At 65.8% G+C, this 226,369-nt stretch carries 211 protein-coding genes, 4 tRNA genes and 1 riboswitch (2 of these 216 running past the window's edge); of the genes, 120 read left to right on the top strand and 95 right to left on the bottom strand.

Features of this window, described 5'->3' with window-relative positions:
* The 6 genes from dnaN to E7811_RS07335 all read left to right on the top strand — a co-directional run.
* Positions 1-909 carry the 3' portion of a DNA polymerase III subunit beta gene (gene dnaN / locus E7811_RS07360; protein ID WP_136393876.1) on the top strand. 210 nt of this gene lie to the left of the window's left edge, so 909 of the gene's 1,119 nt are visible here — the last part of the coding sequence; its start codon lies beyond the left edge, outside the window; its stop codon occupies positions 907-909.
* Between the two features lie 70 nt (positions 910-979).
* Positions 980-2,086, top strand: a complete 1,107-nt coding sequence (gene recF / locus E7811_RS07355) for a DNA replication/repair protein RecF (RefSeq protein ID WP_136393875.1) — start codon at positions 980-982, stop codon at positions 2,084-2,086.
* On the top strand, positions 2,083-2,523 hold the full coding sequence (locus E7811_RS07350; protein WP_136393874.1) for a VOC family protein: 441 nt from the start codon (positions 2,083-2,085) through the stop codon (positions 2,521-2,523). Before recF ends, E7811_RS07350 begins: the two co-directional genes overlap by 4 nt.
* Positions 2,524-2,530: 7 nt before the next feature.
* Entirely contained in the window at positions 2,531-3,151 is a 621-nt protein-coding gene (locus E7811_RS07345) for a LysE family translocator (protein ID WP_136393873.1), read from the top strand.
* Between the two features lie 81 nt (positions 3,152-3,232).
* A complete protein-coding gene (gene gyrB / locus E7811_RS07340) occupies positions 3,233-5,683 on the top strand; it encodes a DNA topoisomerase (ATP-hydrolyzing) subunit B (RefSeq protein ID WP_136393872.1) in 2,451 nt (816 codons plus the stop codon).
* A gap of 7 nt (positions 5,684-5,690) precedes the next feature.
* On the top strand, positions 5,691-6,473 hold the full coding sequence (locus tag E7811_RS07335) for a ZIP family metal transporter (protein WP_136393871.1): 783 nt from the start codon (positions 5,691-5,693) through the stop codon (positions 6,471-6,473).
* Between the two features lie 5 nt (positions 6,474-6,478).
* Here E7811_RS07335 and E7811_RS07330 read toward each other — a convergent pair whose 3' ends face one another.
* Together E7811_RS07330 and E7811_RS07325 are read right to left on the bottom strand one after the other, a co-directional pair.
* A complete protein-coding gene (locus tag E7811_RS07330) occupies positions 6,479-7,162 on the bottom strand; it encodes an NnrU family protein (RefSeq protein ID WP_136393870.1) in 684 nt (227 codons plus the stop codon).
* Positions 7,163-7,321: 159 nt separating this feature from the next.
* Positions 7,322-8,224, bottom strand: a complete 903-nt coding sequence (locus tag E7811_RS07325) for a LysR family transcriptional regulator (protein WP_136393869.1) — start codon at positions 8,222-8,224, stop codon at positions 7,322-7,324.
* 206 nt (positions 8,225-8,430) lie between these two features.
* Here E7811_RS07325 and E7811_RS07320 point away from each other — a divergent pair, with 206 nt between their 5' ends.
* From E7811_RS07320 to E7811_RS07305, 4 genes are all read left to right on the top strand, one after another.
* Positions 8,431-9,153 (top strand): isochorismatase family protein, encoded by a 723-nt coding sequence (locus E7811_RS07320; RefSeq protein ID WP_136393868.1) that lies wholly within the window; start codon positions 8,431-8,433, stop codon positions 9,151-9,153.
* A 75-nt stretch (positions 9,154-9,228) separates the two neighbouring features.
* The gene (locus E7811_RS07315; RefSeq protein ID WP_136393867.1) at positions 9,229-11,307 is read left to right on the top strand and encodes a hydantoinase/oxoprolinase family protein; all 2,079 of its coding nucleotides are present in this window, start codon (positions 9,229-9,231) and stop codon (positions 11,305-11,307) included.
* 13 nt (positions 11,308-11,320) lie between these two features.
* On the top strand, positions 11,321-13,108 hold the full coding sequence (locus E7811_RS07310; protein WP_211092087.1) for a hydantoinase B/oxoprolinase family protein: 1,788 nt from the start codon (positions 11,321-11,323) through the stop codon (positions 13,106-13,108).
* A 112-nt stretch (positions 13,109-13,220) separates the two neighbouring features.
* Positions 13,221-14,723: an NCS1 family transporter gene (locus E7811_RS07305; RefSeq protein WP_136393866.1), complete on the top strand. Its 1,503-nt coding sequence runs from the start codon at positions 13,221-13,223 to the stop codon at positions 14,721-14,723.
* A gap of 362 nt (positions 14,724-15,085) precedes the next feature.
* On the opposite strand, the gene E7811_RS07300 is transcribed toward E7811_RS07305, so the two are convergent.
* Positions 15,086-15,161: transfer RNA gene (locus E7811_RS07300), tRNA-Arg, on the bottom strand.
* 572 nt (positions 15,162-15,733) lie between these two features.
* Here E7811_RS07300 and E7811_RS17890 point away from each other — a divergent pair.
* Both E7811_RS17890 and E7811_RS07295 read left to right on the top strand, forming a co-directional pair.
* Positions 15,734-15,874 (top strand): hypothetical protein, encoded by a 141-nt coding sequence (locus E7811_RS17890; RefSeq protein ID WP_168732945.1) that lies wholly within the window; start codon positions 15,734-15,736, stop codon positions 15,872-15,874.
* Complete coding sequence (locus E7811_RS07295) at positions 15,871-17,136, top strand: aminotransferase class V-fold PLP-dependent enzyme (RefSeq protein WP_136393865.1); 1,266 nt, start codon at positions 15,871-15,873, stop codon at positions 17,134-17,136. The genes E7811_RS17890 and E7811_RS07295 overlap by 4 nt, the downstream gene beginning before the upstream one ends.
* 189 nt (positions 17,137-17,325) lie before the next feature.
* On the opposite strand, the gene E7811_RS18335 is transcribed toward E7811_RS07295, so the two are convergent.
* From E7811_RS18335 to E7811_RS07275, 5 genes are read right to left on the bottom strand one after another with little or no spacing between them, the layout of a single operon-like run.
* On the bottom strand, positions 17,326-17,457 hold the full coding sequence (locus E7811_RS18335; RefSeq protein WP_281277031.1) for a hypothetical protein: 132 nt from the start codon (positions 17,455-17,457) through the stop codon (positions 17,326-17,328).
* Positions 17,458-17,486: 29 nt separating this feature from the next.
* Positions 17,487-18,293, bottom strand: coding sequence for a crotonase/enoyl-CoA hydratase family protein (locus E7811_RS07290; RefSeq protein WP_136393864.1), 807 nt, complete (start codon positions 18,291-18,293; stop codon positions 17,487-17,489).
* Positions 18,294-18,308: 15 nt separating this feature from the next.
* Positions 18,309-19,967 carry an acyl-CoA dehydrogenase gene (locus E7811_RS07285; RefSeq protein WP_136393863.1) on the bottom strand — a complete coding sequence of 553 codons (1,659 nt, stop codon included), beginning with the start codon at positions 19,965-19,967 and terminating at the stop codon, positions 18,309-18,311.
* Positions 19,964-21,541, bottom strand: coding sequence for an AMP-binding protein (locus tag E7811_RS07280; protein WP_136393862.1), 1,578 nt, complete (start codon positions 21,539-21,541; stop codon positions 19,964-19,966). The genes E7811_RS07285 and E7811_RS07280 overlap by 4 nt, the downstream gene beginning before the upstream one ends.
* Before the next feature lie 6 nt (positions 21,542-21,547).
* Positions 21,548-22,651 carry a glycine cleavage T C-terminal barrel domain-containing protein gene (locus tag E7811_RS07275; RefSeq protein WP_136393861.1) on the bottom strand — a complete coding sequence of 368 codons (1,104 nt, stop codon included), beginning with the start codon at positions 22,649-22,651 and terminating at the stop codon, positions 21,548-21,550.
* A gap of 99 nt (positions 22,652-22,750) precedes the next feature.
* On the opposite strand from E7811_RS07275, the gene E7811_RS07270 reads away from it, so the two are divergent.
* Together E7811_RS07270 and E7811_RS07265 are read left to right on the top strand one after the other, a co-directional pair.
* Positions 22,751-23,680: a LysR substrate-binding domain-containing protein gene (locus E7811_RS07270; protein WP_136393860.1), complete on the top strand. Its 930-nt coding sequence runs from the start codon at positions 22,751-22,753 to the stop codon at positions 23,678-23,680.
* 469 nt (positions 23,681-24,149) lie between these two features.
* Positions 24,150-25,181 (top strand): LacI family DNA-binding transcriptional regulator, encoded by a 1,032-nt coding sequence (locus E7811_RS07265; RefSeq protein WP_136393859.1) that lies wholly within the window; start codon positions 24,150-24,152, stop codon positions 25,179-25,181.
* On the opposite strand, the gene E7811_RS07260 is transcribed toward E7811_RS07265, so the two are convergent.
* A complete protein-coding gene (locus E7811_RS07260) occupies positions 25,178-26,020 on the bottom strand; it encodes an SDR family oxidoreductase (protein WP_136393858.1) in 843 nt (280 codons plus the stop codon). The genes E7811_RS07265 and E7811_RS07260 overlap by 4 nt on opposite strands.
* Positions 26,021-26,093: 73 nt before the next feature.
* On the opposite strand from E7811_RS07260, the gene E7811_RS07255 reads away from it, so the two are divergent.
* The 4 genes from E7811_RS07255 (at position 26,094) to E7811_RS07240 (ending at position 29,733) form a co-directional block, all read left to right on the top strand.
* The gene (locus E7811_RS07255; RefSeq protein ID WP_136393857.1) at positions 26,094-26,717 is read left to right on the top strand and encodes a class I SAM-dependent DNA methyltransferase; all 624 of its coding nucleotides are present in this window, start codon (positions 26,094-26,096) and stop codon (positions 26,715-26,717) included.
* A 129-nt stretch (positions 26,718-26,846) separates the two neighbouring features.
* Complete coding sequence (locus E7811_RS07250) at positions 26,847-28,325, top strand: AMP nucleosidase (RefSeq protein WP_136393856.1); 1,479 nt, start codon at positions 26,847-26,849, stop codon at positions 28,323-28,325.
* 101 nt (positions 28,326-28,426) lie between these two features.
* A complete protein-coding gene (locus E7811_RS07245) occupies positions 28,427-28,747 on the top strand; it encodes an HU family DNA-binding protein (RefSeq protein ID WP_281277035.1) in 321 nt (106 codons plus the stop codon).
* A 101-nt stretch (positions 28,748-28,848) separates the two neighbouring features.
* Positions 28,849-29,733 (top strand): DMT family transporter, encoded by an 885-nt coding sequence (locus E7811_RS07240; RefSeq protein WP_136393854.1) that lies wholly within the window; start codon positions 28,849-28,851, stop codon positions 29,731-29,733.
* A gap of 3 nt (positions 29,734-29,736) precedes the next feature.
* Here the strand turns inward: E7811_RS07240 and E7811_RS07235 are convergent, their stop codons facing one another.
* On the bottom strand, positions 29,737-30,594 hold the full coding sequence (locus E7811_RS07235) for an N-formylglutamate amidohydrolase (RefSeq protein WP_136393853.1): 858 nt from the start codon (positions 30,592-30,594) through the stop codon (positions 29,737-29,739).
* A 163-nt stretch (positions 30,595-30,757) separates the two neighbouring features.
* Here E7811_RS07235 and E7811_RS07230 point away from each other — a divergent pair.
* Both E7811_RS07230 and ykgO read left to right on the top strand, forming a co-directional pair.
* Positions 30,758-30,832 (top strand) — tRNA-Val (locus tag E7811_RS07230).
* Positions 30,833-30,898: 66 nt separating this feature from the next.
* Positions 30,899-31,024 (top strand): type B 50S ribosomal protein L36, encoded by a 126-nt coding sequence (gene ykgO, locus E7811_RS07225; protein ID WP_100196728.1) that lies wholly within the window; start codon positions 30,899-30,901, stop codon positions 31,022-31,024.
* A 70-nt stretch (positions 31,025-31,094) separates the two neighbouring features.
* Here the strand turns inward: ykgO and E7811_RS07220 are convergent, their stop codons facing one another.
* Complete coding sequence (locus E7811_RS07220; RefSeq protein ID WP_136393852.1) at positions 31,095-31,661, bottom strand: peroxidase-related enzyme; 567 nt, start codon at positions 31,659-31,661, stop codon at positions 31,095-31,097.
* Between the two features lie 123 nt (positions 31,662-31,784).
* Between E7811_RS07220 and E7811_RS07215 the strand changes: the two genes are divergently transcribed.
* The 6 genes from E7811_RS07215 to E7811_RS07190 all read left to right on the top strand — a co-directional run bounded on the left by E7811_RS07215 (position 31,785) and on the right by E7811_RS07190 (position 36,314).
* On the top strand, positions 31,785-32,090 hold the full coding sequence (locus E7811_RS07215; protein WP_136393851.1) for a hypothetical protein: 306 nt from the start codon (positions 31,785-31,787) through the stop codon (positions 32,088-32,090).
* On the top strand, positions 32,090-32,701 hold the full coding sequence (locus tag E7811_RS07210) for a glutathione S-transferase (RefSeq protein WP_136393850.1): 612 nt from the start codon (positions 32,090-32,092) through the stop codon (positions 32,699-32,701). The genes E7811_RS07215 and E7811_RS07210 overlap by 1 nt, the downstream gene beginning before the upstream one ends.
* Before the next feature lie 19 nt (positions 32,702-32,720).
* Positions 32,721-33,365 (top strand): LysE family translocator, encoded by a 645-nt coding sequence (locus E7811_RS07205; RefSeq protein WP_168732944.1) that lies wholly within the window; start codon positions 32,721-32,723, stop codon positions 33,363-33,365.
* A 244-nt stretch (positions 33,366-33,609) separates the two neighbouring features.
* The gene (petA, locus tag E7811_RS07200; protein ID WP_136393848.1) at positions 33,610-34,173 is read left to right on the top strand and encodes a ubiquinol-cytochrome c reductase iron-sulfur subunit; all 564 of its coding nucleotides are present in this window, start codon (positions 33,610-33,612) and stop codon (positions 34,171-34,173) included.
* Between the two features lie 11 nt (positions 34,174-34,184).
* Positions 34,185-35,498 carry a cytochrome b gene (petB, locus tag E7811_RS07195; protein WP_136393847.1) on the top strand — a complete coding sequence of 438 codons (1,314 nt, stop codon included), beginning with the start codon at positions 34,185-34,187 and terminating at the stop codon, positions 35,496-35,498.
* A 21-nt stretch (positions 35,499-35,519) separates the two neighbouring features.
* Positions 35,520-36,314 carry a cytochrome c1 gene (locus tag E7811_RS07190; protein ID WP_136393846.1) on the top strand — a complete coding sequence of 265 codons (795 nt, stop codon included), beginning with the start codon at positions 35,520-35,522 and terminating at the stop codon, positions 36,312-36,314.
* A gap of 79 nt (positions 36,315-36,393) precedes the next feature.
* Here E7811_RS07190 and E7811_RS07185 read toward each other — a convergent pair whose 3' ends face one another.
* Genes E7811_RS07185 through thiB form a run of 3 tightly spaced genes read right to left on the bottom strand, consistent with a single transcriptional unit; the run spans position 36,394 to position 39,561 of the window.
* A complete protein-coding gene (locus tag E7811_RS07185) occupies positions 36,394-37,089 on the bottom strand; it encodes a thiamine ABC transporter ATP-binding protein (protein ID WP_136393845.1) in 696 nt (231 codons plus the stop codon).
* Positions 37,076-38,605 carry an ABC transporter permease family protein gene (locus E7811_RS07180; protein ID WP_136393844.1) on the bottom strand — a complete coding sequence of 510 codons (1,530 nt, stop codon included), beginning with the start codon at positions 38,603-38,605 and terminating at the stop codon, positions 37,076-37,078. Before E7811_RS07180 ends, E7811_RS07185 begins: the two co-directional genes overlap by 14 nt.
* Positions 38,581-39,561 carry a thiamine ABC transporter substrate binding subunit gene (gene thiB / locus E7811_RS07175; protein WP_136394270.1) on the bottom strand — a complete coding sequence of 327 codons (981 nt, stop codon included), beginning with the start codon at positions 39,559-39,561 and terminating at the stop codon, positions 38,581-38,583. Before thiB ends, E7811_RS07180 begins: the two co-directional genes overlap by 25 nt.
* 38 nt (positions 39,562-39,599) lie before the next feature.
* Positions 39,600-39,699: riboswitch (TPP riboswitch) on the bottom strand.
* A 155-nt stretch (positions 39,700-39,854) separates the two neighbouring features.
* On the opposite strand from thiB, the gene aroC reads away from it, so the two are divergent.
* Positions 39,855-40,958: a chorismate synthase gene (gene aroC / locus E7811_RS07170; RefSeq protein ID WP_136394269.1), complete on the top strand. Its 1,104-nt coding sequence runs from the start codon at positions 39,855-39,857 to the stop codon at positions 40,956-40,958.
* Between the two features lie 4 nt (positions 40,959-40,962).
* Here aroC and E7811_RS07165 read toward each other — a convergent pair whose 3' ends face one another.
* Both E7811_RS07165 and zapE read right to left on the bottom strand, forming a co-directional pair.
* On the bottom strand, positions 40,963-42,216 hold the full coding sequence (locus tag E7811_RS07165) for a DNA polymerase IV (protein WP_136394268.1): 1,254 nt from the start codon (positions 42,214-42,216) through the stop codon (positions 40,963-40,965).
* 8 nt (positions 42,217-42,224) lie between these two features.
* Positions 42,225-43,337, bottom strand: coding sequence for a cell division protein ZapE (gene zapE, locus E7811_RS07160; protein ID WP_136393843.1), 1,113 nt, complete (start codon positions 43,335-43,337; stop codon positions 42,225-42,227).
* A gap of 97 nt (positions 43,338-43,434) precedes the next feature.
* Here zapE and E7811_RS07155 point away from each other — a divergent pair, with 97 nt between their 5' ends.
* The 3 genes from E7811_RS07155 (at position 43,435) to E7811_RS07145 (ending at position 46,142) form a co-directional block, all read left to right on the top strand.
* The gene (locus E7811_RS07155; protein WP_136393842.1) at positions 43,435-44,337 is read left to right on the top strand and encodes a D-amino acid aminotransferase; all 903 of its coding nucleotides are present in this window, start codon (positions 43,435-43,437) and stop codon (positions 44,335-44,337) included.
* A 90-nt stretch (positions 44,338-44,427) separates the two neighbouring features.
* Entirely contained in the window at positions 44,428-45,144 is a 717-nt protein-coding gene (locus E7811_RS07150; RefSeq protein ID WP_136393841.1) for a sulfotransferase-like domain-containing protein, read from the top strand.
* 29 nt (positions 45,145-45,173) lie between these two features.
* On the top strand, positions 45,174-46,142 hold the full coding sequence (locus tag E7811_RS07145) for a hypothetical protein (RefSeq protein WP_136393840.1): 969 nt from the start codon (positions 45,174-45,176) through the stop codon (positions 46,140-46,142).
* Between the two features lie 10 nt (positions 46,143-46,152).
* On the opposite strand, the gene E7811_RS07140 is transcribed toward E7811_RS07145, so the two are convergent.
* Positions 46,153-47,385 (bottom strand): argininosuccinate synthase, encoded by a 1,233-nt coding sequence (locus E7811_RS07140; protein ID WP_136393839.1) that lies wholly within the window; start codon positions 47,383-47,385, stop codon positions 46,153-46,155.
* Between the two features lie 164 nt (positions 47,386-47,549).
* On the opposite strand from E7811_RS07140, the gene E7811_RS07135 reads away from it, so the two are divergent.
* Together E7811_RS07135 and ilvA are read left to right on the top strand one after the other, a co-directional pair.
* The gene (locus tag E7811_RS07135; protein ID WP_136393838.1) at positions 47,550-48,296 is read left to right on the top strand and encodes a hypothetical protein; all 747 of its coding nucleotides are present in this window, start codon (positions 47,550-47,552) and stop codon (positions 48,294-48,296) included.
* A 54-nt stretch (positions 48,297-48,350) separates the two neighbouring features.
* Positions 48,351-49,598 carry a threonine ammonia-lyase IlvA gene (ilvA, locus tag E7811_RS07130; protein WP_136393837.1) on the top strand — a complete coding sequence of 416 codons (1,248 nt, stop codon included), beginning with the start codon at positions 48,351-48,353 and terminating at the stop codon, positions 49,596-49,598.
* 3 nt (positions 49,599-49,601) lie between these two features.
* On the opposite strand, the gene E7811_RS07125 is transcribed toward ilvA, so the two are convergent.
* Entirely contained in the window at positions 49,602-49,931 is a 330-nt protein-coding gene (locus E7811_RS07125; RefSeq protein ID WP_136393836.1) for an Hpt domain-containing protein, read from the bottom strand.
* 166 nt (positions 49,932-50,097) lie between these two features.
* Between E7811_RS07125 and E7811_RS07120 the strand changes: the two genes are divergently transcribed.
* Positions 50,098-51,375, top strand: a complete 1,278-nt coding sequence (locus tag E7811_RS07120) for a PP2C family protein-serine/threonine phosphatase (protein ID WP_394345600.1) — start codon at positions 50,098-50,100, stop codon at positions 51,373-51,375.
* A 29-nt stretch (positions 51,376-51,404) separates the two neighbouring features.
* Here E7811_RS07120 and E7811_RS07115 read toward each other — a convergent pair whose 3' ends face one another.
* Positions 51,405-51,851: an NUDIX domain-containing protein gene (locus tag E7811_RS07115; protein WP_136393834.1), complete on the bottom strand. Its 447-nt coding sequence runs from the start codon at positions 51,849-51,851 to the stop codon at positions 51,405-51,407.
* A gap of 79 nt (positions 51,852-51,930) precedes the next feature.
* Here E7811_RS07115 and hslO point away from each other — a divergent pair, with 79 nt between their 5' ends.
* From hslO to E7811_RS07075, 8 genes are all read left to right on the top strand, one after another.
* Complete coding sequence (hslO, locus tag E7811_RS07110; protein ID WP_136393833.1) at positions 51,931-52,935, top strand: Hsp33 family molecular chaperone HslO; 1,005 nt, start codon at positions 51,931-51,933, stop codon at positions 52,933-52,935.
* Positions 52,922-53,515 (top strand): CoA pyrophosphatase, encoded by a 594-nt coding sequence (locus tag E7811_RS07105; RefSeq protein ID WP_246020250.1) that lies wholly within the window; start codon positions 52,922-52,924, stop codon positions 53,513-53,515. Before hslO ends, E7811_RS07105 begins: the two co-directional genes overlap by 14 nt.
* On the top strand, positions 53,512-54,651 hold the full coding sequence (locus E7811_RS07100) for a CCA tRNA nucleotidyltransferase (protein ID WP_136393831.1): 1,140 nt from the start codon (positions 53,512-53,514) through the stop codon (positions 54,649-54,651). Before E7811_RS07105 ends, E7811_RS07100 begins: the two co-directional genes overlap by 4 nt.
* A gap of 63 nt (positions 54,652-54,714) precedes the next feature.
* The gene (locus E7811_RS07095) at positions 54,715-56,574 is read left to right on the top strand and encodes an ABC transporter ATP-binding protein (RefSeq protein ID WP_136393830.1); all 1,860 of its coding nucleotides are present in this window, start codon (positions 54,715-54,717) and stop codon (positions 56,572-56,574) included.
* On the top strand, positions 56,571-58,430 hold the full coding sequence (locus tag E7811_RS07090) for an ABC transporter ATP-binding protein (RefSeq protein WP_136393829.1): 1,860 nt from the start codon (positions 56,571-56,573) through the stop codon (positions 58,428-58,430). The genes E7811_RS07095 and E7811_RS07090 overlap by 4 nt, the downstream gene beginning before the upstream one ends.
* Positions 58,427-59,671, top strand: coding sequence for a class I SAM-dependent RNA methyltransferase (locus E7811_RS07085; RefSeq protein WP_136393828.1), 1,245 nt, complete (start codon positions 58,427-58,429; stop codon positions 59,669-59,671). The genes E7811_RS07090 and E7811_RS07085 overlap by 4 nt, the downstream gene beginning before the upstream one ends.
* A 19-nt stretch (positions 59,672-59,690) precedes the next feature.
* Complete coding sequence (locus tag E7811_RS07080) at positions 59,691-60,482, top strand: ion transporter (protein WP_136393827.1); 792 nt, start codon at positions 59,691-59,693, stop codon at positions 60,480-60,482.
* A 122-nt stretch (positions 60,483-60,604) separates the two neighbouring features.
* Complete coding sequence (locus tag E7811_RS07075) at positions 60,605-61,093, top strand: L,D-transpeptidase family protein (RefSeq protein WP_246020248.1); 489 nt, start codon at positions 60,605-60,607, stop codon at positions 61,091-61,093.
* 77 nt (positions 61,094-61,170) lie between these two features.
* Here the strand turns inward: E7811_RS07075 and E7811_RS07070 are convergent, their stop codons facing one another.
* Positions 61,171-61,749 carry a CAP domain-containing protein gene (locus E7811_RS07070; RefSeq protein WP_136393825.1) on the bottom strand — a complete coding sequence of 193 codons (579 nt, stop codon included), beginning with the start codon at positions 61,747-61,749 and terminating at the stop codon, positions 61,171-61,173.
* Positions 61,750-61,907: 158 nt separating this feature from the next.
* Here E7811_RS07070 and E7811_RS07065 point away from each other — a divergent pair, with 158 nt between their 5' ends.
* Complete coding sequence (locus E7811_RS07065) at positions 61,908-62,507, top strand: L,D-transpeptidase (RefSeq protein ID WP_136393824.1); 600 nt, start codon at positions 61,908-61,910, stop codon at positions 62,505-62,507.
* An 82-nt stretch (positions 62,508-62,589) separates the two neighbouring features.
* On the opposite strand, the gene hemH is transcribed toward E7811_RS07065, so the two are convergent.
* Positions 62,590-63,678, bottom strand: a complete 1,089-nt coding sequence (gene hemH / locus E7811_RS07060; RefSeq protein WP_136393823.1) for a ferrochelatase — start codon at positions 63,676-63,678, stop codon at positions 62,590-62,592.
* Between the two features lie 56 nt (positions 63,679-63,734).
* The gene (locus E7811_RS07055) at positions 63,735-64,577 is read right to left on the bottom strand and encodes a methyltransferase domain-containing protein (protein ID WP_136393822.1); all 843 of its coding nucleotides are present in this window, start codon (positions 64,575-64,577) and stop codon (positions 63,735-63,737) included.
* Positions 64,578-64,601: 24 nt separating this feature from the next.
* Here E7811_RS07055 and E7811_RS07050 point away from each other — a divergent pair, with 24 nt between their 5' ends.
* From E7811_RS07050 to E7811_RS07035, 4 genes are read left to right on the top strand one after another with little or no spacing between them, the layout of a single operon-like run.
* A complete protein-coding gene (locus E7811_RS07050; RefSeq protein ID WP_136393821.1) occupies positions 64,602-65,327 on the top strand; it encodes a ComF family protein in 726 nt (241 codons plus the stop codon).
* Positions 65,328-65,365: 38 nt separating this feature from the next.
* Positions 65,366-65,623 carry a glutaredoxin 3 gene (grxC, locus tag E7811_RS07045; RefSeq protein WP_136393820.1) on the top strand — a complete coding sequence of 86 codons (258 nt, stop codon included), beginning with the start codon at positions 65,366-65,368 and terminating at the stop codon, positions 65,621-65,623.
* A 5-nt stretch (positions 65,624-65,628) separates the two neighbouring features.
* Positions 65,629-66,459: a carbon-nitrogen hydrolase family protein gene (locus E7811_RS07040; protein ID WP_136393819.1), complete on the top strand. Its 831-nt coding sequence runs from the start codon at positions 65,629-65,631 to the stop codon at positions 66,457-66,459.
* Entirely contained in the window at positions 66,459-66,908 is a 450-nt protein-coding gene (locus E7811_RS07035; protein ID WP_136393818.1) for a MarR family winged helix-turn-helix transcriptional regulator, read from the top strand. Before E7811_RS07040 ends, E7811_RS07035 begins: the two co-directional genes overlap by 1 nt.
* Positions 66,909-66,979: 71 nt before the next feature.
* Here E7811_RS07035 and E7811_RS07030 read toward each other — a convergent pair whose 3' ends face one another.
* Complete coding sequence (locus E7811_RS07030) at positions 66,980-67,951, bottom strand: polysaccharide biosynthesis/export family protein (protein WP_246020246.1); 972 nt, start codon at positions 67,949-67,951, stop codon at positions 66,980-66,982.
* A 259-nt stretch (positions 67,952-68,210) separates the two neighbouring features.
* On the opposite strand from E7811_RS07030, the gene E7811_RS07025 reads away from it, so the two are divergent.
* The 8 genes from E7811_RS07025 (at position 68,211) to E7811_RS06990 (ending at position 76,422) form a co-directional block, all read left to right on the top strand.
* On the top strand, positions 68,211-69,062 hold the full coding sequence (locus E7811_RS07025; RefSeq protein ID WP_168732943.1) for an NAD-dependent epimerase/dehydratase family protein: 852 nt from the start codon (positions 68,211-68,213) through the stop codon (positions 69,060-69,062).
* Positions 69,059-69,688, top strand: a complete 630-nt coding sequence (locus E7811_RS07020; RefSeq protein WP_136393815.1) for a sugar transferase — start codon at positions 69,059-69,061, stop codon at positions 69,686-69,688. The genes E7811_RS07025 and E7811_RS07020 overlap by 4 nt, the downstream gene beginning before the upstream one ends.
* Positions 69,689-69,921: 233 nt before the next feature.
* Positions 69,922-71,811, top strand: a complete 1,890-nt coding sequence (locus tag E7811_RS07015; RefSeq protein WP_394345609.1) for a polysaccharide biosynthesis protein — start codon at positions 69,922-69,924, stop codon at positions 71,809-71,811.
* Positions 71,812-71,905: 94 nt separating this feature from the next.
* Positions 71,906-74,044 (top strand): YjbH domain-containing protein, encoded by a 2,139-nt coding sequence (locus E7811_RS07010; RefSeq protein ID WP_136393813.1) that lies wholly within the window; start codon positions 71,906-71,908, stop codon positions 74,042-74,044.
* Positions 74,041-74,727, top strand: a complete 687-nt coding sequence (locus E7811_RS07005; RefSeq protein WP_136393812.1) for a YjbF family lipoprotein — start codon at positions 74,041-74,043, stop codon at positions 74,725-74,727. Before E7811_RS07010 ends, E7811_RS07005 begins: the two co-directional genes overlap by 4 nt.
* 75 nt (positions 74,728-74,802) lie before the next feature.
* Entirely contained in the window at positions 74,803-75,003 is a 201-nt protein-coding gene (locus E7811_RS07000) for a hypothetical protein (RefSeq protein ID WP_136393811.1), read from the top strand.
* A 79-nt stretch (positions 75,004-75,082) separates the two neighbouring features.
* Complete coding sequence (locus tag E7811_RS06995) at positions 75,083-75,916, top strand: YihY/virulence factor BrkB family protein (RefSeq protein WP_136393810.1); 834 nt, start codon at positions 75,083-75,085, stop codon at positions 75,914-75,916.
* 188 nt (positions 75,917-76,104) lie between these two features.
* Entirely contained in the window at positions 76,105-76,422 is a 318-nt protein-coding gene (locus tag E7811_RS06990) for a hypothetical protein (RefSeq protein WP_136393809.1), read from the top strand.
* Between the two features lie 18 nt (positions 76,423-76,440).
* On the opposite strand, the gene E7811_RS06985 is transcribed toward E7811_RS06990, so the two are convergent.
* Positions 76,441-80,268, bottom strand: coding sequence for a translocation/assembly module TamB domain-containing protein (locus E7811_RS06985; RefSeq protein ID WP_136393808.1), 3,828 nt, complete (start codon positions 80,266-80,268; stop codon positions 76,441-76,443).
* Positions 80,268-82,082: an autotransporter assembly complex protein TamA gene (locus tag E7811_RS06980; protein ID WP_136393807.1), complete on the bottom strand. Its 1,815-nt coding sequence runs from the start codon at positions 82,080-82,082 to the stop codon at positions 80,268-80,270. The genes E7811_RS06985 and E7811_RS06980 overlap by 1 nt, the downstream gene beginning before the upstream one ends.
* Positions 82,083-82,243: 161 nt before the next feature.
* Between E7811_RS06980 and E7811_RS06975 the strand changes: the two genes are divergently transcribed.
* A complete protein-coding gene (locus E7811_RS06975; protein ID WP_136393806.1) occupies positions 82,244-83,587 on the top strand; it encodes a cytochrome-c peroxidase in 1,344 nt (447 codons plus the stop codon).
* Between the two features lie 20 nt (positions 83,588-83,607).
* On the opposite strand, the gene E7811_RS06970 is transcribed toward E7811_RS06975, so the two are convergent.
* Together E7811_RS06970 and E7811_RS06965 are read right to left on the bottom strand one after the other, a co-directional pair.
* The gene (locus E7811_RS06970) at positions 83,608-85,161 is read right to left on the bottom strand and encodes a CRTAC1 family protein (protein WP_136394267.1); all 1,554 of its coding nucleotides are present in this window, start codon (positions 85,159-85,161) and stop codon (positions 83,608-83,610) included.
* Positions 85,161-86,438 carry an ROK family transcriptional regulator gene (locus E7811_RS06965; RefSeq protein WP_168732971.1) on the bottom strand — a complete coding sequence of 426 codons (1,278 nt, stop codon included), beginning with the start codon at positions 86,436-86,438 and terminating at the stop codon, positions 85,161-85,163. Before E7811_RS06965 ends, E7811_RS06970 begins: the two co-directional genes overlap by 1 nt.
* 224 nt (positions 86,439-86,662) lie before the next feature.
* Between E7811_RS06965 and E7811_RS06960 the strand changes: the two genes are divergently transcribed.
* The 5 genes from E7811_RS06960 to xylA all read left to right on the top strand — a co-directional run bounded on the left by E7811_RS06960 (position 86,663) and on the right by xylA (position 92,701).
* Positions 86,663-87,688 (top strand): substrate-binding domain-containing protein, encoded by a 1,026-nt coding sequence (locus tag E7811_RS06960; protein WP_136393804.1) that lies wholly within the window; start codon positions 86,663-86,665, stop codon positions 87,686-87,688.
* A 177-nt stretch (positions 87,689-87,865) separates the two neighbouring features.
* The gene (locus E7811_RS06955) at positions 87,866-89,191 is read left to right on the top strand and encodes a sugar ABC transporter permease (RefSeq protein WP_136393803.1); all 1,326 of its coding nucleotides are present in this window, start codon (positions 87,866-87,868) and stop codon (positions 89,189-89,191) included.
* 8 nt (positions 89,192-89,199) lie between these two features.
* Complete coding sequence (locus E7811_RS06950; RefSeq protein WP_136393802.1) at positions 89,200-89,967, top strand: ATP-binding cassette domain-containing protein; 768 nt, start codon at positions 89,200-89,202, stop codon at positions 89,965-89,967.
* Positions 89,967-91,403, top strand: a complete 1,437-nt coding sequence (gene xylB, locus E7811_RS06945; RefSeq protein WP_136393801.1) for a xylulokinase — start codon at positions 89,967-89,969, stop codon at positions 91,401-91,403. Before E7811_RS06950 ends, xylB begins: the two co-directional genes overlap by 1 nt.
* Complete coding sequence (gene xylA, locus E7811_RS06940; RefSeq protein ID WP_136393800.1) at positions 91,400-92,701, top strand: xylose isomerase; 1,302 nt, start codon at positions 91,400-91,402, stop codon at positions 92,699-92,701. Before xylB ends, xylA begins: the two co-directional genes overlap by 4 nt.
* A 4-nt stretch (positions 92,702-92,705) precedes the next feature.
* Here the strand turns inward: xylA and E7811_RS06935 are convergent, their stop codons facing one another.
* From E7811_RS06935 to E7811_RS06925, 3 genes are read right to left on the bottom strand one after another with little or no spacing between them, the layout of a single operon-like run.
* Positions 92,706-93,734, bottom strand: coding sequence for an ABC transporter substrate-binding protein (locus tag E7811_RS06935; protein WP_246020245.1), 1,029 nt, complete (start codon positions 93,732-93,734; stop codon positions 92,706-92,708).
* The gene (locus tag E7811_RS06930) at positions 93,704-95,092 is read right to left on the bottom strand and encodes a sensor histidine kinase (protein ID WP_136393799.1); all 1,389 of its coding nucleotides are present in this window, start codon (positions 95,090-95,092) and stop codon (positions 93,704-93,706) included. Before E7811_RS06930 ends, E7811_RS06935 begins: the two co-directional genes overlap by 31 nt.
* On the bottom strand, positions 95,089-95,760 hold the full coding sequence (locus E7811_RS06925) for a response regulator transcription factor (RefSeq protein ID WP_136393798.1): 672 nt from the start codon (positions 95,758-95,760) through the stop codon (positions 95,089-95,091). Before E7811_RS06925 ends, E7811_RS06930 begins: the two co-directional genes overlap by 4 nt.
* 110 nt (positions 95,761-95,870) lie before the next feature.
* Here E7811_RS06925 and E7811_RS06920 point away from each other — a divergent pair, with 110 nt between their 5' ends.
* The 6 genes from E7811_RS06920 to mgrA all read left to right on the top strand — a co-directional run bounded on the left by E7811_RS06920 (position 95,871) and on the right by mgrA (position 101,589).
* Entirely contained in the window at positions 95,871-96,839 is a 969-nt protein-coding gene (locus E7811_RS06920; protein ID WP_136393797.1) for a Bug family tripartite tricarboxylate transporter substrate binding protein, read from the top strand.
* On the top strand, positions 96,839-97,279 hold the full coding sequence (locus E7811_RS06915) for a tripartite tricarboxylate transporter TctB family protein (RefSeq protein WP_136393796.1): 441 nt from the start codon (positions 96,839-96,841) through the stop codon (positions 97,277-97,279). Before E7811_RS06920 ends, E7811_RS06915 begins: the two co-directional genes overlap by 1 nt.
* Positions 97,280-97,291: 12 nt before the next feature.
* Positions 97,292-98,815, top strand: a complete 1,524-nt coding sequence (locus tag E7811_RS06910) for a tripartite tricarboxylate transporter permease (RefSeq protein WP_136393795.1) — start codon at positions 97,292-97,294, stop codon at positions 98,813-98,815.
* 1 nt (position 98,816) lies between these two features.
* A complete protein-coding gene (locus E7811_RS06905) occupies positions 98,817-100,175 on the top strand; it encodes an acyclic terpene utilization AtuA family protein (protein ID WP_136393794.1) in 1,359 nt (452 codons plus the stop codon).
* Positions 100,168-100,470 carry a DUF4387 family protein gene (locus E7811_RS06900; RefSeq protein WP_136393793.1) on the top strand — a complete coding sequence of 101 codons (303 nt, stop codon included), beginning with the start codon at positions 100,168-100,170 and terminating at the stop codon, positions 100,468-100,470. Before E7811_RS06905 ends, E7811_RS06900 begins: the two co-directional genes overlap by 8 nt.
* An 87-nt stretch (positions 100,471-100,557) precedes the next feature.
* Complete coding sequence (mgrA, locus tag E7811_RS06895) at positions 100,558-101,589, top strand: L-glyceraldehyde 3-phosphate reductase (RefSeq protein WP_136393792.1); 1,032 nt, start codon at positions 100,558-100,560, stop codon at positions 101,587-101,589.
* Positions 101,590-101,634: 45 nt separating this feature from the next.
* On the opposite strand, the gene E7811_RS06890 is transcribed toward mgrA, so the two are convergent.
* Positions 101,635-103,548 (bottom strand): calcium-binding protein, encoded by a 1,914-nt coding sequence (locus tag E7811_RS06890; protein WP_136393791.1) that lies wholly within the window; start codon positions 103,546-103,548, stop codon positions 101,635-101,637.
* A 288-nt stretch (positions 103,549-103,836) separates the two neighbouring features.
* Between E7811_RS06890 and rimP the strand changes: the two genes are divergently transcribed.
* Genes rimP through infB form a run of 4 tightly spaced genes read left to right on the top strand, consistent with a single transcriptional unit; the run spans position 103,837 to position 109,330 of the window.
* A complete protein-coding gene (rimP, locus tag E7811_RS06885) occupies positions 103,837-104,445 on the top strand; it encodes a ribosome maturation factor RimP (protein ID WP_136393790.1) in 609 nt (202 codons plus the stop codon).
* A gap of 19 nt (positions 104,446-104,464) precedes the next feature.
* Entirely contained in the window at positions 104,465-106,078 is a 1,614-nt protein-coding gene (gene nusA, locus E7811_RS06880) for a transcription termination factor NusA (RefSeq protein ID WP_136393789.1), read from the top strand.
* A 22-nt stretch (positions 106,079-106,100) separates the two neighbouring features.
* Positions 106,101-106,745, top strand: a complete 645-nt coding sequence (locus tag E7811_RS06875; RefSeq protein WP_136393788.1) for an RNA-binding protein — start codon at positions 106,101-106,103, stop codon at positions 106,743-106,745.
* Positions 106,742-109,330 (top strand): translation initiation factor IF-2, encoded by a 2,589-nt coding sequence (gene infB, locus E7811_RS06870; protein WP_136393787.1) that lies wholly within the window; start codon positions 106,742-106,744, stop codon positions 109,328-109,330. Before E7811_RS06875 ends, infB begins: the two co-directional genes overlap by 4 nt.
* A 74-nt stretch (positions 109,331-109,404) precedes the next feature.
* On the opposite strand, the gene E7811_RS17885 is transcribed toward infB, so the two are convergent.
* The 4 genes from E7811_RS17885 to E7811_RS06855 form a co-directional block, all read right to left on the bottom strand.
* Positions 109,405-109,545, bottom strand: a complete 141-nt coding sequence (locus E7811_RS17885; protein ID WP_168732942.1) for a hypothetical protein — start codon at positions 109,543-109,545, stop codon at positions 109,405-109,407.
* 97 nt (positions 109,546-109,642) lie between these two features.
* Positions 109,643-110,041 (bottom strand): (deoxy)nucleoside triphosphate pyrophosphohydrolase, encoded by a 399-nt coding sequence (locus E7811_RS06865; RefSeq protein ID WP_136393786.1) that lies wholly within the window; start codon positions 110,039-110,041, stop codon positions 109,643-109,645.
* 82 nt (positions 110,042-110,123) lie between these two features.
* Positions 110,124-111,506, bottom strand: a complete 1,383-nt coding sequence (argJ, locus tag E7811_RS06860; RefSeq protein WP_136393785.1) for a bifunctional glutamate N-acetyltransferase/amino-acid acetyltransferase ArgJ — start codon at positions 111,504-111,506, stop codon at positions 110,124-110,126.
* Positions 111,507-111,530: 24 nt separating this feature from the next.
* On the bottom strand, positions 111,531-112,388 hold the full coding sequence (locus E7811_RS06855) for a peptidylprolyl isomerase (RefSeq protein ID WP_136393784.1): 858 nt from the start codon (positions 112,386-112,388) through the stop codon (positions 111,531-111,533).
* A 184-nt stretch (positions 112,389-112,572) separates the two neighbouring features.
* Between E7811_RS06855 and secA the strand changes: the two genes are divergently transcribed.
* The 4 genes from secA to E7811_RS06835 all read left to right on the top strand — a co-directional run bounded on the left by secA (position 112,573) and on the right by E7811_RS06835 (position 118,919).
* On the top strand, positions 112,573-115,308 hold the full coding sequence (gene secA, locus E7811_RS06850) for a preprotein translocase subunit SecA (RefSeq protein ID WP_136393783.1): 2,736 nt from the start codon (positions 112,573-112,575) through the stop codon (positions 115,306-115,308).
* A gap of 45 nt (positions 115,309-115,353) precedes the next feature.
* Positions 115,354-116,181: a sulfotransferase domain-containing protein gene (locus E7811_RS06845; protein ID WP_136393782.1), complete on the top strand. Its 828-nt coding sequence runs from the start codon at positions 115,354-115,356 to the stop codon at positions 116,179-116,181.
* 104 nt (positions 116,182-116,285) lie between these two features.
* Positions 116,286-117,401, top strand: a complete 1,116-nt coding sequence (locus tag E7811_RS06840) for a hypothetical protein (protein WP_136393781.1) — start codon at positions 116,286-116,288, stop codon at positions 117,399-117,401.
* Between the two features lie 18 nt (positions 117,402-117,419).
* Positions 117,420-118,919, top strand: a complete 1,500-nt coding sequence (locus E7811_RS06835; RefSeq protein ID WP_136393780.1) for a phosphate ABC transporter substrate-binding/OmpA family protein — start codon at positions 117,420-117,422, stop codon at positions 118,917-118,919.
* A 37-nt stretch (positions 118,920-118,956) separates the two neighbouring features.
* On the opposite strand, the gene radC is transcribed toward E7811_RS06835, so the two are convergent.
* Positions 118,957-119,739, bottom strand: coding sequence for a RadC family protein (gene radC, locus E7811_RS06830; protein ID WP_136393779.1), 783 nt, complete (start codon positions 119,737-119,739; stop codon positions 118,957-118,959).
* A 127-nt stretch (positions 119,740-119,866) separates the two neighbouring features.
* Between radC and E7811_RS06825 the strand changes: the two genes are divergently transcribed.
* Complete coding sequence (locus E7811_RS06825; protein ID WP_136393778.1) at positions 119,867-120,907, top strand: DUF475 domain-containing protein; 1,041 nt, start codon at positions 119,867-119,869, stop codon at positions 120,905-120,907.
* Between the two features lie 33 nt (positions 120,908-120,940).
* Here the strand turns inward: E7811_RS06825 and dnaJ are convergent, their stop codons facing one another.
* The 4 genes from dnaJ to E7811_RS06805 all read right to left on the bottom strand — a co-directional run bounded on the left by dnaJ (position 120,941) and on the right by E7811_RS06805 (position 125,761).
* Positions 120,941-122,098 (bottom strand): molecular chaperone DnaJ, encoded by a 1,158-nt coding sequence (gene dnaJ / locus E7811_RS06820; protein WP_136393777.1) that lies wholly within the window; start codon positions 122,096-122,098, stop codon positions 120,941-120,943.
* Positions 122,099-122,170: 72 nt separating this feature from the next.
* Positions 122,171-124,075 (bottom strand): molecular chaperone DnaK, encoded by a 1,905-nt coding sequence (dnaK, locus tag E7811_RS06815; RefSeq protein WP_136393776.1) that lies wholly within the window; start codon positions 124,073-124,075, stop codon positions 122,171-122,173.
* A 238-nt stretch (positions 124,076-124,313) separates the two neighbouring features.
* Complete coding sequence (locus tag E7811_RS06810; protein WP_136393775.1) at positions 124,314-124,943, bottom strand: SH3 domain-containing protein; 630 nt, start codon at positions 124,941-124,943, stop codon at positions 124,314-124,316.
* Positions 124,940-125,761, bottom strand: a complete 822-nt coding sequence (locus tag E7811_RS06805) for an ABC transporter permease (RefSeq protein ID WP_136393774.1) — start codon at positions 125,759-125,761, stop codon at positions 124,940-124,942. The genes E7811_RS06810 and E7811_RS06805 overlap by 4 nt, the downstream gene beginning before the upstream one ends.
* Positions 125,762-125,921: 160 nt before the next feature.
* Here E7811_RS06805 and cysQ point away from each other — a divergent pair, with 160 nt between their 5' ends.
* The 8 genes from cysQ (at position 125,922) to E7811_RS06765 (ending at position 135,129) form a co-directional block, all read left to right on the top strand.
* Entirely contained in the window at positions 125,922-126,716 is a 795-nt protein-coding gene (gene cysQ, locus E7811_RS06800; RefSeq protein ID WP_136393773.1) for a 3'(2'),5'-bisphosphate nucleotidase CysQ, read from the top strand.
* A complete protein-coding gene (locus E7811_RS06795) occupies positions 126,713-127,504 on the top strand; it encodes a 3-deoxy-manno-octulosonate cytidylyltransferase (protein WP_136393772.1) in 792 nt (263 codons plus the stop codon). The genes cysQ and E7811_RS06795 overlap by 4 nt, the downstream gene beginning before the upstream one ends.
* Complete coding sequence (locus tag E7811_RS06790) at positions 127,504-128,736, top strand: glycosyltransferase family 2 protein (protein ID WP_136393771.1); 1,233 nt, start codon at positions 127,504-127,506, stop codon at positions 128,734-128,736. The genes E7811_RS06795 and E7811_RS06790 overlap by 1 nt, the downstream gene beginning before the upstream one ends.
* 126 nt (positions 128,737-128,862) lie before the next feature.
* The gene (gene galU / locus E7811_RS06785; protein WP_136393770.1) at positions 128,863-129,756 is read left to right on the top strand and encodes a UTP--glucose-1-phosphate uridylyltransferase GalU; all 894 of its coding nucleotides are present in this window, start codon (positions 128,863-128,865) and stop codon (positions 129,754-129,756) included.
* A 5-nt stretch (positions 129,757-129,761) separates the two neighbouring features.
* Positions 129,762-130,967, top strand: a complete 1,206-nt coding sequence (locus tag E7811_RS06780; RefSeq protein ID WP_136393769.1) for a glycosyltransferase family 4 protein — start codon at positions 129,762-129,764, stop codon at positions 130,965-130,967.
* Positions 130,968-131,013: 46 nt separating this feature from the next.
* On the top strand, positions 131,014-132,024 hold the full coding sequence (locus tag E7811_RS06775) for a glycosyltransferase family 2 protein (protein ID WP_136393768.1): 1,011 nt from the start codon (positions 131,014-131,016) through the stop codon (positions 132,022-132,024).
* Positions 132,021-133,721: a DUF5927 domain-containing protein gene (locus tag E7811_RS06770; RefSeq protein ID WP_136393767.1), complete on the top strand. Its 1,701-nt coding sequence runs from the start codon at positions 132,021-132,023 to the stop codon at positions 133,719-133,721. Before E7811_RS06775 ends, E7811_RS06770 begins: the two co-directional genes overlap by 4 nt.
* A 7-nt stretch (positions 133,722-133,728) precedes the next feature.
* Positions 133,729-135,129 (top strand): nodulation protein NodH, encoded by a 1,401-nt coding sequence (locus E7811_RS06765; RefSeq protein ID WP_342773334.1) that lies wholly within the window; start codon positions 133,729-133,731, stop codon positions 135,127-135,129.
* A gap of 58 nt (positions 135,130-135,187) precedes the next feature.
* Here E7811_RS06765 and E7811_RS06760 read toward each other — a convergent pair whose 3' ends face one another.
* The 9 genes from E7811_RS06760 to E7811_RS06720 all read right to left on the bottom strand — a co-directional run bounded on the left by E7811_RS06760 (position 135,188) and on the right by E7811_RS06720 (position 143,414).
* Positions 135,188-135,652 (bottom strand): PTS sugar transporter subunit IIA, encoded by a 465-nt coding sequence (locus tag E7811_RS06760; RefSeq protein ID WP_136393765.1) that lies wholly within the window; start codon positions 135,650-135,652, stop codon positions 135,188-135,190.
* Between the two features lie 32 nt (positions 135,653-135,684).
* Positions 135,685-136,260 (bottom strand): ribosome hibernation-promoting factor, HPF/YfiA family, encoded by a 576-nt coding sequence (hpf, locus tag E7811_RS06755; protein WP_136393764.1) that lies wholly within the window; start codon positions 136,258-136,260, stop codon positions 135,685-135,687.
* A gap of 235 nt (positions 136,261-136,495) precedes the next feature.
* A complete protein-coding gene (lptB, locus tag E7811_RS06750; RefSeq protein WP_136393763.1) occupies positions 136,496-137,254 on the bottom strand; it encodes an LPS export ABC transporter ATP-binding protein in 759 nt (252 codons plus the stop codon).
* Positions 137,254-137,745: a lipopolysaccharide transport periplasmic protein LptA gene (lptA, locus tag E7811_RS06745; protein ID WP_136393762.1), complete on the bottom strand. Its 492-nt coding sequence runs from the start codon at positions 137,743-137,745 to the stop codon at positions 137,254-137,256. Before lptA ends, lptB begins: the two co-directional genes overlap by 1 nt.
* 16 nt (positions 137,746-137,761) lie before the next feature.
* Complete coding sequence (gene lptC, locus E7811_RS06740) at positions 137,762-138,367, bottom strand: LPS export ABC transporter periplasmic protein LptC (RefSeq protein WP_136393761.1); 606 nt, start codon at positions 138,365-138,367, stop codon at positions 137,762-137,764.
* A 4-nt stretch (positions 138,368-138,371) separates the two neighbouring features.
* Positions 138,372-139,352, bottom strand: a complete 981-nt coding sequence (locus E7811_RS06735) for a KpsF/GutQ family sugar-phosphate isomerase (RefSeq protein ID WP_136393760.1) — start codon at positions 139,350-139,352, stop codon at positions 138,372-138,374.
* Entirely contained in the window at positions 139,333-139,947 is a 615-nt protein-coding gene (locus tag E7811_RS06730; protein ID WP_136393759.1) for a ribonuclease D, read from the bottom strand. The genes E7811_RS06735 and E7811_RS06730 overlap by 20 nt, the downstream gene beginning before the upstream one ends.
* Before the next feature lie 121 nt (positions 139,948-140,068).
* A complete protein-coding gene (locus tag E7811_RS06725; RefSeq protein WP_168732941.1) occupies positions 140,069-142,543 on the bottom strand; it encodes a glycosyltransferase in 2,475 nt (824 codons plus the stop codon).
* Between the two features lie 4 nt (positions 142,544-142,547).
* Entirely contained in the window at positions 142,548-143,414 is an 867-nt protein-coding gene (locus E7811_RS06720) for a hypothetical protein (protein WP_136393757.1), read from the bottom strand.
* 178 nt (positions 143,415-143,592) lie between these two features.
* On the opposite strand from E7811_RS06720, the gene E7811_RS06715 reads away from it, so the two are divergent.
* Positions 143,593-144,465 carry an FkbM family methyltransferase gene (locus tag E7811_RS06715; protein ID WP_136393756.1) on the top strand — a complete coding sequence of 291 codons (873 nt, stop codon included), beginning with the start codon at positions 143,593-143,595 and terminating at the stop codon, positions 144,463-144,465.
* Between the two features lie 44 nt (positions 144,466-144,509).
* Positions 144,510-145,265, top strand: coding sequence for a sulfotransferase family protein (locus tag E7811_RS06710; RefSeq protein ID WP_168732940.1), 756 nt, complete (start codon positions 144,510-144,512; stop codon positions 145,263-145,265).
* A gap of 78 nt (positions 145,266-145,343) precedes the next feature.
* On the opposite strand, the gene E7811_RS06705 is transcribed toward E7811_RS06710, so the two are convergent.
* From E7811_RS06705 to E7811_RS06660, 10 genes are all read right to left on the bottom strand, one after another.
* The gene (locus E7811_RS06705) at positions 145,344-145,958 is read right to left on the bottom strand and encodes a hypothetical protein (protein WP_136393754.1); all 615 of its coding nucleotides are present in this window, start codon (positions 145,956-145,958) and stop codon (positions 145,344-145,346) included.
* 102 nt (positions 145,959-146,060) lie between these two features.
* Complete coding sequence (locus E7811_RS06700; RefSeq protein ID WP_136393753.1) at positions 146,061-147,638, bottom strand: glycosyltransferase; 1,578 nt, start codon at positions 147,636-147,638, stop codon at positions 146,061-146,063.
* Entirely contained in the window at positions 147,635-149,773 is a 2,139-nt protein-coding gene (locus E7811_RS06695) for an HAD family hydrolase (RefSeq protein WP_136393752.1), read from the bottom strand. Before E7811_RS06695 ends, E7811_RS06700 begins: the two co-directional genes overlap by 4 nt.
* 132 nt (positions 149,774-149,905) lie before the next feature.
* The gene (gene rfbA, locus E7811_RS06690) at positions 149,906-150,787 is read right to left on the bottom strand and encodes a glucose-1-phosphate thymidylyltransferase RfbA (RefSeq protein WP_136393751.1); all 882 of its coding nucleotides are present in this window, start codon (positions 150,785-150,787) and stop codon (positions 149,906-149,908) included.
* Positions 150,784-151,629 carry a dTDP-4-dehydrorhamnose reductase gene (rfbD, locus tag E7811_RS06685; RefSeq protein ID WP_136393750.1) on the bottom strand — a complete coding sequence of 282 codons (846 nt, stop codon included), beginning with the start codon at positions 151,627-151,629 and terminating at the stop codon, positions 150,784-150,786. The genes rfbA and rfbD overlap by 4 nt, the downstream gene beginning before the upstream one ends.
* Positions 151,626-152,675: a dTDP-glucose 4,6-dehydratase gene (gene rfbB / locus E7811_RS06680; protein WP_136393749.1), complete on the bottom strand. Its 1,050-nt coding sequence runs from the start codon at positions 152,673-152,675 to the stop codon at positions 151,626-151,628. Before rfbB ends, rfbD begins: the two co-directional genes overlap by 4 nt.
* Positions 152,676-152,678: 3 nt before the next feature.
* On the bottom strand, positions 152,679-153,242 hold the full coding sequence (gene rfbC, locus E7811_RS06675; RefSeq protein ID WP_136393748.1) for a dTDP-4-dehydrorhamnose 3,5-epimerase: 564 nt from the start codon (positions 153,240-153,242) through the stop codon (positions 152,679-152,681).
* Positions 153,243-153,308: 66 nt separating this feature from the next.
* Positions 153,309-154,274: a 5-oxoprolinase subunit C family protein gene (locus tag E7811_RS06670; protein WP_136394265.1), complete on the bottom strand. Its 966-nt coding sequence runs from the start codon at positions 154,272-154,274 to the stop codon at positions 153,309-153,311.
* A gap of 8 nt (positions 154,275-154,282) precedes the next feature.
* On the bottom strand, positions 154,283-154,969 hold the full coding sequence (locus E7811_RS06665) for a 5-oxoprolinase subunit B family protein (protein WP_136393747.1): 687 nt from the start codon (positions 154,967-154,969) through the stop codon (positions 154,283-154,285).
* Positions 154,970-154,972: 3 nt separating this feature from the next.
* Positions 154,973-155,740, bottom strand: a complete 768-nt coding sequence (locus E7811_RS06660; RefSeq protein ID WP_211092102.1) for a LamB/YcsF family protein — start codon at positions 155,738-155,740, stop codon at positions 154,973-154,975.
* Between the two features lie 225 nt (positions 155,741-155,965).
* Between E7811_RS06660 and E7811_RS18330 the strand changes: the two genes are divergently transcribed.
* Positions 155,966-158,032 carry a calcium-binding protein gene (locus E7811_RS18330; protein WP_281277030.1) on the top strand — a complete coding sequence of 689 codons (2,067 nt, stop codon included), beginning with the start codon at positions 155,966-155,968 and terminating at the stop codon, positions 158,030-158,032.
* 102 nt (positions 158,033-158,134) lie between these two features.
* On the opposite strand, the gene E7811_RS06650 is transcribed toward E7811_RS18330, so the two are convergent.
* Positions 158,135-158,219: transfer RNA gene (locus E7811_RS06650), tRNA-Leu, on the bottom strand.
* A 183-nt stretch (positions 158,220-158,402) separates the two neighbouring features.
* On the opposite strand from E7811_RS06650, the gene E7811_RS06645 reads away from it, so the two are divergent.
* From E7811_RS06645 to E7811_RS06600, 10 genes are all read left to right on the top strand, one after another.
* A complete protein-coding gene (locus E7811_RS06645; protein WP_136393746.1) occupies positions 158,403-159,389 on the top strand; it encodes a complex I NDUFA9 subunit family protein in 987 nt (328 codons plus the stop codon).
* A gap of 3 nt (positions 159,390-159,392) precedes the next feature.
* A complete protein-coding gene (locus tag E7811_RS06640; RefSeq protein ID WP_136393745.1) occupies positions 159,393-160,202 on the top strand; it encodes an undecaprenyl-diphosphate phosphatase in 810 nt (269 codons plus the stop codon).
* 159 nt (positions 160,203-160,361) lie between these two features.
* The gene (locus tag E7811_RS06635) at positions 160,362-161,798 is read left to right on the top strand and encodes an NAD(P)-dependent oxidoreductase (RefSeq protein WP_136393744.1); all 1,437 of its coding nucleotides are present in this window, start codon (positions 160,362-160,364) and stop codon (positions 161,796-161,798) included.
* A gap of 102 nt (positions 161,799-161,900) precedes the next feature.
* Complete coding sequence (locus E7811_RS06630) at positions 161,901-162,626, top strand: hypothetical protein (protein ID WP_136393743.1); 726 nt, start codon at positions 161,901-161,903, stop codon at positions 162,624-162,626.
* Positions 162,613-163,065: a GFA family protein gene (locus tag E7811_RS06625; protein ID WP_136393742.1), complete on the top strand. Its 453-nt coding sequence runs from the start codon at positions 162,613-162,615 to the stop codon at positions 163,063-163,065. Before E7811_RS06630 ends, E7811_RS06625 begins: the two co-directional genes overlap by 14 nt.
* 12 nt (positions 163,066-163,077) lie before the next feature.
* Complete coding sequence (gltB, locus tag E7811_RS06620; protein ID WP_136393741.1) at positions 163,078-167,616, top strand: glutamate synthase large subunit; 4,539 nt, start codon at positions 163,078-163,080, stop codon at positions 167,614-167,616.
* A 129-nt stretch (positions 167,617-167,745) separates the two neighbouring features.
* Positions 167,746-168,489, top strand: coding sequence for a monofunctional biosynthetic peptidoglycan transglycosylase (mtgA, locus tag E7811_RS06615; protein WP_136393740.1), 744 nt, complete (start codon positions 167,746-167,748; stop codon positions 168,487-168,489).
* A gap of 79 nt (positions 168,490-168,568) precedes the next feature.
* On the top strand, positions 168,569-169,234 hold the full coding sequence (gene fzlA / locus E7811_RS06610; RefSeq protein ID WP_136393739.1) for an FtsZ-binding protein FzlA: 666 nt from the start codon (positions 168,569-168,571) through the stop codon (positions 169,232-169,234).
* Between the two features lie 67 nt (positions 169,235-169,301).
* Complete coding sequence (gene queG / locus E7811_RS06605) at positions 169,302-170,348, top strand: tRNA epoxyqueuosine(34) reductase QueG (protein ID WP_281277029.1); 1,047 nt, start codon at positions 169,302-169,304, stop codon at positions 170,346-170,348.
* Between the two features lie 56 nt (positions 170,349-170,404).
* On the top strand, positions 170,405-170,590 hold the full coding sequence (locus E7811_RS06600) for a hypothetical protein (protein WP_136393737.1): 186 nt from the start codon (positions 170,405-170,407) through the stop codon (positions 170,588-170,590).
* 96 nt (positions 170,591-170,686) lie between these two features.
* Here E7811_RS06600 and E7811_RS06595 read toward each other — a convergent pair whose 3' ends face one another.
* Positions 170,687-171,553 carry a branched-chain amino acid aminotransferase gene (locus E7811_RS06595; protein ID WP_136393736.1) on the bottom strand — a complete coding sequence of 289 codons (867 nt, stop codon included), beginning with the start codon at positions 171,551-171,553 and terminating at the stop codon, positions 170,687-170,689.
* Positions 171,554-171,702: 149 nt separating this feature from the next.
* Between E7811_RS06595 and E7811_RS06590 the strand changes: the two genes are divergently transcribed.
* From E7811_RS06590 to dxs, 6 genes are all read left to right on the top strand, one after another.
* Positions 171,703-172,203: a MarR family winged helix-turn-helix transcriptional regulator gene (locus tag E7811_RS06590; RefSeq protein WP_136393735.1), complete on the top strand. Its 501-nt coding sequence runs from the start codon at positions 171,703-171,705 to the stop codon at positions 172,201-172,203.
* A complete protein-coding gene (locus E7811_RS06585) occupies positions 172,200-172,901 on the top strand; it encodes a response regulator (RefSeq protein ID WP_136393734.1) in 702 nt (233 codons plus the stop codon). The genes E7811_RS06590 and E7811_RS06585 overlap by 4 nt, the downstream gene beginning before the upstream one ends.
* A gap of 86 nt (positions 172,902-172,987) precedes the next feature.
* A complete protein-coding gene (locus tag E7811_RS06580; RefSeq protein WP_136393733.1) occupies positions 172,988-173,914 on the top strand; it encodes a histone deacetylase family protein in 927 nt (308 codons plus the stop codon).
* The gene (locus E7811_RS06575; protein WP_136393732.1) at positions 173,911-174,150 is read left to right on the top strand and encodes an exodeoxyribonuclease VII small subunit; all 240 of its coding nucleotides are present in this window, start codon (positions 173,911-173,913) and stop codon (positions 174,148-174,150) included. Before E7811_RS06580 ends, E7811_RS06575 begins: the two co-directional genes overlap by 4 nt.
* Positions 174,147-175,016 carry a polyprenyl synthetase family protein gene (locus E7811_RS06570; protein WP_136393731.1) on the top strand — a complete coding sequence of 290 codons (870 nt, stop codon included), beginning with the start codon at positions 174,147-174,149 and terminating at the stop codon, positions 175,014-175,016. Before E7811_RS06575 ends, E7811_RS06570 begins: the two co-directional genes overlap by 4 nt.
* 37 nt (positions 175,017-175,053) lie before the next feature.
* Positions 175,054-176,967 carry a 1-deoxy-D-xylulose-5-phosphate synthase gene (dxs, locus tag E7811_RS06565; RefSeq protein ID WP_136393730.1) on the top strand — a complete coding sequence of 638 codons (1,914 nt, stop codon included), beginning with the start codon at positions 175,054-175,056 and terminating at the stop codon, positions 176,965-176,967.
* A 172-nt stretch (positions 176,968-177,139) separates the two neighbouring features.
* Here the strand turns inward: dxs and mtaB are convergent, their stop codons facing one another.
* Positions 177,140-178,405, bottom strand: coding sequence for a tRNA (N(6)-L-threonylcarbamoyladenosine(37)-C(2))-methylthiotransferase MtaB (gene mtaB / locus E7811_RS06560; RefSeq protein ID WP_136394262.1), 1,266 nt, complete (start codon positions 178,403-178,405; stop codon positions 177,140-177,142).
* 41 nt (positions 178,406-178,446) lie between these two features.
* A complete protein-coding gene (gene dapF / locus E7811_RS06555; RefSeq protein ID WP_136393729.1) occupies positions 178,447-179,298 on the bottom strand; it encodes a diaminopimelate epimerase in 852 nt (283 codons plus the stop codon).
* A gap of 97 nt (positions 179,299-179,395) precedes the next feature.
* Here dapF and E7811_RS06550 point away from each other — a divergent pair.
* The 3 genes from E7811_RS06550 to E7811_RS06540 all read left to right on the top strand — a co-directional run bounded on the left by E7811_RS06550 (position 179,396) and on the right by E7811_RS06540 (position 182,374).
* Positions 179,396-179,471, top strand: a tRNA-Lys gene (locus tag E7811_RS06550).
* 602 nt (positions 179,472-180,073) lie between these two features.
* Positions 180,074-181,447, top strand: coding sequence for an aspartate aminotransferase family protein (locus E7811_RS06545; protein WP_136393728.1), 1,374 nt, complete (start codon positions 180,074-180,076; stop codon positions 181,445-181,447).
* A 3-nt stretch (positions 181,448-181,450) separates the two neighbouring features.
* Positions 181,451-182,374, top strand: a complete 924-nt coding sequence (locus tag E7811_RS06540) for a DMT family transporter (protein WP_136393727.1) — start codon at positions 181,451-181,453, stop codon at positions 182,372-182,374.
* On the opposite strand, the gene E7811_RS06535 is transcribed toward E7811_RS06540, so the two are convergent.
* Positions 182,364-182,801: a GNAT family N-acetyltransferase gene (locus tag E7811_RS06535; protein ID WP_394345599.1), complete on the bottom strand. Its 438-nt coding sequence runs from the start codon at positions 182,799-182,801 to the stop codon at positions 182,364-182,366. The genes E7811_RS06540 and E7811_RS06535 overlap by 11 nt on opposite strands.
* Positions 182,798-183,946, bottom strand: coding sequence for a succinyl-diaminopimelate desuccinylase (dapE, locus tag E7811_RS06530; protein WP_136393726.1), 1,149 nt, complete (start codon positions 183,944-183,946; stop codon positions 182,798-182,800). Before dapE ends, E7811_RS06535 begins: the two co-directional genes overlap by 4 nt.
* Before the next feature lie 311 nt (positions 183,947-184,257).
* Between dapE and E7811_RS06525 the strand changes: the two genes are divergently transcribed.
* Positions 184,258-185,838: a Hint domain-containing protein gene (locus E7811_RS06525; protein WP_246020243.1), complete on the top strand. Its 1,581-nt coding sequence runs from the start codon at positions 184,258-184,260 to the stop codon at positions 185,836-185,838.
* Positions 185,839-185,849: 11 nt separating this feature from the next.
* Positions 185,850-186,863, top strand: a complete 1,014-nt coding sequence (locus tag E7811_RS06520; RefSeq protein WP_136393724.1) for a Hint domain-containing protein — start codon at positions 185,850-185,852, stop codon at positions 186,861-186,863.
* Between the two features lie 21 nt (positions 186,864-186,884).
* Here E7811_RS06520 and E7811_RS06515 read toward each other — a convergent pair whose 3' ends face one another.
* The gene (locus E7811_RS06515; RefSeq protein WP_136393723.1) at positions 186,885-187,241 is read right to left on the bottom strand and encodes a hypothetical protein; all 357 of its coding nucleotides are present in this window, start codon (positions 187,239-187,241) and stop codon (positions 186,885-186,887) included.
* Between the two features lie 236 nt (positions 187,242-187,477).
* On the opposite strand from E7811_RS06515, the gene E7811_RS06510 reads away from it, so the two are divergent.
* Positions 187,478-188,785, top strand: a complete 1,308-nt coding sequence (locus E7811_RS06510; protein ID WP_246020241.1) for an NAD(P)/FAD-dependent oxidoreductase — start codon at positions 187,478-187,480, stop codon at positions 188,783-188,785.
* 12 nt (positions 188,786-188,797) lie between these two features.
* Positions 188,798-189,151 (top strand): DUF5368 domain-containing protein, encoded by a 354-nt coding sequence (locus E7811_RS06505; RefSeq protein ID WP_136393721.1) that lies wholly within the window; start codon positions 188,798-188,800, stop codon positions 189,149-189,151.
* A 70-nt stretch (positions 189,152-189,221) separates the two neighbouring features.
* Here E7811_RS06505 and dapD read toward each other — a convergent pair whose 3' ends face one another.
* Positions 189,222-190,049, bottom strand: coding sequence for a 2,3,4,5-tetrahydropyridine-2,6-dicarboxylate N-succinyltransferase (dapD, locus tag E7811_RS06500; RefSeq protein ID WP_136393720.1), 828 nt, complete (start codon positions 190,047-190,049; stop codon positions 189,222-189,224).
* 378 nt (positions 190,050-190,427) lie between these two features.
* On the opposite strand from dapD, the gene E7811_RS06495 reads away from it, so the two are divergent.
* A complete protein-coding gene (locus E7811_RS06495; protein WP_136393719.1) occupies positions 190,428-191,249 on the top strand; it encodes an LOG family protein in 822 nt (273 codons plus the stop codon).
* A 6-nt stretch (positions 191,250-191,255) separates the two neighbouring features.
* Here E7811_RS06495 and E7811_RS06490 read toward each other — a convergent pair whose 3' ends face one another.
* From E7811_RS06490 to E7811_RS06475, 4 genes are all read right to left on the bottom strand, one after another.
* Positions 191,256-192,449, bottom strand: a complete 1,194-nt coding sequence (locus tag E7811_RS06490) for a winged helix-turn-helix domain-containing protein (protein ID WP_136393718.1) — start codon at positions 192,447-192,449, stop codon at positions 191,256-191,258.
* Positions 192,437-192,697 (bottom strand): hypothetical protein, encoded by a 261-nt coding sequence (locus tag E7811_RS06485; RefSeq protein ID WP_136393717.1) that lies wholly within the window; start codon positions 192,695-192,697, stop codon positions 192,437-192,439. The genes E7811_RS06490 and E7811_RS06485 overlap by 13 nt, the downstream gene beginning before the upstream one ends.
* A gap of 75 nt (positions 192,698-192,772) precedes the next feature.
* Complete coding sequence (rlmN, locus tag E7811_RS06480; protein ID WP_136393716.1) at positions 192,773-193,954, bottom strand: 23S rRNA (adenine(2503)-C(2))-methyltransferase RlmN; 1,182 nt, start codon at positions 193,952-193,954, stop codon at positions 192,773-192,775.
* Between the two features lie 105 nt (positions 193,955-194,059).
* Positions 194,060-194,584: an invasion associated locus B family protein gene (locus E7811_RS06475; protein ID WP_136393715.1), complete on the bottom strand. Its 525-nt coding sequence runs from the start codon at positions 194,582-194,584 to the stop codon at positions 194,060-194,062.
* Between the two features lie 184 nt (positions 194,585-194,768).
* Between E7811_RS06475 and E7811_RS06470 the strand changes: the two genes are divergently transcribed.
* On the top strand, positions 194,769-195,764 hold the full coding sequence (locus E7811_RS06470; protein ID WP_136393714.1) for an asparaginase: 996 nt from the start codon (positions 194,769-194,771) through the stop codon (positions 195,762-195,764).
* A 237-nt stretch (positions 195,765-196,001) separates the two neighbouring features.
* Entirely contained in the window at positions 196,002-196,355 is a 354-nt protein-coding gene (locus E7811_RS06465; RefSeq protein ID WP_136393713.1) for a DUF2794 domain-containing protein, read from the top strand.
* Here E7811_RS06465 and E7811_RS06460 read toward each other — a convergent pair.
* From E7811_RS06460 to E7811_RS06450, 3 genes are read right to left on the bottom strand one after another with little or no spacing between them, the layout of a single operon-like run.
* Positions 196,352-196,999, bottom strand: a complete 648-nt coding sequence (locus tag E7811_RS06460; RefSeq protein ID WP_136393712.1) for an HAD family hydrolase — start codon at positions 196,997-196,999, stop codon at positions 196,352-196,354. The two genes, E7811_RS06465 and E7811_RS06460, sit on opposite strands and share 4 nt — an antisense overlap.
* Positions 196,996-197,574: a 16S rRNA (guanine(966)-N(2))-methyltransferase RsmD gene (rsmD, locus tag E7811_RS06455; protein WP_136393711.1), complete on the bottom strand. Its 579-nt coding sequence runs from the start codon at positions 197,572-197,574 to the stop codon at positions 196,996-196,998. Before rsmD ends, E7811_RS06460 begins: the two co-directional genes overlap by 4 nt.
* Positions 197,571-198,779 (bottom strand): NAD(P)/FAD-dependent oxidoreductase, encoded by a 1,209-nt coding sequence (locus tag E7811_RS06450; RefSeq protein ID WP_136393710.1) that lies wholly within the window; start codon positions 198,777-198,779, stop codon positions 197,571-197,573. Before E7811_RS06450 ends, rsmD begins: the two co-directional genes overlap by 4 nt.
* Before the next feature lie 107 nt (positions 198,780-198,886).
* Here E7811_RS06450 and E7811_RS06445 point away from each other — a divergent pair, with 107 nt between their 5' ends.
* Positions 198,887-199,375 (top strand): peroxiredoxin, encoded by a 489-nt coding sequence (locus tag E7811_RS06445; protein WP_136393709.1) that lies wholly within the window; start codon positions 198,887-198,889, stop codon positions 199,373-199,375.
* Between the two features lie 61 nt (positions 199,376-199,436).
* On the opposite strand, the gene E7811_RS06440 is transcribed toward E7811_RS06445, so the two are convergent.
* The 7 genes from E7811_RS06440 to E7811_RS06410 all read right to left on the bottom strand — a co-directional run bounded on the left by E7811_RS06440 (position 199,437) and on the right by E7811_RS06410 (position 206,328).
* Positions 199,437-199,808: a 4a-hydroxytetrahydrobiopterin dehydratase gene (locus E7811_RS06440; protein ID WP_136393708.1), complete on the bottom strand. Its 372-nt coding sequence runs from the start codon at positions 199,806-199,808 to the stop codon at positions 199,437-199,439.
* The gene (locus E7811_RS06435; protein WP_136393707.1) at positions 199,801-200,415 is read right to left on the bottom strand and encodes a glutathione S-transferase family protein; all 615 of its coding nucleotides are present in this window, start codon (positions 200,413-200,415) and stop codon (positions 199,801-199,803) included. Before E7811_RS06435 ends, E7811_RS06440 begins: the two co-directional genes overlap by 8 nt.
* A gap of 76 nt (positions 200,416-200,491) precedes the next feature.
* Positions 200,492-201,691: a GNAT family N-acetyltransferase gene (locus E7811_RS06430; protein ID WP_136393706.1), complete on the bottom strand. Its 1,200-nt coding sequence runs from the start codon at positions 201,689-201,691 to the stop codon at positions 200,492-200,494.
* A gap of 126 nt (positions 201,692-201,817) precedes the next feature.
* A complete protein-coding gene (locus E7811_RS06425) occupies positions 201,818-202,594 on the bottom strand; it encodes a glycerophosphodiester phosphodiesterase family protein (protein WP_136393705.1) in 777 nt (258 codons plus the stop codon).
* Position 202,595: 1 nt separating this feature from the next.
* Positions 202,596-203,057 carry a RidA family protein gene (locus tag E7811_RS06420; protein WP_136393704.1) on the bottom strand — a complete coding sequence of 154 codons (462 nt, stop codon included), beginning with the start codon at positions 203,055-203,057 and terminating at the stop codon, positions 202,596-202,598.
* Between the two features lie 98 nt (positions 203,058-203,155).
* A complete protein-coding gene (locus E7811_RS06415; protein ID WP_136394260.1) occupies positions 203,156-204,418 on the bottom strand; it encodes an HlyD family type I secretion periplasmic adaptor subunit in 1,263 nt (420 codons plus the stop codon).
* A 176-nt stretch (positions 204,419-204,594) separates the two neighbouring features.
* Entirely contained in the window at positions 204,595-206,328 is a 1,734-nt protein-coding gene (locus E7811_RS06410; protein ID WP_136393703.1) for a type I secretion system permease/ATPase, read from the bottom strand.
* Between the two features lie 232 nt (positions 206,329-206,560).
* Between E7811_RS06410 and E7811_RS06405 the strand changes: the two genes are divergently transcribed.
* The gene (locus E7811_RS06405; protein WP_136393702.1) at positions 206,561-207,265 is read left to right on the top strand and encodes an MlaA family lipoprotein; all 705 of its coding nucleotides are present in this window, start codon (positions 206,561-206,563) and stop codon (positions 207,263-207,265) included.
* A 7-nt stretch (positions 207,266-207,272) separates the two neighbouring features.
* Entirely contained in the window at positions 207,273-207,890 is a 618-nt protein-coding gene (locus tag E7811_RS06400) for an MlaC/ttg2D family ABC transporter substrate-binding protein (protein ID WP_136393701.1), read from the top strand.
* A gap of 71 nt (positions 207,891-207,961) precedes the next feature.
* Here E7811_RS06400 and E7811_RS06395 read toward each other — a convergent pair whose 3' ends face one another.
* Complete coding sequence (locus E7811_RS06395) at positions 207,962-210,109, bottom strand: transglycosylase domain-containing protein (RefSeq protein WP_136393700.1); 2,148 nt, start codon at positions 210,107-210,109, stop codon at positions 207,962-207,964.
* A gap of 276 nt (positions 210,110-210,385) precedes the next feature.
* Here E7811_RS06395 and E7811_RS06390 point away from each other — a divergent pair, with 276 nt between their 5' ends.
* Both E7811_RS06390 and amt read left to right on the top strand, forming a co-directional pair.
* Positions 210,386-210,724 carry a P-II family nitrogen regulator gene (locus E7811_RS06390; RefSeq protein WP_136393699.1) on the top strand — a complete coding sequence of 113 codons (339 nt, stop codon included), beginning with the start codon at positions 210,386-210,388 and terminating at the stop codon, positions 210,722-210,724.
* Between the two features lie 28 nt (positions 210,725-210,752).
* Positions 210,753-212,096: an ammonium transporter gene (gene amt, locus E7811_RS06385; protein ID WP_136393698.1), complete on the top strand. Its 1,344-nt coding sequence runs from the start codon at positions 210,753-210,755 to the stop codon at positions 212,094-212,096.
* 80 nt (positions 212,097-212,176) lie between these two features.
* Here the strand turns inward: amt and E7811_RS06380 are convergent, their stop codons facing one another.
* The 4 genes from E7811_RS06380 to smpB form a co-directional block, all read right to left on the bottom strand.
* Entirely contained in the window at positions 212,177-213,358 is a 1,182-nt protein-coding gene (locus E7811_RS06380) for an amino acid aminotransferase (RefSeq protein ID WP_136393697.1), read from the bottom strand.
* 4 nt (positions 213,359-213,362) lie between these two features.
* Positions 213,363-214,223, bottom strand: a complete 861-nt coding sequence (gene sseA / locus E7811_RS06375) for a 3-mercaptopyruvate sulfurtransferase (RefSeq protein WP_136393696.1) — start codon at positions 214,221-214,223, stop codon at positions 213,363-213,365.
* Between the two features lie 95 nt (positions 214,224-214,318).
* The gene (locus E7811_RS06370) at positions 214,319-214,612 is read right to left on the bottom strand and encodes a hypothetical protein (RefSeq protein ID WP_136393695.1); all 294 of its coding nucleotides are present in this window, start codon (positions 214,610-214,612) and stop codon (positions 214,319-214,321) included.
* Between the two features lie 163 nt (positions 214,613-214,775).
* A complete protein-coding gene (gene smpB / locus E7811_RS06365; protein WP_136393694.1) occupies positions 214,776-215,249 on the bottom strand; it encodes an SsrA-binding protein SmpB in 474 nt (157 codons plus the stop codon).
* A gap of 213 nt (positions 215,250-215,462) precedes the next feature.
* Between smpB and E7811_RS06360 the strand changes: the two genes are divergently transcribed.
* Positions 215,463-215,795 (top strand): ion channel, encoded by a 333-nt coding sequence (locus E7811_RS06360; protein WP_246020239.1) that lies wholly within the window; start codon positions 215,463-215,465, stop codon positions 215,793-215,795.
* On the opposite strand, the gene E7811_RS06355 is transcribed toward E7811_RS06360, so the two are convergent.
* From E7811_RS06355 to dapA, 3 genes are all read right to left on the bottom strand, one after another.
* Positions 215,792-216,649, bottom strand: coding sequence for a DMT family transporter (locus E7811_RS06355; RefSeq protein ID WP_394345608.1), 858 nt, complete (start codon positions 216,647-216,649; stop codon positions 215,792-215,794). The two genes, E7811_RS06360 and E7811_RS06355, sit on opposite strands and share 4 nt — an antisense overlap.
* A gap of 17 nt (positions 216,650-216,666) precedes the next feature.
* On the bottom strand, positions 216,667-217,695 hold the full coding sequence (locus E7811_RS06350; protein ID WP_136393692.1) for a trans-3-hydroxy-L-proline dehydratase: 1,029 nt from the start codon (positions 217,693-217,695) through the stop codon (positions 216,667-216,669).
* 124 nt (positions 217,696-217,819) lie between these two features.
* Positions 217,820-218,695: a 4-hydroxy-tetrahydrodipicolinate synthase gene (gene dapA, locus E7811_RS06345; RefSeq protein ID WP_136393691.1), complete on the bottom strand. Its 876-nt coding sequence runs from the start codon at positions 218,693-218,695 to the stop codon at positions 217,820-217,822.
* A 160-nt stretch (positions 218,696-218,855) separates the two neighbouring features.
* Between dapA and E7811_RS06340 the strand changes: the two genes are divergently transcribed.
* Positions 218,856-220,817, top strand: coding sequence for a lytic transglycosylase domain-containing protein (locus E7811_RS06340; RefSeq protein ID WP_136393690.1), 1,962 nt, complete (start codon positions 218,856-218,858; stop codon positions 220,815-220,817).
* Positions 220,818-220,823: 6 nt separating this feature from the next.
* Here the strand turns inward: E7811_RS06340 and E7811_RS06335 are convergent, their stop codons facing one another.
* Both E7811_RS06335 and mnmD read right to left on the bottom strand, forming a co-directional pair.
* Positions 220,824-221,702, bottom strand: a complete 879-nt coding sequence (locus E7811_RS06335) for a DMT family transporter (protein WP_136393689.1) — start codon at positions 221,700-221,702, stop codon at positions 220,824-220,826.
* A gap of 124 nt (positions 221,703-221,826) precedes the next feature.
* Positions 221,827-222,519, bottom strand: a complete 693-nt coding sequence (gene mnmD, locus E7811_RS06330; RefSeq protein ID WP_136393688.1) for a tRNA (5-methylaminomethyl-2-thiouridine)(34)-methyltransferase MnmD — start codon at positions 222,517-222,519, stop codon at positions 221,827-221,829.
* Between the two features lie 52 nt (positions 222,520-222,571).
* On the opposite strand from mnmD, the gene E7811_RS06325 reads away from it, so the two are divergent.
* Positions 222,572-223,639: an NAD(P)/FAD-dependent oxidoreductase gene (locus tag E7811_RS06325; RefSeq protein ID WP_136393687.1), complete on the top strand. Its 1,068-nt coding sequence runs from the start codon at positions 222,572-222,574 to the stop codon at positions 223,637-223,639.
* Between the two features lie 33 nt (positions 223,640-223,672).
* On the opposite strand, the gene E7811_RS06320 is transcribed toward E7811_RS06325, so the two are convergent.
* From E7811_RS06320 to E7811_RS06305, 4 genes are all read right to left on the bottom strand, one after another.
* Positions 223,673-224,218, bottom strand: a complete 546-nt coding sequence (locus E7811_RS06320; protein ID WP_136393686.1) for an NADPH-dependent FMN reductase — start codon at positions 224,216-224,218, stop codon at positions 223,673-223,675.
* 9 nt (positions 224,219-224,227) lie between these two features.
* Positions 224,228-224,944, bottom strand: coding sequence for an LrgB family protein (locus E7811_RS06315; protein WP_136393685.1), 717 nt, complete (start codon positions 224,942-224,944; stop codon positions 224,228-224,230).
* Positions 224,941-225,300, bottom strand: coding sequence for a CidA/LrgA family protein (locus tag E7811_RS06310; RefSeq protein WP_136393684.1), 360 nt, complete (start codon positions 225,298-225,300; stop codon positions 224,941-224,943). The genes E7811_RS06315 and E7811_RS06310 overlap by 4 nt, the downstream gene beginning before the upstream one ends.
* Positions 225,301-225,406: 106 nt before the next feature.
* Positions 225,407-226,369: the 3' portion of a TsoY family (seleno)protein gene (locus E7811_RS06305; protein ID WP_136393683.1), read on the bottom strand. The gene runs 243 nt beyond the window's last position; 963 of the gene's 1,206 nt are visible here — the last part of the coding sequence; its start codon lies beyond the right edge, outside the window; the stop codon is at positions 225,407-225,409.

Here is a 226,369-nt window from a genome sequence, read left to right as displayed (position 1 = left end):
GCTGTGATGCTGCACGAAATCGTCCGAAAGCTGCCGGATGGTTCGCTGATCCATCTGACCGAAGATCCGGCCTCGGGCCGCCTGACGATCGCGGCGGGGCGGTCCACCTTCAGCCTCGCGACGCTGCCGAAGGAAGATTTCCCGGTGATGGCATCGTCGGAATATGCCTCGAACTTCTCGGCCCCGGCGCCTGCGCTGCGGCGGCTGTTCGACAAGGCCAAGTTCGCCATCTCGACCGAAGAGACAAGATACTACCTGAACGGCGTCTACCTGCATGTGGCTACGGGCGAGGATGGCCCCGTGCTGCGCGCGGTGGCGACCGACGGCCACCGCCTGGCCCGGATCGACGCGGCCCTGCCGGAGGGCGCGCAATCGATGCCCGGCGTGATCGTGCCGCGCAAGACCGTGGGCGAATTGCGCAAGCTGCTGGACGACGACGAGGCGCAGATCGCCGTTTCGGTCAGCGAGACGAAGATCCGCTTCGCCACCCCGAACATCACGCTGACCTCGAAGGTCATCGACGGCACCTTCCCCGACTATTCGCGCGTCATCCCGACCGGAAACACCCGCCGCCTGGAAGTGGACGCCAGCGAATTCGCCAAGGCCGTGGACCGGGTGGCGACCGTGTCCTCGGAACGCTCGCGCGCGGTCAAGCTGAGCCTCGATGAAGACCGGCTGGTCTTGTCGGTCAACTCGCCCGACAGCGGTGCCGCCGAAGAGGAACTGGCCGTGGCCTATGGCGACGAACGGCTGGAGATCGGGTTCAACGCGAAATACCTGCTGGAAATCGCAAGCCAGGTGGACCGCGAGAACGCCGTGTTCCTGTTCAACTCGTCGGGCGATCCCACGCTGATGCGCGAGGGCAACGACACCAGCGCGGTCTATGTCGTCATGCCGATGCGCGTGTGACGGACAAAGGCCGGGGGGCCAGCCCCCCGGACCCCCCGGGGTATTTCCATCAGGTTGAAGGAGCGGGCGCGTGAGCGGGTTGGCCATCCAGTCGCTGACGATGTCGCATTTCCGCAGCCATCGGGTGACGAAGCTGGAATTCGATGGCCGTCCGGTCGCGATCTGGGGGCCGAACGGGGCGGGCAAGACCAACATCCTTGAAGCGGTGAGCCTTCTGTCGCCGGGGCGCGGATTGCGCCGGGCGGGGCCCGAGGAGCTGGCGCGGCGCCCCGAGTCGCTGGGATGGAAGATCCGGGCCGAGGCGACGGGTTTTGCCGCCGTCCACGAGGTGGAAACCTTTGCCGAGGCCGGCGGCGCGCGCGCCGTGACGATCGACGGCAAGCCCGCGACACAGGCGGCCCTGGGCCGCATCCTGCGCATCCTCTGGCTTGTGCCCGCGATGGACCGGCTCTGGATCGAGTCGCCAGAGGGGCGGCGGCGGTTTCTGGACCGGATCGCGCTTTCCTTTGCGCCCGACCATGCCGAGGCGAGCCTCGCCTATGAAAAGGCGATGCGCGACCGTAACCGTCTGCTGAAGGATCAGGTGCAGGACGCCCATTGGTATGGCGCGCTGGAATCGCAGATGGCCGAGGCGGGGGCGCAGATCATTGCCCATCGGGCGGCGGCCGTGGCCCGGCTGACTGCAGCGCAGGACGGTGCGGAGACCTGCTTTCCGCGGGCCTCCCTTTCGGTCGTCGGACCCGAGGGCGAGGCAGAGGCGACGGATGCCGCGTCCCTTGCCGTTGCCCTTGCCGAAGGGCGGCGGCGCGACATGGCGGCGGGCCGGACCCTGACCGGGCCACACCGGGCCGACCTGCGCGCTGTCTATGACGAGAAGGGGGTCGCTGCCGACCAGTGTTCGACCGGCGAGCAGAAGGCGCTTCTGATCAGCCTGATCCTGGCGAATGCGCGCGCCCTGGCGGCCGATCTGGGCCGTGCGCCGATCATCCTGCTGGACGAGGTCGCCGCCCATCTGGATGCCGCGCGCCGCGCCGCGCTTTATGACGAGATCTGCGCGCTCGGGGCGCAGGCCATGATGACCGGGACGGAGCCGGGGCTGTTTGACAGTCTTGCAGAAAGGGGCCAAGGATTTTCCGTCGCCGATCTGGGCGGCGTTTCCACGGTGACCACGGCATGAGGCCGCATCCGCCCGTTCAGCGCGTGACGCTCATTACCCTCGGTGTCGCCGATCTGGCGGCGGCGCGCGCCTTCTATGCCCGTCTGGGATGGAGGGAGCACGGGGAAAGCCAGGAGGGCGTGGCCTTCTACCAGATGCAGGGGGCGGCGCTTGCGCTGTTCGACCGCGCGGCACTGGCGGCCGACCAGGGGCGTCCGGGGGCCGGACTGGGAACCGGTGCCGTGACGCTGGCGCAGAACTTCGCCACCCAGGCCGAGGTGGACGCGGCCTTTGCCGCGGCCGTCGCGGCAGGGGGGACGGCCCTGAAGGCGCCTGAAAATGTGTTCTGGGGCGGTTATTCCGGCTATTGGGCGGACCCGGACGGGCATGTCTGGGAAGTGGCGATGAATCCGTTCTGGCCGCTGGCCGACGACGGCAGCCTGACCTTGCCGGGATAGGGCCGCGATGACCGTGACGCTTGATCAACTGGGGCTTTATGTCCTTGCCATGGCAGGCCTGTGGGTCATCCCCGGACCGGTCTGGGTGGCGCTGACCGCGCGGGCGCTTTCGGGCGGCATGGCCGGGGCCTGGCCCTTGGCCGTGGGGGTGGCGCTTGGCGATCTGATCTGGCCCTTCTGCGCCATTCTGGGCCTGGCCTGGGTTCTGTCGCTTTATGGCGACCTGCTTGGGCTTATGCGCTGGATCGCGGCGGGGGTGTTCATCGTGATGGGCATCCTTCTGCTGGTGAAACCCGCCGCGAAGCCGGGCGAGGATAGTCGCCTGACGCGGCCCGGCATCTGGGCCGGGTTTTCGGTGGGCGTCGCTGCGGTGATCGGCAACCCGAAGGCGATCCTGTTCTACATGGGGTTTCTTCCCGGCTTCTTCGACCTGTCGCGCGTGACCGCCCCGGATATCGCCGCGATCCTTGCCGTTTCGGCGATCGTGCCGATGCTGGGCAACCTGGGATTGGCGATGTTCCTGGATCGCGCGCGCCGCATTCTGGCCAGCCCCGAACGGATGCGGCGGCTGAACATCGCCTCGGGTCTGATGCTGGTTGGCGTCGGCTGCGTCATCCCCTTTACCTGAACGCTAAATCTTGTGTCCAAGTCGTGACATTCCCGGCCGGGACCGCTATAAATCGCGGGCAACTTCAAGGGTAACGACCGCATGGCAGACGCCGCCAAGAAGCCAGCCGAATACGGCGCCGAATCCATCAAGGTTCTCAAGGGGTTGGAGGCCGTTCGCAAGCGGCCCGGCATGTATATCGGTGACACCGACGATGGCTCGGGCCTGCACCACATGGTCTATGAGGTCGTCGACAACGGCATCGACGAGGCGCTGGCCGGTCACGCCACGGCCGTGACGGTAAAGATTCACGCCGATTCCAGCGTTTCGGTCCGCGACAACGGTCGCGGCATTCCGGTGGACATGCACCCCGAGGAAGGGGTCAGCGCGGCCGAGGTCATCATGACCCAGCTGCATGCAGGCGGCAAATTCAACAACACCGACGAGGGCGGCAACGCCTACAAGGTGTCGGGCGGCCTGCATGGCGTGGGCGTGTCGGTGGTGAACGCGCTGTCCGACTGGCTGGAGCTGCGCGTCTGGCGCAACGACAAGGAATACTACGCCCGGTTCGAAAACGGCGAGACGGTCGAACATGTGCGCGAGGTGGGTCCCGCGCCGGGCCAGAAAGGCACCGAGGTGCGGTTCATGGCTTCGTCCAAGACGAACCGGGCCGATGGCACGTTCTCGAACCTCGACTACAGCTTCAAGACGCTGGAAACCCGCCTGCGGGAACTGGCCTTCCTGAATTCCGGCGTGCGGATCATCATCGAGGATGAACGCCCGGCCGAACCCGTCCGGACCGAACTTTTCTACGAAGGCGGCGTCAAGGAATTCGTCAAATACCTCGACCGGTCCAAGACCCCGGTGATGCCCGAGCCGATCTACATGGTGGGCGAAAAGAACGGCATCGGCGTGGAAATCGCCATGTGGTGGAACGACAGCTACCACGAGACGGTTCTGCCCTTCACCAACAACATCCCGCAGCGCGACGGGGGCACCCATCTGGCGGGCTTCCGCGGCGCGCTGACCCGCACGATCAACGCCTATGCGCAGTCTTCGGGCATCGCGAAGAAGGAAAAGGTCGATTTCACCGGCGACGACGCGCGCGAAGGCCTGACCTGCGTGCTTTCGGTGAAGGTGCCCGATCCCAAGTTTTCCAGCCAGACCAAGGACAAGCTGGTTTCCTCCGAGGTGCGCCCGGCGGTCGAGAACCTGGTGAACGAGAAGCTGGCCGAATGGTTCGAGGAAAACCCCGGCCCGTCCAAGGTGATCGTCGGCAAGATCATCGAGGCCGCGCTGGCACGCGAAGCCGCCCGCAAGGCGCGCGAACTGACCCGCCGCAAGACGGCGCTGGATGTGGCCTCGCTTCCCGGCAAGCTGGCGGATTGCCAGGAACGCGATCCGGCGAAATCGGAATTGTTCCTGGTCGAGGGTGACAGCGCCGGCGGATCGGCCAAACAGGGCCGGTCGCGGTCCAATCAGGCCGTGCTGCCCCTGCGCGGCAAGATCCTGAACGTGGAACGCGCGCGGTTCGACCGGATGCTTTCAAGCCAGGAGATCGGCACGCTGATCACCGCACTTGGCACCGGGATCGGGCGGGACGAGTTCGACATCGGCAAGCTGCGCTATCACAAGGTCGTCATCATGACCGATGCCGACGTGGACGGCGCGCATATCCGGACGCTTCTTCTGACCTTCTTCTTCCGGCAGATGCCCGAGTTGATCGAAGGCGGCTACCTCTATATCGCGCAACCGCCGCTCTACAAGGTCGCGCGCGGCAAGTCCGAGGTCTACCTGAAGGATCAGGCCGCGCTTGAGGATTACCTGATCGAGATGGGCATCGAAGGCGCCGTCCTTCGGCTGGCCGACGGGCAGGAGATCGCCGGGGCCGATCTGGCCCGCGTGATCGAGGGTGCGCGGTCGTTCCGGCGGGTTCTGGAAGCCTTCCCCACACACTACCCGCGCGGCATCCTGGAACAGGCGGCGCTTGCCGGGGCTTTCGACCCGGGCCGGGCCGATGACGACCTGCAACTGGTGGCCGACACCGTCGCCAAACGTCTGGACATGATCGCGCTGGAATACGAACGCGGCTGGACGGGGCGCATCACCCAGGATCACGGCATCCGCCTCAGCCGCATCCTGCGCGGGGTCGAGGAATTGCGCACGCTGGATGGTGCGGTCCTTCGGTCGGGCGAGGCGCGGCGCCTGTCGCAGATCTCGGGCCAGACGCGCGAGGTTTATCAGCGTCCGGCGCGGCTGGTGCGCAAGGACCGCGAACAGATGATCCACGGCCCCATCGACCTGCTGAAGGCGATCCTGTCCGAAGGCGAAAAGGGCCTGTCGCTGCAACGCTACAAGGGCCTGGGCGAGATGAACCCGGAACAGCTGTGGGAAACCACGCTGGACCCCGAAGCGCGCACCCTGTTGCAGGTCAAGGTCGATGACCTGGCCGAGGCCGACGACATCTTCACCAAACTGATGGGCGATGTCGTGGAACCGCGGCGCGAGTTCATCCAGCAGAACGCGCTGAGCGTCGAGAACCTGGATTTCTGAGCCGATCGTGGAAACGCTGTCCCCGGTCGCGCTCGGGTTCCTTGGCAGTCTGGCGGCCGGGGCCATGACGGGTGCGGGGGCGCTGCCGGTGCTGTTCGGGCGGACGCCGGGGCGGGCCTTCCGTGACCTTTCGCTGGGGTTCGCGGCAGGCGTCATGCTGGCCGCATCCTTCTTTTCGCTGATCATCCCGGCGCTGGATGCGGCGGGCGAGCGGCATGGCGACGGCGCCATCCCGGCGCTGATCGTCTGCGTGGCGATCCTGATCGGCATGGGCGCGGTCGCCTTGATGAACGAAAAGCTGCCGCATGAACATTTCAAGACCGGTCGCGAAGGGCCGGAAGCGGCGGCGCTTCGCCGGGTGTGGCTGTTCATCATCGCCATTACCATTCACAACTTTCCCGAAGGTCTGGCTGTCGGCGTGGGCTTTGGCGCGCACGGGATGCAGGGCGGCCTGCCGCTGGCGATCGGGATCGGGTTGCAGAACGCGCCCGAGGGCCTGGCCGTGGCCGTCGCACTTCTGGGCGAGGGCTATGGCCGCCGCCGCGCCTTTGCCATCGCCGCGCTGACCGGCGCGGTCGAACCCGTGGGCGGGGTGATCGGGGCGGGCGTGATCCTTGTGGCTGGGCCTCTGCTTCCCTGGGGGCTGGCCTTCGCGGCGGGTGCGATGCTTTACGTCATCAGCCACGAGATCATCCCCGAAACCCACCGGTCGGGCCATCAGAACAAGGCCACGCTTGGCCTTGCCATCGGTCTGGTCGTGATGCTGTTCCTGGATGTTTGGCTGGCCTGATCGGGTCAGGGCAGGGGCGACACGCCGATCACCGGAACATGCAGGTGCCACAGCCCGGCCCACAGGATCGCCGCCAGCACCAGACGCGCCACAGGCGGAAGGCCGAGCGGCCGCCAGCGACCGTTCAGCAGCGCCGCAAAGGGCAGCAGGCCGGTGCGGGCCGTCAACCGCGCCCATTCGGCCGGCCCCGCGATCCGCGCGCGGCGCCGTTCCACGATCGCCATTCCGGCGATGGAAAAGACCAGGAACAGCCCGAACAGGATGACATGGGCCAGGTCGCCATTGGCCAGCAGATGCGCCCCGGACCAGATCGCCAGCGCCCACAGCAGGGGTTGACGGGTGATCGCGGCAATCCCCGGCCGCTCCGGATCAAAGCCCGACGCGCGGCCTTCGAAGGCGAAGGGGTTCGGCGCGGCAACGCCGAAAGTGCCCAAGGCAATGGCAAGGGGCATGGCGATGTTGACGGCCCATCGGTGCCAGGTCTGTTGATCCCACAGCGGCACGAAAGGCGCCCGACCGGCCGCCTCGATCACCCACCACAGAAGAAACAGCGACGCGACGGAAAAGGCCACCGTATAGCCACGCGGCCCAAGCACCCCGATCAGGGCCCCCTTCACGCCAAGGGCTGCGGGGATCCGGTGCGACCCCATGAAGATGATGAGCGCAAGTGCGAATTCAACCCAACCCATGCCACCGAAGTCCTGTTCCCGAGGCCCGAAGCCGGCAGATCCGGCGGCCACCGCGCCCGCCGCCGTCACGCTACAGGCAATCAATGAGAGGGGCAAGGACAGGCGAATTCCATCATTTCTGTCAGACACTTGCGCCGGCGCGACGGTTGCCGCCACAGCCTAGGGCGCGTGAACCCCGATCTGCTTGGCCACCTGGACGAAGGCCTGCACCTGCGGCGACCTGTTCGACCGCTTCCACACCAGAACGGTCCGGCTTCGGAAGGCGGGATGCATGATCTGCCTCACTTCAACATTGCGGCCCAGAAAGCCGATCAGGCTTTCGGGATAGATCGTGATCCCCAACCCGGCCGCGACAAGGCCGTTCAGCGCCAGTGTGTTCGACGCCTCAAGCGTGACATTCAGCGCGATCCCCTCGCCCGAGAACATGTCGTTCAGGCGCCAGCGGTATTCCTCCCATTCCCGCATGTTTCCCAGGATGATCGCCTGCCCGACAAGATCGGACGGAACGATCCTGGGCCGCAGCAGCAGGGGGTGGTTTCGGGGGGTGGCGATGTAAAGCGGCTCGGACGAAAGTTGCAGCGCGGTGAAATCGGGATGGTCGAAGGGGCCGATCATGTACCCGATGTCCACATCCCCGTTGGCCAGCGCGATCTTCTGGCCCTGGGTGCGGATGTATTCCAGCCGGACATCAATATACGGATGCGCCTGCCGGAACCGCAGCATCGCCGACGGCATCAGCTCGGTCGCGGCGAAGGCCATGTAGGCCACCCGCAAAAGGCCGGCCTTGCCTTCGGCCACCCGCCGCGCGGCCTGGATCGATTCGTCATAGCCACGCATCAGTTCGGCGTTATCCCGATAGAACTGCTGCCCCGCCTGCGTGAGCGATACTTCGCGGGTCGTGCGATCCAGAAGACGGAAGCCAAGGCTTTGTTCCAGTTTCTGGATCCGGCGGCTGAGCGCGGATTGGTCCAGATGCAGCCGCTCGGCCGTGCGCCGGAAATTGAGGTCCTGCGCAAGTGCAAGAAATGTCTGGACGTTTTCAAGGCCTGGCAGGGTCTTCATGCGGCTATCCGGATTTCGCGAGGCGGAAACTTTGATGCATTTCGTGCATCAATAAACGATGACTCGCCATTTCACAGAGGTCAATCCACCTGTCACCTTTCCGTCAAGGGCCCGCCGAACCCATGCTCCCAAGGGTGGCCGGCAGCTCGGAACAGCTGGATGCGCCACAGCGCATCAGGCATCAAAGAGAGACAGGAGACCAAAGAATGAGCGACGTTGACGCCAAGGAACTGGACCGGCTGCTGCAGCAGGCTTTCGACACCGCAAGCAAACTCTACCAACAGCGCGGTTTCCAGCGCCGTGTCGGCTTCGGCAAGCGCCCCGCGCTGGTCAGCGTGGACCTTGCAAATGCCTGGACCCGGCCGGGCAACCCCTTCACCTGCGACCAGGACAAGATGGACAACGAGATCATCCCCGGCATGCAGAAGCTTCTGAAGGCGTTCCGCGCCGCGCATCTGCCGGTCGTCCATGTGACCACGGCCTATGAAATCACCGACCGCAACGCCGACTTCACCGACATGGGCCTGTGGCACAACAAGATCCCGGTCGATGTGGTCGATCTCAAGAACAAGGACCTCTGGGCGATCGACAGCCGCATTGCGCCGGTCGAGGGCGAATACACGCTTCTGAAAAAGCGCGCCTCGTCCTTCCACGGCACCGAACTGGCGGGCATCCTGCGCGCCAACAACGTGGACACGATCCTTGTCACCGGCGTGACCGCCTGCGCCTGCGTGCGCCAGACGATCTGCGACGGCATCGCCGACGGCTTCCGCACCATCGCGGTGAAGGAATGCATCGGGGACCGCGTGCCTGGCGCCGTGGCCTGGAACCTCTTCGACATCGACGCCAAGTTCGGCGACGTTCACACCGTCGATGAATGTGTGGCCTATATCGACGGCCTCGCCTCCCGGAAGATCGCCGCCGAGTGATCACCCTGCCGGGCCGCCAAGGCCCGGCATTTTCCATCCGCCCGCAAGAGGCGGACGAACGACAGGAGAGATGACATGGCCAGAATTGGCGTAGACGTCGGCGGAACGAACACCGATCTCGTGCTGGAATGCGCGAAGGGCGTCTTCTACCACAAGGTTCCGACGACCCTGAAGAACCAGTCCATCGGCGTGGTCGAGGGCGTGCAGGGCATCTGCCGCAAGGCCGGGATCGACCCTTCGGAGGTGGAAACGATCGTGCATGGCACCACGACCGCCACCAACATCACGATCGAGCATAACGGTGCCGAATGCGGGATGATCACGACCGAGGGTTTCCGCGATATCCTGCACATCGGGCGCCACAAGCGGCCCTACAATTTCTCGTTGCATTTCGACGTGCCGTGGCAAAGCCAGCCTTTGGTCAAGCGACGCAACCGCATTTCCGTGGCCGAACGCATCCTGCCGCCCACCGGCGAAATCGTGACGCCCCTGGACGAACGGGCCGTCCGCGACGCCTGCGAGCTGTTCCGCAAGCGCGGCATCAATTCCGTCGTCATCGGCTTCATGTTCGCCTTCCTGAATGACGCCCACGAACTGCGCGCCAAGGAAATCGTGCTTGAGGAAATGCCCGACGCCTATGTCACGCTGTCGTCGGAAGTGGCCAAGGTGATGCGGGAATACGAACGGTTCTCGACTGCGGCGATGAATTCCTATGTCGGACCGAAGACAGCCTTCTACCTGCGCGATCTGGACAGCCGCCTGCGCGAGGCGGGGGTGACCTCGAAGCTCAGGATCATGCAGTCGAACGGCGGCGTCTCGACGGTCGAGGCCTGCGCCAAGCGCCCGATCCGCATCCTGATGTCCGGCCCTGCGGGCGGCGTCATCGGCGGCGCCTCCGAAGGGGCGATGGCGGGCGAGGCAAACATCATCACCGTCGATATCGGCGGCACCTCCGCCGATATCTCGACCATCCCGGCGGGCGCGGTCAAGATCATGAACCCGCGCGACACCTATGTGTCGGGTCATCCGGTGCTGACGCCGATGATCGACCTTGTCACCATCGGCGCGGGCGGCGGATCGGTCGCGTATATCGACGAGGCCGGAGCCTTCCATGTCGGGCCGCGTTCGGCCGGATCAGAGCCGGGGCCGGCATGCTATGGCCGCGGCGGCACGGAGCCGACCGTGACGGATGCCCAGATCGTGCTGGGGCGTCTTGACCCCGACATGGCCCTTGGCGGCGACCTCAAGCTGGACGCGAGCCTTTCGCAAAAGGCGATCGAGGAAAAGATCGCGCGGCCGATGGGCATGTCCGTCAAGGAAGCCGCCTTGGGGATCATCCGGATCATCAACAACAACATGGCGCTGGCGATCCGGTCGAATTCCGTCGCCCGTGGCATCGATCCGCGCGAATTCTCGATCATGCCCTTCGGCGGGGCAGGCCCGCTGCACGGGGTGGCCCTGGCCGAGGCGATGTCGTGCAAGGACGTGATCGTGCCAGTAGCGCCGGGGATCACGGCGGCGGTGGGCCTGTTGAAGACGGACCTTCAGTACGAACACACCGAGGCGGTGATCGTCGAACTGCTGAAGGCGGGCGAGGGCGAATTTGCCCGCATCAACGCCGCCGTTGCCAGCCTGCGCGAACGGGTCCGGGCGGAACTGGACAATGACGGCATCCCGCAGGACCGCCAAAGCATCACCATCGTCGCCGAATGCCGCTATCACGGGCAGGGGTTCGAACTGCGCGCGGCGATGCCCGAGGGCCCGGTGAGCGCCGCGAACGTCCATGTGATCGCAGACAGCTTCCATGACCAGCACCAGCAGGATTACGGCTACAGCTATCGCAAGGCCGAAGTGGAGCTGATCACCCTTCGGGCCATCGGATCGGCCTCGGTCCGGCGGATCGAGATCCCGACCATCGCGGCCACCGACGGGTCAAGCATCGACCGCGCGCTGATGTTCGTCCGTCCGACAACCTTCGATGACGGCCGGACGCTGGAAACCCCGCGCTATGACCGCACCAGGCTGTTCGCCGGGGATCGTGTGCCGGGGCCCGCCCTTCTGCACCAGCACAACGCGACGACCCTCGTCCCGCCCGGATACGTGGCCGAGACGCTGGAATACGGCAACACCCGAATCCGCCCGATCGGCGCGTAAGGAGAGCAAGTCCATGAACGTCATGACCAACCCTGACGCCATCACCGTCGATCCGATCACGCTTCAGGTGATCCGCGGCAGCTTCGAGACCATCGCCGAAGAGATGGGGCATGTCCTGTATCGCATGTCCTTCTCCTCGATCATCCGCGAAAGCCAGGACCTGGGCGCGGGGCTGTTCGATGTGAACTTCAACACGCTGTGTGAATCGGAATCCACGCCGATGCACATCGGGTCGATCCCCGGGTATCTGCGCGGCATCGCCGAGACGCTGGAGGATGACGAATGGTATGACGGCGATGTCGTCGTCCATAACCATCCCTACCACGGGTCGAGCCACACGCCCGACCTCGCCATCGTGGTGCCGGTCTTCTATCAGGGGCGGCTAGTGGGTTTCGCGGGCAACACCGCGCATCATGTCGATATCGGCGCGGCGACGCCCGGCCTGATCATCGACGTGCCGGATGTCTATGCCGAAGGGATGCTGTTTGCCGGCACCAAGCTTTACCGAAAGGGCGAGCCGAACAACGCGATGTGGAACTACATCCGCCGCAACAGCCGTGCGGCGCAACAGCTTGTGGCCGACATTGAGGCGCAGGTCGCCTCGGCCCGGCTGGGGGCGAAACGGTTCGTCGAACTTCTGGACAAGTATGGCGAGGCCACGGTCTTTGCCGCCGCCAATCAGTTGATGGACTATGCCGAGCGGATGACGCGCCAGCGCATCAGCGAAATCCCCGACGGCGACTATATTGCCGAAGGCTGGCTGGATGACGACGGGCGCAACCGCGACCGGCAGCTGAAGGTCAAGGTGACGGTCCGGGTGCGCGGCGACGAAGTGGAGGTGGACCTGACCGGTTCCGCCGACCAGACACCCACTGCCTACAACGTGCCCTTCGAGGGCTCCACCAAGGTCGCGGCCTATGCGGGCTTCCGCAAGCTTCTGCTGGATGCGGCAACCTCGGACACGCGCGTCCCCTCGAACGAAGGATCGTTCCGCCCGATCAAGGTCACGGCACCGCTTGGGTCGATCTTCAACCCGCGCGCGCCTGCCAGTGCCGAGGCCCGTTTTACCCAGTGCAACCGGATGATCGACCTGATCATCCGCGCCCTGGCCCCGGTCATGCCGGAAAAGGTGATCGCGGGGTCGTCGGCCTCGATCAGCTTTGCGGCCTATTCGGGGGTGAGGCCTTCGGGGGATTACTGGGTGTTTCTGGAAGTGAACGAAGGGGCCTATGGCGGCCGGCCGCGTTCGGACGGCCCCGACAGCATCGACAACCTGATGGCCAACACGCGGAACAACCCGCTGGAAGACCTGGCGATGCACATCCCGATGATCTGCGACCGGTATGAGCTGCGCGACGACCAGCCCCCCGGCGCGGGCGAATTCCGGGGCGGGATCGGCGTGGTCAAGGCGCAGCGCGTGCTGACGCCCGCTTTCATCACGCATGAATCCGAACGTCACACCGAGGCGCCCTGGGGCATCTTCGGCGGTCAGGACGGCACGGTGGGGCGCTGCACGATCACGAACCGGAACCGTCCGGGCGACGTGCGCGACATGCCGTCGAAATTCTCGGGCCTCGCGGTCGAGGCGGATGACGTGATGACCTATTACAGCCCGAACGGCGGCGGCTATGGCAACCCGCTGAACCGTCCGCCCGTCAAGGTGCTGGAAGATGTGCTCGACGGGTTCTGCACCGTCGCGCAGGCGCTGGATGTCTACGGGGTCGTCGTCGACCTAGAGACGGAAACGGTGGACATGGCGGCGACCGAAAAGCGCCGCGCCGCCCTGCATAAGACCACCTGAAACCGAAAGGGGCCGCCACTGGCGGCCCCTTTCCCATCGCAGGACGAAACGGGCGGGCGCGCATGCGGCCGCACGGCAAATGCGTTCACGCCAACAACAGGGAACTACAGTCATGACAGTGATCGACAACAGCAGGGAGCGGTCGTCTGACCGAACCTCGCTTATCGAGGAAAGCATCCTGCCCACCCGTGCCAGCCAGCGCCCCATCGGCATGCTTGGCTATGCCTGGATCTGGGTTGGCATCGCGGTGATCATCGCGACATACTCGCTTGGGGCCGCCGGAATTGGCGGTGGCTTCCCGCTCGGGACAGTCATCCTGACGATCTTCCTCGCCAACCTTGCCATCGGGGCCTTCATGATCCTGACGGCGGATATCGGCACCGAACACGGGCTTTCCTTCGCGGTCTACCTGCGCGCGCCCTTCGGCATTCACGGCACCCACCTTCCGGCCATATCAAGGGGCATTGTCGCGTCCATGTGGTTCGGGATCCAGACCTATCTGGGCGCGCTGGCGCTGAACGGGATCGCCGAATATTTCCTTGGCTTTTCCAACTGGTTCGTCTGGTACCTTGCCTTCGGGGTGGTTCAGATCGCCAACACCATGCTGGGGATCAAGTCGGTCGAACGGCTGGCTTCGCTGGCCGCCCCGGCGATCATCGCGATCTCGGTCTGGATGTACTTTTCCCTGGAAGGGCTGGCCGAGACGAAGGGCCTGAACATCTGGAATTTCCGCGCCGAAGGGCAGATGTCGCTTCTGGTGCTGTTCATCGCCAACATGGGATTCTGGTCGACGCTGGCGATCGACATCCCGAACCTGACCCGCTTCGTGAAGACCAGAACGCGGCAGCGCGGGTTTTTCGCCCGTAACCGCAACGTCTTTGTCGCGCAACTGCTGGCCCTGCCCGTGACCCAGGCGATGATCGCCGGCATCGGCGCGGTTTCGTTCATCGCCACCGGCAACTGGAACCCGGTCGAGGTGATCCAGGGCGATGCGCAGGGAATGGCGTTGGTCATCCTGCTTGCGCTGGTCGTTCTTGCCCAATGGTCGACCAACAACTCGGCCAACCTGATCCCCGCGGCGCTGACCTTCATCAACCTTGCCCCGCGCGTCGTTACCTACAAGACGGGCGTGGCCCTTGCCGGCATCGTGGGCACGCTCTGCTTCCCGTGGGAGATCCTGAACAACCTGTTCGTCTTCCTCGGCTATTACGGCGCTTTCCTGTCGGCCATCGGCGGGATCATGATCGCGGACTACTACGTGATCCGTGGCCGCAAGGTGAACGTGCCCGACCTGTTCAATCCGCGTGGCCAGTTCCGCTATACCGGCGGGTTCAACGTGGCGGGCCTGCTGTCCTGGGCCGTCGCGGGCGGCCTTGCGGCGTACTGGTCGCAATATGCCTTCGTCATCGGCTTTCCGCTGGGCTTCGTGGCCTATCTGGCCCTGATGAAGGTGCTGGTCCTGCCCGCCCACCCGCAAGCGGAACTGGGCCGTGGCGACGGGGATGCCTTCCTTGCGGCATCGGTGGGCAAGGATTGGGTCCATGTCGGCGGCGGGGCCTTCGCCCGCGTGGACTGCGACGCAGCACAGGGACAGCTTGACCGCGAAGACCTGTGACGTCACGAGGGGCCATCGTCACCGGAACGTCCGATCGCCGGCCCGCCATGCGCGGGCCGGTCTTCGTTCGGCCATCGGCACGGCGCTATCCCGCTGCGCGTCCAATGTGGCCCATCGGCAGCAGGAACCCTTCACGCAGACGGTTTCGGCGGCCAGCGAATGCCCGATCCTGCCGGGATGCAGGAGATACCCCTGCGACGAGGATTTCCATCGTCCTCGGGGATCGCAAAGCGGATGCTTTGGCCGAGGAACTGGTGACAGCCGTCAGAAACGCGGCGCGTCGGTTCGTGCAATCGATCGGGGTCGACGGCTGAAAATCGGCGGCGCACAACGGGCGCCTGTAACCGGCGGACGATCATGTATGGCGGCCCCGACAGGATTCGAACCTGTGACCTACCGCTTAGGAGGCGGTCGCTCTATCCCCTGAGCTACGGGGCCGCAGGGCCAAGGCTGCCCTGCGCGCATACATGCGGGTAAAAGCACGACAAGGCAAGCTGTTGTGCAAGCTGTTGTGAAACCTGCCCTGCAAGCCGTCGTGCACATGCGCAGCCTCCACCGATCGCTCCTCCATCTGATGTCAGGTCTTCAACCCCGGCATCTGGTGGATCGGATCTGGGATGGGGCTGTCTGGCTTTGATGTCCGGATCTTGCAGGGGTATCCATGGGGCGTCGCACGTTCAGGGTCCTGAGCCTGCGTGCAAATCCAGCGGTCCCTGTATTGCAGGCCCGCCGAGTTGTGTGGTCGTGCTGCCCCCGTGGCGAACCTGTCCCGGTGTGCCCCCTTCCATTCCGGTGCATTGATCGCACCATGAAATCATGGGATCAAACATCCGACGGTCAGCGCGCGGGGTCCCCGTCGTCGTGGGCGACGGTGGGAATGAGATCGGCATTGAACGGGTGGCGGCGGTGTCGAACAGGGGCTGCACCGTGACCCGCGCCGCGATGGCGCATGGTAGGGGCGACGTGCGGCCTTGCACATGCCTGAAATGGAGGCGAGGTTTCCTGAGATCATGACTGCCGATGGCCTTGTCAATTCGGCCGATGGCATCATCGACCCGCCCGCGGACGGCATCCGCGACAAGACCCACGTCGCAGTGGCAGAACTGGCCGCCGCGATCATCACGAAAGCACCAGGGATGAACCTGAAATGATTACCGACAGTCCGGCATTGATGTCCGAGATCCGCAACCGCTTCGCCCATGTGGAGACCTGCCCCGAGGCAGGGCGGCGCATCTTCTTCGAGAATGCGGGCGGCGCGCTGACGCTCAATTCGGTGGTCGAGACATCGACCCGTTACGCCGCGATCCCCGACAACCAGGGCCGCGACAACGAGATGGCCCATGCCCTTGTCGCCACGATCGACAAGGCCAAGGCCGACATGCGCCTGTTCTTCAACGCGCCCGAGGGCGACATCTTCGTGGGCGAAAGCGGGACCGAGCTTCTGTTCCGGCTCATCATGAACGCGATCCTTGGGGCAGGCGAGGGCGGCATCGTCCTCGGCTCGACACTGGAACACCCCGCGACACGCAGTGCCTGCACCCGTTGGGCAAAGGTGGCGGGCAAACCCTATGTCCAGGTGCCGCACGACAACGCGACCGGGTTGGTGACGGCCAAGGACTTTGCGCCGTACCTGACGCCGGACATCCGCGTGGCGACCATCCTGCACACCTCGCCCGTGACCGGCATGGGCGTCGACGTGGCGGGCATCGCGGCGGCGATCCGGGCGGTCGCGCCAGAAGCCTACATCATCGTCGATGGTATCCAGCACGCAAGTCACGGGCTTATCGACATCGCGGGCTACGGCATCGACGGCTATGTGATTTCGCCCTACAAGGTCTTTTCCCGCCACGGCTATGGCGTGGCCTGGACCTCGCCCCGGCTGAACGCGCTGCCCCATGACGGGCTGATCGGCGGTCCTGCCGGAAACTGGGAACTCGGGACCCGCGACACCGGGTCTTACGCCACCATGTCCGACGTGGTGGGCTATTTCGACTGGCTGGGTGCGCAGGTTTCGGACGCAACCGACCGGCGCGCCCGGATCGAGGCCGCGGGTGCCGCGATCCATGCGCATGAGAAACGGCTGACCGACGCGATGATCCACGGCATCGGCAACCTCGCGGGGCTTGCCGAACTGCCCGGTGTCGGGATCATCGGGGGCGCGGACAACCCGGCGCGGGAAGGGCTGGTGTCGATCACGGTCGAGGGCATGGCGGCCCCCGATGTGGTCAGCGCACTGCGGGCGCGGGGCATCCGCACCCATACCCGCAAGGCCGACCACTATTCGGGCAATATCCTTGCCCCCCTCGGCCTCGAGGCGGCGGTTCGCGTCTCGCTCTGCCATTACAATACACTCGACGAGGTCGCGGCCTTCCTGACCGCGATGCGCGAGATCGTAGAGGGGCGGGGCGCCTGAGAAGCCTCGGGCGCGCCCCGTCACCTTGGCCCGGAGGTCGTCGATCAGCGGCATGAAACCGATCCGGTCAGGCGCGATGGATCGCCGGCAGAGCCCGCGCGCATGCGCCTACTCCGGCACCATCTTGCCGACTTTCAGCCCCGGATCCCGGATCGTGCAGGATGCCTTTTCCTGCACGATCTGGATCCCTCAGAAGAGCCCGTTGCCGCGCACCTCGCGAACGAGCGGATGACCCTTCAACCCCCCGCAGACGGCGAGCACCGGATCGAGATCATCGCCGAAGCCGGATCGCTGTCGCGCGTGCGCCGGATCGGCGTGCAAGGCCAGCAGTGGCGGCCGACCTGCCTTCTTCAGTCATTCGGTCGAACCCGTGCCGCAGTCTTGTCGGCGAAGGCGGCAAGGCGGGCGCGGGCGTCAGGCTGGGTGTTGACAACGCCCGCAAGCACGGACTCGGCATAGGCGGCGTCCAGCGCCGACATGTTCTGCATGTGGCTTACGGCCGAGCAGATCGCGAAGTTCGTCAGCGGCAGGTTTTGGGCCGCGCGGCGAGCCAGATCGATCGCCTTGTCCAAGCTGGAGCCATCCACGATGTATTGCGCAAGACCCAGGTTTGCCGCTTCCTGGCCCTGATAGACGCGCCCCGTCATCATCATGTCGATCATCCGAGCCTTGCCGATCAGATCGGTCACCCGGATGGTGGCCCCGCCGCCCGTGAACAGGCCGCGCTGGCCCTCGGGAAGGGCGAAATAGGTCGTTTGGTCCATCACCCGGATGTGCGCTGCGCTGGCAAGTTCCAGCCCGCCACCCACAACGGCGCCTTTCAGCGCTGCAATCACCGGCACGCCGCCGTATTCCATCTTGTTGAAGGCTTCGTGCCAGCGCATGCACAGGTGCATGAACTCTGCCGGGGTGCGGTCGGCCTGATGATGTTCCACCAGATCGAGCCCGGCGCAGAAGTGATCGCCTGCCGCCGCCAGAACCACGGCGCGGACACCGGCACGGGGGGCGGTCGAGAAATAGTCGACCAGTTCCTCGATCGTTTGGCTGTTCAGCGCATTGCGCTTGTCCGGGCGGTTCAGGGTGACGATGTGCAGGCCGTCGTCCTGAACCTCGATGGCAAGGTTCTTGAACTGGGCTGGGTCGATCTTTTGGGCCATGAGCTGTCCTGACACTTAGAAGGCGAGGTCGAGAAGGCTGGTCGCGCCTTCGGTGATACGGGTCCGCTGCAACGCGGTTTCCGGCAAGATGTGACTGATATAGAAACGCGCACTGGCAATCTTGGCGGTCATGAAGGCAGGATCGTCGGCCATGGCGACCTCGGCGGCAAGGGCCGCGCGCGCCATTTGCCAGCCCGCAACAAGATTGCCGGCCAGCATCAGATAGGGCACAGCGCCGGCATGGGCGGCCAAGGGATCGGCCTTGAGGAGGGTGTCGGTCGCCACCTCAAAATCGGCGCGGGCGGCGGCGAGGCGCGGTGCAAGGTCTGCCAGCGCCTGGCCGTGCAAAGCCGCTTCCGTCGCCGCGATCATGGCCACCAGTTTTTCCGCCATCGCTCCGCGGTCGCGCAGGGTCTTGCGGCCCACGAGGTCATTGGCCTGAATTGCGGTCGTGCCTTCGTAGATCGGCAGGATCCGCGCGTCTCGGTAGTGCTGCGCAGCTCCGGTTTCCTCGATGAACCCCATGCCGCCATGCACCTGCACCCCGTCCGAGGCCGTCAGCACCGCCATTTCGGTGCAGAACCCCTTGACCAGCGGCACAAGGTAATCGGCAAGCACGGGGTCCTCCACCCCGGCCGCAAAGGCAGCAAGCGACCGACAGGCTTCGGTCCGGGCCCGCATCTGCCCCAGAAGGCGGCGAATATCGGGGTGGTTGATGATCGCCACCGGCCCCTTGGCAGAGCCATCGACCGGGCGGCCCTGCAAGCGGCCCTTGGCATAATCCAGCGCCTGCTGGTAGGCCCGTTCGGCAATGGCGATACCCTGGACGCCCACGGCAAAGCGGGCGGCGTTCATCATGGCGAACATCTGATCCAGCCCGGCGTTTTCCGCGCCGATCAAAATGCCTTCGGCACTGTCATATTCCATGACGCAGGTAGGGCTGGCGCGCACACCCAGCTTGTGTTCGACGCTTTGGCAGGTCACGCGGTTCCGGCGCCCGTCGGCCAGAACCTTGGGCACCAGAAAGAGGCTTATCCCCTTGACCCCGGCGGGTGCATCGGGTGTGCGGGCAAGAACAAGATGAAGGATGTTCTCGGCCAGATCATGCTCGCCATAGGTGATGAATATCTTGGTGCCGGTGATGCGGTAGCTGCCATCTTCCTGCCGCTCGGCCCTTGTCCGCAAAAGCGAAAGGTCGCTGCCCGCTTGCGGTTCGGTCAGGTTCATCGTGCCGGTCCAGCGGCCCGAGACCAGATGGGGCAGATGGGCGCGGATGGCCTCATCGCCAAATCGGCTTAGCGCCTCCATGGCGCCGTCGGTCAGAAGGGGACAAAGCGCAAAGCTCATGTTCGCGGCATTCAGGATCTCGCCCGCTGCCGCGCCGATGACAGGCGGCAGGCCCTGCCCGCCATACACCTCGGGGTGGCAGAGGCTTGGCCACCCCATTTCGACGAATTTCCCATAGGCTTCGCGGAAACCGGGCGCGGTTCGGACCTGTCCGCCCTCACATGCCGAACCGGCGCGGTCGCCCGCCATGTTCAGGGGGGCGATTTCCTCTGCGCAGAATCGCCCGAACTCGGCAAGAACGGCGGCGGCTGTTTCGGGGTCGGCGCCGTTCGAAGCGATATGCGCGTTGTTGAACAAGAAATCCTTCAGCGGCGCTTCGTAGGTCATGACTGTTCTCCCAATTCCCGGGCCGCCTGACGCAGAATGTATTTCTGGATCTTTCCCGTCGCGGTCTTGGGGAGGTCTCCGAAGATCACAGTCTTCGGGGCTTTGAAATGGGCAATCCGCTCTCGGCAGAAGGCGATGATCTCCGCCTCAGAGACCGCCGCCCCCTCGCGCAGTTCCACGAAGGCGCAGGGGCTTTCACCCCATCTGGAATGAGGGCGGGCAACGACGGCGGCGGCCTGGACCGCCTGGTGGCGGTAAAGCACCGCCTCGACCTCGACCGACGAGATGTTTTCGCCGCCCGAGATGATGACATCCTTCAGACGGTCGCGGATCTGGATATAGCCGTCGGGATGAACCACCGCCGCGTCGCCTGACCAGAACCAGCCGCCTTCAAACGCCTCGGCCGTCGCACTGGCGTCCTTGTAATAGCCCTTCATGACGGTGTTGCCCCGAATGGCGATCTCGCCCTGCGTCAGCCCGTCTTTCGGCACGTCCCGCCCTGTTGATCGGTCGATCACGCGGATGTCTTCAACCATCGGAAAGGGCACGCCTTGCTGTGCCTGACGGTCAGCGCGGGCGGCCGCAGGAAGGTCTTCCCACTCCTCCTGCCAAAGGCATTGAGAGATATGGCCATAGGTTTCTGTCAGGCCATAGACCTGCATCACCTCCATCCCCAGGGCTGTAGCCTTTTCCAGCACCGATGGCGGAGGTGGCGCACCTGCGGTCAGCACCTTGACCGGGGGCGAAAAGGGCTGCTGCGCCTGATCGCACAGCATTTGCAGCACGATCGGGGCAGCGCCGAAATGGGTGACGCCGTGGCGGGCGATGGCGGCAAGAAGGTTCGCCGGGGTCGCCTCGCGGACAAAGATCAAGTGGCCGCCCACCACAGCCATGGCCCAGGGGTGGTTCCAACCATTGCAATGGAACATCGGCACAACCGACAGGTATGTCGGATTGGGCGGAATGGACCAGCCCGCTACGGTGCCCATCGCCATCAGATAGGCCCCACGATGGTGATAGATCACGCCTTTCGGCTTACCTGAGGTGCCGGAGGTGTAGTTCAGCGCCAACGCCTGCCCCTCGTCGGCGGGCAAGACCCATCCCATCGGTGTGTGGCTGGTCAGGGTTTCATAAGCGGCAAGGTCAAGCACAGGCAGCTTGCGTCCCAGCAGGGCAAACGCCTTTTCCAGAAGCGGGGCGAGGGACGCATCGACGATCACCAGGACGGCATCAGAGTGATCGAGGATATAGGCTACGGTTTCGGCATCCAGACGGGTGTTGATCGTGTTGAGGACCGCGCCCAAGAGGGGCACGGCGAAGTGAAGCTCAAAGACCTCGGGGCCGTTTGGCGCAAGGACCGACACGGTGTCGCCCCGCGCGACGCCACGCGCGGCCAGCGCCGCCGCAACGGCGCGACACCGCCGTCCGGTTTCGGCCCAGTCATGGGTGACACCGTCGCAGGTGGTGGCCGGGCGATTGGCAAAGACCTGCTCGGCCCGTTTCAGGAACGACAGGGGCGACAACGCCACGTGGTTGGCGGCGGCGAAGGAAGCGGCCTCGTAATCTTCACGCATGGCGGTTCACAGGAAGGGCAAGGGGACAAGCCGGGCATTGACCGGGCCCGAGGCTCGCTGAATTTGCACCACTTCCCCCGGCTGCGCCGACACGCTGATCAGCGCGTAACCGATATTGGCCTTCATCCGGGGCGACCAGACGCAATTCGTCATGATGCCCACGTTGACACCCTGGTGGTGGATGTTTTCGCGGTTCACGCCCATCGGGGCCGGGACATCACCTTCAAGGATCACCCCCAGCTGGTGCCGCTTGACCCCTTCGGCCTTGATCCGTCGCAGCGCATGGATGCCCACCACGTCATCGCCCACATCCAAATCGACATACTTGCCCAAGCGCACTTCGAACGGGTTCGTCTCTTCGTCGGTGTCACCGCCAACCGAGACAAGGCCGCTTTCCGTCCTTTCCGGTGTTGCAGGGGCGCCGGGGCCGATGCCCCAAGGCTGGCCCGCCTCCTTGAAGATGTTCCAGAGTTCGGTCCCGCGCGTGGAGTCCTTGAGGTAGATTTCGAAGCCCCCCTGCTTGGACCACCCCGACCGCTGCACGGCCACGGGGATACCCGCGACCTCGGTTTCGCGGAACCAGAAGTATTTCAGGCCCCGCACCCAATCGCCCAGCACATGGGCCACCACATCCTCGGCCTTGGGGCCCTGCAACGCCATGGGCGCGACGTCAGGATCGCTGACCTCGACATTCAACCCGCGCTCGGCGGCGATGGCCCCGGCCCAAAGCCACATGTCGCTGTCGGCAATCGACAGCCAGTAAAGGTCATCGGCCATTTTCAACAGGATCGGGTCATTGATGATCGTGCCGCGATGGTTGCAGAGCGGAACGTATTTGCCCTGCCCCACCTGACAGTTCGACAGATCACGAGGCGACAGGATCTGTGCCAGCCGCCCGGCATCGGGCCCCTTGAGCTGTACCTGACGTTCCACCCCGACGTCCCATTGCGAAACGCCATTGATCAGTCGCCAATACTCCGCCTCCGGATCGCCATAGGACGTTGGCATGATCATGCGGTTATAGACATTTGCCTGTTTCAGCCCATCGGCCATGGCCGCGGCAAGAAAGGGGCTGGGGCGCACGCGGGCGGTCGGGAAAAAGGTGAACATTCGCTCCTCCGATAGGTGGAAGAAAAGAACGCCACTGGCGGGCCCGGATCAAACGACGTATTCCGTGCCAACACCCCTACAAACAGTTATACCTCTGTCATGAACCCCGATCTGCCCCCCCTGACCTGGCTGCGTGCTTTCGAGGCTGCCGCGCGCACGCTCAGCTTCACCCATGCCGCGACCGAACTGCACCTGACCCAGGCCGCGATTTCCAAACATGTCAAAGCCCTGGAACACCATCTGCGCGAACCCCTGTTCCTGCGCCGACCGCGTGGACTTGTGCTGACCAAATCCGGCGCGGCCTATTTCCCCAAGGTGCAGGACGCGCTGCAGCGCCTTGCGATCGGTACCCGCGAAGTCTTTGGCCAGCGCCGGAACAGCGCCCTGACCGTGCGCTGCGCGGTGTCCTTCGCTGTAAATTGGCTGATGCCGCGTCTGCCCGATTTTCTTGACCGCCATCCCGGCAGACCGGTCCGCCTGTTGTCGAGCGTCTGGAACGAGCCCTTCGATGCCCAGGACATCGACTTTGACATCCAGTACGGAACCGGCGACTGGCCAGGCAGCAACAGCCATCGGCTGACATGGGAAACGATCACCCCACTTTGCGCCCCCGGCTGCCCGCTACAGACGCCCGAGGACCTGTGCCGACATCGGCTCTTGCATGTTCTGGGGTATCACGAAGGCTGGGGGCTTTGGTTGAAAGCGGCCGGGGTAAAGGGTATCGACGCCGGGTCGGGTCTGCATCTCGATACGTCGCTCACCGCCTTCGAACTGGCGGCGCAGGGCGCAGGGATCGCCCTTGGCCGCAGCTCCTTGGCCGAACATGCCATCGCGTCAGGCCGATTGATCGCGCCTTTCGCCCTTGCGATTCCGATCGACGAAGCGTTTCACCTTGTCGAACCTGCAGGCGGTTCGCGGCACCCCGACGCCGCGGCCTTCAGCAGCTGGCTGGTTGCTGCATCCGCAACCGCGCGCCAGCCTGGCCATTCACCTGCCATGCAGGGTCACGCCCCGATGACTGGACAGTGACGGAAACTGCGGGTCGAAGTCTGCGGGTCGAAGTCTGCGGGGCGAAGTCTGCGGGTCTCATGGTCCGCGAGGCGCAGGATACCGTGAGGGGCACGCGAATTGTGCCGGAACTGTCGGGCGACTTTCGTGTGCATCCGGCCATCGTCCATCCTTGCAGGCAGGTCCTTCTGGCCCCAGAGATCCCCAGAGATCGACAAGAAAACGGAGCAGGTGCCGCACGCGGATGTGCAGGCCGCCACGCAAGATGCCGTCGCCGGTCCGGAAGGACGGAAAGGGTGCGAAGGACAGGGAAGAGGAAAGGGGGAGTGAACTTGGCCCACCACTCCCCCCGGTTCCGACGCGCAGGAGAAGAGCTTGCAAGGCGCAGCGGAGGTCCGTTATCGCTAACGTATACCGATTTCAGGGCTTGGACAAGCGGTTGCTTTGGCGCTAACAAGATGACAGAGCCGCGCCGCAGAAGGGTTGCCATGTGACAAAGCCCCACGCTTCCGATCCCCGCCGCACCCTGACGCTCCGCGATGTGTCGGAAGCCTCGGGCGTCAGTGAGATGACCGTCAGCCGTGTGCTGCGAAACCGGGGCGACGTTTCGGAAGCCACGCGCGAACGCGTGCTGGAGGCGGCCCGGTCGCTTGGCTATGTGCCCAACAAGATCGCGGGCGCGCTGGCCAGCCAGCGGGTCAACCTTGTGGGCGTGATCATCCCCTCGCTGTCCAACATGGTCTTTCCGGAAGTGATGACCGGAATCTCCGAGGTGCTGGAGGATACCGGCCTGCAACCCGTCGTGGGGGTGACCAACTATTCGCCCGAACGCGAAGAGGCCGTGCTTTACGAGATGCTGTCCTGGCGGCCGTCGGGTGTGATCATCGCGGGGCTGGAACACACGCCATCGGCCCGCGCCATGCTGGAAAACGCCGGGATACCGATCGTCGAGATCATGGACATCGACGGTACGCCCGTCGACAGCGCCGTGGGCATCTCGCACCGCCGCGCCGGTCGCCAGATGGCCGAGGCGATCCTGGCCGCGGGATACCGGCGGATCGGCTTTCTTGGCACCAAGATGCCCGAGGACCACCGCGCCCGCAAACGCTATGAAGGCTTTGTCGAGGCGCTGGCCGAGGCCGGCGTGGAGCTGGCCGATCAGGAGTTCTATTCCGGCGGATCCGCGCTGCTGAAGGGGCGCGAGATGACCGAGGCGATCCTCAAGCGCACCCCCGATCTGGATTTCCTGTATTTCTCGAACGACATGATCGGGGCGGGCGGGCTGCTTTACTGCCTCGACAAGGGGATCGACGTGCCGGGCACGCTGGGGCTGGCCGGGTTCAACGGGGTCGAGCTGCTGGACGGCCTGTCGCGCAAGCTGGCCACGATGGATGCCTGCCGCAAGGAAATCGGGCGCCGCGCCGCCGAAATCGTCGCGGGCAAGCACGAAGGCATCATCGGCGGCGAGGTGGTGGAACTGACCCCCACGCTTGAACCGGGCGACACGATCCGCCGCGTCTAGCCCTCTCTGGCCAGCAGGGCGGCAAGGCCTGACCGGTAATCCGGGTGGATCAGCCGGACACCCAGTTCCGTCTTGATCCGGTCGTTCCGCACGCGTTTGGATTCGGCATAGAAGCTGCGCGCCATCGGCGTCATCTCGGCTTCGTCATAAGGCACTGCCGGGGGCATCGGCAGACCAAGAAGTTCGGCGGCATGGGCGATCACATCCTGCGGCGGCGCGGGATCATCGTCGCAGACGTTGTAGATCGCGCCGGGGTCGGGCCGCGCCATCGACGCACGCAGGACCTGCGCGATATCGTCGACATGGATGCGGGAAAAGACCTGGCCGGGCTTGATGATCCGCCGCGCGGTTCCGTCCCTGACCTTCGCAAAGGGCCCCCGGCCCGGCCCGTAGATTCCGGCAAGGCGGAAGACATGCACCGGCAGGCCGGTCTCCAGCCAGGCCCGTTCAGCGTGCATCCTCTGTTCGCCGCGCGCCGTTGTCGGCGCGGCGGGCGTCGTCTCGTCCACCCAGCCACCGTCATGGTCACCATAGACGGCGGTCGTGGAAAGATACCCCACCCATTCCGGCGTAAGGGTCCGCATCAATGGCCCATGGGCGCGAAGGAACGGGTCGCCGTCACGGTCGGGCGCGATCGAGGTCAGGATATGGGTGGCCGTCCGCAGATGCGGGGTCAGGTCCGCACCGGGCCAGACCATCGGTTCGACGCCAAGCTCTGCCAGCCGCGCGGCACCCTCTGCATCGCGGGTCGTGCCGATGATGCGCCAGTCCGCGCGCGGAAGGATGCGTCCAAGCGCCTGCGCCGAATAGCCGTGTCCAAGGGAAAGAAGGGTTTTCATGGGCCGACTATCCGCCGCGCCGTGCCCTTGCGCAAGGCTTGATCGGCACGAAGCGGCGCGGCATCATCAACCCATGGCCGACCTTGACAATGCCTATGCCCTGAACGGTCCCGATGACTGCCGCCGCCTTTATGCTCAATGGGCGGCAAGCTATGACACGGGCTTTGCCGCCGACATGGAATACCGCCTGCCCGCGCATGTCGCGATGGCGTTTCTGGCCCATGGCGGGGGCGACGCGGACGCCGTCCTTGACGTGGGTGCGGGGACGGGGCTGCTGGCCGCGTCGCTGCGGGAACAGGGTTTCGAGGGGGCCATAGACGGCGTCGACCTTTCGGCCGAGATGTTGGCCCGCGCCGGGGAAAAGCGGCTTTACCGCGCGCTCTATCGGGCCGATATCACCGCGCCCCTTCCGTTTTCCGGGCCCTATTCCGGCATCGTGTCGTCCGGCACCTTCACGCATGGCCATGTCGGCCCCGAGGCGATCGACCGGCTGGAATCCGTTGCGGCCCCGGGCGCGCTCTTTGCGCTGTCGATCAACGCGGGTGTCTACGCGGCGCAGGGTTTCGACGCGGCGCTGGCCCGCAGGCCCGGCGTGACGCTTGTCGAGGTTCCGATCTATGGGGCGGCCGCGGCGGGGCATGACCCGGCCCACGCTGCAGACCGGGGCCTGATCGCGCTCTGGCGACACCGAGCCTGAACGGATAGGGCCTGAACGGATGGGGCCTGACCACAGCGCAAGGGCGGCGACGGCGTCACGAAACCCTCACTTGCGAAGGCGTTCCGATTTCGGCTTATATGCCGGATCACACTTGCCAGCGGACGCCCGATGCACGACGCCCCGACCGAACTGATCGTTCCCGACATGCCCGGCCATGAGGCCTTTGACGACCCCGCCGCCGCGGTGGCCCGGCTGGAGCAGCTTTATGACGGCGCGACGCGGTTTCTGGCCGATCATTTCAGCCGCGCCGTGACCGGCGGGCGCCCCTCGGCGCGGATCCGTGCCTTCTATCCCGAAATCCGGCTGACCGTGACCAGCTTTGCCAAGACGGATTCCCGGCTTTCCTTCGGCCATGTGGCCGAGCCCGGCACCTATGCCACGACGGTGACCCGGCCCGACCTGTTCCGGCACTACCTGATCCAGCAGATCGGGCTTCTGATGCAAAGCCACGGCGTGCCGGTGTTGATCGGGCCATCGGAAACCCCGATCCCGGTTCATTTCGCCGTCGCCGGCAACCCCGGCGTTTCGGTTCCACAGGAAGGGGTGCTGGAGTTTTCCCTGCGCGATGTCTTCGACGTGCCGGACCTTGCCACGACGAACGATGACATCGTGAACGGCACGCGCACCGAAAACCCTGACGGGTCGCGCCCGCTTGCCCCCTTCACGGCGCAGCGGGTGGATTATTCACTGGCGCGGCTTACCCATTACACCGCGACCGATCCGGACCATTTCCAGAACCACGTCCTGTTCACCAACTACCAGTTCTATGTCGACGAGTTCGAGGCCTATGCCCGCGCCGCCCTGTCCGATCCCGACAGTGGCTATACCGCCTTTGTCGCGCCGGGCAATCAGGTCATCACTGGCGCGGAAGGGGCGTTGCACCCGCTGACGAAGATGCCGCAGATGCCGACCTATCACCTGAAGCGGGCCGACGGGCAGGGGATCACGCTGGTCAACATCGGCGTCGGCCCCTCCAACGCCAAGACCGCGACCGATCACATCGCCGTCCTCAGGCCGCATGCCTGGCTGATGGTCGGCCATTGCGCCGGGCTGCGCAATTCGCAGTCGCTGGGTGATTTCGTGCTGGCCCACGCCTATCTGCGCGAGGATCACGTGCTGGATGACGACCTGCCGGTCTGGGTGCCGATCCCGGCCCTGGCCGAGATCCAGATCGCCCTTCAGGAGGCGGTGGCCGAGGTCACGCAACTGGAAGGCTACGAGTTGAAGCGGATCATGCGCACGGGCACGGTGGCCACCATCGACAACCGCAACTGGGAACTGCGCGACCAGTCCGGCCCGGTGCAGCGCCTGTCGCAATCCCGCGCCATCGCGCTGGACATGGAAAGCGCCACCATCGCGGCGAACGGGTTCCGGTTCCGGGTGCCCTATGGCACGCTGCTGTGCGTCTCCGACAAGCCCCTGCATGGCGAGCTCAAGCTGCCCGGCATGGCCAGCGACTTCTACAAGACGCAGGTCGCGCGGCACCTTCAGATCGGGATCAGGGCGATGGAACGGCTGCGCAAGATGCCGATCGAACGCATCCACAGCCGCAAGTTGCGCAGCTTCGAGGAAACAGCGTTCCTGTGACGCGTGGGAATTGGCGGGCGGTTTGGCCTTTTTCGCTTGAAATGATCCGCAAAACAGTGTGAACCCAGACCGTGGCCCCGTGATGGGGCAGGTTTTGATCCCTGCAACGACAGGGCAGATACAAGGAACAGGACATGTCGAAACCGATGACCAAGACCCAGCTGGTTGCCGCCATTGCCGAAGCCATGGGCTCGGACAAGAAAACCGCCGGCGCCGCTCTGGATGCGATTGCCGAAGTCGTCGTGCGCGAAGTGACCGCCGGCGGCGCCGTGACCCTTCCGGGTCTGGGCAAGGTGGCCTGCAAGGCCCGCCCGGAACGCCAGGTCCGCAACCCGGCCACCGGCGAAACCATCACCAAGGCGGCCGACAAGCAGGTGAAGTTCGCCATCGCGAAGTCCCTGAAGGACAGCGTCAACGCCTGATCCGGAACGCCGGGGCCTGTGGCCCCGACCTTGCGGGTTTTCCAGGGTCGCCCTCGGGCGGCCCTTCTGTTTGGCGGGCAGTGCGCGAAAAGGGACCGGCCATGGATTTCCGAGCCATTCTGATGGGGCTTGCCTTTGCCCTGATGTGGTCATCGGCCTTTGCGACCGCGCGCATCATCGTGGCCGATGCGCCGCCCCTGTTCACGCTGGCCATCCGGTTCCTGCTGTCCGGCGGTGTCGCCATTGCCGTGGCGCTGGCGCTTGGGCAAGGCTGGCGGCTGACGCCGGCGCAGCGCCGCGCCACCATCGTGTTCGGCCTTTGCCAGAACGCGCTCTATCTCGGGCTCAACTTCATCGCTATGCAATGGATCGAGGCATCGCTGGCCGCGATCATCGCTTCGTCCATGCCGTTGCTGGTGGGGGCGATGGGGTGGCTTTTCTTCGGGCAGCGCCTGCGCTGGCTGGGGGTGGCCGGGCTGGTCGCGGGGTTTGCCGGGGTGGCGCTGATCATGGGCACGCGTCTTTCGGGCGGGGCCGATCCGCTGGCCGTGGCGCTTTGCGTGGCAGGCGCCATCGCACTGGCCACCGCCACGCTGATGGTGCGCGGTGCCACAAGCGGGGGCAACCTTCTGATGATCGTGGGCTTGCAGATGCTGGTCGGGTCGGCGTCGCTGGCCGTGGCCTCGGCCCTGCTTGAGACGTGGCAGGTCGCGCTGTCGGCCCGCTGGGTCGCGGCCTTCCTCTACCAGGTCTTCGTGCCGGGCCTCGCCGCGACGCTGATCTGGTTCGCGCTGGTCGGGCGGATCGGTGCGGTCCGCGCCTCGGCGTTCCATTTCCTCAACCCGTTCTTCGGCGTGGCGATCGCCGCCGCCCTTCTGGGCGAAACCGTGCGCGGGACCGACTTGCTGGGCGTGGCCGTCGTGATGGCAGGGATCCTGGCGGTGCAACTGTCGCGCGACGCGCCGCCCGCGGCCGCATCTAAGTAGCGCCTATTCGGCGGCCATCGCCGTCTTGCGCCAATGCCCGGTGATTTCGGTGATCACGCCGGTGACCAGGTCGCGGAACGCATCGAACCCCGCCGTGGGCTGGATCCGGCTTTCGTCCATGTAAAGCGACCGGTCGATTTCCACCTGCACCACATGACACCCCAGCGACGGCCGCCCGTAGGTCTGGGCGATATAGGCGCCGGCAAAGGGCGCATTGCGCACCACCCGCAGACCCGCCTTGCGGAAGGCGGCCTCGATCCGGTCCACCACATCGCGCCCGGCGGCGGCGCCGAACCGGTCGCCCAGCACGATTTCGGGATGCGGCACGCCGGGGCGGGCGTGGGCCTCGATTGCCTCGTGCGGCATCGAATGGCAATCCACCAAGATCGCCTGCCCGAAGATCGCGCGCGTCTCGTGCATCAGCCCGCGCAGCGCGCCATGATAGGGGTGCCAATAGCGCAAGATGCGCGCCTCGGCCTCGGCCATCGTCAGCTTGCCGCGATAGATCGCCCGACCGTTCGACACGACACGCGGGATCACGCCCAGGCCCGAACTGATGCGCGGATTGTGCGCCGGTCGCATCACGCCTTCGATCAGGGCAGGATCAAGTTCATCGCTGGCGCGGTTGAGGTCGATGAAGGCACGAGGGGCCCGCGCCACCAGCAGGGGCGACCCCAGATCCGGCGCGGCGGAAAAGAGCCGGTCGACGAACGCATCTTCGGACGACCGAATCGCCCGCCCGTCCAGCGCCGTCGCCTCCAGCAGTTCGGCCGGATAATCCCGTCCGCTGTGCGGAGACGCGAAGACAACCGGCGTATCCTGCCGGGCGGGATGGATCAGGCTGTAGCTTTCGACCGACATGAACGCCCCCTGTGATCATGGTATAGCGCTGTTCGGCGTGATGCCAAATCCCCCAAATCATTACCCCTTGAACACGGCGGCGACTCCTTCTATAGACCTGCCGACCGACGCGGTTCCGCCCGCGTCCGATTTTTTTGGATGGGGCGGGAACGAACGGCAGCGTGGGCGGTTAGCTCAGCGGTAGAGCACTACGTTGACATCGTAGTGGCCACTGGTTCGATCCCAGTACCGCCCACCATTCACCGCCCCCTCGGGGGCATTTTTGGTTTCAAGGCGCACGCGCGCCGCGAAAGGGAGAAGAACGATGAAGGTTGCGAACTCGCTCCGCTCGCTCAAGACGCGCCATCGCGATTGCCAGATCGTGCGCCGCAAGGGCCGTGTCTACGTCATCAACAAGACGCAGAAGCGCTACAAGGCCCGTCAGGGCTGATCGCCCGATCAGGGCATGAAATGGCCGCGTCCGGGCATCCCGGCGCGGCCTTTTCGTTTTCCGGGCGGCGTTACCGCGCCATTGCGTGGTATTCCGGATTGGGCCGCATCTCTACCGCCGCCGCCAGCCGGTTCGACATGTTGTAGAAGGCCGCCACGGCAGAAATGTCCCAGATGTCCCGATCGGTGAATCCCTGATCGCGCAGCGCCTGTCGGTCTGCTTCGCCCATGTCCGCCGGGTGGTTCGTCAGCTTCACCGCGAAGGCCAGCATCGCGCGCTGTCGCGGCGCGAGTTCCGCCACCCGCCAGTTCTGCGCGACGGTTTCCGCCAGCGCCGGCTGGCCGGTCAGCTGCCGCAGCGCCGCACCATGGGCTGTCAGGCAGTAGACACATTCGTTCTGGGCAGAGACCGCCACGGCAATCATCTCGCGTTCGGTCTTGGGCAGGCCCGAGGGTGCCAGCATCAGGTCGTTGTAAAGCGCCGAGAAGGCCCGCAGCTTTGCCTGGTCGAAGGCATGGGCCAGAAGAACGTTGGGAATCAGCCCGAGCTTTTCGGTGCATTTGTCGAAATACGCGCGGATGTCATCGTCCAGCGGATCGGCGGGCGGCAGGTCAAGCGCGGTCACGGCGTCGGTCATGGTGTCGTCCTCCCTTGGGTCCGTCGCCACCTTGCCCGACGACGGCGCGGGGCGAAAGCCCGCCCATTTACAGCCTGCACGCCCGGCCCTAGGATCGGCGCGTCGTTCATGGGAGGATGACCGATGCCGCTTCCCCTTGCCCCGCTGGTGCCCGTGGCGCTTCGGCTTGGCCTTGTGGCCGGGTCCGTCTGGGCGGTCCGGCGCGCCATCCGCCGCAACACCCATGTCGGACGCACCGATCAGCGCGCCGAAGACGCGCTCGATGATCTGGCGCCCGGTCTTGCCGTCCACCATCCGGGCGATCGTGCCGGCGGCGGGGCCAGTCAGACCAACACCGCCGCCCGCGTGACCCGCACGATCCGGATCGCGGGCCGCAGCTATGAAATCGACGCGGCCTTCATGGGCCGCCTGAAGATCAGGAAGGGCTGATGCGCCTCTATCATTCGCCAACCTCGCCCTTTGTCCGCAAGGTCATGGTGCTGCTGATCGAATCCGGCAACGAAGGCCGGATCGACATCGTGCATGCGGCGGGAAGCCCGGTCGATCCGGGCACCATGCCGCTTGCGCAGAACCCGCTGGGCAAGATCCCCGCGCTGGAACGCGACGACGGCCCTGCGATCTATGACAGCCGGGTTATCTGCCGGTATCTGGATGATCGCTTTGGCGCGGGGCTTTACCCGTCGGGCCCGCGCCTGTGGGATGCCCTGACGCTGGAGGCGACGGCCGACGGCATCATGGATGCGGCGATCCTGATGGTCTACGAAAGCCGGATCCGCCCCGAGGACAAACGCTTTGATCCCTGGGCCGAAGGGCAATGGGCCAAGGTCGAACGCGCGCTGGATGCCCTCGAATCGCGCTGGATCGCCACGCTTTCGGGTCCTGTCGACATGGGGCAGATCGCGGTGGGATGCGCGCTTGGCTATCTGGATTTCCGCCTGCATGACCGCGACTGGCGCGGCACCCGTCCGCAACTGGCGGCCTGGTACGCCGCCTTTGCCGACCGGCGGTCGATGCTGGCAACCGTTCCGGCTGCGACCTGAAGGCGCAGGCAGGCGGAAATTGACGCTGCCGTTCGGCGCCTTCCTGACCGTCTGGATCTTTCTGGCGATCAACATCATGTCGCCGGGGCCGAACGTCATCAACACCATCGCCACCGCGATGGGTTCCGGGCGGGCGGCTGGTCTGGGTTCGGCCTGCGGGGTGGGAATCGGTATCGGAGGCTGGTGCCTTTCCATGTCGTTGGGCATGGCTTCGGTCTTTGCCCTGTTTCCGGCCTCGCAGCTGGCGCTGACAGTCCTGGCGATCGGCCTGCTTCTGTGGTTCGCCACGCGCTATCTGCGCGCGGCCTGGTCCGGCATCCGGGGCCAGTGGCAAATGGCGCTTTATCGCCAGCAGGGGCTGGGTTTCGGCGCGGGGTTCCGCCGGTCGATGCTGATCAACGCCATGAATCCGAAGGCCCTGACCTCGTGGCTGGCGATCCTGTCGCTGTTTCCCACGGCAAGCGCCGCGCCGGGCGACATCGCCATCCTGACGGCGGGGGCCTGCGCGCTGTCGTTCCTGATTCACTCCGCCTATGCGCTGGCCTTTTCGACGCCCCCGGCGGCGCGGCTTTACATGCGCCACGGCTGGGTTTTCACCGGGGCGGCAGGGGCCTTTTTCATGGTGTTCGCAGGCAAGCTGGCCCTGTCGCTGATCCATCCCTGAAGCCGGACGGGGGCCCCTGCGGAAGGCGATCGCCGCGGCCCGCATCGGCCCTTGCCGCCATCGTCGATGCATCGAACATCCCCGCGCGACGAAAAAACCCTGACTTTCGCTTTGCCTGCGCTCCTTTGACCGCTGGACGGGGACGCCCCCTTTGGCTAAAACGCGCGCGGCAAGGCTGCGGGCAACTGTGGCCCCATCATCGCATGGGTCGCAAACCCGCGGCCTCTGGAAGGGAGAAGATCTCGTGTCCCACGCAGAAGATCACGCAGGCACCCGCAGGGATTTCCTGTATTACGCCACGGCCGGTGCCGGGGCTGTGGCCACCGGCGCCGCCGTCTGGCCGATGATCAACCAGATGAACGCATCCGCTGACGTGCGCGCTCTGGCGTCGATCTATGTCGATATCAGCGGCGTCGAGGTCGGCACCCAGCTGACCGTCAAGTGGCGCGGCAAGCCGGTGTTCATCCGTCGCCGCTCGCCCGAGGAAATCGAGGCCGCGCGCGCGGTTTCGCTGGACGATCTGACTATCGACAAGATGTCGCAGAACGTGAACAAGCCGGGCTCGGACGCGTCGGACGCGAACCGCACCCTCGACGAGGCCGGCGAATGGCTGGTGATGATCGGCGTCTGCACCCACCTCGGCTGTGTGCCGATCGGCAATGGCGCGGGCGAGTTCGGGGGCTGGTTCTGCCCCTGCCACGGGTCGCACTACGACACCGCCGGCCGCATCCGCAAGGGACCTGCCCCCCGGAATCTCGACATTCCGCAGGCGCAGTTCACTGACGAAACCACGATCCTTCTGGGCTGAGGAGAAACCCGATGGCCGGTATTCCGCACGACCATTACGAGCCCAGGACGGGCATCGAAAAGTGGCTTCACAAGCGACTTCCCATTGTCGGGCTCATGTATGACACCATCATGATCCCCACCCCCAAGAACCTCAACTGGATGTGGATCTGGGGCATTGTCCTGACCTTCTGCCTTGCGCTGCAGATCGTCACCGGCATCATCCTGGTGATGCACTACACGCCGCATGTCGACCTGGCCTTCGCCTCGGTCGAACACATCATGCGCGACGTGAACGGTGGCTGGGCCTTCCGTTACCTGCACGCCAACGGCGCCTCGCTGTTCTTTGTCGCCGTCTACCTGCACATCTTCCGCGGTCTCTACTACGGGTCCTACAAGGCCCCGCGCGAAGTGACCTGGATCATCGGCATGATCATCTACCTCTGCATGATGGGCACGGCCTTCATGGGCTACGTGCTGCCGTGGGGTCAGATGTCGTTCTGGGGTGCGACCGTGATCACCGGCCTCTTCGGCGCGATCCCCGGAGTGGGCGAGCCGATCCAGGCCTGGCTCCTGGGCGGCCCGGCGGTGGACAATGCCACGCTGAACCGTTTCTTCTCGCTGCACTACCTGCTGCCCTTCGTGATCGCGGCCCTTGTCGCCGTGCACATCTGGGCCTTCCACACCACGGGCAACAACAACCCGACCGGTGTCGAAGTGCGCCGCACCTCGAAGGCCGAGGCCGAAAAGGACACCGTTCCGTTCTGGCCCTACTATGTCATCAAGGACCTGTTCGCGCTGGCCGTGATCCTGGCGGTGTTCTTCGCCGTCGTGGGCTTCATGCCGAACTACCTTGGCCACCCTGACAACTACATCGAGGCCAACCCGCTGGTGACGCCCGCGCATATCGTGCCCGAATGGTACTTCCTGCCGTTCTACGCGATCCTGCGCGCCTTCACCGCCGACGTCTGGGTCGTGCAGTGGGTGCAGTTCCTGTCCTTCGGCATCATCGACGCCAAGTTCTTCGGCGTTCTGGCGATGTTCGGCGCGATCGCGGTGATGGCGCTGGCCCCCTGGCTCGACACTTCGTCGGTGCGCTCGGGCCGCTATCGCCCGATGTTCAAGTGGTGGTTCTGGCTTCTGGTCGTCGACTTCGTCGTGCTGATGTGGGCGGGCGCCATGCCGGCGGAAGAGCCCTATGCCTCGATCTCGCTGATCGGCGCGGCCTACTGGTTCGCCTACTTCCTCGTGATCCTGCCCATCCTCGGCGTGATCGAGAAGCCGCAGCCGGTTCCGGCCACGATCGAAGAAGACTTCAATGCCCACTACGGCCAGCCGGCTGAGTGATTGGGAAAGGAACTGATCAAGATGTTTCGCAAGATCGCAATCAGCGCCGTCTCTGCACTCGTGCTGGCCACGGGCGCGGCACATGCCGCGGGCAGTGCCGGTCATGTTGAAGATGTGGACTTCAGCTTTGAAGGCCCGTTCGGCAAGTATGACAAGAACCAGCTTCAGCGGGGGCTTCAGGTCTATACCGAGGTCTGCTCGGCCTGCCACGGCCTGCGGTACGTGCCGATCCGCACGCTTGCCGATCCGGGCGGCCCCGAGCTGCCCGCCGATCAGGTGCGCGCCTATGCCGCCTCGCTGGACGAGGTGGAACTGCCGGGCGGCGAAACCCGCCCGCGCGAGTGGACCGACAAGTTCCCGATCCGCGCCGGCGAAGGCATGGGCCCCGACCTGAGCCTGATGGCCAAGGCCCGCGCGGGCTTCCACGGCCCCTACGGCACCGGTATGAGCCAGCTGTTCAACGGCATGGGCGGGGCAGAGTACATCTACTCGCTCCTCACCCATTACAACGGCGAGGAAAAGGAAGAAGCCGGTTCGTTCTTCTACGGCAACGACACCTTCGCCGGTGGCTGGATCTCGATGGCCCCGCCGCTGTCGGATGGGCAGGTTGAATATGCCGACGGCCACGACAACTCGACCCATCACATGGCCGAAGACGTGGCGGCCTTCCTGATGTGGGCGGCCGAACCCAAGATGATGGACCGCAAGAACACGGGCTTTGTGGCGGTGATCTTCCTGGTCGTGCTGTCGACGCTGCTTTACCTGACGAACAAGCGGCTTTGGGCCGGCGTCAAGGGCAAGAAAAAGCACGCCTGAGCCCTTCGGCGATGAAAGAACGAAAGCCCCCGCCGGATCCCGGCGGGGGCTTTTGCATTGCTGTCCCCTGCTGGGCGGATCACAGGCCCAGATAGGCCCGCACCGCCAGTGGCGGATCGGCAAACAGCGCGGCGGTATCCGCAGGGGGGCCGGCCCGGCCCTCATCGACGAAAACCGTCAGGTCGCACAGGCGGCGGGCATCGGCAGGGTCATGCGTGACCATCAGGACGGTGGCGCCCGTTTCATCGGCAACCTCGGCCACCAGATCCAGCATCTCGGCGCGCAGGGCAGGCCCCAGTGCGGCAAAGGGTTCATCCAGCAACAGAAGCGGCCTTTGCCGGAGCAGCGCCCTTGCCAGCGCCGCGCGCCCGGCCTGCCCGCCCGACAACTGCGCGGGCTTGCGCGCGCCCATCCCCGCAAGGCCCACCCGGTCCAGAACCTCGGCGATGCGGTCCTGTTCGGCGCGGGTCGGGCGGCGGTTGGGCGCGATCCCGAGGCCAAGGTTTTCGGCCACGGTCAGGTGTGGAAACAGGTTCTGGTCCTGAAACAGGATCGACACCGGCCGATCGCCGGGGGAAAGCCCGGCCAGATCCTGCCCCTGCCAGATCACCCGCCCCCGCGTGGGTTCGACGAACCCCGCCACCGCCAGCATCAGCGTGCTTTTTCCCGCCCCAGACGGCCCGATCAACGCGCAGCGCACACCCGTGGGCAAGCTCCAGTCGGCGCGGAGGGTCCAGTCGCCCAGCGTGATCTCAAGCCCGTCAAGCGTCAGCATTGCGCCGCCCCCACAGATCGAAGGCCAGAAAGGCCGAAAATCCCAACCCCGCCAGCACCAGCGCCGCGGCCGCCGCCTGATCCATCCGGTAGGCCCCCATCAGGCGCTGCACCATCAGGGGCAGCGTGGCCGACCGTTCATCGGCGAAAAGCGCGATCACCCCAAGATCGCCCATCGAAAGCGCCACCGTTACCCCCATGGCAAAGCCCAGCGGGCGGCGCAGGCGGGGCAGGATGATCCGCCGCAATCGCGCCCATCCCGCGATCCCGAGCGCCTCGGTCAGCCGCCCGTAATCGGCGCGCAGCGCCAGCGCCTCGGGCCTGAGAGCACGATAGGCGAAGGGCAGCGTCAGCGCGGCATTGACCGCCAGCGTGACCGGCAGCGCCAAGGCGCCGGGCCTGAATGGTGGCACAAGCAAGAGGAACAGCCCGGTGCCGATCACCAGCGACGACGCGGCAAGGGGCAGCATCGCCACCCCCTCGGCCCAGCGATTCGGCGCCAGCGCCAGGGCCAGCGCCCCCGCCGTGGCCAGTACCCCGGACGGCAGCGCGATCAGGATCGACCGACCCGCCGCCTGCCAGATCTGCGGCGGCAGGTCGGTCAGATGCCACAGCCCACGGCCAAGAACCGCCACCAGCGGCGAGGCGACGAACACCAGCGCCAGGCCCACGGCCAGTGCATCGCCCGGACGTCGCCAGCCGCGTGGCGCGGGCGGAAGGGCGGCGCGGTCAAGCCCGGCGCCGAAGCCGGGCGCACCGGTCGCGGCCCATGTCAGTGCCAGCGCCGCGGCGCAAAGGCCGAACTGCACCGCGGCCAGAAGGGCCGCCTTTGGCAGGTCGAATTCATAGCGGATCGCCTGATAGATCGACAGTTCAACCGTCGTCGCATCCGGCCCGCCGCCAAGGGTCAGCGCCACGGCAAAGGAGGTTAGGCAGATCACGAAGATCGCCAGCGCCGCGCCGGGCAGCACGGTGGCCAGCATCGGCTTTTCCAGATGCCGCCAGACGGCCCCCGGCCCGAACCCGAGCGCCCCTGCAAGCCGCAACCGTTCTGCCGGGATCGCCGCCCATCCGTTCAGCATCATTCTGACGGCAAGCGGCATGTTCAGGAAGACCTGCGCCAGCACCACCCCCTGCGGGCCATAAAGCGAAAAGGCGGGAAGCCCCACGGCCTCGAACGCGCGATTCAGCACCCCGCTTCGGCCATAGATGGCGACGACACCGAAGACCGCAGTGATCACCGGCAGAAGGAACGGCGCGCCCAGAAGCGCGATGATCGCCTGCCGCCCTGCAAAGCGGCGCCGGGTCAGCGCACGGGCCACCGGAATGGCCAGGACGCAAGAGAGCGCGGCGGAAACCGCGGCCTGTCCGACGGTGAAGCGGACCGCGGCCCAGTCGGCCGCCGACACCGAAGCCGCCCCGCCATGCCCCAGGACGGCGGCAAGGCTGGCCAGGATTACCAGCCCCACCACCGCCGCAACGGCCAGCGGGATCAGCGCGCCAGCGCCGCGCGCCATTCTTCGATCGCCGCGCCGCGAAGGGCCTCGGCCTCGGCTGCGGGCAAAAGCAGCGAGGTTCCGGGCTGGATCAGGGTTTCAAACCCCTTGGGCAGGCCCGAGGCCGGTTCCCGGGCGGGATACATCCAGTTCGTCGTCGGCAGGATCTCTTGCGCGGCGTCCGAAAGCATGAAGGCCAGGAAACGGTCGGCCAGATCGGGTTGATCGGTTCCGGCAAGCTTCCCCATCACCTCGACCTGCATGTAATGCCCCTCGTCGAACAGCGCGGCCGTCTTGCTGTCGTCTTCCTCGGCGATCAGGTGATAGGCGGGCGAGGTGGTGTAGGACAACACCATGTCGGCCTCGCCCTCAAGGAACAGGCCATAGGCTTCGGACCAGCCGGGCGTGACGGTGACGATGTTATCGGCCAGCGCGGCCCAGACTTCGCCCGCACGGTCGCCATGAGCGGCCTTCACCCACATCAGCAGCCCCAGGCCCGGGGTCGATGAGCGGGGATCCTGGATCACGATCCGTGCATCCGAGACGGCCAGCGCCTCGAACGAGGCGGGGGCGGCGAAGTCGCGGTTGTGGACGAAGGCGAACCAGCCCCAGTCATAGGGCAGGAAGGTCGCGTCATCCCAGGCGACCGGAAGCGACAGGTCGGGCGTCTGCCCGTGGGGCGCGAAAAGCCCGGTGGCGGCTGCGGCCGCCGTCAGGTTGGTATCCAGCCCGAGGACCACATCGGCCTCGGTCGCGGCGCCTTCCAGCCGCACGCGGGACAGAAGCGCTGCGCCATCGCCCGCGCCGACGAATTGCAGGTCGCAGGCGCAATCGGCCTCGAACGCCTTTTCGATGGCCGGGCCGGGGCCCCATTCGGACACGAAGCTGTCATAGGTCAGCACAGAAAGAACGGGCGTTTCCGCAAGGGCCGACTGGCCCAATGAAACGATACCCGCAGCAAGGATCAGGGATCTCATGGTCATCCTCCAAATCTGCGACGGGCGGAGACTGGGATGGAGACATTCCACACCTTCCCTCCGCCGGTCCTAACCGGTTCAGGTTCAACGGGTTCGCTTGCGCGTCTCAGCCCGTGACGGGCACCCCGAGGTGAGATGGAACATAGCGCAGGATGCGCGATGTTCAAGCGGCGATCGTGCGGTCACGTCACCGCGGCATCGGGAACGGAAAGAAGCCGGCCCGCATGAACGGGGTTTATCGCGCGCGGGCTTTGGCCTATTGCGGGGGCGGGTATCTAAAGACGGGCCGTGCCATGAGCTTCAACACCTTCGGACATGTATTCCGCGTGACAACCTGGGGCGAAAGCCACGGGCCTGCCCTGGGTTGCACGGTCGACGGCTGCCCGCCCGGAGTGCCCCTGACCGAGGCAGATATCCAGCCCTGGCTGGACAAGCGGCGTCCGGGGTTGAACAAGAACACGACCCAGCGGCAGGAACCCGATCAGGTGCGCATCCTGTCGGGCGTGTTCGAGGGCATGACGACCGGCACGCCGATCCAGCTGATGATCGAGAACACCGATCAGCGGTCCAAGGATTACGGCAAGATCGCCCAGTCGTTCCGGCCCGGCCATGCCGACATCACCTATCACCAGAAATACGGGATCCGGGATTACCGCGGCGGCGGCCGGTCAAGCGCGCGGGAAACCGCGGCGCGGGTGGCCGCCGGTGGCGTGGCCCGCGCGGTGCTGGCCCGGATGGTGCCGGGCCTGTCGATCCTTGGCTACATGACGCAGATGGGCGTGAAACACATCGACCGGTCGCGCTTTGATGCGGCCGAAGTGGCGCGCAACGATTTCTTCGTGCCCGACGCCGCCGTCGTGGATGAATGGGCCGACTACCTGCATCACATCCGAACGGTCGCCCATGCCTCTGTCGGCGCGGTGATCGAAGTGGTGGCCACCGGCGTTCCCGCAGGCCTTGGCGCGCCGATCTACGGCAAGCTCGACAGCGATCTGGCTTCGGCGATGATGTCGATCAACGCGGTCAAGGCGGTCGAAATCGGTGACGGCATGGCGGTGGCGGCCCTGACCGGGATCGAGAATGCCGACGAGATCGTGATGGGGCCCGACGGGCCGGAATTCCTGTCGAACCACGCAGGCGGCATCCTGGGCGGCATTTCCACCGGGCAGCCCGTGGTGGTCCGGTTCGCGGTAAAGCCCACATCCTCCATCCTGACGGCACGCCGGTCGATCGACACCGCCGGGGCCGAGGTCGACGTGGTCACCACCGGGCGGCATGACCCCTGCGTGGGCATCCGCGCCGTGCCCGTGGGCGAGGCGATGATGGCCTGTGTCCTGCTCGATCACTTGCTGCTGGACCGCGCCCAGACGGGCGGGGTGCGCGGGACGATCGGCTGAGGGATCAGCGCAAGGCGCGGCCCTTGATGATCGCGTCCCTGCCGAACCTTGCGCGGATGGCATCGGTGGCGCGTTCCGTCGCGGCGCGCTTGCCGGCGTCGGGGTCCAGCAGGTCGCCTTCGCGGTCGGCGTTGGCGCCCGCACAGAGATCGGCGATGCCCACCCCGATCAGGCGAAAGGGGCCGCGTTCGCCGCTGGCGTCGAACAGCGCCCGCCCTTCGCGATAGATCCGGTCGGCGGTCTGCGTGGGCGCATGAAGGGCATGACGGCGCGTCACCGTGGTGAAATCCGCCCGCTTCAGTTTCAGCGTGACGGTGCGGCCGGCGAAACCCTTGGCCTTGGCGCGGTCGGCCACCTGTTCGGCGAGGCGCCACAGATGTCCGTCCAGCAAGTCCGGGTCGGTCGTGTCCTCGTCGAAGGTGGTTTCCTTGGAAATCGACTTCGGCGCCTCGTCACGGATCACCCGGCGGCTGTCCTGCCCGCGCGCAAGCTGCCAGAGCCTGTCGCCCATCTGGCCAAAGCGCGCGACAAGGTCGGCGCGGTCCCACCGCAAGAGGTCGGCGATCGTGCGGATGCCCGCGCGTTCCAGCGCGGCTTGGGTGGCCGTTCCCACACCCCAGATGATCCGTACCGGACGCGCGGCCAGAAAGCCGGCGGTCTCGGCACGGCCGATCACGGAAAACCCGCGCGGCTTGTCCAGGTCGGAGGCGATCTTGGCCAGGAACTTGTTGTGCGACAGTCCGACCGATCCCGAAATCCCCAACTCGTCCTCCATCCGCCGGACGAGGCGCGCCAGCATGACGGCGGGCGGCGCCCCGTGCAGGCGGGCGGTGCCGGTCAGGTCCAGGAATGCCTCGTCCAGCGACAAGGGTTCGATGGCGGGGGTCAGGTCCTCCATCATCGACCGGATCGCGCGGCTGACCTCGGCATAGACCTGCATCCTGGGCTTCACCACGACCGCCTCGGGGCACAGTTTCAGCGCCTGGAACATCGGCATGGCCGACCGCACCCCCTTGATCCGGGCGATGTAGCAGCAGGTGGAAACCACGCCCCTCATGCCGCCGCCGACGATCACGGGCTTGTCGCGCAGCGAAGGATCATCGCGTTTTTCCACGCTGGCGTAGAAGGCATCGCAATCCATATGCGCGATCGACAGGTCGAACAGTTCTGGATGGACGACGATGCGCGGACTGCGGCAGGCGGGGCAACGGGCACCGCCTTCGAACGGGGTCAGACAGGCGCGGCACAGCGACGGCATGGGCGCCATTATGCGCCGCCGTCGCCTGCCCTGTCCATCGCCTGCGCTGCCCAGTCGGCCGACTGCATCTCGCGCAGGCGGCTTGCGGTTCGTTCGAATTCGAAGGTGCCCTCGCCCTCGATATACAGCCGCTCGGGCACATCCGCGGCGCTGGCGATCAGGCGCACCCGCGCCTCGTAAAGCGCGTCGATCAGCGTGACGAAGCGTTTCGCCTCGTTGTAGTTCGAGGCCGACAGCTGCGGAATATCCTCCACGATCAAGACCCGGACCGCCGCCGCGATGGCCAGGAAATCGGCCGGGCCAAGCGGACGGGCGCACAGATCCCAGAACGTCGCGCGGCCAACGCCATTGGCGAATCGTGGCAGTTCCACCTCGCGTCCGTTCACCGGCAGGCGCAGGGGTGCGCCCGTGGCGCCGCCGGTCAGATCCGACCAGATCGCGTTGATCTGTGGCCCGGCCTTGCCCGCGGGATGGAAATAGACCTGCGCGCCTTCCAGCCGGTGCTGGCGATAGTCGTTCGGGCTTTCCAGTTCGACCACATGCATCCGGTCGTGCAAGAGCGCAATGAACGGCAGGAACAGCCCCCGGTTCAGCCCGTTCTTGTACAAATCCTCGGGCGGACGGTTCGAGGTGGTGACGATCACCACGCCCGCCGCGATCAGGCGTTCGAACAGGCGCCCCACGATCATCGCATCGGTGATGTCGGTGATCTGCATCTCGTCGAAGGCCAGAAGCCGCAGATCGCGCGCCACCCGATCCGCGACCGGGGCCAGCGCATCCTCCACCCCGGTCTTGCGCGCCTCGTGCAGGCCGCGATGGATTTCCTGCATGAAGGCGTGGAAATGCACTCGCCGCTTCTGGGCGATGTCCACCTGTTCGATGAACAGGTCCATCAGCATGGACTTGCCCCGCCCGACGCCCCCCCACAGGTAAAGCCCCCTCGGCGGGGTGACGGGCCTTGCGAAGAGCCCGGCGAACAGGCCCACCTTGCGGCCGGCATTGGCCTGCAGCCAGGCGCGCAGGTCTTCCAGAAGCGGCAGCACGGCATGCTGGGCCGGATCGGCCCTGAGCGTGCCGTCGGCCACGCGGTCTTCGTAGATCTGCGTCAGAGTTTTCTGCATGCCTTCGTATACCGTGCGTCCCGCGTCAGGAAAAGCGCCCCCTTGGCCTTTCCGCGATCTGGCCCTAGCCTGCCCGCCGACAAGGAGTATCCGCGCCATGACCGACGATCACGTTACCACCCATCAGGCCGAAGACGACGCCCGAAACGAACGGATCCTGATCTGGCTGAACGGCCGCCTGGTGCCCAAGGCGCAGGCGACGGTTTCGGTCTATGATTCCGGCTTCATGCTGGGCGACGGCGTGTGGGAGGGTATCCGGCTCTACAACAACCGCTGGACCTTCCTTGACGAACACATCGACCGGCTGTTCGAGGCCGCGCGCGCTATCGACCTTGATATCGGGATGGACCGTGCGGGCGTCATCCAGGCGGTCCTTGACACCCAGGCGGCAAACGGCATGACGACTGATGCCCATGCCCGCCTGATGGTCACGCGCGGGGTGAAGATCCGCCCCTTCCAGCATCCCTCGCTGTCCCGGTCCGGCCCGACGATGGCGATCATCATGGAACATTCGCGCCCTAAACTGCCGCGTCCGATCCGGCTGGCGACCGTGCCCCATATCCGCGGCCTGCCGATGAGCCAGGACCCGAAGCTGAACAGCCATTCCAAGCTGAACTGCATCCTCGCCTGTATCGCCGCCGAAAAGGCGGGCGCGGACGAGGCGCTGATGCTTGATGTCCACGGCTTCGTGAATACCACCAACGCCTGCAACTTCTTCATCGTGAAAAAGGGCCAGGTCTGGACCTCGACGGGCGACTATTGCATGAACGGGATCACGCGACAGAAGGTGATCGACCTCTGCCGCGCCAACGCCATCCCCGTCTTCGAACGGAACTTCTCGCTGGTTGACACCTATTCGGCCGACGAGGCCTTCCTGACCGGCACCTTCGGTGCGCAGACCCCGGTGGGCATGATCGACGGTCGCCAGATCGGCACCGGCCAGATGGGTCCGATGACCGAACGCATCCGCGCCCTTTACAAGGCCCTCGTCGGTGCCTGACCTGCCCTTCAACCTGATCCAAATACCCCACGGGGGGTGCGGGGGGTGTGAAACCCCCCGCTTCTTCCGTCTGCCCAAGGAGAGCGCCCCATGAGGATCGCGATGTGGTCCGGCCCGCGGAACCTGTCGACCGCGATGATGTATGCCTTCGCCGCACGCGGCGATTGCGCGGTCTGGGACGAACCCTTCTATGCCGCCTATCTGGCCGCGACCGGCATCGACCATCCGATGCGCGAGGCGATCATCGCCGCGCATGAGGCGGACCCTGTCCGGGTCGCCGCCGCCTGCGCCGGGCCGAACCCCGAGGGCAAGCCGCTTTTCTACCAGAAGCACATGACGCTTCACATGATTCCCGGCTTCGACCGCGGCTTCATGCGGGTCTGCGCCAACGTCTTCCTGATCCGGCATCCTGCGCGGGTGGTGGCCTCTTATGCCCGGAAACGCGAGAACCCCTCGCTTCCGGACATCGGCTTTGTCCAGCAGGCCGAACTGTTCGACGAGGTGGCCGGCTGGCTGGGTCATGCCCCTCCGGTCATCGACAGCGCCGACATCCGCGACAACCCGCATGCCGCGCTGTCGGGTCTGTGCGCTGCGCTCGGCATCCCCTTCACCGAGGCGATGCTGCGCTGGCCCGAGGGGCCAAAGCCCTTTGACGGGGTCTGGGCGTCGCACTGGTATGGCGCGGTGCACCGTTCCACCGGGTTCGAAGACCCCGAAGGCGCGCTGCCGGACCTGCCCGACGATGCACGGCGTCTCGTCGATCAGGCCTTGCCATATTACGAACGTCTGGCAAGCTTCCGCCTGTAGCCGGAACCTGTGACCGGCTGGGAGTTTCCATGACCGGAAGCGTGGCAAGGCCAGATGACCCCGTAGCAGACCAACTGCCCGACGTCGCTGCGGCGGTGGCCGAGGTGATGCCGGAACTCCGCAAGATCAGGGCCATGGGGTTCGCCTTTCTGGCGCTGTGCTGCATTGTCGGGGCGGTGGCGATGGTGGCCGTCCTGTCCTCGCCCGACACCGAATCCTACTGGATCTTCGTCGCCTTCCCGTGGCTGGTCGTTGCCTACAGCATCGTCGAATGGGTCCGGAACAGGCAGGATTCCCGCGTCATGCCGCTTCTGGCGGGCGCGATCGGGCTTCGGCACGACAAGTCCGCCCGCGGCTTTCGCGAAAGCCTGCCAGAACGTCTTCTGCCGCAGCATCTGATCGAGGTGCAGGACCTGCTGACCGGAACCGCGGGCGGGCGCGAGATCGCCTTTGCCGAAGTCAAGGTCGAAACCGGGGGCAAGAATTCGAAGACCCTGTTCAAGGGTTTCGTGATCCGGGTGCCCAATGTGGCACTGATGCCCGCCTTCTTTCTCGCGCCGCTGGACGAAGTGAAGGCAGCCGGTTTTTTCGGCACGCCCCGCCTGTCGTCAACCGGGCTTGTCCCGCTGCGAGAAATCGCCATCGGGGGCCAGCGTTTTGGTCTGTTCGGATCGGAAAATACCCCGCCCGAGTGTCCCGCGCTCGACGGCGTCCTGCAGGTGCTTGTTTCGCTGCCGGAACGGATCGGGCGGGGCGTCGACATCTACGCGATCACCTCGAACCGCGAAGTGATGCATGTTGCCCTGTCCCATCAGGGCGACCTGTTTGCCATCGGCGGGATGCTGCAATCCCCCGAGGATATTGCCCGCCGCGTGGCGCGGGCGTTTTCCGAACTGACGATCCCGGTGACGCTGGTCGGCGCCGTGCTGGATGCGGAAGCGGCCGCCGCAAACGGAAAACGGCGCGAGGATGCCCCCGCGCCGCTGAATCAGCCGTGATGCGGCCGGATCACTTCTTGGCCGCGACCCGCGCATTGCGCGTGGCAATCAGCTTCAGGCGCAGGGCGTTCAGGCGGATGAAGCCGGCCGCGTCCTTCTGGTCATAGGCACCGGCGTCTTCCTCGAAGGTCACATGCGCCTCGCTATACAGCGAATGATCGGACCAGCGGGCGACGGTAGCGGCGCGCCCCTTGTAAAGCTTCACGCGCACCGTGCCGGTGACATGTTCCTGCGTCTTGTCGATCAGGGCCTGCAGCGCCTCGCGTTCCGGGCTGAACCAGAAGCCGTTGTAGATCAGTTCCGCATAGCGCGGCATGATCGAATCCTTCAGATGGCCTGCGCCCGCGTCCAGCGTGATCTGCTCGATGCCGCGATGCGCCTCCAACAGGATGGTGCCGCCGGGGGTTTCATAGACGCCGCGCGACTTCATCCCGACAAAGCGGTTTTCCACCAGGTCCAGCACGCCGATCCCGTGGCGGCTGCCCATCCCGTTCAGCCGCGTGAGGATCGTGGCGGGCGACATCGCCTCGCCGTTGATGGCCACCGCATCGCCCTTTTCAAAGGTGATTTCCACCATCTCGGCCTGATCGGGCGCCTGTTCCACCGGCACCACGCGCTGCAGCACATAGTCGGGGAATTCATCCGCCGGGTTCTCCAGCACGCGCCCCTCGGACGAGGTGTGCAAGAGGTTCGCATCGACCGAGAAGGGCGCCTCGCCCCGCTTGTCCTTGGCGATCGGGATCTGGTTCGCCTCGGCGAATTCCAGCAGTTTGGTGCGGCTGGTCAGGTCCCATTCGCGCCAGGGCGCGATCACACGGATCGACGGGTCCAGCGCATAGGCCGACAGTTCGAACCGCACCTGATCGTTGCCCTTGCCGGTCGCGCCATGGGCCACGGCATCGGCGCCATGGGCATGCGCGATGTCGACCAGATGCTTGGAAATCAGCGGGCGCGCGATCGAGGTGCCCAGCAGGTACAGCCCTTCATACAGCGCGTTCGCCCGGAACATCGGGAAGACATAGTCGCGCACGAATTCCTCGCGCACATCGACGATGTGGATGTTCTCGGGCTTGATGCCCAGCATGACGGCCTTCTGGCGCGCGGGTTCCAGTTCCTCGCCCTGGCCCAGATCGGCGGTGAAGGTGATCACCTCGCACCCGTATTCGGTCTGCAGCCATTTCAGGATGATCGAGGTGTCCAGCCCGCCGGAATAGGCAAGGACGACTTTCTTGGGCTTCTGCATCGGACGCTCCTTTTCGGACATGGGCGGCGGGATAGCGCCAAACGTCCGCGCGGGCAAGGAATCCCGCGTAACCGATACAATCCGCCGCTGCGGCAAAGCCCAGACCGTTGACAGGCGTGTGCGCCGCCGTCTCTATGTCGGAAAGATCAAAAGGGATATTGGCGATGAAGGCTTGGCAGATATTCATTCACTCGCTGCGGCAGGTTATTGGGAACATCGGTGTGGCGCTCAGGGTTTCTGCGGTGCCCTTCGCGGTTCTGCTGGTCGTCGGGGCGGGGCTTGGCGGCCTGTTCCTTTCGGCCCAGATGTCCAGCGGGGCCACGGATGCATCCGGCATGATCTGGCTGGCGCTGCTCGTCGTCTTCTATGTGGTCGTCCTGATGACGGTTGCGGTGAACTGGCATCGTTTCGTGCTGATGAACGAACCGGTGGGATGGCTTCCCCGGTTCCACGGCGACCGTGTCGTCGCCTATTTCCTGCGCGGCCTGATCGTGAGCCTCGTGCTGCTGGGGATCGGGCTTGTCCTGTTCCTGCCGGTCATTTTCTTCGGCGGCGCGATGGGTGAACCTTCGGCCCTTGCGGTGATCGTGATGATCCCGATCATCCTGCTTCTGGCCACCGTGGGGTGGCGGCTTTCGGCCGCGATGCCGGGGGCGGCGCTTGAGGGCGGCGGCGGGCTGGCCGATGCCTGGGCGGCCACGCGCGGCGAATGGCCGACGCTTCTGGCACTGACGGGGATCTATTTCGTGGCCTCTTTCGTGCTGTCCGTGATCGCGGCGGTTCTGATCCTGATCCCGGTGCTTGGCTTTCTGGTCCAGATCGCGGTGAACTGGCTGATGATGATGGTCGGGCTGTCCGTCCTGACCACGCTTTACGGTCATTACATCGAAAAGCGGCAACTCGTCGCTTGACCGGGGCCTGACACGGGCCTTGCGGGGCGGGGCTTTGCGCGGCTAACTGGCGCGATGACCCAGTTTGCCGATGCCGCCCGTGCCGCCACCCGCGCCCTGCGCGACCTGTTCGATCCCACACCGTTGCAGCGCAACGATCACCTGTCGGCGCGCTATGGTGCCGACATCTGGCTGAAACGCGAGGACCTGACCCCGGTGCGCAGCTACAAGCTGCGCGGCGCCTTCAACGCAATGCGCAAGGTGCGTGCCGCCGATCCGCAGCAGGGCGAATTCGTCTGTGCAAGCGCGGGCAATCACGCGCAGGGCGTGGCCTTCGCCTGCCGCCATTTCGCGGTGAATGGCACGATCTTCATGCCGGTGACGACCCCGCAGCAGAAGATCGACAAGACCCGTACCTTCGGTGCCGACAATGTCGAGATCGTGCTGACGGGCGACTATTTCGACCAGACGCTGGCCGCGGCTAAGGCCTTCTGCGCCGAACGGGGTGCGCATTTCCTGTCGCCCTTCGACGATGCCGACGTGATCGAAGGGCAGGCCAGTGTGGGGGCTGAGTTGCTGGCGCAACTGGGTGCCGCGCCCGATCTGGTGATCCTGCCCGTCGGTGGCGGGGGGCTGGCCTCGGGCGTCACGGGCTATCTGCGCGAGGTCGCGCCCCTGACCGAATTCCGCTTTGTCGAACCCCTTGGCGGCGCCAGTCTCAGCGCGGCGCTGCGGGCGGGGCAGCCCGCGACCCTGCCGAAGGTGAACAGCTTTGTCGACGGGGCCGCGGTGGCGCGCCTCGGCGACCGGACGTTCGAGGCGCTGAAATGGGTGGACCCGGCGCATGTGCTGCTGGCGCCCGAAGACCGGATCTGCGTCACGATGCTCGAGATGCTGAACGTCGAGGGAATCGTGCTGGAACCGGCGGGGGCGCTGTCGGTCGATGTGCTGCCGGTCCTTGCCGACCAGATCGCCGGGCGGACGGTGGTCTGCGTGACATCGGGCGGGAACTTCGATTTCGAACGCCTGCCCGAAGTGCGCGAACGCGCACAGCGCTATTCGGGGCTGAAGAAGTATTTCATCCTGCGGATGCCGCAGCGCCCCGGTGCCCTGCGCGAGTTCCTGATGATGCTGGGGCCCGATGACGACATCGCGCGGTTCGAATACCTCAAGAAGTCGGCCCGCAACTTCGGGTCGGTCCTGATCGGGATCGAGACGAAGAAGGCCACGAACTTCGATGCGCTTTTCGCCAACATGGATGCCGCCGGCTTCACCTATCGCGACATCACCAGCGACGAGACGCTGGCCGAGTTCCTGATCTGACGGTCAGGCCGCGCTGCGCCGCAACCGGCCAAGGAAGATGCGTCGCGTTTCCGCATAGACCTGCCCGAGCCGTTCCCGATCCACCGCCTGCGCGGCCCCAGCCGCCGCCTGCCGTTCACCGGCCTGACACAGCGTGGCCAGATCGGTGAAGCCCAGGTTCAGGGCCGAACCCTTCAGGAAATGCAGCGCTTTTTCGATATCCGCCCCGCCGGACAATGCGGCCAGCCCGGCGACGACCTCATCGGTTTCCTCGATGAACAGGTCCACCACATCGTCAAAGCCGTCATCGCCGATTTCGTCGCGCAATTCCGCGACCCGCCCCCAGTCGATCATGTCACCCTCCATCGCCACAGGCCCTGTGGCACCACACGAGGCCAAGGATCGCGCCGGGGCTTTAACGGCCGGTAACGCCACCGCGGCGAAACGCCCGCAATTTTACCTTTCACCCGCCCTTAACGCCTGGCGCGCATGGTCCGGGCCAAGGGAAAGGATAGTGCATGTGATCGCGGATCGGAACACTGACCGGGCAGGGGAAACGCCGCAGGCCGCGCCGCCCGCGCTGCGCGTGCTGGTCGTGGACGACAGCCGGGCGCAACGGGCCGTGCTTGCCCTGCACCTGCGGCGATGGGGTTACCGTGTCACCGAAGCTGCCAGCGCCGAAGAGGCGCTGGAGGTCTGCCGGACCGATCTGCCCGACATCGTCCTGTCGGACTGGGTGATGCCGGGGATGAGCGGGCTTGAACTCTGCCGCCGCATCCGGGCGCTTCCCGACGAAGGCTATCGCTATTTCATCCTTCTGACCTCGAAATCGGAAAAGGCCGAAGTGGCCGACGGGCTGGACGGGGGCGCCGACGATTTCCTGACCAAGCCGGTGAACCCGGACGAACTGCACGCCCGCCTGCGGGCGGGCGGGCGGATCATCGGGATGCAGATCGAACTGCTGGAAAAGAACCGGCTGGTCAGTGCCACACTTGACGAATTGCAGAAGGTCCACGCCTCGCTCGACCGCGACCTGATCGAGGCGCGCAAGCTGCAGCAGACGCTGGTGCGGGACCGCGAACGCGATTTCGGCGCGGGCGAGGTGGCGGCGCTGTTGCGGCCCTCGGGCCATGTCGGCGGCGATCTGGCCGGCTTCTTCGAAATCACCCCGCGCCGCATCGCGCTTTATTCGGTGGATGTGTCTGGGCATGGCGTGGCCTCGGCCATGATGACGGCGCGTCTGGCCGGGCTTCTGTCGAATTCGTCACGCGACCAGAACATCGCCATCGTCAGCGGGCTTTACGGCTATCGCGATGCCTGGCCGCCGGAAACGGTGGCGGCGCGGTTCAACCGGATGATGTTCGAGGAACTGCAACTCGACCAGTATTTCACCCTCGCCTATGCCGAGATCGACCTGAAGACAGGGCGTGTCTGGCTGGTGCAGGCGGGGCATCCGCACCCGGTTCTGATCCGGGCCGGTGGCCGGATCGAAAAGGTGGGCGAAGGCGGGCTTCCCATCGGGCTGATCGAAGGGGCCGAATGGCAGCGGGTGGAACTTTGGCTGGAGCCGGGCGACCGGCTGTTTCTGGTGTCCGACGGCGTCACCGAATGCCCCGTCGCGGGCGGAGGCGACCTTGGCGAAGAGGGGCTGGCGGCGATGCTGGAGGAAATGCACGGCATGGCCTGCGGCCCGATGCTGGAGGCGCTGGTCTGGAAACTGGCCGACCGGATGGGGGGCGAGGATTTTCCCGATGACGTGTCGGGCGTGCTGTTCCGGTTCAAGGGCGGCCTTGCCTGATCCGCAGGACGCCGGCCCCGCGATCCGTCCTAGCGGCTGGCCGACAAAAGCCGCGCCAGCATCGCCCGGTCGCCTGCGTTGCCCAGACGATCCACCGCCTCGACCGCAGGCATCCAGACGGCGGTATGTCCCGGCTCCGACGGCGGGCCGATCCGGCGGGCCGGTCGCGCGACATAGATGGCGCACAGCTTTTCCGCCCACAGGTCGTATTCCGGCATGTAGGCGAAGCGGCGGAAGGTGCTGAAGAACCGCAGGCCGCCGATGATCCAGCCGGTTTCCTCGATCACCTCGCGGTGCAGGGCGGCGATCGGATGTTCGCCCCGGTCGATCCCGCCGCCGGGCAACTGGAACTCGGGCGTGGGGTCTTCTTGGAAGGTGGTCAGGATGTCCGGGCCGCGCAGAAGGATGGCATAGACACCGGGCCTGCGGCGATAACGCATGTCAGGTCTGACGGATTCGCCGTATCGCCGGATCATCTTGGCCCCTTGGGTTGTCGGGCCATTGCCCCTATATAGGCCGCAAATGTCAAGGCCACGGCCTGAAGGAACACCCCCGATGACGCATGGAAATCAGATCGCCTGGGACGATACCGTCCTGCCATTCCAACTTGACGCCGCCGACGTGCGCGGGCGCGTGGCGCGGCTGGATGGCGTGCTGGATCACGTCCTGAAACAGCACAACTATCCCGCCCCGATCGAGGCGCTCGTTTCGGAAATGGCGCTGCTGACCGCGCTGATCGGCCAGACCATCAAGCTGCGCTGGAAGCTCAGCCTGCAGGTGCGCGGCAAGGGCGCGGCGCGGCTGATCGCGACCGATTATTACGGCCCCTCCGAACAGGGCGAGCCCGCCCGCATCCGCGCCTATGCCAGCTATGATGCGACCCGTCTAGACCTGGACGCCGATCCGTTCAGCCAGATCGGCGAAGGCTATTTCGCGGTGATGCTGGATCAGGGGCAGGGGATGCTGCCCTACCAGGGCTTTACCCCCATCGCCGGCGGCTCGCTGGCGGCCTGCGCGGAAACATATTTCGCCCAGTCCGAACAGCTTCCGACGCGGTTCCAGTTGCGCTATGGACGCAGCCAGATGCCGGGCGGCGCGGCGAGCTGGCGCGCTGGCGGGCTGATGCTGCAGCACATGCCGCAGGTCGGCATGGGCGTTGCCGCCGAAGCCGGATCGGGCGAAGGCGGCCTCTTGACGCACAGCGACATCCTTGGCGGCGATGCCGGTGACAACTGGAACCGGGTCAACATGCTGCTCGACACCGTCGAGGAGATGGAGCTGATCGGCCCCCATCTGCCGCCGACCGACCTGCTGGTGCGGCTGTTCCACGAGGAAGGGCCGCGCGTGTTCGATGCCCAGCCGGTGCGCTTCGGCTGTTCCTGTTCCGAAGACAAGGTGCGCAACACCATGTCGATCTATTCGGCCAAGGACATCCAGAAGATGACCACGCCCGAAGGTCATGTCACCGCCGACTGCCAGTTCTGCGGCGCGCATTACAAGTTGGACCCGGCGACACTTGGCTTCGAAGCCACGAAGGGGGCCGGGGGTGAACCTCTCTGACAGGCTGGCCCGGGCCCTGCGGTCCGGGCCGGGCGACTCGTCGGATTTCGATCTGAACCCGGGCACAGTGCTGCCGCCGGGGCGCCGCTTGCGCCCGGCGGCGGTTCTGGTGCCGGTCTGGCAGCAGGCCGAAGGCGCGCGCCTGATCCTGACGAAACGGTCGTCGCACCTGAAACACCATCCCGGCCAGATCGCCTTTCCCGGCGGCAAGATAGACGAGGGCGATGCCGGCCCCGAAGGCGCCGCCCTGCGCGAGGCGCATGAGGAAATCGGCCTGCCCCCTGACCGCGTCACGCTGCTTGGCCGGTTGCCCGCGCATGAAACCGTCACCGGCTACACCGTGATCCCGATCCTCGCGCTGGTGGGCGACTTCACGCCCGTTCCCGAGCCGGGCGAGGTGGACGAGGTGTTTTCGGTTCCGCTGCCGCATGTCCTCGCGCCCGCGAATTTCCGGGTCGAGCGGCGGATGTGGCGCGGCGAATGGCGGCGCTACTATACCGTTCCCTACGGCCCCTATTACATCTGGGGGGCAACCGCGCGTATCCTGCGCGGGCTGGCGGAACGGATGCAGGGCGAATGACAGGGATTTCCGGCGACTGGATGGTGGCGGCGCAGCCCGTCTGCGCGATGCTGACGGCGGCGGGGCACCGTGCGCTGTTCGTTGGCGGCTGCGTGCGCAATGCGCTTCTGGACGTCGCGGTCGCCGATGTCGACATCGCGACCGATGCGCCGCCCGAACGGGTGTTGCACCTTGCGGCTGCGGCGGGACTGAAGGCAGTGCCGACCGGCATCGACCACGGCACGGTGACGGTGATCGCCGATCACGTCCCGCACGAGGTGACGACGCTGCGCCGTGACGTGGCCACAGACGGGCGGCGCGCGGTCGTGGCCTTCACCGACGATCTGGCCGAAGATGCGGCGCGGCGCGATTTCACAATGAACGCGCTTTACGCCACGCCCGATGGCCATGTGATCGACCCGCTGGGTGGCCTGCCCGATCTGGTGGCGCGGCGCGTGCGATTCGTGGGGGATCCGGTGGCCCGCATCACCGAGGATTACCTGCGCATCCTGCGCTTCTTCCGCTTTCACGCGGTCTATGGCGACCCTGCCGCGGGCCTCGATGCCGATGGCCTTGCGGCCTGTGCCGCCCATGCGGACGGGATCGACCGGCTGTCGCGCGAACGGATCGGGGCCGAAATGCGCAAACTTCTGTCAGCCCCCGATCCGGCGCCATCGGTGGCGGCGATGGCGCAGGCGGGCGTGCTGCGCCACGTTCTGCCGGGAGCCGATGCGCGCTGGCTGGCACCGCTTGTCCATCTGGAAGGGGCAGAAGTGCCCCGCTGGCTGCGCCGGCTGGCCGCACTGGGGGGCGAAGAGGCCGCCGAGCGCCTTCGCCTGTCGCGCAGCGATGCGGCGGCACTGGCGGCGATCCGGTCTGCCGCCCTGTCGGATGCGGCCGCGGTCGAGCTGGGCTATCGCCTCGGGGCCGAGCGGGCGGGCGATGCGATCCTCGTGCGGGCCGTGCTGATGGAAACGGCCCCGCCCGAGACCTGGGGGGAAGAGGTGGCGCGGGGCGCGCGCGCGGTCTTTCCCGTCCGCGCTGCCGATCTGATGCCGGGGCTGGAGGGCGCGGCGCTTGGCGCAAGGCTGAAGGCGCTGGAAAACCGCTGGATCGCCTCGGGCCTTGTCCTCAAGCGCGAGGACCTGCTGGCCTGAGGTTTCCCTTTCCGCCGCAGGGGTCTATATCTGGGCGGTGACGCGCATGAAGGCCTGACACCCGTGTTCCGTTTCTTCGAAGGCCTCGTCGACCCTTACGGGCCCTACGAGCAGACCGATACGCCGCCCCGGCGGCTTTGGCCATTCCTGAAGGAATATGTCCGCCCCTTCCGGGGCGTCTTTGCCGTGACCGGCGTCATGTCGATCATCATGGCGGCGATGGATGTGGCTCTGATCTGGTACATGGGCCGTCTGGTCGATGTGCTGGCCTCGGACGATCCCTCGTCGGTCTGGGCCACCTACGGGGGCGAGATCATCGCGGTCGCGGCGGCGATCCTGCTGCTGAAGCCGGTGCTGGCCGGGGTCGGCGTGGCGCTTCTGCACAACACCATCCTTCCCAACTTCGGAACGATGATCCGCTTCCGCGCCCATGCCCATGTGCTGCGCCAGCCGGTCGGATGGTTCGAAAGCGATTTCGCGGGCCGCATCGCCAATCGCATCATGCAAACCCCGCCCGCCGCGGGCGATGCCGTATTCCAGACCTTCGATGCGATGGCCTTCGCCTCGGTCACGGTGGTGGGTTCGGGCCTGATGCTGGCCGAGGCTGACCCGCGCCTTGCCCTGCCGCTGGTGATCTGGTTCGGGCTTTACGTGCTGCTGGTCCGCTGGACGATCCGCCATGCCGGACCCGCCGCCAAGGCCAGTTCGGACGCGCGTTCGGCGGTGACGGGGCGGGTGGTGGACGCTTATACCAACATCCATTCGGTCAAGCTGTTCGCGCATCATGACCGCGAGATCGCCTATGCCACCGAGGCGATCGAGACCGCGCGCCGGAAGTTCCAGTTCGAGATGCGGATCGTCACCAAGATGGACATCCTGCTGACGCTGCTGAACGGCTTCCTGATCGTGGCGGTGACGGGCTGGGCGATGGTCCTGTGGTATCAGGGGCAGGCGAGCGTCGGCACCGTGGCCGCCGCGACTGCGCTTGTGCTCAGGCTGAACAACATGACCTACTGGATCATGTGGGCCACATCCTCGCTGGTGCAGGCTTTGGGTGTCGTGGCCGAAGGGATGGAGACGATCACCCATCCGATCGGGCTGACCGATGCCCGGGATGCCCGCCCGCTGGCCCTGCGCGAGGGCCGGATCGAAATCCGCGACCTGCGCCATCACTATGGCCGGGACACGGGCGGCTTGCAGGGCGTGACGCTGACCATCGCGCCCGGCGAACGGATCGGACTGGTGGGCCGGTCGGGGGCGGGCAAGTCGACGCTGGTCAAGCTGATGCTGCGGCTGGCCGACCCGGAAGGCGGGCAGATCCTGATCGACGGGCAGGACATCACCCGCGTCACGCAGGAAAGCCTGCGCCGCCAGATCGGGATGGTGCAGCAGGATTCAAGCCTTCTGCACCGCTCGATCCGCGACAACATCCTTTATGGCCGCCCCGATGCGACCGAGGTCGAGATGGTCGAAGCCGCCCGCCGGGCCGAGGCGCATGATTTCATCCACACGCTGGAGGATCAGGAAGGGCGCACCGGATATGACGCCCAGGTGGGCGAAAGGGGCGTGAAGCTGTCGGGCGGTCAGCGCCAGCGGATCGGGATCGCCCGCGTGATCCTGAAGGACGCGCCGATCCTCATTCTGGACGAGGCCACAAGCGCCCTGGACAGCGAGGCCGAGGCCGCGATCCAGAAGACGCTTTATGGCGTCATGGCCGGAAAGACGGTGATCGCCATCGCGCACCGCCTGTCCACCATCGCGGCGATGGACCGGATCGTCGTGCTGGACGAAGGCCGCGTCGCCGAGACCGGCACGCATGACGAATTGCTGCGCAAGGGCGGGCTTTACGCCCGGTTCTGGGCGCGGCAGTCGGGCGGGTTCATCGGCTCGGACGCCGAAGACGCAGGAGAGGCCGCAGAATGAAGATGATGGCCCGCCTCGGCAACGTGATCGACGCCTTCCGCCCCGCGGACGGACCGCCGCCCGGTGATCTGGGCGCGTTCATGCGGTGGGCGCTGAAGGGATCCTGGCCGTGGCTGTGGCTGGCCGCGGCCCTGTCGGCGCTGGCGGGCACGATGGAAGTTGTCAGCGCGCTGATCCTTGGCGCGGTGATCGACGCCGCGCTGGCCGCCGGGCCGGAACGGTTTCTGGCAGAAAGCGCAGTCCTGCTGGGCCTGTTCCTGCTGTTCTATCTGGTCCTTCGGCCCCTGTCCTTCGCGGCGTCCTCCGCCTCGAACTCCATCGTGATCGGGCCGAACGTGATGCCGCTTGTCCTGTCGCGGCTGCACCGCTGGACGCTTGGGCAGGCCGTCACCTTCTTTGACAACGATTTCGCCGGTCGCATCGCGCAAAAGCAGATGCAGGCGGCTCGCGCCGTCACCGACGTGGCGACCGAGATGATCAATACCGTGGCCTTCGCGCTGGCCTCGGTCATCGGGTCGGTCGTGTTTCTGGTCGCGGTGGACTGGCGCGTGGCGCTGGCGCTGGCGGCGTGGATGGTGGGCTATCTGGCGCTGATCCGCTTTTTCCTGCCGAAGGTGAAGACGAACTCTGCCGCGCGCGCCTCGGCCCGGGCGATGGTGTCGGGGCAGGTGGTGGACACGATCACCAACATCAAGACGGTCAAGCTGTTCGCCCATGCCGCCTTCGAGGATCGAGTCGCGTTGAAGGCGATGGAAGTGTTCCGCGCCCGGTCGCTGGAATTCGGCCAGATTTCCACCGCGTTCCGCTTTGCCCTGATGACTTGGGCCGGGGTGCTGCCCGTGCTCTTGATCGGTGGTACGCTGCTTCTGTGGGCGGAAGGCGCCGCCACCGCAGGGGCCATCGCGGCGGCCGGGGCCATTGCCATGCGGATCGCGCAGATGTCGGGCTGGGTCAGCTTCACGCTGATGTCGATCTATACCTCGGTGGGCGAGGTCGAGGACGGGATGCGCACGCTGGCCGTCCCGCACACGCTGGCCGATCCATCCGGGGCCGTGGACCTGCCCCGCGTCCGTGGCGAGGTGCGGTTCGATCATGTCAGTTTCGGCTATGGCCGCCGCCATGCCGGGGTGAGGGACATCGACCTTACGGTGCAACCCGGCGAAAAGCTGGCCATCGTCGGCGCGTCGGGGGCGGGAAAATCGACGCTGGTTTCGCTTCTCTTGCGGCTTTACGACACCGAGGCCGGGCGCGTTCTGGTCGATGGCCATGACGTGCGCGAGGTCACGCAGGAATCCCTGCGCCGCCAGATCGGCATGGTCACGCAGGAAACCGCGATGTTCAACCGGTCGGCCCGCGACAACATCGCCTACGGCCGCCCCGACGCCACCGAGGACGAGATCATCGCCGCAGCAAGGCAGGCCGAGGCGCATGACTTCATCATGGCGATGGCCGATCATCAGGGGCGCAAGGGCTATGACGCCTATCTTGGCGAACGCGGCGTGAAGCTTTCCGGCGGTCAGCGTCAGCGGATCGCGCTGGCCCGCGCCTTCCTGAAGGATGCCCCGATCCTTGTTCTGGACGAGGCGACAAGCGCGCTGGACAGCGAGGTCGAGGCATCCATCCAGGAGGCGCTCGGCCGGGTGATGGAAGGCAAGACCGTGCTGGCCATCGCGCATCGGCTATCGACCATTGCCGCGATGGACCGGATCATCGTACTGGATCACGGCCGCATCGTCGAGGAAGGCAGCCATGACGATTTGCTGGCAGCGGGTGGGCTTTACGCGCGCTACTGGAACCGGCAGTCGGGCGGGTTTATCGGTGCCGACGAGGACGAGGCGGAAGAGGCTGCCGAATGAAGCTGACAATCGAACGGGTCGGGCATCTGGGCGACGGCATCGCGCAGGGGCCGGACGGCCCGGTGTTCGTGCCCCAGACCCTGACCGGCGAAGTGGTCGAGGGCGACCTGACCGGCGACCGGCTGGCAGGTGCGCGGATCGTCACGCCATCGACCCTGCGGGTGCGCCCGCCTTGCCGCCATGCCCGCGCCTGCGGGGGCTGCATCATGCAACATGCGGCCGACGGGTTCGTTGCCGACTGGAAACAGGGGATCGTGCGCACTGCGCTGGCCGTTCAGGGGATCGAGGCGCCGATGCGCCCGGTCATCACCTCGCCCGCCCGGTCGCGGCGGCGCGCGGCCGTGTCCGGGCGCCGGACAAAGGGCGGGTCGCTGGTGGGCTTTCACGCGCGCGCCTCCGATACCATCGTGGCGGTGCCCGATTGCCAGCTTCTGCATCCCGACCTGATGGCGGCGATGCCCGCGCTTGAGGCGCTGGTGCTGGCGGGCTGTTCCCGTCATGGGGAATTGACCCTGACGGTGACGCAATCGCTGGTCGGTCCCGATATTGCCGTGACCGGCGGCAAGCCGCTGGACGGGCCGTTCCGCCTTGAACTGGCGCGGCTGGCCGAAGCGCACGGGATCGCCCGCCTGACCTGGGAGGGGGAAACCATCGCCCTGCGCGTGCCGCCCGCAATCGCCATCGGGCGGGCGCGCGTCGTGCCGCCGCCGGGGGCCTTCCTGCAGGCAACCGCCGAAGGCGAGGCCGCGCTTCTTGCGACCGTGCGCGAGGCCGTGGGCGATGCGCCCCGCGTGGCCGACCTGTTCTGCGGTGTAGGAACCTTTGCCCTGCCGCTTGCGGAACAGGCCGAGGTTCTGGCCGTCGAGGGGGATGCGGCGATGGTTGCGGCGCTGGATCGGGGCTGGCGTCAGGCCGAGGGGCTGAAGCGCGTGCAGACCGAGGCGCGCGACCTGTTCCGCCGTCCGCTGGAGCCCGACGAATTCAAGGGCATCGCCGCTGTCGTCATCGACCCGCCGCGCGCCGGTGCCGAGGCGCAGACCGCCTGTCTTGCGCGGTCGGGCGTGCCGGTGATCGCCGCCGTATCGTGCAACCCGGCAACCTTCGCGCGCGACGCCAGGGCGCTGATCGCGGCGGGATACAGCCTGGATTGGGTGCAGGTCGTCGATCAGTTCCGCTGGTCGGCACATGTGGAACTTGCCGCCCGCTTCTCGCGCCCCCATATGGCGCGGAAACCTTCCTGACAGGAACGACGGAACCGTCATGCGTGCCAACCTGATCCGCTGGCTGGAAAGCCCGATTGTCCGCAACACGATCATCGCGGTGATCCTGTTCAACGCCGTGATCCTCGGGCTGGAAACCTCGGATCCGGTCATGGCCCGCTTCGGGCCTCTGATCCTGGCGCTGGATACCGCCTGCCTTGTGGTCTTTGTGGTCGAGATCGCGGCAAAACTGGTGGCCTATGGCGGGCGGTTCTTCCGGTCGGGGTGGAACCTGTTCGACCTTGCGATCGTGGGGATCGCGCTGGTCCCCGCCGCGCAGGGCTTTTCGGTGCTCCGGGCGCTCAGGATCCTGCGGGTCCTGCGGGTGGTGTCGGTCACGCCCCGGCTTCGGCGGGTGGTCGAAGGTTTCATCACGGCGCTGCCCGGGATGGGCAGCGTGTTTCTTCTGATGGCGATCATCTTCTATATCGGCGCCGTCATGGCGACCAAGCTGTTCGGCGACGGTTTCCCCGACTGGTTCGGCGACCTGGGCAATTCGGCCTATACCCTCTTTCAGATCATGACGCTGGAAAGCTGGTCGATGGGCATCGTCCGCCCGGTGATGGAGGCCTATCCCTATGCCTGGGCCTTCTTCGTGCCCTTCATCATGGTCACCACCTTTGCCGTGGTGAACCTTCTGGTCGGCCTGATCGTGAATTCCATGCAGGACGCCCATGCCGAAGAGGACGTGAAGCGCACCGACGCCTACCGCGACGAGGTGCTTTCGCGCCTTGCCGGGATCGAGGCGCGTCTGGCCGCGGCCGAGGCCGAACGGGCAGGAAGGCCGCAATAACACGCCTGTGATCTGTCGCGGCCCAAGATTTCTTTGCCACAGCGGGCCTCGTCGCTGTATCTGCAGCACAAAGACCAGGACGAGGCAGTAACGAAGACATGTGGTTGGGCAGGATCTTTCTGATGCTGGCTGTGGTGCTGGGCCTTTCTGCCTGTGGCGGGTCCAAGTTCCGTACCTATGACGGCCCCGAAGTCACCTCGATCCAGGTGCACAAGAGCGCGCGCAAGATGTATCTGCTGCACAATGACGAGGTGCTGCAGACCTATGACATCGCGCTTGGCCGCGTGCCGGAAGGGCACAAGCAGTTCGAGGGCGACGGCAAGACGCCCGAAGGCACCTACTGGATCGACCGCCGCAATCCGCGCAGCGAATTCCACCTTTCGATCGGGATTTCCTATCCCAACGAAGCCGATCGCGCCTATGCCTCGTCGATGGGCAAGCCTCCGGGGGGCGACATCTTCATTCACGGGCACACAGGAACGAAGAATCCGCGGACCGGCAAGAAGAACCGGGGCGACTGGACCGAGGGCTGCATCGCCGTGAAGGACCGCGAGATGGAAGAGATCTATGCGATGGTCCGCAACGGGACGATCATCCACATCCTGCCCTGACGCATCGCGCGCAGACGAAGAAAGGCCGCCCGTCCGGGCGGCCTTTTGTGTTCAGGTGCCGTTAGGGGCGGCGTGGGTCAGAGCCGCTGCGACGGGTCAATCACCGGCTGGACATTCGGGGTATAGTTCGCGGGGCTCGACCCGAAGGACGACCCGGTAACAAGCGTCCACCAGATCTTGCCGTTTTCTTCCTGCCACCAGGAAAAGCCCAGTTGGTTCGCGTTGGGGTCGAGGATGACCCCGCGCGTGTCGGGCTGCGCCATCCAGGCGGAAAGGGTTTCCAGTTCCGTCTCGTAGGTTTCGGAAATCAGTTCGCCCGCCAGCGACCCGCGATAGCCTACGCGGCGCACCCGATCCAGCGGCGACGACCCGTCGGACCCGAAGTGCCAAGGCCGGTTCTGGATCGACATGTCGCGCGCATGGGTCGAGGCGGCGGCGTTCAGTTCGGCGTTGTAGGCCAGCGGCGTCAGCCCGCGTGCCTGCCGCAGGGTGTTCACCGAATCCAGAAGGTTGAAATAGATCTTGTCGGTATCGGCCGGCCTGATCTTGTAGACCTTCGGCAGGGGCCGCCCGTCCGGGCCGACCTGAGGGGCCGACGTGGTGCAGGCCGCCAGTGCCGCCAAGCCAAGCAACGCAAGAGCTGATCGTCTTCTCATCATCCGCACACCCAAGAAAGTTTCGCCCCTCTTATCCCTTCGCCGGTGCGGGATCAAACGCAACTCTGCGTGTTTCCGCCGGCTGACATTCGTTTGATTTGCGGGTTTCCGCGCAATTCGGTAAATGCAGGGCGAATTCCACATGAGGAGCCGACCGGATGAGCACCGAAAACAGCTTCCGCCCCACGCGCCGCCACCTGATCGGTGGGGCCGCCGCGATGTTGGGCGCATCCTCGCTGCCGGCACTGGCACAGCAGGAGGGTTCGACCGAGATCGAACAGCCCGCAAGCCGCGTGCGCAACAACACCTCCAGCTTCCGCATGCTGGACTGGCGGCCGTATTTCGAGAACACGACGAATGGCGCGGTGTTGGTCGATACCCAGTCGCGCGTGCTGCACTTCTGGTCCGAGGATCAGTCGATCTACAAGCTTTATCCCACCTCGGTTCCGCTGACCGACGATCTGACGCGGCGCGGCCGGACCGAGATCATCAAGAAGGTGGTCGGCCCCGAATGGCGCCCGACGCCCGAGATGAAAAAGCGCAACCCCGAATGGCCCGATTACATCGGACCCGGTCCCGACAATCCCCTGGGAACCCACGCGCTGTGGCTGTCCTGGACCTATTACCGGATCCATGGCACGCATGACACGCGCAAGATCGGGCGCCGGTCGTCGAACGGCTGCATCGGTCTTTACAACGAACACATCTCGGAACTGTTCGACCTGACCAAGGTCGGCACGCAGGTCCTGCTCATCTGACCCGCGCCACAGGCGGAAATGACAAAGGGGCGGCTGATGCCGCCCCTTTTGCATTCGTCGGGGTCGCCGACCCGTGCCGGGGTCAGACCCAGCCGCCCAGGTTTTCCTCGATCACCGTGACAAGCGCGCGGATATGGGCCGGGTTGTCGTTCAGGCAGGGGATATAGGTGAATTCCTCGCCGCCCGCGTGTTCGAAGGATTCGCAGATTTCGCCCTGGATCTCTTCCAGCGTCTCGATGCAGTCGGCGCTGAAGGCCGGGGCGATCACGGCAATCCTCTTGATCCCCTTTTTTGCCAGTTCGGCCACATGTTCCACGGTATAGGGGCGCAGCCATTCCTCGCGTCCGAAGACCGACTGGAAGGTGGTGTGGATCGCGTCCTTTTTCCACCCCAGACGTTCGCGCAGCAGGCGCGTCGCCTTGGCGCACTGGCAATGGTAGGGGTCGCCTTCCATCAGATAGCGCTTGGGCATCCCGTGATAGCTTGTGATCAGCACGTCGGGCTTGTGGTCGAGTTTCGCATAAGCCTCTTCGACCGACTGGGCCAGCGCCTCGATGTAAAGCGGGTGTTCGAAGTATTCGGGCACGATCCGCGCGGCAGGCTGGCGCTTTTCCTTCATCAGCGCGCGGAAGAACTGGTCATTCGCGGTGGCCGATGTCGCGCCCGCATAGTGCGGATATAGCGGGAAGAACAGGATCTTCTCGCACCCTGCCTCGACCATCGCGCGCACTTTCGATTCGGTCGACGGGTTGCCGTAGCGCATGCAGAAATCGACCATGACGCGGTCGCCGTATTTCGCGGCGATCTCGGTCGCGATGGCGGCGGTCTGGTCCTTGGTGATGGTCATCAGCGGGCTTTCGCCCTTGTCGTGGTTCCAGATCGACTTGTAGTTCGCGCCCGAGGTGAACGGGCGCTTCGACAGGATGATCAGTTGCAGCAAGGGCTGCCACTTCCACGCCGGAAAGTCGATCACGCGCTTGTCGGACAGGAATTCGTTCAGATACCGCCGCATTGACCAATAGTCGTAATTGTCCGGCGTGCCGAGGTTGGCCAGAAGGATACCCACCCGGGCGGTCTTGACCGGCGGGTGATCGGCCGGGGCATGCGACAGGCGCCCCTGTCCGGGGGTGACGGTTTCGCCCTTCGAGGCGGTCGGTCTGGCGTCCAGCATCTTGCGTTCCTGTTGCTCGTGCGACCTTGGGGGACATATACGGTTCGGGGCGGGGGTCAACCGTCGTTGCGTGGTGCAGGAAGTCGCACCTCGGCGGTTTGCAGCGCCTCGGCCAGCCGCGCGGCCGCCGATCCGGGGCGCAGCGGTTTCTGCTGGCTGTCGTGAGGGGCCCAGCCGGTCAGCGTGATGATCTCGAACGTCGCGGGGATACGCCCCTCGCCATCGGCGAAGGTTTCGCCATAGCGCCGCGCCGTCTCGGCCAGTACCGCGCGACCGGTCGGGCGGCGCAGACGGGCGGCAAGCGCGTTGCCCTCGCCCATGGCGCGCAGATCGGCCATCAGGTGCAGCGCGTCGCGGTATCGCACCGTCTGGCTGAAACTGTCGGCCACCGGCAGTGCGAAACCGGCCCGTTGCAGAAGCGCGCCCATGTCGCGGATCTCGCCCATCGGCAGAACGCGGGGTGAAAGCCCGCCCGTCAGCGCCGCCTCGGCCTCGGCGATAGTAGCCCGCAGCTCGGAAAGGGTCTGGCCGCCGAAGGAAAAGCACATCAACAGGCCATCGGGCCGCAGCGCGCGGCGGCATTGCACAAGCTGGCCCACCGGATCGTTCGCCCAATGCAGGCAAAGCGCATGGATCACCAGATCATGCGCGCCTTCCTCCAGCGCCAGAAGATCGTCATCGGCCACGATCCGCGCGTCTGGCAGCACATCTGCCCAGACCTGCGGGAAGGGCGTGACGATGGCAGGCGTTGTAAACGACTTGTTAACCTCGCTGAGCCTTTCCTTGGCTTCGAGGGCCACGAGGTCATGCAGGAAAAGCGCGGGCGCTGCCTGCCGCAGTGCGCGGGCGCGGTTGCGGGCAAGGGCCGTGCGGTCGGTCAGAAGGGGCGGCGCGTTCATGGCCCGGACCATGGGGATTTGGGGATGAGAATGCAAGCCGTGCTGCAGGCCGTCTATCCGCCGCAATGCCTGACCTGCAACACGCTTGTGACCACCGACTTCGGCCTCTGCGCCGACTGCTGGCGCGAAACGCCCTTCATTTCGGGGCTGGTCTGCGACCTGTGCGGGACGCCCCTGCCGGGCGAGGATCCGGGGCATCCCGTGCATTGCGACGACTGCCTGACCATCGCTCGGCCCTGGGAACAGGGGCGGGCGGCGATGCTTTACCGCGACAATGGCCGCAAGATCGTGCTGGCGCTCAAGCATGGCGACCGAACCGATCTGGCCCGTCCCGCCGGTGGCTGGCTCGCGCGCGCGGCGGGGCCGATCGCCATGGCCGAGGGCACCCTTGTCGCGCCGGTGCCGCTGCACTGGCTGCGGCTGCTGAAGCGCCGTTACAACCAGTCGGCGCTTCTGTCCTCGGCATTGGCGCGGGCAGTGGGGGCGGATCATTGCCCCGACCTTCTGCAACGCCGGCGCGCGACGGGCACACAGGACGGACGTGACCGCGATGGCCGGTTTTCCAACATGCAGGGGGCGATCCGGGTGCATCCCGGCCGGGCGGCGCGGATTCTTGGGCGGCCCGTCTTGCTGGTCGATGACGTGATGACATCGGGGGCGACGCTTGCCGCCTGTGCCGAGGCCTGTCTTGCAGCCGGGGCCACCCGTGTATCGGTCGTCGCGCTGGCACGCGTTGCGAAGGACGCCTAAATCCCTATAGTCACCGCGACCTTTGGGATTTGCCGCAGATGAAAACCGTCGAGATCTACACCACCCCGACCTGCCCCTATTGCCATGCCGCCAAGCGCCTTCTGACGAAAAAGGGCGTGGCCTTCACCGAAATCGACGTCAGCCGCGACCCCGCTGTGCGGATCGCGATGATGGAACGCGCGAATGGCCGCCGCACCGTTCCGCAGATCTTCATCGGCGGCGTGCCGGTGGGCGGGTCCGACGACATCCACGCGCTGGACCATGCCGGCAAGCTTGACCAGATGCTGGCGGATTGACGGGCATGCGCGCGGCGCTGGTGCAACTGAACGTGACAGACGATCCGGCGGCGAACCTGCCGGAAACCCTCGCCCTTGTACGGGCCGCGGCCGAGGGCGGCGCGGGGTTCGTCCTGACGCCCGAATGCACCAATGCGCTGTCGTCCAATCGTGACCGTCAGCGGACACTGTTCTTCCGCGAAGAGGCTGATCCGACCCTTGCCGCCCTGCGCGAGCTGGCGGCGGAACGGCGGATCTGGCTGCTGATCGGCTCGCTTGGCCTGCTGACCGACGATGCGGATGGCCGGTTCGCCAACCGGTCCTTCCTGATCGCCCCGGATGGCACCGTTGCCGCGCGATACGACAAGATCCACATGTTCGACGTGAACGTGTCGGAAACCGAGGTCTATCGCGAATCATCGGGCTATCGGCCCGGAAGCCGCGCGGTTCTGGCCGATACGCCATTCGGCAAGATCGGGATGACGGTCTGCTATGACGTGCGCTTTCCGCATCTCTACAGGCGTTTGGCGCAGGCCGGGGCTGATATCCTGACCGTGCCCGCCGCCTTCAACCACCTGACCGGACAGGCGCATTGGGAAACGCTTTTGCGGGCGCGGGCCATCGAGACGGGCTGTTTCGTGCTGGCCCCGGCGCAGACCGGGTTTCACCCCGAGGAACAGGGCAAGGGCCGCCGGACGCATGGCCATTCGCTTGCCGTGGCACCCTGGGGCGAGGTGATCGCCGATGCCGGCGACGAACCGGGCGTCACCTTTGTCGAGATGGATCTGTCCGAGGTGGCGAAGGCCCGTGGCCGCGTGCCCTCGCTCGGTCATGACCGTCTGATCGAGGGGCCCTGATGGCGGAAACGACCGAAGACCTTGCGGTGGCCCTGTTCAGCGAACTGTTCTCGGCTGACCAGATGGCGCGCAACCGCGTGTCGAAGGTGCTGCCCAAGGGGATGGAGCTTTCGCATTTCGCCGTGCTGAACCATCTGGCCCGGGTCGGCGACGAACGGTCGCCCGCGCAACTGGCGCAGGCCTTCCATGTGACACGGGGGGCGATGACCAACACGCTGGCGCGGCTGGAATGGGCCGGCCACATCCACATCCGCCCCGACTGGGATGACGCCCGGCGCAAGATGGTGTCGATCAGCCCGTCGGGCCGGGCGGCGCGGGATGCCGCGGTGGCGGCCGTTTCCCCGATGATCGCCGAGGTGGTCGAATCGCTCGGGGCGGACCGCATCCGCGCCGTCCTGCCCGTGCTGCGCGAATTGCGCGTCAGGCTTGGGCGCGACGAAACCGCCTGACGGCCCAAATGAAAACGCAGGCCCCAAGGCCTGCGTTTCCGTTTCTTCTGTCAAAGGCCGGATCGCCCGGATCACAGCCGCTTGGACACGCCCAGGGCCGACCCGACCAGCCGCATGATGGTTTCCGTCGTGGTCAGCGCGCTTTCGGTGACAAGCACCAGATCGCCGTCATGGATCTGGAACTCTCCGGCGCTGAAAAGGCCGTCCCCCGACGTCAGGTCGACGGCAAAGACCATGCGTTCCTTCGACGGGCCGGCATCGTCGATCCGCACGTCCGAAGCGGAATAGTTGCGCAGGATCAGGATGCCCTTGGGATCGGCGCGCGTGTCGTTCAAGCCGCCCACCAGCGACAGCGCATCCAGCGCCGAGATCCGTTCCTGCGGGAAGGGGATCTGCGCCTCGCGGCCCGCCGCGCCAAGCGCCAGGAAATAGCGTTCGTCCTTCTCGACATAGACCTTGTCACCCCCGCGCAGCGTCGTATCAAGCGCGGGGTTGTCCAGAAGCGTTTCAAGGGCAACGCCGTAAAGCTTGCCCTCGCGCATCAGGCGGATCTGCGGGTTTTCGATCCCCGAGGCCACGCCACCACCCATCGCGATCAGCGCGGTCACGGTGAAATCGCGGTCGGGCAGGGGGTAGTTGCCCGGCTTCTGCGTGCCGCTGACAAGATCGACCGTGCTCTTGCGGCCGGAGGTGTGCGACAGCTGCACCTGCGCCGAGGGAATGACCGAGGCCATCCGTTCCTGGATCGCCTGGCGCGCGCGGTCGGGCGTCATCTTCGCCACATAGATCTCGTCAACATAGGGCATGAAGATCGTGCCGCTTTGCGACACGCGCATGGCGTTCAGCGAGACCACCTTCTGCGCCGGGGCGATCAGAAGCGAATTCGGTTCATTGTCCCAGACCGAGATGTCGACCATGTCGCCGGGTTCGATGATCTGGTCGCCCGGTCCGCGCGACCGCTTGATCCAGCCACGGTTGTTGCTGCGGCCGGTCAGGGGCCATGCCTTGATCGTGTCGATCGTGTCGCGGCTGACGTACTGCACGGCAAAGGTCGACTCTTCCTCCTCCGCCTCCGAAAGTATTCGCTGCGCTTCGGGCGCGCCCTGCGGCACCTGGCAGGCCGCAAGGCCGAATGCCAGGGCAAGAATGAAACCAAATCTGCATAGCAGCGCAGGCATTATGAACTCCGGCAAACACGAGTTCACCCCGGCAGGGTGGACTTTCAGCGCCCGCGAAAGATACTTGCCCCGCTACGGGGGTCAACCTGTGAAGTGGGGGACGGGTAAAACGAATATGGCAGGTGTGGCTTCGATACTTGTTACCGGCGCAGGAGGGCGGATCGGTTCGGTGCTGCGCCATCACTGGGCCGGGCGCCCCCTGGCCCCCTTGTGGATCGGCCGCACCATGCATGGGCCCGGCGGGCTGGCCGCTGATATCCTTGCGGAAATCCCGCAAACACCCGCCGCCGATGTTGTCCTTGCGCTGGCCGGGGTCGTGCCCGGCGGGGGCGCGGACATGGCCCTGAACACCGATCTTGCGCTGGCGGGCTGCGAATTGGCGAAAGAGGCCGGCGCGCGGCGTGTCCTTGTGGCCTCGTCCGCCGCCGTCTACGGGCCCGGAACCGGAGCCGACCTGCGCGAGGATGCACCCCTGGCGCCTGTTGCCGCCTATGGCCGGGCCAAGCTGGCGATGGAGCATGCGGTGACACGCTGGCACGAGGCCGCGCCGGGGCGCCCTGCCGTCACGATCCTGCGGATCGGGAACATCGCCGGGCTGGATGCGCTTCTGGGCGGCAACCTGCCCGGGGCCACCGTGGCGCTTGATCCGGTGCCGGGGCAGGCGGGCGGTCCGGTCCGGTCCTACATCGGGGTGAAGGGGCTTGCGGATGTGCTGCTGGCCCTGTGCGAGGTTGCAGCCACGGGGGCCGACATGCCGCCCGTCCTGAACGTCGCGGCAGAACCGCCCGTCACGATGGCGGCGCTTCTTGCGGCCGATGGCCGCCCCTGGCGCTACGGGCCGGACAATCCCGCCGTTCTGGGCCGGGTGGTGCTGGATACCGGGGCGCTGCGGTCCTTGCTGCCGGGTCTTGCCTTGACGACCGATGCGGCGGAAATGGTCCGGCAATGGCACGCATGGAAGGACGCCACCGCATGACCCCGCAAAAGCGCCTGTTCGACCTGACGCTTGCCCTTCTTCTTGCGGTGCTTCTGGCGGTGCCCTTCGCCGTTCTCGTGGTGGTGCTGTGGCTGACCGAGGGGCGGCCGATCTTTTATGTGGCGGAACGGATGAAAGCCCCCGGCCAGCCCTTCCGGCTTTGGAAACTGCGCACGATGAAGGTGGCGCGCAGCGACAGCGGCGTTTCGGGGGGCGACAAGGCCGACAGGATCACCCCGATGGGCCGGTTCCTGCGCCGTGCCCGGCTGGACGAGATTCCGCAACTATGGAACGTGATCCGTGGCGACATGAGCTTTGTCGGCCCGCGCCCGCCGCTGCGTCAGTATGTCGAACGCTTCCCCGCCCTTTATGCCGAGGTCCTGAAAAGCCGCCCCGGCATCACCGGGCTTGCGACCTTGCGGTTTCACGGGCACGAGGAACGCCTTCTGGCCGCCTGCCGCAGCGCCGAGGAAACCGATGCCGTCTATGCCCGTCGCTGCGTGCCGCGCAAGGCGCATCTCGATCTGATCTATCAGCGCCACCAGACGCTTTGCTTCGACCTGGCGCTGATGGCCGAAACGGGCGGGCGCGTTTTGTTGAAACGCCTGTTCCGCCGGGGCGGCTGAGCCAGCCTGTGCCCCCGTGCGCGGCAGGGAAGATGAGCGGGGAAAGAGGACTTGACGCAACAGGCCGGCGGCAGTTCGCCGGCGCCGCCTGCGTTCCTTGTTGATCGGGCCCGCTGTGATATAAGATCGCGCAACGTAGAATGGCTTTTCGCCGATGCGCCGTCGCGCCCGCATTCGGGCGGGCCGGAAAAGCGCCAAGGGACGGGCGTGTTGCAGGGGGCAGGATGAATAGGATCAGGCAGGCGCTTTTTGCCTATACCACCGGGATGTCCCGGCCGCAGAAGCGGCTGGTTTTCCTGCTGGTCGATGCGATCCTTGCCCCGGCGGCCCTGATGATGACGCTGGGGCTGTTCTACAGCGGGACCGAGGTCGTCTGGAACACGACCGAAGTCTTGCTGACCTATCTGATTCTGGGTCTGGTCGCGGCGGCGGTGTCGGCTGGGTTCGGCCTGCACCGGATCAAGCTGAAGTCCTACGAATCCTCGGCCATCCTGAAAACCGGCGGCTTCACCCTTGTGATGACGCTTGCGCTGCTGCTGCTGACGCGCCTCCTGCCGGTTCCGGGCGTGATCCTGTTCGGGCTGGTGCTGTTCCTGCTGGCGGTCGCCGCGCGGGTCGTGATGCTTTACACGCTTTTGTGGGTGCTGCGGCTTGGGCAGTCGAAGAAACGGGTGCTGATCTACGGGGCGGGTACCACGGGAACCCAGCTTGTTGCCGCGCTGCGGTCGCACGAAACGCTGATCCCGGTGGCCTTCGTCGATGACAACCCCGGCCTTCATTCGATGACCGTGGCCGGGCTGAAGGTCATCCCGTCGCAGCGGATCGGGGAATATGCCGCCGATCGCGGGGTCGACAGGGTCGTGCTGGCGATGCCGTCGGTTTCCGCGCCCAAGCTGGCGCAGATCACCCGGCGGCTGCGGCAGCAAGGCCTGCAGGTGCAATCGCTGCCCTCCTTCGCCCAACTGGTCGGGGAAGAGGCGCTGATCGACAAGCTGACGCCGGTCACGCCGGGGCAGTTCCTGGGTCGCCAGCAGCATGGCGACAGCCTTCCGCAAGGCACCGAGGCCTATGCCGGGCGGTCGATCCTCGTGTCCGGCGCGGGGGGGTCGGTCGGGTCCGAACTGTGCCGCCAGCTCATCGCCATGCGGCCGCGCAAGCTGGTCTTGTTCGAAATCAGCGAACTGGCGCTTTACACGATCGACCGCGAATTGCGGGATGCGGCCGAGGGAACCGAGGTCGAGATCTGCGCCGTCCTTGGGTCGGTGACGGATTCGCGGCTGGCCCGGATGGTGATGATCGACCACGATGTCGAGGTCGTCTTCCACGCCGCGGCCTACAAGCATGTGCCGCTGGTCGAGGCGAACCCGATTGCGGGCCTTGCCAACAACGTGCTGGGAACCCGCACCTTCGCCGATGCTGCCAACGATACCGGTGTCGAACGCTTCATCCTGATTTCCACCGACAAGGCCGTGCGCCCGACCAATGTCATGGGCGCATCAAAGCGGCTGGCCGAGCTTGTCGTGCAGGACCTTGCAAAGCGGTCGCATGGCACGGTGTTTTCGATGGTGCGCTTCGGCAACGTGCTTGGTTCGTCCGGTTCGGTCATCCCGCTGTTCAAGGACCAGATCGCGCGGGGCGGCCCGATCACGCTGACGCATGAGGATGTCACGCGCTATTTCATGACCATCTCGGAGGCCGCGCGACTGGTGCTTCTGGCCGGGTCCTTCGCCGATGGCGCGACGGCAAACGGCGGGGATGTGTTCGTGCTCGACATGGGCAAGCCGGTGCGGATCCGCGACCTTGCGGTGCAGATGATCAACGCGGCGGGCTATTCCGTGCGCGATTCCGACAATCCGAACGGGGATATCGAGATCGTGATCACCGGGCTGCGTCCGGGCGAAAAGCTGCACGAGGAATTGCTGATCGGTGAAGGCCTGCTGACCACCCCGCATTCCAAGATCCTGAGGGCGCGCGAGGCCGGCCTGTCGGAACTGGAAATGGCCAATGCCTTGAAGGATTTGCGCGATGCCATCGTGGCCGGCGACGCCGAGGCGGGACGCGGCGTGATCCTGCGTTGGGTGGACGGGTATCACCAGCCCAGGACGGTGGCCAATTCGCAATAGGCCGGGTGGATCAACGAATCGGTTGCCCGGAAATGGATTGTTGCGCCATCGGCATTCCCTTAGAGTGGCGCCCAAAGACATAAGGCTGTGTACGATGAGACTTCCTTCGCCCAGACGCATTGCTCTGTTCGGGATGACCTCTGCGGTGGCGGTGGTTTCGGCTGGCCTTGCCATCGGGGAAAACCGTCCCTCGCTGAACTTCTACGGCGTTTCCGGTCTGATGGACATGCCATCGGGTGAATCGCAGGCCGACGGCATGCTGACCGTCACCTCCGCCCATTTCGGCCCGATCAGCCGCACCACCCTGTCGTTCCAGATCACCCCGCGGCTTGGGGCAAGCTTCCGCTATCTCGGGGTCCGGAACTGGGATGATTTCCGTCCGTCGATCTGGGATGTCTACTATGACCGCAGCTTCGACCTTCGCTATCAGGTCCTGAAGGAAGGCCGGTATGTGCCCGCCGTGACCGTGGGCTTTCAGGATTTCGTCGGCACCGGCGTGCTGTCCGGGGAATACATCGCAGCCACCAAGAACCTGAACGACCGGATCAAGGTGACCGCCGGCTTGGGTTGGGGCCGCCTTGGCAGCTATGGCGACATCGGATCGCCCTTCGGGCCACGGCCCGCCATCGACGCGGGCAAGGGCGGCAAGCCCAGCTTCGACCAGTGGTTCCGCGGCCCCGCCGCGCCCTTCGCGGGCGTGGAATGGGCGGTCAACGACCGGTGGTCGATCAAGGCCGAATATTCCTCGGACGACTACACGAACGAGGCGGGAGTGCGTCGTACCTTCGAACGGAAAAGCCCGCTGAACTTCGGGATCGAATATCAGGCCTACGACAGCCTGCGGCTTGGCGCCTATTACATGTATGGGTCCGAACTGGGCGTGTCGCTGCAATTCGTGATGAACCCCAAGCAGCGCCCGATGGGCGGCGTCGGCGGCCCGGCCCCGACGCCGGTGAAGGTGCGCCCCTCGCCGACGTCCGATCCCGATGCATGGTCGCCCGAATGGGTGGCGCAGGAAGGCGCGCGCGAACAGCTGATCCAGAACCTGAACAAGTGGCTGGAAAAGGATGGCATCGTCGTCGAGGCGATGGGATACGACGGGCGCACGGCGCAGGTCCGGATCCGCAACACCCGCTATGATGCCGAAGCGCAGGCGATCGGCCGCGTGGCGCGCGCGATGACGGCGGTCATGCCCGCCTCGATCGAGAATTTCGAGGTCGTCCCCCTGGTGCGCGGCATGCCCGCCTCGAAGGTCACGGTGCGCCGGACCGATATCGAGGCGCTGGAATTCACGCCCGGCGCCGCCGACGCGATGCGCGCTCGCACGACCGTGTCGAACCCGGGGGCGCCGATGGCCAACCTCGCCTACGATCCGGAGCTTTACCCGAAACTCTCGTGGTCGCTTGGCCCCTACAACCGCATCCGCCTGTTCGACCAGCGCGACCCCTTCAAGATGGACGTCGGGCTTCGCTTTGCCGCCCGCTACGAGATCGCGCCGGGTCTGGTCCTGGCCGGTTCGGCGACCAAGAAGATCGCGGGCAACCTGGACGAGCCGCCGCCCGACATCCCGACCGGGCTGCAACCCGTGCGTTCCGATGTCGACGTCTATGACGCCAAGGCCGACCCGGCGCTGGAATCGCTGACGGTCGCGAAATATGGCTATCTGGGCAACGACGTCTATGCCCGCGTCACCGCCGGCTATCTGGAACGGATGTTCGCCGGGGTTTCGGGCGAGCTTTTGTGGAAGCCGGTCGACAGCAAGTTCGCCCTGGGCGCCGAGGTCAACTATGTCGCGCAGCGCGACACCGATGGTGGCCTTGGCTTTGGCGAATATGACTACAAGGTCGCGACCGGCCATATCTCGGCCTATTACAACTTCGCGCCGGGCTTCCATGCGCAGGTCGATGTGGGGCGCTATCTGGCGGGTGACATCGGTGCCACGCTCGCGATCGACCGCGAGTTTTCGAACGGCTGGCGCGTCGGCGCCTTTGCCACCAAGACGAATGTCTCCGAAGCCGATTTCGGGTCGGGTTCGTTCGACAAGGGCATCAAGCTGGAAATCCCCTTCGCCTGGGGCACCGGGCAGCCGACCCGCAAGAAGGCCACGACGATCATCCGTCCCTTCGGGCGCGACGGGGGCCAGAAGGTCGAGGTCGACGGCCGCCTGTACGATTCGGTGCGCGATTACCACGCCTCGGGTCTGGATGATCAGTGGGGGAGATTCTGGAAATGATCCGACGCAAGGCTTCCCTCGCTGCGGCCCTGGCGGGCGCGGCACTGGTGCTTTCGGGCTGTGGCAACGATCCTGACGCCAATACGGGTGTGAAGATCGTCAAGGAGGTTGGCGCGGCCATGGCCGCCCGTGCGAAGGGCGACGCCGCTCCGGCGGGGGGCGGTGCGGGGATCACCCGGGCCGAGCTGAACCAGTTCAACACGCCGATGATCATGGCGCAGCTGCCGGCCAGCGGCCTGACCGCGTTCTTCGTTCCTTACGCGACCAACGGCGCGGTGGAAACCTGGGCCTCGCCGGACAACCGCACGATTTCCTTCCGGGGCGGCGTGATGGTCGCAACGCGGGGATTCGGGCCCGATATCATGCAATCCAGCGGCCCGAGCATCGGCCAGATCGCCTCTGGCAGCGGATCGCATACGCGAATCTTCGATTATCTCGACGGCGCCGACCAAAATATCCGGCGGGAATACGCCTGCACGGTCAAAACTGCCGGGGTTGAAACAATAACCGTTGTAGACCGGCAACACACGACCCGCCATGTTATCGAGGATTGCACCGGAAACGGGGGGCAATTCCGCAATGAGTACTGGTTCGAAGGAGGTAATTTTCTTAGAAAATCCAAGCAGTTGCTTGCCCAGGAATGGGGCTATCTGGAGTTCCAGCGCGTGGTTGACAAAGGCTAGAAGATAAGGCTTTTCTACTGTGTCGCCGTATGGTATCCGAACCTTAATCGTCCAATCCAAGTCACGGAGAGTAAAATGAAAAAATTCACCGCTTTCGTCGCTGCCGCCGCTCTGCTGTCGTCGGTGACCGCTGCCACCGCTGGCGGCCCGGTCATCATCGCTGAAGAGCCCCCGGTTGTGGCCGCTGCTGCCACCACCTCGGGCGGCGCCATCCTGCCGCTCGTCGGTCTGGGCCTGGTCGCTGCTCTGGCCGCTTCGTCCTCGGGCAGCCACTAATCCTTTCGCCTTCGGGCGTTTGGCTTAGTCAAAGGATTGGGTCCGCGTTTGCGGGCCCTTTTCTTTTTTGGCGAACCCGATGAACAGACGTCGCATCGCCTCTGCCCGTGACTGGCTGCGCCGGATGGGGCAGCGGATGGACAGGGCGGGTCTGGGGACCATCGCCGCCTCGGTCGCCTTCTTCGGCTTCCTGTCGATCTTTCCCGCCCTCGCTGCGGTCATCGCCCTGTGGGGCGTGTTCTTTGATCCCGCGATCATCCGCAGCCAGATGGATCTGGCGGCCGAGTTCCTGCCGGCCGAGGCGTTCTCGCTGATCAACACACAGGTCGAGGCGCTGATCCGCGCCGGGGGCGCGCGGCTTGGTTGGGCCAGCGTCCTGTCGCTTCTGTTCGCGCTCTGGTCGGCCCGTGCCGGGGTGGCCGCGCTGGTCGAAGGGGTGAACCGCATCCATCACCTGCCGTCCCGCAGCGGTCCGCGCCACCTGCTGATGGCGGGTATTCTGACGCTTGCCTTGATCGCCATCGCGCTTTCCGCCCTGCTGGCGGCTGTCGTGGTGCCCGTGGGGCTTGCCTTCCTGCCGCTTGGCCCGTCGGCGGCCCTGGTCCTTGAACTGGCGAACACGGCGCTGGCTGTGGCGCTGGTGGCGCTGGGGCTTGGCCTGATCTACCGCTTCAGCCCGAACCGCCCCCGGAGCGGCCGCCCGAGGCTGCTGACGCGCGGGCTGCTGCTGGCGGTGATCCTGTGGATCGTCGTCGCGCGCGGTTTTGTTTTCTACCTCGCGAATTTCGGAAACTACAATCAGGTCTACGGTTCGATCGGGGCTGTCGTGGCCCTGATGATGTGGCTTTACCTTTCGGCCTACGCCATCCTCCTGGGGGTGGCCATAGATGCCCAGAACGATCCATCCAATTGATCGAATTCCGCCACGTTTTCGGCAAGATTTCGTGTCATCCAATACTCGTTATGCTAATTATAGTTCGAGCAATCGAAACAATGCCGATGACTTGGGGTCTTCGCGGCCACGGCCTTCGCATAATCGATTGCCAGGTAAGCGGTTTCATGCCCCGCGTGTGGGCAGTTCATCCGGAGGGAGAAATGCAGATGAATCGAGTTCGCGAACCGGAAGTCCTCTTGTCCGAGGCCGTCACTCGCGCGCGTCGTTTCTACCTTCGCCTGGTCGACCCCGAAGGCGATCTGCCGGACGATCTCGCGCTGTCCCGTTCGCGCGATTATCACCACCTGCTGCTGGCTGGCCGCCAGATCCGCGCCCTGGGCACGCGCGAGGCGTTCCGCCACACACTCAACAACCTGTTCAGTGACGATCCGGGCCTGTCGCAGCGCGCCGCCCGCGATCTGGAACATCTCTGGGCCGGGATGATGGATTGGCCGGACCCGGACCGCCCCGTCCTGCTGAACTGACGGGCCTGCGGGCCGTGGTCAATAGTCCTTTTCCAGGAAGATCCCGATGCTGGTCCCGTCGCCGCCCGCAGTGCCGCGCACGGTCAGGTTGGGCGTGATGTCCAGGTTCAGGTTGATCTCGCTCTGTCCCTTGTCGTCGACTTCGACCTCGGTATAAACGTTGCGCGAGATGTATTTGCCCGCGCGGACCGATGTGCCGCCATCCGCATCCGTTTCGACGTCCAGATCGTCAAGGCCGATCCCCTTGCGCAGCTTGCTGACGATGCCCTCGCCGCCCCGTCCGGCCAGTGTGGCCACGGCACTTGCAAGTTGCACCGCCTGAAGGGCCGACAGGTTCGTCAGCCCCCGATCGAACAGAAGCCGCGCCAGAACCTCTTCCTCGGGCAGCTCGGGAACCGAGACGAACGAAACCTCGGGTGTGTCGGCGGGCCCTTCGATCGAAACCGACGAAACGATCCCGTCGCTTTCGGTCGAGGCAAGGATACGCAGTATGGGGTTGAAATCGCCTTCCAGCTGCAGTGTCGCCTCGGACAGGTTGAGCCGTTTGCCGAGGATGTCGAGCCGCCCCCGGATCAGGGCAAACGCGCCGCTGGGAACCACCTGGTCGGTGGTGCCGGCAACCCGCAGTTCGCCGCCAAGTTCCGCATCCAGCCCCCGGCCGCGAATGAACAGCCGACTCGGTGCCGAAATCAGCAGATCCAGTCCGAAGGGGCGACCGCCTGCCGCCGTTTCGTCGGCTGCGTCCCCCAGCAGACCCGCGCGGCGGCGGGTCTCGCGCACGGCGCCGGGTTCGTTCACATGCTGCAAGCCCGGCACATCGCCCAAGCCCGTCATCCCCGTCGACGGCACCCGCAGTTCCGTTTCAAGAAGCAGGACCGATCCGCTGATCACGGCGCCCCCGGTCAATGGCCCCCGCACGGCGATGTCGCCGTTCAGCCGGGTTTCGAACAGCTTCGGATCGCGCAGGACGACATTCGTCAACCGGCTTGCGATCGTCGCGTCAAAGGGCGGCTCCAGTCCGACGGACCCGTCTATGGCGACCTGCCCGCCGGTCGAAATCTGCGCCCCGCCTGAAAGGGCGGCCCGTCCCGAGGCCAGATCGGCTTGGACGTTCAGCCCGAGAACCGAGAACGGAAGGGTGGGGTCGGCGAGTTCGGCCCCCGTCAGGGCGATCCGCCCCGACAGCGAGCGGGGCGCGAACGGCCCGTTCACCGTCACGTCGAAGCTGACCGGCCCGCGCGCCGTCCGGGGCCGTATGAACGGGTTGGCCAGTTCGGCCCGTGCACTACCCGCGATCCGCAGCCCGCTGCCCTGAAGCCGCCCGTCAAGACGCCCGCTGATGCGCGCATCGATCCCGCCCGGCCCACGCCCCGCGAGGTCGAGGACATAGCCCGTCGCGTCCTCGCGCGCCGTGCCGCTGATCGTGGCAGGGCCAGGAAACTCGGCCAGCAGGATGCCCAGATCGGTCAGCCTGGCATCGACATCCAGCGTGCGGTCTGCACCGTCCAGCCTGCCGCTCGCGCGGGCCGAGAGCTGCGGGTTGGTCAGGTCGAGCCCGTCCACGCGGATGCGGTCCCCGTCGATCGAAAGGTTTGCCGACAGGGTAGAAGTGCCACGCAGCAGGGTGTCCGCCTCGGCCTGGCCAATGGCGAGATTGGTCCCGGTGCCATTGACCGCCACCTGCGCCGCCTCAGGGGTGCCCCTCACCGTTGCGTTCAGTTGCGCGGAACCCCGATAGCCGTTCCCCAACCCCGAAAGGTCGGACAGGCCAAGCTGTGCCGCAAGGTCGCTGCCGTTCGGGTCCAGAAGCCCGGTGATCGACGCATCCAGCGTTGCGGCCTTCACGTCCAGCCTGCGGATATCGACCGCGGTGCCCCGGATCGCCGCCTCAAGCGTCACGGTCGAGGCGCCGCGCATGAGGGCGTCTGCCTCGGCCACTCCGATGCGCAGCCCCTCGCCGCGCGCGTCAACCGAAAGCGTGCCGTCATCGGGTGTGCCGGTGAAGCGGGCAACGCCCGCAAGCGCACCGCCATAGGGGCCGCCCATCACCGAGAGGTCGGCAAAATCAAGGTTGGCGGTGATGTCGCTGCCCGCCGTGGCATAGCGGCCTGATGCATCCGCGGTCAGGCTGGCCGCCGCCACTTCAAGCGCGCGCAGGGTCGTTCCGGTTTCATCGCGGCGGACCGATACGGAAACCTTCGATGCGCCCCGCAACAGATTGTCGACCTCGGAAATCCCGATGCCAAGATCGGTGCCGTTCACATCGGCGACCAGATCGAAGGCGCCGCCCAGAAGGCTTGTCTCGCCCTCCGCCGAAAGCCGCGCAGCCCCCGCCAGCGTGCGCCCGGCAAGGCGGCTGGCGCGGGACAGGTCGCCAACCTCGGCATCGGCCCGGCCAGAGATGGTGATCCCGGAATGAAGGCCACGGATGCGCAGCCCGGCGGTCATGCCGTAATCGGCGCCCCCAAGTTCGATCCTCGGGATGGTCAGCGCCTCGCTGCCCTCCTGCCAGAAGAAGGTGCCCGTGCCCTGGATCGTGCTTCCGATCAGTTCGGCAAGCGCGGGATCGGCCATTGCCAGCCCTTCGGCCCCGAACCTCACGGTGCCGCCGACCACGGGACGTGCGCCGGTTCCGGTGCCGCGATTGATGCGGCCCGACCCGTTCAGCGTGACCTGACTGGCAGTCAGATCAGTCCGGCTCAGCCCGTTCAGCTGCCCCGAAAGCGACCACCCGTCGCCGCGTGAAGCGTCGAAGGCAACGCGCAGCCGGGCATCGCGCATCGCGGTTCCGGCGTCGGTTGCAAAGGGTAGAAGCAAGGGCTGGCCGTCCGGACTGCCCATCGTCACGTCAAGGTCAAGCTGTTCGGGCAGGCCATCCGGCGCGATGATGCCAGACCCCGCGATCTGCATGCCGCGCGCGGTCAGGACGAGTTGCGACAGGGTCAGCTGTCCCGTGGCAGACCGCAGCCCATCGGCCTGAAGCTGAAGCGCATCGCCGAAGAAATCGGCATATTCCGGCAGGAACAGCGGCGCCGGATCGCCGCCCAGCCTTGCCGCAAAGCGCGTGGCACCTTCCGGTTCCGATGCGATCTCGACCGCCCCGGCAAGCCGTTCCTGACCATCCGACAAAAGCCTGATATCGGCCGTGAAATCCGAAATCGGCGCGTCACCCTTCACCGTCAGTTCCAGATCCGGCGCACCGGGGATACCCAGCAGTGTCGCGCTCAGCCCTCCGGCATCTTCGCGGGCATCGAGCGAGACAAGAAGGTTGCGCGTGGCGTTGGAATAACCCGCGGTCAGGTCGAACACCCCGTCCGGCCCGCCATCCGTGCGCTCCAGCGTCAGGTCGATACTGCCTTCGCCCCCGGCCAGCGAGGCCGCCGCCTCAAGCCGCCCCTCGACCAGCGTTCCAAGGATCGGCTCGCCCAAAACGATCGTATCCGCCGCGATCTTGCCGATCTGGATCGACACCGGCAGTTCCGGCAGCGCAAAGGGTGCGGCTTCGGGCGTGGGCTGGTCGTCACCGGCGGGCGGCAGCCGGTCAAGCCGGATTTCTGCGGCCGTAAGTTCGTTGACCTGAACGTTGCCCGACAACAGCGCGGCGCGACTCCAGTCCAGCGCCACGTCACGAAGCGTAAGCCAGGGTCCATCGGCATCGGCGATCGTGAGTTCGGCCATCGTCGCCCGAGACGACAGCGCGCCTTCGAACCCGGTGATCGTGACCTTCTGGTCGTCGGTCGACAGGTTGTCTTCCAGAAGCGCGGTCAGATAGCCCCGGTCATCCTCCTGGGCAAGGCCCGTGACCGGCAGCGAAAGGAGCGGGAAAAGGAAAAGCAGGCGCCGCATCAGAAGGATTGTCCTATGCCGACATAGATCTGGATGCCGTCTCCGGTCGTGCCGCCGACCGGGGCCGCAACATCAAGCCGGATTGGGCCGAAGCCCGTGGCATAGCGCAGGCCAAGCCCCGCCCCCGCATGCCAGTCATTCACGCCTTCGAAGAAATCCAGCGCCCCCACATGGCCCGCATCGACAAAGCCCACCACGCCGATGGATTGGGTGACCATTGCCCGCGCCTCGACCGAAGCCGCCAGAAACGCCTGCCCGCCCGTGGTATACTGCGTGGCACCCGCCGACCGCAGCACATTCACCCCCAGCGACTGATAGGGATGACCGCGCACCGTGCCGCCGCCACCGGAATAGAACAGGTAATCGCGCGGCGTGCCCAGCAGTGACGAACCGAAGACGGCCCCGGCCTGCACGCGCCCGGCCAGCACGAAGGGCCGGTCGCCACGGCTGAGATTGCGGTAGGCCCGCGCATCGACAAAGGCGCGCATACCGGAATCGGTGAAACCGAAGCCCTGAAAGGGCCGAACCTCGGCATCCAGGAAAAAGCCCCGTGTCGCATCCAGCTTGTCGTCGCGCCGGTCCCACGTCAGGCCAACGGGCAGCGACAGGTGCCGGTAATCGAAGCGCCCCGCCACATCGGTGATGTTGGCCGCTGTATATTCCAGCGCCCCGCGCCCGGTCAGCGTGTCCGAAAAGTAATGCTGTGCGTTGATCCCTGCCGTAACGATGTCGGCGTCGAAATCTTCTTCGTTCAGATGTGCAAGGTCGAAGGACAGGCCCACGGTCGTGTCGGGCGTGAAGGTGGCGGGACGGTCCAGCGTGATGCCAAGCTCATAGTCCACGCCACTGGATTGCGCGCCGATATTGCTGATCTCGCCCTCGACCCGAAGCCTCTCGGCCCCGCCCAGAAGGTTGCGGTGCATCCAGTAGCCGGTCAGGTCGAGGCCGTCCAAACTGGCCAGTTCGGCGCCGAACCCGAAGCGGCGGGGCTTTTCCTCGACCACGGTTGCGGTAATGCCCAGAAGATCGGGCGCGGTGATCGCCTCATCCTCGGTCAGCGACACGGATTTGAAGACACCCGTGCGCCGCAGCCGTTCGGCCGCGCGGCGCAGCTCTTCGGGGTCGAAGACCTCGCCCTCGGGCAGGCCCGCGATCTTCAGGATCCGGCGGAGTTTCATCCGCTCTTGCCCCTCGACCGTCAGCGGCCCGAACCGCAGGCGCGGTCCGGGGGCCAGCGTCACCTGGGCGGCAAGCGCCTGGCGCGCGTGATCGGCAACGATGGTTTGCCCGCTCGGCTCTGCCTTGGCGTGACCGATGGCGCGCCAGCCGTCCACGCCCGCCGTGACCGCGGCCTTGATCAGTTCGCTTTCGGCCCTTTCGCCGACGCGAAATCCGTCGGGCATCTTTGTGCCGTCCGCAAGCGGTGCGACGTCGGCGCGCGAGAAGGTGAAGGGCAGGCCGGGCGCGACCGACACCTCGATCCGCTCGATGCGCGGCGGCACGTCGATCGGCGGGATGTCGGCGGCCTCGCGCCCGTCGATCCTGACGCTGACCACGGGGGAATAATAGCCCTTGGCATAAAGCGCGCCCACGATGCGCCCGTATTCGGCCTGGGCCGAGGAAAACAGTTCCTGCGGGTCGGTGACCTTGTCGTTGCGCGCCGCCAGCACCAGCGAGGCGCCGCGCAGCGCCTTGGCCAGCGCCTCATCCCCGCCGTCGACGCGGAATTCATAGACCTGCTGGGCCGATACGGGAACCGACAGCGCCATGCCAAAGGCCATCGCTGCCGCCAGTATCCTGCCCCGTTTCGCCATGGATCGTTCACCCCCGGATGTATGCCTACCATCTATCGCATCCCGACTCCCGTGTCGCAATGCAAAGGGGTGAAGAATTGATCGTGGAACGGCGGAAATTTGCGGTCTGGCCGCTTCCAGCGCAGGGATGTTTCTGCTTTCTTCGGCGCGAGGAGATCATCATGCCGCGCACACTGATCACGATTATCGCAGCGGTGGCCGTCCTTGCGACGGCTGCCCAGGCCCAGGCCGAGACGCAGGCCCGGCCGAGGCCGGTGACGGATGCCGATTACGCACCGCTCAACCCGATCGAGGTCGAACTCGGGCATCTTCTGTTCTGGGACCCGATCCTGTCGGGGAACCGCAACATTTCATGCGGGACCTGCCACCATCCCCGGCTTGGCACGTCCGACGGGCTTTCGCTGGGTCTGGGCGAGGGGGGCGTGGGCCTTGGCCCGCAGCGCAAGGCCGATCCGGCGAACCTGCCCGAACAGCGCATCCCGCGCAATTCGCCGGCCCTGTTCAATCTGGGCGCGCGCGAATTCACGGTGATGTTCCACGACGGGCGGATCGAGGTCGATCCATCCCGGCCGTCGGGTTTCCGCACGCCGCTGGAACAGGAAATGGAAGTTGGGTTCGCGAACCTGCTTTCGGCGCAGAACATGTTCCCGGTCCTGTCCGCCGACGAGATGGCCGGGCATTATTCCGAAAACGAACTGTCGCGTGCGGTCCGTCAGGGGCGGATCACGGGCGAGGGCGGTGCCTGGGACCTGATCGCAAGGCGGGTTGCCGCCATTCCGGCCTATGCCGAGGGGTTTGCCCGCCTTGACCCGGCAATCGGCCGCGACCGGCCGCTGGCCTTCACCGATGTGTCCAACGCCATCGCGGCCTTCGTGGCCTTCGAATGGCGGTCGGACACGGCGCCGTTCGATGCCTGGCTGCGCGGGCAGGCCGCCCTGTCCGCCGAAGCCGAGGCCGGCGCCGACCTTTTCTATGGCGCAGCGGGCTGTGCCGCCTGCCATTCCGGCCCCTTCCTGACCGATCACGGGTTCCATGCCATGGGCGAGCCGCAGTTGGGCCCCGGCAAGGCCGAACGGTTCGAACGCCACCAGCGCGACATGGGCCGGATGCGGGTGACGAACCGCCCCGAGGATGCCTTTGCGTTCCGGACGCCTTCACTTCGCAACGTCACGCTGACGGCGCCCTACGGGCATGCCGGGGCGCATGCCGATCTTGCGGCCTTCCTGCGCCATCACGCCGACCCGGTGGCCGGCCTGGGGGCCTATGACCGGGCTTCGGCACACCTGCCCGCGCTGCCCGACACCAAGCCCGACTGGCCCGTGATGGATACGCCCGAGGAACGCGCGGCAATCGCCTCGGCGGTCAGGACGGCCCCCGTCGCCCTGTCCGCAGGCGACATCGCGGCGCTGATCGCCTTTCTCGGATCACTGGAAGACCCCGTTGCCGTCACCGGCAGGCTGGGGGTGCCGGAAACCGTTCCCAGCGGCCTGCCCGTCGATCGCTGAACCGATCGCTGAACCGGCGGTCAGCGGACAAGCCGCAGGCCAGAGCCGTCGCGCCAGACTTGTGCGCGCATGCCGGGCGTGACCTCGACCCAGTCCGATGCCGCGCCATCCGGCCAGATCACGCGGAGCTCGGCACCGCCCGCCGCTCCGACGCCGAAGTGCAGCGGCCCGGCCTGCCCGCCGCCATGTCCGCCGCCCACCGTCACCTCCTGCACCTGGGTCACGCCGGTTGCGCGCACCTCGACCCAGGCACCCACAGCGCGCGTGTTCGGCCCGTCCTGCCGCAGGTCAAGCGCCAGCCAACCTCCCGCGTTTTCGGTCGTGTTCTGCCAGATCTCCATCGGCGCTTCGCGGTTGACCACGACGATATCCAGACGCCCGTCAAGGTTCAGGTCGGCCAGCGCCGCGCCGCGCGATTTCTCCATCGTGGCGATGCCCGCGAGATGGGCCTTTTCGACGAAGGTTCCGTCGGCCTGCTGCATCAGAAGGTTGTTGGGATCGCGCATCGCGTTCGAGGGCATTTCCTGCACATTGCCCTTGGCGATGAACAGGTCCGCCCGGCCGTCGTTGTCCACGTCACCGAATTCCGCGTGCCAGCCGGTCGAGGGGCGGCCGTCATCGCCGATGAAGGGCACATGGGCATAGGTGCCGATGCCGTAAGGCGCGTTTTCCAGAACCCCGCCCCCGCGGTTGATCTGCATGAGCTGATCGCCCATCGAGGTCAGCATCACCTCGGGCAGGCCGTCGCCGGTGATGTCGCGGCTGGCGATGCCCATCCCCCAGAGGCTGACCTTCTTCCAGCCGTCCGCCTCGGTATAGGGGGCGGGCGGGGAAAGGCGCCACATCTCCTCGTATCCGCCGCGAACGTAATATTGCCGGTCGTTCGAAATCCGCAGGTCTGGCACGCCTTCTCGCTTCCAGTCGGAAATCAGCATCGACAGGGCGCAGAACCCCGGCGACAGAAGTTCCGGCGGCGCAAAGCCACGGTCGGTCCAGCGGTGCAGTTCGTTCACGTCGCAGGCAAAGAACGGGCCGTCCGGATTGGTCCGGTCGACATAGTTCCCGATGGCCAGTGTCGGCCCGTCGCGGCCCGGCTCCCATGTCGCGGCGAAGGCGGTGGACCAGCGATCACCCGGAACAAGGCCCCATTCCGCGGTGTGGTCCTCGAAGGAACAGTCCGGCCCGCCCTTCAGCACCTGGTTCGCCCCCAGCCGCATCACCGCAAGATCCATCCAGCCATCGCCGTCGATATCCAGCGGCCAGGCCCCGGTGACGTGGTCGGCGAACTCTCCGGCGGCGGCAAAGGCGATGTCGCCACCCGGTGCGGTGCGGTTGACGAACAGCCGGGCAGGGCTCGCGCCACCTGCCGCGAACAGATCGGGCAGCGCATCGCCGTTGCAGTCCAGAACGGCGACACCGCCGCCGACGTAATGGTCCCATTCGCCGGTATAGGCATGGGCGACAGGCAGGCCGGACGACCGGTCGACAAAGGCAGGATCGGCCAGAGCGGGATTGGCCAGAGCGGGATTGGCCAGAGCGGATGCGGCGAGGATCAGCGGCAGCAGGGGTTTCATCATTGTGCGGCCAGTTCCCGCCCCGGCAGCAGCCGGTCCTCGCTGACGGCCGACAGTGCCAGCGCCGCCGCGCCATGCGCCCACAGAAGATCGCCCCAGGCGTGGATCTCGATCGGTGGCAGGGGCTTGCCCGTGGCGATGGCAAGGTTCTTGATCTCGGCCAGGGTTTCGTTGGCGTAAAGATAATCGTAGCGCATCCGTTCGCCCGAAAGGATGATCAGCTCGGGGTCGAAGATGTTGATCACATTCGAAAGACCGACCGCCAGATAGCGCCCGGCCCGGCGGAAGATCGACCGCGCCGCGGTGTTCCCGGCCTTGGCGTGGTCATACAGGCTTTCCAGAAGGATGCTGATCGACTGGCCTTCCTTGTTGGTCCAGTTCAGCGCCGTCGTCGCCTCGCGCGCCAGCGCGTAGTCGGCAACATAGGCTTCAAGGCAGCCACGTTGTCCGCAACGGCACAGCGCGCCGTCAAGCTGCACCTTGGTGTGGCCCAGTTCCATCCCCAACCCGGTGAACCCGCGATAGATCCGGTGATTGATGACATAGCCCATGCCGACGCCATGTTCGATCGTCACCACGGCGAAATCCGAAAGCCGCCGCCCCGCGCCGAACCACAATTCGGCCAGCGTCACGAGGTTGGCGTCGTTGTCCACGATCACCGGCAGCCCAAGCCGCTGGGTCGCCGCCGAGGACAGGGCCACGTCGCGCGCCGTCAGGACCGGCGACCAGAAGACCCGGCCGCTTGAGCTGTCGACAAAGCCCGGCACGCCAAGGCCGACCGCGCTCAGGTCGGACCGGCTCAGCCCGGCCTTGGCGCAGACCCGGTCCAGCAGCGTCTCGGTCGCGTCCAGCAGGCTGTTCAGGTCCATCACGTCGGGGCGCCGGGGAATGGTGTCATCGGCGATGAGCCGCCCCGCGAAATCCACGATCACAGCGGTATGTTCGCGATCCGAAAGCTTCATTCCGACAACGCGATGCGCATCCGGACGGACCCCCAGTGCCACGGCCGGCCGGCCGCGGCCCTGATCGCCCTCGCGCAGGACGGAAACCTCTTCGATCAGCCCCGCCTCCATCAGTTCCTGCGTGGCCGTCGTGACCGAAGCCGGAGAGACGCCCAGTTCCTTGGCAAGCTGGACGCGCGGGATCTGCCCTGCGGCGCGGACCCGGTCGAACACCTGCTGGCGCAGCGGGCGGGTGATTTCCGACAAGGGGGGAATCAGCGGCCCGCAGCCCTTGGTGACCTCGGCGGACCCATCCTTTGGCACCTGCGGCATTATTTTTTCGCCCCCCGAAGTAAAAACTGCCCAATCCAGACGAATTCCACACTCGCCAAGCCCGAAACTTGCTGCATCGCAGAGTGGTGCGCATCAATATTGGGCTGAGCGATAGTTTGCCCAACATTTTTATTTTGACAACTGAAATTATTGTGGCAGATTCCATTGCGTATCGGCGAATCTGTCGAACCGGCCCTTCGCAGGCCGCATCCATAGGGAGGATACACATGCGTAAGGCAATCATGGCCGCCGTCCTTGCGACGGTCGGTTTTTCGTCCGCCGCTCTGGCCGAAGGCCTGACCGTCGGGGTGAGCTGGTCGAACTTCCAGGAAGAACGCTGGAAGACCGATGAAGCCGCGATCAAGGCCGCGCTGGAAGCCGCCGGCAATACCTATGTCTCGGCCGACGCGCAGGGTTCGCCTGCCAAGCAGCTGACCGACGTCGAGGCGCTGATCGCCCAGGGCGTCAACGCGCTGATCATCCTCGCGATGGACAAGGACGCGATCGGCCCGGCCATCGACAAGGCCGCTGCCGAAGGCATCCCGGTCGTGGGCTATGACCGTCTGATCGAAGACAACCGCGCCTTCTACCTGACCTTCGACAACAAGGGCGTGGGCCGCATCATCGCCGAACATGTCACCGCCGCGAAGCCCGATGGCAACTATGCCATCATCAAGGGCGACCCGGGCGACCCGAACGCCAACTTCCTGCGGGAAGGCATGGAAGAGGTGATCGGCGCGGCCGTGGCCGCCGGCACGATCAAGATCGTCGGCGAATCCTACACCGACGGCTGGAAGCCCGAGAACGCCCAGGCGAACATGGAACAGATCCTGACCGCCAACAACAACGCGGTCGATGCGGTTCTGGCCCAGAACGACGGCATGGCCGGTGGCGTGATCGCAGCGCTTCAGGCGCAGGGCCTGAACATCCCGGTCGGCGGGCAGGACGGCGACCTTGCCGCGCTGAACCGCGTGGCCCGCGGCACGCAGACCGTTTCGGTCTGGAAGGACAGCCGCCAGCTTGGCAAGGCCGCCGCGGAAATCGCCGCAGCCCTGGCCGGTGGCGCCGCGATGGATGCCGTCGAGGGCGCGGTGAAATGGTCCGGTGGCGAGAAGGGCGTGGAAATGAACGCCATCTTCCTGTCGCCCACCCCGATCACCAAGGACAACCTGAACATCGTGATCGAAGCCGGCCACATCTCGAAGGAACAGGCCTGCGAAGGCGCCATGGAAGGCGTCGCGGCCTGCCAGTGACGGTATGACCTTGCCCCGGCGCGGAGATCGCGCCGCGCCGGGGTTCCCTGATCCGTCGGCCGCCGGTGTGCGGCATCCGTTCATTCGCAGGACAGCGCGCCGCCATGCGGCCCGGACCCCGCGGGCGTGACGCCCGTGGCACCCTGCTGCTGTTCCCGCTGACATACAGAAACGCCGATGACCCAGACAACGACGACCCCCAAGCCAACATCGTCGGCCATTCCGGCCAACCCGCTGGTCCGCTTCCTGCGCGCGACCGAGATCGACACCCGCCTTCTTGGCATGGTGGGCGCGCTGATCCTGATCTGGATCGGCTTTCACCTTTACGGCGAACTGGTGAACGGCAACGGTGCCTTCCTGACGCCGCGCAACCTGTGGAACCTGTCGGTGCAGACGGCCTCGATCGGGATCATGGCCTGCGGCATGGTGCTGGTTATCGTCACACGCCACATCGACCTTTCGGTGGGTTCGGTCCTGGGCTTCTGCGCCATGATCATGGGCGTGCTTCAGGTCTGGGTGCTGCCCGACTACCTGGGGCTTGGCAATCCGCTGATCTGGATCATCACCGCCATTTGCGGCATGGCGCTTGGCAGCTTGATCGGCGCCTTCCATGGCTGGCTCATTGCCTATCGCAAGATCCCGGCCTTCATCGTCACGCTCGGCGGTCTGCTGGTCTGGCGCGGCGCGGCCTTCCTTGTGGCGCGGGGGGAAACCATCTCGCCCGTCGATTCCACCTTCGCGCTGATGGGCGGCGGCCCCTACGGATCGGTCGGGGCGGTTGGAAGCTGGATCGTCGGCCTTCTGGCCTGCGCCGGGATCGTCTGGATGATCCTCTCGGGCCGTCGGCAGCGCATCCGCTTTGACTTTCCGCTGCGCCCGGTCTGGGCCGAATGGTTCCTCGGCATCGTCGGCTGCGGTCTGGTCATCGGATCGGTGCTGCTGGTCAATGCCTATCCCTGGCCCAAGGGGATCGTCGCGCAATATGCGCAGGCCCAGGGGATCGAGGTCCCCGAGGCCGGGCTGTTCATCAGCCACGGCTTTGCCTATCCGGTGCTGATCCTGGTGATCGTGGGCATCGCCATGACCGTGCTGATGACCCGCACCCGGTTCGGCCGCTATGTCCTGGCCATCGGCGGCAACCCGGACGCGGCGGAACTTGCCGGGATCGACACGCGCTGGATGACGGTCAAGATCTTTGCGCTGATGGGCTTCCTGACCGGTCTTTCGGCGGTGGTAGCCAGCGCCCGCCTGAATTCGGCGACGAACTCGCTTGGCACGCTGGACGAGCTTTACGTCATCGCCGCGGCGGTCATCGGCGGCACCTCGCTGTCGGGTGGGGTGGGCACGATCTATGGCGCGATCATCGGCGCGCTTGTCATGCAAAGCCTCAAGACGGGCATGGTGCTGATCGGCTTCGACGCGGCCATGCAGGACATCGTGGTGGGCGTGGTGCTGGTTCTGGCCGTCTATGCCGACATTCTCTATCGCTCCAGGACAAAGTGAGGACGGACATGGGACAGAATCCGAACACCGGCACGCCCCTTGTCGAACTGCGCGACATCTCGATCTCGTTCGGGGGGATCAAGGCGGTCGATCATGTGTCGGTCGACCTTTATCCCGGCGAGGTCGTGGGCCTTCTGGGCCACAACGGCGCGGGCAAGTCGACGCTGATCAAATGCCTGTCGGGCGCCTACCGCGCGGACAGCGGGGACATCTTCATCAACGGCGAGAAGGCCGAGATCACGAACCCCCGCGACGCCCGCCGCTACAACATCGAGACGATCTACCAGACGCTTGCGCTGGCCGACAATCTGGATGCGGCCTCGAACCTGTTCCTGGGCCGCGAACTGGTGACATCGACGGGCTTCGTCGATGACGCGCGGATGGAGGCCGAAACCCGCAAGATCATGGGCAGGCTCAACCCCAACTTCAAGAAATTCAACGTGCCCGTGTCGGCGCTTTCGGGCGGCCAGCGGCAATCGGTGGCGATCGCGCGCGCGGTCTATTTCAACGCGCGCATCCTGATCATGGACGAACCCACCGCCGCGCTTGGCCCGCACGAGACGCAGATGGTGGCCGAACTGATCCAGGAACTGAAGAAGCAGGGATTGGGCATCTTCCTGATCGAACATGACATCCACGCGGTGATGGACCTGTGCGACCGGGCCGTGGTGATGAAGAATGGCGAGAGGGTGGGTTGCGTGAACGTCGGCGAAGTGACCGATGATGACATCCTCGGCATGATCATCATGGGCAAGAAACCCCCGCAGGCCTATTGATGTTCATCGGGCTGGATCTGGGCACGTCGGGGCTCAAGGCGGTTCTGGTCGATGACAGCCAGCGGGTGCTGGCCGAGGCGACCGCGCCATTGCAGGTTTCCCGCCCGCAAACCGGCTGGTCCGAACAATCCCCGGCCGACTGGATCGCTGCCGCCGAGGCGGTGTTCGACCGGCTGCGCCCGGTAGGGCTTGGATCTGTCCGGGGCATCGGCCTTTCGGGGCAGATGCACGGGGCGACATTCCTTGACGCCACGGACGAGGTGCTGCGCCCCTGCATCCTGTGGAACGATACCCGCGCGCATGAGGAAGCCGCCGAACTGGATGGCGATCCGATGTTCCGCCGCCTGACCGGCAACATCGTCTTTCCGGGCTTCACGGCGCCCAAGGTGCTGTGGCTGGAACGGCACGAACCGCGCCTGCGCGAACGGTTGGCGCGGGTGCTTCTGCCGAAGGATTACCTGCGGCTGTGGCTGACCGGGGAACATGTGGCCGAAATGTCCGACGCGGCCGGCACAAGCTGGCTGGACACCGGCGCGCGCGACTGGTCGGACGATCTGCTGGCCGCCACGGGCCTGGCGCGGTCGCACATGCCCCGGCTTGTCGAAGGGTCCGAGGTTTCGGGGCATCTGCGCCCGGAACTTGCCGCGCGGTGGGGCCTGCCTGCGGGCGTGGTCGTCGCGGGCGGCGGGGGTGACAACGCGGCTTCGGGCGTGGGCGCGGGTGTTGTGCGCGCGGGCGATGCCTTTGTCAGCCTCGGCACCTCGGGTGTGCTGTTTGCCGCCAATGACGGCTATCACCCTGATGCGGCGACGGCGGTGCACACCTTCTGCCATGCCCTGCCCGGAACATGGCACCAGATGGGCGTCATCCTCGCCGCGACCGATGCGCTGAACTGGTACGCGCGCCTTCTTGGGGCCGAAGCGGCGACGCTGACGGCCGAGCTTGGTCCGTTGCAGGCGCCGGGGCAGACGCTGTTCCTGCCCTATCTCGGGGGCGAACGCACGCCGCTGAATTCGGCCACGGTGCGCGGGGCCTTCACCGGGCTTGAACATGCGACCGATCGGCAGGCCGCCACCCGCGCGGTTCTGGAAGGCGTGACCCTTTCGATCCGCGATTGCCGCGACGCCCTCGCGGCCACCGGGACGCGGATCGAAACGCTGCTTGCGGTGGGGGGTGGATCACGGTCGGACTACTGGCTGGGGGCGATCGCGACCGCGCTTGGCGTGCCGGTGCACCTGCCGGTCGCGGGTGATTTCGGTGGGGCCTTCGGGGCCGCGCGCCTGGCCATCATGGCCGCGACCGGCGCCGGGGCCGAGATTGCCACCCCGCCCGCCATCGCCCGGGTCATCCCTCCCGACCCCGGCCTTTCCGCCGCATTCGACGACGCGCATGCACGGTTCCGTGCCGCGCAATCTGCCATCAAGGACCTGAAATGACAGACTTCTTCAAGGGTATCGCGCCCATCCGCCACGAAGGCCCGGAAACGGCGAACGAATTTGCCTTCCGGCACTACAATCCGGATGAAATCGTCCTGGGCAAGCGGATGGAGGATCACCTGCGCTTTGCGGTGGCCTACTGGCACAGCTTTGCCTGGCCGGGGGGCGACCCCTTCGGCGGGCAGACCTTTGACCGCCCCTGGTTCGGCGATACGATGGATCTGGCGCGGATGAAGGCCGACGTGGCCTTCGAGATGTTCGATATCCTGGGCCAGCCCTTCTATTGCTTCCACGATGCCGATGTGCGGCCCGAAGGGGCGACCTTCGCGGAATCGAAGCGCAATCTTGACGAGATCGTCGATTACCTGGGCCAGAAGCAGGAAGCCCACAAGGCCAGGTTGCTATGGGGCACGGCTAACCTGTTTTCGCATCGCCGCTTCATGGCCGGGGCCGCCACGAACCCCGACCCGGATGTCTATGCCTATGCCGCCGCGACCGTGAAGGCGAACATGGATGCCACCCACCGCCTGGGCGGGCAGAACTATGTGCTCTGGGGGGGGCGAGAGGGGTATGAAACCCTGCTCAACACCGATCTGAAGGCCGAACGCCAGCATGCCGGGCGCTTCCTTCAGCAGGTGGTGGAATACAAGCACAAGATCGGCTTCAAGGGCGCGATCCTGATCGAGCCGAAACCGCAAGAGCCGTCAAAGCACCAGTATGATTACGACGTGGCCACGGTCTATGGATTCCTCGTGGAATTCGGGCTGGAAAAAGAGGTCAAGGTCAACATCGAACAGGGGCACGCAATCCTTGCCGGCCATTCCTTCGAACACGAGATCGCCCTGGCGGCATCCCTCGGGATCTTCGGTTCGATCGACATGAACCGCAACGATTACCAGTCCGGCTGGGATACGGACCAGTTCCCGAACAATCACGCCGAAAAGGCGCTGGCCTTCTACGAAATCCTGCGCGCCGGCGGCTACACCACGGGCGGGACGAATTTCGACGCCAAGCTGCGTCGCCAGTCGCTGGATGCCGAGGATCTGATCCTTGCCCATGTCGGCGGGATGGACACCTGCGCACGCGCGCTGAAATGCGCAGCCGCCCTGCTGGAGTCGGGCGAACTGGAGGCCGCGCGCAAGGCACGCTATGCGGGCTGGGACACGCCCGCCGCCAAGGCGATGCTTGTCGGCACGCTGGAACAGGCAGCCGCCCGCGTCACCGCCGAGGGGATCGAACCCGAACCGCGTTCGGGCCGGCAGGAGCGGCTGGAAAACCTCTGGAACCGCTATCTGTGAGGCATCAGGGCTGAAACATCGCGGCGGACCATTCCTCAAGGAAGGCCCGCCGCTTCATCTTGTCCAGATAGACCAGAAGCCCCGGATCCAGCCGGATCGGCCGCAGATGCGGGTTCTGCATCAACGCGGCTTCGTTCACGGGCGGCAGCCCCGCCTCGGCGCCGATCAGGCGGCGCCCCTCGGCGGACAGCAGGAAATCGATGAACACCCCGGCCGCCTCGGGGTTCGGGGCGTTGTCCGGGATCAGGGCGGTGCGCAGAAGCGTCAGGGTGAAATCCTGATACTCCACCGCCACAAGATCGCTGTCATCGCCAACCCTGTCGGCCGCGTAGCTTCCCAGGACGTTGTGCGCGATGGTCAGTCGCCCGCTTTCCAGATCGTCCAGCATGTCGACGGAACTGCTGTAAAGCAGGGGATCGACCGCGCCCATCACCTCGGCCAGACGCCAGAAACTGTCGGACTGCCGCGCCTCCTGCGTGGCGAAAAGATAGCCGGCCCCCGACTGTCGGGGATCATAGGTGCCGACACGACCCTGGAAACGGTCGGGGTGATCGCGCAGCAGGTCCACCAGATCGCGCCGGGTCTGCGGCAGGCGAAGGCCGTCAAGCGCCGGGCGCGACAGCACCAGAACCACCGGCTCCTGCGCGATGGAAAACACGCGGTCCTGCCACTGCGCCCAATCGGGCAGGGGAAGCGCCGCGCCCGGTTCATGCGGAAGCGCCAGCCCGTCGTTGGCCAGTTTCATCTGCAGGTCCATGGCCGAGGATATGGCCACGTCAAAGGCCATCTTGCGTTCGGTGACGGCGGCATAGACATCCTGGCTTCCGGCCACGACATAGCGGATCGTCAGTTCCGGGTTGGCCCTCTGGAAGGCCTCCAGCACGGGGCGGAAATAGGCGGTGTCGGTGGTGGACAGGATGGCCAGCGTCTCGCCGCCGGGCTGGCCGGGCAGGATCGCCTCTTCCTCGATCTCCAAGGCCGTGGCCATCGAGGCCCAGACCATCAAAGCAACGGCAACGACAGCGTTGCGCATGCACCGCCCCCTTCCCTGTCTTCCAGCGAAAGACGCCCGTCATGCGCTTTCGCAACCTCGTCCACGATGGTCAGACCCAGCCCGGACCCGACCACGTCATCCACGTTGCTGCCGCGGCTGAACCGCTGGGTCAGCTTTGCTGCCGTCTGGCCCGACAGCCCGCGCCCGCGGTCCATCACCCGCAGCACGGCCTCGCCCCTCTCGACGGTCAGCGACACGTCGATCTCGCTTTCCTCGGGTGAATACTTGATCGCATTGTCGATCAGGTTCCTGACCGCGTTTTCCAGCAGCGGGCGGTCCCCCATGATCGTCGGCGGAGCGGCCACGGGAGCCATCTGGATCGACACATCCTTGAGCGAGGCCACCGGCGCGACCGACCGCAGGACGCCCGTGACCAGAACCGCAAGGTCCAGCGGTTCGACCGTCAGCCGGTCGGACCTGTAGACCACCACGGCATGATCCAGAAGCTGGCTGGCCGAACGGCTGCTTTCCTCGACGGCGCGGATCACCCCGCGCAGGGAATTCCGCACCTCGGGGTCTTCGGACTGGCGCAGCGCGATTTCCGCATGTGTGCGGACGGTGGCCAGCGGCGTGCGGATGTGATGCGCCGCCTCGGTGATGAAGGTTTCCGTGCGCACCAGCGCCGCGCGCAGCCGCGCGATGAACCCGTTCAGCGCCCCGATCAGCGGCAGAAGTTCGCGCGGGGCGGGGTGGTCGACGGCGCGCAGGTCATGCGGGCCGCGCCGCGCCACTGCTTCGGCAAGCCGTTCGATCGGCGACAGGACCGACCCGGCGGCGACCAGCGACAACAGCAGCGCCAGAGCGAAGAACCCGACGCCAAGCGCCGCCGCCCGGTTCGCAATGCGCGCGGCGATCGCCTCCTGGCCAAGCCGCGTCTGCGCAACCAGCACGGTGACGGCCATCACCCCGTCGCTTGCCACCATCTGACGGATCATCGCCGCGACGCGCACTTCGCTTTCGCGATAGCCTACGGTGTAGAACTCGGGCCGGACACCCGGCGTGATGTCATCGGGAAGCGGAAGGTCATCGTAGCCGGTCAATGTCTGACCGCCCGCGACAATGCGATAGAACACCCGGTCCTCGCTGATCGAACCCAGCACCGAAAACGCCTCGTAGGGAAGGTCGATCCGCAGCCCGTCGGGGCCCCCGCGCAGCTGTTCGGCGATGATCACCGTGGCGCTGCCCAGAACGCCATCCTGCGTGGCCTCGGCCGCCTGTCCGGCGACCGTGCGCACCGTCATGTAAAGCACCGCCGACAGCAGCGCCGCAATCGCCAGAAGCTGCACCAGAAGGCGTTGGCGCAGCGATCTTGCGCGGCGGGGGCGCGCCAGGGTCATCCCGCGTCCACCGTCAGCCGGTAGCCCACACCGCGCAACGTCTCGATCCGGGCGCGCGATCCTTCCAGCTTCTTCCGCAGCCGCCCGATATAGACTTCGATCGCGTTGTCGGTGACGGCCTCGGAATAGGAAAACAGCCGGTCGCAAAGCTGTGCCTTGGAAAACACGCGGTCGGGCGCGGCGATGAGGATTTCCATCAGGCGCAACTCGCGGCTGCGCAATTCGCGCGTTTCGCCCGCGATCGTGACCGTCGCCGTCAGCGGGTTGAAGGTCAGCCCGGCGAAATCCCGCACCGTCTGCGACGCGCCGCCCCGCCTGCGCATGACCGCCCGGCAGCGCGCCTCGAGTTCCGCGAAATCGAAGGGCTTGGTGACATAGTCATCGGCGCCAAGGTCCAGCACGTCGACCCGGTCCGATACGGCCGCGCGGGCCGTCATCACGATGATGGGCGTGTCGAGCCCCGCGCGGCGCTGTGCCGAAAGAAAACTGCGCCCGTCGCCATCGGGCAGCGAGATATCCAGCAGGATCAGGTCGTAGGGGGCATCCTTCAGACATTCCACCGCCTCGCCCAGGGTGCCTGCCCGATCCACGCCATGCCCGTCCAGCGCCAGCCGCGTGGCAACCGAGGCGGCGAGATCCTCGTTATCCTCGACAAGAAGAAACCGCATTCGCCCGAAATCCCGGCATCCGTGACAGGTTCATGTCAGCTTTTCAGCGAATCGTGATCGCCGCAAGGGTCGACCACCGGCCCGGCATCTGACTGTCTGGGAGGACATCAATGAAAAAGACGCTTTTCGGCGCGCTTCTGACCAGCGCGGCCCTGACCTTCGGCGCAGGCTCGGCGGCCTATGCCACCGAATGCATCGCCCCGGCCAACCCTGGCGGTGGCTGGGATTTCACCTGCCGTCAGGTCGGCAAGCTGCTCTATGATCTCAAACTGGTCGATCAACCGGTTCAGGTGACGAACATGGCCGGTGCCGGTGGCGGCGTGGCCTATACCCATGTGGTGACCGAGCGCAACGAGGCCGCCGACCTGATCGTCGCCGCCTCGTCGGCCACGACCACCCGTCTGGCGCAGAACGCCTTTGCCGGCATGACCGCCGATCAGGTGCGATTCGTGGGCGCGATCGGCGCTGATCCGGGCGTGATCGTGGTGGCCAAGGACAGCCAGTTCCAGACGCTGGGCGATCTGGTCGAGGCGATCAAGGCCGATCCGGGTTCGGTGACCTTCGCGGGCGGGTCGGCCGCGGGCGGCTTTGACCACATGAAACCGCTTCAGGTGCTGAAGGCGGCAGGCTTCGATGACATCCGTTCGGTGAAATACATCGCCGTTGACGGTGGCGCCGACGCGATCACCCAGACCATCGGCGGCTTTACCCAGGCGATGACCGGCGACATGTCGGAGACCATCGGCTTTCTCAAGGCCGGCGACATCCGCATCCTGGCCGTGCTGACCGAAGAGCGCGTGCCGGGCTTTGACGACATCCCCACCGCCCGCGAACAGGGCTTTGACGTGGTCGCGGTCAACTGGCGCGGTCTTTATGTGCCCAAGGGCATCTCGGACGAGCAGTTCAACGACTGGGCGGCCAAGTTGCAGGCCGTGGCCGACAGCGCCGAGTGGAAGCAGGTCATGATGGACAATGGCCTGGCCCCCTTCACCAAGGTCGGCGCCGACTTCCAGGGCTGGGTCGATCAGGTCGTGGCCGAAACGGTGACCCTGTCCAAGGAAATCGGGGTTATCCAGTGATGAAAAGCGACCGGATCTTCGGTCTGGTCGTCTTGATCGTGGCGCTCGCGTTCTTCGTGGGCGCCACACAAGTCCAGACCAGCTTTCTGTCAGACCCGGTGGGGCCGCGTGTCTTCCCGATGCTCATCGCGCTTGCGGCGGGGCTGTGCGGGCTGGTCCTGCTCATGCGCCCGGACGCCGAGCCCGAGTGGCCCTCGGCGCGTTCCTGGGGCGCCATGGGCATCGCCTGCGCGGTGCTGATCGGCTATGCCTATGCCCTGCCGCCGCTGGGTTTCCTCATCCCGACCGCCATCGCGGCGGGCGCGATCAGCTTTCTGATGTCGCCGCGTGCCGTTCCGGCCGCGATCACCGGCGCGGCCTTGTCCGCCGGGCTTTTCGTCGCCTTCAAATATGGTCTTGGGCTGGGGCTGTTCGCCTTGCCCCGTGGGCTGATGGGTTAAGGGGCACACACAATGGAAATTCTGGCAAATCTCGCGCACGGGTTCACCGTGGCGGCGACCCCGTTCACCCTGTTTCTGGCGGTGGTCGGGTGCTTTCTGGGTACGATCTTTGGCGCGCTGCCGGGCCTCGGCCCGTCGAATGGCGTGGCCATCCTGATCCCGCTGGCCTTCACCCTTGGCCTTGACGCCACACAGGCGCTGGTGCTGCTGACGTCGGTCTATTACGGCACGATGTATGGCGGCAGGATCAGTTCGATCCTGCTGAACATTCCCGGCGACGAACCGGCGATGATGACCACGCTTGACGGCTTTCCCATGGCCAAGCAGGGCCGCGCGGGCGATGCGCTGGTGATTTCCGGCGTGGCCTCGTTCATGGGGGCGTTCCTGTCGACCGTGGGGCTTGTCATCATGGCGCCGCTGCTCGCGGCCATCGCCTATCTGTTCGGCCCGGCCGAATATTTCGCCCTGTATCTGCTGGCCTTCCTGACGCTGGGTGGTGTGGCGTCGAAAAACCAGGCCAAGGCCGCGCTGGCCGCGGCGCTGGGGCTGGGCATCGCCATGATCGGCGTCGACAACGCCACCGGCATGCCGCGCTTTACCGGGGGCAACCTGCACCTGAACGATGGGGTGGATTTCCTGGTCGCCATCGTGGGCCTCTTTGCCATCGCCGAGGTGTTCATCTTCATCGAAAGCCACGGCAAGAACAGCGCGATCGGCGTGGCGCTGGACAAGGTGTCGATCCCGTGGCGCGATCTGCGGTCGACCTTTGGCACGATGCTGCGCGGCTCGGGCATCGGCTTTGTCGCCGGGGTTCTGCCGGGGGCGGGGGCGTCGCTGGGGTCGTTCCTGGCCTATATGGCGGAAAAGTCGTGGCTGGGGTCGCGGGGCCGGTTCGGCACCGGCGATCCGCGCGGCGTGGCCGCGCCCGAGGCCGGCAACAACGCCGCGGCCGGGGGCGCCATGGTGCCGATGCTGACGCTGGGGGTCCCCGGTTCGGGCACCACGGCCGTCATGCTGGCGGTTCTGATGACGCTGAACATCACGCCGGGCCCGCTCTTGTTCTCGGAACGCCCCGAGGTGGTCTGGGGCCTGATCGCCAGCCTGTTCATCGCCAACATCGTGCTGCTCATCATGAACGTGCCCATGGTCAAGCTGTTCGTGAAGGTGCTGATGGTCCCGGCGTGGGTCCTGATGCCGATGGTCACGATGGTCAGCTTTGTCGGGATCTATTCGCTGACCGGCAGCTATTTCGATCTGGTGCTGATGGTGGGCTTCGGCATTCTGGGCTATATCCTGCGCAAGCTGGACGTGCCCGCCGTGCCGGTGATCCTTGGCATCCTTCTGGGGAACGAGATGGAAAACGCGCTGCGCCGCGCGATGACCATTTCGAACGGCGACTGGACCTATCTGTTCAGCTCGCCCATCGCCATCGGGCTGTGGATCTTTGCCATCGCGGGCTTCGTTGCGCCCTTCTTCCTGCGCGGCAAGCTGAAAAAGCCGCCGGTGCCGGCCACGGATGACCTGAACGAGGATTGAGATGACACGCGTACTGATCCCCACGGGGGCGCTTGGGCTTGGCTATGACCGGGCGGCGCTTGCGCGGGGGATTGCGAACCGGCCCGATATCATCGCGGTCGACGGAGGGTCCACGGACAGTGGGCCCTCCTATCTTGGGCGGGGGGTGTCGAAATATTCCCGCGCCTCGACCAAGGCGGAATGGCGCGAACTGATGCTGGCACGGGCCGAGGCGGGCGTTCCGCTTGTGATCGGCACGGCAGGCACCTGCGGGGCAGACAGCGCGGTGGACTGGCTTTTCGACATCACGTGCGAGATCGCGGCCGAAACCGGGCAGCGGCTCAGGGTGGCCACGCTGAAATCCGGCCAGCCCGCGGCACGGGTGAAGGCCGCGCTGGCCGCAGGGCGGGTCGCGCCGCTGTTTCCCGCGCCCGAGATTTCCGGCGGGCTGCTGGACGCCTGCACCAACATCGTGGCGCTGGCGGGGGCCGAACAGATCGCCGCCGCGCTGCAAACCGGCGCCGATATCGTGATTGCCGGCCGCACGACCGATACGGCGATCATTGCAGCGCTTCCCCTGATGCGGGGCGATCACGCGGGCGCGGCCTGGCATGGCGCCAAGATCGGCGAATGCGGGGCCATCGCCACCACGCACCCCGCCACAGGCACGATCCAGATCGACTTTGACGCCGGGGGCTTCACGATCGAGCCGATGGCCACGGCGGCGGCAGCCACGCCCTACACCGTGTCGGCTCACATGCTGTATGAAAACTCCGATCCCTTCATCCTCCATGAACCCGGCGGGCATCTCGACGTGCGCGGCGCGGTCTACACGCCGCTGGACGGGCGGCGCGTCCGGGTCGAGGGGTCGCAATGGGTGCCGGGCCGCTACACGGTCAAGCTCGAGGGCGCGCGCATCGCGGGCTACCAGACCGTGGCCCTCGCGCTGCTGCGCGACCGCCGCTATGTGGCCCATTCCCGCGAATGGGCGGCAGACGTTCAGGCGCGCGTCGCGGCCCAGATCGTCGACAGGATGGGCCTCGCGCCCGAGGAGTTCACGCTGGAACTTCGCCTGATCGGGATGGACGCCACGCTCGGCCCGCTGGAGAACCGCCAGGGCCAGCCGGTGGAGGTGGGGGTGCTGGGCATCGTCACCTGCCCGACCGAGGCGCAGGCCGCCGAAGCGGGCAAGATGCTGAACCCCTACCTTCTGCACCATGCCCTGACCGAGAACGAACCCATGCCGACCTTCGCCTTCCCCTTCTCGCCCGCCGAGATGCAGCGCGGCGCGCTTTACGAGTTCTGCCTCAATCACGTGATGGAGCTGGATGACCCGATGGAAGCCTTCCGTCTTGATGTGCACGAGGTGGGCCATGGTTGAGATCGGTCAGATCGCCGAAAAGGTCCGGTCCAAGAATGCCGGGCCGTTCTGGCTGACGGTGGATGTCTTCTGCGGATCGCCCGAGGCTTACGCGCGGATCGTGGCGGGGCTGGATACGGCGGCCGTCGCCCGTGCCTTCGGGGTCGAACCGCAGGCGATGAAGCGCTTCGACATTCCCGACCTCAACGTCGTGAAACTGTCGGTGCCGCGCCCGGTGATCCAGGGCACGCGCGCCGACCGCGACATGCACGGCGCCGGCTGGGCGGTGCTGGTCGAGGAAATGCGGATCGCCTGACCTTGCCCCTTCATTCTGGGGCAAATATCCTCGGGGGGTCCGGGGGGCAGACAGCCCCCCGGCCGCCGCCGCCAAAGGAGTGACCGCATGACCTATACCCCCGCTGCCGACCGCTATTCCCGCATGATCTATCGCCGCTGCGGACGGTCCGGCCTGCAACTGCCCGCGATCAGCCTGGGCCTGTGGCACAACTTCGGCCATGACACGCCCCATCGGGTGAAACGCGAGATCTGCCGCACCGCCTTTGACCTCGGCATTACCCATTTCGATCTGGCCAACAACTATGGCCCGCCCCCCGGCAGCGCCGAGGAAGCCTTTGGCGAGATCCTGAAGACCGATTTCGCGGGCTACCGCGACGAACTGATCATCAGTTCAAAGGCCGGCTATGACATGTGGCCCGGTCCCTATGGCGAATGGGGCAGCCGCAAATACCTGATCGCCTCCTGCGACCAGTCGCTGAAGCGGATGGGGCTAGATTACGTCGACATATTCTATTCGCACCGCTTCGATCCCCTGACCCCACTCGAGGAAACGATGGGCGCGCTGGATCACATCGTGCGGTCGGGCCGGGCGCTCTATGTCGGGATTTCCAGCTACAACAGCCAGCGCACGCGCGAGGCGGTTGAGATCCTGAAGGATCTGGGCACGCCCTGTGTGATCCATCAGCCCAGCTACAACATCCTCAACCGCTGGGTCGAACATGACGGGCTGAAGGACACGCTGGCCGAACTGGGCGTCGGCTCCATTGCCTTCACGCCACTGGCGCAGGGCATCCTGACCAGGAAGTATCTGGGCGGCATCCCCGAAGGCAGCCGCGCCGTGCAGGGCAAGTCGCTCGACCCGGCCACGATCACCCCGCGCGCCATCGAAAGCGTCCGCGCGCTGAATGAGATCGCGGAACGGCGCGGGCAGACGCTGGCGCAGATGGCCATCGCTTGGGTCCTGCGCGAGGGCGGCATCACAACGGCGCTGATCGGGGCGTCACGGCCCGAACAGGTGGTGGATTGCGCGGGCTCCATCGGCAATCTCGATTTCACGCCCGAGGAACTGGCCGAGATCGACCGCGTGTCGGCCGAGGAAGACATCAACCTCTGGGCGCGGTCTTCTGAAACGGAATGAGCGGGCGAACGGGCGGCCCGTCATCGGGCCGCCCGCCTGCCTGCGTCAGGCAAAGATGAAATCGCCCGCGTCGATCGCGGTGCGGCGCACCCCGGCAAGGGTGATTTCGGTATCCTCGAAGATGATCCGGGTGCCGCCGGCTACGGCCCGGATCGCAAGATCGGCAAACCGGCCGTCCTCGATCACGATCCGGTCGGTCCCGTTCCGGAAATCGGTGATCCGGTCGCGCCCGTCCGCATCGTCGAAGATGAACCTGTCGCTGCCGCCGCCTCCGCGCAGGATGTCGTTGCCGTCACCCCCGCGCAGGCGGTCGTTTCCGCCTCCCCCGGCCAGGTCGTTCCTGCCGGCGCTTCCTGAAAGCTGGTCGCCAAACCGGGTGCCGACAAGCCTTTCGATGCCTTCGAAGGCAAACAGGGTGTTTCCCCCCACGTTCTGCATCTCGGCTAGATCCAGATCGACCCGGACGGCCACATCGAACCGGGACAGGTTGACCGTATCCGTGCCGGACCGCCCATAGATCGCCGTCTCGCTTCCCGCCGCCATCCGCCGGACCGAGATCAGGTCATTGCCCTGGCCAAGGCTGATGAATTCGATCGGGTTGAAGCCCAGTGTGACCACGTCATTGCCGCGCGAGGTGCTGAGCCAGTCGCCGCCGCCGTTGTAGGTGATGATGTCGTTGCCTGCACCGGTGTACGCCGTGCTGACCCATGAACCCGCGGCGGTCGTGACCCGGTTGTTGCCGTCATCGAGCTTGACCATCCCGGCCCCGCCCGTGCCGATGGTGACGATGTCATTGCCCTCAAAGGCCCCGATGAACTGGACGAAGCGCCCCCCGGTGGTGACCGAATTCGCCCCGCCGCCAAGCATGATTGTTTGCATCCCTCCGTTGCCCTGAAGCACGATCACATCATTGCCCTGATAGCCGTTGTATGTGCCGACCCAGGCGGTGCCGCCGACCGTCAGGCTGTTTGTCCCGCTTCCTGCCGTCATCGATTCGATGTTTCCCGCGGCGATCTGAAAGACATCGTTGCCGCTATAGGCCTGAACGGTGCTCAGGTCGGCCCCTTCGTTGCGGAAGAAGTTGTTGCCGTTGCCAAGGGCCACCACATCGCCGCTGGACCCGTTGCGGAAGATCACCCGGTCGTCCCCGCTTCCGACGGCTATGCTCTCGCTGTAGCCAGAGTTGTTGACCGTGTCGTTCCCGTCACCAAGGCTGATCGTCTTCAGGCCAGCGCCCGCGCCCACGGTCACGGTATCGGTGCCGCCCCAGTTCGTCAGGGAATTCACGAAATTATTGCCCGCCACGACGGTGACGGTATTGGTCCCGCCGTTCAGTGTGACGGCGGCGACATCGCGCAGCGAAAGCGTGTTCACCCCGCCATCGGAATGAAGCTGGGCCAGAAAGCCCGTGCCCTGGACGAAGGTGTTGTTGCCATCCCCGAACTTCAGATAGCCCACATAGCCGCTGCCGCCGTTCACGACATTCACGCCGCCGCCCAGATCCAGCGAGTTCACGTCACCGGCACCCAGGTTCACCGTGTCATTCGTACCGTAAAGCTCGACCGAGGCGACCCGCTTGTTGCCGAGGTTGAGCGTGACACTGTAGGCCGGATCGTCCGTGCTGCCCCGGATGTAATCGACCCGTGTATCGAACAGCGTGACCGTGGCATTGCCCAGGCCGAGGCCGAGCACGTCGATCCGTCGTGCAATCCCGTCGTTCTGGTCGGTGATGTTCACGTCCAGCTGGGAACCCTCTTCCGTCAGGAACCGGAGGGAACGGATGGTCCAGGCGCTGGTCCCGCCAAGCGTGACGTTGATTTCGTAGGTGTCGATCGTCGGGCCGGTGTAAAGGCCCGCGTGGCCGATGAACCGATTTGTGATGTCCCAGTTGTAGGATGTGCCGAAAGCCGAAAAACCCGTTTCACCATCAAGGATCACATTCTCGATGACATTGGCCATCTTGTATCCTCCCTTGTGAAAAATGGACGGTTGCGCCGCCCTGCCTTTGCCTTCTTCGTGAAAAACGGTGGTGGACCGGCGTCCCAATTGGGAAAATGGAAACACGAATCGCCGTGTTCATCCAAACGGAATTCGGTCGCCGCAAGACCGCCCTGTTGATCGTCCTTGCCATCTGCCCGGCTTGGGCCTATATGCACCTCAACAGCGGTTCCGGCCTCCACCCCCGGCGCCACCGAAGGATGACACGGGCCGCTGCGCCCGTTTTTTGTTTTCTGGAACCCCACACCGATGACCGACCTCATCGCCAAGACCGCCATCGACCGTCGCCTCGCCGATATCGTGACCCCCTCCATCGAAGGGCTGGGGTTCGAACTTGTGCGTATCCGGCTGATGGGCGGCAAGACGCGCACGCTTCAGATCATGGTGGACCGCCCCGAAGGCGGGATCGAGGTGGACGACTGCGCGCGGGTGTCCACTGTCGTTTCGGCCGTTCTGGATGTCGAGGACCCGATCGAGGACAACTATGTTCTGGAAGTTTCCAGCCCCGGCATCGATCGCCCGCTGACCCGCCTGAAGGATTTCGACATGTGGGAAGGCTATGAGGCGCGGCTCGAGACGACCGAACTGATCGACGGTCGCCGCCGCTTCAAGGGCGTCCTGGCCGGAACCGAGGGCGACGAGGTTCTGATCGAGATCGAGGAAGGCGCCGAGACGCTGACCATCGGACTGAAGTTCGACTGGCTGAGCGATGCCAAGCTGATCCTGACCGACGAGCTGATCGCCGAGATGCTGCGCCAGCGCAAGGCATCGGGCGTCATCGACGAAAGCAAGTATGATTCCATCGAAGAACAGGCGGGCGACGACGACGAGGACGACGCGCCCGTGACGAAACACTGAAAGGCCCGGAGAGGACCCAATGGCGATTACATCCGCAAACCAGCTGGAACTGTTGCAGACCGCCGAAGCGGTGGCGCGCGAAAAGATGATCGACCCGGATCTGGTGATCCAGGCGATGGAGGAAAGCCTCGCCCGGGCCGCCAAGTCGCGTTACGGGGCCGAGATGGACATCCGCGTGAAGATCGACCGCAAGACCGGGCGGGCCAGCTTTACCCGCCATCGCACGGTGGTCGAGGATGACGCGGTGGAAAACCACCACGCCCAGATGACCCGCCGCGATGCCCGTGCCTATCTGGCCGACCCGCAGATCGGTGACGAGATCGTGGACGAGGTGCCCCCCGTCGATCTGGGCCGGATCGCCGCGCAATCGGCCAAGCAGGTGATCCTGCAGAAGGTGCGTGAGGCCGAACGCGACCGCCAGTTCGAGGAATTCAAGGACCGCAAGGGCAGCATCATCAACGGTGTCGTCAAGCGCGAGGAATACGGCAACATCATCGTCGACATCGGCCGGGGCGAGGGCATCCTGCGCCGCAACGAAAAGATCGGCCGCGAAAGCTATCGCCCGAACGACCGCATCCGCTGCTACATCAAGGACGTCCGCCGCGAGACGCGCGGCCCGCAGGTCTTCCTGTCGCGCACCGATCCGCAGTTCATGGCGGAACTCTTCAAGATGGAAGTGCCCGAGATCTACGATGGCATCATCGAGATCAAGGCCGTGGCCCGCGATCCGGGCAGCCGGGCGAAGATCGCCGTGATCAGCCATGACAGCGGGATCGACCCGGTCGGCGCCTGCGTCGGCATGCGCGGCAGCCGCGTGCAGGCCGTGGTGAACGAGCTTCAGGGCGAAAAGATCGACATCATCCCGTGGAACGCCGATCAGGCCACGTTCCTCGTGAATGCGCTGCAACCCGCCGAGGTCTCGAAGGTCGTGATCGACGAGGACGCCGGCAAGATCGAGGTCGTGGTGCCCGACGAACAGCTTTCGCTGGCGATCGGTCGCCGTGGCCAGAACGTGCGTCTGGCAAGCCAGCTCACGGGTCTGGACATCGACATCATGACCGAGGCCGAGGAAAGCCAGCGCCGTCAGGCCGAATTCGCCGAACGCACGAAGCTGTTCATGGACACGCTTGATATCGACGAGATGATGGCCCAGCTTCTGGTGGCCGAAGGCTTCACCAACCTTGAAGAAGTCGCCTATGTCGATATCGACGAACTGCTGTCGATCGACGGGTTCGACGAGGGCACGGCGGACGAGCTTCAGGCCCGCGCCCGCGACTATCTGGAAGAACAGGCCCGCACCGCGATGGAAAACGCGCGCAAGCTGGGCCTGGAAGACAGCCTTGCCAACTTCGAGGGGCTGACGCCCCAGATGCTGGAAGCGCTGGCCAAGGACGGGATCAAGACGCTGGAAGACTTCGCCACCTGTGCCGACTGGGAACTGGCCGGCGGCTGGACCACCGAGAACGGCCAGCGCAAGAAGGACGAGGGCGTGCTGGAGCCCTTCGAGGTCAGCCTCGAGGAAGCGCAGCACCTGGTCATGACCGCCCGCGTCATGCTGGGCTGGGTCGACCCGACCGAGATGGACGGCGCCGCCGACGAGGGTGACGCCGAAGACGAGGAGGCCGAAGCCTGATTTCGGGCTTCGGGGTTCACGCGTGACGCGCGGCGGCCGGGAAAAATCGCGGGACGAACCGGAACGGCGTTGCATCGCCACCGGGGAAAGCCAGCCGAAGGGGGGGCTGATCCGTTTTGTGGTCGGACCCGACGGCTTGGTGGTGCCCGACATCCTGAACCGGCTGCCGGGACGCGGGCTCTATGTGGCGGCGGATCGGGCCGCGCTGGACCGGGCGGCGGCAAAGGGGCTGTTCGCCCGTGCCGCGCACCAGCCGGTCAAGGCCCCCGAGGGGCTGGCCGATCAGGTGGAGGCATTGCTGGCCCGGCGGGTGATCGACCTGCTGTCGATGGCGCGCAAGGCCGGTAAGGCGGTGACAGGGTACGAGAAGGTGAAAGACTGGCTGGTTTCGGGCCGGGCCGTGGCGCTGGTTCAGGCGCATGACGGTTCGGAACGGGGCAAGGCTAAACTGCATCCACCCAAGGGCGAAGGCGCCTTTATCGGCTGCCTCAGCTCGGGGGAAATGGGTTTGGCATTCGGCCGGGAACGTGCGATACACGCCGCGCTTGCGGCTGGCGGACTCAGCGTCCGTGTTGTAGAGGAAGCGGCAAGGCTGGCCGGGCTCCGTGGGGAGCTGGCCATGCAGGACGGCGGCGGGACCGCCGGAGAGGATACGAAGACGGTATGAGCGATACAGACGGCAAGAAACCCCTTGGTCTTGGTGGCGCAGGTGGCCGCCCCGGTCAGGTGAAGCAGAGCTTCAGCCACGGCCGGACCAAGAATGTTGTGGTGGAGACGAAGCGCAAGCGCGTCGTCGTCCCCAAACCCGGAGTTGGCTCGACCGGCGGGGCAGGAACAGGCTCGACCGCCTCCAGCGGCGACCCGGCCAAGCGCCCCGCAGGCATCTCCGATGCGGAGATGGAACGCCGTCTGGCGGCCCTGAGGGCTGCCAAGGCGCGCGAGGCCGAAGATGCCGAACGCCGCGCCGAGGAAGAACGCCAGCGCGAGGAAGACCGTCAGCGCCGCCGCGAAGAGATCGAGGCGAAAGAGCGCGAGGATCGCGCCCGCGAAGCCGCCCTGCGCCAGAAGGCCGAGGAAGAGGAACGCGCCCGCCGCGAGGCCGAAGAGGCCGCCAAGGCGCGCAAGGCCGAAATTCTTTCGACCCGGTCGCGCAGCACGGTCCAGCAGGAAAAGGCGGCCAAAGCCGCCGCGCCCGCTGCGGCCGAGGCAGCACCCGCCGCCGCGACCGAGGAAGGCGCGCGCGGCCCGGCATCGATGAAGCCGGCCGTCGGCCCGCGCAAGACCGATCGTGAACGCGATGATCGCGGGGCCGATCGGGATCGTGGCGCCAAGGGCCGTGGTGGCGACGAAGGCCGCCGCGCCGGCAAGCTGACGCTGACCGCGGCGCTGGATGGCGAAGGCGGGCGCACGCGCAGCCTTGCCGCCATGAAGCGCAAGCAGGAAAAGGCCCGCCAGAAGGCAATGGGCATGGGCCACAAGGCCGAAAAGCAGGTGCGCGACGTGCAGCTGCCCGAAACCATCGTCGTCAGCGAACTGGCCAACCGGATGGCCGAACGCGCCGCCGATGTGGTCAAGTCGCTGATGAAGATGGGCATGATGGTCACGATGAACCAGACCATCGACGCCGACACCGCCGAGATCGTGATCGAGGAATTCGGCCATCGCGCCGTTCGCGTGTCGGATGCCGACGTCGAACAGGTCATCGACACGGTCGAGGACAAGGCCGAAGACCTGCGTCCGCGCCCGCCGATCGTCACCATCATGGGCCACGTCGACCACGGCAAGACCAGCCTTCTGGACGCGATCCGCAAGGCGAATGTCGTGTCGGGCGAGGCCGGTGGCATCACCCAGCACATCGGCGCCTATCAGGTTCGCACCGAAAGCGGCGCGCTGATCAGCTTCCTCGATACGCCCGGCCACGCGGCTTTTACCTCGATGCGGGCCCGCGGCGCGCAGGTGACGGATATCGTCGTTCTGGTGGTGGCCGCCGATGACGCGGTGATGCCGCAGACGGTGGAGGCGATCAATCACGCCAAGGCCGCCAAGGTGCCGATGATCGTCGCGATCAACAAGTGCGACAAGCCGGATGCCAATCCGCAGAAGGTGCGCACCGACCTGCTTCAGCACGAGGTCGTCGTCGAACAGATGTCGGGCGACGTGCAGGACGTCGAGGTTTCGGCCAAGACGGGCAAGGGCCTTGACCAGCTGCTGGAGGCGATCGCGCTGCAGGCCGAGATCCTGGAACTCAAGGCCAACCCGAATCGGGCAGCCATGGGCGCGGTGATCGAGGCCAAGCTCGATGTGGGCCGCGGCCCCGTCGCGACGGTTCTTGTGCAGAACGGCACGCTGAAGCGCGGCGACATCTTCGTCGTCGGCGAACAGTGGGGCAAGGTCCGCGCGCTGATTGATGACAAGGGCAACCGCGTCGACGAGGCCGGGCCTTCGGTTCCGGTCGAAGTTCTGGGCCTGAACGGCACCCCCGAAGCGGGCGACGTGCTGAACGTGGTGGAAACCGAAGCGCAAGCGCGCGAGATCGCGACCTATCGCGAGAAGGCCGCCAAGGACAAGCGCGCCGCCGCCGGTGCCGCAACCACGCTGGAACAACTGATGGCCAAGGCGAAGGCCGATGCCGATGTGGCCGAACTGCCCGTGCTGGTGAAGGCCGACGTGCAGGGTTCGGCCGAGGCGATCGTGCAGGCGCTGGAAAAGATCGGCAACGAAGAGGTGCGCGTGCGCGTCCTGCACTATGGCGTGGGTGCGATCACCGATACCGACGTCGGCCTCGCCGAGGCCAGCCAGGCGCCGATCATCGGCTTCAACGTCCGCGCCAATGCCAGCGCCCGCAACAGCGCCAACCAGAAGGGCGTGGAAATCCGCTATTACTCGATCATCTACGACCTCGTGGATGACATCAAGGCGGCGGCTTCCGGCCTTCTGAAGGCCGAGGTGCGCGAGAACTTCATCGGCTATGCCCAGATCAAGGAAGTCTTCAAGGTTTCCGGCGTCGGCAAGGTGGCGGGCTGCCTTGTCACCGAGGGCGTGGCGCGCCGTTCGGCTGGCGTGCGCCTGCTGCGCGACAACGTGGTGATCCACGAAGGCACGCTGAAGACGCTCAAGCGCTTCAAGGACGAGGTCAAGGAAGTGCAGTCCGGCCAGGAATGCGGCATGGCCTTCGAGAATTACGACGACATCCGCCCCGGCGATGTCATCGAGATTTTCGAACGCGAGGAAGTGCAGCGTTCGCTGACCTGACCGGGCCAGCGCGCCAACAATCGAAGGGGCCGGGCATCTTGTCCGGCCTTTTCCGTTTCAGTGGGTCGGATGGATCACGCCGCTTTCGCCGGTGTCACCGGATGGCCGACGAAGGTCATGTCGCCGACCCGGACGGCGATCCGGCCATCGGCGTATCGGGCCACGACAAGCCCCTGCACGGAAACGCAGCTTCCCAAGGTGATGGTGCGCAACATCAGCTTCCCCCAAAGCCCATGAGCCCCGACTTTGGCGGGAAAACCGGAAGCGCGCAAAGCGAATTTGCGTGAACGTCCGCTGTGCTGACGCCGACGACTACAGCCAGTCGCGCAGGATGGGGATCAGCGGCAGGTCGGCCGGTGGCATGGGATAGTCGCGCAGCCGGTCCGGGCGGACCCAGGCGAGCGTCTGGCCCTCGCGCGCGACGGGTGTTCCCTGCCAGCGGCGGCAGGCAAAGACCGGCATCAGCAGGTGAAAATCGTCATAGCTGTGGCTGGCGAAGGTCAGAGGGGCGAGACAGCTTTTCCAGGTGTCGATGCCCAGTTCCTCGTGCAGTTCGCGGATCAGCGCGGCCTCGGGCGTTTCGCCCTGTTCGACCTTGCCGCCGGGAAATTCCCAGAGCCCTGCAAGGTACTTTCCCTCGGGCCGCTGAGCCAGCAGCACGCGACCATCGGCGTCTATCAGGGCCACGGCGGAAACGAGGATGGTTTTCATGTCAGGCGCCCTTGCCGGAGGCAGGCCGGGGGGCTGTCTGCCCCCCGGACCCCCCGAGGATATTTGAACCAGAATGAAGGGATCAGGAGCGGTAATCCGCGTTGATCGCGATGTAGCGGTCCGTCAGGTCGCAGGTCCAGACCGTGCGCGCGGCGCGGCCCAGTCCCATGTCGACCCCGATCACCAGTTCGTCGCGCTTCATGTAACTGGCGCCCGCCTCTTCGGTGTATCCGGGGTTGCGCCAGCCATCCTTCGCCACGACGATGTCGCCGAAGGTGATGGTCAGCCGGTCGCGGTCGGCCATGGCGCCGGACTTGCCGATCGCCATGACGATGCGGCCCCAGTTCGGGTCCTCGCCCGCGATGGCGGTCTTGACGAGCGGCGAGTTCGCGATGGCGAAGGCGCATTTCGCGGCGTCCCCGTCGGTCGCGGCACCCGTCACGCGGATCTCGACGAATTTCGTGGCCCCCTCGCCGTCGCGCGCGACCTGATGGGCGAGCGAGCGCATCACGCCATGCAGCGCCTGTTCGAAGGCCTTCAGTGAGGCACCCTTCAGCGGCGCCGCGGGTGACTTGCCCGTGGCGCAGAGAAGCAGGGTGTCGGATGTCGAGGTGTCGCTGTCGACGGTGATGGAGTTGAAGGTGGGGCCGGTGTTCCGGGCCAGCATCTTCTGCAGGGCGGCCGGGGCGATGGTCGCATCGGTGAAGATGTAGACCAGCATCGTCGCCATGTCGGGGGCGATCATGCCCGATCCCTTGGCGATGCCCGCGATATGGATCGCGCCGCCCTCGCCCTGGATCGTTGCCGCGGCCCCTTTCGGGAAGGTGTCGGTCGTCATGATGGCCTCGGCGGCCATCTGGATGCCGTCCTCGGACAGGTCGTCCACCAGCTGCGGGATCACGGCGGTGATCCTGTCATGCGGCAGCGGTTCGCCGATTACCCCGGTCGAGGAGGAAAAGACCCGGCTGGCCGGCAGGCCAAGGGCGCTTGCCACGCCGCCCGTGACGGCGGCGACGGCTGCATCGCCGACCTTGCCGGTGAAGGCGTTGGAATTGCCCGAATTCACCACGATCGCGGCGCCGGCATCCGCGGGAACCTTCATCGCCAGTTTCGCCTGGCAATCACGCACGCAGCCCGACCGGGTGGTGGAGGTGGTGAAGACCCCCGCGACGGAGGTGCCGGGCGCAAGCCGCACCAGCATCACGTCCTTGCGGTTCTTGTACTTGATTCCCGCCTCGGCGGCGGCGAATTCCGCCCCGGCGATCACCGGAAGACTGGGAAAGCCTTCCTTAGGGGCCAGCGGCGACACGGGTTTCAGCGCCTTCTTCACGCTGTCCACCGCCTCGCCGATTTCTTCCATGACCTCGCCACGCGCCTCGGCCAGTTCGGCCTTCAACCCGGCGACCTTCTTCTTAAGCTTCTTCTTCAAAGCCTTGGCTTCGGCTTTCCAGTCGGTCTTGGCCATGGGGCACCCTTTCGCGGCGGTGGCTTATTGGTCCAGAATTGTCTGATCCTTCAGGATCGCCGGGTCAAGGCCTTCACCCGGGCGGGTGACGGCAGCCGCGGCGGTCACCGCTTCGATATGGGCCTGAACCGCCGTCTGTTCAATCTCGGCAGCCAGTTCCTCGCGCAGGTCATCAAGGCTCGGTGCTTCGGACAGGCGGGTTTCGTGCAGCTTGATCAGGTGCCAGCCGAATTGCGTTTCGATCGGGCCGGCGACCTCGCCCACCTGCATGGCCATCACGGCATCCTCGAAGGGCTTGACCATCATGCCCGCGCCGAACCATCCCAGATCGCCGCCGTTCGCAGCGGCCCCGTCGGTGGAATTCGCGCGCGCCAACTCGGCGAAATCGGCGCCGCCGTCGATGTCGGCCTTCAGGGCGGCGGCCTTGTCCTGGCTGTCCACCAGGATATGCGCGGCGCGGTATTCGGTCTGGGCCTGGAAATCCTTGAACCGTTCGTCATAGGCGGCCTGAAGCGAGGCATCGTTCACCGCACCTTCGACCACGGCCTGAAGCGCGACGCCGGTCATGTAGCCGCGCCGATCGTTTTCAAGCGCGATCCGGTCGCGCAGGGTCAGCTTGTCCTCAACCGTCTGCTGCAGGGCGGTCTGCTGCACCAGCTGGTCAAGGATGCCCTTGAAGAGCACGTCATCGGGCAGCGCCTGGTATTCCGCGGGCAGCCGTTCGCGCACGACGATCATCTGGCCGAGCGTGATTTCGGTTCCGTTCACGGTCGCCACGACGGTATCGGCGGTTTCGCCTTCGGCCAGGGCCGGGTGCAGGCCAGCCAGCATCCCGGCGGCTCCGAGCGCCAGAACGGGCAGCAATTTCGTCATTTTCGCCATATCACCTTCTCCTGATCCGGGCGGATCACCGCGCCGCGTTGACTTGGGACACGCCCCCGCTTACATCGCCTTGGTCGCGTGAGACGGGGCGCACCTGCCTGACTGGTCTTCTATGGAAGCAGGCCGAGCCGGGCAAGCCCGCAGCCTTGCACGATCTTGTCAGGAACGAGCAGGCGGAGAAAAAATGCTGGGCCTCGGAACGATCGCGCGGAAGGTGTTTGGAACGCCGAATGACCGCAAGGTGAAATCGGTGCGGCCGCTGATCGCGAAGATCAACGCGCTGGAGCCCGAATACCAGGCGCTGAGCGACGAGGGCCTGAAGCAGAAGACCGAGGATCTGGCCCGCCGCGCGCAATCGGGCGAAAGCCTTGACGCGCTGCTGCCGGAAGCCTTCGCCAACTGCCGCGAGGCGGCGCGTCGTGCGCTGGGGCTGAGGGCGTTCGACGTACAGCTGATGGGCGGGATCTTCCTGCATCAGGGCAACATCGCCGAGATGAAGACGGGCGAGGGCAAGACGCTGGTCGCGACCTTCCCCGCCTATCTGAACGCGCTGGCGGGCAAGGGCGTGCATGTCGTCACCGTGAACGACTATCTCGCCAAGCGCGATGCCGAATGGATGGGCAAGGTCTATGCGCAACTGGGGCTTACGACCGGCGTCGTCTATCCCTACCAGCCCGAAGAGGAAAAGCGCGCGGCCTACCGGTGCGACATCACCTATGCCACGAACAACGAACTGGGCTTCGACTATCTGCGCGATAACATGAAATCCTCGATCGAGGCGATGTCGCAGCGCGGGCATTTCTTTGCCATCGTCGACGAGGTCGACTCGATCCTCGTCGACGAGGCCCGGACGCCGCTGATCATCTCGGGGCCGAGCCAGGACCGCAGCGAGCTTTACCTCAAGGTCGATGAGTTCATCCCCGAGTTGAAGGACGAACATTTCAAGCTGGACGAGAAATCCCGCAACGCGACCTATACCGAGGAAGGCAACGAGTTCATCGAACAGCGGCTGCGCGCCGCGGGGCTTCTGCCGGACGGGCAATCGCTTTACGACCCGGAAAGCACGACGCTGGTCCATCACGTCACCCAGGGTCTGCGGGCGCACAAACTGTTCCTGAAGGACCAGCATTACATCGTCCGCGATGGCGAGGTGGTGCTGATCGACGAATTCACCGGCCGGATGATGCGCGGGCGGCGCCTGTCGGACGGGCTGCATCAGGCGATCGAGGCGAAGGAACGCGTGTCGATCCAGCCCGAGAACGTGACGCTGGCCAGCGTGACCTTCCAGAACTACTTCCGCCTTTACGACAAGCTGGCGGGGATGACCGGCACTGCGGCCACCGAGGCCGAGGAGTTCATGGAAATCTACAAGCTGGGCGTGGTCGAAGTGCCGACCAACCGCCCGATCCAGCGGATCGACGAACACGATCAGGTGTTCCGCACCGCGCGGGAAAAATATGATGGCGTGCTGAAGGCCATCAAGGAGGCCCATGAAAAGGGCCAGCCGATCCTTGTCGGCACAACCAGCATCGAGAAATCGGAATTCCTGTCGGGCCTGCTGAAGGACGAAGGGATCGCCCATAACGTCCTGAACGCGCGCCAGCACGAACAGGAGGCGCAGATCGTCGCCGATGCGGGCAAGTTCGGCGCGGTGACCATCGCCACCAACATGGCGGGCCGCGGCACCGACATCCAGTTGGGCGGCAACGTCGAGATGAAGGTGATGGAGGCCATCGCCAAGGATCCGGCCGTCCATCCCGACGAGGTCCGCGCCCGGATCGAGGCCGAACATGCCGAAGAAAAGGCAAAGGTCTTGGCGGCCGGCGGCCTGTTCGTCCTGGGCACCGAACGGCACGAAAGCCGCCGCATCGACAACCAGCTTCGCGGTCGCTCTGGTCGTCAGGGTGACCCGGGGCGGTCGGCCTTCTTCCTGTCGCTGGAAGATGACCTGATGCGCATCTTCGGCTCTGACCGGCTGGATTCCATCCTGTCGAAGCTGGGGATGAAGGAAGGCGAATCCATCGTCCACCCCTGGGTGAACAAGTCGCTGGAACGCGCGCAGGCCAAGGTCGAGGGCCGCAACTTCGACATCCGCAAGCAGCTTCTGAAATTCGACGACGTGATGAACGATCAGCGCAAGGCGATCTTCGGCCAGCGGATGGAAATCATGCAGGCGGCGGACCTGTCCGAGATCGTTCAGGACATGCGCGACGAGGTGATCGAGGACCTGATCGACGATTTCATGCCGCCGAAATCCTACGCCGACCAGTGGAACGCGCCGGGCCTTTACGCGGCGGTGATGGAAAAGCTGGGGCTGGACCTGCCGATCATCGCCTGGTCCAAGGAAGAAGGCGTGGATCACGAGGCGATGCGCGACCGGATCGTCGAGGCCGCCGACAAGATGATGACCGAAAAGGCCGAAGGCTTCGGCGCCGAGACGATGCGCAACATCGAAAAGCAGTTCCTGCTGGATACGATCGACGCCAAGTGGCGCGAACACCTTCTGCGGCTGGAACACCTGCGGTCGGTGGTGGGCTTCCGTGGCTATGCGCAGCGTGACCCGCTTTCGGAATACAAGACCGAGGCCTTCGCGCTGTTCGAATCGATGCTGAACTCGCTGCGCCAGGACGTGACGCAGAAGCTGTCGCAGGTGCGCCCGATGACTGAAGAGGAACAGCGCGCGGTCATGCAGCAGTACCTGGCCCAGCAACGCGCGGCACAGGCCGCGGCGCAACCCGCCGCCGCTGCCGCACCCGCCGCTGCGGCTGCGGCTGCTCCTGCCGCAGCGGTGGCCGCCGGGTCTTCTGCGCGACCCGGCTTTGATGAAAACGATCCGACGACCTGGGGCAACCCTTCGCGCAACGATCCCTGCCCCTGCGGCTCGGGCGAGAAGTTCAAGCACTGCCACGGAAAGCTGTAAGCGGTCGATCAGGTTCGGGGGAAACCACAGCGGGGGACATTCGTCTTGAAACGTTTCGTTCTTGGCCTCGGTGCGCAGAAGGCGGGCACCACCTGGCTGCACAGTTATCTTGGCTCTTTCGACGGGGTCGATTTCGGCCCGTTGAAGGAATACCACGTCTGGGATGCCATCGCCGATCCGCGCCTGAAGGGGTTTGTGGTCTCGGATGAGCGTCTCGCCTCGCTCGCCGGAAAGCCGCAGTATCACGCGATCAAGCTTCGCCATGACATGCAGCGCGACCCCAATCTTTACGCGTCGTTCTTCGATGGGCTTATCGAAGCCGGCAACTGGATGACGGGTGACATCACGCCCAGTTATGCCGGCCTTGACGTTGCGACCCTGCGCGACATCCGGGACCGTCTGGAAGATCGCGGCTTTGACCTTCGCGTCGTCTATCTGATGCGCGATCCGTTCGAACGGGTCTGGAGCATGGCGCGGATGCAGAACCGCGACAACCCCGCGATTTCCGATGACGAGCGGGTCTTGGCTGACATCCGGGCGTTGGAAAACCTTTACAAGTCCGAGCAGTATCGGCTGCGAACCGAATACCATAGGACAATCGAGCGGATCGAACAGGTCTTTACCCCTGAACAGACCTTCTTTGGTTTCTACGAAGACCTCTTCACGGTTCCCTCGCTTGAACGCATCGAGGCCTTCTTCGGTGTTCCGGTCAAGGACGATCACCTGTCTGTTCAGGTCAACGTTTCGGAAAAGAAGGTGGATGTTCCTGAAAAGCTGGAACGGAAGATCCGCACATTCTATGCGCCGGTCTATGATGCCTGTGCGCAGAAGTTTCCGCAGACACGCACGCTTTGGGTGCCGAACCGGGCCTGACCCGTTCGCCATTTCCCCGCTGGAAACATTCCCCGGAATCGCCACGCATTTGCCCGCATTCGTGGCTAGCGTCCCGTCATGTTGTTCTGGTGGGAGCCACTCGGATGGAACTGAAACGTCGTCTCGCCCTGTCGGCCATGCTGGTCGCGGCCGGCCTGGCCACGGGCCATTTCGTGCAGACACGGGCCGAAAAGCAAAGGCTGCAGCAGGCTGCGGCGGCCGCCGCGGAACCCAGGGCGATCACCGCTGTCGCCGCTGGGGCGACGGCAGGCGCGCCTTTCGAGGCACCCGCCCCGCAGGCTGATGCAGGCGCACCCGAGGTTGCCGTGCCCGATGTTCCGCCGGGGCAAACCCCGATCGTGGAACCCGCGACGGTCGCCGCCGATGCAGGGGACGCCGCACCGATCGAGATTGCGGCCCTCGCGGACGAAGCGGCGCCTTTCGCGCCCACGGCAGAACCCGCGATCGTTCTTCCGCCCGCCGCAACGGTCACCACGCCATTGCCGTCCGCCGAACCGTCCGCCCCCCCGGCCCCGACCGCCGAAGGCGACTGCGCGATCCTGCTTGACCTTGTCGCGCAGGAAAACGCGATGGTCGGGCTGACGCTGACCGCGCCCTGCCGGCCTGACCAACGGGTCGTCATCCGCCACGGCGGGCTTGTCTTTACCGCGCGCACCTCGGCCAGCGGATCGGTCTTCACCTCGGTTCCGGCGATGGAAACCGAGGCCGCCGTCAGTGTCCTTTTCGGTGATGGCGAGGCGGTCGAGGCATCGGTCGAAGCACCCGATCTGGCCGGGTTCCGCCGTTTTGCCGTGCAATGGCTGGCCGATGACGCATTCCAGCTTCATGCCTTCGAGGCCGGGGCCGATTACGGCATGCCCGGTCATGTGTCCGCCACGGACCCGCGCCAGCCGCTTCCCGGCGTGCCCGCCGCGGGCGGTTTCCTGACGCTTCTGGGCGACGGGGCGGTCGATCTGCCGATGCTGGCCGAGGTCTATACCTATCCGGCGGCGGCGGATGTGCCCGTCGAGGTGGTCATCGAGGCCGCCGTGACCGAGGCCACCTGCGGACGCGATCTGCTGGGGGAAACCCTGACCAGCGTTGGCGGCGAATCCTTCGTCACCGAACTGACCGTGGCGATGCCGGATTGCGATGCCGCAGGCGACATTCTGGTGTTGAAGAATCTTGTTCCTGACCTGAAACTCGCCAAGTCCGAGTAAGGCATTCAGGCAGGGTCCATGCGAATCTGGCACTTGTGCGCGGCGATCTTCGCCGCGCTTTTCGTTCCGTTGATGGCGGCGGCGCAGGATGTGTCGCTGACCTCGCGCGACGGTGCGCTGACGCTGGATGGCACGCTGATGGGCTTTGACGGCGAATTCTACCGGATCGAAACGCGCTATGGCCTTCTGACGGTCGACGCGCAGGGCGTGATCTGCACCGGGCCGGGCTGCCCCGATCTGACCGCGCCGCTTGCGGTGATCCGCATCGTGGGCGACCAAGGCGCGGGCCGGGCGCTTGTGCCCAGCCTGTTCCGGGCCTTTGCCGCCGAACGCGGGCTTGAGGTGGCCGAGACCGCCGAAGCGGGCGGTTTCCGGCTGGAGCTGACCGAACCGGCCGAGGGGCGGACGCTGGCGAGGATCAGCTTTGCCCCCCTTTCGCCCGACAGGGCACGGGCCGAACTGATGGCGGCACGGGCCGAACTGATCCTGTCGCCCCATCCCGAGCCGGGGCTTGGCGAACGCACCATCGCGCTGGATGCGCTTGTGCCCGTGGTGGCCACCGACAACCCCTTGCCGGCGATTGCCACGGCTGACCTGGCGCGGGTGCTGGCCGGCGATGTCACGAACTGGGCCGAACTGGGCGGGCCTGACATGCCGGTCGTCGTCCATGCGCTGGACCAGGCCGCCGCCTTCCAGCAGGCGCTGGACACCCGGCTGGGGCGCCCGGTGCGGGCAGAGGTGCGCCATGGCGATACCGCAACACTGGCGCAGGCCGTTGCGCGCGATCCCTACGGGGTGGCGATGATCGGTCGGGCCGAAGCGGCGGAGGCGCGCGTTCTTCCGCTGACCGACAGCTGCGGTTTTCCGCTCTTGCCCGACGCGCTGTCGGTCAAGGCCGAGGATTACCCGCTGGCGCTGCCGATCCGGTTCCTGACGCCCCGCCGCCGGCTGCCCCTGATGGCGCGCGAATTTCTGGATTTCCTGTCGATGCCTGCGGCACAGGCGGCGATTGCCGCGGCGGGCTATGTGGACCGCGCCCCGGAACGCCGCCCGATGACGGCCGATGGCCTGCGCCTGATCAACGCGGTGCGCGGGGTGGGCGAGGATGTGGCGCTGGCCGATCTGAAGGCCCTGGTCGAGATGATGGCCGGGGCTGACCGGCTTTCGCTGACCTTCCGGTTCACCGACGGGTCCAGCACGCTGGACGGACCGTCACGCGACAATCTGGCCGATCTGGCACGGATGTTGGAGGCGGGGCTTTTCACCGGCGAGGACATGCTTCTGGTCGGGTTTTCGGACGGGTCGGGCGATGCGCGGGCGAACCGCGACCTGTCGCGCGCAAGGGCGGATGCGGTGCTTCAGGCCCTGTCCGGTCTGGTGGAGGATCTGCCCGAGGGCCAGGAGATGCCGCGCGTTGCGGCCTTCGGGGAAACCAGCCCGATGGCCTGCGACACCACCGCCGGGGGCCGCCGGATCAATCGCCGCGTCGAAGTCTGGCTCAGGCCCCACGGCGGATGATCGCCCGGCGCGCGCCGTGGACCGGGCCGGGGGCCGCCTAGAGATATCCTTCGGAGCGGAAACTGACCTCGCGTTCCTTGCCGACGATCAGATGATCGTGCAGCGTGATCCCCATCACCTCGGCCGCGTCGCGGATCTGCATCGTCATGCCGATGTCGGCCTCCGAGGGCGTGGGATCGCCAGAGGGGTGATTGTGCACAAGGATCAGCGCGCTGGCGTTCAGTTCCAGCGCGCGCTTGACCACCTCGCGCGGGTAGACCGGGACATGATCGACGGTGCCCCGCGCCTGTTCCTCGTCCGCGATCAGCACGTTCTTGCGATCCAGGTAAAGCACCCGGAACTGTTCCGTTTCACGATGTGCCATCGTCGTATGGCAGTAATCCAGCAGCGCCGCCCATGACGACAGCACCGGCCGGTGGATCACCCGTGCCCTGGCCATCCGTTGTGCAGCCGCCTCGACCAGCTTCAGCTCCATCACCACGGCATCGCCAACCCCATTCACCTCCATCAGGCGGGGAAGGGGGGCAGTGATCACCCGGTTCAGGTCGCCGAAGGCGTCGATCAGCGCGCGGGCGAGCGGCTTGACATCCTGCCGAGGGATCGCGCGGAACAGGATCAGTTCAAGCAATTCGTAATCCGGCATCGCCCCTGCGCCGCCTTCCATGAACCGGGCGCGCAGGCGCTTGCGGTGATCCGCGATGTAGGAGGGCAGCCTGCCCCCGACGGCCAGCGCCGGACCGGGCGCCGTTTCGTCTTCGTCCCCCGGGGGGGCGAACAGCGGCAGGCCTGCGGCATCGTTGAAGGCATGAGTCGGGCACATCGGCAAAGCCTGCAGCCGGATCGTGAAGAAAGGATTAACCGTAATTTCCGGTCGGCACGCCCGCCGCCCTTGTTGTCGCGTGGGGGAAACCGTATCTGAGTGCGGTCGCAACCGATGGGGTTTGGAAATGCAGGTCACGCTCCACTATTTCCGCTGGGCCTTTCTGGTCACTGCGGCCGGCCTTGCGGGGGCGTTCTGGCTGGGGTGGACCTATGGCGGCACGCTTGCGGGGGCGCTCGGCTTTTTCCTGATCGGAGCCATTCTTGCGGTGCTGGAAATCAGCCTGTCCTTCGACAATGCGATCGTGAACGCGAACAAGCTCAAGGACATGACGCCGGAGTGGCAGCAGCGGTTCCTGACCTGGGGCATCATCATCGCCGTTTTCGGGATGCGGATCGTCTTTCCGCTGCTGATCGTTGTCGTGGCCGCCAAGATTGGCCCGTGGCAGGCGGTCCGCCTGGCCGCGAGCGAGCCGGACGAATACGCCCGGATCATCGGCGGCGCGCATATGTCGATCGCGGCCTTCGGTGGCGCCTTCCTGATGATGGTCGCGCTGAACTACTTCTTCGACGAGGGCAAGGAGGTCCACTGGATCGCCACACTTGAACGGCAGATGGCGCGTTTCGCCTCGATCCGCGGGCTTGAGGTGGCGGTCGTGCTGGCGGTCATGCTGGTCTTTGCCACCGTCATTCCGGCCGCGGATGTGGCGACGTTCCTTTATGCCGGGGTTTCGGGCCTGTTGACCTTTCTTGCTGTCGAGGTCGTGGGGCACCTTCTGGACGCCAGCGAAGAGGCGACGGATCTTGCCGCGAAAGGGGGCGTGGGGGCGTTCCTCTATCTTGAGGTGCTGGACGCCTCGTTCAGCTTCGACGGCGTGATCGGCGCCTTCGCCCTGACGCAGAACCTGTTCCTCATCGCCATCGGCCTTGGCATCGGGGCGATGTATGTCCGGTCGATGACGATCATGCTGGTCGAACGCCAGACGCTGGCGCAGTTCCGCTATCTGGAACATGGCGCCTTCTGGTCGATCATGATCCTGTCGGCGGTCATGTTCGCCCAGACCCTGGTGCATATTCCCGAAATCATCACCGGGCTTCTGGGGGCGGGGTTCATCGGCCTGTCGCTGTGGTCGTCGATCCGCCACAATCGTGCGGAAAGCGCCGCCTGACCGGAAAGGAAAGGGGCCCCGCGGGGCCCCGTTTCAGTTCTTCATCCCGTCCCAGAAGTTGCGGACCTTGGAAAAGAAGGACGACCCTTCCGGGTTGTTCTCGGACGACAGTTTCTCGAACTCGCGCAAGAGTTCCTTCTGGCGCGCTGTCAGGTTGACCGGGGTTTCCACCGCCAGTTCGATCAGCATGTCCCCCGCGCCGCCGCCGCGCAGCGCAGGCATCCCCTTGCCGCGCAGGCGCATCTGCTTGCCCGACTGGCTGCCCGCCGGCACCTTCACCCGGCTCATCCCGCCGTCGATCGTGGGCACCTCGACCTCGCCGCCCATGGCGGCGGTGGTCATCGGCACCGGCACGCGGCAGAACAGGTGCACGCCGTCGCGCTGGAAGATGGCGTGTTCGCGCACCTCGATGAAGATGTAAAGATCACCCGAAGGTCCGCCGCGCAGGCCCGCCTCGCCCTCGCCCGCCAGACGGATGCGGGTTCCGGTCTCCACGCCCGCCGGAATGTTGACCGACAGCGCGCGTTCCTTTTCCGTCCGGCCCGACCCGCCGCAGGCGCGGCACGGGTTCTTCACGATCTGGCCCGCGCCCGAACAGGTGGGGCAGGTGCGTTCGACGGTGAAGAAGCCCTGTTGCGCCCGGACCTTCCCCATCCCTGAACAGGTGGGGCAGGTGACAGGCTCCGACCCGCCTTCGGACCCGGTGCCGTTACAGCCCTCGCAGGTGACCGAGGTCGGCACGTTGATCGTCTTCTGGATGCCCTTGTAGGCGTCTTCAAGCGTGACGCGCAGGTTGTAGCGCAGGTCGGACCCGCGCTGCGCACGGGCGCGCGCCCCGGCGCCGCCGCCACGGCCACCCATGAAATCGCCGAACAGATCCTCGAACACGTCCGAAAAGGCCGATGCGAAATCGCCCTGCTGGAAGCCGCCGCGCGGCCCGCCCCCGCCGCCTCCGCCCATGCCGTTTTCAAAGGCGGCATGGCCGAACCGGTCATAGGCGGCCTTCTTGTCGGCATCCTTCAGGACGTCGTAGGCCTCGTTCACTTCCTTGAACTGGGCCTCGGCGTTCGGATTGTCGGAATTCCGGTCGGGGTGCAGCTCTTTCGCCTTCTGGCGATAGGCCTTCTTCAGCTCTTCGGCGCTGGCCCCGCGGGAGACCCCGAGAACTTCGTAATAATCGCGCTTTGCCACGGGAAATCGCCTCCTTCAGGAACCGGGAAGGGCGGCCCGTTTCCGGACCGCCCCCCCGTTGTTCCAGCGGTCTTACTTCCGCTTGTCTTCGCCGAGGTCTTCGAAATCGGCATCGACGATGTCATCGTCGACCGAACGCGGATTGTCTTCATCCCCGCCGTCGGCCGCCTGCTGGGCCTTGTAGATGGCTTCGCCAAGCTTCATCGCCGCTTCCGTCAGGTTCTGGATGCCCGAGCGGATCTTGCCCGCATCCTCGCCCTTCAGCGCGTCTTCCAGCGGCTGCATCGCCAGTTCGATGGCTTCGACGGTCGAGGGATCGACCTTGTCGCCGTGTTCGTCCAGCGACTTCTTCGTCGAATGCAGCAGGCTTTCGCCCTGGTTCTTGGTTTCCACCAGCTCGCGGCGGGCCTTGTCGGCCTCGGCATTCGCCTCGGCGTCGCGGACCATCTTTTCGATCTCGTCATCCGACAGACCGCCCGAGGCCTGGATGGTGATCTTCTGTTCGCGCCCGGTGCCCTTGTCCTTGGCGGACACGGAAACGATGCCGTTCGCGTCGATGTCGAAGGTCACCTCGATCTGCGGCACGCCACGCGGGGCGGGCGGGATGTTTTCAAGGTTGAACTGGCCCAGCATCTTGTTGTCCGCGGCCATTTCGCGTTCGCCCTGGAACACCCGGATCGTCACGGCCGACTGGTTGTCCTCGGCGGTCGAGAAGACCTGCGATTTCTTGGTCGGGATCGTGGTGTTGCGGTCGATCAGGCGGGTGAACACGCCACCCAGCGTTTCGATCCCCAGGGACAGCGGAGTGACGTCCAGCAGAACGACATCCTTCACATCGCCCTGCAGCACGCCGGCCTGGATGGCCGCACCCATGGCGACGACCTCATCGGGGTTCACCCCCTTGTGGGGTTCCTTGCCGAAGAACTTGGTGACTTCCTCGACCACCTTGGGCATGCGCGTCATGCCGCCCACCAGAACCACCTCGTCGATGTCGCCGGTCGACAGGCCCGCATCCTTCAGCGCGGCCTGGCAGGGCTTGATCGACGCCTTGATCAGGTCGGCCACCAGGCTTTCCAGCTTGGCGCGGGTCAGCTTCATCACCAGGTGAAGCGGCGTGCCCGAGTTCTTGTCCATCGAGATGAACGGCTGGTTGATCTCAGTCTGCTGGCTGGACGAAAGCTCGATCTTGGCCTTTTCGGCGGCTTCCTTCAGGCGCTGAAGCGCCATCTTGTCCTGCGTCAGGTCAACGCCATGCTCTTTCTTGAACTCCTCGGCGAGGTAGGTCACGATCCGCATGTCGAAGTCTTCGCCACCCAGGAAGGTGTCGCCGTTGGTCGACTTCACCTCGAACAGGCCGTCGTCGATTTCCAGGATGGTGATGTCGAACGTGCCGCCGCCAAGGTCATAGACAGCGATCGTCTTGGTGTCTTTCTTGTCCAGGCCATAGGCCAGCGCGGCCGCGGTCGGTTCGTTGATGATCCGCAGCACTTCAAGGCCGGCGATCTTGCCGGCGTCCTTGGTGGCCTGGCGCTGTGCGTCGTTGAAATAGGCGGGAACCGTGATCACCGCCTGCGTGACGGTTTCGCCCAGATAGCTTTCGGCGGTTTCCTTCATCTTCTGAAGGATCATCGCCGAGATCTGCGCCGGCGAGAACTTTTCGCCCCGCGCTTCGACCCAGGCATCGCCATTGCCGCCGTTCACCACGGCATAGGGCAGGTTCTTCTTGTCCTTGGCGATATGCGCATCGTCAAAGCGGCGACCGATCAGGCGCTTGACGGCAAAGACGGTGTTGGAAGGGTTGGTGACGGCCTGCCGCTTGGCGGGCTGGCCGACAAGGCGTTCGCCTTCGGTGAAGGCAACGATGGAGGGCGTCGTGCGCGCGCCTTCCGAGTTCTCGATCACGCGGGGCTGCGACCCATCCATGATGGCAACGCAGGAGTTCGTGGTCCCGAGGTCGATCCCAATGACTTTGGCCATGATATGGTCCTCTTCGTTAGGCGATGTTGTGGGGAACAGGCCCGACTACGGCCCCTGCTCCCCGATCCCAGAAGACCCGGCCGGGGCGCGGCCGCCCCTTCCGGCTTCGAGGGGTATATAGGCAGGGCTTCGGGGGCCTGCAAGCGTAACGGCGGCGTGAAAGTTCGCGATTTGCGAATATGTCGCCCCGCCATCCGGCGGCCCGCGAAGGGGCTGACCGGGGGCATTTCACGCCGGGTCAGCGCGACAGGGTGCAGCAACCCGAAAGGCCGATCGGCTCGGCCGCGCTTTCCTGATCCGGGTTCAGGAAAAGGCTGATGGAAAGCCCCATCTCGCGGTCGCTCATCCCATCGGTGCAGCGTTCCGCGGTCAGCGTGGCAAAGCCCTGCCGCGCCGGGCCGGACAGGTTCCAGCCGATCTGTCCGTTCCGGCCACTTGTGGCGATGTGCCAGTTGATCCACAGGCCCAGGTCATTCTCGTCGGCCATCTGGCGCAGCATCATGTTGCGCCGGTCGGGCGCATAGTCGAGCGACCAGAACGGTTCGGTTCCGTAGCAGGACATTGGCACATCGAGGCTGATCCAGTCCGGCCCCGGTTCGCGCGCCAGGAACCGCATCGAAACCCATCCGGCGGTTTCGCCGATGTTGACCCTGCCCCAGGTGCCCTCGGGGTTCAGCGCGACAACCTCGACGCCGGTCGCGCCGGGCGGCAGGCTGCCCAGCAGATCGCCTTCGGCGGATGGGGCGGCGCGGACGTTCAGAACGTCGTTCGCGGCGACGCCCTTGACCGAGAACAGGGCGGGAAGCGCTTCGGCACCGGCAATGGATGGCAGGAACGACAACAGGCAAAGCGCAAGCGCGCGGATCATCTTTTGGCTCCCCAACTGGCCGAGGCATGCTTGCGGGTATAGAACTCGCCCATCAGCCCGATCATCAGGCAGGCGAGCGTGACGTAAAGCGGATAGGTGCCCGAACTGAAATGCGGGTTGTAGTTCAGGAAGATATAGCCGCGTCCCTGGTCGATCGTGTGAAACAGGGGGTTCCAGTCGAACATCGCAAGGATGTATCCCGGCATCATGTTGGCCACGAACATCTTGCCCGAGGCGATCATGTTGGCGCGCTGATAGATCTGCTGGACGATGCCCACCAGATCGGGCGCCCATGGTTTGGCGGCCAGGAACATCATGCCGATGGCCACACCCGACGCCCAGGACAGAAGGAACATGCCCATCATGCCCACGGGTTCGTGGAAGGTGATCGGCGTGAAGGCCGCGTGATAGATGAACAGCACGACAGCGGCCGAAAGCACCTGGATGTATAACGAACCCAAGGCCGCCGCGGTGATCGCCACGATCGTGTTCATCGGCGAATGCTTCATCATCGGCGAGGTCGGACCTTCGGAACTGAACACCGCCCCCATCGCCTTGATATGGGTGATGTACATGAAGATGCCCGACATCACGTAAAGCAGGTAATCGCCCCGGATCGCGCTGGATCGCATGCCCAGAAGATCGAACAGCACGAAGAAGACCGCCACCAGCAACACCGTCTGCACGATGTTCAGCAAAAGCCCGATCACCGCGTTTCCGTGTGTCTTCCGGACGTTCCGGACGGTGGCATGGAAAATCAGTTCCATCAGCCCGAAGGCCGTTCGTGCAGGGCTTGTCTTCACCTCGGGCTGGAACATGCCTGCCATCACCTTCACACTGGGTGTCTGCTGCCTCTTAGGCCGGGAAATCTTGCCGTTCCCTTAGCAAGCGATGATAAGGAACCTGACGTTTTTTGACAACCGCGCTGGAATGTCCGCCGCGGTCCCCTGAAAAGGGCCAGCCGAAGGAGCCTTGCAGATGAATTTCGACCGACTTGTGAACGTGATGCGCCGCCTTGCGCTGGAAGCCGGCGACCGGATCATGGAGGTCTACAACGGCCCGGATTTCGAGGTGAAGGCCAAGGGCGATGCAAGCCCGGTGACCGAGGCCGACGAGGCCGCAGATGCGCTGATCTCGGCAGGGCTGCGCGCGGAATTCCCCGACGTGACGCTGATCACCGAGGAACAGGCGGCCAGCCATTCGCTGACGGCTTCGACCTTTCTCATCGTCGACCCGCTGGACGGAACCAAGGAATTCGTCCAGCGCCGGGGCGATTTCACGGTGAACATCGCCTATGTCGAAAACGGCGTGCCGCTGCGGGGCGTGGTCTATGCCCCCGCCAAGGGGCGGCTGTTCTACACCGAAGCCGGGGGCGCGGCGGTCGAGGAAACGGGGGCCTTCGACAAGGCCGCACCCGGGCCGGTGAAGCCGCTTCGGGTATCCAGCCCTGACAATGGCGCGCTGATGGTGGTGGCGTCGAAATCCCACCGCGATCAGGCAACGGACGACTACATCGCCAAATACGCGGTGCGCGACATGACCAGCGCCGGGTCCAGCCTGAAGTTCTGCCTGGTCGCCACGGGCGAGGCCGATCTTTACCCGCGGCTTGGCCGCACGATGGAATGGGATACGGCGGCGGGCGACGCGGTTCTGCGCGGCGCGGGCGGCCATGTGGTGCGCTTCGACGATCACAGCCCGCTGTCCTACGGCAAGGCGGGATGGGACAATCCCTTTTTCATCGCCTACGCGCCGGGAGTGGAGCTGAAGAAATGACTGTCCTGATCGCGATTCCGGCCCGCTATGCCTCGATCCGCTATCCCGGCAAGCCGCTGGTGTCGCTGAAGGGACCGGACGGGGAAAAGACGCTGATCCGCCGGTCATGGGAGGCGGCGATGGCCGTGCGCGGCGCCGATCGCGTCGTCGTGGCGACCGATGACGACCGCATCCGCGACCATGCTGCGGGCTTCGGCGCCGAGGTGGTGATGACCTCATCCGACTGCCAGAACGGCACCGAGCGTTGCGCCGAGGTGGCGCAAAAGCTGCCGGGCTTCGACATCGTGGTGAACCTTCAGGGCGACGCGCCGCTGACGCCCGCCTGGTTTGTCGAGGATCTGGTCGCGGGCCTGCGCGCCGACCCCGGCGCCGATATCGCGACGCCGGTGCTGCGCTGCGACGGGCGCGCGTTGAACGGGTTTCTGGCCGACCGGCGCGCGGGCCGCGTGGGCGGGACCACAGCGGTTTTCGGCACAGGGGGCCGGGGGCTCTACTTTTCCAAGGAAGTCATCCCTTACACCGGCCGGACCTATGCCGATGACGAGGAAACGCCGGTCTTTCACCATGTCGGCGTCTATGCCTATCGTCCGGCGGCACTGGCCGAATATCCCCGCTGGCCGGTCGGCCCGCTGGAGCGGCTTGAAGGGCTGGAACAGCTGCGGTTCCTGGAGAACGGTCGCCAGGTCCTGTGCGTGGAGGTCGAGGCACGGGGCCGCCAGTTCTGGGAACTGAACAACCCCGAAGACGTGCCCCGGATCGAGGCCATGATGGCCCAGATGGGCGGCTGATGGCATCGCCCCCCGCCAGCGTGATTGTTGTCAGCCGGGGGCGGCCAGAGGCGCTTGATCTTTGCCTGAAGGCGTTGGCCCTGCAGGACCATCCGCAGTTCGAGGTGATCGTGGTCGCCGATCCTGCGGGTCTGGCCGTGGCGGCGCGGCATCCGGTGCGCCGTGTGGCCTTCGACGAGGCCAACATCAGCGCCGCGCGCAACGCGGGCCTTCGCCTGGCCGCAGGAGAGGCCGTTGCCTTCATCGACGATGACGCGGTGGCCGAACCGACGTGGCTGTCGCGGCTGGTCGCGCCCCTCGCCGATCCGTCGGTCGATGCCGCGACCGGGTTCGTGCGCGGCCGGAACGGGATATCCCTGCAATGGGGGGCGGCGCGGATCGACCGGTTCGGGCAGGATCATCCCCTTGATGCGGGCGCGGGCGGGGTCTTCGCCCCTGACGCAACCGGCCCGGTCAAGACCCAGGGCGCGAACTGCGCCTTCCGCGCCTCGGCCCTGCGGGCGGCGGGCGGATTTGATCCGGCCTTCCGGTTCTATCTGGACGAGGCGGATGTGAATTTGCGGATGCAGGCGCGCACCGCCGTGATCCCGGATGCACAGGTCGCCCACGGCTTTGCCGCCAGCGACCGGCGCCGGGCCGATCGCGTGCCGCTGACACTGGCCGACATCGGCGCCTCGACCGCCTGCTTCCTGCGTCGGCACGCGCCGGATGCGGATCTTCCCGCCGCGTTCTCGGCGCTGGCGGGCGCACAGGCCGTGCGGCTTGCGGCGCATCGCAAGGCGGCACGGCTGAACGGGGCCGATGTGGCGCGGCTGATGGACAGCCTTTCCGGGGGGTGGGCCGATGGGCTGACCCGTCCGCTTGGTCCCTTGCCACCGATTCCGGCACCTGCCGGCGGGTTCGAGCCCCTGCCGGGCACCGGGCAAAGGGACGGCAAGGTGATCGCCGGGCGCATCTGGCAGGCCGGCCGCCTGCGTGCCGAGGCCGAAAGGGCCGCCCGCGAGGGTCAGATCGTGACGCTGTTCCTGTTCTCGCCTACGCCCCGCAAGCACCGGATGCGGTTTGATCCGGCGGGGTTCTGGGAACAGACCGGCGGGCTTTTCGGGGCCTCGCTGCGCAGCCAGCCCCGGTTCCGGCTCTGGACCTTCCCCGAAAGGCTGGCCTACGAGACCGAGCGGGTCGGCAACCTGCGCCCCATGGCACGCTTTTCCCCCCGGCCGAGTGTGGTCTGAGGGTTTCTTTTTCAGGAAATTTGCGGCATTCCTTGTCGGGACGCGCCGATTTCCGATGCCCGGGCGCTGCTGTCCGGATAGGCTGGCTGCATCCGGCGTATCGGATCAACGACAAGAGAGCGAGCAATGAAGGTTAAGAAGGTTACCAAGGCAATCTTTCCAGTGGCAGGCATGGGAACACGGTTCCTGCCCGCGACGAAGTCGATCCCGAAAGAGATCATGACACTGGTTGACCGACCGCTCATTCAATACGCCATCGACGAGGCGCGCGCCGCCGGGATCAAGGAATTCATCTTCGTCACCTCGCGCGGCAAGTCCGCGCTGGAGGATTATTTCGACCACGCACCGGAATTGGAAAGCACGCTGAAGAAGGCGGGCAAGGACCAGCTTCTGGAAATTCTGAAAAGCACCAACATGGATTCGGGTGCCATCGCCTATGTCCGCCAGAACCGGCCGATGGGCCTTGGCCATGCCGTGTGGTGCGCGCGTCGCCTGATCGGGAATGAACCCTTTGCCGTGCTGCTGCCCGATGACGTGATCGCGGCGGAAAAGCCGTGCCTTCAGCAGATGGTCGAGGCCTACGCCGAAACCGGCGGCAACATGGTGGCCGCGATGGAGGTTCCGCCGGAAAAGGCATCGTCCTACGGCGTGCTGGATATCGCCAATGACATGGGGTCCATCGTGCAGGCCAAGGGCATGGTGGAAAAGCCGAAGGCCGACGAAGCGCCCTCGAACCTTGCGGTGATCGGGCGTTACATCCTGTCGCCCAAGGTCCTGACCAACCTGAACCGGATGAAGCAGGGCGCCGGCGGCGAGATCCAGTTGACCGACGCGATCGCCGAGGAAGTGAAAACCGGCAAGGTCTTTGGTTTCCGTTTCCGCGGGCAGCGGTATGACTGCGGCTCGAAGGCAGGATTCCTGCAGGCCACGGTGGCCTTCGGCCTAGCGCGCCCCGACCTGCGGGACGAGTTCTCGGACTATCTGCACGGCATGATGGCCATGCAGAAGGCAGCGCAATAAGGGCGGTGGCCGCCCCTGCATGGCTGCTTGACCTGACGCGGCTTGTCTCGCGTCAGGGAAAGGGCGTGCCAACCGGGATCGACCGGGTCGAACGGGCCTACCTGGAACGGCTGATGCAGGTGCCTGAACCCCTGTTCGGGCTGGTGCAGACGTCGGTGGGGTTTCTGCTTCTGGACCGCGCGGGATGCGCCGCTGTGGCCAATCTGGCGCGCGGGCGCATCGCCCCACCTCCGGCCACGCTGTTTTCCCGGATGGTGCGCCGACGCGACGACGGGCGCGCGCGAGCCGAGGCACTGTTGCGGCGCAAGGCCGTGGCGCGGACCATCGCGGCGGGGTTGGGCCGCACCCTTTTGCGGCACTTGCCGGAGGGCGCGCGCTATCTGAACGTGGGCCATTCGAACCTGTCGCCTTCGGTGATGAAGGCCTTGCGCCGTGTGCCCGGACTGCGGATCGCGGTTCTGGTTCATGACGTGATCCCGCTGGTTCACCCGGAATTCTGCCGGCCCGGCACGGTTGAACCCTTCCGCCGCCGCATGGCAACGGTTGCGGCCCATGCCGATCTTGTGATCCACAGCGCCGAGGCCACCCGTGCCGTGACCGAGGCGGAATTCGCCCGCCTTGGCCGCGTGCCCCCCGGCGTGACCGCGCCTTTGGGCGTGGACCCCCCGGTTCCGGGGCGCCTGCCGCCCGATGCCGTGCCGCGGCGGCCCTATTTCGTGACACTCGGCACGATCGAACCCCGGAAGAACCACGACCTGCTGCTTGACCTGTGGGCGCGTGCCGCGCCCGCGGCCGATCTGATGGTGATCGGCGCGCGAGGCTGGGCGGATCGGGCAACGCTTGCACGGCTGGATGCGGGCATTCCCGGCGTGCGCGAAATCCGGGGCGCGGATGATGCCGAGGTGGCCGCCTGGCTAGGGGGCGCCCGTGCGCTTCTGTTTCCCAGCCGGGCCGAGGGCTTCGGCCTGCCTGCCATCGAGGCGGCGATGCTTGGCTGCCCGGTGATCTGCAGCGATCTGCCTGTGTTCCGCGAGATCCTTGGCGACAAGGCGGTTTACGTTGATCCGGGCGATCTGTATTCTTGGTCCGAAGCGGTAAACCGCCATATTCTGGCCGCGAACAAGAATGAAGACGGGGATCGTGTGGAAGGGGACCGGACCTGCTGGCCAAGCTGGGACGGGCATTTCAACAAGGTCTTAACGGTCTTCTGAAAGATGTGGGGCAGGGGCGCCCGGCAGCCCCGGGAAAGAGTGACGCTTGGGTCTTTGGGCGACATACAGACTTCGTCTGGCAAGAAAGCGCTGGCGTGCGCGCGCCTTCCTGAAGCGGAGGGAGCTGCGTCCATTCTCCAATCGCACCAGCCTTATCCGGCCGACCGACATCCTGCTGTTCTCGACCATGCGCAACGAAAAGGTGCGGCTTCCCTATTTCCTGCGCTATTACCGTGACCTGGGCATCAACCACTTCCTGATCGTAGACAATGACAGCGACGACGGTTCGCGCGAATATCTGGCCGAACAGCCCGACGTTTCGCTCTGGACCACGAAGGCCAGCTACAAGCGGTCGCGCTTCGGGGTCGACTGGCTGAACTGGCTGCAATCGCGCTATGGCCACAACCACTGGACGCTGGTCGTCGATCCGGATGAATTCTTCATCTATCCGTTCTGCGACACCCGGCCGCTGAAGGCCCTGTGCGACTGGCTCGATGCCTCGTCGATCAAATCCTTCAGCGCGATGCTGGTAGACATGTACCCGAAGGGGCCGATCGGCGGACAGCCCTATCGCGAAGGGCAGGACCCGTTCGAGATCGCGCAATGGTTCGACAGCGGAAACTACACGCTGGCCAAGAACAAGCGTTTCGGCAACCTGTGGATCCAGGGCGGGCCGCGGGCGCGCGTGTTCTTCGCCGATGCGCCGGAACGGTCGCCCGCGCTGAACAAGATCCCGCTGGTGCGATGGCGGCGCGAATATGCCTATGTCAGCTCCACCCACATGCTGCTGCCGCGGGGGCTCAACCTTGTCTATGACGAATGGGGGGGCGAAAAGGCTAGCGGGGCGCTTTTGCATGCAAAGTTCCTCGATACCTTCGCGGCCAAGGCCGAAGAGGAACTGCAACGCCGGCAGCACTATGCCAACAGCCACGAATACAAGGCCTACAAGGCCGGGCTGAACGAAAGCCCCGACCTGTGGTGCAAGTGGAGCGAGAAATACATCAACTGGCGCCAGCTTGAGATCCTCGGCCTGATGTCGAAGGGGAACTGGGCATGACGGTGGGATTTGTCATGCTGTGCCACACCGCGCTGGACCGTGCCGCGCAGGTGGCGCGCCATTGGGCGACGTCGGGTTGCCCGGTGGTGATCCACGTCGATGCCCGCGTGAAGCGGCAGGCCTATGACGGGCTGATGGCCGATCTGGCCGATCTGGAAAATATCCGCTTTTCCGCCCGTTTCGCCTGCGAATGGGGCACCTGGGGGATCGTGGCGGCAACGCAGGCGGCCTCGACCATCATGCTGCGCGAATTCGCGGATGTCAGGCATGTGTTTCTTGCCTCGGGGTCCTGCCTGCCGCTGCGTCCGGTGTCCGAGCTTGTGGCCTACCTGGATGAACGCCCGCGCACCGATTTCATCGAAAGCGTCACGACCGAGGATGTCGGCTGGACGATCGGCGGGTTGAACATCGAACGGTTCACGCTGCGCTTTCCGTTTTCCTGGCGCAGGCAGCGGCGGCTGTTCGATGGCTATGTCCGCCTGCAACGTCAGATCGGGTTCAAGCGGCGCATCCCGGACGGGATCGTGCCCCACCTGGGCAGCCAGTGGTGGTGCCTGACCCGTCAGACGCTGTCGGCGATCCTCGACGATCCGGAACGCCCGGCCCATGACCGCTATTTCAAGCGGGTCTGGATTCCGGACGAAAGCTATTTCCAGACGCTGGTGCGCCTTGTGTCCAGCACTGTGGAAAGCCGGTCTCTGACGCTGTCCAAGTTCGATTTCCAGGGCAAGCCGCACATCTTCTATGATGACCACCTGCAACTTCTGCGGCGGTCGGATTGCTTTGTGGCGCGCAAGATCTGGCCGGACGCGGACAAGCTTTATGGTGCCTTCCTGTCGCCCGAGGGCGGTTCGGCCCCGGCGGCCGAACCCAATCCCGGAAAGATCGACCGGCTTTTCGCCAAGGCGGTGGAGCGGCGGACCAAGGGGCGCGGCGGGCTTTACATGCAAAGCCGGTTTCCGAACCTCGATTGGGAGAACGGCAAGACCGCCGCGCCCTATTCGGTTTTCGAAGGCTTCGCCGAACTGTTCGAGAATTTCGAGATCTGGCTTGGCAAGGTGGCCGGAACCCGCGTGCATGGACATCTGTTCGGACCCGACCGGGTTCATTACGCCGGCGGCGAGACGATCTATAACGGCGCGATGTCCGACAGTGCCAGCCTGCGCGACTACAACCCGAAAAGCTTTCTGTGCAACCTGATCTGGAACACGCGGGGCGAACGGCAGTGTTTCCAGTTCGGGCCGCGCGATGCGCAGCGGATCGGCGAATTCCTGGCGCGCGACCCGAACGCGCAGATCTCGGTCATCTCGGGCGCCTGGGCGATTCCGCTGTTCAAGTCGAACCGGAATTTCGGCGAGATCCGGCGCGAGGCCGCGTATCTGCAGAAGGTCGAGGCCGAACACCTGAACGTCCTGCGGGCGCTGGAATCAAAGGCGCGGGTGCGGATCTGGACATTGGCCGAATTCGTCGACAACCCGATGGAACCCTTGCAGACCATCGTCGACGAGATCAGCCCGCGCGCCACGCGTCGCCTGACCGAGGCGCCCTGCATGACCGACCTGGCAGGCTTTGGCCAGTTCCTTCAGAACCTGCGCAATCAGGGCATGCAGCCCACGCTGATGGGTGATTTCCCGGTGGGCGATGATACGCGGCCGAAAGGCCCGGCCCGCCGCGGTCGCCCCTATCTGGTGAAGTGACCCGCTGATGACACTGTTCACCAGTTTCGTGATGTTCGCCGAAATGCGCACCGGGTCGAACTTCCTTGAGGCGAACCTGAACGCGATGCCCGGCGTGACCTGCCACGGCGAGGTGTTCAACCCCCATTTCATCGGCCGCAAGGACCAGACCGAGATGTTCGGGATGGACATGGCCGCCCGTGCCCGCGACCCGGCGGCGATGCTGGACAGGATGCGCGCCGCGACCGAAGGGCTGGCGGGCTTTCGCTATTTCCACGATCACGACCCTCGCGTCTGCGACATGGTCCTGAACGATCCGGCCTGTGCCAAGATCATCCTGACCCGCAATCCGGTGGAAAGCTATGTGTCCTGGAAGATCGCGCAGAACACCGGCCAGTGGAAGCTGACCAATGCGAAGAACCTGAAATCCGCCCGTGTCCCTTTCGATGCGGCGGAATTCGAACGGCATCTGGCGGATCTGCAGGAGTTCCAGATCCGGCTTCTGCACGGATTGCAGGTCACCGGGCAGACGGCCTTCTACATCGACTACGAGGATATTCAGGATGTCGATGTCCTGAATGGACTTGCGCGGTTCCTTGGGGTCGAAGGTGCGCTGGCCGCGCCGGACCAGACGCTGAAAAAGCAAAACCCCGAAGAGATCGGCGACAAGGTCCTGAACCCCGACGAGATGGAACAGGCGCTTGCCCGGCTTGACCGTTTCAATCTGGCCCGGACGCCGAACTTCGAACCTCGCCGGTCGGCCGCCATCCCGAGTTTCGTGGCCGCCGCCGGGGCGCCGCTCATTTACATGCCGTTGCGCGGCGGGCCCGAGGCCATCGTGATCGACTGGCTTTCACGGGTTGGCGCGGGCGGGGTGCAGCGCGATTTCGTGCAAAAGACCCTGCGCCAGTGGAAGCGGTCCCATCTGCCGCACCGCAGCTTCACCGTGATTTCGCATCCCGTGGCGCGGGCCTGGCGGGTCTGGCGCCACATGCAGGCGGGGCAGGGCCTTGCCGATGTGCGGATCGCGATGGAAAAGACCTATCGGATGAATGTTCCACCCCCGGACGCCCCGACCGAGGCGCAGCAGGCGGGTTTTCTGGATTTCCTGCGGTTCTGCAAGATGGCCGTTTCAAACCAGACGGCGGTCAAGCTGCACGCGCCGATCGCGACGCAGGCCGCGGGCTTGCAGGGCTTTGCGGGCTTTCACGGCCCCGATGCCGTCCTGCGGGAAGGGCGCCTTGCCGAGGGGCTTGCCTGGCTCAGTGCCGAGGTCGGGGTGGCACCCCCGGCCCTGAATGCGGATGACCCGTCCCTGCAGGGCCTTGCCGCGATAGTGGACCGCGCGGTCGAGGATGCCGCGCGCGATGCCTATCAGCGCGATTACATGGCCTTCGGGTTCGGCGCCGCATCCGACGTCACCGGCTGACCGCCGGATCGCGCCGGCATGGTTCAGGCCATGCGTTTCAGGTTTCAGGCCGCCCGTTTCAGGCAGCTTGGGGTGTGCGGTTTTCCGTCAGGATCGCGTGCAGCTTGGCCGGGTCGTTGTTGGCGCGCAGCGTTGCGGTGATCGCGGGATCGCGCATCGTGCGGCTGACCAGAGCCAGCGCCTTCAGGTGATCGACGCCCGAATCCTTGGGGGCGAACAGGCCGAACACCAGATCGACCGGCTGCCGGTCGACCGAATCGTAGTCCAGCGGCTTTTCCAGCCGCAGGAACACGCCGATGATGTGATCGAGGTCTTCCAGACGGCCGTGCGGCAGGGCGATGCCGTGGCCCACACCGGTGGGGCCAAGGCTTTCGCGTTCCTGAAGCACGTCGATCGCCATCGCGGCATTGATCCCGTGCGCCTGAGCGGCGACCTCTCCCAGTTCCTGGAAGAGGCGCTTCTTGCTGGTCAACTGACCGACAACGCGAACCGCGCCGGGAATCAAAACTTTGGAAAGGTCCATCAGATCACGTTTTCCCGCGCCTCAATCCGGCGTCACTTGCTGTTGCGCGGGTCGATCCAGCCGATGTTTCCGTCATCACGACGATACACGACATTGACCCCACCATGTCCTTCGTTGCGGAACACCAGCATGCGCTGCCCGCCAAGCTCCAGCTGCATCACGGCCTCGCCGACGGTGATCGAAGGAATCTTCGTCTCCATCTCGGCGATGACGATCGGCTGGAGCGTCGCGGCATCTGCATCCTCGGGCTCCTCGGTCGGGGCGAGGATATAAGAGGAACCGGCATCGAATTCAACCGGTGCCGTACGGTCACGATGATGGTCCCGCAGGCGGCGCTTGTAACGGCGGAGCTGCTTGTCCATCTTTTCGCGGCAGGATTCGAAGGCCGCATAGATTTCGTTCGCATGGCCCTTCGCGGCCACGTTCAGGCCGGTCGACAGGTGGATGGTCGCTTCACAGATGAATTCATGCGCCGATTTGGAAAAGACGATGATCGCTTCGGTCGGGCGTTGTGCGTATTTTTCGACAACCTCGCCAAGCTCGGCCTTGACGTGGGTCTGAAGTGCCTCACCAATATCGATCTGTTTTCCACTGATCTGGTAACGCATGGCTCCTCCTTCGCGATTACGGCATGGAGCACCCTGCGGCATGCAGGGTTACCAGCCGGTTGATTTTTTCTGGAGCCTTGAAAGGCCGGATCGACCGATTCCGGGGGCAGAAAGCTGCCCGGGCCGCAGTCCGGATCAAGGCGAAATACGCACGCATCTCTTTCATTTGGCGGCAGGCGGGGGGCATTTGTCAACAGGATCGTCACGCAATCGTCACGCTGCGCGACAGGCTGCCTCAGGTCATCCGGAAGTTCTGGCCCAGATAGACCCGGCGCACGGTTTCGTCGCGCACGATTTCATCCGTCGTGCCGGACATCAGCACATGGCCGTCATGCAGGATGTAGGCCCGATCGACGATTTCCAGCGTTTCCCGAACGTTGTGGTCGGTGATCAGGACGCCGATGCCGCGGCCCTTCAAATCGGCCACCAGATGCCTGATTTCACCTACGGCGATCGGGTCGACCCCCGCAAAGGGTTCGTCCAGCAGCAGATACTTCGGGTCGGCCGCCAGACAGCGGGCGATTTCCACCCGGCGGCGTTCCCCGCCCGACAGCGCCAGCGCGGGTGCACGGCGCAGATGGGTGATGGAAAACTCGCTCAGCAGTTCCTCAAGCCGTTCACGGCGCTTGTGGCGATCGGGTTGGGCGATTTCCAGAACGGCCAGGATGTTGTCCTCGACCGAAAGGCCGCGGAAGATCGACACTTCCTGCGGCAGATAGCCGATGCCGAGCCGGGCGCGGCGATACATGGGCAGCGCCGTCACGTCGCGCCCGTCGATCAGGACCTGCCCGCCTTCGGGCGTGATAAGCCCGGCGATGGCATAGAAGCAGGTCGTCTTGCCCGATCCGTTCGGGCCAAGCAACGCCACGACCTCGCCCCGGTTGAGGTGCATCGACACGTCGCGGATGACCGGGCGGCGCTTGTAGCTTTTGCGCAGGCCCCGCACATGCAGGCCCGCGTTGCCATCGGTCACGGTCAGGTCCGGGCGCGCCATCAGTTTCCGCCGGGAACAAAGATCGTCTGAACCCGCCCTTCCATGACCCCGGTTCCGGCCTTGAGGTCGATGACCAGTTTCTGCCCCGACAGCGCGCTTTGCCCCTGGGTCAGCATCACATCGCCGGTCATCACGACCTCGCCCGTGGCGATTGTATAGACCGCGTCGCGCGATTCCGCGGCCTCGGTCCGATTGGCCAGCGTCACGCCGCCGGTGGCGTGCAACCGGGTGATCGACTTGCCGTCCTGCCCGTATTCGACCCGGACCGATCCGGCCGAAAGGCGCATCTCGCCCTGGCCCACAAGGACGTTGCCCGCAAAGGTGGCCGAACCGTCGGCCTGATTGACCGAAAGCTGATCGGCCGAGATTTCGACGGGCAGCGAGGTATCCTGTTTCAGCCCGCCGAAGGCCACCGTCGCGCCCTGCGCAAGCGCCGCCACCGGAGAGGACAGCGCGCAGATCAGGCAAAAGGCTTTCAGGACGGGATGCATCGGAAACTCGGCGGGATCATGGTGATGGCGGCAGGTATATCAGCTTCACGCCGTCGGTGAAAACAAGAACGTAAGACTGCGGGCGCCCCGGCTCTTGTGTCAGGACCATCCGTCCCGCTGTCAGCGTCCCGATCGGGCCGCTTCCCTGCACGGCTCCCGCACTTTCGAACCGCGTGCGGTCAAGCGCGGCGGTCAGGCTGTCGGTCGTCAGGTCGTATCCCGATGACGAGGCGATGCGCACACCGCCCTCAAGCGACAAAACCGTTCGGTCGGGCGTCACCCGCGCTGTTGCCGCCTCGAACCTGGTGCTGGCTCCGTCGGGTGTGGTCAGTTCGGCCTGAAGGCCAGCGGCACCCGCGCCTTCGCCCTGATCGGGCCGCGCCTCGCTGGCACTGACGACGATCGCGGCGCCGTCGGATGTCTGCCCCGAATAGGTGGGTGCGGTCATCCGCGGTTCGCGCAGCCGTTCGGCCACGTCGACATCGGCATAGGGGATCGCCGCCTCGGGGTCGATCCGGCGCGAGATCAGGAAAAGCGACGACAGGATGGCAAGCGCCGCGAGGGGCAGGATGACCTTGAGCCAGGCCACGATCCGGGAATGGGTGTTGTCGAACCGGGCCACCGGATCAGGCCACGCCCGCGCGCAGGCAATCGTGGATATGGATCAGGCCAAGCGGGGCCGCGTCCGTTCCGGGTGCCACCACGAAAAGCGATGTGATCTTCTTTTCGTTCATCACGGCGACGGCCTTTTCGGCAAGCTGATCGGGGCCGATGGTCCGTGGATTCGGGGTCATGACCTCGGCCACCCTGTGGGACAGAAGCCCGTCCATGTGCCGCCGAAGGTCGCCATCGGTGATTACCCCGCGAAGATGGCCGCTTTCGTCGACCACGCCAAGAACGCCAAAGCCCTTTTGCGTCATCGTCAGCAAGGCTTCGCTCATCGGGGTGTCGGCGGTGGCCAGAGGAAGGTCGTCGTGCATCAGGTCGCGCACGCGCGCCAGCCTTGCGCCCAGTTTGCCGCCGGGATGGAAGACGCGGAAATGTTCCGGCGTGAAGGCCCGGTGTTCCATCAGCGCGATTGCCAGCGCATCGCCAAGTGCCAGCGTCATCGTGGTCGAGGTCGTCGGCACGATCCCCTGATCGCAGGCCTCGGGCGCGGGCGGCAGAAGGATCGCCACATCCGCCTGCCGCAGCAGGGTCGATCCCTCGCGCCCCGCCACCCCGATCATCGGGATGGAAAAGCGCCGGGTATGGGCGATGATGTCGGCCAGTTCCGGGGTTTCCCCCGAATTCGACAGGACCAGCGCCACGTCCCCCTTCAGCACCATGCCAAGGTCGCCGTGGCTGGCTTCGGCCGGATGGACGAATTGCGCGGGCGTGCCCGTGCTGGCCAGCGTGGCGGCGATCTTGCGCGCGATATGACCCGACTTGCCCATGCCCGAGACGATCACCCGGCCCTCTGCGGCAAGGATCATCTCGACCGCCTGCGCGAAACTGTCGCCAAGATGATCGGCCAGCATGGCCAGCGCCTCGGCCTCGCGGCGAATGACGCGGCGGCCGGTGGCAAGGAAACCCGTGGCGAGGAAATCAGTGGTGGAAGATGTCATTCTCGTCGCCCCAGCCCAGAAGGTCCAGTTCGGCCCGCGTGGGAAGGTGGTCAAAGCACCTTTGCGCCAGATCCATCCGGCCTTCGCGGATCAGCCGCGCCTCAAGTTCCGCCTTCAGCCGGTGCAGATACAGCACATCCGATGCGGCATAGTCCTTCTGTGCCTCGGTCAGGGTTTCCGAACCCCAGTCTGACGTCTGCTGCTGCTTGGACACGTCCACGCCGACCAGATCCATCAGAAGGTATTTCAGCCCGTGCCGGTCGGTGAAGGTGCGCACCAGTTTCGATGCGATCTTGGTGCACCAGACCGGCGCGGTCGTCACCCCGAAAGCCCGTTTCAGCGCCGCGATGTCAAAGCGACCGAAGTGGAACAGCTTCAACATGTCCGGGTCGGCCAACAGCCGTTCCAGATTGGGCGCGCGGGTCTGGCCGCGGGCGATCTGCACCAGATGCGCATTACCATCGCCTGCGGACAACTGGACGACGCACAGCCTGTCGCGGCGCGGGTCAAGGCCCATGGTTTCGGTGTCGATGGCCACGACCGGGCCAAGGTCCAGCCCGTCGGGCAGGTCGTTCTGATGCAGATGGATGGCCAAGTGTCTTGTCCTTGCAGGCTGCCGCGCTGCCGAGGGGATAGCCCCACGGCCCTTTGCGGTCAACTGCGGCGCGGTCGCCCGTGAAGGCGGCGGGCAGGACGGAAGGGCGCGCGACTGCGCGTCACGCCCCTGCCTTCAGTCGCGGGCGTTCGTATCCAAGATCGATGCCTTCCATCAGCCAGTGATGATAGGGCAGAAGCTGATCGGGGCCGTTGTAGACTGTTGCCCAGATTTCCGGATGGTCGCGAAGATAGGCGATGTGATCGAAATCCGGCGGGCTGGGGATCAGGTGCAGCACGCGCGGCAGCCACTTCATCCGTTCATGCGGCTGTTCGATGTTTTCGACGCGGCCCGTCCAGCGCAGGCGCGAGAACAGCTTGCGCGGCGATGGGGAAAGAGGGATGGCCCGGCGGATGCATGCCCGGATGTAATCGGCGTCCTCTTTGGGCAGGGACGCGGGACCGGAGGGAGCCTTTGCCGTGGCGTCGGAAGCCCCGTCCATCAGTTGCCGCAGCGCCTTGTTCCTGTCATTTGCGGAATTGCGGAAATTCATTTCCATGATGCGCTGGAGATGCCCGTTGGCGATGACCGCCGCCATGGCGGGCGGGGTTTCCGGATCGCGCAGGATGCCGTTCGTCACGACCGAGAAATACTGCGCATGCAGGCTTTGCCCGCCGACAACGGAATTGGCGTAGACGCCATCCTTGCTGCTGTCGCCCATGTCGCGGTGGTGGTAGTAGGCCAGATACCGGTCAAGGAACCCGATGTTCGCGCGCAGCAGGAAGTCGAGGTTGAAGCGCCAGTCACCCAGCACCGGCAGGCTTTCGTCGTAGCCGCCGATGGCGTCATAGACCGACCGGCGATAAAGGAAGCTGATCGGGGCAAAGAAATTGCCCACTGCCATCTGGGCCAAGGACACTTCGGATACCCAGGTCATGTAGGGTTCCGTCTTGTGGATCACGACCCGGTCGCCGACGATCTGTTCCGACACCCGCCACGCGCGCGACAGGACGCCCTCGAACCTGGCCGCGGCGGCGCGCGGGCTTTTCAGGAAGCTGACGCTTGCGGCAAGGAAATCCGGCTCCCACGCATCGTCGTCATCGTGGATCACGACATATTCCGTATCGACCGCGCGGACGCCCATGTTCGACGCGGCTTCCATCCCGACGCTTTGGGGGTTGCTGACCAGCGTGATCAGGCGCGGATCGACGCCCGATTTTCCGATGATCGCGCGGACCGGCTCCACATCGCCGCCGTCGTTCACCACGACCCAGCGGTAGTTGCGGTAGGTCTGTGCAGCTACCGAGGCCGCAGCACGGCGGAACAGAAGCGGGCGATTCTTGGTCCGCGTCACGATGGCGACCGACCCTTCCCAACCGGCGGGCTTGTCGGAAGGTGCCGATGCGGCGCTGTCGGTCTTTTCGTGGCTGGCGAAATAGTCCCGGTCCTGCGCGCCCGAGGCCATGGCCTGAAGGCGGCGGGCCGTCGCCCCTTCGTATTCAAGCGCGATCTGCCCCTGAGGCCAGAGCGACCGTTGAATCCGTTCGTCTGGGGTGCAATCGGTATCGTCGGCCAGAACAGGGATCGCGCCTTCGCGGCCGAAATCCACCGACCGGTCCTTTCCGGCCAGCGCCACCGCATCCTCGCGATCGGGATAGATCAGCAGGTCGGCCACGCGCGGCAGGGCGGCGCGGTAGTCCGCCTCGATCTGGTCGATGGGCTTGCCCGCGTTCGCGGCGATGTAATCCCGCAGGTCAAGGAACAGCCGGTCGGCCACCGGATCGGGCGTTTCGTTGCGGACCTGTTCAAGCTGCGCGCGCGCCAGCGCATCCTGCGGGCCGCCAAGCGTGTCCTCGATGCTGGGTGCATTGGGTTCGAGGATGGATTCGACCAGGTGGCGGTGCAGGGCGAATACGGTTGACGGTCGGCCGGGCTGATAGGTCGGGCTGTCGAAGATGACGCCAAAGCGGTTTTCCAGCGGGCGGGTATCCATGACACCGAAATAAAGCCCGAGAAAGCCGAATTCCGGATAGGCCTCGGCCAGAAGCGCCTGGATGGATGCCTTCCAGCCGCTGTCAACCAGCACATAGCCCGACAGGTCGCCAAGATTTTCGCGGAACCACTGCCGAAGGCCCTCGCGGTTCTGGTTCATTGTGTCGCGGAAATATCGCGCGGCCGGGTCGTTCGCGGCAATCAACGCGCGGAAGTTCGGTTCATCGAACCGCTGCGACAGCCGGGCAAGCGCGGCCATCTGCGGATGGGTTTCGTCCCAGCTGTGCTGAAAATAGGCCTTGCAAAGATCCGCCAGCGAGACGTGGTTCAGCGTTTCCGCCGTGACGCGATAGACCGTCTTGAACATCGCGGGATCGCCCGCGCTTACCTTACAGGCCCCGATCCGCGAAATCCCGAACAGATCACCGGAAAAGGGGGCGTTTCCCCCCGTGTAGGCATCCATCAGGTCCTGGATGCGCTTGCCCGCCCGCGCGCAGTAAAGCGCCTTGTAGCCGCGGGTGTCGTGCAGGTAGGCCAGCTTGTCGTGAAGCTGGGAAATCCAGAACAGAAAGACCGGCCCCAGCGTTGCGATGTGTTTGTTCATGGCGCTACAGGCTCGGCACGGACATGGGAAGCGGATAGTCGGGGCGACCGAACACCGCCTCGCAGGTGGCATGATGGTCCCTGATTCGGGCGTGGGTCATCATATCGGGCACCGGCAGATGCTGCGCCCACCAGCCCGCCTGTGACGGGCGCTGGAAATCCGAAACAAGGGAATCCCCCAGATGAAGGAAGCGATACGGATGCAGGCCCATTTCCTCGGCGATCATCGGAAAGACCGTGCCGCTGCGCTTGTTCACATGGGTGTCCGCGCTGGAAAAAAGCCGGGTATAGCGCGCCGTTTCCAGCCCGCAGGCCGTCAGCAATTCCGCGATCTGGGATTGGTCCAGATACATGTCGGAGACAAGGATCACCTGCTTTCCCGCGCCCATCGCCCGCGCCATCAGCGCATCGGCGAAGATCGACGGGCGAAGCTGTTCGCGTTCCACCTCAAGCTCGGTCGCGATCCAAAGCGCGGCCATCTCCGCGGGTAGGCGCAGGCTGACCATCATGTTGCGCGCGATGTCGTTCAGCCGGCCTTCGGTCGCACCATTCACCTTGATCGAAAGCTGATAGGCCGTCGCGGCGCAATAAAGCCGCGCGACAAGGCAGGCCCGCATGGTCAGGTCCGGCGCCGCCTCGCGCACCTCGGCCCGTCCGGCAAAGCGTTCCGCCACGTCGCGGAACCGCGACAGTTCGCTTTTCTCGTCGCGCAGAAGAACGGTGTCGAACACGTCGAGCGAGATGACATCGGCATGGTTCATCCGCTGTTCCAGACGATCCATCAGGTCATCCGCGAAGGACGAGGCGAAGAAGGCATCGAAATTCTTCGCCCTGTGCATCGCGTCTTCGATGGCGCCAAAGCGTTCAATCATTTGACAACGGACCTTGACCAGTGACGAAGCGCGCCCGGACAACAGGCGCGGGCGCATTTGCGATAGCTGAACCGACCCCTGCACGCAACCTGCATTTGCCCTGCGGGCCTTGCCACATGACGGGCAATCATGCAGAAGGCAAAGGCGCATTGGGCGTTTCTTGCAGGTTGATGGCCGTATGGCGGAACTGAACGAAAAACTGCTGTATGAAACGGCATGGTTCGCCCGCAACGCCTTTGCCGGGGTCGAGAATTGCCTGCATGGCCGCACCGATGCCGCCCGCCCGCTTGAAGCGCATTTCCTGCGCAATCTGCTGATCGGGCTTCTGGATGCGCAGCGCGCCGATCCGTCGTTCCGGCATGCCGACATGCTGGAATTCTTTGCCTTCTGCCTGCCCCGCCTGAAGGATAGCCACGCCCAGATCCTGCAGGACCTTTGGGCGCTTTACATGCTGGGCGAAAAGCGCGGCGGCTTTTTCGTCGAATTCGGCGCCTGCGACGGGCAGAAGCTCAGCAATACGCTTCTTCTTGAACGCGCCTATGGCTGGACCGGGATCCTTGCAGAGCCGAACCCGGTCTGGCACGAGGCGCTGAAGCGCAACCGGACGGCGCGGATCTGCACCGATTGCGTTGCCGCCCGCAGCGGCGAGGTGGTGGAATTCCTCAGCGCCGACCAGATGCCCGAACTGTCGCGCATCGCCGGGATCGTTCCCGATGACGTTCACGAACGCAACGGCAACCGTGACCGCCAGACCCGGTTTGCGGTCAACACCATTTCGCTGAACGACCTGCTGGAAAGCCAGGGCGCACCCCGGGTCGTCGATTATCTGTCGCTGGACACCGAGGGATCGGAATACGAGATCCTGCGCACCACGGATTTCGATCGTTGGTCCTTCCGCCTGATCAGCGTCGAACATGCCGGCGAGACGGAAAAGCGCGAGGCGATCCTGACCTTGCTGCAATCCCGCGGCTACACCCGCTGGCGCCCCGACCTGAGCCGTTGGGATGACTGGTATGTGGGGGAAAGCCATGCAGGGAGCGCCCCGATTTGACGACCAATGACATGACCAAAGCGTCCGAAGGGCCTCATCCGATCATGACCCCAGAAACCATGCGTGCCATCAACCTGCGCTACGGAATCCGCTTTCCGACGTGGAACTACACCGTCAGCATCGATGATGTCCGCCGGATCGCCTATTTCGAGACGCCCAAGGTCGCCTGCACGTCGATCAAGAAATACATGATGGACCGATATGTCGGTGGCGAAATGGTGCTGCCGTCCAAAGGCGCGGTGCATGACCGCAGCCTGTCGCCGCTCAGGCAGCTGAGCACGCTTGAGGATGAGGATGCGAAGGCGGTCCTTGGCGCCGGTTACCGTCGTTTCACCTTCTGCCGGAACCCGTATACGCGGGTCCTGTCGGCCTATCTCGACAAGCTCGTGACGAATGAATGGGAACGCAAGCGCCACCTGCCGATCTTCGGATTCGAACCCGGTGCGCGTCCGACCTTCCTGGAATTCCTGGAACGCCTGTCCGGGATCGAAGACCGGATGCGCGACATCCACTACATGACGCAAAGGCGGCTGACCGGTGGCGTCGGCGGTTTGCAGATGGACTACATCGGTCGGTTCGAACGGTTCGGAGAGGATTTCCAGACCTTCAAGCGGCGGTTCTACGACGACAGCTCGACCGAGGATTACCAGAGCTTCGGCAAGCACCACGCCTCGGACGCCGGAAGCAAGATCGACAGCCACTATGGCCCGGCCGAGATCGCGCTCGTCCAGTCGATTTATGCTGCCGATTTCACGCAGTTCGGCTACGGCACGCGGATCGAGGATGCGTTGCTGGCGTGACCGCCGCGGTATTTGGGCCCGGCCGTCGGGTGTCATCGGCTACGCAGGTTTCGGGGCCAATGAAGGCCAGGCCCCGGATCAGCCTTTGACGAATTCGTCAAACTTCTTGTAGGCGCTGGCCTCCATGAAGCCTTCGAAGTCGAACTTCGAATGATCCGCCTTCAGGCCAAGGGCCGCGCTGAATTCCTCGATGAATTCGCGCTTGTTGCGTTCGGCCTTTTCATACGAGATCAGGATCGCGGGCGCGCCTGCGCGGGTGGCGATCAGGTTGATGTTCCGCTGCTGGCGCAGGATGCTTTCCTGGATCGCCGGGATCGGGCCGTAGGGGTGCCAGCGGTTCAGGCCCTGACCGTTCGCGACGCTGTCGCGGAAGACGCAGATCAGGTGCGGCGCACGCAGGTGCGGCCAAAGCCTGTCGGCATAATCCGCCGCATTCGGGAATTTCCAGCCCCAGACGTCATGCGCCTCGTTGTTGCGCTTGATCGCTTCGACCATCTCGGGCACGGGCTTGTCGTGGAAATCCGCGCTTTCCTGGTTGTTCTCGTCAAGATTGTCGCCAAGGAAGATGCCCAGCCCGCGCATTACGCCTGCCACCATCGTGGTGCCACCGCGCATCGCGCCATAGGCGATGTAGGTGCGCGGCCCTTCGGTGACCGGTTTACCCCTGATGATGAGAGCGGAAGTGCGGCTCATTTCGTCTGACCCAATCTTTTCGCAGCGGATATGTTCCGCGGTTCGTAACGGCCCCGGACGGTCGAGGCAAGCATCTTCACGGCGATCGGCGGTACGGTGCCGTCACACCCCGCCCCCATAGCGCCGCATGAGTTCATCGACATGCCCGGCGACGGAGGGCATGGCAAGTTCGGCATCGAAGAAGCTCTGGCGCAGGGCGGCGTCCCTGACCAGCGGATCAAGCCGGGCGCGGAAATCGGCGGCGTCACCGGCGCGGAAGACGAATGTTTCCGGGTGCGGCAGCGTCTGTTTCGCGCCCACGTTCGACGAGACGAGCGACGGCACGCCAAGCCGCGCCAGTTCCACCGTCACCTGGTTGAACGTTTCCCACCAGATCGAGGGCACGACGTTCAGGTCGATCTGCTGCGACAGCCCCAGCAACTGGTTGCGGGCATAGGCCGGCACGATCCGAAGGTTCCTGAACCGGTGTTCGAGTTGCCGCAACTGGCGCGCGCGATGTTCGCCGAAGCGCGCCACGATCAACAGGTTCACGTTCTCGCGGTACCACGGATCGTCGATTTCGGACAGCGCGTCGATCAGGAAGGGCAGTCCCTTCGACGGAATGTCATAGCCGATGAACGACAGCGTCACCCCGGCCTCGGACGGTTGCCGTTCGGCCCGGATCTTCGCCCGCCGTTCGGGTGAAACCTCGATGTCGATCGGCAGCGTCAGCGTCTCGACCCGTGATCCTTCGGGCAGGAAACGCATCGCGCTGTCGCGGGCAAGGTCCGATACCGCGAAAACCCCGTCGGCATTGTCGCGCAGCGCGGCGCCGTTCGTCTCGCGCCAGCGGCGATAGCCTTCGGCGCGGTCTTCCGGCAGGTCGAGCGGAAGGATGCGCGGTGGCTTGACCGAACTGTCAGGCTCCCATCCGTGGCGTGTGCCTACGTCCTGACGCGGGCGGAAATGCCAGTTGCGGAAACCGTTGCGCAGCCCGCCAAGGATGTCGCGGGCAAGGTTCCGGGCGGCCTTCGCATAGGCGCGGGTTCCGGCGTAGATGTCGAACAGGAAGCCGCCAAGCGGATGCCCGGCCAGTCCCCGCCCCTTGATCCAGCCCCCCATGCGGTGAAACCGGATCAGGTCTTTCATCCGGTTGTTGTGCGCGATGCAGCCGACGCAGCGCGCGCCGTCGTGGTAATCCGTGCAGGGCAGGCGGCCATCGTACAAAAGCTCGATCTGCGGGCAGACGGGCATGTAGTTGTGGATCGTGTAGAACAGCCGCCGGATTCCGGTGTCGGATTTTTCCAGCGACAGGACCTTGCCGCTGATCCCTTCCAGATTGTGGATGTGGAAGGCGTCGAACGGCCCGTGCTGCCGCGCGAAATCGGCGATCAGGCGCGCTGTCACCGGATCGTCCAGCCAGGTGTCGATGGCGTGAAAGGCGTCATGCGCCGGGGCCTTCACCGGCGAGTTCCACAGCGTGAACGTCCTGAGCCTGGGGGTATCATAGGCGTTCTTCGTCTGCCGGATCGCCGGTTTGCGGCCGAACATCCCGTACTTGTCGCCGGACGACAGGAAATAGACCTCGACGTCATCCCGGCGCAGAAGCTCTTCGATGACGTTGCGCAGGTAGAGCGTGACGCCCCCGCCCTGCATGAACGGATTATCGAACTGTACCCAGTTATAGATCAGGATCTTCATCGTGTCGCCAGGCCGATCATGCGGTTCAGTAGAGGGATGAGAAAGCCGAGCCCGCTTGCACGCAGGCTGCCCTGAAGCCACTTGTCCTGCTGATGGCAGGCGCGCAGGTCATGGATCATGCGATGGGGGCGGATCCGCATGATCACCTCCTTCTCGGCAACTTCGGTCAGACCGCCGTGATGCGAAAGGCCTTCCATCGCGGTCACGGCGGACCGGTCGGGGTAAAGGAAATTGCGGATGAACCTGTCGGTCATGCGCCGGTCGGCCTCGGCCTCGGGCAGGCGGGCGACGCGCAGGGCGTCTTCATAAGCGGTCGCGGCGGCGAACAGGCGCGCCCGGTCGGGGGCGCCGGGCGCGGCGGGGCTGCCCGGCGCGAACCTGGGCAGGATCCGGCCCTCGGCATCCTGCGCAAAGTCCTGCAGGCTGCCGCGGTTGCGGTCCACCGCGAAAGGCTCCAGCCACGAGAAATTCGCCGCCACCGCGCGATGCGTCCAGTCGCGCGTGTCGATCAGCGTGCCGGGATACATGGTGACGCGCGGATGCAGCTGGCGCAGGTTGCCCTGGTAATAGCGGTTCGCCGCCATCAGCATCATCGAGATGCGCGACGCCACCGTCTGGCCCTTCGCCTCCCGTATGAACATCTGTTCGGAAATCGCCTTCGCGGCCGTGCCGGAATAGCCGATATCCACCAGCATAAGCTTTTCGTTCCGGTCGAACAGGTCCATCTGGTCCAGATAGTCCCGCATCATGTCACGCCGCCGCGCCAGCGCCGCGTGCAGGGGCTGTGCAAGGTCGGGACGGTCGCGCAGCAGATCGAGCGGGATACCCGCCACGTCTTCGCCGTTCAGGGTCAAGCGTTCGCCGTCACCCGAAAGGCCCAGTTCACCGCCCGGAACCGAGAACGTCTGCAAGATCGCGGCAAGCGTGGGTTCGGCATGGGTCAGCCAGCGCACGTTGAAGTTCAGGAAGCCTTCCCAGGCGGGGTCCTCAAGGTCGGGATAGTTCAGCACAACGCCCTTGCGGCGGCTGAAGGCCAGATCCTCCATCTTCGGCAGGGGCATGATCGCCGCCGCGCCGCTGCCGTCGATGTAATGGCGGATCAGTTCGTGAAAGACGGTCCCGTCGCGGGTCAGGAACAGGATGCGGTCGTATCCGCCCCGCACCGCCGTCTGCAACACGCGGCGGGCAAAGATGGAAAACGCGGCCCCGGTCATGCGCACGGTATCCTCCGGCCCGCCTGGCAGGACATCGGACAGCAGCATTTCCAGCGCGCGTTCCGGGTCGATCCCCCCAAGGCGCGCTTCCAGATCGAGGCGGGCCTTCGTTTCCTCGTTTTCGCGGCGGAAATAGTGCCGCGCCTCCCAGCCCATGCGCCGGGGCTGGGCCACGTCGTTGTTCCAGTTGTCGCCGAAATGGATGCGCGGCCGACCCTCCAGCCCCAGTTCACGGTCGACATGGCCGAACAGCAGGCCGCTTTCCTTCGTCACGCCGACAGTGCAGGACACATAGACATGATCGAACAGCGCCGCGATGCCCAGATGGTCGAGGATCGACCGGATGTGAGCCTCGGCCAGATACATGTCGGACACAAGGATCACGGTCTTGCCCGCCGCGCGCAGGGCCGTCAGCGCGGCAACCATGCCCGGATCGACCGACAGGACGCGCTTTTCGGTTTCCACCTCATGCGCGATCAGCGCATCGATGATCCTGCGGCGCCGGTCCGCATCCCGGATATAGGGGGCCAGCGCACCGTCAAAGACCTCGGCCAGGTCAACCTCGTTTCGGAAACGGCTGGTCGATGCCATGCCGCGCGCCTTGACCGCCTCCTGATACCGGTGGCGGCAATGGGCCAGCAGACCGGCGGGCAGGGGCCCGTCGTCGCCGCGGGCATAGCGTTCGCCAAACTCCGCCGTCTTTGCGTGAACCTCTTCCAGCGCGATCTTCCGCGTCACGATCGTGTCGAAGAAATCGAAGCTGACCACGTCATGCGGCGCGGCAAGGTCCGCGATCTCGTCCGGGTGGACAAAGTTGTTTTCGTCCCGCCGGACCGCCGCGAAACGCCGTGTCGCCGCATAGCGCGCCGCCCGTTCCGGAAACAGCTTTGCCGCCGTGGATTTCAGGAGCGATGCGGGCAACTTTGAACCGTTTGCTGTTGCGGGTGCCGTGACCGACGGCCTCAGCGGGGCGGGTTTACGTGAGCCGCACTTATCCCCTCGGGTTCGCTGGCGTCAAGTCCGCCAGCCCTTGCAGACCGCTGCGACGGTGTTTCACGACATCTCTTTCAGGCGCGATTTGAGATAGGCGCCATACCCGTTCTTTCCGAACTTCGCCGCCCTTGCGGCGAGGGCTTCGGCGGTGATCCAGCCGTTCTGGAAGGCGATTTCGTCGGGGCTGCCGATCTGCAGGCCCTGGCGTTCTTCCAGCGTGCGGACGAAGTTTCCGGCATCCAGCAGGCTGCCGTGGGTTCCGGTGTCAAGCCAGGCATAGCCGCGGCCCATCCGTTCCACCTGCAGGCGCCCTTCGGCGCGGTAGGTTTCCAGCAGGTCCACGATTTCCAGTTCGCCCCGCGGCGAGGGGCGGATCTGCGCCGCCCGGTCGGGGGCCTCGCCGTCAAGATAGTAAAGCCCGGTCACGGCGAAGTTCGACGGCGGGCGCGCCGGTTTCTCGACGATCGCCTTGACCCGGCCCTGATCGTCGAAATCCACCACGCCATAGCGTTCGGGGTCTGCGACGTGATAGCCGAACACCGTGCCCCCGTCGCGCCGGTCGGCGATCTGCAGCATCTCGGTCAGGCCATGCCCGAAGAAGATGTTGTCACCCAAAACCATCGCCGAGGGCGCCCCGTCAAGGAAGTCGCGCGCCAGCAGATAGGCCTGCGCCAGCCCGTCGGGCGAGGGCTGGACGATATAGGTCAGGCTCAGGCCCCATTGCGAGCCATCCCCCAGAAGCCTGAGGAAGGCGGGCTGATCCTCGGGCGTCGTGATCACCGCGATCTCGCGCATCCCGCCCAGCATCAGCGCGGTCAGCGGGTAATAGACCATCGGCTTGTCATAGACCGGCAGAAGCTGCTTCGAGACGCCCATCGTGATCGGCCAGAGCCGCGTTCCCGATCCACCCGCCAGAATGATCCCCTTGCGTCCCGTCGTCATGCTGCAAGCTCCCTGATCACATCGCGCAATGCCGCCCGCCAGTCGGGCCGCCCGATCCCGAACCCGCGTTCCAGCGACGAACAGTCGAGGCGAGAGTTCAGCGGCCGCCGCGCGTGGGTCGGATAGTCCGACGAAGGAATGTCGCGCACCTCGCAGGACAGTCCGGCCTCGGCCATGATGGCGCGGGCGAACTCGGCCCAGGACACGTCCGGCGCGCCGGAATAGTGATGTGTGCCACCCGGATGGCCCGCGCGCATCGCACGACCGCAGGCCAGAAGCGTGGCGGCGATGCCGGCGGCCGGGGTCGGCCCACCGATCTGGTCGGCCACCACGGTCAGGCTTTCGCGTTCGGCGCCAAGCCGCAGCATCGTCTTGACGAAGTTCGCCCCATGCACCGAGAACACCCAGGACGTGCGCAGGATCAGATGCGCCGCACCGCTTGCGCGCACGGCCGCCTCTCCGGCCAGTTTCGTGCGGCCATAGGCGCCCAGGGGGCCGGTCGGATGATCGGGGGCGAAAGGCCGGTCGCCCGCGCCGTCAAAGACGTAATCGGTCGAGACGTGCAGGAACGGGATGCCCAGCCGGGCGCAGGCCCCGGCCATCGCGCCCGGCGCTGTACCGTTCACCACCCCTGCCGCCGTCTCCTCTACCTCGGCCCGGTCCACTGCCGTCCAGGCGGCGGCGTTGATCACCAGGTCGGGGCGCACCGCAAGAATGGCCGCCTGGCAGGCATCGGGCTGCATCAGGTCGGCCTCGTCGCGGCCCATGAACCGCGCCTCGGGCGCGATCCGCGCCAGTTCGCGGGCCACCTGCCCCGTCTTGCCGAAGACCAGCAGCGTCATGCCTTCGTCCCCAGCCGTTCGCCCACGCCCTGCCGCGCCTGAAGCGGGCGCCACCAGGCCTCGTTCTCAAGATACCAGCGCACCGTGCGCTCCAGCCCTTCCTCGACCGTGACCGAAGGCCGCCAGCCCAGTTCGGCGCCGATGCGCGACGGGTCGATCGCATAGCGCGCGTCATGGCCGGGCCGGTCGGTGACAAAGGTGATCTGGTCGGCATAGCTGCCGCTGGCCCTGGGCTTCAGCCGGTCAAGGATGCTGCAAAGCGTGCGTACCAGTTCAAGGTTCGTGCGTTCGTTCTCGCCGCCGATGTTGTAGCTGCGCCCGACCGCGCCCCGTTCGACGACGGTCAGAAGCGCGTCGGCGTGGTCCTCGACGTAAAGCCAGTCGCGCACGTTCGACCCGTCGCCGTAGATCGGCAGCGGTTTGCCCGCCAGCGCGTTCAGGATCACCACCGGGATCAGCTTTTCGGGAAAGTGATAGGGGCCGTAATTGTTGGAACAGTTCGTCAGCACCACCGGCAGGCCATAGGTCTCGTGCCAGGCGCGCACCAGATGGTCGCTCGCCGCCTTCGAGGCTGAATAGGGGCTGCGCGGGTCGTAGGGCGTGTCTTCGGTGAACTTCACCGCAGGGTCCGGCGGCAGGGACCCGAATACCTCGTCGGTCGAGATGTGGTGGAACCGGAACGCGGCGGGCCGCCCCGCGCGGGTCCAGTGGGCGCGGGCGGCCTCCAGCATGTTGTAGGTGCCGGTGATGTTCGTCTCGATGAAATCCCCCGGCCCGTCGATCGACCGGTCGACATGGCTTTCGGCGGCCAGATGCATCACCGCATCGGGCGCATGGGCCGCGAAAATCCGGTCCAGCGCCGCCCGGTCGCGGATGTCGGCATGTTCGAAGGCGTAAAGCGGGCTGTCTGCCACGCTGGACACGTTGTCGAGGCAGGCCGCATAGGTCAGCGCATCCAGGTTCACCACCCGATGCCCCCGCGCCACCGCCAGCCGGACAACCGCCGACCCGATGAACCCAGCCCCACCGGTCACCAGAAGTTTCATCTTCTACCCCCGGTATTCGAAAGGCGTGGCGAACTCACGCAGGAAGGGCGCGGCGCGGTCCTTGTCTGACAGCACGGGTTCGGCCCCGTCAAGGCCCCAGTCGATCCCGATGTCCGGGTCGTTCCAGCGGATGCCGCCGTCGCAATCCGGTGCGTAGGTGTCGGTGCATTTGTACTGCACCTCGGTATCGGGCGCGCGGGTGACAAAGCCATGCAGGAACCCTTTCGGCACCAGCAACTGACGGCCGTTCTCGGCGCTCAGTTCCACCCCGACCCATTTTCCGTAGGTCGGCGATCCGCGCCGGATGTCCACTGCCACATCGAGGATTGCCCCGCGCGAACAGCGCACCAGCTTGTCCTGGGCGCGGGGTGGCGCCTGATAGTGCAGGCCGCGCAGGGTGCCCACTGCCGCCGACATCGAATGGTTGTCCTGCACGAAGGCCAGGTCCAGCCCGGCTTCGGCCATGCGCGATGCGTTCCAGGTTTCGCAGAACCAGCCGCGCGCATCCCCGAACCGTTGCGGAGAAAGGATTAACACCCCCGGCAAGGCCGTCTTTTCCACTCGCATCACGCCCACCCTTCCGGCATCCCGATCAACCCACCCTTGCCTAGCCGATCACGTCCGGGGTGGCAATCACGGCAAAAGGCGCGCCCTCAGCCGGTCGAGGTAGGCGCCCTGCATCTGTGCATCCTGCCGCGCGATCTGGCGCGCGCGGTCCGGGGCGACGGGGTGGAAGACCACCGGATCGCCGGGGCGGCATTGGGCAAAGGCATCGGTGTCGGATGAAACAAGCGTGGCGATCTTGGGATAGCCCCCGGTCGTCTGGTGATCGGCCAGAAGGACCGTCGGCACGCCATCGCCCGCGACCTGCACCGATCCGCGTACGATCGGTTCCGACGGGATGCCGAGCGCGGATTCGGGAACAAGCGGCGGCCCGGCCAGACGCACGCCCATCCGGTCATAGGCGGCGGTCAGCCGGTAGATGCCTTCGGTGAAGGCCGCCTGCGCCTCGGCGGGAAAAAAGCGGTCCTGCGGGCCCATCACCACGCGCAGTTCGCGGCGCGGGCGCGCCCAGACCGGGCAGGGGATCGGTCCCTCGGCCCTGGCCAGCACGCGCGCCCCTGTCACGCGCAATTCCTGACCGTTGCGCAGGATGCCCCCTCCCATGCCCGAGGCCGCATGGGTCGACCGGCTGCCGAGCCATTGCGGAACCTCAGGCCTGCCCGCGAAAGCGAGGCAGCACCAGCTTCCCCAGGGGCCGCGCCGGATCGCGATCCGGTCGCCTTCGGTCACGGTCATCACCCGCCACGATCCGCCGCGCTGGCCGCCGCGCTGGCCGCCGGTCTCGACGATGAAGCCGCCCCCGGCGATGGCCAGCGTGACCTGACCCGACAAGCAGCGCAGCGTCAGGCCCCCCAGCGAGACCTCGATCCCCGCCGCGCCCGGATCGTTGCCAAGCGCGGCATTCGCCGCCTTCAGCGCGCGCCGGTCCATGGCGCCCGACGCTGGCAGGCCATAGCGCATCATGCCCCGTCGGCCCCCGTCCTGGATGGTGACGAAGGGCCCGGCGAATTCCACGCGGAACAGCGCGTCGCTCATGGCTTCGGTCATGGCTGCCCCCGGCGCGCGGCGTCAAAGGCGGCCCGGTCGATCCGGCGAAAGCGGACGCGGTCGCCCACGTCGAACAAGGCCGGGCGGGTCTCGTCGCCGGTCAGGATCGCGGTAGGGGAACGCCCGATGATCCACCATCCGGTCGGCATGGTCAGCGTCGTCACGATGCATTGCGGCCCCGCGATGATGACGCTGCCCGCCGGAACGCCCCGTACCGGTTCGGGCTTGCGGTCCAGCCGGATTTCGGGCGGCACGCCCGCCAGATAGGCGTAGCCCGGCGCGAAGCCGTAGAGGAATACCTCGTAGCGCCCGGCCAGATGCGCGGCGATCACCGCATCGACGGAAAGCCCCGTGCGGGCGGCAACCTCGGGCAGATCCGGGGCAAGATCGGCATCATAGCAGACGGCAACCTCATGTTCGGCGGGTTCGGGCCGTGGGCCTTCGGGCGCCGAAAGCAGGCCCTTCAGATGCGCGATCACCCCGGCGTGGTCCGCGACCAGCGGATCGAAATCCACCAAGAGGTTCACATAGGCGGGGATCGTCTCGGCAAGGCCGGGAAAGGGGGCGTCGGCCAGCGCCCGGTCAAGCCGTAGCACGGCGGCGTGCGTGGCCGGATCGATCCGGTCGCCGAATTCCACCAGAACGGCGTGATCGGCCACCGGGCGGAACAGGGGCCAGCGCATGAATCAGCCCTTCAGGAAGGGCGCGATGGCGACCCCGGCCGCCGAAAGGCGCGCGCGGATTTCCCCCGCCATGGCCACCGCGACAGGCCCGTCGCCATGCACACAGATCGATTGTGCCGCCAGCGGGATCGGATCGCCATCGACAACCGGCATCAGGCCTGAGTCGAGGAACGCCAGAAGCCGGTCGGCCGCGGCCTTCGCATCGTGGATCATCGCATCGGGCCGCGACCGCGGCACCAGCCGCCCGGTGGACAGATAGCCCCGGTCGGCGAAGATCTCGGAAACCACCTGCGCCGCGGCGGCGCGCGCGGCATGTTCAAGCTCCGTCCCCGAAATCGCCAGGACCACCAGATCGGGCGATATGGCGCGCACCGCCGCCGTGATCGCCTCGGCAACCGTGCGGTCGTCGGCGGCCAGATTGCCAAGCGCGCCATGCGGCTTGACATAGCGCACGGTCGTCCCCGCCAGCGCGGCCACCGCCTGCAGGGCGCCGATCTGCGCGGCCACCATGCGGCCGATCTCGGCCGGGGTCATCGGAATGATCCGGCGGCCGAACCCTTCGCGGTCGGCATAGCCGGGGTGGGCGCCGACGATCACGCCCCGGTCGCGGGCCAGCGTCAGCGTCCTGAACATCGTTTCCGGGTCGCTCGCATGGCCACCGCAGGCCACGTTCGCGCTGGTGACGATGGACAGCATCGCCGCGTCATCGCCCATCGGCCAGGGGCCGTAGCTTTCGCCAAGGTCGGAATTCAGGTCGATGGATCGGATCATGCCTGCCCCTGTGTCGTGCGTGGTTCCCATCCCCGAATGGACCACGCCGCGCGCGCCCTGTCGAGGTTCCGATTGCATCGGATCGGCCTTTGCCGACAGGAGGTTCCTCACCTTCGAAAATTAGCCTTTCATTGATTTGACTTCCCGAAAGGCGCATGCTTGCGCACGTAAAGAGTCGCATTCTTCCCATTACATATTTGCAATTTCATTCCGGAGGGTAATCCCATGGCCGTCACAAGCCGTATCGAACTGGAATCCGTCAAGATCTTTGGTGACACCGCACTCGAATCGAACGGGGCCCTCGCCCCGACCAATAGCGGGGGCTTCCTGCTGAACGGGTTGAACGAAAGTCCGCTCATCATCTTTCCCGATGACCTCGACTATCGGCTTTACGACTCGAACGGCGACCCGGCGCCAAGCCTGTCTGATGGACCTGAAGGGCTGGATCCGGCCATGGCGCTGCTGTCGAACGGGAACATCGTCACGACCTTTTCGACTGGCTCCAACTCCTCGTTTCTGACGATCCGTTCCGCGGACGGCGCAACCCAGGTGCTGGCGCCGATTTCGGTGCCTGGTTCAAACACCGATGTCACGTCGGTTCGAGCGACCTTTCCTATCGTCAACAATGGCGGTTTCGTGGTCGCGCATGAGTTCGACTGGGGCACGGACCGTGACGTCCGAATCCGATTCTACAGTAACGACGGTACAGGCGGAACGACGAGGACGGTGAATGGCGACATATCTTTTGACGACTACGGCGCCAAGGTCACGCAACTGGACAATGGCAATATCGCGGTGGCCTTCACTCGCGAGGATGGGGGCGTCACCTCGGTTCGCTATGCGATCTACAACCGCGACCTCAGCACGGTCATCCAGTCCGATGCACTTCTCGACGGGACCGGGAGTGTCAATGAAGACGTCGCAATAGTCGCAACCGATAACGGCTTTGCCGTGTTCTACGAAGAGCGCTCACCGTTGATTGTCGGAGGCGTCAACCGGATCGTGATGCAGGAAATCTCGTCGACCGGAACGATTCTGGGCAGGAAGACGATCGTTGAATCCTCTGGCCTGTTTCCAACGAATTTCAACGATATTTCGGTGACCCGGATGGATGACGGGCTGCTTGCCGTGTCCTACGTCAGAAGGGCCGGTATCGGCATCATCGGCGAACCCATTCCAACCGATATGGTGGTGCGTCTGGTGGCAGCGGCGCATGACGACACCTTCGCCTCGGCCGAGGTCGTCGTGCGCGGGGGCGGCGACATTACCGATGCAGCCGCACGCACGGCCCTTGCGCGGTTCGGCGCCAACCAGCTTGCCGCGATCTATGACAACCCAGATGCCAACGCGGTTCAGGGCGAACATCTGCGCGTCGTCCGCATCCACGAGGGCGACGCGGCAAATGACACCTTCACCCCGACCGCCCTGCTTGACCGGTTCTTCGGCGGCGATGGCGTGGATACGGCCGATCTTTCGGCTGCGGGTTCGGGCGTTTCGGTCGATCTCGAGGCCAACACCGCCACGGGCGGCCTTGCCACGGGGACGACGTTCGACAGCATCGAGAACCTGATCGGCACGTCCTTCGCCGACACGCTGTTGGGCAACGCGGCGGCCAACCTTCTGCGGGGCGGTCTTGGCACAGATTCCCTTCAGGGCCGCGACGGGAATGACACGCTTCTTGGCGGTGGCGGAAACGATACACTTGCGGGCGACAACGGGGCGGATCGTGCCCTGGGCGGGGCCGGCAACGATGTCCTGCGCGGCGGAAGGGGGGCCGACACGCTGAAAGGCGGCATCGGCAACGACCGGATGTTCGGGGGCGACGGCAACGACCGGCTGATCGGCAAGGGCGGCGATGACCGCCTGTTCGGTCATGGCGGCCGGGACGAGCTGAACGGCGGTGTCGGCAACGACCGCATCTTTGGCGGACGGCTTGTGGATACGCTGGCTGGGCAGGACGGCAACGACACTCTGCTGGGTGAACGCGGGCGCGACGTGCTTCTGGGCGGGCGGGGCAACGACCGGCTTGATGGCGGGGGGCAGGACGACCGGATGACAGGCGGCGCCGGGGCCGATGTGTTCGTCTTCGGGCGCAATGCCGGCGTGGACACGATTACCGATTTCGTCAGCGGGGTCGACCGGATCGACCTTGTGGCCGGCGTGAGCGTCTCCGACCTGATCCTGACCGAGATTGGCAGCGATCTGCGGATCACCATCAGCGGCAAGGCGGGATTCGCCCTGTGGCTGGAAGACACCGGAATAGGCGAGATCACGGGCAGCGATTTCTTCTGATCCGCAGCCCTGCTGCAGTGGCCCCGCCGCAGGTGCCGCGCGAACGGGCCTGAAACGAAAGACGCCGCGAAGGGTGACCTTCGCGGCGTCTTGCCGTGGTATTGGTGCCCAGAAGAGGACTCGAACCTCCACGCCTTGCGGCACTGGTACCTGAAACCAGCGCGTCTACCAATTCCGCCATCTGGGCGATGTCGTGAGGCGGGGATTTAAAGAGGGTCGCGGGCAGTGTCAACGGGGCGCGCAAAAAATCTGCACCCGATCGCCGCTGCAGCGAAATGGCTGTGCGGATGGGCAATTGCGGCTTGTTTGCAGGGTGTCCCGGCGGTAATGAGGCAGGCGAAACGCGGAATTCCCTGAAGGGAGCATCGGCATGAGCAAACTGGTCACCATCTACGGCGGTTCGGGATTCGTCGGGCGCTACATCGCGCGCCGCCTGGCGCAGCAAGGCTGGCGCATCCGCGTCGCCGTGCGCCGCCCGAACGAGGCGCTGTTCGTCAAGCCCTATGGCGTGGTCGGGCAGGTGGAGCCGGTGTTCTGCAACATCCGCGACGATGCGAGCGTGCGCGCGGTGATGCAGGGCGCGGACGCGGTGGTCAACTGCGTGGGCATCCTGAACCGCGACGGTCGCAACACCTTTGACGCCGTGCAGGCCGAAGGTGCGGCACGCATCGCCCGGATCGCTGCGGAAGAAGGGGTTCAAAACCTCGTTCATCTGTCGGCCATCGGGGCCGATGCGGCATCCGACAGCGACTATTCCCGCACCAAGGCCGAAGGTGAGGCGGCGATCCTGTCCGCCTTCCCCGGCGCGGTCATCCTGCGCCCTTCGGTGATTTTCGGGCCGGAGGACGGGTTCTTCAACCGCTTTGCGGGGATGACCCGGTTCGGGCCGATCCTGCCGGTCGTCGGTGCCGACACGAAATTCCAGCCGGTCTATGTCGACGATGTCGCGCAGGCCGCCGTCATGGGCGTCGAGGGCAAGGCCGCTCCGGGCGTCTATGAACTGGGCGGGCCGGATGCCGAAAGTTTCCGCGATCTGATGCGCCGCATGCTGGCGGTCATCCGCCGCCGCCGCCTTGTGCTGAACCTGCCGTTCTTCGTGGCGCGGATCATGGCCTTCGGCTTTGACATGGTGCAGGCGGTGACGATGGGCCTGATCACCAACAAGGTGCTGACCCGCGATCAGGTGAAGAACCTTGCGCGCGACAACGTGGTTTCCCCAGGCGCCCTTGGCTTTGCCGATCTGGGCATCACCCCCACCGCGATGGAGGCCGTGCTGCCCGAATACCTGTGGCGCTATCGTCCGCAGGGGCAATACACGGCAATCCAGGAATCGGCCAAGAACCTGCGCAAGGTCTGATCTGTGGCCGAAGGCAACACGCTTGTCGCGGCCTTCCTTGGCCTGATCGAGGGCCTGACAGAGTTCATCCCGGTATCGTCCACGGGCCACCTGCTGCTGGCGGGCCATTTCCTGGGCTTTGAAAGCGAAGGCAAGACCTTCGAGGTGGTGATCCAGTTCGGCGCGGTTCTGGCGTTGATGGTCGTTTATGCTGCCAAGCTGTGGCAGGTGTTTTCGACCGCGCACCGCGACCCGGCGGCAAGGTGGTTCATCGTTTCGGTGCTCTTGGCGTTCCTGCCTGCGGTCGTGATCGGGGTTCTGGCGCATGACATCATCAAGACGGTGCTGTTTGAAACCCCCATGCTGATCGCCAGCATGCTGATCCTTGGCGGAATCGTCCTCTTGTTCGTCGATCGTGTGGCGCCGGCCCCGCGCCACACCGACCCCGAGGCGCTGCCGTTGCGCACCGCACTGGCCATCGGATTCATCCAGTGTCTGGCAATGGTGCCGGGTGTCAGCCGGTCGGGCGCCACGATTGTCGGCGCGCTGATGCTGGGCGTGGGCAAACGCGCGGCGGCGGAGTTTTCCTTCTTCCTGTCGCTGCCCACGATGGCAGGGGCCTTTTCCTATGACCTCTGGAAGAACCGCGACGTTCTGGATTTCAGCGCCTGGTCCGACATTGCGGTCGGTTTCGTCACCGCCTTCGTCGTCGCCGTTCTGGTGGTGCGATGGCTGCTGAACTTCGTCAGCAGGCACGGCTATGCCCTGTTCGGCTGGTGGCGAATCATCGTCGGCGGTGTCGCGATGGCAGCGCTTTTGTTGGGCTCCGGATAATTTAGGTAAGGCTGACTGACATAAAATTTGCGAATTTTATCGACACCCCGCATATTCGCTGAAAGAAATCGACAAATAGGTAAACTATACTGACTTTTATTCCCGAAAGGCCGGGAGTAAGAAAGCGCACCCACCGAAGGAACGCAGGGAGGCGCCGACATGGCCAAGGAACGGATGCTGAAGTTCGTCACGGTCCCCAAGGAAATGCCGGAAAAGCGGCCCGCGATGCTGCGTTCGCATGATTTCCATGAAATCTATCGCGAATATGCGGAAACGAAGGCCGCCGAACAGGCGGGCCGGTGCAGCCAGTGCGGCGTGCCCTATTGCCAGGCGCATTGCCCGCTGTCGAACAACATCCCCGACTGGCTGCGCATGACCGCCGAGGGCCGCCTGCAAGAGGCCTATGAGCTGAGCCAGGCGACCAACACTTTCCCCGAAATCTGCGGCCGCATCTGCCCGCAGGATCGCCTGTGCGAAGGCAATTGCGTGATCGAGCAATCGGGCCACGGCACCGTGACGATCGGCGCGGTCGAGAAATACATCACCGACACCGCCTGGGAAAAGGGCTGGGTCAAGCCGATCCGCCCAGAGATCGAACGCGCCGAAAGCGTGGGGATCATCGGGGCGGGGCCGGGCGGCCTTGCCGCCGCGGACGTCCTGCGCCGCAAGGGTGTTCAGGTGACCGTCTATGACCGCTATGACCGCGCGGGCGGCCTGATGACCTATGGGATTCCCGGGTTCAAGCTGGAAAAGCCGGTGGTCATGCAGCGGATCGAGCAGCTTGAAGCGGGCGGGGTGAACTTCGTTCTGAACTGCAACGTCGGCACCGACATTTCCTTTGACGCGATCCGCGGACAGCACGATGCCGTGCTGATCGCCACCGGCGTCTACAAGGCGCGCGATGTCGAGGCGCCGGGCGTGGGCGCACGCGGCATCGTCAAGGCGCTGGATTACCTGACCGCGTCGAACCGGGTGTCCTTCGGCGACGAGGTCGAGGCCTTCGCCTCGGGCGAACTGAATGCCTCGGGCAAGCGCGTGGTGGTGATCGGCGGTGGCGACACGGCGATGGATTGCGTGCGCACCGCCATCCGCCAGGACGCGGCCAGCGTCAAATGCCTTTACCGGCGCGACCGGGCCAACATGCCGGGCAGCCAGCGCGAAGTGCAGAACGCCGAAGAAGAGGGCGTGGAGTTCGTCTGGCTTTCCGCGCCCAAGGGCTTCACCGGCGGCGACGAGGTGTCCGGTGTCATGGTGCAGCGCATGCGCCTTGGTGCGCCCGATGCCACTGGTCGCCAGTCGCCCGAGGTGATCGAGGGCGCGGATTACGTCGAACAGGCTGATCTGGTGATCCAGGCCTTGGGTTTCGAACCGGAAGACCTGCCGATGCTCTGGGGTGTGCCGGAACTGACGGTGACACGCTGGGGCACGATCAAGGCCGACTTCCGCACCCACCAGACCAGCCTGCCGGGCGTCTTCGCCGTGGGCGACATCGTGCGCGGCGCGAGCCTTGTGGTCTGGGCGATCCGCGACGGGCGAGAGGCGGCCGATGCGATCCTCGACTATCTGGCGCAGCCCGCGCAGGTGGCCGCCGAATGAACAGGACCGGCGCCGGGTCATGCCCCGCGCCGGACCCCGCGTCCCGCGACGCGATTGCGATCTGACCGTCAGCAGGGCTGACCCCAGGGAAAGGAAAGGGCGATGACAGCACGGTTCGTTTCGGCGCTTGCGCTGGCCCTTGCCCCGCTTTGGGCAGGCGCGGCCGAGGCCAGCACCTTCGCCCCGCCCGAGGGCTGCACCGCCCATCTGACCGTGCAGGCGCGGGCCTGCCGTGTGTCGCATTACTATACCTGCACGCAGGACGCCGCCGGCGATCAATGGCGTGCCGATTTCGACCAGGAGGGGATCTTCTTCCTGTCGCGCATCGACCGCGAGGCGCAATGGGTGGAAAGCATCGACCTCTTTCCGATGGTCCGCCAGACACTTGACCCGAACCCGCAGGACCCGGCCAGCTTTTCCGGGCTGCTGGAAACGGGCGAGGACAGCTTTGCCTTCGGCCTGTCGAAGGACGACGGCGTGCGCAGCACCGTCAGGGGCTTTGACCGGCTGACCGGAAAGACCGTCACGATCGACGGCGTCACGCTCAGCGAAACCCTGTTCGAGTTCACCGAGACCGACACCAAAGGCAACGTCCTGCGCCGGTCGCGCGGCAATGAATATATCCATCCCGAATGGCGGCTGTTCTTTGCGGGCCCGTCGGAATGGGACAATGGCGGCGACTGGCTGCCGGTGGATGGCAGCCCGGTCAGGTTCATCTTTCCGGGAGAGCCGGGGTTCCTTGCGACCGAACCCCTGTTCGACTGCGACGCGATCCTGTCGTCGCTGCCTGCCCTGCCCGAAGGGGGCGCGCGCGATGACCGGCTCTGACCTTCACCGGGTGGGCGGTTGCCTTTGCGGCGCGGTCCGCTTCGAGGCGACGTTGCCGCATCTGAATTTCGGCGCCTGCCATTGCGAGATGTGCCGCCGCTGGACGGGGTCCGCCCTTCTGGGCATCAGCGTCCCGGCCGAAAACGTCGTCTGGACCGGCGAGGATCACATCGCCACACGCCAGACAAGCGGCTGGGCCAAACGCGCCTGGTGCCGCGACTGCGGGTCGAACCTGTGGTTCCGTGTCACCGCACCGGGGCCCTATGCCGACCAGATCGAACTGCCGATCGGGCTGCTGGATGATGCCGGCGGCCTGACCATGACCAACGAAATCTACATCGACCACAAGCCCGACAGCTTTGCCTATGCGGGCGAGGGCCGGACCGTGATGACCCGGGCGGACTGCGTAGCCAAGTTCAGCCTGCTCGACAGCGAATGAAGGGGACATGCCATGACCAACCATGATCAATCCTGGGTCGAGGCGGAAGAAGCCAAGCGCCGCTGGCTGGCCGAGAACGGCCTTTACCGCGAGGATGACGAACATTCCTCCTGCGGGGTGGGGCTTGTGGTTTCGCTGTCCGGCAAACCCAGCCGCAAGGTGGTGGAAAACGGGATCAACGCGCTGAAGGCCGTGTGGCACCGGGGCGCGGTCGATGCCGATGGCAAGACGGGCGACGGCGCGGGCATCCATGTGCAGATCCCGGTCAAGTTCTTCTATGACCAGGTCCGCCGCACCGGCCACGAACCCGACATGCACAAGCTGATCGCGGTCGGCCAGGTGTTCCTGCCGCGCACCGATTTCGCGGCCCAGGAACGCTGCCGCACGATCGTGGAAACCGAAGTGCTGCGGATGGGCCATTACATCTATGGCTGGCGGCACGTGCCCGTCGATATCAGCGTTCTGGGCGACAAGGCCAACGCGACCCGCCCCGAGATCGAACAGATCCTGATCCGCTGCGACAAGGACATCGACCGCGAGCAGTTCGAGCGCGAGCTTTACATCATCCGCCGCCGGATCGAGAAGGCCGCGCTGGCCGCGCAGATCCAGGGGCTTTACCTGTGCAGCCTGTCGTGCCGGTCGATCATCTACAAAGGCATGATGCTGGCCGAACAGGTTGCCGTGTTCTATCCCGATCTGCAGGACGAACGCTTTGAAAGCGCCTTCGCCATCTATCACCAGCGCTATTCCACCAACACCTTCCCGCAGTGGTGGCTGGCGCAGCCGTTCCGCATGCTGGCCCACAACGGCGAGATCAACACGCTGAAGGGCAACATCAACTGGATGAAGAGCCATGAGATCCGCATGGCCTCGAACACCTTCGGCGACATGGCCGAGGACATCAAGCCGATCATCCCGGCCGGCACCTCCGACAGCGGCGCGCTGGATGCGGTGTTCGAGGTTCTGGTGCGGTCCGGCCGGTCGGCGCCGATGGCCAAGACGATGCTGGTGCCCGAAGCCTGGTCCAAGACCACGACCGACATGCCGCAGGCCTGGGCGGACATGTATGCCTATTGCAACAGCGTGATGGAGCCGTGGGACGGCCCGGCGGCGCTGGCGATGACCGATGGCCGCTGGGTCTGCGGCGGGCTTGACCGGAACGGCCTGCGCCCGATGCGCTATGTCGTGACCGGGGATGACCTGCTGATCGCCGGGTCCGAAGCCGGCATGGTGCCTGTGGATGAAGCCACCGTGCGCGAAAAGGGCGCGCTTGGCCCGGGGCAGATGATCGCCGTCGACATGGCCGAGGGCAAGCTCTACCACGACGCCGACATCAAGAACCGCCTCGCCTCCAGCCAACCCTACGGCGAATGGATCGAAAAGGTCGTCGACCTGAACGCGCTTCTGCGCGACGTGCCGGAACGGGCGAAGTTCGCCGGTGGCGACCTGCGCCGTCGCCAGATCGCCGCCGGCTATTCGGTCGAGGAACTGGAACAGGTGCTGGCGCCGATGGCCGAGGACGGCAAGGAAATGGTCGCCTCGATGGGCGACGACACGCCCGCGGCCGTCCTTTCGCGTCAGTACCGCCCGCTGTCGCATTTCTTCCGCCAGAATTTCAGCCAGGTGACGAACCCGCCGATCGACAGCCTGCGCGAAAGCCGGGTGATGAGCCTCAAGACGCGGTTCGGCAACCTCAAGAACGTGCTGGACGAAAACAGCAGCCAGACCGAGATCCTCGTGCTGGAAAGCCCCTTCATCGCCAACGCCGAATTCGACGTGATGGTGAAGCAGTTCGGCGAACAGGTGGCGTTCATCGATTGCACCTTCCCTGCGGGCGCTGATCAGGACGCGCTGCGCACCGGGCTTGAACGCATCCGCGCCGAGGCCGAGGATGCGGTGCGGTCGGGTGCGGGCCATCTGGTGCTGACCGATGAACATCAGGGCGCCGAAAAGGTGCCGATGCCGATGATCCTTGCTACCAGCGCGGTGCATTCCTGGCTGACGCGCAAGGGCCTGCGGACCTTCTGTTCGGTCAACGTGCGTTCGGCGGAATGCATCGATCCGCATTACTTCGCCGTGCTGATCGGCTGTGGTGCGACCACGGTGAACGCCTACCTCGCCCAGGATTCCGTCGCCGACCGGATCGAACGCGGCCTGATCGACGGCAACCTGACCGATGCGATGCGCCGCTATCGCGATGCGATCGACGCGGGCCTTCTGAAGATCATGTCGAAGATGGGCATCTCGGTCATCTCGTCCTATCGCGGCGGCCTCAACTTCGAGGCGGTCGGCCTGTCGCGCGCGATGGTGGCCGAATATTTCCCCGGCATGCATTCGCGCATTTCCGGGATCGGTCTGCACGGCATCCAGATGAAGCTGGAAGAAGTCCATGCGAAGGGCTGGAAGGGTGGATCGGACGTGCTGCCCATCGGCGGGTTCTACAAGGCCCGCCGGTCGGGGGAAAAGCACGCCTGGGAAGCGCAGACCATGCACATGCTGCAATCGGCCTGCGACCGGGCCAGCTATGACATCTGGAAGCAGTACAGCGCGGCGATGCGGGCCAATCCGCCGATCCACCTGCGCGACCTGCTGGACATCAAGCCCTTGGGCAAGCCGGTGCCGATCGAGGAGGTGGAATCCATCACCTCGATCCGCAAGCGCTTTGTCACGCCGGGCATGTCGCTGGGGGCGCTGTCGCCCGAGGCGCACAAGACGCTCAACGTCGCGATGAACCGGATCGGTGCCAAGTCCGACAGCGGCGAGGGCGGCGAGGACCCGGCGCATTTCCTGCCCGAACCGAACGGCGACAACCCTTCGGCCAAGATCAAGCAGGTGGCTTCGGGCCGGTTCGGCGTGACCGCCGAATACCTGAACGCCTGCGAGGAACTTGAAATCAAAGTGGCCCAGGGGGCGAAGCCCGGCGAAGGTGGGCAGTTGCCCGGCATGAAAGTGACGGCCCTGATCGCGCGCCTGCGCCATTCGACACCGGGCGTCACGCTGATCTCGCCGCCGCCGCATCACGACATCTATTCGATCGAGGATCTGGCGCAGCTGATCTATGACCTCAAGCAGATCAACCCGCGCGCCAAGGTTACGGTCAAGCTGGTGTCGTCCTCGGGCGTGGGCACGATCGCGGCGGGTGTCGCCAAGGCGAAGGCCGACATCATCCTGATCTCGGGCCACAACGGCGGCACCGGGGCAAGCCCTGCCACCTCGATCAAATATGCGGGCCTGCCGTGGGAGATGGGCCTGACCGAGGCGCATCAGGTCCTGTCGATGAACAACCTGCGCGACCGGGTGACGCTGCGCACCGATGGCGGGTTGCGCACCGGGCGCGACATCGTCATGGCCGCGATGATGGGGGCCGAGGAATACGGCATCGGCACCGCCGCGCTGATCGCGATGGGCTGCATCATGGTGCGCCAGTGCCAGTCCAACACCTGCCCGGTGGGGGTCTGCACCCAGAACGAGGCGCTGCGCGCCAAGTTCACCGGCACCGCCGACAAGGTGGTGAACCTGATCACCTTCTACGCCCAGGAAGTGCGCGAGATCCTGGCCCAGATCGGTGCGCGGTCGCTGGACGAGATCATCGGCCGGGCCGACCTGCTGACCCAGGTCAGCCGTGGATCGGCGCATCTGGACGATCTGGACCTCAACCCGCTGCTGATCACCGTGGATGGCGCGAACCGCATCACCTATGACCGGTCGAAGCCGCGCAACGCCGTGCCCGATACGCTGGATGCCGACATCATCCGCGACGGCCACCGCTTCTTTGAAGACGGCGAGAAGATGCAGCTGTCCTATGCCGTGCGGAACACCCACCGCACCATCGGCACGCGGTCCTCAAGCCACATCGTCCGCAAATTCGGGATGCGCAATTCGCTGCAACCCGATCACCTGACGGTTAAGCTCACGGGCAACGCCGGTCAGTCGCTGGGCGCCTTCGCCGTGAACGGTCTGAAGATCGAGGTGATGGGCGATGCCAACGACTATGTGGGCAAGGGCCTGTCGGGCGGGCTGATCGTGGTGCGTCCGCAGATGTCCAGCCCGCTGGACGCCTCGGAAAACACGATCATCGGCAACACCGTGCTTTATGGTGCGACCGGCGGGCATCTGTTCGCCGCAGGACGCGCGGGCGAACGCTTTGCCGTCCGCAACTCGGGCGCGACGGTGGTGGTCGAAGGCTGCGGCTCGAACGGGTGCGAATACATGACCGGCGGCGTCGCGGTGATCCTGGGCCGGATCGGCGCGAACTTCGGCGCGGGCATGACGGGGGGCATGGCCTATGTCCATGATCCCGACGGGGTGGCCGAGGATTTCATGAACCTCGAAAGCCTGGTGACCTGCGCCGTGAGCCATCCGCATTGGGAAGCCCAGCTGAAGGGCCTGATCGAACGCCACGCAGCCGAAACCGGCAGCCGCAAGGCCGCGCGGATCCTTGCCAACTGGGAGGCGGAGCGGGCGAACTTCCTTCAGGTCTGCCCGAAAGAGATGCTGCCCCATCTGGCGCATCCCTTGTCGGATGAACTGGCCAAGGTGCCCGCCGAATGACACAGGAAAGGCCCCCGCTTCGGGGGCCTTTCCATTTCCGTCGTCCGCCGGCCGCGCGAAAGGCGGACGGATGCCCCGCCGCCTGCCGCCACCTTGACCGGCGGCGGCCGATCATGCACTTGCTGGCCCATGGCGAAATCCAGCAAGCGCAAGACCCCGGCCGAGACCGATGAACGGCCCGAACCTGCCCCCCGCCGGTTGCCGGGACGCGGCGTGCTGCGCCGCTGGGTCCTGCGCGGGGTGCTGGGGGTGGCGGGCGCGGTCCTGTTCCTTGTGCTGCTGTTTTCCTTCTTCAACCCGCCCACGAACATCTACCAGCTTCAGGAAAGCGCCCGGCTTGGCGGGATCGAACGGGAATGGGCCGACTGGGACGACATCGCCCCGGTCATGGCCCGGTCGGTGGTGGCCGCCGAGGATGCCAATTTCTGCCTGCACTGGGGTTTCGACATGCGCGCGATCCGCGCCGCCATCGCCGAAGGCGGGAACCGCGGCGCCTCGACCATCAGCCAGCAGGTGGTCAAGAACGTCTATCTCTGGCACGGGCGCAACTGGGGCCGCAAGGCGATGGAGGGGATGCTGACACCGTTGGTCGAGCTTTTCTGGTCCAAGCGGCGGATCCTCGAAGTCTATCTAAATGTCGCGGAATTCGATGAAGGCGTCTTCGGGGTGCAGGCGGCGGCGCGGCATTACTTTGGCGTGGATGCCGCGAACCTGACGCCTGTGCAGGCGGCCCGGCTGGCCTCGGTGCTGCCCGATCCCAAGGGGCGCAGCGCGGCCCGGCCCGGCCCTGTGGTGCGCCGCAAGGCCGCGCAGGTTCTGGACGGCGCCGAAACCATCCGACGCGACGGCCGCGCCGCCTGTTTCGAGGATTGATCCGGGCGCGGCGCGGGGATTGAATTTCCGCCCCGCAGCGGGCATTGAAGGGGCGCAGCCAAGAAAAGAACGTGCCGCGATGAACCGCCTCTATCACTTCGCCCTGTCGCCCTTCTGCCGCAAGGTCCGCCTGACGCTGGCCGAAAAGCGGATCGAGGTCGAACTGGTGGAAGAACGCTACTGGGAACCCAGCCAGGAATTCCTGCGCCGCAACCCTGCGGGCAAGGTGCCGATCCTGCGGATGGATGGCCGGGTGCTGAGCGAAAGCCAGGCCATCTGCGAATTCATCGAGGAAACCAACCCCAACCCGCAACTGATGCCCCGCGACCCGGATACCCGGTACGAGGTGCGCCGGCTGTGCGCCTGGTTCGACGACAAGTTCCACGAGGAAGTCACCTCGAAGCTGCTGTACGAACGGGTCAACAAGAAGGTGATGAAGCTGGGCTACCCGGATTCGAAGAACGTCAAGGCCGGGGCGCAGGCGATCAAGTATCACCTCGACTACCTTGCCTGGCTTCTGGATCAGCGCCGCTGGCTGGCCGGCGACCAGATGACGCTGGCCGATTTCGCCGCCGCGGCGCATCTGTCCTGCCTCGACTATATCTCGGATGTCGACTGGAACCGGTCGGCCACGGTCAAGGACTGGTACGCGAAGATCAAGTCGCGCCCCTCTTTCCGTACATTGCTGGTCGATCAGGTGCCGGGCTTCCCGCCCCCGCGGCACTATGCCGATCTCGACTTCTGAGCCCGGCGCGGGCGGACAGGCCGGGGGCGCTTCGCCCCCCGGACCCCCCGAGGGTATTTTCGTCAGGTTGAAGGCGCGGCTTCTTCGGCAGGCATTGGCCGAGGGTTTCGCCGGGATGGGGATCTGCGCCCCTGACGCGGTGCCCGACGCGGCCGGACGCCTGCGCGCCTTTCTGGAGGACGGGCGGCATGGGCAGATGGGCTGGATGGCCGAGCGCGCAGAGTGGCGCGGATCGGCCGCCGCACTCTGGCCCGAGGCGCGGTCGGTCATCATGCTGGCCGAGGTCTACACGCCCGAGGCCGATCCGCTGGCGGTCCTGGAACACCCCGACCGCGCGGCGATCAGCGTTTATGCGCAGGGCAAGGATTACCACGATCTGGTCAAGCGCCGCCTGAAACGGCTTGGCCGGTGGCTGATCGACGCGGCTGCGCGCGACGGGCTGACGGCCGAAATCAAGGTCTTTGTCGACACCGCCCCGGTGATGGAAAAGCCGCTGGCGCAGGCGGCGGGGCTGGGATGGCAAGGCAAGCATACCAACCTTCTGTCGCGCGATCTGGGCAACTGGTTCTTTCTGGGGGCGATCTTCACCACGCTCGACCTGCCAAGGGACGCAGCCGAAATCAGCCATTGCGGAACCTGCCGCGCCTGTCTGGACATCTGTCCGACGCGGGCCTTCCCGGCGCCCTACCAGCTGGACGCGCGGCGCTGCATTTCCTATCTGACCATCGAACACAAGGGCCCGGTGGACGAGACGCTGCGCCCCCTTCTGGGCAACCGGATCTATGGCTGCGACGATTGTCTTGCGGTCTGCCCGTGGAACAAGTTCGCACAGGCCGCCACCGAGATCGGCTATCAGCCGCGCATCGGCGCGCCGGACCTGGCCGAGCTTGCGGTGCTGGATGATGTCGCCTTCCGCGCGCGTTTCGCGGGCAGCCCGATCAAGCGGATCGGCCGCGACCGGTTCGTGCGCAACGTGCTTTATGCGATCGGCAATTCGGGGCTTCCCGCCCTGCGCGACGTTGCCGCCGGATTGACCGCCGATCCCGCCCCCGAGGTCGCGGACGCGGCACAATGGGCGGTCGGGCGACTTTCCGCCGGAATTTCGGGAATTTGACCGCACCGGGCGATTCGGTGTTATCCTGCTCCTCCACCAGGAGAGGAGGACAGGCCATGAGCAAACATCTGGCAGACCGTCGCGAGCCCTCGGACGGGGGGCGGGTGAAGCACTTCCTGACGATCGCGCGGGAAGGCGGATCGTCGATCTGGGCGCGCCTGCATCGCCGTCCGCAACTGCGCAAGGAAGCCGGGCGTCGCATCGTCGAATATGCGCGGATCGAACGCGGTCGCAGCACCTGAGCCGGGTCGGCCCTGCGCACCGATGCGCGGGGCCGCCATGAAAAAAGGCCGCCGTCCCGGACCGGGAACGGCGGCCTTCTGTTTTGCCTCAAGGGATCAGGCGCGGACCAGCTTTTCGTAATCGGTGGCCACGCGGCGGGTCAGTTCCCCCACCTCGAAGGTGTAGTCGCCGATCTGGCCCACGGGCGTGATCTCGGCCGCGGTGCCGGTCAGGAAGCATTGCTGGAAGCCTTCCAGATCGCCGGGGTTGATCCGCACCTCATGCACCTTCACACCCATGTCCTTGAGCATGCCGATCACGGTCTGGCGCGTGATGCCGTTCAGGATCGCGTCGGGGATCGGCGTGAAGACTTCGCCATCCTTGACGAAGAAGATGTTCGCGCCGGTCGCCTCGGCCACATAGCCGCGATAGTCGAACATCATCGCGTCCGAACAGCCCTTCGCCTCGGCGGCGTGCTTGGACATGGTGCAGATCATGTAAAGCCCTGCGGCCTTGGCGGCATGCGGGATGGTCGCCGGATCGGGGCGGCGCCATTTCGCGATGTCGAGCTTTGCGCCCTTCATCTTGGCATCGCCATAGTAGTTGCCCCATTCCCAGGCGGCCACGGCCATCCGGATCGGGTTGCGCTTGGAGGCGACGCCCATGTCTTCGCCCGCGCCGCGCCAGGCCAGTGCGCGGACATAGGCGTTGGTCAGCCCGTTGGCCTTCAGCACCGCTTCCTTTGCGGCCTCGATCTCGGCCACCGAATAGGGCAGCGGCATGTCGAGCAGTTCGCCCGACTTGCGCAGCCGTTCGGAATGTTCGACCGATTTGAAGATCTTGCCGTTGTAGCAGCGTTCACCCTCGAAAACGGACGAGGCATAGTGGAGTGCATGGGTCAGGATATGGACCTTGGCATCGCGCCACTCCACAAGCTGCCCGTCCATCCAGATGTTTCCGTCGCGATCATCATAACCCGCCATGATCCCACCTCCTTCGGGAATTTGCGATTGTTGCGCCTCATAGGTCCGTTTCGGACATAAAGTTGCGCCAAATCTGCGTTTCGCTATCAGTTGAGTCTTGGAAAGTCAACAAGGCTGACATAAAATCCTCGGAAACGAGGGGGTGGGTCATGGCCGAGGGCAGCGTTGGGGGTGAAACCCTTCTGTTCCTGACGGACGAGCAGTTGCGCAAGGGCATCGAGGCGATGTTCTTCGCCTATCGCGGCTTCACCGCCGATCCCGACAGGATCCTTGAACGGATGGATTACGGCCGCGCCCATCACCGGGCGCTGCATTTCATCCATCGCAGCCCCGGCACAACGGTGAACAACCTGCTGTCGATCCTCGGCGTCACCAAGCAGTCGCTGAACCGTGTTCTGCGCAGCCTGATCGACGACGGTCTGGTCGAAAGCCGGGTCGGCCGCAAGGACCGCCGCGAAAGGCACCTGTTCCTGACCGAAAAGGGTGCCGAACTGGAACGCGAGCTGTCGGACGCCCAGAGGGCACGGATGCGCGCCGCCTACCGTGCCGCGGGGCCGGCGGCCGTTCAGGGGTTTCGGACCGTTCTCGAGGCGATGATGGACCCCGAGATGCGGCGACATTACCAGTCGATGAAGGAGAGCGGTTCATGAATGCCACGCAGGCGCATCTTCTGGTCGTGGATGACGACGAACGCATCCGGGGCCTGCTGCAGAAATTCCTGATGCGCAACGGGTTTCTGGTGTCGGTCGCGCGCGATGCCGCGCAGGCCCGGCGGCTTCTGTCGGGGCTGGAATTCGACATGATCGTGCTGGATGTGATGATGCCCGGCGAGGATGGCATCGCGCTCACGCGGTCGCTGCGGGCAAAGATGACGACACCGATCCTTTTGCTGACGGCGAAGGGGGAAACGGCGAACCGGATCGAAGGGCTGGAAGCCGGGGCCGACGATTACCTGGTCAAACCGTTCGAGCCGAAGGAACTGCTTTTGCGGATCAACGCGATCCTGCGGCGGGTCCCGGCGCAGGCCGCAGCCGAGGCGGGGCCGAAGGTGCTGCATCTTGGTCCTGTGCGCTATGACATGGAACGGGGCGAACTCTGGCGCGGCAACGAACCTGTCCGGTTGACCGCGACCGAGGCGCAGCTGATGCGGATCTTCGCGGCCAAGCCAGGCGAACCGGTCAGCCGCGAGGCGCTGGTGGGCGATCTGGGGCGCGACGACAGCGGCACGCAGGAGCGCGCCGTAGACGTGCAGATCACGCGCCTGCGCCGCAAGATCGAGGCCGATCCGAAACAGCCGCGCTATCTGCAGACGGTGCGGGGCGCGGGATATATGCTGCAACCGGATTGAGGGCAGGCAAGGCCGGGGGCGCTGCGCCCCGGACGCCTCACGCCCCTCCCCGGACGGGTGTTTGGGTCAATATGAAGGAGCGGGCCTTGGCAACAGCGTTCTATTCCCATCCCGATTGTCTGGATCACCGCGAGCCGCCGGGCCATCCCGAACAGGCCGCGCGGCTGAAGGCGGTGGAGCTTGGCCTTTCCGGCCTGCCGGTGGAGCGGCGCGCATGCCCGATGGGCGACGAGGCCGATGTGTTGCGCTGCCATCCGGCCCGCTACATCGAGGCGGTCCGGCGCGCGGTGCCCGTTGAAGGCTGGTCCGACTGGGACGGGGACACCTACCTGTCGCCCGGTTCGCTGCGCGCGGCCCTGCGCGGCGTCGGCGGGGCTTGCGCGGCCGTCGATGCCGTCATGGCGGGGGAAATCGCGAATGCCTTCGTGGCCGCCCGCCCGCCCGGACATCACGCGGAAAGCGAACGCGCGATGGGCTTCTGCCTGTTCGGCACGGTCGCGATCGCCGCGCGCCGGCTTCTGGACCATCACGGGCTGAAGAAGGTAGCGATCGTCGATTTCGACGTCCACCACGGCAATGGCACGCAGCAACTGTTGTGGGACGAGGCGCGCGTGCTGTTCGCCTCAAGCCAGCAGATACCGCTGTTTCCCGGCTCGGGCTTTCCCGAAGAGGTGGGCGCGCATGGCCAGATCGTCAACGTGGCCCTGCAGTCGGGCACCGGCGGGGCCGAGATGCGCGCGGCCTACGAGGCGCGGATCTTTCCGGCACTGGAGCGGTCGGATGCGGAATTCCTGCTGATCTCGGCCGGGTTCGATGCACATGAGGATGATCCGCTAGCCACGCTGCGCTGGCGCGAGGCCGATTTCCGCTGGCTGACCGAACGGCTGTGCGACTGGGCGCGCCGGTCCTGCGGCGGGCGGGTGGTATCGTGCCTTGAGGGCGGCTATGATCTGCGCGCGCTTGCGGCCTCGGTCGCGGCCCATGTCGAAGTTCTGGAGGAATACGGAAGATGACCGAAAAGCCCGTTGCCGAGATGACATTCGAAGAGGCGATGGCCGCTCTCGAGGCGGTCGTCGGCCAGCTGGAACGCGGCGACGTGGCGCTTGAGGCGTCGATTGCCCTTTATGAACGCGGCGCGGAACTGAAGAAGCACTGCGCCGACAAGCTGGCGCAGGCCGAAGCGCGGGTCGAGATGATCCGCGCACAGGAAGGCCGTGCGGTGGGAACCACTCCGGCGGAGGGGCTGTGAGCTTTCGCGAGGTTCTGGCTGCTGATGCCGCGCTGATCGAGGTACGTCTGGCCCTGGCACTGGCCGGCATGGCCGACCAGCCCGTCGTCCATGCGATGCGCTATGCGGTGTCGGGCGGCAAGCGGCTGCGCGGGTTTCTGGTGCTGGAAGGCGCGCGAATGCACGGGCTGACCACCGAAGCCGCCCTATCGGCGGCGGCGGCGGTCGAGGCGCTGCATGCCTACAGTCTTGTGCATGACGACCTGCCCAGCATGGACGATGACGATCTGCGCCGCGGCCAGCCCACCGTGCATGTGAAATGGGACGAGGCGACCGCCATCCTTGCCGGGGACGCGCTGCAGACGCTGGCGTTCGAGCTGATGTGCGCCCCTGCGCTTGGTCCGGCAGAGGTGCGCGTGGCGCTGGTCGCGGGTCTGGCGAAAGCATCGGGCGCAGAGGGCATGGTTCTGGGCCAGGCGCTGGACATCGCCGCCGAAACCGCGCCCGCGCCGCTGACGCTGGCGCAGATCACCGAATTGCAGGCTGGCAAGACCGGCGCCCTGATCCGCTTTTCCGCCGAGGCCGGGGCGATCCTGGCCGGGGCCGATCCCGCCCCCCTGCGCGCCTATGCCACGGCCCTGGGCCTGGCCTTCCAGATTGCCGACGACATCCTTGATGTCGAGGGCGACGCGGCCGCGGTGGGCAAGCGCGTGGGCAAGGATGCCGATGCGGGCAAGGCCACCTTCGTCTCGCTTCTGGGGCTGGAGGGCGCAAAGGCACGGGCCACAGCCCTGATCGACGAGGCCGAGGCCGCGCTGACGCCCTATGGCGCTGCGGCAGAAACCTTGAAGGAGGCCGCGCGTTTCGTTATCGCGCGGCGGAACTGACGGCCCCGGCGCGGGGCGCGTGCGCGGAGGGCGCAGGATGACCGAACGACCCCATACCCCGATCCTCGACCGCGTGCGTGTGCCCGCCGACATGAAGGGGCTAAGCGACCGCGAGTTGCGCCAGCTGGCCGACGAGCTGCGGGCCGAGACGATTTCGGCCGTGTCCGTCACCGGTGGGCACCTTGGCGCGGGCCTTGGCGTGGTCGAACTGACCGTGGCGCTGCATGCCGTCTTTGACGCACCGCGGGACAAGATCATCTGGGACGTGGGCCACCAGTGCTATCCGCACAAGATCCTGACCGGGCGTCGCGACCGCATCCGCACGCTGCGCATGGAGGGCGGGCTGTCGGGTTTCACCAAGCGCAGCGAAAGCCCCTATGACCCTTTCGGCGCGGCGCATTCCTCGACCTCGATCAGCGCGGCCCTGGGATTTGCCTGCGCCGCCGACCTCGGGGGGGATCCGGGCGATGCGGTGGCGGTGATCGGCGACGGGTCGATGAGCGCGGGCATGGCCTTCGAGGCGATGAACAACGCAGGCCATCTGAAGCAGCGGCTGTTCGTCATCCTCAATGACAACGAAATGTCGATCGCCCCGCCGGTGGGGGCGCTGTCCTCCTATCTGTCGCGGCTTTACGCGGGCGCGCCGTTCCAGGATCTGAAGGCGGCTGCGAAGGGGGCGATGGGGCTTTTGCCGGAACCCTTCCAGGAAGGCGCGCGGCGCGCCAAGGAAATGATCAAGGGCATGGCCGTGGGTGGCACCCTGTTCGAGGAACTGGGGTTTTCCTATGTCGGGCCGATCGACGGCCATGACCTTGACCAGTTGCTGCCGGTCCTGCGGACGGCGCGGGCCCGGGCGACGGGGCCGATCCTGATCCATGTGCTGACGAAGAAGGGCAAGGGCTATGCCCCGGCCGAACGCGCGGTGGACAAGGGGCACGCCACGGCGAAATTCGATGTGATCACCGGCCAGCAGGTCAAGGCCCCGTCGAACGCGCCGAGCTATACCAAGGTTTTCGCGCAAAGCCTGATCCGCGAGGCGGAATCGGACGAACGCATCGTGGCGGTGACGGCGGCCATGCCCGATGGCACCGGCCTCAATCTGTTCGCCGAACGCTTCCCGCGCCGCTGCTTTGACGTGGGCATCGCGGAACAGCACGCTGTCACCTTCAGCGCGGGCCTTGCCGCCGGCGGGTTGAAGCCGTTCTGCGCGATCTATTCCACCTTCCTGCAGCGCGGCTATGACCAGGTGGTGCATGACGTGGCGATCCAGCGGCTTCCGGTGCGCTTCGCGATCGACCGGGCGGGGCTGGTCGGGGCCGATGGCGCGACCCATGCGGGCAGCTTCGACGTGGCCTTCCTGGCAAACCTGCCGGGCATGGTGGTGATGGCCGCCGCCGACGAGGCGGAACTGGTGCACATGGTCGCCACCGCCGCCGCCCATGACGAGGGGCCGTCGGCCTTCCGCTATCCGCGCGGCGAAGGCGTGGGGGTCGAGATGCCCGAACGCGGCCAGCCGATCGAGATCGGTCGCGGCCGCTTGATGCGCGAAGGCGCCGGCGTGGCGCTTCTGTCCTTCGGGACGCGGCTGGCCGAGGTGCTGAAGGCCGCGGAATCGCTCGCCGCGCGCGGCCTCGCCCCGACCGTGGCCGATGCCCGGTTCGCCAAACCGCTGGACCGCGACCTGATCCTGCGCCTTGCGCGCGAACATCAGGCGCTGATCACCATCGAGGAAGGGGCTGTTGGCGGCTTTGGCAGCCATGTCGCGCAACTCTTGGCCGACGAGGGGGTGTTCGACCGGGGGCTGAAGTTCCGCTCGATGGTTCTGCCCGACACCTTCATCGACCAGGCCAGCCCCGAGGCGATGTATCGCCTGGCCGGAATGGACGCCCCCCAGATCGAGGCGAAGGTGCTTGAGGTTCTGGGCGTCACTACCCTGGGCAAACGCGCCTGAACGCGCGGCCTGATCCAGCGGACAGCCGGGCCTTTCGGCCCGTCTGGCGCCTTTTAACCGCCGCCTCCGGCGGGGGTATTTCGATCAGGTTGAAGCATGGGGATCAGGTTCCGATTTCAACCTGACCCGAAATACCCCCCGCGGAGCGTCCGCAGCTTCCGCCCGCCCGCGGTCAGAGGGGGGTGGCCTGCAGCCGTGTCCCGTCATGCCCGGTGATGCGGGCGCGCATCAGCGTGCCTTCGGGCTGATCCAGGGCGAAGGCCACCTCGGTGAAATCCTCCAGCCGGGCAGTGCGGGGGCCTTCGGTCAGGACGGTCAGTGTCAGGCCCTGGCGGGCCCCCAGGTGCGCGGCCAGGCGGGCGGCGCCCTTGTCGCGCAACCGCGCGGCGCGATCCCTGATCACGGGGCCCTTGACCTGCGGCATGCGGGCGGCGGGCGTGCCCTTGCGCGGGCTGAAGGGAAAGACGTGCAGGAAGGTCAGCCCGCAGTCATCCACCAGCCGCAGAGAGTTTTCGAACATCTCCTCGGTCTCGGTGGGAAAGCCCGCGATGATGTCGGCGCCGAAGACGATGCCGGGCCGCAGCCGCCGCGCCTCTTCACAGAAACGGATCGCATCGTCGCGCAGATGCCGCCGTTTCATCCGTTTCAGGATCATGTCGTCGCCCGCCTGCAGCGACAGGTGCAGATGCGGCATGAGCCGGGGTTCGCTGGCGATGGCCAGCATCAGGTTTTCATCCGCCTCGATCGAGTCGATCGAGCTGATCCGCAGGCGCGGCAGGTCAGGCACCAGCCGCAGGATGCGCATCACCAGATCGCCCAGCCGGGGTGTGCCCGGCAGGTCCGCGCCCCAGGAGGTGAGGTCAACACCGGTCAGCACCACTTCGTTGAAGCCGCGATCCACAAGGCGCTTGATCTGGTCCACCACCACGCCCGCGGGGACCGACCGGGAATTGCCGCGCCCGAAGGGAATGATGCAGAAGGTGCAGCGGTGGTCGCAGCCGTTCTGCACCTGCACATAGGCGCGGTGGCGGCCAAAACCGTCGATCAGGTGACCCGCCGTCTCGCGGACCGACATGATGTCGTCGACCTGCACCTTTTCGGTTTCGCCGATCAGGTCGCGCGGGGTGGCAAGCGCCGCCCATGTCTCGGCCTGCATCTTTTCGTGGTTGCCGATGACCCGTGTGACCTCGGCCATCGCGGCGAAGGTTTCGGGTTCCGTCTGCGCCGCGCAGCCCGTCACGATGATCGGTGCGCCCGGGTTTTCGCGCGACAGGCGGCGGATCTCCTGCTTGGCCTTGCGCACGGCCTCGGCGGTCACGGCGCAGGTGTTCACCACGACCGCGCCATCCAGCCCGGCATCGGCGGCCAACTCCTTCATCGCCTCGGTCTCGTAGGCGTTAAGGCGGCAGCCGAGCGTGGCGAAGACCGGAGGTTTCAGGGCGGGCGGTTTGAGGGCGGGCAGCTTCATGGCGGGAAGGCTCATGGCCGGGCAACCGGAAAGCCGGGCGCGAGCGTGGCGGTGAAGACATGCGCGGTGGGGCCGGTCATCCAGACGCCATCCTCGCGCCAGTCGACCTCAAGCTGCCCGCCGTCGAGGTCAAGCAGCACCCGCCGCCCGGTCAGCCCCCGCAGATGCGCGGCCACGGCCGTCGCGCAGGCACCCGAACCGCAGGCCAGCGTGATCCCGGTGCCGCGTTCCCAGACCCGCATCCGCAGCCGGTCGGGCGCCGTCAGCGAGGCGAATTCCACATTGGTGCGTGCCGGGAACAGCGGGTCATGTTCCACACCCGGGCCGGTGCCCGCCACATCCACCGCCTGGGCATCCGGCACGAAGAAGACGCAATGGGGGTTGCCCATGCCCACGGCCACCGGATCGCCGGGCAGGGGCAGATGCAGCGTGTCCATGTCCCGCGCCAGCGGCACCTCTGCCCAGTCCAGTTGCGGCGCCCCCATGTTGACGCTGACCAGACCGTCGGCCCTTCGCCGGGCCGAAAGCAGCCCCCGCGACGTCGACAGGGTGACCGCCTCGCGCCCGGCCCCCCGCATCACGAAATCGGACACGCAGCGCGTGGCGTTGCCGCAGGCCCCGGCGCGGCTGCCGTCGGAGTTCCAGAAATCCAGCCTGAAATCGGCGCTGTCGCTGTCCAGGATCTCGGCCAGCTGGTCAAAGCCCACGCCACGGTGCCGATCCCCAAGCGCGCGCGCCAGTTCGGGTGTCGTGACCGCCTCGCGCCCGCGCGAGTCGATCACCACGAAATCGTTGCCCAGCCCGTGCATCTTCATGAACGAGAGGCCGGTTTCGGGCAGGGCAAGGGCAGGGTTCTGTTCCATGAGCCGCCATATACGCCCCCGCCCGGATTTTTGCCAGAGCCGCGCGAATTTGCCCTTGACCCTGCCGGGCTTAGCCCATAATCAGCGGCCCTGTCGTGGGCCCGTAGCTCAGTTGGTAGAGCAACTGACTTTTAATCAGTGGGTCACAGGTTCGAATCCTGTCGGGCTCACCACTGAAATCAATGACATGAAGATGTTCGTCGGTTCAGGGCGCGGTAAGCGCCCTTGGGGGCCACTGGGACCGCAAGGTCTGCTTTTGCAGTCAGGTGCGGCGCAGCGTCCAGTCATTGGCCGGACGGGCGTGGCGCGTGGTCAGCCGTGGCAGCGGATGTCGCCCGCGAATCCGTGCATGATGCGTTCCAGTGCCAGGACCGCCGCTGACATCGTTTCCGGATCCAAATCTTCGTCCGGCTGATGGCTGATACCGTGACGGCAGCGCGTGCACCGCCTGCCGACCGGACAAGGATCGACCACCGCCGGGGCAACATGCGTTGCGCTTGGCGTCCGTAGGCGCGCGAACCTCAACCGTCAGCGAGACCGCGCATGGCACGGCGCCGGACGCCCGCTTTGCCGCGTTGCCCGACGCGGTGATCCTGTGGCGCGGGTTCCTTTTCCGCATACCGATTCGGCTTCACGCGGTCGCAAGAGGCGTGGCCGCGAAAATTCGTGGCCCGGTACCGCCGTCGCTGACGGAAGGAATTCCGGCGCCGACAGGATGGCAGAGGGTCGGGCGGATCGGCTAAAGTCCACCCAGTCCTAACCAAAGGAGCGCCCGATGCTGACGAATGACCAACTGGCCCTGTGGGACCGGGAAAACTTCTTCCATCCCTCGACCCATCTCGCGCAGCATGCGCGGGGGGAAACGCCCAGCCGTGTCATCCGCACCGCATCCGGCGTCCATATCGAGGATCGGGACGGAAACCGCCTGCTGGACGCCTTCGCGGGCCTTTACTGCGTGAATGTGGGCTACGGCCGGCCCGAGATCGCCGAGGCGATTGCAGCGCAGGCGCGCGAACTGGCCTATTACCACGCCTATGTCGGCCACGGGACCGAGGCGAGCATCACGCTTGCCAAGATGATCCTGGACCGCGCGCCCGCGAACATGTCGAAGGTCTATTTCGGCCTTGGCGGGTCGGACGCCAATGAAACCAACATCAAGCTGGTCTGGTATTACAACAACATCCTCGGGCGGCCGGAAAAGAAGAAGATCATCAGCCGCTGGCGGGGCTATCACGGGTCCGGCCTGATGACCGGCAGCCTGACCGGGCTTGAGCTGTTTCACCGGAAATTCGACTTGCCGCTGGCGCAGGTGATCCACACCGATGCGCCCTACTTCTACCGTCGCGCCGACCACGCGCAGACCGAGGCAGAGTTCGTCGCGCACTGCGTGGCCAGTCTCGAGGCGCTGATCGAACGCGAGGGCGCCCATACCATCGCGGCCTTCATCGGCGAACCCGTCCTTGGCACGGGCGGGATCGTCCCGCCGCCTGCGGGGTATTGGGACGCCATCCAGAAGGTGCTCAGGAAGCATGATATCCTTCTGATCGTGGATGAGGTCGTCACCGGTTTCGGGCGGCTTGGCACGATGTTCGGGTCCGATCACTACGGGATCGAGGCCGACATCATCACCATCGCGAAGGGCCTGACCTCGGCCTATGCGCCCCTGTCGGGGTCCATCGTGTCGGATCGCGTCTGGAAGGTGCTGGAACAGGGAACCGACGAGAACGGCCCCATTGGCCACGGCTGGACCTATTCGGCCCACCCGATCGGTGCGGCGGCCGGTGTGGCGAACCTGAAGCTGATCGACGATCTGGGCCTGATCGACAACGTGCGCGAGGTGGGCGCCCATCTGCGCGCCCGCATGGCCGAGGCGCTGGCGGATCACCCCCATGTGGGCGAGGTCCGCGGCGAGGGGATGCTGTGCGCCGTCGAACTGGTCGAGGATCGCGACGGTCGCGTCTTCTTTGACCCGGCACGCAAGGTCGGGCCGCAGGTTTCGGCGGCGATGCTGGCCGACAGCAAGGTGATCGCCCGCGCCATGCCGCAAGGCGACATCATCGGATTTGCCCCGCCCTTCTGCCTGACAAAGGCCGAGGCCGATCAGGTGGTCGCGGCCGCGGTCGCGGCGGTGCGGAAGGTTCTGGGCTGATCCGTGCAATCCGCCGCTGCGACCAGTCCTAGCCAAGCCGGCGGCAGCCTTGGCGCCTCGCTGGTCGTGCTGGCTTGCGGGGTTTTCTGGGGTTTCTACTGGTTGCCGGTGCGGGCGCTGGACGATCTGGGCCTGACCGGCCCCCTTGGCACGGCGGCGATCGCGGCTGCGGCGGCGATCCTTCTGGTTCCGTCGGCGCTGGCCGGGCGGCGGCGGCTTTGGCAATGCCCGCCGGTAGTGCTGCTGTCGGTGGCGCTTGGTGGCGCGGCCTTTGCGCTTTACTCGGTCGGGCTGGTCTATGGCCGCGTCGCGATCATCGTGCTGCTGTATTTCCTGACCCCGGTCTGGAGCACGCTCATCGCGCGTTTCGTGCTGGGATGGGAAACCACGCGGATGCGCCTTCTGGCGATGGCTGTCGGCCTGACCGGGCTGGCCGTGATGCTGGGCGCCGGGGGGCAGGCCCCCCTGCCGCAGGGCGCGGGCGAATGGATGAGCCTCATTGCCGGGCTGCTGTGGTCGGTGTCGACCACGGGCATCCGGGTCAGATCGGCGCTGGCGCCGACCGAAACCTCGTTTGTCTTCGCCCTCGGCGCGGCGCTGACGGCGCTGGCGCTCTGGCCGTTTCTGCCCGCTGCCCCGCTGTCGTCCGACCCTGCCGAGGCGTGGCGCATCGTGGCGATAGCCCTTGGAACGGCGGCGCTGTGGTGGGTTCTGTCGATCCTGGGGCTGATGTGGGCCGTTGCCCGCCTTGAACCGGCCCGCGTCGGCATCCTCCTGATGGCCGAGGTTCTTGTGGGTTCGGTGACAGCGGCCGTTCTGGCGGGCGAACACCTGTCACCCGCCGAGATCGCCGGTGGCGTGCTGGTCCTTCTTGCCGGGCTGATCGAGATCGCGTCAGACCGGCGGGGCCGCGTGGTTAAAGCGTAAGCAACATGTCGCGATGCGGGATGCCCGCGTCGTCATACTCGGGGCCGAAGGCGGTGAACCCCAGTTTTTCGTAAAAGCCGATGGCATGGGTCTGCGCGCCAAGCTTGGCGCGCGACACGCCCGGCTGCCCGCGCAATTCCGCAACCGCCGCGCGGATCAGCGCCGCGCCAAGGCCGGTTCCCCGCGCTTCCTTAAGGACGCAGACGCGCCCGATCTTGCCGGTGTCGCCCATCAGAAGGATCCGCGCGCTGCCCACCGGGCGGCCGCCGATGGTGGCCAGCAGGTGTATGGCCTGGTCATCCTTGTCGTCGACCTCGTCCGCCTCGGACACGCCCTGTTCCTCGATGAAGACGACGCGGCGCAGGTGGCGGCAGGCGGCGATGTCGCGCGTGGGCGCGATGACGGGGGGCGTGCCAGCGATCATCATGCGAAATAATCCCGCAGGATGCGCGTGTAGATGCCCTTCAGCTGCACGATCTGTTCGACGGGCACACGTTCGTCGACCTGATGCATGGTCTTGCCCACAAGGCCGAATTCCACCACCGGGCACAGATCCTTGACAAAGCGCGCGTCCGAAGTGCCGCCCGAGGTGGAGGCTTCGGGGATGCGGCCTGTCTCGGCCTGGACCGCGCGGGCGATCATCGCCGAAAACTCTCCCGGCGGGGTCAGGAAGCTTTCGCCCGAGATACTGGCGGTCATGTCCATCGTCACACCGGTTTCGGCCTGCACCTGATCGGCCATCCCGCGCAGCCATACCGAAAGGCTGGCACCCGAATGCAGGTCGTTGAAGCGGATGTTCACCGTCGCGCGGCACTGCGCCGGGATCACGTTGTTGGCGGGGTTGCCGGTGTCGATCGTGGTGATCGCAAGGGTCGAGGGATCGAAATGGTCGGTTCCCCGGTCGAGTTCGTGGCTGGCAAGCCTGTCCATCAGCCGCACCATGGCCGTCAGCGGGTTCCTTGCGCGATGCGGATAGGCCGAATGGCCCTGCACGCCGCGCGCCGTGAAATGCGCGGTCATCGACCCGCGCCGACCGATCTTCATCATCTCGCCCATCTCGTTGGGGCAGGTGGGTTCGCCTACAAGGCAGTGGGTCATCGTTTCACCATTGGCGCGCATCCAGTCCAGCAGGGCCACAGTGCCATCTGTGGCATCGCCCTCTTCGTCGCCGGTGATGGTGATCACGATGGACCCATCGGGCGGGGTTTCGCGGACAAGGTCGATGGCCGCCGCGACAAAGGCCGCCACCCCCGATTTCATGTCGGTGGCCCCCCGCCCCCACAGCACGCCGTCCACGATCTCGCCACCGAAGGGGTCACGGCTCCAGGCTGCGGCATCACCCACCGGCACCACATCGGTATGGCCGTTGAATCCGAAGGCCCGGTTCGCCCCGCGCGCGCCCCATCGGGCGAAAAGGTTCGACGTTCCGTTCCTGTCCACCCGGGTGCAGGCGAAACCGGCCTCTGAAAGCATCCGTTCCAGCAGGACCAACGCGCCGCCTTCGGCCGGTGTCACGGAAGGGCAGCGGATCAGGTCAGCGGTCAGGGCGACGGGATCGACGGGTTGGGGCATGAAGCACGTCCTTTGAGCGGTTGCCAAAGTGATAGGCGGGGGCAGGGGCGGTCGCAAGGGACAAGCCCCGCACACAACCGCAAAGGGTGTGGCCCCCGTGCAACCCCGTCGGGCGATGTCGCAACATGGCAGAAATCGGGATGACCCGTGGCGCGAAAAAGGCTTATCATTTGGTTAATAAACAATAGTCCAGAGGCAGGACGGACAGGGGCCAACGTGCCCCGTGAGCGGTAAGTGAAAGTTTGACGTGATCGCCGGACGAACCGGCGGCACGCGTGTGTCCGTGCGGCCTCGAAAGGATCGAGGCAGGAATGGCGACAGGCGCCGAGCTGACATATCAGACCAACGCATCCGCGTTGGATATGGCAAACACGATCTTCGGCGACGGGGTGACCGTGACCGGGGCCAGTTACACCGGCCCCCGCACGTCTTCGGCGGTCTACTCCAACGGTCAGCTTGCACCGGGGGTCGTGCCAAGCGACACCGGCGTGATCCTGTCCACCGGCAATGTCGCCAGCTTCACCCAAAGCTCGGGCGATCCGAACCGGTCCGCGGGCACCTCCACCGATACCAGCGGGATCAACAACAACAGCCTGTTCAACCAGCTGGCGGGCGCCAGCACCTTTGACGCGGTCTGGCTGGACGTCGATTTCATTCCGACGGGCGACAGGCTGACGATGAAGTTCGTCTTCGCGTCCGAGGAATACCCCGAATACATCTCTTCCCAGTTCAACGATGTCGTCGGTGTCTGGGTGAACGGCACGAACGTGCCGATCAGCGTCGGCAACGGGCAGACCGGTGTGTCGAACATCAATCAGCTGACCCAGCCGAACCTGATGATCTCGAACACCAACGATGCCTACAACACCGAGATGGACGGCTTCACCGTCACCCTTTCCCTGACCATGCCGGTCATTCCCGGTCAGGTGAACTCCATCCGGATCGGGATCGCCGACACGTCGGATTCCAGCTACGACTCCAACCTGCTGATCGCCGCGAACAGTGGGCAGACCGCGATTGTCGCGGTCGATGACAGCCTTGATCTGAACCCGAACGGGGTCAAGACGATCGACGTTCTGGCCAATGACATCGGGCCGGGCAATTCCGGCCTTGTGATCACGCATATCAACGGGGTCGCGGTTTCGGCCGGCAGCACGGTCACGCTGCCATCGGGACAGCAGGTGACGGTCAATGCCGACGGCACGCTGACCATTGCCGGCGACGGTGACATCGAGAATGTGGCCTTCACCTATACGGTCGGCGCGGGCAACGGGAACGGCGTGTCCGATGTCGGTCTGGTCACGATCAACTCGATCCCCTGTTTCGTGGCTGGAACGATGATCATGACGCCGTCGGGCGAGGTCGCGGTGGAATCCCTCAGGCCGGGCGATCTGGTGATGACGCAAGATGACGGCCCGCAGCCGCTGCGCTGGATCGGTCGCCGCCGCGTTCCCGCCGAAGGCAAGTTCGCCCCGGTGCGGATCCGCGCGGGCACCTTCGGCGATCATCGTGAACTTCTGGTCTCGCCGCTGCACCGGATCCTGATCCGTGACAGCCTGGCCGAGGTTCTTTTCGGCGAACCCGAGGTTCTGGTGGCTGCCAAGGATCTGGTGAACGACAGGTCGGTCCGGATCGTGCCTGGCGGCGAGGTGGACTACGTCCATCTTCTGTTCGACCGTCACCAGGTGGTCTTTTCCGAAGGCCTGCCAACCGAAAGCTTCCTGCCCGGCCCGCAGACCACGAAGAGTTTCGAACGCGAGGTGGTTGACGAAATCTGCGCGCTGTTCCCCGAACTCGACCCCGATACGGGCGCCGGATACAGCCCCGCCGCCCGCCGGATGCTGCGCGGATACGAGGCGCGCGTTCTGGTCGCCACGGCGCTGGCGGCATAGCGGGGTGCGGCATGACGGAATGGATCGCCCTTTCGGATGCACAGGCCATCACCGGCAAGGCAGGGCCCGGCGAGGGGCTTCTGACGCGGGGCGTGTTCGTTCTGGAATTCGCCTTGCCATTGCAGGGGCCGACCGTGCTGTTGGACTATCGGGCCGATCGCGGCTGGGAAATCCATCTGTCGGTCTTTGCCGATCCGCAGTATGGCATTTCGATCCTGCACCGGCAGGGCGCCACTGTCGTGCGCCATGCGCTGAAGGTCACTTTGCCCGAAGTGACGCGCGGCACCGGGCGGATCGTCCTGGCCTGGGATGCACCGGGCCGGCGTTGGTGCATGGGATATGAGACGATCGACGGCGAAGGGCGCGGCACGGTGTGCCAGGGCACTGACCCGCTGCCCCTGCCGTTCGAGGATGTGACGGGTCTTTCCGAAGGGCAGGGCATGGCGCGCCGTTCGACGGCGGCGCTGTGGTTCGGTTTTGCCAAGGGGCTGGCATTGCCCGACCGCTTCCCCTGGATCGGACCGCGCACGCCGATCGCTACCCCCCGCGGGCTGGTGCCGGCCGGGCTGCTTTCGGCCAATGACATCGTCCTGACCGTCGATCACGGCCCCTTGCCCGTGACAGCGGTGCGCCGGCATGTGGTGCCGACACGGGGCAGCTATACCCCTGTTCTGCTGCGCGCGCCCTATGTCTCGGCAAAGTCCGATCTGCTTCTGTCCTCGGACCAGCGGATCGCCATGACCGGGGTCGAGGTGGAATATCTGTTCGGCGAGGAAGAGGTTCTGGTCGAGGCCCGCCATCTGGTGAACGGCCGGTCCGCCATGCTGGATACGCGTCGCGCCACCACCACCGGGATCGAACTGGATTTCGGCCTGCCGGTGATCGTGCTTTCGGATGGCTGCCGCCTGGGCATGACCAGCCCGCAGGACGCAGGGGCCGCCCAACCCCGCCGGGTTCTGCGGGAATTCGAGGCGACGCCGCTGGTCTCGATGCTGGGCCGGACCGCACAGCTTCGGCTGGGGTGATGCCCGGCTTGACCGCCGCGCTCAGGGTTTGTCGAAGAAGGGCGTCATCTGCGCCACGATGACCGAGTTTTCGTCCAGCGCACGCTGCATCAGGTCGCGTTCGTCGTCCGGGATTTCGTCACCCTGCGCCAGCCGGTCGTCAAGCGTGCCATAGCCCGTCACGTCCAGCGGTGCGAGGCCCGCCTGTTTCAGGATCGCCACGGTTTCGCGTACCGCCTCGGCCTCGTCCACACCCGAGGCATAGCACATCAGCGCGGCGCCTGTTGCCCCCTTGGGAAGACCGTCATCCGTTTTGCGCCCGACTTCCACCACCAGGGTGAACACCTGCTGGGGGCGCTTCGTCTTGGGCTGCGGGGCGGGTTCTGACGGATCTGACATGGCGGCACCGGTTAGGGGGATGCCACGGCTTGGCCCGTCGCAAGGGTGCTGTCAAGCCACGCCGGCCAACGGGACCGGCCTGCCCGTGGGCAGTTGATCCAGATCAATGCGGAATCGCGGGGGCTTTCTGTATACATTCATATACGCGAATGTTTTCCCGGCCCGAAAGCTGGAGGCGGGGAAGCACTGACACCGGACAGGACAAGGGGATACGCATGTCGGATGCAATGCGCCTGATGGCATCTCGCAGGGGCTTCATGGGCCTTGGCGCGGCAGGTCTGGCGGCGGCGGTGGCGGGGACGCCCGCGCGCGCCGCCAAGGTCGCCACCAAGGCCAGGATCGTGATCATCGGGGCGGGTGCGGCGGGCACCGCCATCGCGAACCGTCTGGTCGAACGGCTGGACGGGGCCGAGATCACGCTGGTCGATGCCCGCAAGGAACATATCTACCAGCCCGGCCTGTCGCTGGTCGCGGCGGGGCTGAAACCCTCGGGCTATGTGCTGTCGCAAACGACCGACTGGCTGCCGGCGGGCGTCAAGCTGGTGGCCGAACGCGCCGCCGCGATCGATCCTGTGGCAAAGACCGTCGGCACCGAAGGCGGGCAGACGCTGGCCTATGACTACCTCATCGTCGCGCCGGGTCTGGTGCTGGACTACGAGGCGATCGAAGGCTTCTCACTCGACATGGTGGGGCAGAACGGGATCGGTTCGCTTTACGCGGGTGCGGACTATGCGGCCAAGACCTGGGCCGCCGCGCAGAAGTTCACCGAAGAGGGCGGCGTGGCCCTGATGTCGCGCCCCGAGACGGAAATGAAATGCGCAGGCGCGCCCCTGAAACATGCCTTCCTGATCGAGGACATCGCCAGCCGCACCGTTGGCAAGGGCAAGTACGAAATCCACTATGCCGCGCCGCAATCGTCGCTGTTCGGCGTGCCGATCGTGGCGGAAAAGGTACGGATGCTGTTCGGCGAACGCGGCATGACCACCCACATGCAGCACACGCTGAAATCGGTTGATCCCGGCCGGAAGCTGGCCACCTTCGAGAAGAAGGACGGCGACATGCTGTCGCTGGTGGAGCTGCCCTACGACTACCTGCACGTCATCCCGCCGCAGCGCGCCCCCGAGGTGATCCGCGAATCGGACCTGTCCTGGGGGGACAAGTGGGTGGATCAGGGCTGGGTCGAGTGCGACCAGCAGACGATGCGCCACCTTCGCTATCCGGAAATCTTCGCCCTCGGCGATGTGGCGGGCGTGCCCAAGGGCAAGACGGCGGCATCGGTCAAATGGCAGGTGCCCGTGGTCGAGGATCACCTCGTCGCCGCGATCGAAGGCAAGGAAGGCACCGCCGTCTATGACGGCTATACGTCCTGCCCGCTCATCACGCGCGTCGGTCGGGCGATGCTGATCGAGTTCGATTACAAGAACAACCTGGTGCCGTCCTTCCCCGGCATCATTGCCCCGCTCGAAGAGCTGTGGATCAGCTGGCTGATGAAGGAAGTGGCGCTGAAGGCCACCTACAACGCCATGCTGCGCGGCAAGGCATAAGGAGACGCGACCATGAAGGAACTGACACTGCAAACCCTGATCGCCGTCTTCGAAGAGATGTTCGGACGCGGCCTGTTCTGGGCGATGGTCGCGGTCGCGGCCCTGGTCACTGTGGCCTATCTCTATGTGCTGGTGCGTGACCGCGCCATGTCGATGCGCAAATTCCTGTGGGCGCAGCTGTCGATGCCCTTCGGGGCGGTCGCGGCCGTGCTGTTCGTGCAGGGGATCACCAGTTCGGGCTTTCGCGACATTGGCGGGCCGATCGACGTGATCGTGCTTCTGGGCGTGGCGGCGATGGGGGCCGTCGGGCTGGCGATCCTGGTTTACACCGCGCAGTCCCTGATCCGCGGCAAGTCGGCCGATTGACCTTTGGAAGAAAAGGAAAACCCGCCCCGGTCAGCGCCGGGGCGGGTTTTTCATTGCCTGCAGGGCGCGATCAATCCCGCAGGAGTTCGTTGATCGAGGTCTTCGATCGCGTCTGCGCGTCCACCTTCTTCACGATCACCGCGCAATAAAGGTTGATCCCGCCCTTCGAGGGCATGGAACCCGCCACGACGACCGATCCGGCGGGCACCTCGCCATACATCACCGCGCCCGTCTCGCGGTCGACGATCTTGGTGGACTTGCCGATGAACACCCCCATCCCCAGGACCGAACCTTCGCGCACGATGCAGCCTTCCACCACCTCGGACCGGGCGCCGATAAAGCAGTTGTCCTCGATGATCGTGGGGCCGGCCTGCATCGGTTCCAGCACGCCGCCGATACCGACGCCGCCCGACAGATGCACGTTCTTGCCGATCTGGGCGCAGCTTCCCACCGTGGCCCAGGTATCCACCATCGTGCCCTCGTCGACATAGGCGCCGAGGTTCACGAAGGACGGCATCAGGACGACGCCCTTGGCGATATAGGCCGACCGGCGCACGACGCAGTTCGGCACGGCGCGGAACCCGGCCGCCTTCCACTGCGCCTCGCCCCAGTGGGCGAACTTGCTGTCGACCTTGTCCCACCAGGTGCCGCCCTGCGGACCGCCCATGTGCACTTCCATGTCCTTCAGGCGAAAGCCCAGAAGCACGGCCTTCTTGGCCCACTGATTGACATGCCAGTTGCCGTCGGCCTGACGTTCGGCCACGCGCAGCTTGCCCGAATCCAGCGCGGTCAGGGTGGCTTCGATGGCGTCGCGCGCCTCGCCCTTGGTGTGCGGGGTGATGCCGTCGCGGGCCTCCCAGGCGGCTTCGATGGCGGTTTCGAGTGCGGCATATGACATGGCGGATCTCCCTCGCGGTTTGGCGCGCTATACAGGGCAGGGGGCCGTTGCGCAATCTGGCACGGGGTCGCTGCGCCCATTCGCCCGGACCGCGCCGCCGCCGTTTTGGTCCGGGGGGCATCCGCTGCGGGCGCGTCCCGAGGTTCAGCATCATCGCGACCCGCACGCCGGCCCCGATCGGCGTGCCCCTGTCAGGACCTGAGACCGATGCGGCACTTGGCCCGTTCCGCGCGATCCGGGTGCAGCTTGTCACGTCCCAGACAGGCGGGCAGGCAGACAGGCCGCCAGTGGCCTTGCCCTGCCCTGCTGCCCTTTCCAATCCGGCCCCGACCGGCTACGTCTTGGAACCCACGGATCGCAGCAAGTCAGGGAACGAGTATGAAGGAAGAAACGCGCAGCCACCCCTTCCGCGACAGCGTCGAGGACGTTGCCGCCGCAGACCGCATCCCCGATACCGCGCAGACGCGGGCACCTGCCTACCGGCTGGCCTTTGCCGATGCCGATTTCATGACGCGCGAGGAACTTCGCCCGGTCAGGCTGCAACTGGAACTTCTGAAGCCACAGCTTGTGATGGACGAACGCGGGATCGAAAGCACCATCGTCCTGTTCGGCGGCGCACGCATCCCCGAGGCCGCGCGCAAGGACACGGCCCGCACGCAGACCCTGGCCGAGTTGTCGAAGTACTACGAAGAGGCGCGGCGTTTCGCCTATCTGATGACCGAACGCAGCATGAAATCCTACGGGCGCGAGAATGTCATCGTGACCGGAGGCGGCCCCGGCGTGATGGAGGCGGGCAATCGCGGCGCGCACGAGGCGGGCGGCCAGTCCATCGGGCTGAACATCGTGCTGCCGCACGAACAGGCGCCCAATGCCTACGTCACCCCCGACCTTTGCTTCAACTTCCACTATTTCGCGATCCGCAAGATGCATTTCCTGATGCGGGCCAAGGCCGTCTGCATCTTTCCCGGCGGGTTCGGCACGCTGGACGAGATGTTCGAAAGCCTGACGCTGATCCAGACCCGACGGATGCGGCGGATTCCCTTCCTGCTGTTCGGGCGCGACTTCTGGGACCGGATCATCAACTGGCAGGCGCTGGCCGATGCGGGCACCATCAGCCCCGAGGACATCGACCTGATTTCCTTCGTGGAAACCGCCGAAGAGGCGCTGGCCGTGATCGACGGCTGGGTCGATCCCTGCTGAGGCGTCCTAGCCCCGCAGCCAATCGGGCGCGTATTCGACCCGGTCGCAGCCGGAAAAACGCGCCAGCCGGTCAAGTTCCGCATCCAGCGCGGCGCGGCGGTCCTTGCCCGTCCGGATGCCGGCTTCCGGCCAGAAGGCCCGCACCCTGAGAGCGCCCGCGTCGCGATGCGCCTTCGCGTCGATGCGGCCGACGATCCGCGCGCCCTGAAGGACGGGAAAGACGTAATATCCGTATTGCCGCTTCGGCTCAGGCACGAAGACCTCGATCCGGTAGCAGAAGCCGAACAGCCGTTCGGCGCGCTTGCGGTCGCGCAACGCTGGATCGAAGGGCGACAGGATGCGCAGGGTTCCCGGCGGTTCGGGAACGGGGGCATCCAGCGTTCCGGGCCGCAGAAAGGCGCGTTTCAGGCGACCGTCGGCCCCTTCGACATCGGCCTCGACCAGCCGTCCTTCGGCGAGTTCCCGCATCGCCCAACGTCTTGCCGCCTCGGGCGGGACTGCGGCCCAATAGGCGGCGATCTCGCCCGGCGTGGCAAGGCCCAGCCTGTCCATCGCGATGGCGCACAGCGCCTCTTCGGTCTGCTCGACCGATGTCCTTGCGTTGAGGAATTCAGGCGGGATCACCCGTTCGGTCAGGTCATAGACCTTGCGGAACCCGTCGCGCCTAAGCACCGAGATCTCGCCCACCCGCCAAAGGTACTCCAGCGCGGCTTTCGACGGGTGCCAATCCCACCAACCGCCCGACCCGCGCCTTTCGCCCTCGCCCACATCCGAGGAGGATACCGGGCCGTGATCGGCAACGTGTTTCAGCACATCGTCGAACTTTTCATGGAACCCGTCGCGCTGCCATCCCGTCCAGCGGTCGACCAGCCTTTCGCGGTCACGTGCGAAGCGGTGCCGCCAGTGCGGGAAAAGCGCGATCGGCAGGAATGACGCGTCATGCGTGACATGTTCGAACAGGGCGCGATCCACCTCGGCCGCACGCTTCAGCGCCTCGGGGCGATAGCCGCGCCGCCGCGACCACAGGATCATGTGGTGCGCGCGCCCGACCGTGTTGATGCTGTCGATCTGGACAAAGCCGATCCGGTCGATCAACCGTGCCAGCGCCTCTCCGGTCGCCAGACCGGTGGGCGGCTCGGCCAGCGCATGCCGGTCAAGGAACAGGCGGCGCGCCGTGGCGTTGGAGATCACCGGGACCATGGCACTGCGCGGTCCGGACCGATCGACCGGCGAATGCCGCGGGACGGGATTTCACCGCCACAGGGGCGCTTCGGGTCGATTCCCTTTGCCCTGCGACTGGCATCGGCAAGCCCTGCCGCCCCGTTTCCGACACTGCCCGCACAGACGGGGCAGGCGTGGGTTCGGTCGATATGGCCGTGCGTCACGTCGATGACGCTGCGGCGTCTGTCCGGATCCTGCCACATCCACGGCGCCGCCTTCTTGGCCATTCACTCGCTCCCTGCCCGCATGAGGGCAGGCTAGACGGCATCAGGAAGGCAGACAAGCGGCAGGGGAGCAGCGGCTTACAACCCCGCCTCGGCGGCGATTTCGGCGCGCGACTTGCGCGCCCGTTCGGTCGCGGATTTCAGCTGGCCGCAGGCGGCCATGATATCCTCGCCGCGCGGTGTCCGGATCGGGCTGGCGTAACCGGCCTTGTAGATGATGTCGGCAAAGGCCTCGATCCGTTCCCAGTCCGACCGTTCATAGGGCGCGCCGGGCCATTCGTTGAACGGAATGAGGTTGATCTTGGCCGGAATGCCCGCGATCAGCTTGACCAGGCGCCGTGCGTCCGCGTCGCTGTCGTTCACACCCTTCAGCATCACGTATTCAAAGGTGATCCGTTCGCTGTTGGACAACCGCGGATAGTCGCGCAGCGCATCGATGAGCGTGGCGATATTCCACTTCTTGTTCACCGGCACCAGACGGTCGCGCACCTCGTCGGTGGTGGCATGGAAGGAAATCGCCAGAAGGCAGCCGATTTCCTCGGCCGTGCGGGCGATCTCGGGCACGATGCCGCTGGTCGAAAGGGTGATGCGCCGGCGGCTGAGGCTGAGGCCCTCGCCATCCATCACCACGCGCATCGCGTCGCGGACATTCTCGAAGTTGTAAAGCGGCTCGCCCATACCCATCAGCACGACGTTCGAGACAAGCCGGGTTTCGTCCTTCGGTGCGCCGGGTTCTGGCCATTCGCCCAGATCGTCGCGCGCCAGCATCACCTGGCCCACGATTTCCGCCGCCGTCAGGTTGCGCACCAGTTTCTGCGTGCCGGTGTGGCAGAAGGAACAGGTCAGCGTGCAGCCCACCTGCGAACTGATGCAAAGCGTGCCGCGGTTTTCCTCGGGGATATAGACGGTTTCCACCTCGTGCCCGCCCGCGATGCGCACCAGATACTTGCGCGTGCCGTCCATCGACACCTGCTTCGACACGATCTCGGGCACTTCGATCACGAAATTCTCGGCCAGAAGCGCCCGGTAGTCCTTGGAAAGGTTCGTCATCGCCGCGAAATCGCGCAGGCCGAAGTGATAAACCCACTGCCAGATCTGCCCAAGCCGCATCTTCGCCTGCTTTTCGGGCGTGCCCGCAGCGATCAGGGCTGCGCGCAACTGGTCGCGCGTCAGGCCGACGATGTTCGTCCTGCTGCCTTCGGGCAGCTTCCGGGGGATCGTCAGGACATCCTGCGTGATCGGGGCGTTCGGCGTGGTCATGGCATGTCTCGGGGAAGGGTCAGGCAGGTCATATAGGGGATTTGCCGCGAAAAAGCAAAACGCCCCGGCAAATCGGCCGGGGCGTCCGGAATTCCGCGCGCGCAGTTACTTGCAGCGCGCCTCGGCCTCGGTCATCGCGGCGGTGAACCCGCGCAGGCTGAACGTGTCCTTTGTCACCGTGCCACGCGCCGAACGGCCGGTCGCGATCGCGGTCGTGCCCTTCTTCAGCGCGGCCAGGATCGGCCCGTCCTCGCTGGGGCTGGACGGCCAGGCCCATTCGCCGTCGGTGATCAGCGCATAGGTGATCCCGTCGATTTCAAGATCCACGGTCGATCCGGGTGCAAAGGGATAGCCGCCGGTGAACGACACCTCGCCATTCGCGCCCGCACCGGGGCGGAAGGTCACGAACATGAGGATGTCGCCGCGGCGGGCCTGCACGACCTGCCCGTCACGGGTGTTCACGGTTTCCTTGGGCTTGGATACGCCCCAGCATTCCTTGGGGCTTTCCTCGGTAAAGACGCTCCAGTCGGTTTTGACTGCAACCTGATTGGTGGATTCCTGCGCAATCGCGCCGCTTGCGGCCATTGCGAACGCGGCACCCAGAAGCGCCCGACCCAGAAGGGATGTCATCTTTTCCACAGCCTCCAGCTGCCTGTTGCCTCTTGCGCCCTGCCGGTCCGGCTTACGGCATTCGATGCCGTTTTTGATGTGGCGGGGCGGTCATCTACCCGATATGCCTTCATAACGCAAAAAGCACCATGCGTGAAAGGCCCATGGGCAGAAAATCGCGCAGATGTCATGGGAGGGGCGAGGAATGGCGGCGATACCGATGGCGGAACTCTGGCGGGGCGGGATGCTGGAAAGCACCCACAGCGGGCACGCCGTCATCTGCGACGAGACCGGCCATATCGTCGAGGCCTGGGGCGATCCCGAAGCCGTCATCTTTCCGCGGTCGTCCTGCAAGATGCTTCAGGCGCTGCCCCTGATCGAAAGCGGCGCGGCGCAGGCGGCGGGGCTGACCGATGCACAACTGGCGCTGGCTTGTGCCAGCCACCAAGGGGCGGGCCTGCATGTCGGCATGGTGACGCGCTGGCTGGCCGATCTGGGCCTGTCCGAGGCTGATCTGCGCTGTGGCGCGCACGAACCCTACGACCGGGCAGAACGCGACCGGCTGATCTGCGCGCACGAGGCGCCCTGCCAGTGCCACAACAACTGTTCGGGCAAGCATTCGGGCTTTCTTACCCTGACGAAGCATCTGAAGGCCGGGCCGGAATATGTGGAACTCGACCACCCCGTGCAGCGCGCGGTGAAGGCCGCGTTCGAGGAAGTGACGGACGAGGCCAGCCCCGGTTACGGGATCGACGGCTGTTCGGCCCCGAACTTTGCCACCACGGTGCACGGGCTGGCCCGCGCGATGGCGGCCTTTGCCGCCGCGCCCGAAGGCGGCAGCGCCCGGCAGGCGGCGATGCACCGCCTGACCCGCGCGATGGCCGCGCATCCCGAACTGGTCGCGGGCGAGGGCCGCGCCTGTACCGAACTGATGCGCGCGATGGACGGGCGCGTCGCGATCAAGACCGGCGCCGAGGCGGTGTTCGTCGCCATCATCCCGGAACGGAAGATGGGCATCGCGTTGAAAATCGTCGATGGCGGCACCCGCGCGTCCGAGGCAGCGATCTGCGCGCTTCTGGTCCGTCTGGGCGTGTTGGACCCGGACCACCCGGCGACGCTGAAACGCCTGAACGCCGTGCAGAAGAACTGGCGCGGGTTCGAAACCGGCATTGTCAAGGCGGCGCCGGGTTTTCCGGGGTGACGAGGCGGTGACGGTGCGGGTCGCGCCGGTGGTGTCACGACCTTTCCGCGCAACCTGCCTTGCGACAAGCCGGCACATCCGCGCCTTTCACGAAGGCTTCGGGTTTCAGCCGGTCGGGATCATGCCACTGGGCGTTGGCCCCCGTCGTGACCGCCACGACAGGGTCCTGCGGCTGTGACGCCTGCCGCGGCGTCATCTGGATGTTGCATTGTCGCCCATGCGCGGTAACATCAATTCATGACCGCGCAACCGCCCGTGCCCTTCAACCTTTCGGCCCGTGTGCCCGAACAGGTCAGCTTTGATCGTCAGGAACTGTCCGCGATCCTGACGCTTTATGGCCGGATGGTGGCCCTTGGCGAATGGCGCGATTACGGGATTTCCTGCCTGCGCGATCTTGCAGTCTTCTCGATCTTCCGCCGCACGGCCGAGAACCCCCTGTATCGCATCGAAAAACGCCCGAAGCTGCGGTCGCGGCAAGGCATGTATGCGATTGTCGGGATGGATGGCCAGATCCTGCGCCGTGGACATGACCTGTCGGCGGTCCTGAAGGTACTGGAACGCAAGCTGATCCGAAGCGTCGACGGCGACTAGATCCCGATCCGCGCCGGCAGGTCGGCCATCGCCCGCAGCGGTTCGGCCCCCTCGGCCTCAAGCCGCGCGAAATTGCCGTTTGGGGCAAAGCCGAAGCAGCGCATCCCGGCCGCGCGCCCGGCGCGGACGCCGGTCGGGCTGTCCTCGACCACCACGCAGCGCGCCGGATCGACGCCAAGCGCGCGCGCCGCTGTCAGGTAAAGGTCGGGCGCGGGTTTTGGTGCGCCGATCTCCTGACCGGAAAACAGCACGCCTCGCAGCCGCGCATAGACCGAAGGATGCTGGCCCAGGGTGATCTCCATCTTGCGCGGCGCCCCGTTCGAGCCGACGGCATAGGCGATCCCCGCTTTGTCCAGACGATCAAGCAGCGCCTCCACCCCGTCGAACAGCGGCGTGCCCTCGGCCAGCCGGGCGTAGAGCCTGTCATAGAAATCGTCGGGCCAGTCGTCGGCAAGGTCGGCCCCAAGGGCGCGCGCCTTCATGTGCAGGCCACGGATCGTGCCGCCCAGGAACTGTGCCTCCATCTCGGCATGGGAAAGGACAAGGCCGGCCCGCGCCAGATCCTCGGCCAGCAGGGCAAAGGCCGCGGGCTCGCTGTCCACCAGAACCCCGTCGCAGTCGAAAAGGATGGCTTCGGGGGTCACGGCCGGGTGTCCTCGGATGCGGCGCGCAGGATCGTGATGATCGTGTCGCCGTATGTCCGCTGGTCGAGGATGTCGAACCCCGCGGGCGGCAGCGGGGCCTTGCTTTCCTCCCAGACGATCAGCGCGCCCGGGGCGATCCAGCCGCCCGCCACGCAGGACGCCAGCGCCGCTTCGCCCAGTCCCTTGCCATAGGGCGGATCAAGAAACACAAGGCCAAAGCCCGCGCCCCTGTTCGGACCCATCCGGGTGGCATCGCGGCGGTAGACATCGGTCACACCCATCGCGCGCATCTTTTCGATGTTCGTCCGCAAAAGCGCCCGCGCCTTTGCCCCGTCATCGACAAAGGTCACCCGTGCCGCGCCGCGCGACAGCGCCTCGAGCCCAAGCGCGCCGGTTCCTGAGAACAGGTCCAGCACCCGCGCGCCCGCCACAGGGTTGCCGTATCCGCCGTTCAGCAGAAGGTTGAAGATCGCCTCGCGCACCCGGTCGGACGTGGGCCGCAGATGGGCGGCGGCATCGCCTTCGCCCACCTCGGCCAGCTTCAGCCCGCGTGACGTGCCGCCGATGATCCTCATGCCTTCAGAAGCGCCTTCAGGTCCTGCGCGGTGTCGGGAACCGCCGCCGGATCGGGGGTCTTGCCCATCTCGATCAGGCGCTTGCCCACCATGTAGGCGCGCGGGTCGTTCATCGCGTCCACCGCCAGCAGCCGGTCGCCGCCGTAATACCAGAAGGACACGGCATCGCCGTCGGGGCCGCGTGTCACGATCCGATCGTATCCCGTGTTCAGCCCCGCGATCTGCAGCTTGCAGTCATACTGATCCGACCAGAACCACGGCTTGGCCTGATAAGCCACGTCGCGGCCCATCATGTTGTCGGCGGCCACTTCGGCCTGTTCGATGGCGTTGCCCACGCTTTCCAGCCTCAGCCGGCCCCCGTTGTGCGGGAACGAGGCGCAATCGCCCGCCGCGAAGATGTCCGGGTCCGAGGTGCGGGCGTGATCGTCGGTCGCGATGCCGTTGTCGATGGTCAGGCCGGCGGCCTCGGCCAGCCCGGTCACGGGAAGGATGCCGATCCCGACGATGGCGAAGTCGCAGGGCAGAACGCGCCCGTCGGCGAGACGCGCCGCTGTCACGCGCCCGTCGCCTTCCAGCCGGTCAAGGCCGGTGCCTTCAAGGATCGTCACGCCATGTGCCGCGTGCAACGCGCGGAAATGGGCCGAGGTTTCGGGGCTGGCAACGCGTTGCAGGATGCGCGGCGCAGCCTCGACCACGGTCACGGCCAGCCCGAGCTTTGCGGCCACGGCGGCCGCTTCAAGCCCGATGTAGCCCCCGCCGATGATGACGACGCGACGGCCCGGCTGGAATTCTGCCCGCATCGCATCGACATCGGCCAGGGTCCGTACGGCAAAGACGCCTCCCAGATCGCCGCCGATCGCCGCAGGAAGACGCCGCGGAGCCGAGCCCGTGGTCAGCGCAAGCCTGTCATAGCGCAGCGTTTCGCCGCCGACCGTCACCGTATGTGCCACCGGGTCGATGGCGGAAACCTTCTGCCCCAGCCGCAGGGTGATCCGGTTGTCGGCATAGAAATCGGCCGACCGCAGCCACAGCCGTTCCTCCTCCATCTCGCCCAGAAGATAGGCTTTCGACAGGGGAGGGCGCTGGTAGGGGGGGCTTGGCTCTTCGCCGATCAGGGTGATCTCGCCCTCGAAGCCACCCGACCGCAGCCGTGCAACAAGCGCCGCCCCGGCCTGTCCGGCGCCGATCACGATGAAATGAGCCATGTCCGCCCCCGCTGTTCTGAAAGGAAATAGATCGCGGCCTCTGGCCGCCGGGTCGTGGCGACCCTATAACCTTGGGCAATGGAAACGCAACGCGCGAGGAAGCTGAAATGACGATTTCTGAAGGGTCGAAACTGCCGGATGCGACGTTGGTCCGGATGGGTGCAAACGGACCCGAAGATGTTACGATCGCCGATCTGACCAAGGGCCGCAAAGTGGTGATCTTCGCCGTTCCCGGCGCCTTCACCCCGACCTGCCATTCCGCCCATGTGCCCAGCTTCATCCGCACCAAGACCAGCTTTGATGCCAAGGGCGTGGACGAAATCCTCTGCGTGGCCGTGAACGACCCCTTCGTAATGTCTGCCTGGGGCGAAAGCACCGGTGCGACAGGCGCCGGAATCTCCATGCTGTCGGACCCCGAAAGCGCCTTCACCAAGGCGTTGGGGCTGGATTTCAGCGTTCCGGCCCGTGGCTTGATCGACCGGTCCAAGCGCTATGCGATGCTCGTCGAGGACGGCATCGTCAAGACGCTGCACCTCGAGGAAAGCCCCGGCGTCTGCGAAGTGTCGGGCGGTGAAGCGCTGCTGGCGGCGATCTGACGAAATCCTCCCTGCGGCGCGGCCCTGTCGCGCCGCAGGGACGGGCGCAGCAAGGACGGGCCTAGTGCGACCGCTGGCCTGCACGCAGCTCGCAGAGGCATTCGATGGGTTGGCCATGATCGGCGACCACATCGGCACCCTCGGCCAGCCTGTCGATCCGGCGGGCAAGGTCGATGTCCAGAAGGCTCAGCCCCGCGCAATCATGCGTCGTCAGGGTGATGTCGACGATGTTGTAACGGTTCGACCATTCCGGGTGATGGTTCATCGTCTCGGCGGCCAAGGCCACGCGCGACATGAACCCCCACGCCTGCGAGAAACTGCGGAAACGCAAGATCTTGCGGATTGCATCCCGCCCCTCGACTGCGGCCCATCCTGTTGCCGCGAGGGACGGAAGATGGGCGCGGCGGTCCTCGACCGTCATCAGGTCAGCCATGGGTCGTCCTCCCGGAAAGGGTGTCGTCGATCTGGTTGGCGCGCAGGGCGGCGGGGCGGGCGCTGATGCGCGCCCAGTAGGCGGCGAGTTCAGGCCGTGCCGGGATCGTGCCGAACCGCAGGCCCCAGCCGATCTGGCTGCCCAGATAGACATCCGCCGCGCTGAACCTGTCACCGCAGATGAATTCCTGCGCCGCAAGACGCGTCGCCAGCATGTCGGCCATCTGGTCAAGATCGCGATAGCCGACCATCCCGCGCTTGTCCTCGGGCACCGTCACGCCAAGCGCCCGGTTGACCACCGCCTGTTCCAGAGGACCTGCGCCCCAGAACATCCAGCGATAGAAATCGGCCCGGTCCTGCGGCATCAGCCCGGCTTGGGGAAAGGCATCGGCGACATAGGTGCAGATCGCCGCCGTTTCGGTCACAACGTGGCCGTCATGGACCAGCGCGGGGACCTTTCCCATCGGGTTGATCGCCAGATACTCGGGCGCCTTCATCGTGGTCGCATAGTCGAGGATCACCGTCTCGTAGGGCTGGCCGACCTCTTCCAGCAGCCATCGGGCGATCCGTCCGCGCGACATCGGGTTGGTGTAGAGCGTCAGCGACATGGGGTGCGGTCTCCTTCTGCCGTTTGCGTGGCCGCCGTTTGTCTGGCTGCCGTCTATCCGGCCTTTCGGCATCCTGTCATGCCGCGGGCGGTTCGTCAGCCCCGCCCGCGCGCCGGAACGGGCCCATCGAGGTCAGGATTTCCATATCTTCGGCGACCGCCCGCCGTTCGGCGGCCAGATAGTCGGCGACCGCCCGCCGGAATCCGGCATCCGCGATCCAGTGCAGCGAATGGATTTCGGCGGGCATGTAGCCGCGCGCCAGCTTGTGTTCGCCCTGCGCGCCCGCCTCGACCCGGTCGAGCCCCTGCGCAATGGCCCAGTCGATCGCCTGATGGTAGCAGAGTTCGAAATGCAGGCAGGGGTGATGTTCAAGCGCGCCCCAGTAGCGGCCGTACAGCGCGTCCCGACCGATGAAATTCAACGCCCCCGCCACCGGATGGCCGTTGCGGAAGGCCATCACCAGAAGCACATCGTCACGCATCGTGCGGTGCACCTCGTCGAAGAAGGCGCGCGTCAGGTAGGGCCTGCCCCATTTGCGGCTGCCCGTGTCCTGATAGAAGGCCCAGAACGCATCCCAATGGGCGGGTTCGATGGCATCGCCCGTCAGCGCCCGGATATCAAGCCCGGCGGCGCGTGCGGTTTCGCGTTCCTTGCGGATCGCCTTGCGCTTGCGGCTGGACAGGTCGGCAAGAAACGCGTCGAAGCTGTCGTAGCCCCGGTTCAGCCAATGGTATTGCTGGGTGACGCGGTGCAGGTATCCGTCCATTCCGCCGACCGCCGCCGCCTCGTCCGCCGTGCAGAAGGTGACATGCGCCGAAGACAGGCCGTTTCTTTCGGTGATCCCGGCAAGCGCGCGGGCCAGGGGCCGCACATCCTCTGCCGCGCCCAGAAACCGCCGCCCGGTGACCGGGGTGAAGGGCACGGCGACCTGAAGCTTGGGATAATAGCGCCCGCCTGCCCGCATCCAGGCCTCGGCCCACCCGTGATCGAAGATGTATTCGCCCTGGCTGTGGGTCTTGGCGTAAAGCGGGGCCGCGGCCACCGCCCGCCCGTCGCGGTGCAGGATCAGGGGTTGCGGTTGCCAGCCCGTCCCGGCTCCGACCGACCCCGACCGTTCCAGCGCGGCCAGAAAGCGATGGGTCGTGAACGGATCGAATGGGCGTCCTCCGTTGGCGGCCTCGGGGCAGGCCAGCGCATCCCATTCGCCGGGGTCAAGCGACAGAACGCCCGGGGCAATCCGAACGTCCGCGGTCTGGCGGTTCGCCGTGTCCTGCATCGGGCTATCTGTCCCGGTTCCTGTTTCTACGCCAAGGCCGGGGGCTGCCTGCCCAACGGCCCGCCGAAGATGTTCGTGACGGAAAGACGCGCCACGCCGCAGAAGGTGGGCCGGGCCGGGCGCGGGTCAAGCCGGGAAGGGCGCGGCATAACCTTCGAAGGTTATGTTGTCGGCGATGCGGCGCGCCGTAGCCTCGTCGGCCGACGATTTGATCGTCCAGCACAGGACGGCGGCGCCGCGCGCCTTCAGCTCGGCGACCCTCGGCCTGTCGAGGTCAGTCCATTCGTGGCTGATGAAGCAGGCACCGACCGAATCGTAATCGGGTATGGCGCGCAGGCGGTCACAGACATCCGGCGGGGTCGGGGCGTAATCGTCAGGGTCGTAGCTGCCCGTGGTGATGCCACGCGGGATGCCGGGGGCAAGGCGCGCCATCGCGGCCACCATCTCGGGGTTGAAGGACATCACCGCCACCGGGCCGCGATAACCGGCAAGTGCCGTCGCCGTGGCCTGTTCCAGCGGTCCGGGGCCGGGACGCCCATGCCCGGCCTGATCCTTCAGTTCGATCAGCAGCGGCACCTGCCCGTCGATGATCCGAAGCACCTCGGCCAGCGTGGGGATGCCGTCGGCGGCGTCCATGAGGCCGATCGCCGACAGCTCGGCGGCACCGCGGGCAAAGACCGGCCCGGTTTCGGCGGTCAGCCGTTCCAGCGTGTCGTCGTGGAACACCATCGCCTGGCCGTCTGCAGACAGTTGCAGGTCGATCTCGATCCCGTATCCGGCCTGAACGGCAGCACGGATCGCATCGCGGCTGTTCTCGGGGCGTCCCGCCGCCCGGTCATGCAACGCCCGGTGCGCGATCGGGCGGCGCAGGAAATCTGCGGGAAGGGCCGGCGCGCCGCTCATGTCAGGCGATCTCGAAGATGCCTTCGATCTCGACCGCGACGCCAAGCGGCAACGAGGCCGCCGACACGGCCGAGCGGGCATGGCGCCCGGCATCGCCAAGCGCCGCGACGAGGAAATCGGAGGCGCCGTTGATCACCTTGGGCTGGTCGGTGAAATCAGCGGTGGAGTTCACGAAACCCACAAGCTTCACCGCCCGTTTCAGCCGCGACAGATCACCGCCGCAGGCCTTCTTGACCTGGGCGAGCAAGCTGATCGCACAGCTTTTGGCGGCCTCTGCCCCCGCGGCCACGTCCATGTCGTCACCCAAGCGGCCCTTGATCAGGCCGTTCGCATTCTGGCTGATCTGGCCCGACACATGCACCAGATTGCCGACCACGACGAAGGGCACGTAATTGGCCGCCGGTGCGGGTGCGTCGGGCAGGGTCACGCCCAGTTCGGCAAGGCGGGTTTCGATGGCGGTCATGGTATCCTCCTGTCGCGGATCGGTTCCGACGTCGCGCCGGACGCTATCCGGGGGGCGCTGCGGGATCAAGTGGTGGGGTGCCCTGGCGTCGGTCGTGTTCAGCTTTCGCGGAAGGCTCGGTTGAAGTAGTCGGTGAAGGGCTTGACGAGATAGGCCATGGGGGACCGTTCGTCGGTCTTGATGAAGGCCTCGACCGGCATGCCGGGGATAAGGGTGAGACCTTCGAGCTTGTCGATCTCGCCCTCGGCTAGCGCGATTTCGGCACGGTAGAAGGATTGCCCGGTCGCCTCGTCGGTGAAGGCATCGGGCGAGACGCTGGTGACCGATCCCTTCAGATGCGGCGTGGTACGCGAGGAGAAGGCCGAGAAGACAAGCTCCACCTCCTGGCCGGGATGGACCTGATCGACGTCGATCACCGCGACCTGCGAGGCGATGACCAGCGGGCGGTCCTGCGGGATGAGGTACAGCACCGGTTCGGCCGGGCGGATCACCGACTGCGGCGTGGTGACCTGAAGGCCAAGGACAATGCCGGACACGGGCGCGCGGATGTCGAGCCGGGCGATCTGTTCGGTCAGCGCGCGGCGGCGTTCGGCCAGTTCCAGTTCCTGGCTGCCGATGTCGCGCAGTTGCGTGCTGGCCTCTTCGCGCCGGGCATCGGCCAGGCCCAGGGTCTCGATCTCGATCTCGGTGATGCGTTCGCGTGACTGGCCGATCCCGGCGGCCAGTTCGCCGACCTGCCCGCGCAGCCGCGCCTCTTCCCGCTGCAGGGCCAGCACGCGGCTGGACTGCGCAAGACCCTTTTCCAGCAGCGCCTGCTGGTCGGCCAGTTCCTGGCGGATCAGGTCAAGCTGGGCGGTCAGCGCATCGGATTGCGCGGTGATGCCGGTGATCTGGCTTTCGATCTGTTTCCTGCGTTCGCCAAGCTGCTGGATCTGGCGCGCAAGCGTATCGCGCCGGGCCTGGAACAGCCGGTTCTGACCGTCGACCAGTTCGGCCACTTCGGGGCGGGTGGCCGAGACTGTCACCAGTTCATCGGGGAAGGCGGGGGCGTCCATGTCGTCGCGTTCGGCCGTCAGCCGGGCACGGCGTGCCATGATCTCGAACAACTGGCCCTCGACGATGGCCAGCTCGGATCGCACCAGGGCGCCATCCAGCCGGAACAGAAGGTCCCCCGCGGTCACGGAGGCACCTTCCGCGACCAGGATTTCCTGCACGACGCCGCCGTCGGGGTGCTGCACCACCTGGCGGTTCTGTTCGACCTCGAGCCGGCCGCTGGTGATCACGGCCCCGGCGATCTCGGCCGTGACGGCCCAACCGCCGAAGCCGCCCAGAAGGATCGCGGTCGCGACATAACCGATCATCAGGTGGCGGCGTGGCGACCAGCCTGCGGTCGCGCCCGCAGATGCATCGCGGACGGGGCCGGAGGGCGCGCCGGTTGCCCCCGTTGCGCCCGTCGTTGCACCCGTCGCTGGGGCCTTCGCGGGATCGATCTTTGCCAGGGGGGTGGGGCCGGCCTTGGCGCCGGGATCGGGGGTATTCACGTCACGCCTCCGGGGCCTGCGTTCTTGACGATTTCGGTGTGGTTCTTGACCATGTCGCGCAGCACCTGGTCGCGCGGTCCGAAGGCGCGGCGCGTGCCGTCTTCCATCACCATCAGCAGATCACATTCCTGGATCGCTGCGGGACGGTGCGCCATGATCAGGATCGCGCGGCCCGCTTCTTTCATCGACCGGATCGCGAGGTTCAGCGCCATCGAGCCTTCGTTGTCGAGGTTGGAGTTCGGCTCGTCCAGCACCAGGATGACCGGATCGCCATACATGGCGCGGGCCAGGCCGATGCGCTGGATCTGCCCGCCCGACAGGCGCCCGCCAAGCGCCGAAACGCGCGTGTCATAGCCTTCGGGCAGCTTCACGATCATCTCGTGGGCGGCGGCCTTCTGTGCGGCCTCGACCACCTTCTGCCCGTCCGGCCGGCCCTGAAGCCGGGCGATGTTCTCGGCGATCGTACCCTCGAACAGCGTCACGCGCTGCGGCAGATAGCCGATGTAGCTGCCAAGAACGTCAGGGTCGTACTGATCAAGCGAGGCGCCATCCAGCCGCACCTTGCCGCCCGCGGGCTTCCAGGCCCCGATCAGCGCGCGCGCCAGCGTGGACTTGCCCGAACCCGACGGCCCGATCACGCCCAAAGCCTGCCCCGGTTCCAGCCGGAAGCTGACCATGCGCAGCACGGCCTGGTTTTCGCCCGGCGGGACCACCGTCAGGTTCTGTGCCTCCAGCAGGGCGCGGGGGCGGGGCAGGGCGGTGCGCGGCGGCTCTACCGGCGTGCGGGTGAACAGGTCGGCCAGCCGGTCCCAGGCCTCCTGCGCGCGCTGCACCACGGCCCACTGGCCCACGGCCATTTCGATCGGGGCCAGCGCGCGGCCCATCAGGATGGACCCCGCGATCATCGCGCCGGGCGACAGTTCACCGCGCAGCACGAGCCAGCCGGCAAGGCCCAGCATGGCCGATTGCAGGAACAGCCGGAAGGTCTTGGACAAGGTCGAGAAGGAGCCGCCCAGATCGGCCGCCAGCATGGTTTCGCGCAGGGATTTCTGGCGCGCTGTCTGCCAGCGGTCGAAGCCCGCGCCCATCATCCCCAGGGCCTGCACCACCTCGGCTTCGGCTTTCAGGTTCTCGGCCATCCGTTCGGCATGGATCGTGGCCATGTTCGCCCGGTTCATCGGCAGCTTGGTCATCGTCTGGTTGAGGATCGTGATGATCACCAGAAGCACGCCGCCGCCAACCGCAAGCCAGCCCATCCAGGGGTGAAAGATGAAGATCGCGGCGATGAAGATCGGGGTCCAGGGAATGTCGAACACCGCCAGCAGCACGGGCGAGGCCCAAAGTCGCTGGATCGATTCCAGATCCCGCTGCGCGGCGACGGCGGCCTGATCGGAAGGGGCCACCGACATCCGCTTGACCGAGGCTTCGAACACCCGGCGGTCCAGCCGGTCCTGGAACCGCGCGCCGATCCGCGCCATGACGCGCCCGCGCACATGGTCAAGGATGCCCATCATCAGGAAGAGGAAAGCCACCAGCACCGAAAGCGCGACCAGCGTCGCCTCGGACCGGCTGCTGAGCACCCGGTCATAGACCTGAAGCATGTACAGGGGACCGGTCAGCATCAGCGCGTTCACGCAGACCGAAAACAGGAATACCGCAAGGATCGGTCCCATCGACTCGCGCCGTGCCTGCCGCAATTCGTAAAGACCTGGCGCCTTTTCGTTGCGCATTCCGTTATCCTTTCGCGCCCACCAGGCCCGGACCCGCCTGTGGGCAAAAAAACACCTGAATGTCCATAATCCGCCGATCGGGCGTTGTCATTGCTTTCGCGCGACCTTATTCCATGCCCAATGAAGTTTAAACCTGTGTTACCCCGGCTCCGGGTCGAACAGTAGGAAGAAGACCGTGGATTTTCCATTTGTTTTTCGGGCGCTCGGCAAAGTTCATGCGCGACCTGCCCTGATGATCACGGTGGCGGCCCTTCTGTCGGCCTGCGCAGCGCCTGTTCCGCCGGTTGAACCGAACGACCCCGACGAGGCCAAGAACCGCGAGATCCACGCGTTCAACATCGCGCTGGACAAGGCGATCCTGCGCCCCACCTCCAGTGCCTATGGCGCGATCGTGCCCGAACCTGTGAAGATCGGCGTTTCGAACTTTGCCGAAAACCTTGAACTTCCGGGCGATGCGGTGAACGGCGCCTTGCAGTTGCGGCCGCATCACGTGCTGGAAAACACGCTGCGTTTCGTGATCAACTCTACCGTCGGGATCGCCGGCCTGTTCGACCCGGCCAGCGCCATCGGCCTGCCGGGCAAGGATACGGATTTCGGCGAAACGCTGCATGTCTGGGGCGTGGGCGAAGGGTCCTACATGGAACTTCCGGGCCTTGGCCCCTCGACCGGGCGTGACACGATGGGCACGATCGTCGATTTCGCGATGAACCCGGTCGGCCGCGTCCTGCCCAAGCCGGAAAGCTATGTCGGCACCGGCGCGAAGGTGCTTTCAAAACTTGGTGATCGGGACCGGTATTCCGAAACCATCGATTCCGTCCTATATGATAGCGCAGACAGCTATGCCCAGACGCGGCTGCTGTATCTGCAAAACCGGCGGTTCGAACTGGGGCAGACCGCATCATCGGAAGATTCGTTCATAGACCCCTACGAGGAATGAGTTGGACATGGAGCGCTCCCTTCCTGTCGCCGTGACCCGGCGTGGCTTTGTCGTTTGCGGCGCTGCGGCCCTTGCCGGCACAGCCATGGTTCCACAAGCCGCATCGGCGCTTGACCTGAATTCCGCCCGCGCGCTGATCGACCGTGCCATCACCGATGTGAACAGCGTCATCAATTCCGGCAAAGCGGAAGCGGCGATGTACAAGGATTTCGAAAAGATCTTCGCCCGGTACGCCGACGTGCCGACGATCGCCCGTTCCGCCCTTGGCGTGGCCGCGCGTTCGGCCAGCTCATCGCAGATGTCGGCCTTTACCAAGGCCTATCAGGCCTATATCGGCCGCAAATACGGCAAGCGCTTCCGCGAATTCATCGGTGGCCGCATCGAGGTGGTCGATGCCCGCCCGCTGAAAAGCTATTTCGAGGTGATCTCGGTCGCGCACCTGAAGGGCGAGGCGCCGTTCGACCTGCGCTGGCATGTGTCGAACAAGTCCGGCAAGGACCTGTTCTTCAACATCATCATCGAGGGCGTGAACATGCTGGCCAGCGAGCGGCAGGAAATCGGCGCGATGCTGGATCGCCGCAAGGGCGACATCAACGCGCTGATCGGCGATCTGAACGCCAGCTGACCCTCCGACCCGTCAAAGAAACATAACCCCCGGCGCGAAGGCGACCGGGGGTTATGTTTTTCCGGATCGCCTCAGTAGGTGCCGGTAAAGCTGCCGAAGACATCGCGCAGGATGTTCTCGATCGGGTCGGCGGCGGGTTCGCGGGCGGGTGCTGCGCCGCTCTGGCCCGGCGGCAGGCGCGGTTCGGGGATCAGCATGGGCAGCGGGCGCGCCGGGATGCCTTCGTGGATCCGCATCATCACCTCGCGCCATATCTCGGCAGGTAGCCCGCCCCCGGTCACGCCGGTCAGCGGCTTGTTGTCGTCATAGCCCATCCAGACGCCCGCGACGTAATCGGCGGTATAGCCGATGAACCACGCGTCCCGCGCGGCCTGCGTCGTGCCGGTCTTTCCGGCGGCCTCGCGGTCAAGCTTGGCGCGGGTGCCGGTGCCCTGGTTGATCACCTGGGCCATCATGTAGGTCAGATACTGCGCCGCGGTTTCCGAGATCACGCGCTGCTGGATGCCGCCCGTCTGGGTGAAGGTTGGCATCGGATCATCGCGCAGCCGCAGTTCGACCATGCCATAGGGTTCCACCGCCGACCCGCCGTTCAGGATGCCGGCGAAGGCCCCGGTCATTTCCAGCAGCGTGGATTCCGAAGCCCCGAGCGCCAGCGCCGGGCCCGCCGCCAGATCGCTTTGAATCCCGAAGCCCTGCGCCACCTGGCGCACGGCCTCGCGCCCCGCGGCCTCCGAGACGCGCACGGCGGGGATGTTCCGGCTTTCGGCAAGCGCCTCGGTCAGGGTGATCAGCCCCTTGAACGTCTTGTCATAGTTCTGCGGCGTCCAGGGCCCCGAACCGGGGATGTTCATCGTCAGCGGCGTATCCTCGACGAAATCCGCCGGGCTGTAGCCGAGGTTCAGCGCCGCGGCATAGACGAAGGGCTTGAAGGTCGATCCGGTCTGCCGCAGCGCTTGCGTCGCGCGGTTGAACGACCCGGCACCATCGGTATTGCGCCCCCCGACCATCGCCCGCACGGCGCCGTCCGCGCTCATCACCACGATCGCGGCCTGCGCCTGCGACCCTTCCTTGACCTTGGTGGCAAAGACATGGGCCAGCGCCTCTTCGGCCTGCTTCTGCATCCGCTGGTCCATCGTGGTGCGGATCACCACATCTTCGGTCGTCTTCGAGGTAAAGGATTCGGGGCCGGATTCCATCACCCAGTCGGCAAAGAAGCCGCCCGCGCGCGCCGCCGCCGCCGGGGATAGATGCGCGGGGTTCGCGATGGCATCGGCGGCCTCGGCCGCGGTCAGGTACCCCTGTTCCTGCATCAGCCCGATGATCACGCGGGCGCGGTCGCGGGCGCGTTCCATGTTGTTCGTCGGTGCATAGTAGGACGGTGCCTTCAGAAGCCCGGCCAGCATCGCCGCCTCGGACGGGTTCACCTGATTGGCGGACTTTCCGAAATAGCGCTGCGCCGCGGCCTCGAACCCGCGCGCCCCGGCGCCCAGATAGGCGCGGTTGAAATAGATCGTCAGGATGTCGGCCTTGGAATACTTGGCCTCCATCGCCATCGCATAGGGGACTTCCTTGATCTTGCGCCAGACGCCCCCGGTGCGGCAGTCGGCCTCGTATTCCGCTTCGGATTTCCACGCCTTCGGATCATAAGGAACGCCAAGGCACAAAAGCTTGGCCACCTGCTGCGTGATGGTCGAGCCGCCGTTGCCGGAAAGCGGCCCGCGACCCTCGCTCAGGTTGATGCGGATCGCGCTGGCGATGCCGCGCGGGCTGATCCCGAAATGGCGATAGAACCGCTTGTCCTCGGTCGCGATGACCGCGTTGCGCAGATGTTCGGAGACGGTATCCGATGTGATCTGCCCGCCAAAGGTTTCCCCTCGCCAGGCAAAGACCTTGCCCTCGCGGTCCAGAAGCGTGACCGATCCGCGCGCGCGCCCGTCCAGAAGATCGGCCACCGGCGGAAGCGTCGAGTAGAAATAGAAGGTCGAGGCGGCAAGGATCATCGCCACCACGGCGCCGATCCGCCAGCTGACGCCCCAGACGATCCGCCAGATCAGGTGGAAGAAGCCGAAGACCAGCCCGCCGATCAGGCCGCGCTTGCGGCGCGGGCCGCGCGGGGCAGGCGCGGACGACCGGCGCTCGGCCTTCTTGGGCGCGCCTGTCGTGTTTGCGTATCGCCGGTCCACCACCAGTGGCGCGCGCCGTTTTCCCGTTCCAGCCATGCCTGCTCCGCCTGAAAGTCCGCGCACTCGTCACGCTTTTGTTTTGCCTCACTCTAGCCCGACTTCGCCGGAATGTGGAGTATCCGTGCCTCCGATTCGGGTCCGACTATTGCCTAAAAAGTGGGCGATAGGGGCGGGAAGTGCAAAATTTGTGCAATACTTCCGGATTCGCCCCCCGCCGCTTTGCAGCGAATTCTTGTTCTGCGGGTGCGAAGCCCCCCTCCTGAACGGGCAAGGCCCCACCCGGGCCGCCTGACAAGGAAGAAGGGGACCGACGTGAAACTGATCATTGCAGCAATCAAGCCGTTCAAGCTGGAGGAGGTCCGCGAGGCGCTGACCGCCATCGGCGTGCGCGGAATGATGGTGACCGAGATCAAGGGCTTCGGCTCGCAGTCCGGCCACACCGAAATCTACCGCGGCGCGGAATACGCCGTGAACTTCGTGCCGAAGGTCCGGATCGAGATCGTCGTCAGCGACGCGCTGGCCGAACAGGTGGTCGACACGATCCGCAAGACCGCCAAGACCGACAAGATCGGCGACGGCAAGATTTTTGTCGTGGATGTGGAAAAGGCCGTGCGCGTGCGTACCGGTGAAACCGATGACGATGCGCTGTGATCGGTCTGGGGAAGGGGAAACCAAAATCATGAAGACACTGTTCAAACTGGCGGGCCTCGCCTCTGCATCCGCCTTCGCCGCACTTCCGGCCTGGGCGCAGGAAGCCACCGCCGAAGCGGCCGAAGCCGTCGCCGAGGCCGCGCCCGCGGCTGCGGTCGACAACGCGTTCATCTTCAACACGCTCTTGTTCCTCATCGGGGGCTTCCTGGTGTTCTGGATGGCCGCCGGATTTGCCATGCTCGAAGCCGGGCTTGTGCGGTCCAAGAACGTCACGATGCAGCTGACGAAGAACATCGCGCTCTTCTCGATCGCGTCGATCATGTACTGGGTCGTGGGCTACAACCTGATGTATCCGGGCGACGGCTGGTCCATCGCGGGCTATCTTGGCGCCTTCTCGCCCAAGTCGATCGGCGGCGATCCCGATCTGGCAACCGGCTATTCGGCGGGGTCTGATTTCTTCTTCCAGCTGATGTTCTGCGCCACCACCGCCTCGATCGTGTCGGGCACGCTGGCCGAACGGATCAAGCTTTGGCCGTTCCTCATCTTCACGGTCGTCCTGACCGGGTTCCTCTACCCGATCGAGGCGTCCTGGCAGTGGGGCGGCGGCTGGCTGTCGGAAGCGGGCTTCTCGGATTTCGCGGGCTCCACTCTGGTTCATGCCGCCGGTGGTTTCGCGGCGCTGGCCGGTGCCATCATCCTTGGTCCGCGTCTGGGCAAGTTCGGCAAGGACGGCCGCGTGCATCCGATGCCGGGTTCGAACCTGGCACTGGCGACGCTTGGCACCTTCGTGCTGTGGCTGGGCTGGTTCGGCTTCAACGGCGCCTCGCAGCTGGCCCTGGGGACCGAGGCCGACGCAAATGCCGTTTCGATCATCTTCGCCAACACCAACATGGCGGCTGCGGCTGGTGCGGTGGCGGCGATGCTGCTGACGCAAGCGATCTACAAGAAGGTTGACCTGACCATGCTGCTGAACGGCGCACTGGCGGGTCTGGTCTCGATCACCGCCGGGCCGCTTGACCCGACGCTGTTCGGCGCGCTGTGGATCGGTGCCGTGGGTGGCGTGATCGTGGTCATCGTCGTGCCGCTGCTGGACAAGATGAAGATCGACGACGTTGTCGGTGCGATCCCGGTGCACCTGGTTGCCGGCTTCTGGGGCACGATGGCTGTTCCCTTCTACACCGAAGGCACAAGCTTCGTGATGCAGTTCATCGGCTTCGCCTCGATCGGTGCCTTCGTCTTCGTCGCATCGGCGGTGGTCTGGGTGATCCTGAAGGCGACGATGGGCCTGCGCCCGACCCAGGAAGAGGAAATGCTGGGCCTCGACAAGGCGGAGCTGGGTCTTGAAGCCTATCCCGAGTTTGCCAAGGGCTGAGTCTCCTCCTCCCGCTCAGCTCTGGAATGGAAAGGCCCGGACAATCGTCCGGGCCTTTTTTCTTTGCCGGTCCGCGGCCTTTACAGGATCGAAGCCACCGCCCGTGCCAGGACCGGCACGGTCCTTGCGTTCAGCCCGGCGATGTTGATGCGGCTGTCGCCGACCATGTAGATCCCGTGTTCCTCGCGCAGGCGTGTCACCTGCGCCTCGGTCAGGCCCAGACGGCTGAACATGCCCCGGTGGCGGGCCACGAAATCGAACCGGTCGGAATTGGTTTCGGCCCGCAGCGCATCGGCCAGCGCCTGACGCAGGCCCAGCATGTTCTGCCGCACCTCTTCCAGTTCGGCCATCCAGTCGGCGCGCAGCGCGTCGTCCTCGACGATCATTGTGACCACCCGCGCGCCGTGGTCGGGCGGGAAGCTGTAGTTCTGGCGGTTGAGGAAGTTCAGGTTGCCCTGGGTGATGGCCTTCTGGCCGGCATCCTTCGACAGGGCGATCAGGACGCCCGTGCGTTCCCGGTAGATGCCGAAGTTCTTGCTGCAAGAGGCCGCGATCAGCACTTCCGGGAAACGGGCCGCCACCATCCGCGTAGCCGCGGCATCCGCCTCCAGCCCGTCGCCAAAGCCCTGATAGGCAAGGTCGATCATCGGGATCGCGCCGCGCGCTTCCATCGCGTCGCAGACCTGCGCCCATTCCGCCGCGGTCAGGTTGGCGCCTGTCGGGTTGTGGCAGCAGCCGTGCAGCAGGACCACGTCGCCCTTCGCCACCCGCGCCAGGTCGGCCATCATCCCGGCGAAATCCACGCCACCCGAAGCCGCGTCGAAATAGCGGTATTCGGCCATCGGCATGCCCAGATAGCGGATGATCGACGGATGGTTCGGCCAGGTCGGGTTCGACAGCCACACCTTCGCCTCGGGCGAGGCCATGCGGATCAGCTCCAGAGCCTGCCGGATCGCGCCGGTGCCGCCGGGCGTGGCGACCGATGCGATGCGGTCGGCGGGAACGCTGCCGGCCAGGATCAGCCGGGCCATCGCGGCGTTGTAGGCGGGTTCGCCGGCAAGGCCCGTGTAGGTCTTGGTCGTTTCGGTTTCCCACAGCTTCCGTTCGGCGGCCTTCACCGCGCGCATGACAGGGGTCAGGCCGGTCGGGTCCTTGTAGACGCCAACGCCGAGGTCGATCTTGTCGGCCCTCTGGTCTTCGCGGAACATGGCGATCAGTTGCAGGATCTTGTCCTGCGGCTGCGGCTTCAGTGCTTCCAGCATGGTCTTATCCCTTTTCGACCTTCAGGTCGTCATACATGCCCCATTCCGACCACGAGCCGTCATAGAGCGAATGGTTGCGATGCCCGATCCGTTCCAGCGCAAGGCTGATGATCGCGGCGGTGACGCCCGATCCGCAGGTGGTGATCGTGGGCTTGGCCAGGTCCACCCCGGCCGCCTCGAAGACGGCGCGCAGGGCGGCGGGGTCCTTCATGGTGCCATCGGCATTCAGCAGAGTGCCGAAGGGGATGTTCCTTGACCCCGGAATGTGGCCGGACCGCAGGCCGGGCCGGGGTTCCGCCACCTCGCCCCGGAACCGTGCCTCGGATCGGGCATCTAGGATCTCGGCATCGCGCAGCTTCGACGAATGGGCGACCTGCGTCACATCCTTGACCAGATGATGCTGGCGACTGATGGTGATGTGGCGGTCCCGCACGATCGGGGGCATATCCTCAATCTCGCGGCCCTCGGCGCGCCATTTCGGCATGCCGCCGTCCAGAACCGCGACCTCGGTCTTGCCCATAAGGCGGAACAGCCACCAGACACGCGCCGCCGAAAACAGGCCCGCGCCGTCATAGACCACCACCTGATGCCCGTCGCCCACACCCATCGCCCGCATCCGGCTGATGAACTTCTCGGGCGGGGGGGCCATGTGCGGCAGCGACGACCGCAGGTCCGAGATTTCGTCGATGTCGAAGAAGCGCGCGCCGGGGATATGCGCCGCCTGGTATTCCGCTTTCGGGTCGCGCCCGCTGTCGGGCATGTACCACGAGGCATCGAGAATGCGCAGATCGGGATCTTTCAGATGCCGTTCCAGCCAGTCTGTCGATACCAGCGTCCTGGGATCATCCGTGGGGGAAGGGGTCATGGGCGTATCCTCACATCACCCGTCCGGATTAATCGGACGGGGCCAATGAGGCAAGCCAAATGGCGGGGATGCCGGGCACCCCCGCCGCTGTTCGTTCACTTGGCCAGCATGCCCTTGACCGCGCCCACGACAGCCAGCAGCACAGCGCCGCCCACACCGCCGCCGGCGACGCCGCTGACGATCGATCCGATGTCGAGCCCGGCCGCCGCCGCCGCGGCATCGCCCATGCCGCCCGCGCCCAGCATGCCCAGGATCTGGCTGCCGAGGCCACCGCCGGCAATGCCCACGACCGAGTTCAGCACGGTACCGAGGCTGAGGTTCTTCAGAAGGCCGCCCGCGACATTGCCGCCGACCGCGCCGGAAATCAGGCTGATGATGAGCTGTTCCATGATGATCGCATTCCCTACCCTGTGGGCGCATGGCCCGATTGCGCCGGGGTCCAGCGCCGCAGCGATAGCCCGGTCGCGACGGACTGTCGCAGATCGCCTGCCCTCGGGCAACGGTGGCATGGGGGGAAGTTCCGCGCCTCGGTCCCCGTTTCGTCGGGTAAGGTCAGCCGTTCTGCTTCAGCAGGCGCTGCTTCTGGCGGTCCCAGTCGCGCTTGGCGCTGGTTTCGCGCTTGTCGGCCAGTTTCTTGCCCTTGGCGATGCCCAGCTTGATTTTCACGATGCCGCGGTCGTTGAAGTACATCTTGATCGGAACGATCGTCATCCCCTCGCGGGCGGTCGCGTTCCACAGGCGGGCCAGTTCCTTGCGGCTGACCAACAGCTTGCGGTGGCGACGTTCCTCGTGGCCCCATGTCTTGGCCTGCCCATAGGGCGCGATGTAGCTGTTGATCAGCCACAGTTCGCCGCCCTCGACGCTGGCATAGCTTTCGCCGATGTTCGCACCGCCTGCCCGCAGCGACTTCACCTCGGAGCCTTGCAGGATGATCCCGGCCTCAAGATCGCTTTCGATGTGGTAGTCGAACCGCGCCCGGCGGTTTTCGGCGATGAGTTTCGAGTTGGGGTCTGATTTCTGGGCCATGATCGCACCGAGATAGGCAAGGCGCGCGCCGCTGTCCAGCCCGTGCCGCTTGCGCTTTGCCCTGGGCGACGTGATAGATGACTTGATGATCCGGAACTTCCAATGATCCTGCAAATTGCCATCGGAACCGTCTTGATTCTTTTTTCCGTCCTTGTCGGGGCGCTTGGTGCGCTCGCCATAGAGATGGCCCTTGCCCGGTGGCATGATTGGCTGATGCGTGAACCCCACCGTCTGAAGGTGGTCCTTGTCGTGGTGTTCGTCTCGCTTTGCGTTCTGGCCGTGGTGACGATCGGGGTTTGGACCTGGGCCATTGTCCTGGACCTTCTCGGGATCTTCTCCACGCATGAGGAGGCGGTCTACTTCGCCCTCGTCAGCTTTACCACACTGGGGTTCGGCGATGTCCTGCTGCCGGTCGAATGGCGCATCCTGGGGGCGATGGCGGCCGCAAACGGCCTTTTGACCTTCGGGCTGATGACAGCCTTTCTTGTCGAGGCATTGCGCCATGTGCGGCTCGGCCAGTTCGAAAGCCGCCGGAAGTCCGGTTAACGCCGGCGTGACCTGATCAGCGTGTAGACCCCGGCGGCGACGATCAGGGCGCTTCCCGTCAGGGTGGCCGCATCTGGCTGTTCGCCGAAGACGACGGCGCCAAGGATCAGCGCAAAGACAAGGCGCGTGTAGCGGAAGGGTGTCACGACCGAAACCTCGCCGGTCCGCATCGCATGGGTCAGCGCGTGATAGGCCGCGATGCCGAAGGCGGTGCATCCCGCAAGGTTGGCCGCCGTGGCGGCATCGGGCATCCGCGCCCCGCCGGTGAAGCCAAGGATGATCGCGCCCGCGATGGCCAGCATGGCAAACCCCATCACCCCAAGCTGCCGGTTCGACAGGGTCCGCGGTGCCGCGCGCGTGGCCAGGTCGCGACCGGCAAAGCCGATCATCCCGGCCACCGCCAGCAGTGACAGCGGCGTGAACCCCTCAAGCCCAGGCTGCAGGATGATCAGCACGCCCAGAAACCCGACGATGACCGCCGTCCAGCGCCGCCATCCCACCCGTTCGCCGAACAGGACCGCCGCCCCCGCTACCACGACCAGAGGTGTCGCCTGCAGGATGGCCGAGGTGGCCGACAGTGTGGTCAATGCAAGGGACAGCGAATAGAACAGCCGCCCCGCGATTTCGAAGACAGACCGGATCAGCATCGGGCGCGACAGGACCGCCGCAGGCAGGATCGCCTCGCCCCGCGACCGGGCCATCAGGCCGAACACCAGAACGCCCGACAGCCCCATGATCAGGATCACCTGCCCCGTGGGCAGCACCCGTGCGGCGGATTTCAGGAACATGTCCTCGATGGCGAAGCCCGCCATGGCGGCCACCATATAGAGACTGCCGCGCAGGTTGTCCGACAGCCCGGCGCCATCCGGCACTAGCGCGCGCCCCAGGTATCCGACAGGCGGTAGCCTTCCGGCCACGGATCGGCCGGATCGAGCATGTGCTGGTGCATCCCGGTGATCCACGCCCGGCCGGTGATCTGCGGGTGGATCGCGGGCTTGTCGCCCACCGTGGTGCGCCCGGCAATGCGCCCGGTGAAGGTCGATCCGATGATGGACCGCGCGGTCAAGGCCTGTGTCTCGTCCATCAGCCCGCGTGCGGACATCAGCGCCATGCGGGCCGACACGGCCGTGCCGGTGGGCGACCGGTCGACCTTGCCGGGGCGGATCGCCACGGAATGTGCGGTGCGCCAGCCGTTCCCGTCCCGCTCAAGCGGACCGGCGAACAGGCAGAACGAGAAATGCGCCCAATCCGGGTTCTCGGGGTGGACAAAGCCGATCTGTTCCTCGGCGGCGGCCATGATCTTCACCCCAAGCGTGGCGATCCGGTGCGCCTCGTCCGGGGCGATCGACAGGCCAAGTGCCGCCGCATCGACGACGACAAAGGAATCGCCCCCATAGGCCGTATCCACCGTCAGCCGCCCGATCCCCGGCACGTCCAGCACCTGATCCAGCTTGTCGGCATAGGACGGCAGGTTCTGCACCGTCACCCGTTCGGCCTTGCCGTCGCGACATTCGGCCCGCACCTTCACAAGCCCCCCCGGGGCCTCCAGCAGAAGTTCGGTCACGGGTTCGGTCATCGGCAGGATGCCCGCATCCAGCAGCACGGTTGCCACGCAGATCGAGTTCGACCCCGACATCGGCGGGTTGTCTTCGGGTTCCATGATGATGAAGCCCATCTGCGCGCGCGGGTCCTTCGGCGGCACCAGCAGGTTCACATGCCGGAACACCCCGCCGCGCGGTTCGTTCAGAACGAAATTCCGCAACCGCTGATCCTGCCAAAGCGCCTCGCGCATGGCCCAGAGCGTGTCACCCGGCGGGGGGGCGACACCGCCCACGATCACATCGCCCACCTCGCCTTCGGCATGGGCCGAAATCACATGAACCGTCTTCGTGCTGCGCATGATCTGATACTCCCGGAAAAGAAGGCTTAGCCGATGGCGCGGCAGGCGCAAGTATCATGTCGACAACGTGTAGAAATGAACGGGGCGCCCGAAGGCGCCCCCGTCGATCCCGCAGGGCGGGCGATCAGTTGATCAGCCCGGCGTGGCGCATCGCCGCGCGGATGCGTTCCTTCGTGCTGTCCAGAAGGCCGGTCAGCGGCAGCCGCACCTCTTCCGAACACAGGCCCAGAACCGAAAGGCCGTATTTCGCCCCGGCCAGGCCGGGTTCGATGAAGATCGCCTCGTGCAGCGGCATCAGGCGATCCTGATATTCAAGCGCCTTGGCGTAATCACCGCGCAGCGTCGCTTCCTGGAATTCGGCGCAAAGACGCGGGGCCACGTTCGCCGTGACCGAGATGCAGCCCACACCGCCATGCGCGTTGAAGGCCAGCGCCGTCGCATCCTCGCCCGAAAGCTGGATGAAATCCTTCCCGCAGGAGGCGCGCTGCTGGCTCACACGTTCGATCTTGCCGGTGGCGTCCTTGACGCCGACGATCCGGGGCAGTTTCGCCAGTTCACCCATCGTTTCGGGCGTCATGTCGATGACCGACCGGGGCGGAATGTTGTAGATGATGATCGGCAGGTTGCAGCAATCGTGCAGCGCGCTGAAATGCGCGATCAGGCCGCGTTGGGTGGGCTTGTTGTAATAGGGCGTCACCACAAGCGCGGCGTTTGCGCCCGCCCGTTCGGCGTGCTGGATCAGGTCGATCGCCTCGACCGTGTTGTTCGATCCGGCCCCGGCGATGACCGGCACGCGCCCGGCGGCGGCCTTCACCACCTCTTCGATCACCGTGCGGTGTTCCTCGTGGCTCAGCGTCGGGCTTTCGCCGGTGGTGCCGACCGGGACGATCCCGTGGCTGCCTTCGGCGATGTGCCATTCGACAAGTTTCTTCAGCGTGTCCAGATCCAGCTCGCCGTTCCTGAACGGCGTGACGAGGGCCGGCATGGAGCCTCTGATCATGGCACGCTTCTCCTGTGTCGTGGCGTGGCGGCGGTCCCGCCCTTGAGTCGCCCGTGTTGCAAACGCGGCCTTCCTATCCTTCGGGCGGGCGCTTGCCAAGTTCCCAACGCTTGCGTGAACGTGAGTTGCGCAGCCCCGCGGCATCGGGGACAATCGCGCCATGACACGAGCAGCAATGATGATGCGGCCCCTGATGGCCGCCGCCCTGACGATCCTACTGGCCCTTGATCCGCGCCCCGGCGCGGCCAACCCGTCCGCGACCGCGCTGGCCGAGGCGATGGCGCATGCCGCGCGCAACGACTGGGACGCCGCCCGCACCTCGGCCGAGGCGGGCGGGCCGGTCGCCCGCGACGTGGTGGAATGGAGCCGCCTGCGCGCTGGCGAGGGGCTTCTGGGCGAATACGAGGATTTCCTCAAGCGCCGTCCCGACTGGCCGGGCCTGCCCTTCCTGCGCCAGAAGGGCGAGGTTGCCGTGGCACGGTCGACGACTCCGGGCCGCGTCACCGCGTGGTTCGCCGACAACCGTCCCGCAACCGGCGCGGGGGCCGTGGCGCTGGTGCGGGCGCTGATGGCGCTTGGCCGGACCGAAGAGGCTATGACCGAGGCGCGACGCGCCTGGCAGGCGCTTTCCTTCACGGCCGAGGACGAGGCCGCCCTATTGCAGCTGGCCCCCGACCTGGGCGCGGCGGCGCATCAGGCGCGGCTTGACCGGCTGTTGTGGGACGGCGACCGGACCGAGGCCGAACGCATGCTGCCCCGCGTGTCCGCGGGCTGGCAGGCGCTGGCCCGAGCGCGGCTGGCCTTGCGCACCAACGCCGACGGGTTTGATGCGCTGATCGCTGCTGTCCCGGCGGATCTTGCCGGGGATCCGGGGCTTGCCTTCGAACGCTTCGTCTGGCGGATGAAGCGCGATCGCTACGACGATGCCGCCGCGCTGATCCTCGACCGGGGGTCGGACCCGACATCGCTGGGACGTCCCGATCTGTGGGCGGATCGACGGGCGGTCCTGACGCGGGCGGTGCTGCGCCGGGGCGACCCGGCGAAGGCCTATCGCATCGCGGCCTCGCACGGCCTGACCGAGGGCGGCAAGTTCGCCGATCTGGAATTCCTCGCAGGCTTCATCGCACTGCGGCACCTCGGCGAACCCGCCCGCGCTCTGGAACATTTCCGGCACCTGGAAACCGGGGTTGCCACGCCCATCAGCACCTCGCGGGCGATGTATTGGCAGGGCCGCGCTCTTGAGGCAGCGGGCGATCAGGCCGGGGCGCTGGCCGATTACAGGCGCGCCGCGCAGCACCAGACGGCCTATTACGGTCTGCTTGCCGCCGAAAAGCTGGGCCTGTCGCTGGACGCGTCCCTGCTGTCCGATGCCAAGGCCAGCCCCGGCTGGCGGCAGGCCGGCTTTGTCAACTCGTCGGTGATGGAGGCGGCGATGCTGCTTCTGCATGCCGGAAACCGCACGTTGGCCAAGCGGTTCATGCTGCATCTTGCAGAGACGCAGGACGCCACCGGTTTGCATCAGATGGCCGACATGGCGCTTGAGATCGGCGAGCCGCATATCGCCGTTCTGCTGGCCAAGCAGGCGGCGGAACGTGGCGTGATCCTGCCGCACGCCTATTTTCCGGTCGTCGGGATGATCCCCGACGGGCTGCCCGTCAGCCGCGCCTTTGCCCTGTCGATCGCCCGCCGCGAAAGCGAGTTCGACCCAGCGGCGCGCAGCGGTGCCGGCGCGCGCGGGTTGATGCAGGTGATGCCCGCCACGGGCGAGATGATGGCGCGGAAGCTGGGCATGGAACATGACGTGTCGCGCCTGTCCAGCGATCCGGCCTATAACGCGAAGATGGGCGCGGCCTATCTGGCGCAGCTGGTCGAGGAATTCGGGCCTTCGGTCGCGCTGGTCGCATCGGGCTATAACGCCGGGCCGGGGCGTCCGCGCCGCTGGATCGACGAATATGGCGATCCCCGCCGCCCCGAGGTGGATGTGATCGACTGGGTCGAGGCGATCCCCTTCACCGAAACCCGCACCTATGTGATGCGGGTGGTCGAAAGCCTTGTGATCTATCGTGCCCGCCTGCGCGGGACGACAGGCCCGGTCCGGGTGACGGCCGAACTGAAGGGCTGAGCCGGTTCAGCGCCCCCGTTGCGAGGCGACGCGCTGGCGCCAGAGCGTGAACAGCCCCGCGCCCACGACCAGCGCCGCGCCGACCGCGACGTTCAGTTCCAGCGTCTCGCCGAAGACGGTGATGCCAAGCGCCGAGGCAAAGACCAGTTGCAGGAAGGCGAAGGGTTGCACGGCGCTGGCTTCGGCCACCTCATAGGCCTTGATCAGGCACCAGTGCCCCGCCGCTGCCGTGCAGCACAGCAGCGCCATCCAGCCCCAGTCTGCCCCGGTCATCGGTTCCCAGAACCAGATCCCGACGACGGTCATCGCCACCGCGCCCACCGTTCCGGTCCAGAAAAAGCTGACCGCCGCCGCATCCCCGCGCGCGACATAGCGGGTCAAGAGCCCGTAAAGGGCGAACATGAAGGCCGACAGAAGCGGCAGCAGGGCGGCAGGCGAAAACACGGCGATGCCGGGTTGCAGGATGATCAGGACACCGACGAACCCGATCCCGATCGCCGTCCAGCGCCGCCAGCCCACCTTTTCGCCCAGGACGGGCCCGGACAGCGCGGCCACAAGCAGCGGATAGCAGGTAAAGATCGCGTGGCTTTCCACAAGGCCAAGCGCGACGAACCCCAGCACCATCACGCAGATCTCGGCCACCAGCAGCAGGCCGCGAAATGCCTGGATCGCCGGAAAGCGCGACCGTGTCGCAGCGCGCAGCCCGCCGGACTGGCGCGCGGCCAGCGCGATCACGAACAGGGCGAAGAACCAGTAACGGATCATCACCACCATCAGCACGTTGTATTCCCCGGCAAGATGGCGCGAGATTCCGTCCTGCATGGCGAAGATGAAGGTCGTGACGATCATCAGGATGATGCCAAGGCGGGTGTTCTGTTCGGTCATGTGATGTCCATTGGCGCAACCGGGGCGACCGGCGGCAGGGTGTGGGCGTCCGGGGCAGGGGCGCGAACCGGGAACAGGGCCGGCCCTGAATCCCTTCGGCGCAGGCGATGGGTTGCGCGCGGCGTCATCCGGCCAGGCGCCCGGCTGTCATGTGGCGCTTGCGTCCGAACCCCTGTTGCCGTTCCACGGCGAACCCCGCGTCGGCCAGAGCGCGGCGGACGTGGCCCGCGGCGGTATAGGTGGCGAAACTGCCGCCCGGCACGGTATGGTGGGCAACCTCGGCCATCAGGTCCGCCGACCACAGTTCAGGGTTCTTCGCAGGGGCGAAGCCGTCCAGAAACCACGCATCGGCACGGCCAGGCCAGGCGGGAAGGGAAAGGCGGGCATCGCCGACGATCACCTCGGCCTCGATCCCGTCCCAGGCCAGCCGTCGCGACCCCGCAGCCCCCCCTGCAGCCCACTGATCAAGGAAGGGGCCGGCCACCGCGCGCGCCTCCGGGAAGTGATCCAGCGCGCGGGCGAGGTCGCCTGCGGACAGCGGGTAGGCTTCGAAACTGGTGAAGCGCAACGCGCCGGGAAGGCCCGCCGCGCGCCAGGCGATCAGCGCGGCCAGCATGTTCAGCCCGGTGCCGAAGCCCAGCTCGGCGATGTGGAACCCCGGCCGGAACCGCCCCGGAAGGCCGTTGCCGGCCAGAAAGACGTGGCGGGTTTCCTGCAACCCGTCGGCAAGGCTGAAATAGGGATCGTCGAACCGGGCCGAGACGGGCACCACCCCGTCGCGCCACGTCAGCCCGCCGCTCTGGTCACAGCCCGTCATTTGCCCTAAGCCCTATTGCCGCGCGGCAGAGCTTTTTCACACGGGGGCGGGAATGGCAACGCAGGATCTGACGGTGATGGGCGCAGGGGTCTTTGGCCTTGCGATCGCCTTCGAGGCCGCCCGCCGCGGCATGCGTGTCCGCGTGCTGGAACGTGAACGTGTTGGCGCGGGCGCATCGGGGGGGCTTGTGGGCGCGCTGGCCCCGCACACGCCGGAAAACTGGAACGACAAGAAGGCGTTCCAGCTGGACAGCCTGCTGATGGCCGGGGATTTCTGGAGGGCGGTTGAAGCGGCGGGGGGCGTCGGTTCCACCTACCTCAGGTCGGGGCGCTTGCAGCCGCTGGCCGATCAGGCCGCCGTCGATCGTGCGCGCGAACGCGCCGAAGGGGCGGCACAGCTGTGGCAGGGAAAGGCCGAATGGATCGTGCGCCCGGCCACGGGCGCGGCTTGGGAACCCGTCAGCCCGTCAGGCTGGATCGTCGAGGATACGCTGACGGCCCGAATGGCGCCACGCCGGGCGGGGGCGGCGCTGGCGGCCGCGATCCGCGCGCTTGGCGGCGTCATCGAAACCGGGGAAACTCCCGGCCCGGGGGCTGGCCCCGTGGTCTGGGCCACGGGTGCGGCGGGCTTGTCGGCGCTGTCCGCCGATCTGGGGCGCGATGTCGGCGGTCCGGTCAAGGGGCAGGCGGCCCTGCTGGCGTTGCCCGCCGATGCGGCGATCGACCCGACCGGCTTGGTGCAGATCTTTGCCGACGCGGTGCATGTCGTGCCCCATGCCGATGGCACGGTCGCCATAGGATCGACCAGCGAGCGTGACTTCGACGATCCTGCCGCGACAGATGCCCAGCTTGACGCGGTCATCGCCCGCGCCATCGCTGCGGTTCCGGCCCTTGCCCGCGCGACCATTGTCGACCGTTGGGCCGGGTTGCGGCCACGCGCCCGATCGCGTGCCCCGATGCTGGGGCAATGGCCCGGTCGGGCGGGTCAGTTCATCGCCAACGGCGGTTTCAAGATCGGCTTCGGCATGGCGCCGAAGGTGGCGCAGGTGATGGCGGATCTGGTGCTTGAAGGGCGCGATGCGATCCCCGATGGCTTCCGGGTCGAGGCGTCGTTGCGCTGACCGAAACCCATCTGGGCCGCATCATGCCGGGTGTCAGCCCCGACCGATTTCGCCGCGCAGCACGTCCATCAGGTCGGTCAGGACCGTGACCGACCGCGCGTCCTTCAGCCGCCCGTCGTCGTCAAAGGCACTGCCGCTGTCGGCCACCATCACCTCGGGTCCCGTGATCAGGCGGGGGCGGAACGGTGTCAGCATCAGCCGCAGGGCGAACTGGCTGCGTTCCCCCCCGGCGCGGCCCGCCGCGGCCGAGATGATGGCGACCGGCTTGTTCCGCCACGGTCCGCCCTTCGTGCGGCTGACCCAGTCGAGCGCGTTCTTCAGCACACCCGGCGGGGCCTTGTTGTATTCGGGCGTCGATATCACCACCCCGTCGGCTGCCCCGATCTGGTCGGCAAGTCGCTGCACCTCGGCGGGGATGCCGTCGCGGGATTCGAGGTCGCCGTCATAAAGCGGCAGGCGCAAGTCGCCTTCGGACCACTGGCAAGGGCCGAACAGCCGCCGTGCCTCGGCCAGAAGAAGCCGGTTGGTAGACCCGGCGCGCAGCGCGCCGCAGATACCCAGAAGTCTTGGTTCACTCATCGCATCACATCACAGGAAGATGGACAGGACATAGGGCGCGATCAGCGCCGTCAAGATCGCGTTCAGCCCCATCCCCAGCCCGGCGAAGGCCCCGGCGGTCGGGTTGACCTGAAACGCCCGCGCGGTCCCGATGCCATGGGCGGCGACGCCGACGGCAAGGCCGCGCGCGCGCCAGTCGCGGATGCGCAGGGCGTTCAGCAGGGGGGTGGCGACAATCGCGCCGGTGATCCCGGTCAGGATCACCAGAACCGCCGTCAGGGTGGGCGACCCGCCAAGGGCCTCGGCCACGCCGATGGCGACCGGCGCGGTTGCCGACTTGGCCGCGAGCGAGGCCAGCGTCTCGCCGGTGACGCCGAAGGCATGGGCGATGGCCAGCGCGGACCCCGCCGCCGTCGCCGACCCGGCGAGAAGCGCGGCCAGGATCGGCAGGGCCGCCCGGCGCAGGCGCGGCAGCGCCTCCCACAGGGGCAGCGCCAACGAAACGGTCGCCGGTCCCAGCAGGAAATGCACGAACTGCGCGCCCTCGAAATAGGTGGGATAGGGGGTGCCCGTGGCCCACAAGAGAAGGGCCAGCAGCACGACGGAAATCAGCACCGCGTTGACATAGGGCTTGCGCCCCGAGGCGCGGAACAGCGCATCCCCCACCGAATAGGCCGCAAGCGTCGCCGTCAGCCACAGCAGGGGGCCGCGTGCGAGATAGGTCCAGATCTCGGCGAAATCGGTCATTCGCGATCCTCCTCCGCGCCCGTCAGTCTTGCGACGCCGACAAAGACAAGCGCCCCCACCGCAATCGCAAGGACGGTCGAAAGCACGATGGCCAGGATCAGCGGCAGGCCGCTGGCGCCCAGGCGGTCCAGATGCCCCACGACACCCACCCCGGCCGGCACGAACAGAAGCGACAGGTGGCCGAGGATGCCCTGCGCCACTGGCCGCACCAGCGCCAGAAGGCCGGGGATCGTGGCAAACCCCGCGACCAGCAGGATCAGGCCAAGCACGGGCCCCGGCAACGGAAGGCCAAGCGCCTGCGCGATGGCCTCGCCCGCCAGCTGGGCACCAAGGATGACAAGAAGGGCATGGATCATGGGCGGCTGTCCGGTCTGCGTGTGCCGGGCCAGCCTAAGCCCCTTTCAAGAAAAGAAAAGGGCGGGCCGATCGTGCGGCCCGCCCCTTGGCATGGGTTGGCAGCGCCTATTCGGCCGGAACGGCGGCGGCGCGCGGGGTGGTGAAGTGACGGCGGTTCAGGCCGATCAGCAGCAGGATCATCCAGACCTGGAAGGCCACGGCGATACCCGAGAGTGCCCAGTAGGCCAGCCCGAACTTGGCGATCAGGCCCGCGCCGACAAGGCCCTTGTTGACCCAGAACATCATCATCACGCTGACCGCGACACCCGGGCAGATCAGCCCGTAGGACCCCGACGAATATTCGTTGCCGTGATAGAAACGTTCCATGTAGCGATGTTTCTTCATCACGGTCAGGCCGAACAGACCGAACATCATCTGGATGACCAGGAACACCGTCAGCAGGCGCAGGTCGTCGCCCGGGGCGCTGTGGACGCCGAAATGTTCGTGCAGGCCGTGGTTCTGCCGCAGGATCAGGATGCCAAGCACCGTGGTCAGCGGCACGATGTTCATCAGCGTCGGGATGCCCTCGACCGCCGCGCCGTGCTGAAGCATGGCCGCGATGCCCATCGTCACGCCGATCAGCGCATAGATCACGGCGGTGACCAGGAACACGGTCGACAGCATCAGCGCGATCCCCGAGGTCAGCGGAACCGTGGACAGGGCCGCCGGGGCCGAAAGGCCGACGCCCACCATCGCCAGGGCGAAGGCCGGTTGCACCTGCGCGAAAGACCCGTTGGCCTCCCAGTTGAAACCGCCCTTGGTGCTGTAGCGGCCGATCATCGCGCCGATCATGCGGAAGGCCAGAACCCCCACCGCGACAAAGGCGAGGATCGCCGCCGGGAAAAGGTATTCCACCACGCTCCACAGGCCCGGAACAAAGACCATGCCCAGGATGAAGCCCACGTTGATCGCCATCGCCAGCGCAAGCGGCAGGCCAAGAAGCGCGGATTGCTGGTTGCCCGCCAGAAGCTTCTGATAGGCCTCGGTCCGCTTGAAGGCCTGATACTGGGCGATGTTCCAGATCAGTTT

This window comes from Aliigemmobacter aestuarii, from assembly GCF_004799285.1.
In the GTDB taxonomy this organism is placed as follows: domain Bacteria; phylum Pseudomonadota; class Alphaproteobacteria; order Rhodobacterales; family Rhodobacteraceae; genus Aliigemmobacter; species Aliigemmobacter aestuarii.
This window is presented reverse-complemented; position numbering and strand designations above follow the sequence as displayed.

Excerpts from the sequence above, each read along its gene's own strand:
- gyrB (WP_136393872.1), top strand. The coding sequence starts at position 3,233 with ATGGCAGACGCCGCCAAGAAGCCAGCCGAATACGGCGCCGAATCCATC.
- rfbA (WP_136393751.1), bottom strand. The coding sequence starts at position 150,787 with ATGACGACGGGACGCAAGGGGATCATTCTGGCGGGTGGATCGGGAACG.
- E7811_RS06430 (WP_136393706.1), bottom strand. The coding sequence starts at position 201,691 with ATGCAGGACACGGCGAACCGCCAGACCGCGGACGTTCGGATTGCCCCG.
- E7811_RS06465 (WP_136393713.1), top strand. The coding sequence starts at position 196,002 with ATGACCGCGCAACCGCCCGTGCCCTTCAACCTTTCGGCCCGTGTGCCC.
- E7811_RS07010 (WP_136393813.1), top strand. The coding sequence starts at position 71,906 with ATGAGACTTCCTTCGCCCAGACGCATTGCTCTGTTCGGGATGACCTCT.
- E7811_RS06590 (WP_136393735.1), top strand. The coding sequence starts at position 171,703 with ATGGCCGAGGGCAGCGTTGGGGGTGAAACCCTTCTGTTCCTGACGGAC.
- E7811_RS06340 (WP_136393690.1), top strand. The coding sequence starts at position 218,856 with ATGACACGAGCAGCAATGATGATGCGGCCCCTGATGGCCGCCGCCCTG.
- galU (WP_136393770.1), top strand. The coding sequence starts at position 128,863 with ATGAAGGTTAAGAAGGTTACCAAGGCAATCTTTCCAGTGGCAGGCATG.
- E7811_RS07330 (WP_136393870.1), bottom strand. The coding sequence starts at position 7,162 with ATGGGTTGGGTTGAATTCGCACTTGCGCTCATCATCTTCATGGGGTCG.
- E7811_RS06575 (WP_136393732.1), top strand. The coding sequence starts at position 173,911 with ATGACCGAAAAGCCCGTTGCCGAGATGACATTCGAAGAGGCGATGGCC.
- E7811_RS06790 (WP_136393771.1), top strand. The coding sequence starts at position 127,504 with ATGGCATCGCCCCCCGCCAGCGTGATTGTTGTCAGCCGGGGGCGGCCA.
- thiB (WP_136394270.1), bottom strand. The coding sequence starts at position 39,561 with ATGAGATCCCTGATCCTTGCTGCGGGTATCGTTTCATTGGGCCAGTCG.
- radC (WP_136393779.1), bottom strand. The coding sequence starts at position 119,739 with ATGTGCCCGACTCATGCCTTCAACGATGCCGCAGGCCTGCCGCTGTTC.
- E7811_RS06505 (WP_136393721.1), top strand. The coding sequence starts at position 188,798 with ATGAAGGAACTGACACTGCAAACCCTGATCGCCGTCTTCGAAGAGATG.
- ykgO (WP_100196728.1), top strand. The coding sequence starts at position 30,899 with ATGAAGGTTGCGAACTCGCTCCGCTCGCTCAAGACGCGCCATCGCGAT.
- E7811_RS07180 (WP_136393844.1), bottom strand. The coding sequence starts at position 38,605 with ATGGCGCGCGGCGCTGGCGCGCTGATCCCGCTGGCCGTTGCGGCGGTG.
- dnaK (WP_136393776.1), bottom strand. The coding sequence starts at position 124,075 with ATGGCCAAAGTCATTGGGATCGACCTCGGGACCACGAACTCCTGCGTT.
- petB (WP_136393847.1), top strand. The coding sequence starts at position 34,185 with ATGGCCGGTATTCCGCACGACCATTACGAGCCCAGGACGGGCATCGAA.
- gltB (WP_136393741.1), top strand. The coding sequence starts at position 163,078 with ATGACCAACCATGATCAATCCTGGGTCGAGGCGGAAGAAGCCAAGCGC.
- E7811_RS07320 (WP_136393868.1), top strand. The coding sequence starts at position 8,431 with ATGAGCGACGTTGACGCCAAGGAACTGGACCGGCTGCTGCAGCAGGCT.
- E7811_RS06890 (WP_136393791.1), bottom strand. The coding sequence starts at position 103,548 with ATGGCCAATGTCATCGAGAATGTGATCCTTGATGGTGAAACGGGTTTT.
- E7811_RS07050 (WP_136393821.1), top strand. The coding sequence starts at position 64,602 with ATGAGAATGCAAGCCGTGCTGCAGGCCGTCTATCCGCCGCAATGCCTG.
- E7811_RS06910 (WP_136393795.1), top strand. The coding sequence starts at position 97,292 with ATGGAAATTCTGGCAAATCTCGCGCACGGGTTCACCGTGGCGGCGACC.
- E7811_RS06975 (WP_136393806.1), top strand. The coding sequence starts at position 82,244 with ATGCCGCGCACACTGATCACGATTATCGCAGCGGTGGCCGTCCTTGCG.
- E7811_RS07065 (WP_136393824.1), top strand. The coding sequence starts at position 61,908 with ATGAGCACCGAAAACAGCTTCCGCCCCACGCGCCGCCACCTGATCGGT.
- E7811_RS06920 (WP_136393797.1), top strand. The coding sequence starts at position 95,871 with ATGAAAAAGACGCTTTTCGGCGCGCTTCTGACCAGCGCGGCCCTGACC.
- E7811_RS06325 (WP_136393687.1), top strand. The coding sequence starts at position 222,572 with ATGGCAACGCAGGATCTGACGGTGATGGGCGCAGGGGTCTTTGGCCTT.
- E7811_RS06485 (WP_136393717.1), bottom strand. The coding sequence starts at position 192,697 with ATGGCCAAGAAGGCGGCGCCGTGGATGTGGCAGGATCCGGACAGACGC.
- E7811_RS07285 (WP_136393863.1), bottom strand. The coding sequence starts at position 19,967 with ATGACCTACGAAGCGCCGCTGAAGGATTTCTTGTTCAACAACGCGCAT.
- E7811_RS07155 (WP_136393842.1), top strand. The coding sequence starts at position 43,435 with ATGACCGACGATCACGTTACCACCCATCAGGCCGAAGACGACGCCCGA.
- E7811_RS07275 (WP_136393861.1), bottom strand. The coding sequence starts at position 22,651 with ATGTTCACCTTTTTCCCGACCGCCCGCGTGCGCCCCAGCCCCTTTCTT.
- E7811_RS06760 (WP_136393765.1), bottom strand. The coding sequence starts at position 135,652 with ATGGACCTTTCCAAAGTTTTGATTCCCGGCGCGGTTCGCGTTGTCGGT.
- E7811_RS06990 (WP_136393809.1), top strand. The coding sequence starts at position 76,105 with ATGAATCGAGTTCGCGAACCGGAAGTCCTCTTGTCCGAGGCCGTCACT.
- E7811_RS06700 (WP_136393753.1), bottom strand. The coding sequence starts at position 147,638 with ATGAAGATCCTGATCTATAACTGGGTACAGTTCGATAATCCGTTCATG.
- E7811_RS07165 (WP_136394268.1), bottom strand. The coding sequence starts at position 42,216 with ATGCCGTCGCTGTGCCGCGCCTGTCTGACCCCGTTCGAAGGCGGTGCC.
- xylB (WP_136393801.1), top strand. The coding sequence starts at position 89,967 with ATGTTCATCGGGCTGGATCTGGGCACGTCGGGGCTCAAGGCGGTTCTG.
- E7811_RS07085 (WP_136393828.1), top strand. The coding sequence starts at position 58,427 with ATGAAGCTGACAATCGAACGGGTCGGGCATCTGGGCGACGGCATCGCG.
- infB (WP_136393787.1), top strand. The coding sequence starts at position 106,742 with ATGAGCGATACAGACGGCAAGAAACCCCTTGGTCTTGGTGGCGCAGGT.
- E7811_RS06905 (WP_136393794.1), top strand. The coding sequence starts at position 98,817 with ATGACACGCGTACTGATCCCCACGGGGGCGCTTGGGCTTGGCTATGAC.
- zapE (WP_136393843.1), bottom strand. The coding sequence starts at position 43,337 with ATGCAGAAAACTCTGACGCAGATCTACGAAGACCGCGTGGCCGACGGC.
- E7811_RS06370 (WP_136393695.1), bottom strand. The coding sequence starts at position 214,612 with ATGGAACAGCTCATCATCAGCCTGATTTCCGGCGCGGTCGGCGGCAAT.
- E7811_RS06725 (WP_168732941.1), bottom strand. The coding sequence starts at position 142,543 with ATGAACAAACACATCGCAACGCTGGGGCCGGTCTTTCTGTTCTGGATT.
- dxs (WP_136393730.1), top strand. The coding sequence starts at position 175,054 with ATGACCGAACGACCCCATACCCCGATCCTCGACCGCGTGCGTGTGCCC.
- E7811_RS06475 (WP_136393715.1), bottom strand. The coding sequence starts at position 194,584 with ATGACATCCCTTCTGGGTCGGGCGCTTCTGGGTGCCGCGTTCGCAATG.
- E7811_RS06915 (WP_136393796.1), top strand. The coding sequence starts at position 96,839 with ATGAAAAGCGACCGGATCTTCGGTCTGGTCGTCTTGATCGTGGCGCTC.
- E7811_RS06795 (WP_136393772.1), top strand. The coding sequence starts at position 126,713 with ATGACTGTCCTGATCGCGATTCCGGCCCGCTATGCCTCGATCCGCTAT.
- E7811_RS06630 (WP_136393743.1), top strand. The coding sequence starts at position 161,901 with ATGACAGCACGGTTCGTTTCGGCGCTTGCGCTGGCCCTTGCCCCGCTT.
- E7811_RS06415 (WP_136394260.1), bottom strand. The coding sequence starts at position 204,418 with ATGATCGGTTATGTCGCGACCGCGATCCTTCTGGGCGGCTTCGGCGGT.
- E7811_RS06735 (WP_136393760.1), bottom strand. The coding sequence starts at position 139,352 with ATGACATCTTCCACCACTGATTTCCTCGCCACGGGTTTCCTTGCCACC.
- E7811_RS06510 (WP_246020241.1), top strand. The coding sequence starts at position 187,478 with ATGGCATCTCGCAGGGGCTTCATGGGCCTTGGCGCGGCAGGTCTGGCG.
- E7811_RS07190 (WP_136393846.1), top strand. The coding sequence starts at position 35,520 with ATGTTTCGCAAGATCGCAATCAGCGCCGTCTCTGCACTCGTGCTGGCC.
- E7811_RS06900 (WP_136393793.1), top strand. The coding sequence starts at position 100,168 with ATGGTTGAGATCGGTCAGATCGCCGAAAAGGTCCGGTCCAAGAATGCC.
- sseA (WP_136393696.1), bottom strand. The coding sequence starts at position 214,223 with ATGACCCCTTCCCCCACGGATGATCCCAGGACGCTGGTATCGACAGAC.
- E7811_RS06445 (WP_136393709.1), top strand. The coding sequence starts at position 198,887 with ATGACGATTTCTGAAGGGTCGAAACTGCCGGATGCGACGTTGGTCCGG.
- E7811_RS07070 (WP_136393825.1), bottom strand. The coding sequence starts at position 61,749 with ATGAGAAGACGATCAGCTCTTGCGTTGCTTGGCTTGGCGGCACTGGCG.
- rsmD (WP_136393711.1), bottom strand. The coding sequence starts at position 197,574 with ATGAGGATCATCGGCGGCACGTCACGCGGGCTGAAGCTGGCCGAGGTG.
- E7811_RS06925 (WP_136393798.1), bottom strand. The coding sequence starts at position 95,760 with ATGCGGTTTCTTCTTGTCGAGGATAACGAGGATCTCGCCGCCTCGGTT.
- E7811_RS06865 (WP_136393786.1), bottom strand. The coding sequence starts at position 110,041 with ATGAAAACCATCCTCGTTTCCGCCGTGGCCCTGATAGACGCCGATGGT.
- E7811_RS07005 (WP_136393812.1), top strand. The coding sequence starts at position 74,041 with ATGATCCGACGCAAGGCTTCCCTCGCTGCGGCCCTGGCGGGCGCGGCA.
- E7811_RS06810 (WP_136393775.1), bottom strand. The coding sequence starts at position 124,943 with ATGATCCGCGCGCTTGCGCTTTGCCTGTTGTCGTTCCTGCCATCCATT.
- E7811_RS18330 (WP_281277030.1), top strand. The coding sequence starts at position 155,966 with ATGGCCGTCACAAGCCGTATCGAACTGGAATCCGTCAAGATCTTTGGT.
- E7811_RS06440 (WP_136393708.1), bottom strand. The coding sequence starts at position 199,808 with ATGGCTGACCTGATGACGGTCGAGGACCGCCGCGCCCATCTTCCGTCC.
- E7811_RS06520 (WP_136393724.1), top strand. The coding sequence starts at position 185,850 with ATGACGGAATGGATCGCCCTTTCGGATGCACAGGCCATCACCGGCAAG.
- E7811_RS06380 (WP_136393697.1), bottom strand. The coding sequence starts at position 213,358 with ATGCTGGAAGCACTGAAGCCGCAGCCGCAGGACAAGATCCTGCAACTG.
- E7811_RS06315 (WP_136393685.1), bottom strand. The coding sequence starts at position 224,944 with ATGACCGATTTCGCCGAGATCTGGACCTATCTCGCACGCGGCCCCCTG.
- E7811_RS07055 (WP_136393822.1), bottom strand. The coding sequence starts at position 64,577 with ATGAACGCGCCGCCCCTTCTGACCGACCGCACGGCCCTTGCCCGCAAC.
- E7811_RS17890 (WP_168732945.1), top strand. The coding sequence starts at position 15,734 with ATGACTGCCGATGGCCTTGTCAATTCGGCCGATGGCATCATCGACCCG.
- rimP (WP_136393790.1), top strand. The coding sequence starts at position 103,837 with ATGACCGACCTCATCGCCAAGACCGCCATCGACCGTCGCCTCGCCGAT.
- E7811_RS07240 (WP_136393854.1), top strand. The coding sequence starts at position 28,849 with ATGGATTTCCGAGCCATTCTGATGGGGCTTGCCTTTGCCCTGATGTGG.
- hemH (WP_136393823.1), bottom strand. The coding sequence starts at position 63,678 with ATGCTGGACGCCAGACCGACCGCCTCGAAGGGCGAAACCGTCACCCCC.
- E7811_RS06840 (WP_136393781.1), top strand. The coding sequence starts at position 116,286 with ATGGAACTGAAACGTCGTCTCGCCCTGTCGGCCATGCTGGTCGCGGCC.
- argJ (WP_136393785.1), bottom strand. The coding sequence starts at position 111,506 with ATGGCCAAGACCGACTGGAAAGCCGAAGCCAAGGCTTTGAAGAAGAAG.
- secA (WP_136393783.1), top strand. The coding sequence starts at position 112,573 with ATGCTGGGCCTCGGAACGATCGCGCGGAAGGTGTTTGGAACGCCGAAT.
- grxC (WP_136393820.1), top strand. The coding sequence starts at position 65,366 with ATGAAAACCGTCGAGATCTACACCACCCCGACCTGCCCCTATTGCCAT.
- E7811_RS06435 (WP_136393707.1), bottom strand. The coding sequence starts at position 200,415 with ATGTCGCTGACGCTCTACACCAACCCGATGTCGCGCGGACGGATCGCC.
- cysQ (WP_136393773.1), top strand. The coding sequence starts at position 125,922 with ATGAATTTCGACCGACTTGTGAACGTGATGCGCCGCCTTGCGCTGGAA.
- E7811_RS06545 (WP_136393728.1), top strand. The coding sequence starts at position 180,074 with ATGCTGACGAATGACCAACTGGCCCTGTGGGACCGGGAAAACTTCTTC.
- E7811_RS06425 (WP_136393705.1), bottom strand. The coding sequence starts at position 202,594 with ATGAGCGGCGCGCCGGCCCTTCCCGCAGATTTCCTGCGCCGCCCGATC.
- E7811_RS07220 (WP_136393852.1), bottom strand. The coding sequence starts at position 31,661 with ATGACCGACGCCGTGACCGCGCTTGACCTGCCGCCCGCCGATCCGCTG.
- E7811_RS06405 (WP_136393702.1), top strand. The coding sequence starts at position 206,561 with ATGATCACGGTGGCGGCCCTTCTGTCGGCCTGCGCAGCGCCTGTTCCG.
- E7811_RS06515 (WP_136393723.1), bottom strand. The coding sequence starts at position 187,241 with ATGTCAGATCCGTCAGAACCCGCCCCGCAGCCCAAGACGAAGCGCCCC.
- E7811_RS07210 (WP_136393850.1), top strand. The coding sequence starts at position 32,090 with ATGCGCCTCTATCATTCGCCAACCTCGCCCTTTGTCCGCAAGGTCATG.
- E7811_RS07310 (WP_211092087.1), top strand. The coding sequence starts at position 11,321 with ATGAACGTCATGACCAACCCTGACGCCATCACCGTCGATCCGATCACG.
- rfbC (WP_136393748.1), bottom strand. The coding sequence starts at position 153,242 with ATGCGAGTGGAAAAGACGGCCTTGCCGGGGGTGTTAATCCTTTCTCCG.
- hpf (WP_136393764.1), bottom strand. The coding sequence starts at position 136,260 with ATGCGTTACCAGATCAGTGGAAAACAGATCGATATTGGTGAGGCACTT.
- E7811_RS07080 (WP_136393827.1), top strand. The coding sequence starts at position 59,691 with ATGCGTGCCAACCTGATCCGCTGGCTGGAAAGCCCGATTGTCCGCAAC.
- E7811_RS06805 (WP_136393774.1), bottom strand. The coding sequence starts at position 125,761 with ATGTTCCAGCCCGAGGTGAAGACAAGCCCTGCACGAACGGCCTTCGGG.
- E7811_RS17885 (WP_168732942.1), bottom strand. The coding sequence starts at position 109,545 with ATGTTGCGCACCATCACCTTGGGAAGCTGCGTTTCCGTGCAGGGGCTT.
- E7811_RS07280 (WP_136393862.1), bottom strand. The coding sequence starts at position 21,541 with ATGCGTGAAGATTACGAGGCCGCTTCCTTCGCCGCCGCCAACCACGTG.
- E7811_RS06350 (WP_136393692.1), bottom strand. The coding sequence starts at position 217,695 with ATGCGCAGCACGAAGACGGTTCATGTGATTTCGGCCCATGCCGAAGGC.
- E7811_RS07290 (WP_136393864.1), bottom strand. The coding sequence starts at position 18,293 with ATGGCCCAAAAGATCGACCCAGCCCAGTTCAAGAACCTTGCCATCGAG.
- E7811_RS07135 (WP_136393838.1), top strand. The coding sequence starts at position 47,550 with ATGAAGGCTTGGCAGATATTCATTCACTCGCTGCGGCAGGTTATTGGG.
- E7811_RS06525 (WP_246020243.1), top strand. The coding sequence starts at position 184,258 with ATGGCGACAGGCGCCGAGCTGACATATCAGACCAACGCATCCGCGTTG.
- mnmD (WP_136393688.1), bottom strand. The coding sequence starts at position 222,519 with ATGACGGGCTGTGACCAGAGCGGCGGGCTGACGTGGCGCGACGGGGTG.
- E7811_RS07305 (WP_136393866.1), top strand. The coding sequence starts at position 13,221 with ATGACAGTGATCGACAACAGCAGGGAGCGGTCGTCTGACCGAACCTCG.
- E7811_RS07250 (WP_136393856.1), top strand. The coding sequence starts at position 26,847 with ATGCACGACGCCCCGACCGAACTGATCGTTCCCGACATGCCCGGCCAT.
- E7811_RS07040 (WP_136393819.1), top strand. The coding sequence starts at position 65,629 with ATGCGCGCGGCGCTGGTGCAACTGAACGTGACAGACGATCCGGCGGCG.
- mtgA (WP_136393740.1), top strand. The coding sequence starts at position 167,746 with ATGGCGAAATCCAGCAAGCGCAAGACCCCGGCCGAGACCGATGAACGG.
- E7811_RS07185 (WP_136393845.1), bottom strand. The coding sequence starts at position 37,089 with ATGCTGACGCTTGACGGGCTTGAGATCACGCTGGGCGACTGGACCCTC.
- E7811_RS07235 (WP_136393853.1), bottom strand. The coding sequence starts at position 30,594 with ATGTCGGTCGAAAGCTACAGCCTGATCCATCCCGCCCGGCAGGATACG.
- smpB (WP_136393694.1), bottom strand. The coding sequence starts at position 215,249 with ATGGCCCAGAAATCAGACCCCAACTCGAAACTCATCGCCGAAAACCGC.
- E7811_RS07115 (WP_136393834.1), bottom strand. The coding sequence starts at position 51,851 with ATGATCCGGCGATACGGCGAATCCGTCAGACCTGACATGCGTTATCGC.
- dapA (WP_136393691.1), bottom strand. The coding sequence starts at position 218,695 with ATGATCAGAGGCTCCATGCCGGCCCTCGTCACGCCGTTCAGGAACGGC.
- E7811_RS07260 (WP_136393858.1), bottom strand. The coding sequence starts at position 26,020 with ATGAAAACCCTTCTTTCCCTTGGACACGGCTATTCGGCGCAGGCGCTT.
- E7811_RS06930 (WP_136393799.1), bottom strand. The coding sequence starts at position 95,092 with ATGACCCTGGCGCGCCCCCGCCGCGCAAGATCGCTGCGCCAACGCCTT.
- E7811_RS06770 (WP_136393767.1), top strand. The coding sequence starts at position 132,021 with ATGACGGTGGGATTTGTCATGCTGTGCCACACCGCGCTGGACCGTGCC.
- E7811_RS06855 (WP_136393784.1), bottom strand. The coding sequence starts at position 112,388 with ATGGCGAAAATGACGAAATTGCTGCCCGTTCTGGCGCTCGGAGCCGCC.
- aroC (WP_136394269.1), top strand. The coding sequence starts at position 39,855 with ATGAGCTTCAACACCTTCGGACATGTATTCCGCGTGACAACCTGGGGC.
- rfbB (WP_136393749.1), bottom strand. The coding sequence starts at position 152,675 with ATGAAACTTCTGGTGACCGGTGGGGCTGGGTTCATCGGGTCGGCGGTT.
- E7811_RS07150 (WP_136393841.1), top strand. The coding sequence starts at position 44,428 with ATGAGGATCGCGATGTGGTCCGGCCCGCGGAACCTGTCGACCGCGATG.
- E7811_RS06410 (WP_136393703.1), bottom strand. The coding sequence starts at position 206,328 with ATGCGCAACGAAAAGGCGCCAGGTCTTTACGAATTGCGGCAGGCACGG.
- E7811_RS07090 (WP_136393829.1), top strand. The coding sequence starts at position 56,571 with ATGAAGATGATGGCCCGCCTCGGCAACGTGATCGACGCCTTCCGCCCC.
- E7811_RS07215 (WP_136393851.1), top strand. The coding sequence starts at position 31,785 with ATGCCGCTTCCCCTTGCCCCGCTGGTGCCCGTGGCGCTTCGGCTTGGC.
- E7811_RS06985 (WP_136393808.1), bottom strand. The coding sequence starts at position 80,268 with ATGCGGCGCCTGCTTTTCCTTTTCCCGCTCCTTTCGCTGCCGGTCACG.
- E7811_RS07075 (WP_246020248.1), top strand. The coding sequence starts at position 60,605 with ATGCTGGCTGTGGTGCTGGGCCTTTCTGCCTGTGGCGGGTCCAAGTTC.
- E7811_RS06970 (WP_136394267.1), bottom strand. The coding sequence starts at position 85,161 with ATGAAACCCCTGCTGCCGCTGATCCTCGCCGCATCCGCTCTGGCCAAT.
- E7811_RS06720 (WP_136393757.1), bottom strand. The coding sequence starts at position 143,414 with ATGATTGAACGCTTTGGCGCCATCGAAGACGCGATGCACAGGGCGAAG.
- E7811_RS06950 (WP_136393802.1), top strand. The coding sequence starts at position 89,200 with ATGGGACAGAATCCGAACACCGGCACGCCCCTTGTCGAACTGCGCGAC.
- E7811_RS06490 (WP_136393718.1), bottom strand. The coding sequence starts at position 192,449 with ATGGTCCCGGTGATCTCCAACGCCACGGCGCGCCGCCTGTTCCTTGAC.
- E7811_RS06960 (WP_136393804.1), top strand. The coding sequence starts at position 86,663 with ATGCGTAAGGCAATCATGGCCGCCGTCCTTGCGACGGTCGGTTTTTCG.
- rlmN (WP_136393716.1), bottom strand. The coding sequence starts at position 193,954 with ATGACCACGCCGAACGCCCCGATCACGCAGGATGTCCTGACGATCCCC.
- E7811_RS06995 (WP_136393810.1), top strand. The coding sequence starts at position 75,083 with ATGAACAGACGTCGCATCGCCTCTGCCCGTGACTGGCTGCGCCGGATG.
- E7811_RS06420 (WP_136393704.1), bottom strand. The coding sequence starts at position 203,057 with ATGACCGCCATCGAAACCCGCCTTGCCGAACTGGGCGTGACCCTGCCC.
- E7811_RS07020 (WP_136393815.1), top strand. The coding sequence starts at position 69,059 with ATGACCCCGCAAAAGCGCCTGTTCGACCTGACGCTTGCCCTTCTTCTT.
- E7811_RS06980 (WP_136393807.1), bottom strand. The coding sequence starts at position 82,082 with ATGGCGAAACGGGGCAGGATACTGGCGGCAGCGATGGCCTTTGGCATG.
- E7811_RS07270 (WP_136393860.1), top strand. The coding sequence starts at position 22,751 with ATGAACCCCGATCTGCCCCCCCTGACCTGGCTGCGTGCTTTCGAGGCT.
- amt (WP_136393698.1), top strand. The coding sequence starts at position 210,753 with ATGAAGACACTGTTCAAACTGGCGGGCCTCGCCTCTGCATCCGCCTTC.
- E7811_RS07325 (WP_136393869.1), bottom strand. The coding sequence starts at position 8,224 with ATGAAGACCCTGCCAGGCCTTGAAAACGTCCAGACATTTCTTGCACTT.
- E7811_RS07035 (WP_136393818.1), top strand. The coding sequence starts at position 66,459 with ATGGCGGAAACGACCGAAGACCTTGCGGTGGCCCTGTTCAGCGAACTG.
- E7811_RS07255 (WP_136393857.1), top strand. The coding sequence starts at position 26,094 with ATGGCCGACCTTGACAATGCCTATGCCCTGAACGGTCCCGATGACTGC.
- E7811_RS06395 (WP_136393700.1), bottom strand. The coding sequence starts at position 210,109 with ATGGCTGGAACGGGAAAACGGCGCGCGCCACTGGTGGTGGACCGGCGA.
- E7811_RS06470 (WP_136393714.1), top strand. The coding sequence starts at position 194,769 with ATGGCGGCGATACCGATGGCGGAACTCTGGCGGGGCGGGATGCTGGAA.
- E7811_RS07125 (WP_136393836.1), bottom strand. The coding sequence starts at position 49,931 with ATGATCGACTGGGGGCGGGTCGCGGAATTGCGCGACGAAATCGGCGAT.
- E7811_RS06670 (WP_136394265.1), bottom strand. The coding sequence starts at position 154,274 with ATGAGCGACGCGCTGTTCCGCGTGGAATTCGCCGGGCCCTTCGTCACC.
- lptA (WP_136393762.1), bottom strand. The coding sequence starts at position 137,745 with ATGCATCCCGTCCTGAAAGCCTTTTGCCTGATCTGCGCGCTGTCCTCT.
- E7811_RS07100 (WP_136393831.1), top strand. The coding sequence starts at position 53,512 with ATGACAGGGATTTCCGGCGACTGGATGGTGGCGGCGCAGCCCGTCTGC.
- E7811_RS06320 (WP_136393686.1), bottom strand. The coding sequence starts at position 224,218 with ATGAGTGAACCAAGACTTCTGGGTATCTGCGGCGCGCTGCGCGCCGGG.
- E7811_RS07295 (WP_136393865.1), top strand. The coding sequence starts at position 15,871 with ATGATTACCGACAGTCCGGCATTGATGTCCGAGATCCGCAACCGCTTC.
- E7811_RS06625 (WP_136393742.1), top strand. The coding sequence starts at position 162,613 with ATGACCGGCTCTGACCTTCACCGGGTGGGCGGTTGCCTTTGCGGCGCG.
- E7811_RS06835 (WP_136393780.1), top strand. The coding sequence starts at position 117,420 with ATGCGAATCTGGCACTTGTGCGCGGCGATCTTCGCCGCGCTTTTCGTT.
- mgrA (WP_136393792.1), top strand. The coding sequence starts at position 100,558 with ATGACCTATACCCCCGCTGCCGACCGCTATTCCCGCATGATCTATCGC.
- dapF (WP_136393729.1), bottom strand. The coding sequence starts at position 179,298 with ATGGAACAGAACCCTGCCCTTGCCCTGCCCGAAACCGGCCTCTCGTTC.
- E7811_RS06360 (WP_246020239.1), top strand. The coding sequence starts at position 215,463 with ATGCGTGAACCCCACCGTCTGAAGGTGGTCCTTGTCGTGGTGTTCGTC.
- ilvA (WP_136393837.1), top strand. The coding sequence starts at position 48,351 with ATGACCCAGTTTGCCGATGCCGCCCGTGCCGCCACCCGCGCCCTGCGC.
- E7811_RS06935 (WP_246020245.1), bottom strand. The coding sequence starts at position 93,734 with ATGCGCAACGCTGTCGTTGCCGTTGCTTTGATGGTCTGGGCCTCGATG.
- lptB (WP_136393763.1), bottom strand. The coding sequence starts at position 137,254 with ATGGCGCGCCCGGACCTGACCGTGACCGATGGCAACGCGGGCCTGCAT.
- E7811_RS07350 (WP_136393874.1), top strand. The coding sequence starts at position 2,083 with ATGAGGCCGCATCCGCCCGTTCAGCGCGTGACGCTCATTACCCTCGGT.
- E7811_RS06645 (WP_136393746.1), top strand. The coding sequence starts at position 158,403 with ATGAGCAAACTGGTCACCATCTACGGCGGTTCGGGATTCGTCGGGCGC.
- E7811_RS06600 (WP_136393737.1), top strand. The coding sequence starts at position 170,405 with ATGAGCAAACATCTGGCAGACCGTCGCGAGCCCTCGGACGGGGGGCGG.
- E7811_RS07315 (WP_136393867.1), top strand. The coding sequence starts at position 9,229 with ATGGCCAGAATTGGCGTAGACGTCGGCGGAACGAACACCGATCTCGTG.
- dapE (WP_136393726.1), bottom strand. The coding sequence starts at position 183,946 with ATGCCCCAACCCGTCGATCCCGTCGCCCTGACCGCTGACCTGATCCGC.
- E7811_RS06310 (WP_136393684.1), bottom strand. The coding sequence starts at position 225,300 with ATGATCCATGCCCTTCTTGTCATCCTTGGTGCCCAGCTGGCGGGCGAG.
- fzlA (WP_136393739.1), top strand. The coding sequence starts at position 168,569 with ATGAACCGCCTCTATCACTTCGCCCTGTCGCCCTTCTGCCGCAAGGTC.
- E7811_RS06635 (WP_136393744.1), top strand. The coding sequence starts at position 160,362 with ATGGCCAAGGAACGGATGCTGAAGTTCGTCACGGTCCCCAAGGAAATG.
- xylA (WP_136393800.1), top strand. The coding sequence starts at position 91,400 with ATGACAGACTTCTTCAAGGGTATCGCGCCCATCCGCCACGAAGGCCCG.
- E7811_RS06715 (WP_136393756.1), top strand. The coding sequence starts at position 143,593 with ATGGCGGAACTGAACGAAAAACTGCTGTATGAAACGGCATGGTTCGCC.
- dapD (WP_136393720.1), bottom strand. The coding sequence starts at position 190,049 with ATGTCATATGCCGCACTCGAAACCGCCATCGAAGCCGCCTGGGAGGCC.
- E7811_RS06825 (WP_136393778.1), top strand. The coding sequence starts at position 119,867 with ATGCAGGTCACGCTCCACTATTTCCGCTGGGCCTTTCTGGTCACTGCG.
- E7811_RS06955 (WP_136393803.1), top strand. The coding sequence starts at position 87,866 with ATGACCCAGACAACGACGACCCCCAAGCCAACATCGTCGGCCATTCCG.
- E7811_RS06710 (WP_168732940.1), top strand. The coding sequence starts at position 144,510 with ATGACCCCAGAAACCATGCGTGCCATCAACCTGCGCTACGGAATCCGC.
- E7811_RS06765 (WP_342773334.1), top strand. The coding sequence starts at position 133,729 with ATGACACTGTTCACCAGTTTCGTGATGTTCGCCGAAATGCGCACCGGG.
- E7811_RS06535 (WP_394345599.1), bottom strand. The coding sequence starts at position 182,801 with ATGATGATCGCTGGCACGCCCCCCGTCATCGCGCCCACGCGCGACATC.
- E7811_RS06595 (WP_136393736.1), bottom strand. The coding sequence starts at position 171,553 with ATGGCGGGTTATGATGATCGCGACGGAAACATCTGGATGGACGGGCAG.
- E7811_RS06585 (WP_136393734.1), top strand. The coding sequence starts at position 172,200 with ATGAATGCCACGCAGGCGCATCTTCTGGTCGTGGATGACGACGAACGC.
- hslO (WP_136393833.1), top strand. The coding sequence starts at position 51,931 with ATGACGCATGGAAATCAGATCGCCTGGGACGATACCGTCCTGCCATTC.
- E7811_RS06705 (WP_136393754.1), bottom strand. The coding sequence starts at position 145,958 with ATGAGCCGCACTTCCGCTCTCATCATCAGGGGTAAACCGGTCACCGAA.
- E7811_RS06660 (WP_211092102.1), bottom strand. The coding sequence starts at position 155,740 with ATGATCCGATCCATCGACCTGAATTCCGACCTTGGCGAAAGCTACGGC.
- E7811_RS06665 (WP_136393747.1), bottom strand. The coding sequence starts at position 154,969 with ATGCGCTGGCCCCTGTTCCGCCCGGTGGCCGATCACGCCGTTCTGGTG.
- E7811_RS07140 (WP_136393839.1), bottom strand. The coding sequence starts at position 47,385 with ATGCAGAAGCCCAAGAAAGTCGTCCTTGCCTATTCCGGCGGGCTGGAC.
- E7811_RS06400 (WP_136393701.1), top strand. The coding sequence starts at position 207,273 with ATGGAGCGCTCCCTTCCTGTCGCCGTGACCCGGCGTGGCTTTGTCGTT.
- nusA (WP_136393789.1), top strand. The coding sequence starts at position 104,465 with ATGGCGATTACATCCGCAAACCAGCTGGAACTGTTGCAGACCGCCGAA.
- E7811_RS07000 (WP_136393811.1), top strand. The coding sequence starts at position 74,803 with ATGAAAAAATTCACCGCTTTCGTCGCTGCCGCCGCTCTGCTGTCGTCG.
- E7811_RS07345 (WP_136393873.1), top strand. The coding sequence starts at position 2,531 with ATGACCGTGACGCTTGATCAACTGGGGCTTTATGTCCTTGCCATGGCA.
- E7811_RS07145 (WP_136393840.1), top strand. The coding sequence starts at position 45,174 with ATGACCGGAAGCGTGGCAAGGCCAGATGACCCCGTAGCAGACCAACTG.
- E7811_RS06495 (WP_136393719.1), top strand. The coding sequence starts at position 190,428 with ATGAAGGAAGAAACGCGCAGCCACCCCTTCCGCGACAGCGTCGAGGAC.
- E7811_RS06335 (WP_136393689.1), bottom strand. The coding sequence starts at position 221,702 with ATGACCGAACAGAACACCCGCCTTGGCATCATCCTGATGATCGTCACG.
- rfbD (WP_136393750.1), bottom strand. The coding sequence starts at position 151,629 with ATGACGCTGCTGGTCTTCGGCAAGACGGGGCAGGTGGCCCGCGAACTG.
- E7811_RS06450 (WP_136393710.1), bottom strand. The coding sequence starts at position 198,779 with ATGGCTCATTTCATCGTGATCGGCGCCGGACAGGCCGGGGCGGCGCTT.